This is a genomic window from Pandoraea oxalativorans, assembly GCF_000972785.3.
Taxonomy (GTDB): Bacteria; Pseudomonadota; Gammaproteobacteria; order Burkholderiales; family Burkholderiaceae; genus Pandoraea; species Pandoraea oxalativorans.
This window is the reverse complement of the sequence record NZ_CP011253.3, coordinates 2,297,290-2,527,975: the sequence shown is the minus strand read 5'-3', so window position 1 is coordinate 2,527,975 and position 230,686 is coordinate 2,297,290. Positions and strand designations below refer to the sequence as shown.

General features: G+C 63.0%; 201 protein-coding genes and 4 pseudogenes (2 of these 205 running past the window's edge). 78 read left to right on the top strand and 127 right to left on the bottom strand.

Annotation, left to right across the window (positions count from 1 at the left end):
* Window positions 1–649, top strand: the 3' portion of a protein-coding gene (locus MB84_RS11380) for a hypothetical protein (RefSeq protein WP_052653188.1). 140 nt of this gene lie to the left of the window's left edge; the window shows 649 of its 789 coding nt (coding positions 141–789); its start codon lies off the left edge, out of view; the stop codon is at window positions 647–649.
* Window positions 650–660: 11 nt separating this feature from the next.
* Here MB84_RS11380 and MB84_RS11375 read toward each other — a convergent pair whose 3' ends face one another.
* From MB84_RS11375 to MB84_RS11325, 11 genes are all read right to left on the bottom strand, one after another.
* Window positions 661–1,935, bottom strand: coding sequence for a GGDEF domain-containing protein (locus tag MB84_RS11375; RefSeq protein ID WP_046291865.1), 1,275 nt, complete (start codon window positions 1,933–1,935; stop codon window positions 661–663).
* Between the two features lie 409 nt (window positions 1,936–2,344).
* On the bottom strand, window positions 2,345–3,205 hold the full coding sequence (locus MB84_RS11370; protein WP_046291864.1) for an IclR family transcriptional regulator: 861 nt from the start codon (window positions 3,203–3,205) through the stop codon (window positions 2,345–2,347).
* Window positions 3,206–3,311: 106 nt separating this feature from the next.
* The gene (locus MB84_RS11365) at window positions 3,312–4,982 is read right to left on the bottom strand and encodes an AMP-binding protein (protein ID WP_084009723.1); all 1,671 of its coding nucleotides are present in this window, start codon (window positions 4,980–4,982) and stop codon (window positions 3,312–3,314) included.
* Window positions 4,983–4,999: 17 nt separating this feature from the next.
* Entirely contained in the window at window positions 5,000–6,751 is a 1,752-nt protein-coding gene (locus MB84_RS11360; RefSeq protein ID WP_052653186.1) for an ABC transporter permease subunit, read from the bottom strand.
* 41 nt (window positions 6,752–6,792) lie between these two features.
* The gene (locus tag MB84_RS11355; RefSeq protein WP_046293672.1) at window positions 6,793–7,905 is read right to left on the bottom strand and encodes an ABC transporter ATP-binding protein; all 1,113 of its coding nucleotides are present in this window, start codon (window positions 7,903–7,905) and stop codon (window positions 6,793–6,795) included.
* Between the two features lie 46 nt (window positions 7,906–7,951).
* Window positions 7,952–9,034: an ABC transporter substrate-binding protein gene (locus MB84_RS11350; RefSeq protein WP_046291862.1), complete on the bottom strand. Its 1,083-nt coding sequence runs from the start codon at window positions 9,032–9,034 to the stop codon at window positions 7,952–7,954.
* Window positions 9,035–9,188: 154 nt separating this feature from the next.
* Entirely contained in the window at window positions 9,189–9,989 is an 801-nt protein-coding gene (locus tag MB84_RS11345; RefSeq protein WP_046291861.1) for an enoyl-CoA hydratase/isomerase family protein, read from the bottom strand.
* Between the two features lie 407 nt (window positions 9,990–10,396).
* Window positions 10,397–10,831: a F0F1 ATP synthase subunit epsilon gene (locus tag MB84_RS11340; protein ID WP_046293671.1), complete on the bottom strand. Its 435-nt coding sequence runs from the start codon at window positions 10,829–10,831 to the stop codon at window positions 10,397–10,399.
* A 128-nt stretch (window positions 10,832–10,959) separates the two neighbouring features.
* On the bottom strand, window positions 10,960–12,012 hold the full coding sequence (locus tag MB84_RS11335) for an Ldh family oxidoreductase (protein WP_046291860.1): 1,053 nt from the start codon (window positions 12,010–12,012) through the stop codon (window positions 10,960–10,962).
* Window positions 12,013–12,048: 36 nt separating this feature from the next.
* A complete protein-coding gene (locus tag MB84_RS11330; RefSeq protein ID WP_046291859.1) occupies window positions 12,049–13,539 on the bottom strand; it encodes a DASS family sodium-coupled anion symporter in 1,491 nt (496 codons plus the stop codon).
* Between the two features lie 358 nt (window positions 13,540–13,897).
* Window positions 13,898–14,410 (bottom strand): hypothetical protein, encoded by a 513-nt coding sequence (locus MB84_RS11325; protein ID WP_046291858.1) that lies wholly within the window; start codon window positions 14,408–14,410, stop codon window positions 13,898–13,900.
* 537 nt (window positions 14,411–14,947) lie between these two features.
* On the opposite strand from MB84_RS11325, the gene gor reads away from it, so the two are divergent.
* The gene (gor, locus tag MB84_RS11320) at window positions 14,948–16,309 is read left to right on the top strand and encodes a glutathione-disulfide reductase (protein WP_046291857.1); all 1,362 of its coding nucleotides are present in this window, start codon (window positions 14,948–14,950) and stop codon (window positions 16,307–16,309) included.
* A 76-nt stretch (window positions 16,310–16,385) separates the two neighbouring features.
* Here gor and MB84_RS11315 read toward each other — a convergent pair whose 3' ends face one another.
* The 10 genes from MB84_RS11315 to MB84_RS11270 all read right to left on the bottom strand — a co-directional run bounded on the left by MB84_RS11315 (window position 16,386) and on the right by MB84_RS11270 (window position 27,420).
* Complete coding sequence (locus MB84_RS11315; protein WP_084009722.1) at window positions 16,386–17,774, bottom strand: sodium-dependent transporter; 1,389 nt, start codon at window positions 17,772–17,774, stop codon at window positions 16,386–16,388.
* Between the two features lie 231 nt (window positions 17,775–18,005).
* Window positions 18,006–18,767 (bottom strand): phytanoyl-CoA dioxygenase family protein, encoded by a 762-nt coding sequence (locus MB84_RS11310; protein WP_046291856.1) that lies wholly within the window; start codon window positions 18,765–18,767, stop codon window positions 18,006–18,008.
* A gap of 151 nt (window positions 18,768–18,918) precedes the next feature.
* On the bottom strand, window positions 18,919–19,287 hold the full coding sequence (locus MB84_RS11305) for a hypothetical protein (protein ID WP_046291855.1): 369 nt from the start codon (window positions 19,285–19,287) through the stop codon (window positions 18,919–18,921).
* A 183-nt stretch (window positions 19,288–19,470) separates the two neighbouring features.
* A complete protein-coding gene (locus tag MB84_RS11300; RefSeq protein ID WP_046291854.1) occupies window positions 19,471–19,722 on the bottom strand; it encodes a hypothetical protein in 252 nt (83 codons plus the stop codon).
* Window positions 19,723–19,806: 84 nt separating this feature from the next.
* Entirely contained in the window at window positions 19,807–20,040 is a 234-nt protein-coding gene (locus MB84_RS11295) for a formate dehydrogenase subunit delta (protein ID WP_046291853.1), read from the bottom strand.
* Between the two features lie 33 nt (window positions 20,041–20,073).
* On the bottom strand, window positions 20,074–21,006 hold the full coding sequence (fdhD, locus tag MB84_RS11290; RefSeq protein WP_245725565.1) for a formate dehydrogenase accessory sulfurtransferase FdhD: 933 nt from the start codon (window positions 21,004–21,006) through the stop codon (window positions 20,074–20,076).
* Window positions 21,007–21,045: 39 nt separating this feature from the next.
* On the bottom strand, window positions 21,046–23,931 hold the full coding sequence (gene fdhF, locus MB84_RS11285) for a formate dehydrogenase subunit alpha (RefSeq protein ID WP_157122694.1): 2,886 nt from the start codon (window positions 23,929–23,931) through the stop codon (window positions 21,046–21,048).
* A gap of 45 nt (window positions 23,932–23,976) precedes the next feature.
* On the bottom strand, window positions 23,977–25,611 hold the full coding sequence (locus MB84_RS11280; RefSeq protein ID WP_046291851.1) for a formate dehydrogenase beta subunit: 1,635 nt from the start codon (window positions 25,609–25,611) through the stop codon (window positions 23,977–23,979).
* Window positions 25,604–26,086: an NAD(P)H-dependent oxidoreductase subunit E gene (locus MB84_RS11275; RefSeq protein WP_046291850.1), complete on the bottom strand. Its 483-nt coding sequence runs from the start codon at window positions 26,084–26,086 to the stop codon at window positions 25,604–25,606. Before MB84_RS11275 ends, MB84_RS11280 begins: the two co-directional genes overlap by 8 nt.
* Window positions 26,087–26,346: 260 nt before the next feature.
* Window positions 26,347–27,420, bottom strand: a complete 1,074-nt coding sequence (locus tag MB84_RS11270) for a substrate-binding domain-containing protein (protein WP_046291849.1) — start codon at window positions 27,418–27,420, stop codon at window positions 26,347–26,349.
* Between the two features lie 235 nt (window positions 27,421–27,655).
* Between MB84_RS11270 and MB84_RS11265 the strand changes: the two genes are divergently transcribed.
* From MB84_RS11265 to MB84_RS11235, 7 genes are all read left to right on the top strand, one after another.
* Window positions 27,656–29,968 carry an FdhF/YdeP family oxidoreductase gene (locus MB84_RS11265; RefSeq protein ID WP_046291848.1) on the top strand — a complete coding sequence of 771 codons (2,313 nt, stop codon included), beginning with the start codon at window positions 27,656–27,658 and terminating at the stop codon, window positions 29,966–29,968.
* On the top strand, window positions 29,961–30,248 hold the full coding sequence (locus MB84_RS11260; RefSeq protein WP_052653180.1) for a helix-turn-helix domain-containing protein: 288 nt from the start codon (window positions 29,961–29,963) through the stop codon (window positions 30,246–30,248). Before MB84_RS11265 ends, MB84_RS11260 begins: the two co-directional genes overlap by 8 nt.
* Window positions 30,249–30,479: 231 nt before the next feature.
* Complete coding sequence (locus MB84_RS11255) at window positions 30,480–31,532, top strand: fatty acid desaturase family protein (protein ID WP_052653178.1); 1,053 nt, start codon at window positions 30,480–30,482, stop codon at window positions 31,530–31,532.
* Between the two features lie 331 nt (window positions 31,533–31,863).
* Window positions 31,864–32,142, top strand: a complete 279-nt coding sequence (locus MB84_RS29870) for a hypothetical protein (protein WP_052653176.1) — start codon at window positions 31,864–31,866, stop codon at window positions 32,140–32,142.
* Window positions 32,132–32,386 carry a hypothetical protein gene (locus MB84_RS11245; protein ID WP_052653174.1) on the top strand — a complete coding sequence of 85 codons (255 nt, stop codon included), beginning with the start codon at window positions 32,132–32,134 and terminating at the stop codon, window positions 32,384–32,386. The genes MB84_RS29870 and MB84_RS11245 overlap by 11 nt, the downstream gene beginning before the upstream one ends.
* 10 nt (window positions 32,387–32,396) lie before the next feature.
* On the top strand, window positions 32,397–33,977 hold the full coding sequence (locus MB84_RS11240) for a PepSY-associated TM helix domain-containing protein (RefSeq protein WP_046291845.1): 1,581 nt from the start codon (window positions 32,397–32,399) through the stop codon (window positions 33,975–33,977).
* A 60-nt stretch (window positions 33,978–34,037) separates the two neighbouring features.
* Entirely contained in the window at window positions 34,038–36,272 is a 2,235-nt protein-coding gene (locus MB84_RS11235; protein WP_157122693.1) for a TonB-dependent siderophore receptor, read from the top strand.
* A 139-nt stretch (window positions 36,273–36,411) separates the two neighbouring features.
* Here the strand turns inward: MB84_RS11235 and MB84_RS11230 are convergent, their stop codons facing one another.
* From MB84_RS11230 to MB84_RS11205, 6 genes are all read right to left on the bottom strand, one after another.
* A complete protein-coding gene (locus tag MB84_RS11230) occupies window positions 36,412–37,182 on the bottom strand; it encodes a ferredoxin--NADP reductase (protein ID WP_046293665.1) in 771 nt (256 codons plus the stop codon).
* 275 nt (window positions 37,183–37,457) lie between these two features.
* Entirely contained in the window at window positions 37,458–38,480 is a 1,023-nt protein-coding gene (gene galE, locus MB84_RS11225) for a UDP-glucose 4-epimerase GalE (protein WP_046291844.1), read from the bottom strand.
* A gap of 139 nt (window positions 38,481–38,619) precedes the next feature.
* Window positions 38,620–39,996, bottom strand: coding sequence for an exopolysaccharide Pel transporter PelG (gene pelG, locus MB84_RS11220; RefSeq protein ID WP_046291843.1), 1,377 nt, complete (start codon window positions 39,994–39,996; stop codon window positions 38,620–38,622).
* The gene (gene pelF, locus MB84_RS11215; protein ID WP_245725532.1) at window positions 39,996–41,726 is read right to left on the bottom strand and encodes a GT4 family glycosyltransferase PelF; all 1,731 of its coding nucleotides are present in this window, start codon (window positions 41,724–41,726) and stop codon (window positions 39,996–39,998) included. The genes pelG and pelF overlap by 1 nt, the downstream gene beginning before the upstream one ends.
* Window positions 41,727–41,731: 5 nt before the next feature.
* Window positions 41,732–42,316, bottom strand: a complete 585-nt coding sequence (locus tag MB84_RS11210) for a hypothetical protein (RefSeq protein ID WP_157122692.1) — start codon at window positions 42,314–42,316, stop codon at window positions 41,732–41,734.
* A 558-nt stretch (window positions 42,317–42,874) separates the two neighbouring features.
* Complete coding sequence (locus MB84_RS11205; RefSeq protein WP_245725531.1) at window positions 42,875–44,173, bottom strand: PelD GGDEF domain-containing protein; 1,299 nt, start codon at window positions 44,171–44,173, stop codon at window positions 42,875–42,877.
* 58 nt (window positions 44,174–44,231) lie between these two features.
* Here MB84_RS11205 and MB84_RS30930 point away from each other — a divergent pair, with 58 nt between their 5' ends.
* Window positions 44,232–44,435, top strand: a complete 204-nt coding sequence (locus MB84_RS30930; protein ID WP_046291840.1) for a hypothetical protein — start codon at window positions 44,232–44,234, stop codon at window positions 44,433–44,435.
* 181 nt (window positions 44,436–44,616) lie between these two features.
* On the opposite strand, the gene MB84_RS11195 is transcribed toward MB84_RS30930, so the two are convergent.
* Window positions 44,617–45,441 carry a phosphodiesterase gene (locus tag MB84_RS11195; RefSeq protein WP_046291839.1) on the bottom strand — a complete coding sequence of 275 codons (825 nt, stop codon included), beginning with the start codon at window positions 45,439–45,441 and terminating at the stop codon, window positions 44,617–44,619.
* A gap of 475 nt (window positions 45,442–45,916) precedes the next feature.
* Between MB84_RS11195 and MB84_RS11190 the strand changes: the two genes are divergently transcribed.
* The gene (locus tag MB84_RS11190) at window positions 45,917–46,195 is read left to right on the top strand and encodes an HU family DNA-binding protein (RefSeq protein WP_039398613.1); all 279 of its coding nucleotides are present in this window, start codon (window positions 45,917–45,919) and stop codon (window positions 46,193–46,195) included.
* 275 nt (window positions 46,196–46,470) lie between these two features.
* Complete coding sequence (locus MB84_RS11185) at window positions 46,471–47,508, top strand: CHAD domain-containing protein (protein WP_046291838.1); 1,038 nt, start codon at window positions 46,471–46,473, stop codon at window positions 47,506–47,508.
* Between the two features lie 27 nt (window positions 47,509–47,535).
* Here MB84_RS11185 and MB84_RS11180 read toward each other — a convergent pair whose 3' ends face one another.
* Complete coding sequence (locus MB84_RS11180; RefSeq protein WP_046291837.1) at window positions 47,536–49,650, bottom strand: heavy metal translocating P-type ATPase; 2,115 nt, start codon at window positions 49,648–49,650, stop codon at window positions 47,536–47,538.
* A gap of 482 nt (window positions 49,651–50,132) precedes the next feature.
* Between MB84_RS11180 and MB84_RS11170 the strand changes: the two genes are divergently transcribed.
* From MB84_RS11170 to MB84_RS11150, 6 genes are all read left to right on the top strand, one after another.
* On the top strand, window positions 50,133–50,609 hold the full coding sequence (locus MB84_RS11170; protein WP_046291835.1) for a Cd(II)/Pb(II)-responsive transcriptional regulator: 477 nt from the start codon (window positions 50,133–50,135) through the stop codon (window positions 50,607–50,609).
* Between the two features lie 423 nt (window positions 50,610–51,032).
* Window positions 51,033–52,283 (top strand): NAD(P)/FAD-dependent oxidoreductase, encoded by a 1,251-nt coding sequence (locus MB84_RS11165; protein WP_046291834.1) that lies wholly within the window; start codon window positions 51,033–51,035, stop codon window positions 52,281–52,283.
* 195 nt (window positions 52,284–52,478) lie between these two features.
* Entirely contained in the window at window positions 52,479–52,622 is a 144-nt protein-coding gene (locus MB84_RS29865) for a hypothetical protein (protein WP_157122691.1), read from the top strand.
* On the top strand, window positions 52,619–53,953 hold the full coding sequence (locus tag MB84_RS11160; protein ID WP_052653170.1) for a putative bifunctional diguanylate cyclase/phosphodiesterase: 1,335 nt from the start codon (window positions 52,619–52,621) through the stop codon (window positions 53,951–53,953). Before MB84_RS29865 ends, MB84_RS11160 begins: the two co-directional genes overlap by 4 nt.
* Window positions 53,954–53,977: 24 nt before the next feature.
* The gene (locus tag MB84_RS11155; RefSeq protein ID WP_046291833.1) at window positions 53,978–55,654 is read left to right on the top strand and encodes a sensor domain-containing diguanylate cyclase; all 1,677 of its coding nucleotides are present in this window, start codon (window positions 53,978–53,980) and stop codon (window positions 55,652–55,654) included.
* A 47-nt stretch (window positions 55,655–55,701) separates the two neighbouring features.
* A complete protein-coding gene (locus MB84_RS11150; protein WP_052653166.1) occupies window positions 55,702–57,000 on the top strand; it encodes a phospholipase A in 1,299 nt (432 codons plus the stop codon).
* A 4-nt stretch (window positions 57,001–57,004) separates the two neighbouring features.
* Here MB84_RS11150 and MB84_RS11145 read toward each other — a convergent pair whose 3' ends face one another.
* Window positions 57,005–57,433 (bottom strand): EamA family transporter, encoded by a 429-nt coding sequence (locus MB84_RS11145; RefSeq protein ID WP_046293662.1) that lies wholly within the window; start codon window positions 57,431–57,433, stop codon window positions 57,005–57,007.
* 150 nt (window positions 57,434–57,583) lie between these two features.
* Between MB84_RS11145 and MB84_RS11140 the strand changes: the two genes are divergently transcribed.
* On the top strand, window positions 57,584–57,799 hold the full coding sequence (locus tag MB84_RS11140) for a DUF1289 domain-containing protein (protein ID WP_046291832.1): 216 nt from the start codon (window positions 57,584–57,586) through the stop codon (window positions 57,797–57,799).
* Here MB84_RS11140 and MB84_RS11135 read toward each other — a convergent pair.
* The 6 genes from MB84_RS11135 to MB84_RS11110 all read right to left on the bottom strand — a co-directional run bounded on the left by MB84_RS11135 (window position 57,780) and on the right by MB84_RS11110 (window position 66,048).
* Window positions 57,780–59,213 (bottom strand): aldehyde dehydrogenase family protein, encoded by a 1,434-nt coding sequence (locus tag MB84_RS11135; RefSeq protein WP_046291831.1) that lies wholly within the window; start codon window positions 59,211–59,213, stop codon window positions 57,780–57,782. The genes MB84_RS11140 and MB84_RS11135 overlap by 20 nt on opposite strands.
* A 158-nt stretch (window positions 59,214–59,371) precedes the next feature.
* Window positions 59,372–60,967, bottom strand: coding sequence for an ABC-F family ATPase (locus tag MB84_RS11130; protein ID WP_046291830.1), 1,596 nt, complete (start codon window positions 60,965–60,967; stop codon window positions 59,372–59,374).
* Between the two features lie 115 nt (window positions 60,968–61,082).
* Window positions 61,083–62,231: a BMP family ABC transporter substrate-binding protein gene (locus MB84_RS11125; protein WP_046291829.1), complete on the bottom strand. Its 1,149-nt coding sequence runs from the start codon at window positions 62,229–62,231 to the stop codon at window positions 61,083–61,085.
* Window positions 62,232–62,320: 89 nt separating this feature from the next.
* Window positions 62,321–63,250 (bottom strand): ABC transporter permease, encoded by a 930-nt coding sequence (locus MB84_RS11120; protein WP_046291828.1) that lies wholly within the window; start codon window positions 63,248–63,250, stop codon window positions 62,321–62,323.
* 10 nt (window positions 63,251–63,260) lie between these two features.
* On the bottom strand, window positions 63,261–64,403 hold the full coding sequence (locus MB84_RS11115; protein WP_425415895.1) for an ABC transporter permease: 1,143 nt from the start codon (window positions 64,401–64,403) through the stop codon (window positions 63,261–63,263).
* A gap of 97 nt (window positions 64,404–64,500) precedes the next feature.
* On the bottom strand, window positions 64,501–66,048 hold the full coding sequence (locus MB84_RS11110) for an ABC transporter ATP-binding protein (RefSeq protein ID WP_084009718.1): 1,548 nt from the start codon (window positions 66,046–66,048) through the stop codon (window positions 64,501–64,503).
* Window positions 66,049–66,282: 234 nt separating this feature from the next.
* Here MB84_RS11110 and MB84_RS11105 point away from each other — a divergent pair, with 234 nt between their 5' ends.
* Complete coding sequence (locus tag MB84_RS11105; RefSeq protein ID WP_039398644.1) at window positions 66,283–67,221, top strand: LysR substrate-binding domain-containing protein; 939 nt, start codon at window positions 66,283–66,285, stop codon at window positions 67,219–67,221.
* Window positions 67,222–67,436: 215 nt separating this feature from the next.
* Here the strand turns inward: MB84_RS11105 and MB84_RS11100 are convergent, their stop codons facing one another.
* On the bottom strand, window positions 67,437–68,795 hold the full coding sequence (locus tag MB84_RS11100; protein ID WP_046291825.1) for an 8-oxoguanine deaminase: 1,359 nt from the start codon (window positions 68,793–68,795) through the stop codon (window positions 67,437–67,439).
* Window positions 68,795–69,448 (bottom strand): annotated as a pseudogene (locus MB84_RS11095) (solute carrier family 23 protein); the annotation flags it as partial. The gene MB84_RS11100 and the pseudogene MB84_RS11095, both read right to left, overlap by 1 nt.
* 72 nt (window positions 69,449–69,520) lie before the next feature.
* Here MB84_RS11095 and MB84_RS11085 point away from each other — a divergent pair.
* Window positions 69,521–71,094 (top strand): IS3 family transposase gene (locus tag MB84_RS11085; RefSeq protein WP_425415910.1). Its coding sequence is split into 2 segments (ribosomal slippage): window positions 69,521–69,986 and window positions 69,986–71,094, totalling 1,575 coding nucleotides; the frame shifts between segments, so codons are not numbered across the junction.
* On the opposite strand, the pseudogene MB84_RS11080 reads toward MB84_RS11085, so the two are convergent.
* Window positions 71,088–71,849: pseudogene (locus MB84_RS11080) on the bottom strand (solute carrier family 23 protein); the annotation flags it as partial. The gene MB84_RS11085 and the pseudogene MB84_RS11080 overlap by 7 nt on opposite strands.
* 444 nt (window positions 71,850–72,293) lie before the next feature.
* On the opposite strand from MB84_RS11080, the gene uraH reads away from it, so the two are divergent.
* The 4 genes from uraH (at window position 72,294) to MB84_RS11065 (ending at window position 75,705) form a co-directional block, all read left to right on the top strand.
* Entirely contained in the window at window positions 72,294–72,644 is a 351-nt protein-coding gene (gene uraH / locus MB84_RS11075; RefSeq protein WP_046291824.1) for a hydroxyisourate hydrolase, read from the top strand.
* A 40-nt stretch (window positions 72,645–72,684) separates the two neighbouring features.
* Window positions 72,685–73,890, top strand: a complete 1,206-nt coding sequence (locus MB84_RS11070) for a urate hydroxylase PuuD (protein ID WP_046291823.1) — start codon at window positions 72,685–72,687, stop codon at window positions 73,888–73,890.
* Between the two features lie 436 nt (window positions 73,891–74,326).
* Window positions 74,327–74,554: a hypothetical protein gene (locus tag MB84_RS30925; RefSeq protein WP_245725530.1), complete on the top strand. Its 228-nt coding sequence runs from the start codon at window positions 74,327–74,329 to the stop codon at window positions 74,552–74,554.
* Window positions 74,524–75,705 (top strand): MATE family efflux transporter, encoded by a 1,182-nt coding sequence (locus MB84_RS11065; protein ID WP_245725529.1) that lies wholly within the window; start codon window positions 74,524–74,526, stop codon window positions 75,703–75,705. The genes MB84_RS30925 and MB84_RS11065 overlap by 31 nt, the downstream gene beginning before the upstream one ends.
* A 53-nt stretch (window positions 75,706–75,758) precedes the next feature.
* Here MB84_RS11065 and MB84_RS11060 read toward each other — a convergent pair whose 3' ends face one another.
* The 12 genes from MB84_RS11060 to MB84_RS11000 form a co-directional block, all read right to left on the bottom strand.
* Window positions 75,759–76,607 carry a proteasome-type protease gene (locus tag MB84_RS11060; protein ID WP_046291822.1) on the bottom strand — a complete coding sequence of 283 codons (849 nt, stop codon included), beginning with the start codon at window positions 76,605–76,607 and terminating at the stop codon, window positions 75,759–75,761.
* 53 nt (window positions 76,608–76,660) lie between these two features.
* Window positions 76,661–77,464 (bottom strand): transglutaminase family protein, encoded by an 804-nt coding sequence (locus MB84_RS11055; protein ID WP_046291821.1) that lies wholly within the window; start codon window positions 77,462–77,464, stop codon window positions 76,661–76,663.
* 4 nt (window positions 77,465–77,468) lie between these two features.
* Window positions 77,469–78,467 carry an alpha-E domain-containing protein gene (locus MB84_RS11050; RefSeq protein WP_046291820.1) on the bottom strand — a complete coding sequence of 333 codons (999 nt, stop codon included), beginning with the start codon at window positions 78,465–78,467 and terminating at the stop codon, window positions 77,469–77,471.
* Window positions 78,468–78,537: 70 nt separating this feature from the next.
* Window positions 78,538–79,962, bottom strand: coding sequence for a circularly permuted type 2 ATP-grasp protein (locus MB84_RS11045; protein WP_046291819.1), 1,425 nt, complete (start codon window positions 79,960–79,962; stop codon window positions 78,538–78,540).
* A gap of 316 nt (window positions 79,963–80,278) precedes the next feature.
* A protein-coding gene (locus tag MB84_RS11040) for an IS3 family transposase (protein ID WP_157122856.1) occupies window positions 80,279–81,489 on the bottom strand; the annotation gives its coding sequence in 2 pieces (ribosomal slippage) (window positions 80,279–81,174 and window positions 81,174–81,489; 1,212 coding nt in all).
* Window positions 81,490–81,722: 233 nt separating this feature from the next.
* A complete protein-coding gene (locus tag MB84_RS11030) occupies window positions 81,723–82,256 on the bottom strand; it encodes an ureidoglycolate lyase (protein ID WP_046291818.1) in 534 nt (177 codons plus the stop codon).
* A gap of 60 nt (window positions 82,257–82,316) precedes the next feature.
* Window positions 82,317–83,339 (bottom strand): allantoicase, encoded by a 1,023-nt coding sequence (gene alc / locus MB84_RS11025; protein WP_046291817.1) that lies wholly within the window; start codon window positions 83,337–83,339, stop codon window positions 82,317–82,319.
* A 57-nt stretch (window positions 83,340–83,396) separates the two neighbouring features.
* Window positions 83,397–83,930, bottom strand: a complete 534-nt coding sequence (gene uraD / locus MB84_RS11020; protein ID WP_245725528.1) for a 2-oxo-4-hydroxy-4-carboxy-5-ureidoimidazoline decarboxylase — start codon at window positions 83,928–83,930, stop codon at window positions 83,397–83,399.
* A 149-nt stretch (window positions 83,931–84,079) separates the two neighbouring features.
* Entirely contained in the window at window positions 84,080–85,024 is a 945-nt protein-coding gene (gene puuE / locus MB84_RS11015; RefSeq protein WP_046291815.1) for an allantoinase PuuE, read from the bottom strand.
* A gap of 355 nt (window positions 85,025–85,379) precedes the next feature.
* Window positions 85,380–86,315, bottom strand: a complete 936-nt coding sequence (gene ldcA, locus MB84_RS11010) for a muramoyltetrapeptide carboxypeptidase (protein ID WP_046291814.1) — start codon at window positions 86,313–86,315, stop codon at window positions 85,380–85,382.
* Window positions 86,312–86,866, bottom strand: a complete 555-nt coding sequence (gene tadA / locus MB84_RS11005) for a tRNA adenosine(34) deaminase TadA (RefSeq protein WP_052653164.1) — start codon at window positions 86,864–86,866, stop codon at window positions 86,312–86,314. The genes ldcA and tadA overlap by 4 nt, the downstream gene beginning before the upstream one ends.
* A 170-nt stretch (window positions 86,867–87,036) precedes the next feature.
* Complete coding sequence (locus MB84_RS11000; protein ID WP_231965182.1) at window positions 87,037–87,636, bottom strand: GntR family transcriptional regulator; 600 nt, start codon at window positions 87,634–87,636, stop codon at window positions 87,037–87,039.
* Between the two features lie 335 nt (window positions 87,637–87,971).
* Between MB84_RS11000 and MB84_RS10995 the strand changes: the two genes are divergently transcribed.
* From MB84_RS10995 to MB84_RS10975, 5 genes are all read left to right on the top strand, one after another.
* Entirely contained in the window at window positions 87,972–89,081 is a 1,110-nt protein-coding gene (locus tag MB84_RS10995) for an ABC transporter substrate-binding protein (RefSeq protein WP_046291812.1), read from the top strand.
* A 146-nt stretch (window positions 89,082–89,227) separates the two neighbouring features.
* Window positions 89,228–90,121 (top strand): branched-chain amino acid ABC transporter permease, encoded by an 894-nt coding sequence (locus MB84_RS10990; RefSeq protein WP_046291811.1) that lies wholly within the window; start codon window positions 89,228–89,230, stop codon window positions 90,119–90,121.
* Window positions 90,114–91,001, top strand: a complete 888-nt coding sequence (locus MB84_RS10985; protein WP_046291810.1) for a branched-chain amino acid ABC transporter permease — start codon at window positions 90,114–90,116, stop codon at window positions 90,999–91,001. The genes MB84_RS10990 and MB84_RS10985 overlap by 8 nt, the downstream gene beginning before the upstream one ends.
* A complete protein-coding gene (locus MB84_RS10980; RefSeq protein ID WP_046291809.1) occupies window positions 90,998–91,813 on the top strand; it encodes an ABC transporter ATP-binding protein in 816 nt (271 codons plus the stop codon). The genes MB84_RS10985 and MB84_RS10980 overlap by 4 nt, the downstream gene beginning before the upstream one ends.
* Window positions 91,810–92,529: an ABC transporter ATP-binding protein gene (locus MB84_RS10975; protein ID WP_046291808.1), complete on the top strand. Its 720-nt coding sequence runs from the start codon at window positions 91,810–91,812 to the stop codon at window positions 92,527–92,529. Before MB84_RS10980 ends, MB84_RS10975 begins: the two co-directional genes overlap by 4 nt.
* 74 nt (window positions 92,530–92,603) lie before the next feature.
* On the opposite strand, the gene MB84_RS10970 is transcribed toward MB84_RS10975, so the two are convergent.
* The 3 genes from MB84_RS10970 to MB84_RS10960 form a co-directional block, all read right to left on the bottom strand.
* Complete coding sequence (locus tag MB84_RS10970; RefSeq protein ID WP_046291807.1) at window positions 92,604–93,476, bottom strand: ParB N-terminal domain-containing protein; 873 nt, start codon at window positions 93,474–93,476, stop codon at window positions 92,604–92,606.
* Between the two features lie 103 nt (window positions 93,477–93,579).
* Complete coding sequence (locus tag MB84_RS10965) at window positions 93,580–94,194, bottom strand: LON peptidase substrate-binding domain-containing protein (RefSeq protein ID WP_046291806.1); 615 nt, start codon at window positions 94,192–94,194, stop codon at window positions 93,580–93,582.
* A gap of 94 nt (window positions 94,195–94,288) precedes the next feature.
* The gene (locus tag MB84_RS10960; protein WP_046291805.1) at window positions 94,289–95,263 is read right to left on the bottom strand and encodes a LysR family transcriptional regulator; all 975 of its coding nucleotides are present in this window, start codon (window positions 95,261–95,263) and stop codon (window positions 94,289–94,291) included.
* Between the two features lie 113 nt (window positions 95,264–95,376).
* Here MB84_RS10960 and MB84_RS10955 point away from each other — a divergent pair, with 113 nt between their 5' ends.
* Window positions 95,377–96,654 (top strand): MFS transporter, encoded by a 1,278-nt coding sequence (locus MB84_RS10955; protein ID WP_084009715.1) that lies wholly within the window; start codon window positions 95,377–95,379, stop codon window positions 96,652–96,654.
* Window positions 96,655–96,663: 9 nt separating this feature from the next.
* Here the strand turns inward: MB84_RS10955 and MB84_RS10950 are convergent, their stop codons facing one another.
* The gene (locus MB84_RS10950; RefSeq protein ID WP_211279368.1) at window positions 96,664–97,104 is read right to left on the bottom strand and encodes a LysR substrate-binding domain-containing protein; all 441 of its coding nucleotides are present in this window, start codon (window positions 97,102–97,104) and stop codon (window positions 96,664–96,666) included.
* A gap of 87 nt (window positions 97,105–97,191) precedes the next feature.
* Here MB84_RS10950 and MB84_RS10945 point away from each other — a divergent pair, with 87 nt between their 5' ends.
* Window positions 97,192–97,896: an SDR family oxidoreductase gene (locus MB84_RS10945; protein WP_046291803.1), complete on the top strand. Its 705-nt coding sequence runs from the start codon at window positions 97,192–97,194 to the stop codon at window positions 97,894–97,896.
* Here the strand turns inward: MB84_RS10945 and MB84_RS29860 are convergent.
* Together MB84_RS29860 and MB84_RS10940 are read right to left on the bottom strand one after the other, a co-directional pair.
* Window positions 97,880–98,017: pseudogene (locus tag MB84_RS29860) on the bottom strand (alpha/beta hydrolase); the annotation flags it as partial. The gene MB84_RS10945 and the pseudogene MB84_RS29860 sit on opposite strands and share 17 nt — an antisense overlap.
* Before the next feature lie 145 nt (window positions 98,018–98,162).
* Window positions 98,163–99,023, bottom strand: a complete 861-nt coding sequence (locus tag MB84_RS10940) for a Crp/Fnr family transcriptional regulator (protein ID WP_046291802.1) — start codon at window positions 99,021–99,023, stop codon at window positions 98,163–98,165.
* Window positions 99,024–99,134: 111 nt separating this feature from the next.
* On the opposite strand from MB84_RS10940, the gene MB84_RS10935 reads away from it, so the two are divergent.
* From MB84_RS10935 to MB84_RS10925, 3 genes are read left to right on the top strand one after another with little or no spacing between them, the layout of a single operon-like run.
* The gene (locus tag MB84_RS10935) at window positions 99,135–100,769 is read left to right on the top strand and encodes an FAD-dependent oxidoreductase (RefSeq protein WP_046293658.1); all 1,635 of its coding nucleotides are present in this window, start codon (window positions 99,135–99,137) and stop codon (window positions 100,767–100,769) included.
* Window positions 100,766–101,104: a 4Fe-4S binding protein gene (locus MB84_RS10930; RefSeq protein ID WP_046291801.1), complete on the top strand. Its 339-nt coding sequence runs from the start codon at window positions 100,766–100,768 to the stop codon at window positions 101,102–101,104. Before MB84_RS10935 ends, MB84_RS10930 begins: the two co-directional genes overlap by 4 nt.
* Window positions 101,104–102,084, top strand: coding sequence for an ABC transporter substrate-binding protein (locus MB84_RS10925; RefSeq protein ID WP_052653160.1), 981 nt, complete (start codon window positions 101,104–101,106; stop codon window positions 102,082–102,084). The genes MB84_RS10930 and MB84_RS10925 overlap by 1 nt, the downstream gene beginning before the upstream one ends.
* A 262-nt stretch (window positions 102,085–102,346) precedes the next feature.
* Here MB84_RS10925 and guaA read toward each other — a convergent pair whose 3' ends face one another.
* The 3 genes from guaA to guaB are packed head-to-tail and all read right to left on the bottom strand — an operon-like array spanning window position 102,347 to window position 106,064.
* Window positions 102,347–103,930, bottom strand: coding sequence for a glutamine-hydrolyzing GMP synthase (gene guaA / locus MB84_RS10920; RefSeq protein ID WP_046291800.1), 1,584 nt, complete (start codon window positions 103,928–103,930; stop codon window positions 102,347–102,349).
* Window positions 103,905–104,597 carry a hypothetical protein gene (locus tag MB84_RS10915; RefSeq protein ID WP_052653158.1) on the bottom strand — a complete coding sequence of 231 codons (693 nt, stop codon included), beginning with the start codon at window positions 104,595–104,597 and terminating at the stop codon, window positions 103,905–103,907. Before MB84_RS10915 ends, guaA begins: the two co-directional genes overlap by 26 nt.
* A 6-nt stretch (window positions 104,598–104,603) precedes the next feature.
* A complete protein-coding gene (guaB, locus tag MB84_RS10910; RefSeq protein WP_046291799.1) occupies window positions 104,604–106,064 on the bottom strand; it encodes an IMP dehydrogenase in 1,461 nt (486 codons plus the stop codon).
* A 305-nt stretch (window positions 106,065–106,369) separates the two neighbouring features.
* On the opposite strand from guaB, the gene MB84_RS10905 reads away from it, so the two are divergent.
* On the top strand, window positions 106,370–107,299 hold the full coding sequence (locus tag MB84_RS10905) for a DMT family transporter (protein ID WP_046291798.1): 930 nt from the start codon (window positions 106,370–106,372) through the stop codon (window positions 107,297–107,299).
* Between the two features lie 57 nt (window positions 107,300–107,356).
* On the opposite strand, the gene MB84_RS10900 is transcribed toward MB84_RS10905, so the two are convergent.
* Window positions 107,357–107,695, bottom strand: a complete 339-nt coding sequence (locus tag MB84_RS10900) for an RnfH family protein (RefSeq protein WP_046291797.1) — start codon at window positions 107,693–107,695, stop codon at window positions 107,357–107,359.
* A complete protein-coding gene (locus MB84_RS10895) occupies window positions 107,685–108,119 on the bottom strand; it encodes a type II toxin-antitoxin system RatA family toxin (protein ID WP_046291796.1) in 435 nt (144 codons plus the stop codon). The genes MB84_RS10900 and MB84_RS10895 overlap by 11 nt, the downstream gene beginning before the upstream one ends.
* Before the next feature lie 147 nt (window positions 108,120–108,266).
* Here MB84_RS10895 and smpB point away from each other — a divergent pair, with 147 nt between their 5' ends.
* Complete coding sequence (gene smpB / locus MB84_RS10890; RefSeq protein ID WP_039398704.1) at window positions 108,267–108,713, top strand: SsrA-binding protein SmpB; 447 nt, start codon at window positions 108,267–108,269, stop codon at window positions 108,711–108,713.
* A gap of 136 nt (window positions 108,714–108,849) precedes the next feature.
* On the opposite strand, the gene MB84_RS10885 is transcribed toward smpB, so the two are convergent.
* The 3 genes from MB84_RS10885 to ppsA form a co-directional block, all read right to left on the bottom strand.
* Window positions 108,850–109,824 (bottom strand): SPFH domain-containing protein, encoded by a 975-nt coding sequence (locus MB84_RS10885; protein ID WP_046291795.1) that lies wholly within the window; start codon window positions 109,822–109,824, stop codon window positions 108,850–108,852.
* A 172-nt stretch (window positions 109,825–109,996) separates the two neighbouring features.
* Complete coding sequence (locus MB84_RS10880; RefSeq protein ID WP_046291794.1) at window positions 109,997–110,431, bottom strand: NfeD family protein; 435 nt, start codon at window positions 110,429–110,431, stop codon at window positions 109,997–109,999.
* 156 nt (window positions 110,432–110,587) lie between these two features.
* Complete coding sequence (gene ppsA, locus MB84_RS10875) at window positions 110,588–112,978, bottom strand: phosphoenolpyruvate synthase (protein ID WP_046291793.1); 2,391 nt, start codon at window positions 112,976–112,978, stop codon at window positions 110,588–110,590.
* A 265-nt stretch (window positions 112,979–113,243) separates the two neighbouring features.
* Here ppsA and ppsR point away from each other — a divergent pair, with 265 nt between their 5' ends.
* Entirely contained in the window at window positions 113,244–114,134 is an 891-nt protein-coding gene (ppsR, locus tag MB84_RS10870; protein WP_084010032.1) for a posphoenolpyruvate synthetase regulatory kinase/phosphorylase PpsR, read from the top strand.
* A 94-nt stretch (window positions 114,135–114,228) separates the two neighbouring features.
* Here ppsR and MB84_RS10865 read toward each other — a convergent pair whose 3' ends face one another.
* From MB84_RS10865 to rpsB, 16 genes are all read right to left on the bottom strand, one after another.
* A complete protein-coding gene (locus tag MB84_RS10865; RefSeq protein WP_046291792.1) occupies window positions 114,229–115,008 on the bottom strand; it encodes a TrmH family RNA methyltransferase in 780 nt (259 codons plus the stop codon).
* Window positions 115,005–115,640 carry a ribonuclease HII gene (gene rnhB / locus MB84_RS10860; RefSeq protein ID WP_046291791.1) on the bottom strand — a complete coding sequence of 212 codons (636 nt, stop codon included), beginning with the start codon at window positions 115,638–115,640 and terminating at the stop codon, window positions 115,005–115,007. Before rnhB ends, MB84_RS10865 begins: the two co-directional genes overlap by 4 nt.
* Before the next feature lie 110 nt (window positions 115,641–115,750).
* Window positions 115,751–116,926: a lipid-A-disaccharide synthase gene (gene lpxB, locus MB84_RS10855; protein ID WP_046291790.1), complete on the bottom strand. Its 1,176-nt coding sequence runs from the start codon at window positions 116,924–116,926 to the stop codon at window positions 115,751–115,753.
* 3 nt (window positions 116,927–116,929) lie between these two features.
* Window positions 116,930–117,721 (bottom strand): acyl-ACP--UDP-N-acetylglucosamine O-acyltransferase, encoded by a 792-nt coding sequence (gene lpxA / locus MB84_RS10850; protein WP_046291789.1) that lies wholly within the window; start codon window positions 117,719–117,721, stop codon window positions 116,930–116,932.
* Window positions 117,722–117,738: 17 nt separating this feature from the next.
* Window positions 117,739–118,197: a 3-hydroxyacyl-ACP dehydratase FabZ gene (fabZ, locus tag MB84_RS10845; RefSeq protein WP_039398720.1), complete on the bottom strand. Its 459-nt coding sequence runs from the start codon at window positions 118,195–118,197 to the stop codon at window positions 117,739–117,741.
* A complete protein-coding gene (lpxD, locus tag MB84_RS10840) occupies window positions 118,194–119,279 on the bottom strand; it encodes a UDP-3-O-(3-hydroxymyristoyl)glucosamine N-acyltransferase (protein ID WP_046291788.1) in 1,086 nt (361 codons plus the stop codon). The genes fabZ and lpxD overlap by 4 nt, the downstream gene beginning before the upstream one ends.
* A gap of 14 nt (window positions 119,280–119,293) precedes the next feature.
* A complete protein-coding gene (locus tag MB84_RS10835; protein WP_425415894.1) occupies window positions 119,294–119,830 on the bottom strand; it encodes an OmpH/Skp family outer membrane protein in 537 nt (178 codons plus the stop codon).
* Between the two features lie 52 nt (window positions 119,831–119,882).
* Complete coding sequence (gene bamA / locus MB84_RS10830; RefSeq protein ID WP_211279366.1) at window positions 119,883–122,186, bottom strand: outer membrane protein assembly factor BamA; 2,304 nt, start codon at window positions 122,184–122,186, stop codon at window positions 119,883–119,885.
* Between the two features lie 74 nt (window positions 122,187–122,260).
* The gene (gene rseP, locus MB84_RS10825; RefSeq protein ID WP_046291786.1) at window positions 122,261–123,652 is read right to left on the bottom strand and encodes an RIP metalloprotease RseP; all 1,392 of its coding nucleotides are present in this window, start codon (window positions 123,650–123,652) and stop codon (window positions 122,261–122,263) included.
* Between the two features lie 42 nt (window positions 123,653–123,694).
* Window positions 123,695–124,894: a 1-deoxy-D-xylulose-5-phosphate reductoisomerase gene (gene ispC / locus MB84_RS10820; protein ID WP_046291785.1), complete on the bottom strand. Its 1,200-nt coding sequence runs from the start codon at window positions 124,892–124,894 to the stop codon at window positions 123,695–123,697.
* A gap of 2 nt (window positions 124,895–124,896) precedes the next feature.
* Window positions 124,897–125,706 (bottom strand): phosphatidate cytidylyltransferase, encoded by an 810-nt coding sequence (locus tag MB84_RS10815; protein WP_046291784.1) that lies wholly within the window; start codon window positions 125,704–125,706, stop codon window positions 124,897–124,899.
* Window positions 125,706–126,488, bottom strand: coding sequence for a polyprenyl diphosphate synthase (gene uppS / locus MB84_RS10810; RefSeq protein WP_046291783.1), 783 nt, complete (start codon window positions 126,486–126,488; stop codon window positions 125,706–125,708). Before uppS ends, MB84_RS10815 begins: the two co-directional genes overlap by 1 nt.
* Before the next feature lie 64 nt (window positions 126,489–126,552).
* Window positions 126,553–127,113 (bottom strand): ribosome recycling factor, encoded by a 561-nt coding sequence (gene frr / locus MB84_RS10805; RefSeq protein WP_046291782.1) that lies wholly within the window; start codon window positions 127,111–127,113, stop codon window positions 126,553–126,555.
* An 85-nt stretch (window positions 127,114–127,198) separates the two neighbouring features.
* Window positions 127,199–127,912, bottom strand: a complete 714-nt coding sequence (pyrH, locus tag MB84_RS10800) for a UMP kinase (RefSeq protein ID WP_046291781.1) — start codon at window positions 127,910–127,912, stop codon at window positions 127,199–127,201.
* Between the two features lie 98 nt (window positions 127,913–128,010).
* Window positions 128,011–128,895, bottom strand: a complete 885-nt coding sequence (gene tsf / locus MB84_RS10795) for a translation elongation factor Ts (protein ID WP_046291780.1) — start codon at window positions 128,893–128,895, stop codon at window positions 128,011–128,013.
* Window positions 128,896–129,049: 154 nt separating this feature from the next.
* The gene (gene rpsB / locus MB84_RS10790; protein WP_039398738.1) at window positions 129,050–129,799 is read right to left on the bottom strand and encodes a 30S ribosomal protein S2; all 750 of its coding nucleotides are present in this window, start codon (window positions 129,797–129,799) and stop codon (window positions 129,050–129,052) included.
* Between the two features lie 529 nt (window positions 129,800–130,328).
* On the opposite strand from rpsB, the gene map reads away from it, so the two are divergent.
* From map to MB84_RS10775, 3 genes are all read left to right on the top strand, one after another.
* A complete protein-coding gene (gene map / locus MB84_RS10785) occupies window positions 130,329–131,156 on the top strand; it encodes a type I methionyl aminopeptidase (RefSeq protein ID WP_046291779.1) in 828 nt (275 codons plus the stop codon).
* A 136-nt stretch (window positions 131,157–131,292) separates the two neighbouring features.
* Window positions 131,293–133,857: a [protein-PII] uridylyltransferase gene (locus MB84_RS10780; protein WP_046291778.1), complete on the top strand. Its 2,565-nt coding sequence runs from the start codon at window positions 131,293–131,295 to the stop codon at window positions 133,855–133,857.
* Window positions 133,854–135,692, top strand: a complete 1,839-nt coding sequence (locus tag MB84_RS10775) for a pseudouridine synthase (protein WP_046291777.1) — start codon at window positions 133,854–133,856, stop codon at window positions 135,690–135,692. Before MB84_RS10780 ends, MB84_RS10775 begins: the two co-directional genes overlap by 4 nt.
* A 129-nt stretch (window positions 135,693–135,821) precedes the next feature.
* Here MB84_RS10775 and def read toward each other — a convergent pair whose 3' ends face one another.
* From def to MB84_RS10750, 5 genes are all read right to left on the bottom strand, one after another.
* Window positions 135,822–136,355 (bottom strand): peptide deformylase, encoded by a 534-nt coding sequence (gene def, locus MB84_RS10770; protein ID WP_039398748.1) that lies wholly within the window; start codon window positions 136,353–136,355, stop codon window positions 135,822–135,824.
* Between the two features lie 16 nt (window positions 136,356–136,371).
* Window positions 136,372–138,513, bottom strand: coding sequence for an NAD-dependent DNA ligase LigA (ligA, locus tag MB84_RS10765; RefSeq protein ID WP_046291776.1), 2,142 nt, complete (start codon window positions 138,511–138,513; stop codon window positions 136,372–136,374).
* A gap of 197 nt (window positions 138,514–138,710) precedes the next feature.
* Complete coding sequence (locus MB84_RS10760) at window positions 138,711–140,180, bottom strand: cell division protein ZipA C-terminal FtsZ-binding domain-containing protein (protein ID WP_046291775.1); 1,470 nt, start codon at window positions 140,178–140,180, stop codon at window positions 138,711–138,713.
* A 39-nt stretch (window positions 140,181–140,219) separates the two neighbouring features.
* Window positions 140,220–143,735: a chromosome segregation protein SMC gene (gene smc, locus MB84_RS10755; RefSeq protein ID WP_046291774.1), complete on the bottom strand. Its 3,516-nt coding sequence runs from the start codon at window positions 143,733–143,735 to the stop codon at window positions 140,220–140,222.
* A gap of 166 nt (window positions 143,736–143,901) precedes the next feature.
* Complete coding sequence (locus tag MB84_RS10750) at window positions 143,902–144,897, bottom strand: DMT family transporter (protein ID WP_157122690.1); 996 nt, start codon at window positions 144,895–144,897, stop codon at window positions 143,902–143,904.
* A gap of 375 nt (window positions 144,898–145,272) precedes the next feature.
* On the opposite strand from MB84_RS10750, the gene dapC reads away from it, so the two are divergent.
* The 6 genes from dapC to cls all read left to right on the top strand — a co-directional run bounded on the left by dapC (window position 145,273) and on the right by cls (window position 151,475).
* Window positions 145,273–146,475: a succinyldiaminopimelate transaminase gene (dapC, locus tag MB84_RS10745; protein WP_046291773.1), complete on the top strand. Its 1,203-nt coding sequence runs from the start codon at window positions 145,273–145,275 to the stop codon at window positions 146,473–146,475.
* A gap of 24 nt (window positions 146,476–146,499) precedes the next feature.
* A complete protein-coding gene (dapD, locus tag MB84_RS10740) occupies window positions 146,500–147,327 on the top strand; it encodes a 2,3,4,5-tetrahydropyridine-2,6-dicarboxylate N-succinyltransferase (RefSeq protein WP_046291772.1) in 828 nt (275 codons plus the stop codon).
* Between the two features lie 142 nt (window positions 147,328–147,469).
* The gene (locus MB84_RS10735) at window positions 147,470–147,817 is read left to right on the top strand and encodes an ArsC family reductase (protein WP_046291771.1); all 348 of its coding nucleotides are present in this window, start codon (window positions 147,470–147,472) and stop codon (window positions 147,815–147,817) included.
* 4 nt (window positions 147,818–147,821) lie between these two features.
* Complete coding sequence (dapE, locus tag MB84_RS10730) at window positions 147,822–148,973, top strand: succinyl-diaminopimelate desuccinylase (RefSeq protein ID WP_046291770.1); 1,152 nt, start codon at window positions 147,822–147,824, stop codon at window positions 148,971–148,973.
* A gap of 27 nt (window positions 148,974–149,000) precedes the next feature.
* Entirely contained in the window at window positions 149,001–149,903 is a 903-nt protein-coding gene (prmB, locus tag MB84_RS10725; RefSeq protein ID WP_046291769.1) for a 50S ribosomal protein L3 N(5)-glutamine methyltransferase, read from the top strand.
* A gap of 144 nt (window positions 149,904–150,047) precedes the next feature.
* Entirely contained in the window at window positions 150,048–151,475 is a 1,428-nt protein-coding gene (gene cls / locus MB84_RS10720; protein WP_046291768.1) for a cardiolipin synthase, read from the top strand.
* Between the two features lie 10 nt (window positions 151,476–151,485).
* Here the strand turns inward: cls and MB84_RS10715 are convergent, their stop codons facing one another.
* The 3 genes from MB84_RS10715 to MB84_RS10705 form a co-directional block, all read right to left on the bottom strand.
* Complete coding sequence (locus MB84_RS10715; RefSeq protein WP_157122689.1) at window positions 151,486–152,124, bottom strand: hypothetical protein; 639 nt, start codon at window positions 152,122–152,124, stop codon at window positions 151,486–151,488.
* An 82-nt stretch (window positions 152,125–152,206) separates the two neighbouring features.
* Entirely contained in the window at window positions 152,207–152,797 is a 591-nt protein-coding gene (locus MB84_RS10710) for a hypothetical protein (protein WP_157122688.1), read from the bottom strand.
* A gap of 135 nt (window positions 152,798–152,932) precedes the next feature.
* Window positions 152,933–153,517 (bottom strand): hypothetical protein, encoded by a 585-nt coding sequence (locus MB84_RS10705; protein WP_046291765.1) that lies wholly within the window; start codon window positions 153,515–153,517, stop codon window positions 152,933–152,935.
* A gap of 306 nt (window positions 153,518–153,823) precedes the next feature.
* Between MB84_RS10705 and MB84_RS10700 the strand changes: the two genes are divergently transcribed.
* Window positions 153,824–155,764, top strand: a complete 1,941-nt coding sequence (locus MB84_RS10700) for an ATP-binding cassette domain-containing protein (RefSeq protein ID WP_046291764.1) — start codon at window positions 153,824–153,826, stop codon at window positions 155,762–155,764.
* 50 nt (window positions 155,765–155,814) lie between these two features.
* Window positions 155,815–156,543: a hypothetical protein gene (locus MB84_RS10695; protein WP_046291763.1), complete on the top strand. Its 729-nt coding sequence runs from the start codon at window positions 155,815–155,817 to the stop codon at window positions 156,541–156,543.
* 108 nt (window positions 156,544–156,651) lie between these two features.
* On the opposite strand, the gene radA is transcribed toward MB84_RS10695, so the two are convergent.
* Both radA and alr read right to left on the bottom strand, forming a co-directional pair.
* The gene (gene radA / locus MB84_RS10690; RefSeq protein WP_046291762.1) at window positions 156,652–158,025 is read right to left on the bottom strand and encodes a DNA repair protein RadA; all 1,374 of its coding nucleotides are present in this window, start codon (window positions 158,023–158,025) and stop codon (window positions 156,652–156,654) included.
* Window positions 158,026–158,047: 22 nt separating this feature from the next.
* The gene (gene alr, locus MB84_RS10685) at window positions 158,048–159,118 is read right to left on the bottom strand and encodes an alanine racemase (protein WP_046291761.1); all 1,071 of its coding nucleotides are present in this window, start codon (window positions 159,116–159,118) and stop codon (window positions 158,048–158,050) included.
* A gap of 337 nt (window positions 159,119–159,455) precedes the next feature.
* Between alr and lplT the strand changes: the two genes are divergently transcribed.
* On the top strand, window positions 159,456–160,748 hold the full coding sequence (lplT, locus tag MB84_RS10680; protein WP_046291760.1) for a lysophospholipid transporter LplT: 1,293 nt from the start codon (window positions 159,456–159,458) through the stop codon (window positions 160,746–160,748).
* A 1-nt stretch (window position 160,749) separates the two neighbouring features.
* Window positions 160,750–161,592: a bifunctional hydroxymethylpyrimidine kinase/phosphomethylpyrimidine kinase gene (gene thiD / locus MB84_RS10675; protein ID WP_046291759.1), complete on the top strand. Its 843-nt coding sequence runs from the start codon at window positions 160,750–160,752 to the stop codon at window positions 161,590–161,592.
* 57 nt (window positions 161,593–161,649) lie between these two features.
* On the opposite strand, the gene MB84_RS10670 is transcribed toward thiD, so the two are convergent.
* Genes MB84_RS10670 through tsaB form a run of 4 tightly spaced genes read right to left on the bottom strand, consistent with a single transcriptional unit; the run spans window position 161,650 to window position 165,104 of the window.
* Window positions 161,650–162,774 (bottom strand): DUF1853 family protein, encoded by a 1,125-nt coding sequence (locus MB84_RS10670; protein WP_052653156.1) that lies wholly within the window; start codon window positions 162,772–162,774, stop codon window positions 161,650–161,652.
* Entirely contained in the window at window positions 162,735–163,877 is a 1,143-nt protein-coding gene (locus tag MB84_RS10665) for a uracil-DNA glycosylase (protein ID WP_046291758.1), read from the bottom strand. The genes MB84_RS10670 and MB84_RS10665 overlap by 40 nt, the downstream gene beginning before the upstream one ends.
* The gene (gene rimI / locus MB84_RS10660; protein WP_046291757.1) at window positions 163,864–164,343 is read right to left on the bottom strand and encodes a ribosomal protein S18-alanine N-acetyltransferase; all 480 of its coding nucleotides are present in this window, start codon (window positions 164,341–164,343) and stop codon (window positions 163,864–163,866) included. The genes MB84_RS10665 and rimI overlap by 14 nt, the downstream gene beginning before the upstream one ends.
* Window positions 164,343–165,104, bottom strand: a complete 762-nt coding sequence (gene tsaB / locus MB84_RS10655) for a tRNA (adenosine(37)-N6)-threonylcarbamoyltransferase complex dimerization subunit type 1 TsaB (RefSeq protein WP_046293651.1) — start codon at window positions 165,102–165,104, stop codon at window positions 164,343–164,345. Before tsaB ends, rimI begins: the two co-directional genes overlap by 1 nt.
* 475 nt (window positions 165,105–165,579) lie before the next feature.
* On the opposite strand from tsaB, the gene MB84_RS10650 reads away from it, so the two are divergent.
* Window positions 165,580–167,448, top strand: a complete 1,869-nt coding sequence (locus tag MB84_RS10650) for a DEAD/DEAH box helicase (RefSeq protein WP_046291756.1) — start codon at window positions 165,580–165,582, stop codon at window positions 167,446–167,448.
* 73 nt (window positions 167,449–167,521) lie between these two features.
* Here the strand turns inward: MB84_RS10650 and MB84_RS10645 are convergent, their stop codons facing one another.
* A complete protein-coding gene (locus MB84_RS10645) occupies window positions 167,522–169,660 on the bottom strand; it encodes a hypothetical protein (RefSeq protein WP_157122687.1) in 2,139 nt (712 codons plus the stop codon).
* Window positions 169,661–170,128: 468 nt separating this feature from the next.
* Here MB84_RS10645 and MB84_RS29855 point away from each other — a divergent pair, with 468 nt between their 5' ends.
* A complete protein-coding gene (locus MB84_RS29855) occupies window positions 170,129–170,518 on the top strand; it encodes a hypothetical protein (RefSeq protein ID WP_211279365.1) in 390 nt (129 codons plus the stop codon).
* Between the two features lie 70 nt (window positions 170,519–170,588).
* Here MB84_RS29855 and pip read toward each other — a convergent pair whose 3' ends face one another.
* Complete coding sequence (gene pip, locus MB84_RS10640; protein ID WP_046291754.1) at window positions 170,589–171,524, bottom strand: prolyl aminopeptidase; 936 nt, start codon at window positions 171,522–171,524, stop codon at window positions 170,589–170,591.
* A gap of 334 nt (window positions 171,525–171,858) precedes the next feature.
* On the bottom strand, window positions 171,859–173,454 hold the full coding sequence (aceB, locus tag MB84_RS10635) for a malate synthase A (RefSeq protein WP_046291753.1): 1,596 nt from the start codon (window positions 173,452–173,454) through the stop codon (window positions 171,859–171,861).
* 232 nt (window positions 173,455–173,686) lie between these two features.
* Between aceB and MB84_RS10630 the strand changes: the two genes are divergently transcribed.
* Together MB84_RS10630 and MB84_RS10625 are read left to right on the top strand one after the other, a co-directional pair.
* Window positions 173,687–174,640, top strand: coding sequence for a LysR family transcriptional regulator (locus tag MB84_RS10630; RefSeq protein ID WP_046291752.1), 954 nt, complete (start codon window positions 173,687–173,689; stop codon window positions 174,638–174,640).
* Between the two features lie 298 nt (window positions 174,641–174,938).
* Window positions 174,939–175,373, top strand: coding sequence for a universal stress protein (locus tag MB84_RS10625; protein WP_046293650.1), 435 nt, complete (start codon window positions 174,939–174,941; stop codon window positions 175,371–175,373).
* 259 nt (window positions 175,374–175,632) lie between these two features.
* On the opposite strand, the gene aceA is transcribed toward MB84_RS10625, so the two are convergent.
* From aceA to MB84_RS10610, 3 genes are all read right to left on the bottom strand, one after another.
* Entirely contained in the window at window positions 175,633–176,955 is a 1,323-nt protein-coding gene (gene aceA, locus MB84_RS10620) for an isocitrate lyase (RefSeq protein ID WP_046291751.1), read from the bottom strand.
* Between the two features lie 358 nt (window positions 176,956–177,313).
* Window positions 177,314–178,225: a DMT family transporter gene (locus tag MB84_RS10615; RefSeq protein WP_046293649.1), complete on the bottom strand. Its 912-nt coding sequence runs from the start codon at window positions 178,223–178,225 to the stop codon at window positions 177,314–177,316.
* Between the two features lie 170 nt (window positions 178,226–178,395).
* Window positions 178,396–178,839 (bottom strand): gamma-glutamylcyclotransferase family protein, encoded by a 444-nt coding sequence (locus MB84_RS10610; RefSeq protein WP_046291750.1) that lies wholly within the window; start codon window positions 178,837–178,839, stop codon window positions 178,396–178,398.
* Between the two features lie 140 nt (window positions 178,840–178,979).
* On the opposite strand from MB84_RS10610, the gene MB84_RS10605 reads away from it, so the two are divergent.
* Complete coding sequence (locus MB84_RS10605) at window positions 178,980–179,873, top strand: AraC family transcriptional regulator (protein ID WP_245725527.1); 894 nt, start codon at window positions 178,980–178,982, stop codon at window positions 179,871–179,873.
* Here the strand turns inward: MB84_RS10605 and MB84_RS10600 are convergent.
* From MB84_RS10600 to clpB, 4 genes are all read right to left on the bottom strand, one after another.
* Window positions 179,836–180,669: a LytR/AlgR family response regulator transcription factor gene (locus tag MB84_RS10600; protein ID WP_052653152.1), complete on the bottom strand. Its 834-nt coding sequence runs from the start codon at window positions 180,667–180,669 to the stop codon at window positions 179,836–179,838. The two genes, MB84_RS10605 and MB84_RS10600, sit on opposite strands and share 38 nt — an antisense overlap.
* The gene (locus tag MB84_RS10595) at window positions 180,666–181,868 is read right to left on the bottom strand and encodes a sensor histidine kinase (RefSeq protein WP_052653150.1); all 1,203 of its coding nucleotides are present in this window, start codon (window positions 181,866–181,868) and stop codon (window positions 180,666–180,668) included. The genes MB84_RS10600 and MB84_RS10595 overlap by 4 nt, the downstream gene beginning before the upstream one ends.
* Before the next feature lie 8 nt (window positions 181,869–181,876).
* Window positions 181,877–182,311, bottom strand: coding sequence for a DUF2306 domain-containing protein (locus MB84_RS10590; protein ID WP_052653148.1), 435 nt, complete (start codon window positions 182,309–182,311; stop codon window positions 181,877–181,879).
* A 282-nt stretch (window positions 182,312–182,593) separates the two neighbouring features.
* Window positions 182,594–185,221 (bottom strand): ATP-dependent chaperone ClpB, encoded by a 2,628-nt coding sequence (clpB, locus tag MB84_RS10585; RefSeq protein ID WP_046291749.1) that lies wholly within the window; start codon window positions 185,219–185,221, stop codon window positions 182,594–182,596.
* A gap of 314 nt (window positions 185,222–185,535) precedes the next feature.
* Between clpB and MB84_RS10580 the strand changes: the two genes are divergently transcribed.
* Window positions 185,536–186,063, top strand: coding sequence for a group III truncated hemoglobin (locus MB84_RS10580; RefSeq protein ID WP_245725526.1), 528 nt, complete (start codon window positions 185,536–185,538; stop codon window positions 186,061–186,063).
* Window positions 186,064–186,148: 85 nt separating this feature from the next.
* Here MB84_RS10580 and moaE read toward each other — a convergent pair whose 3' ends face one another.
* The 6 genes from moaE to MB84_RS10550 are packed head-to-tail and all read right to left on the bottom strand — an operon-like array spanning window position 186,149 to window position 192,296.
* Window positions 186,149–186,613, bottom strand: coding sequence for a molybdopterin synthase catalytic subunit MoaE (moaE, locus tag MB84_RS10575; RefSeq protein ID WP_046291748.1), 465 nt, complete (start codon window positions 186,611–186,613; stop codon window positions 186,149–186,151).
* Window positions 186,614–186,653: 40 nt separating this feature from the next.
* Window positions 186,654–186,914 (bottom strand): molybdopterin converting factor subunit 1, encoded by a 261-nt coding sequence (gene moaD / locus MB84_RS10570; protein ID WP_039398793.1) that lies wholly within the window; start codon window positions 186,912–186,914, stop codon window positions 186,654–186,656.
* Between the two features lie 47 nt (window positions 186,915–186,961).
* Window positions 186,962–188,173: a molybdopterin molybdotransferase MoeA gene (locus MB84_RS10565; RefSeq protein ID WP_046291747.1), complete on the bottom strand. Its 1,212-nt coding sequence runs from the start codon at window positions 188,171–188,173 to the stop codon at window positions 186,962–186,964.
* 44 nt (window positions 188,174–188,217) lie between these two features.
* Window positions 188,218–189,684 carry a threonine synthase gene (gene thrC, locus MB84_RS10560; RefSeq protein ID WP_046291746.1) on the bottom strand — a complete coding sequence of 489 codons (1,467 nt, stop codon included), beginning with the start codon at window positions 189,682–189,684 and terminating at the stop codon, window positions 188,218–188,220.
* A gap of 37 nt (window positions 189,685–189,721) precedes the next feature.
* Window positions 189,722–191,032 carry a homoserine dehydrogenase gene (locus MB84_RS10555; protein WP_046291745.1) on the bottom strand — a complete coding sequence of 437 codons (1,311 nt, stop codon included), beginning with the start codon at window positions 191,030–191,032 and terminating at the stop codon, window positions 189,722–189,724.
* Window positions 191,033–191,069: 37 nt separating this feature from the next.
* On the bottom strand, window positions 191,070–192,296 hold the full coding sequence (locus MB84_RS10550; protein WP_046291744.1) for a pyridoxal phosphate-dependent aminotransferase: 1,227 nt from the start codon (window positions 192,294–192,296) through the stop codon (window positions 191,070–191,072).
* Between the two features lie 242 nt (window positions 192,297–192,538).
* Here MB84_RS10550 and MB84_RS10545 point away from each other — a divergent pair, with 242 nt between their 5' ends.
* From MB84_RS10545 to MB84_RS10500, 11 genes are all read left to right on the top strand, one after another.
* A complete protein-coding gene (locus MB84_RS10545) occupies window positions 192,539–192,928 on the top strand; it encodes an Mth938-like domain-containing protein (protein WP_052653146.1) in 390 nt (129 codons plus the stop codon).
* 26 nt (window positions 192,929–192,954) lie between these two features.
* Window positions 192,955–194,703: a glycosyltransferase family 39 protein gene (locus MB84_RS10540; protein ID WP_046291743.1), complete on the top strand. Its 1,749-nt coding sequence runs from the start codon at window positions 192,955–192,957 to the stop codon at window positions 194,701–194,703.
* Window positions 194,704–194,770: 67 nt separating this feature from the next.
* On the top strand, window positions 194,771–195,142 hold the full coding sequence (locus MB84_RS10535; protein ID WP_046291742.1) for an SMR family transporter: 372 nt from the start codon (window positions 194,771–194,773) through the stop codon (window positions 195,140–195,142).
* 93 nt (window positions 195,143–195,235) lie between these two features.
* Complete coding sequence (locus MB84_RS10530; protein WP_046291741.1) at window positions 195,236–196,402, top strand: DegT/DnrJ/EryC1/StrS family aminotransferase; 1,167 nt, start codon at window positions 195,236–195,238, stop codon at window positions 196,400–196,402.
* The gene (locus MB84_RS10525; RefSeq protein ID WP_046291740.1) at window positions 196,399–197,433 is read left to right on the top strand and encodes a glycosyltransferase; all 1,035 of its coding nucleotides are present in this window, start codon (window positions 196,399–196,401) and stop codon (window positions 197,431–197,433) included. Before MB84_RS10530 ends, MB84_RS10525 begins: the two co-directional genes overlap by 4 nt.
* Window positions 197,430–198,356 carry a formyltransferase gene (locus tag MB84_RS28910; RefSeq protein ID WP_052653144.1) on the top strand — a complete coding sequence of 309 codons (927 nt, stop codon included), beginning with the start codon at window positions 197,430–197,432 and terminating at the stop codon, window positions 198,354–198,356. The genes MB84_RS10525 and MB84_RS28910 overlap by 4 nt, the downstream gene beginning before the upstream one ends.
* Before the next feature lie 7 nt (window positions 198,357–198,363).
* The gene (locus tag MB84_RS28905) at window positions 198,364–199,413 is read left to right on the top strand and encodes a bifunctional UDP-4-keto-pentose/UDP-xylose synthase (RefSeq protein WP_052653142.1); all 1,050 of its coding nucleotides are present in this window, start codon (window positions 198,364–198,366) and stop codon (window positions 199,411–199,413) included.
* Window positions 199,414–199,613: 200 nt separating this feature from the next.
* Window positions 199,614–200,516 (top strand): polysaccharide deacetylase family protein, encoded by a 903-nt coding sequence (locus MB84_RS10515; protein WP_046291739.1) that lies wholly within the window; start codon window positions 199,614–199,616, stop codon window positions 200,514–200,516.
* A 64-nt stretch (window positions 200,517–200,580) separates the two neighbouring features.
* Window positions 200,581–201,042, top strand: coding sequence for a peroxiredoxin (locus tag MB84_RS10510; RefSeq protein WP_046291738.1), 462 nt, complete (start codon window positions 200,581–200,583; stop codon window positions 201,040–201,042).
* Between the two features lie 320 nt (window positions 201,043–201,362).
* Window positions 201,363–203,108 carry a PhoH family protein gene (locus MB84_RS10505; protein WP_046291737.1) on the top strand — a complete coding sequence of 582 codons (1,746 nt, stop codon included), beginning with the start codon at window positions 201,363–201,365 and terminating at the stop codon, window positions 203,106–203,108.
* A 269-nt stretch (window positions 203,109–203,377) separates the two neighbouring features.
* Window positions 203,378–204,184, top strand: coding sequence for a C40 family peptidase (locus MB84_RS10500; protein ID WP_084009711.1), 807 nt, complete (start codon window positions 203,378–203,380; stop codon window positions 204,182–204,184).
* Window positions 204,185–204,510: 326 nt separating this feature from the next.
* Here MB84_RS10500 and MB84_RS10495 read toward each other — a convergent pair whose 3' ends face one another.
* The 8 genes from MB84_RS10495 to MB84_RS10460 all read right to left on the bottom strand — a co-directional run bounded on the left by MB84_RS10495 (window position 204,511) and on the right by MB84_RS10460 (window position 210,543).
* Window positions 204,511–205,521 (bottom strand): inorganic phosphate transporter, encoded by a 1,011-nt coding sequence (locus tag MB84_RS10495; protein ID WP_046291736.1) that lies wholly within the window; start codon window positions 205,519–205,521, stop codon window positions 204,511–204,513.
* Between the two features lie 13 nt (window positions 205,522–205,534).
* A complete protein-coding gene (locus tag MB84_RS10490) occupies window positions 205,535–206,161 on the bottom strand; it encodes a DUF47 domain-containing protein (protein ID WP_046291735.1) in 627 nt (208 codons plus the stop codon).
* A 114-nt stretch (window positions 206,162–206,275) separates the two neighbouring features.
* Window positions 206,276–207,643 carry a replicative DNA helicase gene (locus MB84_RS10485; protein WP_046293642.1) on the bottom strand — a complete coding sequence of 456 codons (1,368 nt, stop codon included), beginning with the start codon at window positions 207,641–207,643 and terminating at the stop codon, window positions 206,276–206,278.
* A gap of 302 nt (window positions 207,644–207,945) precedes the next feature.
* Window positions 207,946–208,398: a 50S ribosomal protein L9 gene (gene rplI, locus MB84_RS10480; RefSeq protein WP_046291734.1), complete on the bottom strand. Its 453-nt coding sequence runs from the start codon at window positions 208,396–208,398 to the stop codon at window positions 207,946–207,948.
* Between the two features lie 27 nt (window positions 208,399–208,425).
* Window positions 208,426–208,707: a 30S ribosomal protein S18 gene (rpsR, locus tag MB84_RS10475; protein ID WP_010803800.1), complete on the bottom strand. Its 282-nt coding sequence runs from the start codon at window positions 208,705–208,707 to the stop codon at window positions 208,426–208,428.
* Between the two features lie 2 nt (window positions 208,708–208,709).
* Complete coding sequence (gene priB, locus MB84_RS10470) at window positions 208,710–209,012, bottom strand: primosomal replication protein N (RefSeq protein ID WP_044455532.1); 303 nt, start codon at window positions 209,010–209,012, stop codon at window positions 208,710–208,712.
* Between the two features lie 46 nt (window positions 209,013–209,058).
* The gene (rpsF, locus tag MB84_RS10465) at window positions 209,059–209,436 is read right to left on the bottom strand and encodes a 30S ribosomal protein S6 (protein WP_039398830.1); all 378 of its coding nucleotides are present in this window, start codon (window positions 209,434–209,436) and stop codon (window positions 209,059–209,061) included.
* Between the two features lie 195 nt (window positions 209,437–209,631).
* A complete protein-coding gene (locus MB84_RS10460; protein ID WP_046291733.1) occupies window positions 209,632–210,543 on the bottom strand; it encodes a LysR family transcriptional regulator in 912 nt (303 codons plus the stop codon).
* A gap of 142 nt (window positions 210,544–210,685) precedes the next feature.
* On the opposite strand from MB84_RS10460, the gene gcl reads away from it, so the two are divergent.
* The 3 genes from gcl to glxR all read left to right on the top strand — a co-directional run bounded on the left by gcl (window position 210,686) and on the right by glxR (window position 214,522).
* The gene (gene gcl / locus MB84_RS10455; RefSeq protein WP_046291732.1) at window positions 210,686–212,452 is read left to right on the top strand and encodes a glyoxylate carboligase; all 1,767 of its coding nucleotides are present in this window, start codon (window positions 210,686–210,688) and stop codon (window positions 212,450–212,452) included.
* A gap of 194 nt (window positions 212,453–212,646) precedes the next feature.
* Complete coding sequence (gene hyi / locus MB84_RS10450; protein WP_046291731.1) at window positions 212,647–213,438, top strand: hydroxypyruvate isomerase; 792 nt, start codon at window positions 212,647–212,649, stop codon at window positions 213,436–213,438.
* A gap of 202 nt (window positions 213,439–213,640) precedes the next feature.
* Entirely contained in the window at window positions 213,641–214,522 is an 882-nt protein-coding gene (glxR, locus tag MB84_RS10445) for a 2-hydroxy-3-oxopropionate reductase (RefSeq protein ID WP_046291730.1), read from the top strand.
* A gap of 211 nt (window positions 214,523–214,733) precedes the next feature.
* On the opposite strand, the gene MB84_RS10440 is transcribed toward glxR, so the two are convergent.
* The 8 genes and pseudogenes from MB84_RS10440 to MB84_RS10410 all read right to left on the bottom strand — a co-directional run bounded on the left by MB84_RS10440 (window position 214,734) and on the right by MB84_RS10410 (window position 221,559).
* On the bottom strand, window positions 214,734–215,774 hold the full coding sequence (locus tag MB84_RS10440) for an asparaginase (RefSeq protein ID WP_046291729.1): 1,041 nt from the start codon (window positions 215,772–215,774) through the stop codon (window positions 214,734–214,736).
* Window positions 215,775–215,888: 114 nt separating this feature from the next.
* Entirely contained in the window at window positions 215,889–216,827 is a 939-nt protein-coding gene (locus MB84_RS10435; RefSeq protein WP_046291728.1) for a CysB family HTH-type transcriptional regulator, read from the bottom strand.
* Between the two features lie 81 nt (window positions 216,828–216,908).
* On the bottom strand, window positions 216,909–217,046 hold the full coding sequence (locus tag MB84_RS31705; RefSeq protein WP_425415909.1) for a hypothetical protein: 138 nt from the start codon (window positions 217,044–217,046) through the stop codon (window positions 216,909–216,911).
* 203 nt (window positions 217,047–217,249) lie between these two features.
* Window positions 217,250–217,985, bottom strand: a pseudogene (locus MB84_RS10430) (sulfate/molybdate ABC transporter ATP-binding protein); the annotation flags it as partial.
* A 57-nt stretch (window positions 217,986–218,042) separates the two neighbouring features.
* Complete coding sequence (gene cysW, locus MB84_RS10425) at window positions 218,043–218,948, bottom strand: sulfate ABC transporter permease subunit CysW (protein WP_046291726.1); 906 nt, start codon at window positions 218,946–218,948, stop codon at window positions 218,043–218,045.
* 30 nt (window positions 218,949–218,978) lie between these two features.
* Window positions 218,979–219,842, bottom strand: coding sequence for a sulfate ABC transporter permease subunit CysT (cysT, locus tag MB84_RS10420; protein WP_046291725.1), 864 nt, complete (start codon window positions 219,840–219,842; stop codon window positions 218,979–218,981).
* A gap of 16 nt (window positions 219,843–219,858) precedes the next feature.
* Window positions 219,859–220,815 carry a sulfate ABC transporter substrate-binding protein gene (locus MB84_RS10415; RefSeq protein ID WP_046291724.1) on the bottom strand — a complete coding sequence of 319 codons (957 nt, stop codon included), beginning with the start codon at window positions 220,813–220,815 and terminating at the stop codon, window positions 219,859–219,861.
* A gap of 207 nt (window positions 220,816–221,022) precedes the next feature.
* Window positions 221,023–221,559, bottom strand: a complete 537-nt coding sequence (locus tag MB84_RS10410; protein ID WP_245725524.1) for a TetR/AcrR family transcriptional regulator — start codon at window positions 221,557–221,559, stop codon at window positions 221,023–221,025.
* A gap of 156 nt (window positions 221,560–221,715) precedes the next feature.
* Here MB84_RS10410 and MB84_RS10405 point away from each other — a divergent pair, with 156 nt between their 5' ends.
* The 7 genes from MB84_RS10405 to lexA all read left to right on the top strand — a co-directional run.
* The gene (locus MB84_RS10405) at window positions 221,716–223,227 is read left to right on the top strand and encodes an FAD-dependent oxidoreductase (RefSeq protein WP_046293641.1); all 1,512 of its coding nucleotides are present in this window, start codon (window positions 221,716–221,718) and stop codon (window positions 223,225–223,227) included.
* An 89-nt stretch (window positions 223,228–223,316) separates the two neighbouring features.
* Window positions 223,317–223,736 (top strand): hypothetical protein, encoded by a 420-nt coding sequence (locus MB84_RS10400; RefSeq protein WP_046291722.1) that lies wholly within the window; start codon window positions 223,317–223,319, stop codon window positions 223,734–223,736.
* 183 nt (window positions 223,737–223,919) lie between these two features.
* Complete coding sequence (locus MB84_RS10395) at window positions 223,920–225,221, top strand: TolC family protein (RefSeq protein ID WP_046291721.1); 1,302 nt, start codon at window positions 223,920–223,922, stop codon at window positions 225,219–225,221.
* 11 nt (window positions 225,222–225,232) lie between these two features.
* Window positions 225,233–226,633 (top strand): efflux RND transporter periplasmic adaptor subunit, encoded by a 1,401-nt coding sequence (locus MB84_RS10390; RefSeq protein ID WP_052653140.1) that lies wholly within the window; start codon window positions 225,233–225,235, stop codon window positions 226,631–226,633.
* Window positions 226,630–229,890 carry an efflux RND transporter permease subunit gene (locus MB84_RS10385; RefSeq protein WP_046291720.1) on the top strand — a complete coding sequence of 1,087 codons (3,261 nt, stop codon included), beginning with the start codon at window positions 226,630–226,632 and terminating at the stop codon, window positions 229,888–229,890. Before MB84_RS10390 ends, MB84_RS10385 begins: the two co-directional genes overlap by 4 nt.
* Window positions 229,887–230,246, top strand: coding sequence for a copper-binding protein (locus MB84_RS10380; RefSeq protein WP_046291719.1), 360 nt, complete (start codon window positions 229,887–229,889; stop codon window positions 230,244–230,246). The genes MB84_RS10385 and MB84_RS10380 overlap by 4 nt, the downstream gene beginning before the upstream one ends.
* Before the next feature lie 205 nt (window positions 230,247–230,451).
* A protein-coding gene (gene lexA, locus MB84_RS10375; RefSeq protein ID WP_039398858.1) for a transcriptional repressor LexA crosses the window boundary here: on the top strand, window positions 230,452–230,686 show its 5' end (the start). Its footprint extends 419 nt past the window's final position; 235 of the gene's 654 nt are visible here — the first part of the coding sequence; its start codon is at window positions 230,452–230,454; the stop codon falls past the right edge of the window.

The following is a 230,686-nucleotide window of genomic DNA, read 5'->3' as shown; positions in this document are numbered from 1 at the left end:
CTACACGCCGTCGATCTTCGGGACCAACACGCATACGAACGATTTCCTTTTGCGTCCAACGATGCCGATGGGTCCGAATGGCATCGTGCCAGTGCCACAAATTCTGCGCGGCACGATTCCGATCAGTACCCGTCCCGATCCCAACGGGGGCTACAAGACCGGGCTCGGCGACATCAACCTTTTCGATATCTTCTTGGTGAACCCGGGGGGCGGGGTGGAATTCGGCGTGGGTCCGCTAGTCACGATACCCACGGCGACGGACAAAACGCTGGGGACAGGGAAATGGCAGGCGGGTCTGGCCGCTGTGGCGGTGCATGCAAGCAAGGCGGGATTGCTGGGTGCGTTGGTGCAGTGGCAGCACTCGTTCGCCGGTCAGGGAGACCGTCCGACGGTACAAACCCTGACCGGTCAGCCGTTCCTCATCTTTAACCTGCCCGAAGGCTGGTATCTGCGCTCGACCGGTATCTGGACATTCGATTTACAGCACGGGAGTTATTACATTCCCGTAGGTCTGGGTGCGGGCAAGGCATGGAAAATGGGGACGACCATCGTCAACGCCTTTATTGAACCGCAGTATTCCGTTGCGCATTCGGGCAACGTCCCCAAATGGCAGATCTTCGCAGGCGTGAACTTTACGTTCGGGCACTGAGCAGACGCCCCTCAGCCGCCCGCCGCCGCTTGCCACGACGGTGCGGCCACATCGGCAGGTTCGGCAAGGTCAGTACGGTGGGCAGACGGATCGACGACCGGCATGGTCGTCTGCGGTGTATAGCGCACACAACGATTGCGTCCGGCCGCCTTGGCCTGATACAAGGCGCGATCCGCCCGTTGCACGAGCGACGACAGCTCGCCACGTGAGCGCTCGTCGCACGCGATGCCGATGCTCACGGTCGCGGCGACCGTCTCGCCCTGCACGGTCCGTGCCGAACGCTCGAACGCTTCGCGCACACGCTCGGCAATGGTCTGCGCTTCGTTCGCGCCGACCCCCGGCAGGAACAATGCAAACTCCTCACCGCCGTAACGTCCGAAGATATCGTCTGCCCGAAGTTGCTGCGACGCCGTGCGCGCGAACAGCAGCAGCACCGTGTCGCCGAACGGATGGCCGTATGTGTCGTTGATACGTTTGAAGTGATCCAGATCGAGGAGCAGCAATGCAACGGGCGCACGGGCTGCGCCGTGACGTCGCAACTGCTCGCGGGCGAGCCGCGTGAACTCGGGGCGGTTGAACGCCTGCGTCAGGCCGTCGCGCGTCGCCGCGCGGTGGAGTGCAATTTCCGAGCGCTCCTTGCCCAACGACACCATCAGAAAGCTCGCCACGACGATCAGCACGAGCATCTCGGTCGTGGAGACTTGCGGTCCGAACCACGTGAGGAATTGCGAATCGGTCGGACCGAGCCACACGAGCGCAACGGCACGCGCCGTGTAAAACGACCCATGCAGCACCGCGACCACCGCCAGCACGATGCTGCTCGGCAGCCGCAGCCCTGAGGCCTGCCAGAATTCTCTAGCCGCCATCAGGCTGTAGAACGCCAACAACGAGAAGAACAGCACGCCGCCGCTCCAGGCGCCGAGCGGCCGGGCGAACAGCCACGTCCCCCAAAGCAGCATTGCCGGACCGCCGAAGACTGCGACCCACTGCACGCTTCGACCGTAAAAGCGACGCGCACCGCTCCACACCATCGCGAACGCCAGCGTGGCGACGGCATTGCCCAGCGGATAAAGCACCGCGAGCTGAACGCTTCGGGAAGCCAACAGATAAAGCACGGGAGAGAACGTCGCGAGCAGGAAGGCCAGACTCCACCATCGTGGCGATTCGGCCTCGTCGCGGCGCAAAGCGTCGAGCATGAACAGGATGCCTGTCGCAATGCTCAACAAGAAGGTCACAAACTGTAGCGTCGGCAGGTCCAGCGCCGGCAGCGACAAACCAAGAGCCATGGCTCCGTCCCCCGTACGCACGGCCGGTGGGCGGTCATCACCGTCCCGGGCGCATGCGCAGTTTGAAATACGGGGGATAAAACCTGACTGAATGACCAGCGGTTCGTTATTTTGGAGATGGCAATACGTGGCAGCCGCTTGCGCGCCGTATGCGGCGCACCGTCTGGCCGCCCCGGTCCGGCCATCGGTTTCTCTGAGGAGTGTCCGTCGTCGCTGGCGTGTCTCGCGCTTCCCTGAAGCCCACACGGTCGTGGACCCGCTGTGTTTATTGACGCGCGACGCCGGAAGTCCCTGAATTCAGCACTGCTCCATGTCCATGCGGCGGGATTCTAGCACGTCAAATTGAGACGACAAGAAGCGCTCGGCCTTGCCCGAGAACGACGTCTCAAACTTCCTTACACTGCCTTTCTTACATTTCCTGACGCCGCCGCGCCGACAATGCGCCCGCCGTCTGAATCACCAGATCGGCAAACCGGCGCTCGTCGCGCTCCGCATTCCAGCGCACACGCGGCACGGCGATGTTGATCGCCCCGATGGCCCGGCCATCCTGATTGACGACAGCCGCCGCCGTGGAAATGTCGCCCATGAAGAACTCGTCTTCGGTGTGGGCATACCCCTGCTTGCGGATGCGGGCGAGCCGCTCCTTGATCTTGCGCGGCTGCGACACCGTCGATGGCGTGAACTGGACGAGATGGGTGCGCGTGAGAATGTCGTCGATCTGCGCGTCGTCGAGCGTGGCGAGCATCGCAAGCCCCGGCGCCGTGCAATAGGCGGGCAGGCGCGAGCCGACGATAACGTTGGCATTGAACACACTCCGGCTGACGATACGCAACACGAAAACAATATCCGTATCGAGTCGCACGGTCAGGTTGGTCGCCTCCTCCGTCTCCGCGGCCAACTGCTGCAAATAGGGTGCCGCGCGACTGACCAGTTCGTTCGAGACGAGATAGTGATAAGTGAAGTCCAGCAGCTTCGGCGAGAGTTCGTATTTCTTGCTCTGCGGATCCTTGAGCAGATAACCCAGCGCCGAGAGCGTGAACGTGAAGCGCTGCGCGGCGCTGATGTCGAGGCCAGTCGCCACTGCAATCTCAGACAGCGACAGATGACGCTTCGAGCCGTCGAACGCGGTGAGCACCTTCATCGCCTTTTCGACGGAATTGACGTACAGCGTAGACTCCGTGGACGACGCCGCCGACGGGGTCTCTGCCGAGACGGATGTGACGGCCGACTTTTCTTTAGCGCGGCTGCGCGGGGTTTTGGTGGTGGCCACAGTCAGATGGGTGTTTTGACGGATTTGGCTGGATTATCGCATAAAAATAGGTATCTATCTTTATGCGATAACTCCAAATCTACGTTCAGCCCGCGTGCGTGCTACCTCATTTCGTTGCGACCCACTCCCAGGCGCCTTGCGTATCTCGCGACAACAAGTGCTTACGGATTCGCTCCGATGGCGTTGTCTCGAACTGCGCAGTCTCGCGATAGTAGCGCGGCCGCTGATAGCTGGCGAGGCGCTCCGCCGCCCACGTCGACAACGCCGTCCAGTCGACGGCCGATTCGCGGAACTGCACGTACAACATGACGTCCTGCTCGCCGATCTCGCTCGCCACGCCGATCGCCGCACACGCCGCCACTGCCGGATGCCGCGCAAATACCCGCTCGATTTCCCATGCAGAGACGTTCTCGCCCCGCACACGCATGCTGTCGGTGCGGCGTCCGATGAACACCAGACTACCGTCAGCATTGCGGCGCGCGCTGTCGCCCGTGTAAAGCTTGCCGCCGCGCAACGCTTTCGCCGTCGCGTCGGGGTTATCGAGATATCCCGGCAGGAACACCCCATCGACATCGCTCGACAGGACGATTTCCCCCGGCTCGCCATCCGCCACCGGCTGGCCCGCATCATCGAGCAATTCCAGCGTCAACCAGGGCAACGCGTGGCCGATGGAGCCGGGCTGATCGGCGTCATTGAGCGTGGCAAAGCTTGAGCACTCGGTCATGCCGTAACACTCGCGCAGCACACAACCCAGACGTTCGCGCGTTGCCTGCCAGGCACTCGCCGAGACACCCGCGCCCCACGCAACGCGCAAGGAATTCGTGGCGGGCTGCGCGTCGCGCGGCAGTTGCATAAGGATGTCCAGAATGCCGCCGAGATAGTGGAGGTGCGTGGCCTGCGATTGCTCGCATTGCTGCCAGAAGCGGCTCGCCGAGAATCGCTCGACCACGTGCATCTCGACGTCTGCCAGAAACGGGAGCAATAGCATTTGCGCCCCGCCGATGTGGCACAGCGGCTCCCACAGGAACAAGCGGTCGCCGTCGCCCGCATCGGCCACTTGCATGGCCGCCTCGCTGGCGATGCGCATCATGCGGTGCGTGAACAGTACGCCCTTGGGCGCGCCCGTCGTCCCCGACGTGTAGATGATGCAAAGCACCGATGCCGGAGTGACCGCCGCCGCAACCGGCGCCTTCCCCGCATGCGCCGCGGCCTGCGCCATGACGTCCGACAGCCAGTAGCGCACGACTTGCGTGCCATGGTGCCCCGGCTGCCCTGCGGCCAGCGCGACGCCAGCGTCGAGTACCTCGGCGAACGACGGCTCGGCGATGAGCAGCTTCGGTTTGGCGTGCCCCAGCAGATACTCGATGCCGTCGCCTTTCAGACGCGTGTTGACCGGCACCCACACCAGGCCCGAGAGCATGAGCGCGTAGATCAGGGCGACTTGCGCGGCACTGTTGCCCAGCATGACCGCCACGCGATCGCCCGGCACGAGTCCCTGCACGGCAAACCACGCCTGCATCGCACCGACGCGCGCGGCGATCTGCGCACGGTCGATGGCTTCGCCCTCGAACACGACGACCGGCTTTGACGGAGCCCCTTCACGTTGATTAAGCCCCGCCATGAGCAGCGGCACGACATCGAGCGAGTCGCCCTCGGCCCGCTGCGGGAAGTACTGAAGATAAGGATGCGACGACCTAGGTAATGCGTGTGACGATTCCGACGCCGAAGACGTCTGCGCACTCACCGGCGCAACTCGGGCAACGTTAGACATGGACATACGAGAATCCGCAGGTATCAGTAGCTCTTGCGTTTGAAAATGGAAGACAACCAGACGACAAACACCATCAGGAACACCAGCGACGTGGCGACAGCGGCCAGTGTCGGCGTGACGGCCAGCTGAATGTCGTCCCACATCTGCTTGGGCAGCGTGGTGTTGATCCCGCCGGAGACGAAGATGGCAATCGTCAGGTCGTCGAACGACACGATGAAAGCAAACAGGAACGCCGAGCCGAGGCTTGCCGCGAGCAAGGGCAGCAGCACGGTGCGCACGCGGGTGAAGGCCGACGCCCCGAGCATCTTGGCTGCGTCGTCGAGTCGCCAGTCGAAGCGCTTGAAGCTTGCCGACAAGGTGACGACCACGTACGGAATCGCCAGCACGGTGTGACCGATGACGAGGCCCGCATTTGTGCCCGCCAGTTCCCACCGCGCAAACAGATACAGCAGACCGACGGCGACGACGATGCGCGGCACGATCAGCGGCGCGATGAACACCGCGAACAGCGGCTTGCGCCAGCGCGACGGCAACCGCACGAGCGCCAGAGTCGCCCCGAAGCCGAGGACAAGCGCAAGCGCAGCCGTCGCGAAGCCCACGCCCAGCGAGCGCCACAACGCCGCCTGCCAGACGCTGGATTCGAGGAACGCCACGAACCACTTGAAGGTGAAAAGCTCCGGAGGGAACGACACGAACGATTGCTTCGTGAATGCCAGCGGCACGACGAATGCAATCGGCAGCACCAGCGCGAGCACGACGGCCCACGTATAGGCCTTCAGGCCAAGACCGCCACTCGCCCGTTCGCCGCCCTGCGAAAACGACAGCTTGCCCGCGAGACGTCCGATGACCATCAGCACCGGCAGCATGCGCCCGCCTGCCCCTGCGCGTCGCTCCGGCGCTTCTCCGGCCAACGACGACAGACCGACCACCCGGTCGTAAACAAAGAACACGACGATGGAGCACAGCAGCAGGACCGTCGAGAGCGCGCCTGCGAATCGCAGATCGAACAATTCAAGCACAGACGAAATGACCAGTTGCGCCACCATCGACTCACGCGGCGAGCCCAGCAGTGCGGGCACGATGAAGAAGCCGAGACTGGTGATGAAGACAAGCAGCCCGGCCGCCGCCGCACCCGGCCCGGACAACGGCAGGAACACCGTGAAGAACCCCGTCGAGCGATCTGCGCCGAGCGTTTGCGCCGCCTGCACGAGTTGCATGTTGATGCCGCGCATGATCGGCAGCATCGTCATGACGGCGAGCGGCAGCATCGCGTGCACCATGCCGATCAGCACGCCCGTCATCGACGGCGCGAGCGTGCCTGCGCCGTCGAGCAGACCGAGGTGCGTGGCGAGCGTCGTGAGCAGGCCCGTCTTGGAGAGCAGCAACATCCAGGCGTAAGTCTTGACGAGATAGCTCGTCCAGAACGGCAGCACGATCCACAACAGCCAGCGCTCGCGCGAGCGCGCCGACAGCCGGGCCAGCAAATACGCCACCGGATAGCCCAGCAGCACCGATAACGCGGCCGTCAGGAAGGCAATCCAAAAGGTCGAGCCGAGCACCTTGATATAGACGGCCGAGTGCGTCATGCGCGCGAATTGCGCGACGGACAGCACGCCGTCGGCATCGTAAAGGCCGCCTTGCAAGATCTCGACGACCGGCACGATGAAGAACACAGCGAGGAACAGCAACGCGGGCAGCGCCGGCAACCACCGGGCCACGTGTTTCGGCCAGGCGATACGGGGCCCCGCCTGAGGCAGGCGTTGAACAAGCCACATGGCAAATACTCCTGAAGCGGATGACTTGGGCGAAAGGAGACTCAGCGCGTGAGCAACGTGGCGCGAGCGTGATCCCACGCGAGGCCGACGCGCTCGCCCACGCGTGGCGTCAGCTCACGCGGACAGCGCACGGTGAAATGCGCGCGCTCGGCGTCGGCAGCGGAGGCGGAGGCGGAGGCGGAGGCAGAGGCAGATTCAGCGCCCTGCCCCAGCGATACGATGGCGCGCGTGTCCGAGCCGAGAAAGACCACTTCGCGAATCGTCCCGGCGAGCGCACCGTCTTCCGGCGTGGTCAGCCGCGCCGCCTCGGGGCGCACGAGCAGGCTCGCCGCACCGGCCGCAGGCAAATCGGGGCTCGGGCCAATGGGTACCAGACGCTCACCCACGCGCAGCGCAACGCGCCCGTCCGCCAGACCCTCCACCACGCCGTCGAGCAGATTCGAATGCCCGAGGAAGTCGGCGGCAAAACGGGTGGCCGGACGGTCGTACAACTGCGCCGGTGTACCGATCTGTTCGATGCGCGCCTGATTCATCAGACAGATGCGATCGGACAGCGTCAGCGCCTCATCCTGATCGTGCGTCACATAGATGAACGTTGCGCCCAGTTCCTGATGCAGACGCCGGATTTCCAGTTGCATGTGCTCGCGCAACTTCTTGTCGAGCGCGCCGAGCGGCTCGTCGAGCAGGATGATCGACGGACGAAACGCGAAGCAGCGCGCCAGCGCGATACGTTGCTGCTGACCGCCCGACAACTCCGACGGCAGACGTTGCGCGAACGCCTGCATCTTGACCATGGCGAGCGCCGAGTCGACGGCCGGCCCCAGCTCGGCGCGTGGCAGCTTGCGCATGCGCAGGCCATACGCCACGTTCTCCCAGACGGTCATGTGCGGAAACAGCGCATAGCTCTGGAACACCATCCCGATGCCACGTTTGCCCGGTGCGTCGTGCGTGGCGTCGCGCCCATCGATGAGCAACTGGCCCGCGCTGGGCTCGACCAGCCCGGAGATCATTTGCAGCAGCGTGGTCTTGCCCGAGCCCGAAGGCCCGAGCAACGTGAGAAATTCCCCTGCCGCGACGCGCAGATCCGTCGGCAGAAGCGCGGGGGTCTCGCGGTACGTCTTGGCAAGACCGATGGTTTCCAGTTTGGTGCTCATATTCGTGCTCATCCTGCTCCGGTATTCACAACACTCGCATCGATGCTTACGACAGCAGCCACGCGTTGAAACGCTCGGTGGCCTTCGTACGGTTCTCGGCCCACCACTGCGGACTCGGCAGACGCATGCCCTTGAGGTTGGCAGGCGCGGTCGGCAGCAGCGGCGCACGCTCCTTGGGAATGGCGTCGAATGCCTTGAGGTTGGTCGGACCGTACGCGAGGTCCTGTGTGATGAGCGCCTGTCGGGCCGGATCGCCGCAGAAGCGCACGAACTGCTTCGCGAATTCGGCGCGCGGCGTGCCCTTCGGAATCCCCCACCCTTCGATGGAATACAACCCCTGATTCCAGACGATCTTCACCGGTGCCTTGTTGTCGATGGCCGCCTGCGCACGCCCGTTCCACGTCGACATCATGTCGACGTCGCCGCTCTGGATCGCCTGCATGGCTTGCGCCCCCGACGTCCACCAGAGGTTGATATGCGGTTTGATCTTGTCGAGCGACTTGAAGGCGCGGTCGAGATCGAGCGGATACAGCTTGTCGATGGGCACGCCGTCGGCCATGAGCGCCTGTTCCAGCGTGTCGAGCGGGCTGCGGCGCAGCGAACGGCGGCCCGGGAAACGCTTCACGTCCCAGAAGTCGGCCCACGTCTGCGGCGCTTCCTTCTGGAACTTGTCGGTGCGGTACGCCAGTACGGTCGAGTAGACGTCGACACCCAACCAGTCGGACGTCACGGCCTCGGGCATGAGGCCGGGGAAGTCGGCCGCCTTCATGCCGACCGGCTCGAGAAAGCCCTTCGATTCGAGATACGGAATATCGGCCGAAAGCGTGAGCGTGGTGACGTCCCACACGAAGTTCTTCGTCTGCACCATCGCCGCGAACTGCGCCACCGGCTGCGAATCGCGCGCCACGCTCACGACCTTGATGCCGGTCGCCTTCTCGAACGGGTCGTAGAACGCCCGGCGATATGCAGCGGTGTACGGGCCGCCCGGATCGGAGACGATCAGTTGCTTCGCCTGAGCGAACGCAGTGTGCGACGCCAGCATCGGCACCGAGCCTGCCAGTGCAGTGACACCGGCCATTTGAAGCAGGCGGCGGCGGGACGGATTTTGCGGGTCGTGCGAATGAGACATAAGGAACTCCGCTTGTGCGATGGACAGACGCGACACGCCTGCCCTGTGTGGGTTGCCGCGCGTCGCGCCGTTGTGACTGTTTGTCCGCAGGCGGCGACGGGGGCAGCGCTTCAGTCGATGGCGATCTCTTGCGGATCGGCCGGGGGTAGCAGCGTCAGGCTTTGGCCGTTTCGGCCTTCGCGGCACGCTTGGCAAAGAACGCGGCCATCATGCGCGCCGGTTCGCCCGACTCGTACGACTCGCGCTGAATGCGCATGCCCGCCTCGATAGCGTCCTGGAACGTGCCTTCGGTCATTTCCCGGAAGCGCTGCTTGTCCAGACGCATCGCCACCGGTGGCTTCTCGGCGAGTTCCGACGCGATTTCCAGCGCCTTGTCGAACACCTTGTCTTCGGGCACGAGGTGATGAATCAGGCCAAGGCGATGGCTCTCGTCCGCGTCCATCAAACGCCCGGTGAGCGTCAATTCGATCGTGCGCGACAGCCCCAGCATGTGATTCATGATCCACGGACCGGTCGTGCTCGCGATACCGGCGTTGATCTCCGGCTGGCCCATACGCACGCCCGGGTGGCCGACGCGAATGTCGCCCAACAGCGATACCTGGAAGGCGGAGCCTGCGGCCGTGCCGTTCAGCGCCATGACCAGCGGCTTCTTCAGGCTACGAATCACGTCGTAGTAATGCTCCCAGCCCTTGATCCACTCGATGGCCGTGTCGCCGTCGAAATGCTTCGCTTCTGCCAGATCCTGTCCGGCCGAGAACGCGCGACCGGCACCGGTCATGATCACGGCCGCCACGTTGTCGTCGGCATTGAAACGCTCAAGCGCGTCGATGATCAGTTCGCGCATGGCGATGGTCCAGGCATTGAGCGCCTGCGGACGATTCAAGGTGATGACCGCCACCTTGCCAACCTGCGTGAAGAGAACTTCCTGCTCCGTTTGCTTTGCTGTCTCGCTCATTTGAACTCCAAGGGCACCGACGCGTGGACATCACGCGTGCATTGAGATGGCGACAATGCGATCAACGCATTTTTCGCTAAACAGTTATCTCAGTGCAATAACTGTTATCTGAGAGCAATATAGTTATTCCAAAAAAATGGTGCAAGCAGAATCGGTTCAGGGTTTACCTCAGGCGGTTGCACCTCGGGGATTCGACGGCGAAACGCAATACGGAATCGTCGAGCGTCGACGGGAGGTGGCGCGCGCCTGCGCAGCGTCATCGGTCGAGGGCGCTTAGGCGACGTCCTTTAGGGGATCGGGGGAGAAAAAACGCGACGTTCGGCCCGGTGAGGACCGACTGGCTTTGAGCGGCTGGAGGTCAGCCGGGGTGAAGGTCGCCCACGGGGCGACCTGAAGACTAACGACGGTTAATCGCCTTGCGCACGCGACTTTTGTTTGCGCAGACGACGAATGGCTTGCAGTTGCGCCACGGCTTCGGCCAGTTCGGCCTGCGCCTTGGCGTAATCGATGTCGCCGGTCTGTTGCTCCAGCACTGCGGCAGCCGCTTCGCGGGCACGCTCGGCGCGCGCCTGATCGAGGCTGTCGGCGCGCATGGCCGTGTCGGCGAGCACCGTCACCCGGTCGGGCTGGATCTCGACGAAGCCACCGGCGATGTACAGAAACGTCTCGGTACCGTCGACGCCCTCGATGCGCACCGTTCCGGGACGCACCCCCGAGAGCAGCGGCGTGTGCCCCGGCAACACCCCTAATTCACCCGCCGAGCCGGGGACTTCCACAAAGCGCGCCTCCCCCGAGAAAATCGCGCGCTCGGTGCTGACCACATCTACCTTGAGTATTGCCATGTATTTCACTTCTCCCTGCGACGCGACGGCCCTCGCCTGCGGCGATGCGGTCGTCGGGTCGTGTCCTTCTTGAGGTCTGGCGAACGCGGGCGCACATACCGTTGCGCGCGCCGAGTCCGCCATGAACATCACAACGTTCGTGGCGTCGCCACACCGAGGTCCGTCGACATTTTCAACAGCGACTCCCAGATCGGCGTCGTGAGGTCGATGTGGTCATGGTGCTTCTTGCGATTATCCGCCTCATATTCGCCGGGATACTGCACGCGGTCGAAGCCAGGCTGCGGCGGGCATGACGTCAGATAGTCGATGAACGCCTCCACCTCGTGCGAGCGCCACGTCGCGGCGAAGTCGACTTGCGGGTTGAGCACGATGGCGAACATATTGTTCGTCGCCACACCGGCACGCGGGTGTTCCGGCTGTATCGTGCCGCCACCCGAGAGCACCCCCGCCAGCAACTCCGTCACGATGCCCAGCGCATAGCCCTTGTGCCCGCCGAAAGGCAGCAACGCACCGAACGGCTCGGTGAAGAGCGCGTTCGGATCGGTCGAGGGATTGCCGTAACCGTCGATCAACGAGCCCGGCGGCGCCTGCTTGCCTTCGGCCGCCAGCACGCGTGCCTTGTTGATGGCGATGGCGCTCGTTGCCATGTCCACCACCAGCGGCGGCCGGTTATTCGGCAACGGCCCCGCAAAGCACAACGGATTGGTCGTCAGGCGCGGCTCGCTGCCGCCAAACGGTGCGACCATCGGCTGACGGTTCGTCACATTCGTGAACGCCATGAACACCAGCCCTTGATGCGCGGCCATCTCGCCATACTGGCCCATGCGTCCCAGATGGTGGCTGTTGCGCAGCGTCAGAATCGCCACACCCTTGTCGAATGCGCGTGCAATCGCATGCTCGACCACGAACTTGCCGACGTGCTGACCGAAGCCGCGATTGCCCTCGAACAACAACAGATTGCCGTGATCGGTGAGCACGCTCGGACGTCCGCTCGGATTGACCTGTCCGTCCTCAAGCACTTTGCGATAGGTCGGCAGAATCGACAGGCCGTGACTCGCATAGCCGACACGGTCGGACTCCACGAGATGCTCGGCGACGTCGAGCGCGATGTCGTCCGGCACGCCCTGCGCGAGCAGCAGTTGTTTGCCGAAGTCGACGGCGTCTTTCAGGGAGATACGCATAGTGACTCCTTATTCATCGAGCGCAGCAGGCGCGCATCACAACCAGCCCAGCCAGCGCCAGTACGTCGCGGCGAACACCAGCAGCAAGGCGTAACCCACAACGGTGACGATGATCCCCACCTTGGCGAATTGTTTGGCGGTGAACGTGTCGGTGCCCAGACACACCATATTCTGCGGTGCGTTGATCGGCAGGATGAAACCGAAGCTGACCGTGAAGCCGAGCAACATGGTCATGCCCAGCCGGTTGAAGTCGCCCGGCAAGGTTTGCAGCACGGCAATCAGAATCGGCAGCATGGCCGAAGTTAGCGCCGTCGCGCTCGCGAAGCCCAGGTGAATGAGGATGAGGAATGCGGCCAGTATCGCGAAGATCGACAGCGTCGGCAGCGAATCGAGGCCCGTTGCGGCGACCACGTGATTGCCCAGCCACTGCCCCGCCTGCGTCGTGAGCAATGCGGTGCCAAGACTGATACCGACTCCGAACACGATCACGGTGCCCCAGGGAATGCGCGACTGCACGTCTTTCCAGGTCATCACGCCAAAGCGCGGCAGCATCAGCACCACCAGTCCGACGTAGGTGACCGAGGTCGTATCGAAGCGGTGCAGCTTGCCTTCCGTCGCCCAGAACAGCAGCAGTCCGATCGACACGGCGAGCAAACGCTTTTGCGGACTCGTCATCGGCCCCATTTCGCGCAGTTGCGCTTCGACGGCTTCTTTACCACCGGCAATGGCGTCGGCCTCGGGCGGCATCAGCTTGAGCACGAGCACCACGAGCACCACCGACATGATGATCGCCCACGGTGCACCTGCGACATGCCACTCGGCCCACGTAATGCGGTCGCCGAGCATCTTGTCCATGAAGCCCACGGTCAGCAGATTCTGCGCAGCCGCCGTCTGAATACCGACGTTCCAGATACTGGTTGCCTGCGCCACGATGATCATGATGCCTGCGGCAATGTTCGAGCGCTTGTCGACACCGAACGCGGCAATCACCCCCATCATGATCGGCACCACACAGGCACTGCGGGCAGTAGCGCTGGGCACGACAAGCGAGAGCAGGATGGTGACGGCAACGGCGCCGATCATCACGCGGCGCGTGCTGGTCCCTATCCTGGATAGGGTCACGAGTGCAATGCGACGGTCGAGCCCGGTGAGGGTCATCGCAGCAGCGATGAAGAGCGCACCGGCCACCAGCGCGAGGGCCGAGTTGGAGAACCCGGCAAGCGCCATGCTGATGGCGCGCGAGGTGCCGTACTCGACACTCGGATCCTGCACCGTGGGTGCGGTGCCCACGAGAAACGCCATCAGCGAGGTGATGATGATGGCGCTGGCCTCGTACGAGACGGCCTCGGTAATCCACACCACCACGGCAAAGGCGAGAATGGCCAGCATGCGATGGCCCGCGACCGGCAGATCGTCAGGCATCGGTATCAGGAGCACGGCAATCATCACGATCACACCGGCCATCAGCCCGATGGGAATCGCTTTCTTCTGGGGAGGGCTTTGCACAGAAACGTCAGGCGTGCTCATAAGGGGGCTCCAGAGCGGAATGGCATGCCGGCAGTCGGCATGTCTTGAGGAAATGCCACGCTTGAACTGCGGGTCAATCCTACCCGCATTGAACTTGACGAGGCAAGCACGGGACATAGGCGAGCACCGTCGGCCGCAGACCTGCAAGGGCATACGGGCGCGGCATAGGCAAGCGTGGCGGGGAATGGGCGAGGTCCGGCAGTCCTGCGCACTTTCAGACGCACGGGACAGCGATCAACGCGGCGGTGAAAGCGGACGCTCCGGCCGCCGGAAATGCATCGCAAATGGCACGGTGACGCGATCCGCGCAGGCGAAACCGACGATACAGACGATAGGACTCGCCGCGAAGCGCGAACGCCTAGAAATGCAGTCCGAAGTATTCCGGCGCACCGGCAAACAGTTGGGTGTTGAGGACGGGATTGGTCAACGCGCGATGCCAGAGCGTCTGATACAGCCCTGTGAGTCCGGCGCGCGGTCCCGTCACCATGCCGTGCGCGCCTGACGTCAGCCCGGCATTGCCGAGCGTCCCGCCTAACGTGCGACCGCTGACGATGACCGGGTCTGCCGCCCATGCCCCCGCATCCGCGAACACGTCGTGCCACGGCGCAGGCGCCACGCCCACGAGTGCTGGCGGCGGCGAACCCGGCGGTGTATGGGACGACACCCGGGCCGCACGCTTCGAACGTGCGGCCCGGGTCGGCCGGGCGCCGGACTTGGCTTGCGCCGTCGCGGACTTCGTCGTCGCCTGCACACCGGTGGAATTCACAGTCTGCGGCGAATTGGCGGCATGTGCCGATGCCACCATCCAGAAGCAACACAACAACGCCAGCGCCGAGCTGGCGCCCATCAGGCGGGTAAGCGACTTCGTCATGACATCCTCGTGTATCGGCGGTGATCCCCGCCTGTCTTGAGAAAATCACAGCAAATTTCGGACCATGAGAGACAACTATTTGATTCTTATGCACTTCTTATTCCACCATGCGCAGATGTCCGAAGAATTCCCAGGATTTGTTTCACTTCAGAAACATCCGGCAACCCGCGATTGATCATCGACGATACGATTCAACCGCCTTGTGGGCCGGTGTCCGCGCTCGCCGGTGAAGCATTGATCGACTTTCAACGCCTTCGATTGTCGTCCTGCGTTTCGTCTGTCGCATTGACGTGGATCAACGAAAGCGCACGACCGTGCGAAAACCCGAATTGACGGACGATGCACCTTATGGCGAGGCGCGAAGGCGTTTCAACGGCAGTCAACGCGGCGTTGACTGCCCCGGGGACTCGGATGCCTCCGAAAATCCTCGGGCCCTGCCGATGCTGGGAGCATGTCTCTGGCACAATCGCTCAACGCTAGCAGCACAGGGCCATCGACCGACTGTCCGGTGTGCCCAATGACATAAAGGAGTCAGCAATGTCCCAGTTCGATGTGGATCTGTTCGTGATCGGTGCCGGTTCGGGGGGTGTGCGGGCCGCACGCGTCGCCGCGCAATACGGCGCGCGCGTGAAGGTCGCAGAAGAGTTTCGCGTGGGTGGCACGTGCGTCATTCGCGGTTGTGTGCCGAAGAAGTTGCTCGTCTATGCCAGCCGGTTTGCCGACGAATTCGAAGACGCCGCAGGTTTCGGCTGGGAAGTCCCCTCCCCCAAGTTCGACTGGAAGACACTCATCGCCCGCAAGGACGCCGAGATTGCGCGACTCGAAGGCATCTACACGACCAATCTCGAACGCGCGGGGGCCGAACTCGTCGCGGCGCGCGCCGTGGTCGAAGGCCCGCACACGGTCGTGCTGCCCGCCACCGGTGAACGCATTACCGCACGCAACATCCTGATCGCGACAGGGGGCCGCCCAGCAGATCAGCCGCACTTCGTCGGACGCGAGCACGCCATTTCGTCGAACGAAGTGTTTCATCTCGAATCGCTCCCCGAGCGAATCACGATCATCGGCGGCGGTTACATTGCACTGGAATTCGCGGGGGTTTTCGCCGGGCTGGGCTCGACGGTGACCGTCGTGCATCGCGGGCCGCATTTGCTGCGCGGATTCGACGAGGAAGTCCGAACGACGCTCGAAGCCGCCTATCGCGAGCGAGGCATCGAGATCCTGCTTGAGCGCACGGTCGAACGTGCAGAGAAGATTCAGGACGGCTTGCGCATTACGCTGTCGGACGGCAGCACGCACGACGCGGACGTGCTGCTGAGCGCTGCGGGGCGTGTGCCGTACACGCAAGGACTCGGGCTGGCGGCGAGCGGCGTGGCACTCAACGACAAGGGGGCGGTGATCGTCGACGAGTTCTCGCGCACCAATGTGCCATCGATCTTTGCCGTTGGCGACGTGACCGATCGCGTGAACCTCACGCCGATGGCGATTCGCGAAGGTCAGGCGTTCGCGGATACGGTGTTCGGGGAGCGCACCACGCGCGTCGACCACAAACTGATTCCGACGGCAGTCTTCAGCACGCCGGAAATCGGTGTGGTGGGACTGACCGAGAGTGACGCGCGCGGGCAGTACGCGCAGCTCAAGGTGTACAAGGCTACCTTCCGTCCGCTCAAGGCGACGCTGTCAGGCCGTCAGGAAAAGATGCTGATGAAGCTGCTCGTCGATGGCGCCACCGACAAGATCGTCGGCGCGCATATGGTCGGGGATCACGCAGGAGAACAGGTGCAGTTGCTGGGCGTCGCGCTGTCGATGGGCGCAACGAAGGCCGACTTCGATCGCACGCTGGCCGTGCACCCAACGGCCGCGGAAGAATGGGTGACGATGCGCACGCCTGTGGCGTAAAGCGGGCGTCACCCGATGCGGGTGCCGAAGCCATTGTCGAGTTCAGCGCCCGCCTCCGCCGATTCAATTCGAACCCTTAGAACGTCTGATACCAGACGCCGAAGATGGCAATCGGCGTGAGTACCAGCAGCAGTACGCGCCATACCGGCACAAACCACTGCGCGCGCGAACCTTCCAGCACAGTGCGCGCCTTGGGCCAGATGCTTGTACCGACGAAGATCGCGATGCACAAGCCGCCCGCAGGCATCAGCAGATTGACGGTGACGTAGTCCATCAGGTCGAAGATCGTGCGGTCGAACAGTCGCACGTCCGACCAGATACCGAACGAGAGCGCCGCCGGTGCACCGAACAGGAATGTCGCGACGAACACGGCGAGGACCGCCGTACTACGCCGCCATTGATACTCGTCGATCAGAAAGGCCGCGACCGGCTCGAACAGCGAGACAGCAGAGGTCAGCGCGGCGAACAGCAACAGCAGGAAGAATGCAATGGCAATCGCATGCCCGAACGGCATCTGCGCAAAGATGGCCGGCATCGTGATGAATGTGAGGCCGGGACCGGCGTCGGGCGGCACGCCGAACGCGAAAACGGCAGGGAGGATCATCAGACCGGCAAGGCAGCACGCCAGCGTCGCCAGTGTCGCGACCCAGACGGCCGAGCCGGCGAGCCGTGCGTCGCGCGGCAAATAGGATCCGTAGACCACGATCATGCCCGCGCCCAGCGACAACGAGAAGAACGCCAGTCCCAGCGCTTCGAGCAACGTGTCGCCGGAGATGATCGAAAAGTCGGGCGTAAGGAACCAGGCCACCCCCGCCATTGCGCCGGGCAGCGTGAGCGCCCGGGCAATGACCAGCAACATCAGCAGGAACAGCGCGGGCATGAGCCACTTGCCTGCCCGCTCGATGCCTTTCTGTACACCGGCCGCGACGATCAACGCCGTCAGGCCGAGAAACACGCCCATGCTCGCGAGTGACGCCACCGGATTCGCCGTGAATGCCGAGAACTCGGCGACCAGCCGCTGCGTATCGTTCGCCAGCACCGAACCTGTGAATGCGCGCATCAGATACGTCACCGTCCAGCCACCGACCACGACGTAGAACGAGAGAATCGCGAACGCATTGAACGTGGCAATACGACCGACCCAGGCCCAGGCGCGTCCGCCAAGCGTGCGCAACGCGGTCGTGATGGACTGCCCCGTCAAGCGGCCAACCGTCATCTCCGCCAGCAACAGGGCGACGCCGAGCGTCAGCACACAGCCCAGGTAGATGACGAGGAATGCACCACCGCCGTGCTGCCCGACGACGTACGGAAATTTCCAGACCGCGCCGAGGCCAACGGCCGAGCCAGCGGCGGCGAGCACGAAACCCAGCCGCGATCCCCAGGTGGCACGGCACGCTTCGCCCGAAGCATCGATTGCAGTGGGCGACGCCGCCGGGGCAGCAGGTGAGAGGGGTAAATGGGACACGTGTCTCTTCCGGAAACGGACGTGCAGCCACTCGGTCCACGCGGCTTTGCACCGCGCGGGAGCGACACGTCACTGGTTCATGGAATGGCGTCAGGCAGATTACTGGCGCGGCACGGCATCGATATCGGAACGATGCGGCTCACGTGCGCCAGCGCGCGACACCATAAGGGTGGCCGAAGAGTCTACGCGGGAAAAGGTGCCTACCGGTTTAGGAAAGCACCCAAATTGGCATCAGTGGCCGAGTTCGACCTCGCCTGCCGAGGCAGAACGCGTTCCCGGTTTCGGCGGATTGCTCTCGCCCCGGTATGCGAACACGACCGAGAATTTGGTGGTGTCGCCTTCATTGCGGCCAGCGGCGTGAAATAGTCCGCTGTGGAACAGCACCACGTCGCCTTGAGCAAGCTCGACTTGCTTGCCGCGCGCGACAAGCGGCCCGTTGTCGGGCTCGTCGGGACGCAAGAAGTCCAGCGAGTCGAGCTGATGCGGCTTGAGCTGCTCGCGGTGCGAGCCGGGAATGAAGCGAAGCGCGCCGTTCTCGCGTGTCTCCGGCCCCAGCGCCAGCCAGACCGAAACCAGTGAGTTCTCCGGGAACGACCAGTAGCGGATATCGCGATGCCAGCCGGTCGCCGTACCGAAGTGCGGATGTTTCGTCATCACGCAGTTGTGGTGCGCAAGTGTCAGGACTACGTCTTCGCCGAAGATCTGGGCAAGCGATTCGATCAGGTCCGGGCGCGTCGCCCAGTTGCGCAGCGCATCGCCGCGATCGTAAGCCTTGAGCAGACGGCGAACCGTTTGGCCGCCCTCGGCATCACGCGATTGCGGTGCGCCCTCGTAACCCACATCGGCTTCGAACTCGAGCGGTAGCGTGGCCGCCGCCAACTGCGCTCGCACATCTGCCAGCATCGCCTCGCAGTCGGCCTGCGCAACATAGCGCGGAAGGATCAGATAACCGTCGTTACGGAAGGTTTCGAGTTGCGATGCGGTAAGCGCCATGATGGTCGGCGAAGCGGGCAATAAGCTGGCTGTTAATCGGAAATGACGAGGACTTGGAGTTTTACTGTAAGCGGATGAATCGGGCGGACTTGCAGGGTCATGGCCGTTGACGTCGCTGCTGCATCTCGTGACGTCGTGACGGCTATGGCGCTCAGGCGGCGCGCTTACGTCGTCGAGGCGGCAGTTCGCCGGCCGTCTTGCGTTCGAGCTTGGGTTCGGGCTGTGGCACGTCGGTGCCGGGCAACGACGCCTGCGGATTGCCGGCGGGACGCGGCGTGTCGACCACGCTGCGCAGACGGTCGAGCTCACGCGTAAGCTTCGCCAATTGGTATTCGAGCTGGCAGTTACGGCGATACAGCGTGCGCATTTTCTGGCTGAGCGCCTGCGTCTGTGTCCAGTATTCCGGATACATGACGAAACGCCCATCCGGGCGCTCGACGACGCCAAGCCCGCTCTGTCCCATCACGTCGATGGTTTCCAGCGCGTAGCGTCGAACTTTTTTTACCGTACCTGCCGCCATTTATTTCCTACAGTCCCAGCCTGAGAGAGTCAGGCGCGGCATTTTGCCACGAATTCGGCCCGCCCGGGCGGCAAACCCGCGTCGGACCGGAGATTTATTTTTCTCCCGCGGCCCCGCCGGACGGGGCTGCGAGCAGGTTGTGGAAGCATCGGGACGCAATCTCCCGGCATCGCACAGCAATTGTTACGGCTTCGGCGTCTTACCCGTGTCGATGGAAACCGGATCGCTTGCCGGGAAGGCTTCCTTCAGCCCCTCGTCGAGACGCTTCGTCTCGCCAGGTCGTGACGCGGGAACCCGCTTCGGCTTGTCGACTTCGATGGACACGGGATCGCTCGCCGGAAACGTCTCCTCAAGTGCTTCGTCGAGGTCGCGCTCCACGGCGTCCTCCTTGTGCGGCTGCTGTGGGCCGGGCTTGCGCGTGGGGGTATCGCTCATCAAGTCCTCCGCTGATAAGGCCGCGCCGGTGCGCGACCGTCACCCCTACTATACCGCGAGCAGCGTAGGCCCGCGTCCGCCCAGTCAGGCCGCGGGCGTCAGGCGCGCGCGATGACGCGTCAGCGCTTCTCGCACGAGCGAATGCATGGCCCGCGCGTCCGGGGTGTCGACGAGAGCCAGAATCTGCGAGCGCATGCGTGGATCCCAGAATTTATGCAGATGCGTCGCGACCTGATCCAGCGCTTCCTCGCGATCGGGCAAGGAGTCGAAGAAGTCTGCAATGCGGTTGGCCATACGCACGAGGTTGTTGCCGTCCATCGAAAGTCTCCCGCTCCATCAGGGTCAAGGCGATCAGCCGCGCGCGTCGAGCGCCGTCCCGCCGGTGTAAATCACACACTGTTCACCACGCACGAAGCCTACGAGTGCAACACCCGCCGCCTGCGCCGTGCGCACCGCCAGCGCCGTTGCCGCCGACACGGCCGCCACCATCGGAATGCCGACTTGCGCCGCTTTCTGCACGATTTCGACGCTGGCGCGACTGGTCATCAGGACAAAGCCGCTGTCGAATGCGCGCCCTTCGCGGGCCAGCGCGCCGATGAGTTTGTCGAGCGCGTTATGACGGCCGACGTCTTCCCGAAGACAAACGATCTCGCCCTGCGGCGAGCACCACGCCGCGCCGTGCACTGCTCCGGTCACGCCGTTGAGTGCCTGATGCGCGGCAAGCCCCGCATGCGCCGCCGCCAGTGCCGCATGGGTCACACGCAACGGCTCGCCAGCGGACGGCAACGGCCGCAACACCTGATCGAGACTCTCCGTGCCGCAAAGCCCGCAGCCGGTGCGGCCCGTCAGATTGCGGCGTCGCTCCTTGAGTCCGGCGAACGCGCGCGACGACACTTCGAGATGTGCGGTAATGCCCAGCGAGGTCGCCGAGACATCAACGCCGTAGCACTCGCGCCGGTCGTTCAGAATGCCTTCCGACAGCGCGAACCCCAGCGCGAAGTCTTCGATATCGGCCGGCGTTGCCAGCATCACCACATGCGAGATGCCGTTGAACTCCAGCGCGACGGGCACTTCCTCGGCGAGTTCGTCGCTAGCCGCCTGCCACGCGCCATGACGGAAGCGCCGCACGGCGAATGTCGCGTGCGGCGAGAGGCTTTCGGGGTCGATGGCTGTTGGCGCGACGTCGCACACGGTGGCGGCGATGCCATCGATCTCATTGCTGGCATCGCCGGACAATTCACCGGCTTCGCGGCCTTCAGCCACTTCACGTAACGGGTTGGACATCGTCAAACACTGACTCCAGGTCATTCCAGGGTTCGCGCCCTACTTCGCCGGCACCGGTTCGGCAGGGTTGCGGGCCGCATCGAGCAGTTCGAGCTGCGTGCGGTTGAAGGACGAATACTGGGCCTGCCATGCCGAGGGCTGCACCACTGGCAGGACCTGCACGGCCGTCACCTTGTATTCCGGGCAATTCGTTGCCCAGTCCGAGTTATCCGTCGTGATGACGTTCGCGCCCGATTCAGGGAAATGGAACGTCGTGTAAACCACGCCGGGTTGCATACGTTCGCTGAGCACCGCGCGCAGCACGGTCTCGCCCGCCCGGCTTCGGATGCCGACCCAGTCGTCATCCTTGATACCCCGCTCCTGCGCATCGTGCGGGTGGATTTCGAGCCGATCTTCGTCGTGCCAGTGAACGTTGTGCGTGCGGCGCGTCTGCGCTCCGACATTGTATTGCGAGAGGATGCGTCCCGTGGTGAGCAGCAGCGGATAGCGCGGTGTGACCTTCTCGTCCGTCGGCACGTAACGCGTGATGATGAAGCGCCCCTTGCCGCGCACAAAGGCGTCGACGTGCATGATCGGCGTGCCGTCGGGCGCCTCGTCGTTGCACGGCCATTGCAGGCTGCCCGCTTCGTCCAGACGCGCATAACTCACGCCATGGAACGTCGGCGTGAGCCGCGCGATCTCGTCCATGATCTCGGACGGGTGCGCATAAGGCATGTCGTAGCCGAGCCGCCTGGCCAGCGCGATGGTGACTTCCCAGTCGGCCATGCCCGGCAACGGCGCCATCACCCGGCGCACGCGCGAAATGCGTCGCTCGGCGTTGGTGAACGTACCGTCCTTTTCGAGGAACGTCGTGCCCGGCAACAGCACGTGTGCATACTTGGCGGTCTCGTTCAGGAAGATGTCCTGCACGACGATGCACTCCATGGCCTCCATCGCCGCCGCCACGTGCTGCGTGTTGGGGTCGGACTGCACGATGTCCTCGCCTTGACAGTAAAGTCCCTTGAAGCTGCCGTGGATGGCCGCATCGAACATGTTCGGGATCCGCAGCCCCGGCTCGGCCTGCAACGTCACGCCCCATGCGGCTTCGAACTCCTCGCGCACCACCGTATCGGACACATGCCGGTAGCCGGGCAATTCGTGCGGGAACGAGCCCATGTCGCACGAGCCCTGCACGTTGTTCTGTCCGCGCAACGGGTTCACACCGACCCCTTCGCGCCCGACGTTACCCGTCGCCATCGCCAGGTTTGCGATGCCCATGACCGTGGTCGAGCCCTGCGCGTGCTCAGTGACGCCCAGCCCGTAGTAGATCGCCGCGTTGCCGCCCGTCGCGTACAAGCGCGCAGCACCGCGAATCTGCTCGGCAGGCACGCCCGTCACCACGGACACCGCCTCGGGCGAATTCTCCGGCAGCGCCACGAAATCGCGCCACTGCGCAAACGCGCGGTCTTCGCACCGCTCGGCAATGAACGCCTCGGCGAGCAGTCCCTCGGTGACGATCACGTGCGCCAGCGCATTGACCATCGCCACGTTGGTACCGGGACGCAGCGGCAAATGGAATGCCGCCTTCACGTGCGGTCCGTCGACGATGTCGATGCGACGCGGATCGATCACGATGAGCTTCGCCCCCTCGCGCACACGACGCTTGAGTCGCGAGGCGAACACAGGATGCCCGTCCGTCGGGTTCGCGCCCATCACGAGAATCACGTCGGCGTGTTCGACCGACTTGAAGGTCTGGGTACCGGCGGACTCGCCGAGCGTCTGCTTCAGTCCGTAGCCTGTCGGCGAATGACAGACGCGCGCGCAGGTATCCACGTTGTTATTGCCGAAGGCAGCCCGCACGAGCTTCTGCACCAGATACGTCTCTTCGTTCGTGCAGCGCGACGACGTAATGCCGCCAATGGCGTCGACACCGTACTTCGCCTGCAGCCGACGGAACTCCGACGCTGCGTAGTCGAGCGCCTCGTCCCACGACACTTCGCGCCACGGATCGGTGATCTTGCTGCGGATCATCGGCTTGGTGATGCGCTCCTTGTGTGTGGCGTAGCCCCAGGCGAAGCGGCCCTTCACGCAGGCATGGCCTTCGTTCGCGAGACCGTCCTTGTACGGGGTCATGCGCACGACCTCGCCGCCCTTCATCTCCGCCTTGAACGCGCAGCCGACGCCGCAGTACGCGCACGTCGTCACGACCGCGTGCTCGGGCTGCCCCATCTCGACGATGGTCTTTTCCTGCAGCGTGGCCGTCGGGCATGCCGCCACGCAAGCGCCGCACGACACGCACTCCGAGTCCATAAACGGCTGATCCTGCCCGGCCGAGACGCGTGCCTCGAAGCCACGCCCGGAGATCGTCAGCGCGAAGGTACCCTGCGTCTCCTCGCAAGCCCGTACGCATCGGTTGCACACGATGCATTTCGATGGGTCGTAGGTGAAGTACGGATTGGACTCGTCCTTCGCGCTGTGAATGTGGTTATCGCCCTCGAAGCCGTAGCGGACTTCGCGCAGTCCGGTCACACCGGCCATGTCCTGCAACTCGCAATCGCCGTTGGCCGCGCACGTCAGGCAGTCCAGCGGGTGATCGGAGATGTAAAGCTCCATCACGTTGCGCCGCAGGTCCTGCAACTTCGGTGATTGGGTGCGTACCTTCATGCCAGGTTCGACGGGCGTCGTGCACGAGGCGGGGAAACCGCGCCGCCCTTCGATCTCGACCAGACACAGGCGGCACGACCCGAACGGTTCGAGCGAATCTGTCGCACAGAGCTTGGGGATGTTGACGTCGTTGCCCGCTGCGGCGCGCATGATCGAGGTGCCGGCCGGAACCGTCACGCTCAGACCGTCGATCTCCAGCGTGACCTCGACTTCGCTCTCACGCCGCGGCGTGCCCATGTCCGGACCGTAGCCCGGCACGACTTGTGCATTCGGATGGATCATGTGTCGTTCTCCCATTCAGACGTGCAGGCTTCGGACCTTGACGTGTCAGGCGGCTTCGGCGCATCCGGCGCCGTCGGGCAGACCGAAGTCCGCCGGGAAGTGTTCGAGTGCGGAGCGCACGGGGAACGGCGTCATGCCGCCCATCGCGCAGAGTGAGCCGGACACCATCGTGTCGCAAAGGTCGTGCAGCAGCTTCACCTGACGCGCGGACGTATCCCCGCGCCGGATCCGCTCGATCACCTCGACGCCCCGCGTCGACCCGATACGGCACGGCGTGCATTTGCCGCACGATTCGAGCGCGCAAAATTCCATCGCATAGCTCGCCAGTCCGGCCATGTCGGCCGTGTCGTCGTGGACCACAACACCGCCATGCCCCACCACAGCACCTAATGCCGCGTAGGCCTCGTAGTCCATCGGCACGTCCCATTGCGCCTCGGGCAGATAAGCGCCGAGCGGCCCGCCGACCTGGATGGCCTTCGCGGGACGCCCGCTCGCCGTGCCACCACCGAAGTCGTCGAGCAGCGTGCGCAACGTCACACCGAATGCCAGTTCCACCAGCCCGCCGCGACGGATGTTGCCCGCCAGTTGCACCGGCAGCGTGCCCTGCGACCGGCCCATGCCGTACTCGCGATAGGTCTGCGCCCCATGCGCGAAGATGAACGGCACGCTCGCCAGCGTGATCACGTTGTTGATGAGCGTGGGTTGTCCGAAAAGACCGGACAGCGCGGGGATCGGCGGCTTGGCACGCACCACGCCGCGCTTGCCTTCGAGGCTTTCGAGCAGCGCCGTTTCCTCGCCGCAGATATAAGCGCCAGCGGCCTTCGCCACACGCAATTCGCAGGCGCGTCCGGAGCCGAGGACATCCGGCCCGAGCCAGCCCTCACGGCGCGCTACGGCCATCGCCGCCTCCAGTGCCGCAATGGCGTGCGGATATTCGCTGCGCACGTAGACGATGCCTTCGCTCGCGCCCACGCTCAGCGCCGCGATCATCATCCCTTCGATAAGCACGAACGGATCGCTTTCCATGATGAGGCGGTCGGCGAACGTACCGGAGTCGCCTTCGTCCGCATTGCACACGACGTACTTCTGCACGGACTGCGCGCGACTTACCGTGCGCCACTTGATGCCTGCCGGGAATGCCGCACCGCCGCGTCCGCGCAGCCCCGAGTCGAGCACCGTCTGACAGGCCGCCTCGGCGTCGAGCGCAAGACAGGCGCGAAGCCCCGCGAGGCCGCCGTGCGCCTCGTAGTCGGCCGGGTCCAGCGGGTCGGTCACGCCCACGCGGGCGAACGTCAATCGTTGCTGACGCACCAGATACGGAATCGCCTCGACGCGCCCCACGCAGGCGGGCATGGCCGCATCCCAGCTTCCGTCGGGATTTTCGTGCGAGACATCGCGCTCCGCATCTTTCGCCGCGCATGCGGGCCAACCGCCGTCGAACAGCGCTGCGACCTGCGACGGCCGCACGTTGCTGTATCCCACGCGTCCCGCAGGCGTCGCCACCTCGACGAGCGGCTCCAGCCAGAACAGGCCCCGCGAGCCATTGCGAACGATATCGATGGCAACGCCACGCCGGGTCGCCTCGGCAGCCACCGCCGCCGCAACCCTATCTGCGCCGAGCGCGAGCGCGGCGGAGTCACGCGGAATGTAGATACGGAAAGACTTCGCCGTCTCAGTCATGACGACCCTCCTTGCTGGCAACGGCATCGGCGAGCAGCACGTCGAAACGCGCCGGACTGACGCGCGCATGCAATTCGCCATTGATCGTCACGGCAGGCGACAACGCACATTGACCAAGGCAGTAGACCGATTCGACACCCACGCCATGACATGCGTCGCCATCGATGTGCGCGCCGGTACGGGCTTGCACATGGGCGACGAGCGCTTCGCCGTCGCGACTGCGACAGGCTTCCGCCCGGCAGACCTGTACGACGGTCGACGGTGGCGGCGCGCTGCGAAAGTGGTGATAGAAGGTGATGACGCCGTGGACTTCGGCACGCGAGAGGTTCAGCGCGGCAGCGATGGCCGGCACGTGGGCGGGATCGACATAGCCTTCCGTGTCCTGCAAGGCATGCAGCAACGGCAACAACTCGTGTGCGCGGCCGGCGTGGCGAGCCAGCAGCGACGCGAGCGTCGCATGAGGTGTGGGCACCATCTCGAATTGTCTCCTGGGGCAAGACCTCATCTCATATGTTCTTCATTGCATATGATGACGATAAGTCTTTTGGGGGCTCAGTCCTTATGACAGTAGACCAAACGCTCCGCCCCAACAAGCCTCGTGCAAATACCGATATCCTCACGCGAGCATTCGCGCTGCATCGCAGCATGATGCAGACATCCAGCCCATGCGGGCCGGGCCTCGGTCATTGAAAAACGTCCCGCACCATATATGCATAAAAATACACATGGAAAACATTACCCCAACGACGGAAACGCTTCGGACAGCGACGCCACCAACCCCGTCGCCCCTTCGCTGTAGCCCGGGATGGCGTGAACGGCCTGCCGGTATTCGCCGCTCTGAAGAATCTCAAGCAAAGCCTGAAGATGCGGGGACTCGCCGCCACTCTCAGGGAACATCAGGCAGTAACGCTCCGTGAGGATCGGGATGAAATCGAGGCCGAACTGATTCGCGGCAGCTTCGATGGCGAGACCCGCGTCGGCGCGTCCGCTGGCGATATAGGCGGCGACGGCGGCATGTGTGAATTCGATGTTCTCGGCACCGGCCACGGTCGCGGGATCGATGCCGTCCTGCGCCAGCAGCAGGTCGTAAATGATGCGCGTACCTGACCCGCGCTCGCGGTTCGCGAAGCGCGCGCCCGTGCGCGGCAGATCGGCCAGTGTCCTGATGCCGAGCGGGTTGCCGCGCGCTACGAGCAAACCGAGACGCCGCGACGCCACATCCACCACGCGATACGACTTGCCCTTGAGCAGCGGCATGTACTGCTCGAGCACCGGCTCGGCGAGCGCGCCAATCGGCACGTGAAAGCTCGCGACTTCGCATTCGTGCTTGGCCAGCGCGGCAATCGCTTCAATGCTGCCGCGATAGCTGACGTCGATGGGCAACCCCGCACGTCCCGCGAAATCGACCAGCGCCGCCACCGCCAGACCGTGACTCGCGAAAAGCCGCAACTGGCCGGTTTCCTGAAGCAACAAATCGTCGAGTTCGGTCTGCAATTCGGATGCCATCGTCTCCAGCAACGGCCCGAGCCTTGCCTGCAGGCGCTTCTGCCCCCAGAGCAATCGCTGCGCGAGCGGCGTAAGCACGGCGCCGCGCCCGCGCGCCATCGTGAGCAACGGCGCACCCATGAGCGACTCCACTTCCTTCACGTGCCCCCATGCGCCACGGTACGACTGCCCCAGCACCTGACTGGCGGCCTGCAAGTTGCCGTGCGCCTGCACCTCCGTGAGCAGCGACAACACCTTGTCGAGCGGCAGGTCGTTGCCGTCATGGCGAAAACGAAGTTGCGGGGCAATTGAGATACGCTTCATGAGCTCACCTTATATGCTATTAATTGCATAAATCAATTTATGCAAAATCCTGATACCATGCCTACAAACGTCGATCTAACGGGCATTACCCGCTCGACATTCGCGCGAAGTTGCGGGCGAAATGTCTCGCAATTATGCATCAATTTGCCTATTTTACGTCAACCGTTTTCCTCTGGACGTTGCGCTCCCCCGAAGTTGGCGCAATGCGCCGGTCACTCTTGCCCGAACACGCGCCATGTCTGCCCCGAAAATTGCCCCGTACGACCGCCCTGCCGGCGGTTGGGGCGCGCTCAAGAACGTCGCCATCCAACTCGTCACGCAAGGCATCCCGCTCAAAGGCGCGCGCACGCTACTCAGCGCGAACCAGCCCAGCGGCTTCGATTGCCCCGGCTGCGCCTGGCCGGACCGCGAGCATGCGTCGACCTTCGAATTCTGTGAAAACGGCGCAAAGGCCGTCGCGGCCGAAGCGACCAAGCGCCGGGTGACGCCCGAGTTCTTCGCCGCGCACACCGTCACCGAGTTGCTCGAACTCGACGACTACACGCTTGAAGGTTACGGCCGCCTCACGCATCCGATGCGCTACGACGCCGCCACCGATCGCTATCTGCCCATCGAATGGGATGCCGCGTTCGCCATGATCGGCGAGCATCTGCGTGCGTTGCCCGACCCCGACCAGGCGGCGTTCTACACCTCGGGACGCACGAGCAACGAAGCGGCATTCCTATATCAACTGTTTGTGCGTCGGTACGGCACGAACAACTTCCCCGATTGTTCGAATATGTGTCATGAGCCGACCAGCGTGGGGTTGCCCCCGGTCGTCGGTCTGGGCAAAGGCACGGTGACGCTCGAAGACTTCGAACAGGCCGATACGTTGCTGTTGTTCGGGCAAAACCCGGGCACCAACCATCCGCGCATGCTCGGCGAGTTGCGCGAAGCGGCCAAACGCGGCGCGACCATCGTCTCGATCAACCTGTTGCATGAGCGCGGCCTCGAGCGCTTCGCGGACCCGCAAAGTGCGGGGGAAATGCTGAGCATGGGCGGCACGGCCATCAGCGGCCACTATGTCACGCCGGCGAGCGGCGGCGACTTCGCTTTCGTGAAGGGCGTCATCAAACACGTGCTGGCGCGTGATGCCGAGGCCCGCGCCAACGGCGACCCCGCCCTGCTCGACGACGCCTTCATCGCCGAACACACGCACGGCTTCGACGGCTTCGCCGCCGACGTGCGCGCCGAGCGCTGGGATGACCTTGAACGCGCGTCCGGCGTGTCGCAGGCGCAGATGTGCCAGATTGCAGACGTTTATCTGCGCGGCGAGCGGGTCATCGCGACCTGGGGCATGGGCATCACGCAACACAAGCAGGCGGTGGCAACGATCCAGATGATCGTCAACCTCATGCTCCTGCGCGGCAACATCGGCCGTCCGGGCGCAGGGCTCTGCCCCGTGCGCGGTCACAGCAACGTCCAGGGCGACCGCACCGTCGGCATCAACGAGAAGCCGACGGCCGCATTCCTCGACCGGATCGGGCAGGTCTTCGACTTCGCGCCACCGCGCCGCGAAGGCCTGGGCGTCGTCGACACGATCTCGGCAATGCTCGCCGGACAGATCCGGGTCTTCATCGCGATGGGCGGCAATTTCGCGATGGCCACGCCCGATACGCCACGCACGTGGGAAGGTCTGCGTCAGTGCGACCTGACCGTGCATGTGGCGACGAAACTCAACCGCAGCCATCTGGTGCACGGTCGCGACGCACTGATCCTGCCGTGTCTCGGCCGCACGGAAATCGATAGGCAGAACGGTGCAGTGCAAGGCGTGAGCGTCGAAGATTCGATGAGCATGGTGCACCTGTCGTACGGCATCAACGCCCCGGCGTCGGCGCATTTGCGCTCGGAGCCCGCCATTGTCGCGGGCATGGCGCAGGCGACGATGGGCCGCGCCGTCGGTGGCCATGACGACTGGCATTGGTACACCGAAGACTACGACCGCATTCGCGACGCCATTGCCGCCACGTTCGACGACTTCGCCGACTTCAACCGCCGCGTGCGCCATCCGGGCGGCTTCCGCCTATCGGTGCCGCCGTCGGAGCGCCAATGGCTCACCGCCAACGGCCGCGCGAACTTCACCACGCACCCGCTCCCCGCCGAGTTGCCCATCGACGTCGCCCGCAAACAGGCGGGGGATCGCGGCGCAGACGTGTTGCAACTCGCCACCATCCGCTCGCACGATCAGTACAACACCACGATCTACGGGCTGAACGACCGGTATCGGGGCGTCTTCGGTCAGCGTCGCGTCGTCTTCGCGAACATCGAGGATCTGGATGCACGCGGTCTGCGCGCAGGCGAGCGGATCGACCTCATCGGCGTATGGAACGACGGCATCGCCCGGCGCGCGGACGACTTCCTGCTGGTCGCCTACGACATTCCGCGCGGCAGCATCGCCGCGTACTACCCGGAGACGAACGGGCTCGTGCCGCTCGACGCCGTCGCCGACGGCGCAGGCACCCCGACATCCAAGTCCGTGCCGGTGTTGCTGGAGCGCCGCCTTGGCTGACTTCCCCAGCACCGCCGACGGCGAACTGGCACAGGCGGAGCAAGAACTCGCCCGCTTGCTGCAAACGCTCGCCGACGGGCGTCGCGAAGGCCGCGAGTCGATGTCGCTCGCGCGTCTGGCCAAGCGCAGCGCATTGCCCATGAGCACGCTGCTGCGCTATCTCAGCGTGCTCACTGAGGCCGGGTGGGTCGCCCTCGAAGACGGTGAGCGCGGCCTGCAACTCGCCCGGCTGACCTCGACGGGGGCTGAGCAGTTCGATAGCCTTGGCAGTCCTCAGTAACCTGCCCGTCCGTAAAGAATCAGCCGCGTACGACGGAAACGCGACGAAAGTAAGGCGCCGCAATACGACTGACATATTTCCATCCTGGCACCCGGCGTACACTCTCGTCGCTACGGGGTGGATCGCCGCCCCGGGCGCTTACGTTGCCCGATGCGATCCGCGCGCCCCATGCGATCCGTTCGACATCGGCGACGTCAGGCCACGTCATGTCCGCCATGCCCCGGAGACTTCATGGAGAACGTCGTTGCGCGCCCGGTCGAGATCGACGCCGCCACGCCCTGCGTCAGCGCCACGGTCGAGAGCGTTGCGACGCCTTCGCCAGCGCTGTGGCGTCACGCCAGACCGTCGCGTTGGAACCCCGTGCTGATCGGCGTGACGACGCTCGCCGGATTCTGGCAATGGCTGGGACTGGGATGGGCGCTGCGCCATGGGGGTGAGATGGCGTTGCTGACGCTGCTGCCCGTACTGCTTCTCACGCCCATGCACTGGGGGCTGATCCACGAGTCCATCCACGGCCAGCTACGCCTCAAGCCCCGCGCGAACGAACGCACCGGCCGCTCGCTCTCCTTGCTGCTTGGGCTGCCCTTCGAGATCATGCGATTCGGGCATCTGATGCATCACCGGTTCACGCGTCACCCCTACGACCGCCCCGACATCTCGACCTTGCCCGCCGATGCGCCGTTCGTCGCGCGTGCCAGACGTTGGCTCGGCTATCAGTCGCGCCTGCTGGGCGGCATGTGGTTCACGGAACTGTTCGCACCGCTCATCGCCTGGTTGCCGGTCAAGCGCCTGCCCTCGCTTGCCGTGAGCGCACTGGGGGCCGACCCGCAGGACGACGATGTGCGTCGCCGTGTCGTGATGTTCGCCTCCGATCCGGTGCGACGTCGCCGTATTCGACGCGATTTCCTGGTGATGCTCCTCGCACTCGGTGTTGCGGTGTGGGCGTACGGTCCCTGGTGGCCGGTATTTGCGGTGACGTTCGTCGCGCGCGGCATCTGGCTGTCCATCGCCGACAACCTGCCGCACTACGGTGTGGCGATGGACGAACCCGCACGCTCGCGCAACTTCCGCTCGCCCGCGTGGGCACGCCTGCTCGTGCTCAATCACCATCTGCACCGCGTTCACCATCAGTACCCCACTGCGCCCTGGCACCTGCTGCCGGAAATCGACGCCGCGCAACCTTCGTCCGGCCCGGTCATTCCTTACTGGCAGGCCATCCTCCGCCAGTTCCGCGGACCGCTGCCAGCCAGCAGCCTGACGACCACCGTCCAGTTCGCGCAATAGCGCCTTCGCGCCTTAATGACAACGACGCCCCGGGCGTCGTTGTCTGCGCGCCACGCAAGACGCGCGGCCTGTTGTGGATTTCGGACCTATCCTTTCAGGATTTGTCCGAATCATGATATAAATGCGAATCGTTTTCGTTAACGTTTACATCACCATTCCTCTGAATGCGCGATGTAACGAGCGACCGACGCCGTCTGTGGATTTGCGCTGCCAGCCACGTCGCCTCAGGGCGGCGTTTTCGTTTCCGTTGCAGCCTGACGACAGATGCGAGGCGCTCGGCATAACGTCCGTATTCCTGCTTTTTGCGCTCACTTATCAGTCACTCGCGAGCATGTTGATTGCATTGGCCATTGCACTGGCATGGGTGGCAGGCGCCGCCTGCTACCTCACTTCGGAACACCAGCGACTGTGCGCGCAACGTCTGGCGGCACAGCCTGCGCGCGCGATAGCCCTGATCGCAGCCATTGCGAGCCTCGTTTGCTGGTGGTTGGTCGCCGGTCCGTCGGCCGGTATTGCCTCCGCGTTCATGTCGCTGTGCTTCGGCCTGCTTTTCTGGCCGTATGCGGCGGGTGGCTGGCATTGGCTGCGCGGAGACGCCCATGTGGAGTAGAACCTTCGCGGGCCTTGTGCTCGGCTTCTTCGCGGCCATCGCCGTGTGCGGCGCCATCGCCTACATGACACCGGCCGGCTGGCAAACCGCCGCCATCCCCGTCATCGCCCTCTTCCCGCTCGTGTGGCTGGGCCTGTTCGCCGTCGTCTACGCGAGCCGCACTGCGGCGCGTGCATGGGTCGGCATCGGAGCGACCACTGTCGTCGCATGGGCCGCGCTGCTGTTGGCGCGCACTGTCTGGTAAGGATCGATCGATGCGCGCCCAAACCCTTCGTCAATACCTGAGTGTCCATACGTGGGCCGGCATCGTGGCCGGTTTCGCATTGTTCGTCGCCATGCTCGGCGGCGCGCTGACCGTCTTTCATCACGAAATCGAACGCTGGGAGCAACCGGTGACGCGTCATGCGCCACTCTCGCTCGCGCAGACGGAGCAGCTCGCCGAGATGGTTCGTGCGCAGTATCCGGCCGCCCGCGAGCAAATGGGCGTGGTGCTGCCGAACCATTCGCCCATGCCTTTCGCCTACTGGCAGCAGCCCGATGGCGAATGGATGCGGGCGCGATTGCGTCTGAATGCAGACGGCACTGCGTCGTCGCTCGTCACGGGCGATGCGCGCCCCGGTCTGCCGAACACCGTCAATTCGCTGCATTACTCGCTCTCGATTCCGACGTACGGCCTGTACCTGATGGGCGTCGTGTCGCTGTTCTATGGCATGGCGCTGATTTCCGGCGTGATCGTGCACCTGCCGCGCGTGACGCGCGACATCTTCGCGCTGCGCCCCGGACGCAATCTGAAGCGCTTCTGGCAAGACGCGCACAATGCCATCGGCGTGCTGAGCCTGCCGTTTCATATCGTCTTTGCGCTCACAGGTGCACTGCTGTGCCTGAGCCTGCCGCTGATGATGGCGTTCAACGTGCTGACGTTCGAGAACAAGCTCGCCCCGCAGTTCTTGCAGATGACGGGCGCCGTGCCCGCCAGGATCGCACCGGTCGACGGCAAGCCGCTCGATCTTCAGGCAGTGCTGGCGCGCGCCGAACACGCCGCCCCCGATCTGGAGACGACGGCCGTCGCCTGGTCGCGCTACGGCAAACCGGACGCCGTGGCCGAAGTCTATGGCGAAGCAAACGATTCGCTGGGCGTCTTCGGTGCCGTGGCGGTTCGCCTGAACGACGGCGAGATCGTCGGCCAGCACAGCCCCGGCGTGCGCGACACGAATCACGCCGTGCTCAGCATGATCTATGGCGCGCACTTCGGTAATTTCGCGGGCGACGTCATGCGCTGGGTGTACTTCATCCTCGGCCTGATGGGTGCCGTGCTGGTATACAGCGGCAATCTGCTCTGGCTCGAATCGCGCCGCAAGCGCAACGCCGCCATTCAGCCCGCCAACCTGCGATGGATGGCGAAGGCAACGGCTGGTGTATTCCTTGGCACTTGCCTCGGCATCGCTGTGGCGTTCGTCGCTGCCGTGGTCGCGCCGGGTGCGACGTCGCTGTCGATCTTTGTCGTCACGATCGTGCTATCGATGCTCTTTGCCGCGCTGAGCGCGCCTGCGTTGGCCGCGACCGGATTGCTCGTGGCGACTGCGCTCGCCTGCCTAGCAATTCCCGCCGTCGATGCGATGTTCACGCCCGACAATCTCGTGCGCACGCTCGCCAATGGCGACTGGGTGCTCGCTGGCGTCGATCTGATCGCCCTCGCCGGTGCCGCGATCTTCGCGCTGTTCGCGCGTGCGACCTGGCGTCGTGCACGACTCGGCGATCCGAACAGCGTCTGGGCACGCCCGACTGCGTCAGCCCAAACCACGGCACAGGTCATGCCGCACACACCCCACAAATAAAAGATCGATTCACGACGGACGCGCTGGCACACGGCGCGTCATCTACAGGGAGATGTACCGATGTTGCAACACCGCCCGCTTGCAGGGCGAGGATTCGCTCGTCCTCACGCCGCGCACGACCTGAAGCCTCACCACGTTCCAGCCCCCTCGCCCATCACGCGCGCCATCGCTGGTGTGTTTGCGATATGCGCGGCATCGCTGACCGTCGTGTCCGGTACGGCTTACGCACAGCAGGCGCCGCAGGTGTCGGAGGGGCAACCCGCCGCGAAAGACACTGCGGTGCTGCCCACGACGACCGTGTCGAGCAACCGCGATGAAGACGTCAAGGTCGAGCGGGTGACGAGCGGCGCACTCGGCACGCGGCGTGCCGTGAACACGCCGTTCTCGGTCGTCGGCGTGAACAGCGAGCAGATCAGGAATCAGATGGCGCAGACGGCGACGGATGCCTTCAAGTGGGACCCGGCCGTCACCACGCTCTCGGAAAACAAGCGCAACGAAAACTCGTACTTTGCAGTGCGCGGTATGCGCGTCGACATGCTCGACGGCACCAAGATCGACGGTCAGAACTTCGTCTCATGGCAGGCCGACATTCCGCTCGAACCGTTCGAACAGGTCGAGCTGCTCAAGGGGCTGTCCGGCTTCATGTACGGCTTCGGTGCGCCGGGCGGCATCGTCAACTACGTGCTGAAACGCCCGACGGACGAGCCGCTGCGTCAGTTCTCGGTCGGCTGCGAAGCCAACAACGTGTGGAGCCAGAAGCTCGATCTGGGCGGACGCTTCGGCCCCGACAACCGCTTCGGCTATCGCCTGAACCTCGTCAACGAGGAAGGCAATACCGCCGAGCCGAATAACCATGTGCGTCGTAAGACGATCTCGTTCGCGACCGACTTGCGCATCACGCCCGATCTGACGTGGTCGGCCGACATCGCGTACTGGAAGCGTCAGACGACGGGCACGCTGTTCGGCATGAGCTTCGGTGGCGCGACGGCGGCCCCCGACGCCAACAAGGTCGCGCGCAATCTCGCCCAACCGTTCACGTACTACGAAACCGATGCGCTGACCGCAGGTACCGCCCTCGACTACCGCATCGACGATCAGTGGAAGGCGAACTTCAAGTATCGCTTCGCACGTCAGAATCGCCTGAACGGCGACAGCTTCCTCTTCGTCACGAATTCGGCCGGCGATTACACCGACACGCAGTACAAATGGAAGACGGCGTACTACTACCAGGCATGGGACGCCATGGTCGAAGGCAAATTCGCCACCGGCCCGTTCAAGCACAACGTCGTGTTCGGCGTCGCCTACCAAAGCCAGGTGAAGCTCAACGACAACGGTCTGGGCGGCAACGGCATTTCGCTCGGCACGAGCAACATCTACAACCCGTCGCTGTTGCCGAATCAGGACATCGGCATGGACTACCAGCCGTACCGCAGCGAGAAGATCTCGCAACGCGCCGCCTACGCGAGCGATACGGTGGACATCACGTCGCGAATTTCCGCGCTGGTCGGCTTGCGTTACACACAGTTCAACGACGATCTGTATGACATCAACGCACAGACGACGGCCTCGTACAAAGCCAAGCCCGTCACCCCGACGCTGGCACTGATGTACAAGACGGACAACGATTCGACCGCGTACGCGAGCTACGTCGAATCGCTGGAACCGGGCGGCTCGGCCGCCATCACCGACAGCAACTATCCGACGACCTACGGGCCGCTCAGGAGCAAGCAATACGAAGTGGGCTGGAAGGCCGACAAGCAGTCGTGGGGCGCGAATCTGGCGCTGTTCCGTGTCGAGCGCGGCTACGGCTACACCAACGCGTCGAACTTCTACGTCCAGGACGGCACGCAGCGCTTCCAGGGGCTCGACGCCAGCGGCTGGGTGCGGCTGGCGCGTGACTGGCGCGTGATGGGCGGCGTGCTGCTGCTCAATACGAAGGCCGTGGACGTCGACGATCCGAACGTTGCAGGTAAGCGTGTCTTTGCGGCACCCCGCTATGTCGTCACCGGTCGTGTCGAGTACGACACCCCGTTCGTGCGCGGCCTGACCGTGGCGGCGGGCGTGAAGGTGACGGGACAGCAGGAAGTCGACGCCGCCAACACCTTGTCGATTCCGGCTTATACGACGATCGATGTGTCGGCCAAGTACGCCACGCGTATTGCCGGAAAGTCGGTGGTGTTGCGTGCCGCCATCAACAACCTGACGGACAAGCACTACTGGACGACCACGTACAACGGGTTCGTGCTGCCCGGCTCGACCCGCACGTTCCTCGCCAGTGCGACGATGGATTTCTGATCGTCGGCCGAGAGGTTCATGAAATGAAAAAGGGCCGCTCGATGAGCGGCCCTTCTCTCGGCGGCGGGACAACTGGCGAAAAATGACGCTAGCCCCGCCCCCTCTCTTCTGCTTGTTCTGCCTACTGTGCAATCGTCGATCAGCCGACGAAGGCGCGCTCGACGAGGTAATGGCCCGGCGCGTGGTTGTGACCTTCCACGAAGCCGCGCTTTTCGAGCAGTTCACGAGTGTCCTTGAGCATGGCCGGGCTGCCGCACAGCATGACGCGGTCGTGTTCCGGCGAAAACTCCGGCAGACCGATGTCCGTGAAGATCTTGCCGGACTCGACCAGTTCCGTAATACGACCCTGATTTTCGAAATCTTCACGCGTGACCGTCGGGTAGTAGATCAGCTTGTCGCGGACATACTCGCCCAGATACTCGTGCTCCGGCAGATGCTGGGTGATCAGATCGCGGTAGGCGAGTTCGCTGGTGAAGCGGCAGCCGTGCACCAGGATGATGTGCTCATAGCGATCGTAGACTTCCGGGTCGCGGATGATGCTCATGAACGGTGCAAGGCCCGTGCCCGTCGAGAGCAGATACAGATTCTTGCCCGGCAGGAGGTTGTCGTCGATCAGCGTGCCCGTGGGCTTGCGGCCAACGATCACCTTGTCGCCCGGCTTGATGTTTTGCAACCGCGAGGTGAGCGGACCGTCCTGCACCTTGATGCTCAGGAACTCCAGCTCTTCCTCGTAATTGGCGCTCGCCATGCTATAGGCGCGCAGCAGCGGCTTGCCATCCACTTCCAGGCCGATCATCGTGAACTGGCCATTGACGTAACGGAACGAAGCGTCGCGAGTGGTCTTGAAGCTGAACAACGTGTCGGTCCAGTGGTGGACTTCCAGCACGGTCTGTTGATTCTGAATGCTCATATTGACTTGACGTTTAACGGAGGCGGCGGCACAGCGCTTCGGCACGGTCGAACGGGTCATTGCCCCGTACAACCAGACTTGCCTGAACGACGCTTTCGCAGGCCATCCTTGACGGCCCGATGCCCGAACTCCAGGCGCATCAGGTGTACGCACTATCGGTTATGGACGGGAAAACCCCGCCATTTTACCCCAATTGGGAATAGCTTTCATTTGTCCCCAACGTCATTAAAGACATATCGATATGCCTGAGAGGCATATCGGACGGGGCTGGCCAATCAGCGATAGCCGTTCGGATTCTGATGCTGCCAGCGCCAGTGGTCTGCGCACATGCGCGCCAGATCGTACTCGGCGCGCCAGCCCAGGAGCGCCTGCGCCCGCGCCGGATTGGCGTAGGACATACCGATATCGCCCGAGCGGCGCTCGACGATCTGGAACGGCACCTTACGGCCGCTGGCGGCCTCGAAGGCGTGCACGACTTCCAGCACGCTGCGCCCTTGCCCCGTGCCCAGATTGACGGTGAACCCGGCGTCGAGCTTGCCCAGCCCGGCCAGCGCCGCCAGATGACCCCGCGCCAGATCCACGACATGGATGTAATCGCGAATCCCGGTGCCGTCCGGCGTAGGCCAATCGCCCCCATAGATCTTGAGGACCGACTGCTTGCCGACGGCGACCTGCGCGACGAACGGCATCAGGTTGTTGGGCGTGCCGCCCGGATCTTCGCCGATCAGTCCGCTTTCGTGCGCGCCGACCGGGTTGAAGTACCGTAAGACACCGATGCGCCAGCGCGGGTCCGATTGGGCCGTATCGGTCAGCATCTGTTCGGCCATCAGCTTGGTATGGCCGTACGGATTGGCCGTGGACAGCGCCGCCGTCTCCTCGACCGGCACGCACACCTGATTGCCGTACACCGCCGCCGACGAACTGAACACCAGATGCCGCACGTCGTGACGGTCCATCGTCTCGATAAGCGTCAGCAGGCTGCCGAGGTTGTTCTTGTAGTACAGGAAAGGCTTCTGAAGCGACTCGCCGATGGACTTGAGTGCCGCGAAGTGGATCACGCCGTCGATGCGGTGACGGGTGAATACGTCTTCCATGACGCTCGCCGAGCACGCATCGCCTTCGACGAATACGGGCGCGCGCCCGGCAATGCGTTCGATGCGCGCTACGGCGTCGCGGTGGCTGTTGCACAGATTATCGAGAATGACGACGTCGTAGCCCGCCGCCAGAAGCTCGACACACGTATGCGAGCCGATGTAACCGGCGCCGCCGGTAACGAGAATGGTGCCCAGATGGTTCATGAAGATGCCTTGGCAACGCCCGTGTGGCGTGGCCGATTCGCACAAATGTGCACGACGATTGCAATCGCGAGACCCGGCATCTTACTCCAGCCGTTCGCGCCATGCCACTCGCGGTCGCTGCGACGGGCCCCATGGACGTTCAGTCGTTCGGCCCCATGTAGGTGTCGTATTCGAGCGCCGCGAGTCGCCGCGTCAGCCGACGTGCGCCGAACGCCAGCACGCACAGCAGTGCAAGCGCGAACCCGTAGCCGTACAGCGCGGGCCCGTAGATCAGACTGATCCCGGTGAACAACGCGTTAAGACACACCAGCAGAACCGTCAGGATCAACACGTCGCGACGCCTGTCGAGATAAAACAGCACGTTGAGCACGCCGAGCAGGAGGACTTGCAAACCGGCCGAGACGACGTCGATACGCAGCAGCGTTTGCCACCCGCCGGGCACCCCGACGAGCCGCAGCATATCTTCGCCGAACGCGAAGACGAGCAACGTCACGACGGCCTGCACCTTCAGGATCTCGTACAGACCGGTACGCACGGCGCGTACCATCAGCACCCGCGACGCCGAAATCTGGCGCAGCGTGCCGCCGTGACGCACCGCGTCGAAATAGGCGGTGTAAGCCTCGGCGAAGTCGGTTTCGATGCGCAGCAGGAACACCGCCATCCCCGGGATCACACTGAGATAGGACAGGAAGACCGGCAGATCATAGAGGGGCGCAGCCCGCAGCAGGCCAATCACCGTCATGCCGGTTGCAGGCCACGCCCAGAACATCAGTTTGTCGATCCACACGCCCAGCCCGAAGCAAACGCCGACCCCGACGAGCGAGAGCCGCAAATTGCGCGGCACGAACACCGCCCATGAAAGCCATGTGGACGTGCGGTAATTGCGCGCGACGATGACCGTAAACCCAAGCAGCAGCGCCGTATGACCGATGACGAAACCGCCCAATAGGCCTGTCAGGCCAAACCGTCCCAGCAGTACGGCGCAGACGACGCTCAGACTGTAGCCCGCACAGAACACGCCGAGAATTGCCCGGTACTGCTTGACGCTCGTCAGAAACAGCACCACGATCCAGAGGTTGCCCAGCAACACGAAACCGATCCACATCAGCCAGCGATAGGTCAATGGCTGTTCGGCGAAAAGCGTTTGCGACAGCAAAAGGCCCATGCCGCCGAGCACGACCGTCGTCACCAGCGACACGGCGTTGAAAGACGGCATCACCGCCTGCGGCTCTCCGGCGAAGAGCCGGTCGCTAAGGTAACGCGTGAAAGCGAGCTGGATCAGCCCGGTCACGATCACGCTCGACGCGATCAGGTACGTCACCGATACCTGAAACTGCGTGAGGACGATCTGCGGATGCACTTGCGCAAGACTCATCAACCCGACCAGCATCACCCCGACCATCGACAGCACCAGCGGCCCCGCACTGATGATCCCGGCGTAGCTGTAAGCCGCGAACGTGCCCGACAGCGTATCGCGGCGCAGCAGACGCCGAAGTTCGAACCCGATCCCGGCCATCAGCGCTCGCCTCCCGGCAGGGGCCGTGTCCCGCCGTCGTCCATCCAGCGTCGGTACAGCGTGCGATAAGCATCGCGAACGGTGTCGAGACGATAGTGCCGTTCGACGCGCGCGATACCGGCAACGCTTGCGGCCTGCCAGGCCGATGGCTCCATCACGTCGACGATGGCGGCGGCCAGCGCTTCGGGGTCGGCCATCGGCACAATGCGCCCCGACCGCCCGAGCGCGCGGTCTTCCGGATCGCCGCCTTCGATCAGTTGACGGCATGCGCCGACGTCCGTCGCCACCACCGGCACCCCGGCGGCCGCCGCTTCGAGCATCACCAGCGGTAACGCCTCGGACACCGACGACAGCGCCAGCACGCCGATCTGCGGCAACACGGACTCGACCGCTCGGTAGCCCATGAACCTCACCTGACACTCCATCCCCAGACTCGCCGCGAGGTCGCGGCACTCCTGTGCATACGCACGGTCTTCGGTGTCCGGACCGACGATCCAGCCCTGCATGTCGGGCCGTGCGCGATAAGCGATGAAGAGCGCGCGCAGGAAGGTCTTGATGTCCTTGACCGGGACCACGCGCCCGATCAGCGCAACGACGGGCGGGATGTCGTCGTGTGCGACGCTCCCCACACCTTTGACGCGTTTGTCCCGAAGCGTCGCAAAGCGTGCAATGTCGACCCCATTGGCGATGCAGCGCGTCTTGTGCGCAGACGCGCCATCGCCGATTTGTCGCAGCCGGCTGCCCTCGTATAGCGACACGATCTCGTTGGACGTGTCATAGCAAACCTGCCCGATGGCTTCGAAGAACCGCATCCAGAGACTTTGGAAGTAGCCCACACGCGAGATATCGCGCTCGAATGGCCCTCGGTTGTCCCGCAGCCACTCGCTTTGCAGCAGGTCGAGCTTGCGTTCCTTCGTGTAGCTGCCGTGCTCGGTCACCAGCAATGCGCGCCCGTTCGTCATGCGCAACATTGCGCCGAGCAACCCCGCGTAGCCCGTCGACACCGTGTGATACATGCGCGCAGGCGGCAAAGCGCCGGCGATGCGTGCGAGTTGCCAGATCGGACGATGCATCGCGCGAATCGTCCAGAAGTAGTCCGTGAACGACGGATCATGGCAAAACCTTTCATAGCGCTCGGTGATGAATTCCCAGGACCGCTCGCTGTGCAGGAACGCCGAGGACGACAGCGGCTGGCCGTCGCGCAGCAGCGCAAGGAGGTGCGCAAGCATGCTGCGCAGACCATCGACTTTCATGTACCCCGCCAAGTCCGCCACGTCCGCCATCCCTGCGTCACCCGCTCTGCCCGACCGGCTCTCGTACCGCTGACGAAACAGATCGTGCATCCGGGCGATGTGGGCAAAGGCTTCGGCGTCGCCTGCGCTTTTCCGGTATGCAGTGCGGGCGCCGTCCACGTCTGTCTGCGTCGCTGACGACGCGTCGGTCTCGTACAGGTAATGCGCTTCGAAATGCGTGACGTTCGCGGGCATCGGGTAAACCGGTGCACCGTAATCCGCGCGGCGGCTGCCGATGAACACGACGCAGAACGTCAGGTCGGGACACGCCCGGATTAGCTGATCGACCCACGACGACACGCCGCCACGCACGTACGGAAAGGTGCCTTCGAGCAAAAGCGCAACGTCTGCCATCGCGGGCGTCGTAGTGATGTCTGCCCCTGTTCGGGACGACGGGGACGACGGATCGGGCGTCGCGTGGAACGTTGACGAAGCCATGGGATTCAGCGCGTCCAGAAACGCACGGCGGGCTGAACGACCGGGGAGGCCGTGACATTGGACACGCCTTTCGCCCCGGTCACACCGGCGCCCAGACCGCCGAGCAACAGCGAAACGCGGTCATAGCGACGGCGCTGGAACGCGGCTTCCGCCAGCCACGGCAACAGGCGCTCGGTCGGAAAGCTGTGGAACTGCGCCTGACGCAAATGCATTTCGGCCACGTCGGGGTTCTGGCGCATCAGCGCACAGCGGCCCAGCAGATACCACATGGACGCATCGTCTTCGTGCTGCTCAAGTGCGTCGCGGGCGAACTTCTCCACGCGCTCAAGCGTGAAACGCAGGACCTCGCCGCGCACCAGGTTTTGGTAAATCAGTTCCCAGTAGAGTTGCGCGAGACAGACGCAGGCGTGTGCGCGCTCATCGTCGTCCCCGGCCGCCTCGTGCCGATCGCGCATCGCGAAGATCTGCTGCATGATCCGCTTCTCCATTCCGTCGAGAATGCCGTACGCGAGCAGGCGCACCTCCTCCACCGGGTCCGCCAGCAAGTCGCGCGCAATCTCGCTCGTGACCCGCGAGGGCAATGCCTGCACGGGGTCAGCGCGGCAACGCGGTCGTCCCGCTCGCCCTGCACGTTACGCAACCGGGCGCGCAAACGCATGCCCTCACCGTGCCGCACGCGCGCGACCAGATGCGAGACGAACCCCGGTGACTCGACGCTGCCCGCCGACAGCGACTCGCGCGGCGGCGGGAAGAGATACCCCATCAGCAGCACGCTCATTACGACAACCATGCCCGCTACCGGCAGGAAAAAGGTCGCCAGCGCGATATGTCCGAACACCCCACGACGATCGCGATAGCTTGCGGGCAGCGCGCACGTCACGAACCCGCCGGCAAGCAGGGCTGCGATCGCTTGCCATGCCAGCACGGCGGGCATGGCATCGGGAACACGGCCAGTGGTGGCGGGCGCAATGAGCGGTGTGTCCCACGTTGCCGATGCCAAAACGAGCCGCAGCACGTGCCACTGCGCCGCAACGGCGAGCACTGCCAGCACCAGCGTCAGCGTCCACCGAATGACCCGCACGACGCGCGTCGCCCCCCGTTGCCGGCGTCGCCAGACCGCTCTCGCGCGACCACTTGTCGAATGGCGCTCAGACATGATCGGTGCAGCGCTCCATTAGCTTGAGCAGGCCGTCGCCCGGAGCGTCGGCGTCGACGTGCGCGGTGTGCACGGCAATATGGCCGCTCTGAAAATCGACGTCGTACTGCTGACGCAGCAATGTCTCCACACGCATCAAATAACCGTCGATGCCGTGCTCGTCCGTGATGGGCATGAGTGCGATGACGATTTGCCGGCGCGGTGTGCCGATCGTCCACATGGCGTCGAGTGCCCGGCGCTGGCGCGCCGTCTGCTCGAACAACGAGTCGCCTCGTGCGCCACGCGGAAACGCCAACGCGACCAGCGACGACTCGATGCCGCTCGCGCGCTTGAGGCGCGAGAGCCGTCCGAGTTCAAGTGCGAAGTCATACGGGGCTTGTGGCACCCACGCTCTGACGCTCGCTACGAGCGGCTGATGCGCGACGCCGTCGGCGTAGTACGCGAGCAGCACCAGCAACAGTTGCAGGTTGTCGTGATTGAGCGCGAGGAACGGCATGCGTCGCACGATCAGTACGCTCGTCAGCGCCCCCTCGGCGTCAATCAGTGGCACACAGGCCAGATAGAGGCTGCTGCCGCTGGCGGCATCATCGGCCTTCACGTGAGCCAGCGCGCCTTCGCTCAGACAGTGCCGCACCAATGGGTCGTCGACGTCCGGCTCGAACCCTTCCCCGACCCGCGCGATGGGCGTCGTCGTCAGTTCGCCTGCACGCACCGGAAACAAGGCGGCAACTTCGATCTGGCACGTCAGCGCAGCGAATTCGAGCATCGGTTGTGCGTTGGGCAGACCGCCGGGCGCACCATGCACGTCCGCCGAACGCCGTACGGTGAGGTCGCGCAGACGCGTCAATGCATCGCGCAATGTGACGGGGCGCGCAAGCAGATCACGCTCAAGACGCTCATGCGACACGCGCAGCAAATAGTGGTTGTGGGTAATCGCGACGAGGCGGTCGCTGTAGTAAGCGTTGATGCCCTGCGATCTCAGCGCGCGATGGGACCAGATGTCACAGAAGTGACCGGCGACGAGCGCCATCGTCATGCCGCCCGCAAAGTGCGCCATCGGAAACGGCGCGCCGGAAGGAGCGCACAGGACATGCCACGCCGCCATGAGCATGGCACCGCTCGCTGCCCCGGCCAGCGAGCCGTAGCGCAAGGCGCCAATAAGCGAAATGAGCCAGAGCCACGGGAATTGCGTGGCGAGCAACAAGGGATCGTCAGGACGCAGCCGCCAGGCTACAAGCACCGCGATCAGCGTGGCGATCAAAACCTCCAGCAGCGCAAAGGGACGCGCCATGGCCGGTGCAACCCGGCGCCCCCAGCGTCCCAGATTTCCAAGCGGTTGCGATCGGCGTATGCGCGTCGTCAATGACGTTGGCGGCGGTGATGGCGTCGATGCGCCGGAAGCCGAAGAAGCGGAAGGAGATGACGAAGCACCGGCGCGATGGGCGCTCGCCGATTCGGCATCGGTATGCATGATTCCCCGTTATCAGAAAGCGCCCTGCCCGGCCTTTTCATTCATGCCTGGGTCATGGGCCACGGATCGACAGTTCCTGTGAAAGACCCGTCGCTCCCGTCCCGCGAATCTTGCGCACCGGGACGGCCTTTGACTGCTGATCCGAACTGATCTCGTATGTTTGATGGAGAGGCACTGTACACACGCGTAGTCCTACTTTCGTCCCCATTTTGGCTCGCCGCCAACCCGCATGGATGCTCAGGACACCGACGCAAGCGACCCGCTTACCGGGGTTCGCCGTCGAACGAAAACGGCCCCGCATGCGGACCGACGTAAGCGAGATGCGTACGCACGCCCGCGCCCGGTTGCCATAGGTGCATGGCGAAGCCCGGCGGCTCAAGCGTGACCGATCCCGGTGCTCCCGCAGCCAGCCCGAGCGTGATCTGATGCGCGGTCGACACACACGTGCTCGCCATGATCCCCGGTGCGCCTTCCACACTCGCATGAATGCTGCGATGTAAATGTCCGCAGATCACTCGCTCGATGTGACGATGCTGCGATACCACCTGCGCAAACCCTGCACGCCCTGCCGCCGAGAGGCCGTAGCCGTCCATGAACTCGATGCCCGTATCGAACGGCGGATGGTGCATCGCGATGATCGTCGGGCGTCCCTCGCAGGCGTGGAGCTGCGCGTCGAGCCATGCGAGTCGCGCTTCGCACAAATGGCCACCCGCGCTCGGCGGGTCTTGCGTATCGAGGGTCAACACCGTGAGCGGGCCGAGATCGGCGCGGTATTGCACGAACGTGTCGTTCGTATGCAAATAGGCGTGTTCCGGAAAAGCGTCGCGCAGCCCTTCGCGGTGATCGTGATTGCCGACCCCCAGGTAGAGCGGTATTTCGAGGTCCGCCAGGCACGCGCGAAGTACTTCGTATTCCGATAGATGCGGTGTGTCGATCAGATCGCCCGTCGCGATGACGGCGTCAGGCCGTGGCGTCCAGCGATTGATGGTGGCGATCGCATTGCGCAAGGCGCGCGCGGTGTCGACGCGTCCGCAGGCGAGCATGCCGGGACGCGTGATGTGGAGGTCGGTGATCTGGCAGAGCAGCATGAAACGGTTCCTCAATGTCGATTTGCGGCGTCACGCTAGCCATCGTAAATGACACCCGAATGACCAACCAAAAGACGCCCGTCCGCGCAAGCCCTAAAACGCTAGGGAAACTCCCAAAGCCCGCCCAGCAAGGGATTGCGCGGAGGCATGACCGGAGATGCCCGCAGATACCGGGGTTTTGCCACCAAGAACAAGAAAGTACGCGGCATTGCGCAACAAAATCGCCGCAAACCGTTGTCAGGACTGGCCCACAGCCCGCCGAAGGCTCTATAATGCGGCTGCCCGGCCAGTGCCGGCGCCCTCACGATGCGTGACGAAACCGGTCTTCGGATCAGGTTCGCGTGACGTGCCGCGAAGGCGACAATCTGGCGTGTGCCGCGTGCCTTATGGCGCGGATACAACACCGACACTCGTCAAATGGCGAAAGTGTTAGAGTTGTCGCCGGTATTCACCACCTCTCAAGGGAAACACTCACATGAACAAACAGGAACTGATCGACGCCGTCGCTGGTGTTACGGGTGCAAGCAAGGCTCAAACTGGCGAAACCATCGACGCTCTGCTCGAGACCGTCAAGAAGGCTGTCGCCAAGGGTGACTCGGTTCAGTTGATCGGCTTCGGCTCGTTCGGTTCGGGCAAGCGCGCTGCGCGTACCGGCCGCAACCCGAAGACTGGCGAAGCGATCAAGATCCCGGCAGCCAAGACCGTGAAGTTCACGGCTGGCAAGGCGTTCAAGGACGCTGTGAACAAGAAGTAAAACCAGTTGCGCGCAGGCCGGCCTCCGTGCCGGCCTATCTTTTTTGCTCGCATCCGGCCCTCGGTTTCAACAGGATCCCTGCGGGATTCCGCGTCTGAATTCCGATGCGCCATGCGCAGCAACGAGAAAGCGTCACGTCATCCTCTCGCGAGGTCCACGACTGATGTGACGTTGCGTGCCTCGCGGGTGGCCTGTGCCCCGCCCTGCGGAAAGCAGGCGCCCGCGACAAAGCGCTGCACCCGTTTTGCCGCGTCATACGCTCCGGCAACTATGCTATGTTGCGTAACATGACACGCGCGCCGTTGGCGGCTTCCGCCACCTCTTCCGAAGTTTTCTCCGCTGCCGGCGCTCGTCAGGCAGAGGAAATCGCGCTGCCGTCGTCTGCCCAAATGCGGCGTATGTCGGCGTCTCGTCTGCTGGTCATGCACGCGGCGTCTGCGTTGGCGCAATGGCCCGCGCTGACCGATGCGGGAGAATACGTGGCCCACATCGACGCCATTCCTCCTGAAGCCGTTCATCAGTTGCGTATCGCGACGCGTCGTCTTCGTGCGCTGATCGACATCTACTCGCCGTGGCTCAAACCGCGCTGGCACCGCGAACTCGTCGCCGAACTGCGTTGGCTCGGGCATTCGATGGGCCCCGCGCGCGACGCGGACGTTTTGACCACCGAGACACTTCCGGCGTTACGCCTCGAATATCCGGAAGTCGACTGGATTGCCGTCGATGCGCATCTGTCGAAGGTTCGCAGCGACGCCCGCGCGCAAGCCGCCGCCGCGCTGACCAGCGACCGCCAGCGCGCGTTGCATGGACTGCTGCGCGATGCCTTTGGCGTCCAGGACAACGGTACGACCGATGCGCGTGCGGCCAAAGCCCTGCGACGTCCGTCGCGTACGCCCGGCAAGCGGCCACGCGCCCTGGCGAAACACGCGCACAACGTGCTTCGCGAACGATACATTGAGTTATTTCCTGATTGTCGCCAGTTGGCCATGCTCGATACCGAGCAGTTGCACGCGTTGCGTGTGAAGATCAAGAAGGCGCGTTACAGCGCCGAGGCGCTCACGCCGTGGCTACGGAAATCGTTTCGCTCGCCGTATCACGAAACATTGCGCACCGCGCAAACGTTGCTCGGGCATATCAACGACGCTGCGCTCGCGCAGCGGGCGCTTGAGGATATGCTCATCTCGATGGAACATCGCGAGACGCTGACGGGACGCCTCGACGCGATCATCGTCAACGCTACCAGCCGCGCCGCGCACGCGCTATGCCAATTGCCCGATGCCCATCGCCTTGAGCGCGGCATGCGCCGCGCTTAGGCATCGGGCAAGCGAACGTCACACGACTCAAACGACCCGGGTACGAAGCAGGCGCATGCCGTTGGCGATCACCAGCAGGCTCGCACCCACATCCGCAAACACCGCCATCCACAGCGATGCCAGGCCCATTACCGCGAGTGCGAAAAACACGGCCTTGATCCCGAGGGCGACAGCGATGTTTTGCTTAAGTACCGTCGCCGAGCGTTGCGAAAGCGCCAGAAAGGCTGGCAATTTGCGCAAATCGTCGTCCATCAGCGTGACGTCGGCGGTCTCGAGCGCGCTGTCCGTGCCCGTCACCCCCATCGCGAAGCCGACGTCGGCCGCGGCCAGCGCGGGCGCATCGTTGATGCCATCGCCCACCATCCCTACGTGCCCGTACTTTTCGCGCAGCGACGACACGGCTTGCCACTTGTCTTCCGGCAGCATTTCGGCGCGCACATCGCTCACACCCGATTGCTCACCGATGACCTGAGCAGTGGCTCGGTTGTCGCCCGTCAGCATGACGGTGCGTACGCCCATTTTCGTCAACCGGGCAATGGCCTCACGACTTTCCTCACGCAGCGTGTCGGCCACCGCCAGCACTGCCAGCGCCTGCGTTTCGCTTGCCAGCACGATAGCGGTGCGCGCCTGCGCTTCGAGACGCGTCAGCTCGGCTTCCACCTCGGCACTGCACACGCCCAGCGATTCGATCAGACGATGGTTTCCGAGGAAGTAGAGCGTTTCGCCGATGCGTCCCTTCACGCCCATGCCCACCAGCGCTTCGAAATCGGTGACGGACGGCAACGCCCCAAGCCCCGCCTGCGCATGACCGTCGACAACAGCGCGAGCGATCGGGTGAGTCGTCTGGGCGTCGAGTGCGGCAGCGAGCGTCAGCGCATCGTCGCGAGAGGTGCCGCGTAATGGCACGACATCGGTCAGGCGCGGTTCGCCTCGCGTGAGCGTGCCGGTCTTGTCGAGCGCGACGGCACGGATCAGGCGTCCGCTCTCCAGAAATGCCCCGCCCTTGATCAGAATCCCGGCGCGCGCCGCAGCGGTCAGCCCGCTCACGACGGTGACCGGCGTGGAAATCACCAGCGCGCAGGGGCATGCGATGACCAGCATCACGAGCGCCTTGTAGATCCACGGCGACCAGGCCAATCCAAACACCAGCGGCGGCACAATCGCGACCAGCAGCGCGCAAAGCACCACGACCGGCGTGTAAATGCGTGAGAACTTGTCGACGAAGCGTTGCGTCGGCGAGCGTTGCTGCTGAGCCGTCTCGACAATGCGCACGATGCGCGCGAGCGTCGTATCGCGAGGGGCGACCGTCGTGCGATACACGATCAGACCGCTTTCGTTGATGCTGCCTGCGAAGACGTCGTCTCCAACCGTCTTGTCGACGGGCACGCTCTCACCGGTAATCGACGCTTGATTCAGTGCCGAGGCCCCCTCCTCGATCACGCCGTCGATGGCAATGCGCTCGCCCGGACGCGCGCGCACCCGCGCCCCCACGACAAGCGTTGCAGCAGGGACGTCTGCCCAGGTGCCATCGGCCTGCTGCACCGACGCCTGATCCGGCGCGAGACGCATCAAAGCCTCGACGGCGCGACGCGCCCGGGTCAGCGATGCCGCCTCGAGCTTTTCGGACAACGCAAACAGCACGATCACCATGGCGGCTTCGGGCCACTGACCGATGAACATCGCGCCGATCACGGCAAGCGACATCAGGAAGTGAATGTTCAGCGTGAAGTGTCGCAGCGCGATCCAGCCCTTCTTGAGGGTCGGCAAGCCGCACGCAAGGATGGCGGCGACAACCATGCCCCCCACCCACAGGCTGTGCTCGGGCACGCCGGACCAGACAGCGACCTCGCTCGCCGCAGCCAGCACACCACCGGCTATGAGCCGGGCGGCGTCGTTTGCCCGGTTGGCGGGCGGCGGTGCGGCTGCACCAGCGTTCTCGCCGGACAGCAGCACCGGCGTCATCCCCAGTTTGCGCAGGGTGTCCGCCACGGCGTCGCGCTCACCGGCGATGTCGGACGCCGACGCGCGCTTGTCGAAAACGACCGTCAGTTCACGCTTGAGCAGGTTGAAATACAACGTCTCGACACCGGGACGACGCTCAAGCTGGTCGCGAATCAGACGCTCCTCCGTGGGACAGTCCATCTGATCGATGCGAAAGCGCGCTTGCGGGGCATCCGTCGTGGGGGCCGGTGCCGACGGCGCAACACTCCCGCCGCCGGCACAGCACGACGCTTCGTCATGCGTATGGGCGGCGGTTACGCCATGGCTGCCGGGGTCATGGTCATGGTCATGGTCATGGTCGTGGTCGTGGTCGTGGTCGCGGTCGTGAGCATGACCGTCGTGACAATGGCCGTGATCTTGGGCATGCCGATGCGCCTGTGGTGGCGTCGCCCGTTCATGCGAATGCCCGTGACAGGTCTCGTGATCATGCCCTTGTGCCGGACCATTTCCATGGCCGGGCATCTCCCGATCCGCCGTCGCCGTAGTCTTCAGACCCGCCGAACGGGCCGAACGGGCCGAATGGGCCGAATGGGCCGATTCCGAAGCGTCAGTCATGTGAACTCCTGGTTACATGATTCGTGTTACCCTTCATTCAAAACCCTGTAGTGACTACGGAGTCAAGCATGAAAATCGGAGAATTGGCCCGGGCGGCGGGCACCGATGTTGAAACCATCCGCTATTACGAGCGCGCCGGCCTGCTACCGTCGCCGCCGCGAACCGACGCGGGTTATCGCACCTACGGCGACGAACACCTGGAAGCCCTGCGCTTCATTCGTCACTGCCGTTCGCTCGACATGCCACTCGCCGATGCCAAACGACTCGGCGAACTGGCGCACGACACCCACGTGACGTGTGAAGACGCCAACCAACTGATCGAGGCACATCTGGCACGTGTGCATTCACGCATCCACGAATTGCAGGCGCTCGAGCAGCAGCTTCTGCATCTGCAAGCGCAATGCCGCAGCCGTCATGAGACGAGCGACTGCGGCATCTTGCGCGCACTCATGCAAGGCGCACAGGGTGAAGCTTGCCCTTGTCACAACGAGACGGAACCCATCGAGGTCGCGTGCGAGCACGACCACAATCACGATCACGCGTAAATCGCCAACGTTCCCGCTTCTTTTCGCGTCGCATACCTGGCGACCCAAACCCATTCTTCACGTTACACAAACGTTCCCGGGCATCACATACGTGATCTCCGCGCAGACGTCCGCCGTTCGCTGCGGCGCTCTGCGCGGCCACCGTCGCACAAGACAAATCGTATCGCATGACATGCGCGTCACGATCTGCGGTCGAGCAAACGCAGCGACTTCACGCCGATGGCACACGCCCTACACGTTTCACAATTGATAAAAACGTAAAAATTGTGAGAAATCGGCCTGTTTCCCGCGAATTAAGGGACAAGTGAACGTAGAATGTCCCGCACGTTTTGCGACTGCCTTACATCGCACGTTACGCATCGCTCCGGATACGCATCGATATGTCGTAATCCGTTTCAATTTTGATCACTTGTCGGAGACCTTATGTCCAGCGATGTATCCGCGACGCCAGCACCCGCGACGGAGAGCAACGCCGACATCGTCATCATGGGTGCGGGGGCGGCCGGCATTTCGGTCGCCGCAAGCCTGCGCCGCCGCCGTCCGACGCTCTCGATCACGATCGTAGATCCGGCCGACACGCATTACTATCAGCCCGCCTGGACGCTCGTCGGTGCCGGTGAATTCGATGCGGCCCGCACCGCTCGCCCGATGTCGAGCGTGATTCCCGAAGGCGTGAACTGGATCCAGGCCGCGGTCACGGCATTCGCACCGGAGCGCCAGCAAGTGCTGCTCTCGGACGGGCGTCGCCTCGGCTACCGCTTCCTCATTGTGGCCCCCGGGCTGCAATTGAATTGGGAAGCCATCGACGGCTTGAGCGAAACGCTCGGTCGCAATGGCGTGACCTCCAATTACCGCTTAGATCTCGCGCCGTACACGTGGTCGCTGGTTCGCGAATTCAAGGGCGGCAATGCCCTGTTCACGCAACCGCCGATGCCCATCAAGTGCGCGGGCGCGCCGCAAAAAGCCATGTATCTCTCAGCCGATACGTGGCGTCAACGCGGTCTGCTGGACAAGACGAAGATCGAGTTTCATCTTGTGGCGCCCGCCCTGTTCGGCGTCAAAGACTACATCCCGGCGCTGATGGAGTACGTCCGGCGCTATCGCATCTCGCTCAATCACCTCTCGCATCTGCGTGCGGTGGACGGTGAGCGCCGTGTGGCGCGTTTCGAGATTTTCGATGCCGACGGGCAATCGCGGTTTGTCGACAAGCCCTTCGATCTGCTGCACGTCGTGCCGCCGCAAAGCGCGCCGGACGTCTTGCGGGCGAGTCCGCTGGCCGACGCCGCCGGCTGGTGTGAAGTCGTCCCGGAGACGCTGCGCCACGCGCGCTACGCCAACGTCTTCGGTCTCGGCGACGCGATCTCGGCGCCCAACGCCAAAACCGCCGCCGCCGCGCGCAAGCAGGCCGTTGTCGTCGCCGAGAACTTGCTCGCTTCGATGGACGGCCGTCCCCTCTCGCTGCATTACGACGGCTACGGGGCTTGTCCGCTGACCGTGGAGCACGGCAAGATTGTGCTTGCGGAATTCGGCTATGGCGGGAAACTTCTCCCTACATTCCCTATCGACGGTACGCATGCGAACCGCTTTGCATGGGTGCTGAAAAAATACGTGCTGCCAAAGGTTTATTGGGACTTCATGCTTCGGGGCCGCGAATGGCTCGCACGCCCACGCTGAGCTGACCGTAGGTGAAACCCGCACTCAATTTTCAAATTTGGGTGCCGTTAAAGGTCAAAGGACCCGGTCTCGCGATCGGGAACGAGCTTCTAGTCGGGCCACGCCTTGCGCGCGGTCTGCCGCAACGCGAGGGAAGCGGCGCACCGGTCTGCACGCTTCGCCCCTCGCATGACGGCCGACACATTTACGCGTCTTATGCAGAACATGATTCAAGGGTTTTCTGGCGGCACGACCTGTTCGACGCGTGGGCTTTTCCTGCTGGATGGCCTCGCCAGCATTGAACGCGCCGGTGACAATCGCTCAACCGTTCAGGCGATGTTTGCCTGCCTGCCGAGATGAACGATACGAACGCGCTGCGACGGCAAGTCGTCCTCGCCGATTTGCTGCTGGATCGCCAGCGGCTTTTGCGCGCCCTCAGTCTTGAGCTGAGGACCCCCAGTCCGCCCAATAGTCACAGCGCGCTGGTCGTGCTGCACGTGGGCCGGGGCCAGCGTACGGCGTCCAGCCAACAGGCCATCTCCGACGCGGATCTGCTCGCGACGGTGGCATTTCGCATCGGCTCGCGTATTCGACGCCGCGACCTCATCGGCCGCGTTTCGGATCAGCAGGTCGCGATCCTGCTACGCGACCTGAGCAGCCGCGAGGCCGCCGTACAGATCACGCGCCGCTTCATTCGGGCTGGCGAATCGCCAGTGCCCTGCGGTAACGGGCTGCTCTATCCGATTGTCTCGGCGGGCATCACGCATCTGCCGCAGGTGCCCGTGTGGCCGGCCACCTTGCTGGAACATACGTCCGACGTCGCCGATCAGGCCATTCGCGAGAGCGCGTCGCGCTTTCTCGTCACCGAAGCCCCGGCCGCGCCGACCGAGGGCATTGCCCCGCCGGACGACGCAGGCAACGAGCATTACTGGCGCGGCGCCATCGGACGCGCGCTGTCGGACTCGGAATTCCGCCTGCACTATCAGCCGCAGATAGACATGCGCACGCACCGGCTGACGGGCCTCGAAGCCCTGATCCGCTGGCAACGGGACGACGAGCTCATCATGCCGGGTGAGTTCATCCCGGCGGCCGAGCGTTGCGACGTCATCGGCCCCATCGGCGACTGGACACTGCACGAAGCCTGCCGTCAGCTCGACAAGTGGCATACGGACGGTGAAGAGTACCCTCGCGTGGCCGTGAATCTCTCCGCTCAGCAAATGCGTGTGCAGACGCTGGAGACGGTTCGCTACGCCCTCAAACACCACCGCGTGCCGCCGGACAAGCTGGAGATCGAGATCACCGAGTCCTCGCTAATCTCGCATCTCGACGAAGCCGCCACGCTGATGAACGAACTCGTCGCGATGGGCGTGCGCTTGTCGCTCGACGATTTCGGCACGGGCTATTCGAGCTTCGTACGACTCAAACGCTGGCCATTCGGCACGGTCAAGATCGACTATCAGTTCGTGGCCGGGGTGCTGCTCGGCGGCTACGATACCGAACTGATCCGCGCGATCATCGCCATCGCCCGCAAGCTCGAAATCGAAACGGTGGCCGAAGGCGTGGAGACCAGTGCGCAACGCGATGCGCTTGCATCGCTGGGCTGTCACGCGTGGCAGGGGTATCATTGCACGCGTCCCTTACCGCCCGGGCATATCGAAACGTTCATTCGAGACTGGCACGGGCGCCTGTAAACGCGTCAGCAACCGCCTTTGCCGTTGGTCAACGCTCCTCTCTCCCGTCGACATGCCGCTTCCGCCTTTCTGTGCGGCGTCGTCGTCCTGCTGTGTGTCCTGATCGCCTGGGGTCTGGCGCGCTTCGCTGCCGATCAACTCGTAGCGAATCGCGCCGCGCGCCTGCTTTACGAGGAGCGCAGCATCGCCACGCGGCTGGCGCACGGCACCGTTCATACGGTCGATCAGGACCTGATACTCATTCGCGGCATCCCGCAGGTCCTCGCGCAGATCGGGCAGATCCAGTCCGCAGCAAACACGATAGCCACCCATCCGCTAACGGGCGTTCCGCAGGACAAAGCGCGCCAGATGTTGCTGGCAAATCCCGTGCTGAAGCCCGTCAATGAGCTGCTGCGCGCCGCGCAACTGTACTTCGGCGCGGATCTTGTCTGGTTGGGCGCGCCCGACGGCATCACCATTGCGTCCAGCGATTTCAATACCACGAACCCGCTGATCGGCGACCGCTACGGCGACCGCGACTACTTCAACACGGCGGTGCTGGGTGGCGCGGGGCAGCAATACGTCACCGGACGCAAGACCGGCATGCCCGGCATGTACTTCACCGCGCCGGTCTATCACGACGGCATTCTGGTCGGCGTCCTTGTCGTCAAGCTCGGCATTCGCCGGTTGTCGCACTGGGTCGACAGCGGCGCTTCGTTTATCACGGATAAGAATGGCGTGATCGTGCTCGCCAACGACCCGACCTTTACCGGGCTGGCAGTGCCGGGTGCGGCGGTGTTCAACCTCACGCGCCGAGAGCGCCGTCATCTGTATTTGCAGGAAGACTTCACTGTCGTGCCCATCGAAAACTACGATCTGACGCCCGGCACGCCCAACTTCCTGCAAATGGGGCCGGACGACGAGGACAACAAACACCGTGCGCGGCTGGTGCGCGTACGCCCTGACAATCAGCCCTATTTGCTGGATGTCGAACCGTCCTCGGACGGCGACATGGTGATTTACACCATGAGCGAAGCGCCAACGCTCGGCAGTCTCTCGATAGAGCGACGCCGCTATGCCTCACTGGTATTCGCTTTGCTGCTCATCTCGGCTGGCGCGCTCTACCTGCTCGTGCGTTACCTGCGCCGCGAAAAGCTCCAGTTGACGGACACGCTGGCAAAAAATGCAGCCCTCGAACACGAAGTGAAGTACGACGCACTGACCGGCGCGCTCTCACGCGGACACTTCCTCAAGCGCCTGCGTGTCGGCGTCATGCAAGCGGCTTCGGCGGACGTGCCGACCAGTGTCATCCTCGTCGACCTGGACCATTTCAAGCAGATCAACGACACGTGGGGACATGCGCTGGGCGATACGGTATTGGCCACCTTTGTCCGGCTTTGTCACGAATCGTTACGCGAAGATGACATCTGCGGTCGTTTGGGGGGCGAAGAATTCGCTATTATCCTGAGTGGCGCCACGGAAGCACGGGCGTTCGACGCCGCTGAACGGCTGCGCGACGCCGTTCGCGAAGCACGCATCAACGTCGACGGTCGATCACTTAAGTTCACGATAAGTGCCGGCGTAGCCCAATGGCACGCGGGTGACGACGACAATGCCTGGCTGCAACGTGCCGACGCAGCGCTGTACCTTGCCAAATCGCGCGGACGCGATCGCTGCGCCCGCGAATCCGACCTACGGGTACTCACCCGAGGCGGGACTTAACCGGCTTCAGGCATCCCGGCCTGAAGTCGCCAACTCAGACCGGACCGATGCTCAAGACGAATCTCGCCACATTCGCCCCATCGCCGCTTCGCGCCATTCAGGTCGGTGCGGCCGCTCTCTGCCTGGCCCTGAGTAGCGCCGCACATGCGGATCTCTCGCTACTGCAACCGCCGCGCGCCCTCGCGGGAGGCGCGCCATTGCAGCTCATGCTGTTGGCCACACAGGATTCGCCAGGCCGCAAGACCGTCCAGTTGCCGGAGGAAATCGTCGTTCGCATCTCTAACGACGACTTCAAACCGACGCTACTGCATCTGAAGCGCGCGGCCATCGTCCCCACTCAGCTCACGCTGTCCAACGGACAGTTCCGCCGCGTCCCTTATTCAGCAGTCCTGCCCAAAGAGTTACGCGGGTCCGTACGCATCGAGCCGGTCGACTGGGACGCCTCGATCACCACAGTGGTGCTCGATCGCGCCGCGCCCGCCGAGCCGATGGTCGCCGCTGCGCCGATCCCAGCAGAAAGCGGCACGGCCCCCGGGACTGGCAACCGCACCGCAGCCCTCCCGTCTGGCGCAGTTGCGGCGGCACCGGCTGCCACGTCGTCAGAGGCCATTGCCCCGACAGCGGACACCGAGTTTGCCCGCATTTCGTCGCACGAGCCGATGTACATCGCGTTTGGCAAGAATGGCGACGCGAACGCACGCTTTCAGCTCAGCTTCAAGTTACACATCCTGAAACCCGACAATCCCTCGTCGAAGTCCTTCCTCGACAATCTGTACTTCGGCTACACCCAGTTGTCGATTTGGGATCTGGAAGCCGAGTCCGCGCCGTTCCGCGACTCGAATTACCGTCCGAGCTTCTTCTATTACGTTCCCGACACCGGCGTGCGGGCTGGCTGGTTCTCGTCGCTGGGTATCGCCGCCGGTATCGAGCATGAGTCCAACGGCAAAGCGGGTGACGACTCGCGCAGCATCAACACCGTCTTCGTCAAACCGATCCTCACGTTCGGTAATCCATCGGAGTATCACTGGACGATCGCGCCGAAGCTCTATGCCTATCTGGAGAAGAAGGACAACTCCGACATTCAGGACTATCGCGGCTACATGGACCTGCTCGTGTTGTGGGGCAAGCCCAATGGCTGGCAGATCGGCGCGACGCTTCGCAAGGGCATGAAGCGTAACTACGGTAGCGTAGATGTGCAGGTCACCTATCCGCTCGGCAAGCTGATTCCGGGCACCGGTGGCTACATCTGGCTCGGTTACTTCACTGGCTACGGCGAAGACATGCTCGACTACAATCGCCACTCGCCGTCGCAGGTGCGCATTGGCTACAGCGTGTTCCGTTGGTGAGGCATCACAACACCAGCACGAGGGCACCGGCGACGATCAACGCGCCGCCGAGTGCCTCCTTAAGCGAGAACGGCTCGCCTAGCACCACCCACCCGATCAGCATGGCCATCGCCACGCTGAGCTTGTCGAGCGGCGCGACGCCCGACACCGGCCCCAGTTGCAACGCCCGGAAGTAACAGAGCCACGACAGCCCCGTGGCGACCCCCGACAGAACGAGGAAGGCCCACGTGTTGGCGCTCAGGCTTGTCGGCCTTTGCCACTCGCCGCGCGTGCCGACGATAGCCAGCGTCACCCCGAAAATGATGACGGTTCGAATCAACGTGGCCATATTCGAGTTGACCTGAGCCACCCCGAGTTTGCCGAATATCGCAGTCAGCGCAGCGAAAAACGCCGAGCCCAGCGCAAAAAGTTGCCAGCTACGCAGCATAACCATCGTCACCCATGAATACCCTTGCCAACCTGAAACGGGCGCAAATGTCCACCGTCCGCGCCCGCCCGTAGGGGAATCGAAACTGCCCCGGCCATCGATGCGATAATGGCAACATCTTGTGTCACCCCGCCAGACCTGGCCGAATTCTCCCCTATGTCCGAATTGCACGACCGCCCCGACAGCCCTTGCATTGGCGTTTGCTCGACACTTTTCGACGACGTCTGCAAAGGTTGCGGCCGCACCGCCTACGAAGTCTCCAACTGGGTGTTCTTCACCGAGCAGGAGAAGGCGGCGGTGTGGGAGCGCATCATCCGCGAAGGCACGGGGATGCGCTTTTGCGACAGCAGTTCTACGACTTCGCAGACTTGAATTGAAGCGACTTGTATTCCAGGAACTCCTCGAAGCCGTAGACGCCGTTCTCCCGCCCGTGCCCCGACTGCTTGAATCCACCGAACGGGGCCTGTACGTTGAACTCCCCGCCGTTGATGTCGACCTGTCCGGTGCGAATCTGACGCGCCACGCGTACCGCGCGCGCCTCGTCGCCTGACCACACGCCACCGCCCAACCCGTAGATCGAATCGTTGGCGATACGCACTGCGTCGGCTTCGTCCTGGTACGTGATGATCGACAGCACGGGGCCGAAGATCTCTTCCTGCGCTACGGTGGCGTCCGGTGTTACACGCCCCAGCACCGTCGGCTGTACGAAGAAGCCCGCCTCGAAGCCCTCGGGTACCGTATCCCCCCCCGCAATCAACTCTGCACCTTCCGACAAACCCTTGCGGATGTAGGTCTGCACACGCTCGCGTTGCGCAGACGACGCAAGCGGCCCGAGACGCGTGGTTTCCTCGCGCGGGTCGCCCAGCGTAAAACGCGCCACCGCCTCTTTCGCCAACGCTTTGACCTCGTCATAACGCGACGCCGGTACGAGCATGCGCGTGTGTGCAGAACAGGTCTGCCCCGAATTCAGATAGCAGGCGTTGAGCGTTCCTTTAACGGCTGCGGCAAGGTCTGCGTCGTCGAGCACCACCGAGGCCGACTTACCCCCCAACTCCAGCGCAACACGCTTGACGGTCTGCGACGCCACCTCCGACACGCGTTTGCCTGCACGCGTCGATCCGGTGAACGACACCATGTCAACGTCCGGATGCCTTGCAAGCACCTCGCCGACGACCGGCCCGAGCCCCGTCACCAGGTTGAACACGCCCGGCGGCAGTCCAGCCGCTTCGATCACTTCGGCCAGAATGAACGCGTTGAACGGTGCGACTTCCGACGGCTTCAACACCACCGTGCAACCGGCAGCCAGCGCGGGCGCGACCTTGAGGGTGATCTGGTTCAGCGGGTAATTCCACGGCGTGATCGCCCCCACAACACCAACCGGCTCGCGTACCACCAGCGAATTGCCGACGCGCGCCTCGAACTCGAACGATTCGGCCAGCTCGGCGTACTTGTTCCAGTGATACACCGGACCGCCGACCTGAATAGCACGCACGAGTTTGATCGGCATGCCCGTCTCGCCCGTCATGACCTGCGCCAGCTCGTCGGTGCGCGCCTTCAGGCCCGCCGCAATCTCGCGCAGATACCCGGCGCGCTCGGCAGCCGGTGTGGCCGCCCATGCGTCACGCGCATTGCGCGCCGCCGCAATCGCAGCTTCCGTATCCTGCGCCGCACCTTCGGGAATGCGGCCCATGAGCTTCGCGTCGGCCGAATGGAAGACGTCCAGCGCACCGCGCCCGACCGGCGTCACCCACTGTCCGTCGATGAAAAACTTGTCGTACGTCTTCATGCATTGCCTCCTGCTGGCGTTGAGCAACGAATGGCCATTGTAGTCCGCCCTCCGTAAACGCGAACAGGGCGCCTGCGATGCAAGCGCCCTGCTCACCTGATACGACCGAACGACCGAGTTGCCGAACGTCAGCGGGCGTCAGCGAACGTCGTCGCCCATCAGACTTCCACGCCCTGGCTGGCCAGGTACTCTTCGTAAGTCCCGGCGTAATCGACCAGCGTGCCGTCGTTCTTCACTTCGATGATGCGCATGGCAAGCCCCGACACAAATTCGCGGTCATGCGACACGAAAATCAGCGTGCCCGGATACTTGTCGAGCGCGATCTGAAGCGATTCGATCGATTCCATGTCCATGTGGTTGGTCGGCTCGTCCATCATCATGACGTTGTGACGACCCAGCATCAGCTTGCCCCAGATCATGCGGCCCTTTTCACCCCCGGACAGCACGCGCACCGACTTGCCCACGTCGTCGCCACCGAACAGCAGACGGCCGAGCGAGCCACGAATCACCTGATCGTCGTCGCCTTCCTTGCCCCATTGCGTCATCCAGTCGGTGAGCGTCTGGTCTTCAGGGAATGCTTCGGACGTATCCTGCGGGAAATAGCCGATGTTTGCGTTTTCCGCCCACTTCACGTGGCCGCTGTCGACCGGCAGATCGGCCATCAGGCTGCGCAGAAGCGTGGTCTTACCGGCACCGTTCTCACCGATGATCGCAACACGTTCGCCCGCGCGCACGGCACCGGTGAAGTTCTTGAAAATCTGGCGGTCGTAGGCTTTCGAAATGCCCTCGAATTCGAACGCGAGGTTGTGCAGCTTCTTCTCGAACTCGAAACGGATGAACGGGTTCTGACGCGACGACGGCTTGATGTCTTCCACCTTGATCTTGTCGATCTGCTTGAGACGGCTCGTTGCCTGACGTGCCTTCGACTTGTTCGCCGAAAAGCGGCGCACGAAGTCTTGCAGGTCGGTGATGCGTTCCTTCGCCTTGGTGTTCGCCGCCATCTGACGCTCACGGGCCTGCGCCGACGCCAGCATGTAGTCGTCGTAGTTGCCCGGGTAAATTTTGAGCGTGCCGTAGTCCATATCGGCCATGTGCGTGCACACGGCGTTCAGGAAGTGGCGATCGTGCGAAATGATGATCATGGTGGAGTTGCGCTCGTTGAGCACGTCTTCCAGCCAGCGGATCGTGTTGATGTCCAGGTTGTTGGTCGGTTCGTCGAGCAACAGCACGTCCGGATTCGAGAACAGCGCCTGCGCGAGCAGCACACGCAGCTTCCAGCCCGGCGCGACATTGCTCATCGGACCCTGATGCTGATCCGTCGGAATGCCCACGCCCAGCAGCAGCTCGCCTGCACGCGCTTCGGCGGTGTAACCGTCGTACTCGGCAAACTTCGCTTCGAGTTCGGCGGCGTGCATGTAGTCGTCGTCCGTCGCTTCCGGATTGGCGTAGATTGCGTCGCGCTCGCTCATGGCCGCCCACATTTCGGTGTGGCCCATCATCACGACGTCGAGCACGCGCATGTCCTCATACGCGAACTGATCCTGCTTGAGCTTACCCAGACGCACGTTCGGTTCGAGCATGACGTTGCCGGCGCTCGGCTCCAGGTCTCCGCCAAGGATCTTCATGAACGTCGATTTGCCGCAACCGTTGGCGCCGATCAGGCCATAGCGGTTGCCCCCGCCGAATTTGACGGAGATGTTCTCGAAGAGCGGCTTGGCGCCGAATTGCATCGTGATATTGGCAGTAGACAGCACAGGCGGTATCCGGGGTGATGAGTTGCGGCGGCACGAAATTGCGCCACGAAACCTGACATTTTAACACCGATGCGTGTCACGCGCCCTGTGTACGGCGTCACACCTTGCGAAGCCATTACTGCTTCGGCAGCGAGCCCTCGACGCCTTCCACGAACCAGTTGATCTGGTGCTTTTCGTCGTCGTTGAGGGTCTTGCCCGCCGGCACTATTTCCTTGCCGTCCTGCCCCTTGAGCGGGCCGGTGAACGGGTCGTACTTGCCGTCGCGAATCGCATCGTGGCGCGTGGTCACCGCCTTGCGGGCAGCTTCCGACACGGCCTTGTCGTTGATGGCGACGAGGTTGATTTCGTCTTCCTTGATGCCACCCCAGACCGGCGTGTTCTTCCACGTGCCTTGCATGACTTCACCGACCGTGCGGATGTAGTACTTGCTCCAGTCGATGGCGGCCGATGCCAGATGCGCGTTCGGGCCGAACTTGCTCATGTCCGAATCCCAGCCAAAGGCGTGGATCTTTTTCTCTTCGGCCACTTGCATGACCACGGCCGAGTCGACGTTCTGCATGAGCACGTCCGCCCCCTGCCCCACGAGCGATTCTGCGGCCTGACGCTCCTTGCCCGGATCGAACCAGCTATTGATCCAGACGACCTTCACCTTGACCTTCGGATTGACTTCGCGTGCGGCGATGGTGAACGCATCGATATTGCGGATCACCTCGGGAATCGGCACCGACGCCACGTAGCCGATCACGTTCGACTTCGTGGCGTAACCGCCGACGACGCCCGCCAGATGCGCGCCTTCGTACGTGCGCACGTCGTACGTGCCCAGGTTCGGCGCCGATTTGAAGCCCGTGGCGTGCTCGAACGTCACGTCGGGGAAGTCGGCGGCCGTCTTGACCATCGAGTCCATGTAACCGAACGACGTGCCGAAGATCAGCTTGTTGCCCTTGCTCGCCAGATCGCGGAACACGCGCTCCGAGTCCGCGCCTTCCGGCACATTCTCCACGCGGGTCACAGTCACCTTGTCGCCGTACTTGGCTTCGACCGCCTTCGCGCCCTGCTCATGCGCAAAGGTCCAGCCTGCGTCGCCCGGGTTGCCGATGTAGACGAACGCCACGCCCATCGGGCCCTTGCCTGCCGGTGCTGCGGAGGCCTGTGCGTCGGACGCCGCAGCCGGTGCGTTGGCATTCGTGTTCTCCTGCTTGCCGCAGGCGGAGACCAGCATGGCGGCCGCCAGGCTTGCCATTGTGATCAGGACTTTACGTCGCATCGATTTTCTCCTCGTCATCGATTGTTTCAGTGAAATGCTTGTATCGCATACTGCATGCACGCCGTCGTCAGCCCGGCATCATTACGGCATCACGACCCGGCAAAAAACGGTTTACCCAGCGACGCCGGTGCGTTCAGGCGAATCGTCTGACGATTGCGAGAAATGATCACCAGCACGACGATGGTCGCCAGATACGGCAGGCTTGCGAGCGCTTGCGACGGGATCCGGATGCCCATGGCCTGCGCCTGAAATTGCAGCGCCATGACAACGCCGAACAGCAGCGCACCGAGCGCCGTGCGCCCCGGCCGCCATGTGGCGAAGACCACCAGCGCAAGCGCGATCCAGCCGCGCCCGGCGGTCAGGTTCTCCTGCCACAGACGCAGATAGCCGACGGAGTAGTAGGCCCCGGCAAGTCCCGACATCGCACCGCCGAACAGCGTCGCGAAATAGCGAATCCGTACCACCGGATAGCCGATGGCATGGGCGACAGACGGCGCTTCGCCAATCGAGCGCAGCACCAGACCGGCGCGGGTACGGTAAAGGAACCATGCAATCGCCGCGAGCAGTGCGACCGAGAGATAGCCCAGCGGATTGAGCGAGAAGATCGACGCGCCCAGCACGGGAATCGACGACAGACCGGGAATCGGCATATCGCGCAGCATCGGAATCGTCGCATCGGTGTACGGACGACCGACATACGCCGACAGGCCGATGCCGAAGATCGTCAGCGCCAGACCTGCGGCGACCTGATTGGCCATGAGCGAGAGCGTGAGCCACGCGAAGACGGCCGACATGACGGCGCCCGACGCGATACCGGCGACGACACCCAGCCAGAGGCTCCCCGTCTGCACGGTGACGGCGAACGCGCCAATAGCGCCCATGAGCATCGTGCCTTCCACGCCGAGATTGAGCACGCCCGATTTCTCGGTGACCAGTTCGCCCAGCGCAGCGAGCATCAGGGGGATGGCGGCGATCACCGCACTTGCGGCCAGCGGCGTCAGCAGATTGATCCAGTCCATGCCGCGCTCCTCAGGCGTCGCGCGTCAGCGCGCGAGCGCGCCGACGCAGTCGGTAGTTCACAAACACGTCGCAGCCCAGCAGGCTGAACAGCAGCAGCCCCTGGAACACGCCGCTGATGGCTTTGGGCAACTGAAGCGACGTCTGCACCGCTTCCCCGCCGAGATACAGCAGCGCCATGAGCAGACTCGCCAGCACGATGCCCACCGGATGCAAGCGGCCGACGAACGCGACGATGATAGCCGTGAAGCCATACCCCGGCGCCCACGTCGCCTGCAACTGCCCCACCGGCCCGGCCACTTCCCCTGTCCCGGCCAGTCCGGCCGCCGCGCCACCGATCAGCAACGCGACCCACACTGCGCGCGGTTCCGAATAACCGGCATAGCGTGCAGCGAGCGGTGCGAGGCCACCGACTTCCATGCGGTATCCCGCGAAGCTCTTGCGCATGAAGAACCACGCAAGCGGCACCGCCACCACGGTCATGAAGATCGAGGCATTCAGACGCGTGCCCCGCCACGTCGCCCAGCGCCAGTCGCCGAAGAAGCGCGGGAACAGCGCTTCGCGGCTGAAGTTGATGGACTGCGGGAAGTTCATCCCATGCGGGTCTTGCCACGGTCCGCTGACCAGATAGATCAGCAACTGCGTAGCGACGTAGGTGAGCATCAGACTCACGAGAATCTCGTTGGCATTGAAGCGCACGCGCAGCAGCGCCGGAATCGCGGCCCACAGCATGCCGCCGAGCGCACCGGCCGCCATCATCAGCGGCAGCAGCCACGCACCGCCATGACCGTCGAAATGAATCGCCACGCCGGACGCGAAGATCCCGCCGAGCAACAACTGCCCTTCCGCGCCGATGTTCCAGACGTTCGCGCGATAGCCGATGGCAAGCCCCAACGCGATCAGGCACAGCGGCGACGCCTTGAGCAGCAACTCCGACCAGCCGTTCAGACTGCTGATCGGCGCGAGGAAGAACGCCGCCATCGCCTGCGCAGGATTCTTGCCGAGAAAGCTGAAGATAAGCACGCCGCCAGCCAACGTGATGAGCGTAGCCACCAGCGGCATCGCGAGCCGCATGGTGCGGGAGGGACCTGATCGTGGCTCAAGCGTGAGATCGAACATGGTGTCTGATGAATCGATGAAAACCGATGAAAACATTACGGTGTTCCGGCGGGCGAGCAGTCGTTCGTCACGCACCGAAACACGTCGAAAAAGGAAAATGCTGCGTATGCCCGTGTGTGCCCGTGTTTGCCCGTCAGGCTGCCGCTGCGGCGCGTTCTCCCGGGCCACCGGGGAACATTCCCGCCATCCACAGACCGATCTCGCGCGCGTCGGTCTGCTCGGGCTTACGCACGGGCGACAAGCGTCCCTGCGCCAGCACGGTAATCCGGTCGCAAATCTCGAACAGCTCGTCGAGTTCTTCGGAGAGCACCAGCACGGCCACGCCACGCGCCGACAGGTCCAGCAATTGCTGACGGATGAAGGCCGCCGCCCCGACATCCACGCCCCATGTCGGCTGCGCTACCACCAGCACACGCGGCTCCTGCAAAATCTCGCGTCCGACGATGAACTTCTGCAGATTGCCGCCCGAGAGGCTTTGCGCGGCAGCGTCAGGGCCGCCGGCCTTCACGTTGAAGCGTTCGATGCACAACGTCGCGAACTTGCGCAACGTGCCACGACGAATCCATCCCCCGCGAAGCAAGCCGAGATGCGCCGTGCCCGAAGCGCCCAGCAAGGCGTTATCCGTGAGCGACATGCTCGGCACTGCGCCGCGCCCCAGACGCTCCTCCGGGACGAAGGCGAGTCCGAGCCGTCGCCGTGTGGCCGCGCCCATCCGGCCGACCGCGCGGTCGTGCAGCGCAATGGCCTCCGCTTGCGGTGCCCGCGCCTCGCCCGAGAGTGCTGCCAGCAACTCGGCCTGCCCGTTGCCGGACACACCCGCGATGCCCACGATTTCGCCCGCATGCACGTCGAGATTGACGTCATGCAGCGAGGTCCCGAACGGGTCCTCGCTTGGCATCGAGAGGTTCTTCAAAGACAGCAGCACGTCACCCGGCTGATGCGCACGACGCTCGATCTGCGGCAACGCGCGTCCGATCATCATCTGCGCGAGCGTCTCGGCGGTTTCCTCGCGCGGCACGGCGTGACCGGAGACGCGTCCGCCACGCAACACGGTCGCGCGGTCGCAGAGGTCGCGAATTTCGTCGAGTTTGTGACTGATATAGACGATGCTGCATCCCTCGGCGGCGAGGCGGCGCAACGTCGTGAAGAGTTTCTGGACGGCCTGCGGCGTGAGCACCGAGGTCGGTTCGTCCATGATGAGCAGACGCGGATTCTGCAACAGGCAGCGCACGATCTCCACGCGCTGACGTTCGCCGACGGACAAGCTATGTACGTGGCGCAGCGGATCGACCTCAAGCCCATACTGGGTCGAGACCTCGCGGATGCGTTTGGCCAGCACCTTGAGGTCACGGTCGGCGTCGTCGAGCGCAAGCGAAATGTTCTCGGCGACGGTCAGCGTCTCGAACAATGAGAAATGCTGGAAGACCATGCCAATGCCGAGCTTGCGTGCCGCGGCCGGACTGTCGGTGCGAACCGGTTGACCTTCCCACAGGATTTCTCCGGCGTCGGGGCGTACGGCACCGTAGATGATCTTCATCAACGTGCTTTTACCTGCGCCGTTCTCACCCAGTACGGCGTGGATCTCGCCGGGTAATACGCTCAACGCGATGTCGTCGTTGGCCACCACGCTCGGATAGCGTTTGATGATGCCGGTCAGCGCCAGACGTGGCGTCGATTGCATGGGAAGGGTCACTTGCGGAGTCTGACTGAGTCTGAGTTCGGGGCTTGGGCGGTCCGAAAATACCCAATTCGCGGCGAAATGTCGAGTCTGTGTCATTAACAGGGACATCTAAGGCCACCTTACGAACGACGCGCGTGATAGGGACTTTCCGCTATAGAGGCCCCCGACCTTGTCCTTCATAATGATTTACTTATGCACTACAGGGTCCGACATATTCGGATCGTTATATTTCTCATGAGCCAAAACCGCGAACCGATTGACACTTATTTGCTGCGCGTTCTTCATACCCTGTTGATCGAGCGCAGCGTGACGCGTGCGGCCGTCAAACTGAATCAGTCGCAACCGGCGATCAGCGCCGCGCTGCGCCGTTTGCGCGACATTACCGGCGATCCGCTGCTGGTTCGCGGCAAATCGGGCATGGTGCCGACCGAATACGGTCAGTCGTTGCTGGAGCCGACGCAAAACGCACTGCGCGAAATCGAGCGCATTACGGTGCAGCAATCGAATTTCGACCCGGCCACGACGGTGCGCACGTTTCGCATCGGTTCGCCCGACTATCTGAATACGCTGTTCGTGCCGACGGTCGTCGAACGTTTCCGCCAGCAAGCCCCCAACGCGCAACTGGAACTGCACTCGCTCGGCCCCGCCTTCGACTACGAGCACGCGCTCGAAGACGGCAAGGTGGATATCGTCATCGGCAACTGGCCGGAACCGCCCGAGCAGCTTCACCTCTCGAATCTGTTCGTCGACCAGATCGTGTGTCTGGTGCGTAATACGCATCCGTACGCCAAGCGCGGGCTCACGCTCGAGCAATACCTCGGCAGCCCGCACCTCGCGCCAACGCCCTATTCCGTCGCCCAGCGCGGCGCGATCGACATGCACCTCGCGCGTGAACGCCTGAAGCGAAATGTCGTCGTCACGATTCCGTACTTCAATCTCGCGCCGTACGTCCTGCTCAAATCCGATCTGATTTTTACGACGACACGCCTGTTTGCCGACCACTACGCGGAATTCCTGCCGCTCACGGTGCTGGAGACGCCCATCGATTTCCCGCCGATGCAGTACTACCAGTTGTGGCACGAGCGCACGCATTACTCGGACGAAGTGCGCTGGCTGCGCAGTGTGATTTCCGACGCAACGCGCACCCTGCTGGAATCGCGCACGCCGTCCTGATATCGATTCGATCGATGGGGCTGTGCCGTTTTTACCGGCGGAGCGGCCCCCACCGCCCCGCCGAACCGCACGGCCGCGTTCCCCATGCACAGGAACGCCGCCCCGACTCCCCGCTTGCCCATCGCCACGCCGGAACCGGCTCACCCGAATCTGCCGATTAGGGTGAGCAGTCCCGCGGCCTCACACCATGAATGTGCGGCCGGTGTGGCAACGCCTTACCGGGAAGCCTCGGCCAGTTGCCGCGCCAGCGCGTTGTGACGCGTGACGAGCGACGGCAGGTCGAGCGTCGTCAGACGCCCTTCGCGCACCACCACCCGTCCGTTCACCACGCTGTACGCGGCTTGTCCAGGATTACAGAAGACGAGCGCCGCCACAGGGTCGTGCAGACCACCCGCCATGCCGACGCCACGCGTATCGAACGCCACGAAGTCCGCCGCCATGCCTGCCGCGAGCACGCCGATGTCGTCGCGACCCAGCACGCGTGCGCCGCCGACCGTCGCGATCTCCAGCGTTTCGCGCGCCGTCATCGCGCTCGGGCCGAACCCGACCCGTTGCAGCAGCAACGCCTGACGCGCTTCGTTGATCATGCTCGCCGCATCGTTGGACGCCGAACCGTCCACACCCAGTCCGACGGGCACACCGGCATCGCGCAGCCTGCGAATCGGGGCGATACCCGAGGCGAGCCGCATGTTCGAGCACGGGCAATGCGCCACGCCGGTGCCGGTTTTCGCGAAGAGGGCGATACCCGCGTCGTCGAGCTGAACGCAGTGGGCGTGCCAGACGTCGTGACCGACCCAGCCGAGATCCTGCGCGTACTCGGCCGGGGTCATGCCGAACTTCTCGCGGCTGTAGGCAATGTCGTTGACGTTCTCGGCCAGATGGGTGTGCAACGACACGCCGTAGTGGCGCGCCATCGTGGCCGACTCGCGCATCAGGTCACGACTCACCGAGAACGGTGAGCAGGGGGCGACGACCACACGCAGCATCGCGTAACGGCCTTCATCGTGGTACGTCTCGATAAGGCGTTGCGTGTCTTTAAGAATGTCGTCTTCACGCTCGACCACACGGTCGGGCGGCAGTCCGCCCTGACTCTGGCCGACGCTCATGCTGCCCCGGCTCGCGTGGAAGCGCATGCCGATCTCGGCCGCAGCCTCGATGCTGTCGTCGAGCTTGCAGCCGTTCGGGTAGACATAAAGATGGTCGCTCGACGTGGTGCATCCCGAGAGCAGCAATTCGGCCATCGCAGTCTTCGTGGAGACGCGAATCATCTCCGGCGTAAGGTTCGCCCACACCGGATAGAGATTCGTCAGCCAGTTGAAGAGCTCGCCGTCCTGCGCGGCCGGAATCGCCCGCGTGAGGCTCTGGTACATGTGGTGGTGCGTGTTGACCAGCCCCGGAATGACGACGTGCCCCGTCAGATCGAGCACCTCGTCGGCGTGCGTCGGCAGCATATCGCTGGTGCCGACGGCCACGATCCGGTTGTCTTCGATGTACAGCCCGCCGCGCGCGATCTCGCGGCGACCGGCGTCCATCGTGACCAGCACTTCGGCATTCCGGACAAGCAACGTTTTCATCAATGCGCCTCCAGCCCCATGCTCGATCCGTTCTTCTCGCCGTGGCCGTTGCCGTGCGTCACCGGCGCCTTGAAGCCGTTGAAGTAGGCGTTCAGGATCACGGCGGACAGCGTAGCGAGCAGAATCCCGCTATGCAGCAACGGCGCGAGTTGTTCGGGCATCTTCGCAAAGAACTTGTTCGACGCGACCGGGATCATCGCCATACCGATGCTGATGGCTACGATATACAGGTTGTAGCGGTTATGCGAGTAGTCGACCTTGGACAGGATCTTGATGCCCGTGGCGAGCACCATGCCGAACATCACGACCCCCGCGCCGCCCAGCACGAACTGGGGAATGGACGCCACCACGACCGACATCTTCGGAATCAGGCCGAACACGAGCAGGATGACGCCGGCCGAGGCGCACACCCAGCGGCTTTTCACGCCCGTCACGCCAACAAGACCGATGTTCTGCGAGAACGAGGTATGCGGGAAGGTGTTGAACAGGCCGCCAATGACCGTTGCAACGCCATCGACACGCAGACCGGCGACCAGCGCCTTCTCGTCCACCGGCTTGCCGACGATTTCGCCCAGCGCGAGGAACATGCCCGTCGATTCGATGAAGGTAATCAGAATCACGATGGTGAGCGTCACAATGGCCCACGGATCGAACACCCCCCGGCGTCATACTAGTTGTCGCCTCTGAACTTCCTTATTAAGTAGCGTCAGAGGTGTAAGTTGAAAGTGAAACAAACGTATTCTGTCGAGTTCAAGGAGCAAGCGCTGTCGAAGGTCCTGCGGCGTGGGAGCCGCACGGTTGGCGCGGTGGCCGACGAATTGAACGTGAACGTACTGACATTGAGGAAATGGATGAGAGGCGCCGCTGCCGCGAATCGGAGCTCGGGCTCTGCACACGCAAAACGACCGGAAGATTGGTCGCTGGAGGAACGGCTAATGGCCTTGCAGGAGAGCCATGGTCTGGTCGACGAAGCCTTGCATGGCTGGTGCCGGGAGCGCGGCTTGTTTGCGCATCATCTCGCGCAGTGGCGAGCGCAGTTCTGTGCCGCGGGCAGAAACGGTGATAGCCGGCGCGAAAGCGCCCAAGAGGTGCGGGTTCTGAAGCAGGCCAATGTTGAACTGCAGCGCGAGTTGAAGCGCAAGGAGAAGGCGCTGGCTGAGGCTGCGGCGCTACTGGTGCTGCAAAAAAAGTACCGTGCGCTGCTCGGGGACGAGGCCGAATGACGTCGTCTGAGCAGCGCAAAGTATTGATTGGTCTGATCACCGAGGCGACTCGGGCCGGGGCTCGCCAAGCACGCGCGTGCGTCATTCTGGGGCTCAGTGCCCGCACCGTTCAGCGCTGGCAGCGCGGCGAACCTGACGCAGTGGACCGGCGCACATTACGACACCACGAGCCGCGCCATAAGCTTAGCGCCGAGGAGCGCGCCGAGCTTCTGGCGGTGGCGAACTCGGCCGAATTGGGTCATCTGCCGCCCAGCCAGATCGTGCCGCGCTTGGCAGATCAGCAACGCTATATTGCCTCGGAATCGACTTTCTACCGGGTCCTGAAGGCCGAGAAGCAACTCGCCCACCGGCGCAGCGAACGGCCGGCCCAGGCCCATAGCAAGCCCCGTGCGGTGTGCGCGCGTGCGCCGAACCAGTTGTACAGCTGGGACATCACCTATCTGCCGAGCACGGTTCGCGGGCAGTATTTTTATCTGTACCTGTTTCTGGACGTGTTCAGCCGAAAGATCGTTGGTTGGCAGGTCTATGCGCAGGAAAGCAGCGCACTGGCCAGTGAAGTGCTCAAGGACCTGTGTGCGCGCGAAGCGATACCACCCGACCAGGTGATTCTGCATTCGGATAACGGCGGCCCGATGAAAGGTGCGACGATGCTCGCCACCCTCCAGACGCTGGGCGTCATGCACTCGCTCAGCCGCCCGGGCGTGAGCAACGACAACCCTTATTCTGAATCGTTGTTCAAGACCCTAAAGTACCGGCCGACTTACCCGCTGAGGGCATTTGACACCCTGCTCGCCGCACGCACCTGGGTGGGCGCGCTGGTGCGCTGGTATAACGAAGAGCACCGTCACAGCGCGATCCGGTTCGTGACGCCGGCGCAGCGCCATGCCAATCTCGACCAGACCATTTTGGATCGACGAGCAGCGCTTTATGAGGCCGCCCGGCAACGCCACCCGCTGCGCTGGAAAGGCCGCACGCGCAACTGGCAGCGCGTCGATGCTGTGCACCTGAACCCGGATCGCATCGACCACCAGGACGTCGCCGCACAGCGCCGTAGTCAGGAGAGAAAGGCCGCCTGAAATTTATTCGTGGAGGCGACAACTAGCTTGAAAATTTCCGACACCGGCATGCCGAAGTGGAACGGCAGCACGATGTCGAACCATTTCACCTGATCGAGACCGTCGAAATTCACCTTGTGCAGCAACAGCGCGATGCCGAATCCGAACAGGATGCCGAGCAGCACGGCGATGTTCGAGAAGAAGCCCTTCACGAAGCGCGTGATCAGCAAAATGAAGATGAGCACCGCGAACGACACACCGAGATAGACCGGGTCGCCGTAGTCGGGATTGCCCACGCCACCTGCCGCCCAGTTGATGCCCACGCCGATGATGGTCAGGCCGATGGACGTAATGACGATGCCGGTCACGATCGGCGGGAAGAAGCGCAGCAGCTTGCCGACGAGCGGCGCGATCAGCGTGCCGATGATGCCGGAGGCAATGGTCGCCCCGAAGATACCGGGCAAGCCGAGCGAGGGGTTCGTACCGATGGCGAGCATCGGCCCGACGGCGGCAAAGGTGACCGCCATGATGACGGGCATCCGGATACCGAAGCGGCCCACACCGACGCTTTGAATCAGCGTGGCGATGCCGCAGCACATCAGATCGGCGGAGATCAGAAACGCAATCTGATCCTTGGGAAGGCCCAGCGCGCCGCCGATGATGAGCGGCACGGCCACCGCGCCCGCGTACATCACCAGAACGTGTTGCAGGCCCAGCATGAACAATTTTCCGATCGGCAGTCGCTCATCGACCGGATCCACGGCATTGGTTGTCACACTCATTGCGTCTCCGTCCCTCGGGGGGCTGTTTAATGTCTATTTTTTAGGGTGACTCAATGGTGCAGGTCGACGCACTTTGCGGCAAGACCGCCGGAGGCTATAGTGTTTTTTTCATGAAACGTATGCATGAATGCTTATCTTGCGTCTCGGGTTTTCCCCAAGCACGCACGTAACCATTGGGCTTCCCGGACGATGCGTCTCCTGTCGCGATAACGGCTCATACGTCACGTGTTATTCGCTGGATAACAGAATCCGATAGTCCTCCAAAAAATCCCAATTCCGGTGCACGTAGCGTACGCTTCAGACGTCGCGATGCCCTATTGATGCGCGTCATCTTTTTGTCCTGCATAACGGGGTATGTGCGCGTTTTTATCTTTGGTATTGCGCGCGTTGCCGCGCCGCCATCTCCCTACAATGCACCCATCCATCACAGGAGACATCATGGGACGACTGACTACCCACGTACTAGATACATCGCACGGCAAGCCAGGCGCGGGCATCCGTGTCGAGTTGTGGCGCGTGGACGGCGAGCGCCGTTCGCTGCGCGACGTGCAGACGAATGCCGACGGCCGCTGCGACAAACCGCTGCTCGAAGGTGAGGAATTCGCCGCCGGCGAATACGAACTGGTGTTCCACGCGGGCGACTATTTCGCCGCACAGGGCGTGGACGTGCCGTCGCCGCGCTTCGTGGATCGCGTGGTGCTGCGTTTTGGCATCGCGCAGCCGTCCCAGCATTACCACGTGCCCCTTCTGGTGTCGCCGTGGAGCTTTTCAACGTATCGCGGTAGCTAAATCGCGAACGTGAACGTCAGGCAGTTGAGGAGAACATAAGATGGAAGCGTTTATTACCGACTGGGTCAATCTGTTGCTGCGCTGGCTGCATGTGGTGGCGGCCATCGCCTGGATTGGCGAGTCGTTCTATTTCGTGATGCTGGACAATGGCCTGAAGCCGCCCAAAGCGGCCGAGGACAAACAGAAAGGCGTGTTCGGCGAGATGTGGTCGGTGCACGGCGGTGGTTTTTATCACGCGCAGAAGTATCTGAATTCGCCGCCGCAGATGCCGGAAGATCTGCACTGGTCGAAGTGGAAGTCGTACACGACGTGGCTCTCGGGCTTCGCTCTGTTCTGCGTGCTGTACCTGCTGCAACCGCAGACGTATCTGATCGACAAGAACGTGATGGATCTGCAACCGGGTCAGGCTGTGGGCCTTGCGGTCGCGTTCCTGATCGGCGGCTGGTTCGTCTATGACTTCCTGTGCCGTCTGCTGGGCAAGAACGAGCGTGTGCTCGGTATGGGTGTGGCACTGTTCGTGGTGGCCGCAACGTATGCAACGACGCAGATCTTCGCCGGTCGCGCCGCCTTTCTGATCGTCGGCGCCATGATGGCGACGTCGATGTCGGCGAACGTGTTCTTCTGGATCATTCCGGGACAGCGCAAGAGCGTGGATGCGCTCTCGAAGGGCGAAGTCCCGAACCCGATCTGGGGCAAGCTCGGCAAGCAACGTTCGGTGCACAACACGTACTTCACGCTGCCGGTCGTGTTCATCATGATCAGCAATCACTACGCGTTCACGTACAGCAATCCGTACAATTGGGTGATCCTCACGATCATCACGGCCGCGGGCGCAATGATTCGTCAGTTCTTCGTGCTGCGTCACGCAGGCAAGAATCTGTACGCGCTGCCGGTTGTCGGTGCTGCACTGCTCGCAGGGGTCGCCGTATTTGCCGCCCCGCGCTCCGCCCCGGCCCCTGCCGCCGGTGCGCACGGTGAAGCGGCGGCCCCGGCCGTGAAGCTCTCGGAGATCCAGCCGATCCTGACGCAACGTTGCGCCACCTGCCACTCGGCCAAGCCGACGATGATGGGCAGCGCGCCGGCCGGCGTGATGCTCGATACGCCCGCGGAGATCTCGCAGAACGCGCAACGCATTTATCAACAATCGGTCGCGCTCAAGTCGATGCCCCTGGGCAACGTGACGCAAATGACCGATGAAGAGCGCCAGAAAATTGCCGCGTGGTTTAACGGCGGCGCACAACAATAACGGCGACACCGTCTTTCTTGCTGGACCCATGTTGGGGCGCTTAGGCGCCCCTTTTTTTGTCGTGACGTTCCCATGAGGTCAGCCACCGCTTGACGTCAAGCGCGGGAACTTCGGTGTGACACCGCTTGTCTGTCATACGCGCCCGGCTTTTCGGGCCGAACGACAAACATCATGAATTTCCTCCTCTTCTGTTCCTCCCGGCAAGGCGTCGTCTGGGTGCATCTGCACCAGGCGATGTTCCCTCCGTCCGTCTGACTGCCTCGCTTGCGTCCACCCGCCCGGGCGTGACGCAGCGGGGCGGAGCGCTCACGCCATCGCTTGCGCGTGAGCGACGACTCTCTCCACTCCGAAGTCTCTGAAGTTCTGAAGCCTTTGATGTGCAAGCCACGGTGAGCCGCGTCCCGACACGACACGGTGCGAAGTCATCGGGGGGACCATGTCTCTTTCCACGTCTAATCATCATTGCAGTCATTCGCAGGGCGCAAGGACGTCTCTGCTCAAGGAATTTACGTCTCTCGCGATTCCGACGATCCTCTCCGGCTGGGTGTACACGATCTACACGCTGATCGACGGGATCTTCATCGGCCGCTATGTCGGCCAGCAAGCGCTGGCCGCGCTGAACCTTGTGGTGCCGTGCTCTATGTGCCGTACGCGCTCAGTGTGATGGTGGGCGTCGGGGGCGCAACGCTCATCGCCCGCCTGTTGGGCGAGCGGCGCAATGCCGAGGCGCGTCGCGCGTTCTCGCAGGTGCTGTGGGTGATGCTCGTCTCGGGCGTCGCGATGAGTGCTGCCGTACTCGTCTTCAGGCATGAGATCGCTGCTGCACTGGGTGCGCAAGGCGCAATCACGGCGCACGTCGTCGCCTATCTTTCCGGCTGGGGCTGGTTCGTGCTGTTTGCCAACGGCCTCTACGCGATGGAGTTGTTCCTGCGCGTCGAAGGCGCGCCCGCCGCCCGTTTCGGGTTGTATGCGATGTTGATGGGCGCGCTCGCGAACGTGGCGCTCGACTACTGGTTCATCGTGGTTCGTGAGATGGGGATGCACGGCGCCGCGCTGGCCACCGGGCTGTCGATGATGGTGTCGAGCAGCGTGATGTTGGCGTATCACCTCTGCCTGGCGAAGCAAGTGGTGCCTGCCCGTCACGCTTTCGGTGGCGGGGAAACGCACGTGTCGTATGTGTGGCGGGCGATGTACAACGGCGCGTCGGAGTTCCTCGGCGCGATCGCACCGGCAGTGACGGTGTTCGTCTTCAACCGCGTGATTCTGGTCAACTTCGGTGAGCCGGGGCTGGCCGCTTACGCCATCCTCGAATATATGACGCTCGGGGCCACGGTGACGATGGTCGCACTCGTGCAGAGCATGCAGCCGATGATCAGCTTTTATCGCGGTGCGCGGGATGCGAAGGCGCTCCAGGGGGCGTTCCGTCTGGGCGTCGTCGCGGTGATGGGATTCTCGCTGCTGGTCGCCCTGGCGATGGCGGCGCTGGCGCGTCCGCTGACGTTCCTCTTCCTGCCTGCCGGTGGCGACGCTTGGTCGATTCTGGAACACGCGGTCATCTGGTACGCGCTGGCGTTTCTGCCCGCAGCGGGCAATCTGATCGTTGCGGGCTATCTGACGGCGGTCGAAGCGCCGGGCCCGTCGGCGGCCATCGCGATGCTGCGCAGCTGGATTCTGCTGCTGGGCATTCTCTGGTTGCTCGACGCGCGCTTCGGCGGCGGCGCGATCTGGTACACGCTACTCGCCACGGAAGCGACGACGCTCGCGCTCAGCGCATGGCTGTATCGGAAGCAGCACCGCAGTCTCGGGTTGGCGTAATGGCTGCGCAGATGTGTGTCGCGCAAAGGCCGACGCGCATCTGCGCCTGAGGCTTAGGACGGCATCTTGAGCGATACGGTCTGTGCGAGCGACTGAACGCTCCCCGGCTCATCCGCACCGGGCATGCCTTCGGGCGGCTCGGCCCGCGGCGGCAGCGACGCGGGCGCACAGGCCGCGCCGGACGTCGCCCACTGCGGCTCGGGCAGTTCGTCGAACACCTGACGCAGACGCGAGCCCCAGGTGTCGTGGATCATCTTGTAGTAGACGTTCTCGTCGTCGAGCGACGCGAAGCGTGTCACGCGCAAACTGTTTTCTTCGTAGACGAGCAGATCCAGCGGCAACCCGACGGAGACGTTCGAGCGCAGCGTGGAGTCCATCGAAATGAGGGCACATTTCGCGCCGTCGTCGAGCGACGTTGCGGGCGTGACCAGCCGGTCGATGATGGGCTTGCCATACTTCGATTCGCCGATCTGAAAGTACGGATTGACGGAGGACGCCTCGATGAAATTACCCGCCGAGTACAACTGGAACAGACGGCTGCGCGCACCGGCGATTTGCCCGCCGAGCAGGAAGCTGCAATTGAAATCGACGCCGAACGCTTCGAGCGACTTGGCGTCGCGCGTATAGACGTCGCGAATGGCCTGCCCGACGACGCGCGCCACGTCGCTCATGGTCTTCGCGGTCCACAGCGTTTCGGTGTCGCGCGCCTCGACCAGTTGCTGGCGTACCGCCTGCGTCAACGCAAGATTCCCCGCCGAGAGCAGCACGATGACGCGTTCGCCCGGACGCTCGAACACGAGCATCTTGCGGAATGTGCTCACATGATCGACGCCCGCGTTGGTGCGGGTGTCGGAAAGAAAGACCAGCCCGGCATCGAGCTTCATGGCCACGCAATACGTCATGTCGTTCCTGTCTTGCCGTGCAAGGCGCGCTGCCTCGCTACGTTGAAAAGCTATTATTGTTGATCGAGCGGTGCCGTATCGACACTGACCGATACGTGCAACTTCTCGGTCGCACCGCCGCTGCGCATGCCTCTGACGGGCGCCGCAGATTCGTAATCACGCCCCACTGCAAGACGGCAGTAGTTGCCGCTGGCGAAGCAGGCATGCGTGACGTCGATGCTGACCCACCCTGCGCCCTCTACCCACACGTCGACCCAGGCATGGCTGGCCGCGTGCGGCACGTCGCCCGGATCGATGTACCCGCTGACGTAGCGCGCTGGCACGCCTCGCGCGCGGCACACGGCCAGCATGAGGTGTGCGTGGTCTTGACAGACGCCGCGTCCCAGTGCGAGTGCCTGTGCAGCGGTGCTGGTCACGGCGGTGATCCCCGACTCGTAATCGACCTGCTCGCAAATGGCCGCCGCCAGCGCCAGCAACTCTCCCGGCGTGGCAACCCCGGCGTCGCCCGCCAGTGCGTCGATGCCGTCGCTGCGCCCCGTCAACGGCGTAGGGCTGGCGAAGCATAACACTGGTACGGCATGGCTCGTTTCCCCCAGCCTGCCGTCGATGAGCGGTGTCGTTTCGACCTCGCCTTCGGCCAGCAGATGGATCTCATCGTGCGGTTGATGCAGCACGAGCGTATGCATGTCGTTGCCAAAGGCGTCACGTGCGGGCGTGACCTTGCCCGGCGCGTTCAGTCGCCATTGCACGATGCGCTGCACCTCCGACGCGCTCGGCGTGAGCCGAAGCTGCTGGATGGTGTAGCGCACCGGCGTGTCGTAGCGGTAGGTGGTTTCGTGGCGGATGGTCAGGCGCATGGCATCAGGCGGCGAGCGGGATCAGGAAGGTCTGACTGATCTTGTTGCCGAGCACGGAGACTCGCTCGAGGAATTCGGTCAGCACGGGGTGCAGGCCTTGCTGTCGAATTTGCTGGATGTCGGTGTATTTGAGTTCGGACTGTAGTTTGCCTGCATAGCGTTCGACCTCGCCGGACTGGGCATTGGAGAGCGTGGCGAGGTTTTCGCACACGCCCGTGAGCGACGCGAGCAACGAGCGCGGCATGTGCGCGTTGAGCATCAGCAACTCGACGACGCGCTCGGGTGTGATGACGTCCCGGTAGACCTTCCGGTAGATCTCGAAGCCGGAGACACTGCGCAGGACGGCCGACCAGTAGTAGAAGTCGGTCGGATGCGACGCGTCCGGCCCCGCCTTGTCGGCTCGCACCGCTTCGTGGAAACGGACGTCGAGAATGCGGGCGGTGTTGTCGGCGCGCTCCAGGAACAGGCCGAGCCGGGTGAGGTAGAAGGCGTCGTCCTGAAACAAGGTGCCGAAGCTCACGCCCCGCGACAGGTGAGAGCGCACTTTGACCCATTCGAACAGGTGCGCGGGATCGCGCTCAAGCAGATCGAGGATGCGCGGGAAATCCAGCCAGGTACTGTTGACGCTCTCCCATAGCTCGGTGGTCAATGTGCCGCGTACGGCACGGGCGTTCTCCCGCGCGGCGGCCAGACAGCAGGCGATGCTCGACGGGTTCTCGGGGTCGCGCACCACGAAGTCGAGCACGTTGGCGCGCGTCGCGCGCCCATGTTTGCGGTTGAACGCAGGCTCCAGCTCGGAGATGCGCAAGGTGGCGCGCCAACCCGCTTCATTGTCGATGCCGCCAGCGAGGACCTGCGCCATGTCGGTATCGTCTTCGTCGTCGACGGCATCCTGCGGAAGCAGGAGGTTTTGCAAATTGACGTCGAGCAGGCGAGCGGTGTTTTCAGCTCGCTCCATATAGCGGGCCATCCAGAACAAGTGGTCGGCGGTACGGCTGAGCATGATCTCTTCCCGATAATTTTCCGATGTGCGCGGTCTGGCTGACTTGCGCGCTCTCTATGGCCTCTGCCGCTTACTTTTCCAGTACCCAGGTGTCCTTGGTCCCGCCCCCTTGCGAGGAGTTGACGACCAGCGAACCCTCCGTGAGCGCTACGCGCGTCAGGCCGCCCGGCACCATGGTGACACCCTTGCCCGAGGACAACACGAACGGCCGCAGGTCGATGTGTCGCGGGGCGATACCGGCTTCTACGAACGTCGGGCATGCGGAGAGTGCCAGCGTGGGTTGTGCGATGTAGCCGTCGGGTTTCGCGATAAGCCGCTGCCGGAAGGCTTCGATTTCGGCCTTGGTGGACGCCGGACCGATGAGCATGCCGTACCCGCCCGCACCGTGGACTTCCTTGACGACCAGTTCCCCGAGGTTGTCGAGCGTGTACGCAAGGTCGTCGGGCCGACGGCACTGGTAGGTCGGCACGTTATTCAGGATCGGCTTCTCTCCGAGGTAGAACTCGATCATGTCGGGGACGAACGGGTAGATAGACTTGTCGTCGGCGACGCCCGTACCGATGGCGTTGGCCAATGTCACGCGCCCCGCACGATAGACGCTCAGCAACCCCGGCACGCCCAGTGTGGAGTCGGCGCGGAAAGCAAGCGGGTCGAGGAAGTCGTCGTCAATGCGGCGATAGATAACGTCGACACGCTTCGGACCGTTGGTCGTGCGCATGTAGACGAGGTTGTCCTCGACGAACAAATCCTGCCCTTCGACCAGCTCGATCCCCATCTGTTGCGCCAGGAACGCATGCTCGAAGTATGCAGAGTTGTAGATGCCCGGCGTCATCACGACGACGGTGGGATCGTCCACGCCGATCGGCGCTACGGCCCGCAGGCTGTCGAGCAATAAGTCCGGGTAATGCTCCACCGGTGCAATGCGATTGCGCGCGAACAACTCCGGAAATAACCGCATCATCATCTTGCGATTCTCCAGCATGTACGACACGCCGGATGGCACCCGTAAGTTGTCTTCCAAGACGTAGAAGACGCCATCGTCTCCCGTTCCCGCTCTAACTACGTCGACGCCCGCGATGTGCGAGTAGATGTCGCCGGGAACGTCCACACCCTGCATCTCCGGACGGTACTGCGCATTCTTCAACACCTGATCCGCCGGGATCACGCCCGCACGCAGGATGTTCTGGTCGTGATAAACGTCGTGGATGAACTTGTTGAGCGCCTCGACTCGCTGACGCAAACCCGTCTGCAATGTATGCCACTCATGCGCAGGAATGATCCGAGGGATCAGATCGAACGGGATCAGACGCTCCGTGCCCGCCTCATTCCCATACACAGCAAACGTGATCCCCACGCGCCTGAACGCCAGATCGGCCTCGGCTCGCTTATGGTGCAAGACATCTTCTGTCTGACATTTCAACCAGTCGTCAAACCGACGGTAGTGCGAACGCGTCGCACCCGTGATGCTCGCCATCTCGTTATAGCTCTCGACCATAGGCTTCTCCGCAGATTGCTGTGTCGAGATCGAGCAATATCCATGCCCGAGCTGTTTTTCCGCCCTTTTTTAACCTTTTGCCGCTTTCCGCACGCTTTCGGTGCGCCCACCTCCCTGCACCACCGCCTACGCACCACATCGGTGTTTCGAAGTATAGGAGTTGGGGTTCTACTCGGACTGTTGTGTTTACCCCCGCCCCCTAACACCTTCCCCCTAACGGACCGGGGCCCCTTTCCGCCGCTCAGACATAAACCCAACTCGCTGCAGAAAGGGGCCGTGACGCCGTGGAGTTGACCCTGTAAAACCGGACACACCATCACACTAAGGTTGCTGAATCCATCGAGCGCCGGAACTCGCGAGGCGAGCGGTATTTCAGCGCGCTATGGGGGTGCTTCTCGTTGTAATGCTCAAATGCAATGGCCAGATTGTGAGCAGCGGTTGCAGCATCCGGCTTCGGCATGAAGGCGACGTAGTCGCGCTTCATCGTTTTCACGAAGCTCTCGGCCATGCCGTTACTTTGCGGACTGCACACGGGCGTGGTCAATGGCTTTAGTCCGATGTTCATCGCAAACCGGCGCGTATCGTCAGCCGTATAGCCCGAACCATTGTCGCTCAGCCACTCGATTTCGGACGGCGTATGCACCTCGTTGCCGAACCGATTTTCCACTGCGGCCAGCATCACGTCGCGCACAATGTCGCCGCTGTGGCCTGCTGTCGTCGCCGCCCAGCTCATCGCTTCTCGGTCGCAGCAATCCAGCGCAAACGTCACACGCAGCGGCTCGCCGTTGTCGCAGCGGAACTCGAAGCCGTCCGAGCACCATCGCTGATTGCTGCGCGCGACGGCCACTTTGCCATCATGTCGACGGTGGGCTCGCGGCGCAATCGGTCGGCGCTGCGTCAGCAGCCCATGCGTTCGCATGATGCGATAAATGCGCTTGGCATTGAACGGCGCCAGTCCAACTGCAACGCGCTCGTTGCGCAACGTGCCCCAAACCCGCCGGTAGCCATAGCTGGGCAAATCGCCGACGACACGGCGGATTTCCTCGACTACAGTTTCGTCGTCGGTCGGCCTTGATTGCCGGCCATCGCGCCACGTCGCCGGACGCGACAGTCGTGCCGATACGTTCGAGCGCGACACGCCGAGAACTTCACAGACCAGTTTCACTGGCCGTCCTCCGGCAGCAAGGGCGAGTGCGCTATCCATTTTTTTGCTCGGCTGTATTCAACTGCTTCCCGGAGAATCTCGTTCTCCATTGTTTTTTTGCCGAGCATCCGTTGCAGCTCGCGAATCTGCTTGAGCGCATCAGCCAACTCCGATGCCGGAACCACTTCTTCGCCAGCCTTGACCGCTGACAGGCTACCGTCCTGGTACAGCTTGCGCCAGTGGAATAGCTGGTTCGGGTTCACGCCGTAATGGCGCGCGACCATTGAAACCGATTTTCCCGGTTCGAAACTCTCGCGAACCATCGACAGTTTCTGCTCCGCCGTCCAGCGACGCCGGCGCTCTGGGCCCGTCAACACTTCCATCACTTCCTGCTTGGTGTTAGTCAAAAACACAGTCTTATGCCTACCCGTTATTGTAAGTGGGTCGCTGTGTCCGGTGTTTCATGGGGCCGCTCCACGCCGCCCACACGTCTCCTGTCCCTCCCCACGCCTCACCCCTTTCCTCCACGCCTCACTTCGCTTTTCCCCCGCCCAATAAAAAACGCCGAGCATCGCCCGGCGTCCCTTATTACCGCTTCCTTCGCTTCCTTCTTCACTTACGCAGCTTTCTGCGCTCCTACCACCGCATCCAGCGCCGCCTGCGTCAGCAAATACACACCCGGCAAATCCTGCTCGTCACAGTTGTGCCCCTCACCACCCCGGTCCACCACCACAAAGTCACTCACCTCATCCAACGCCAACAACGGGTGATGCCACACGCCCCTGGCATAGTTCACCCCCTGCCATCCATCCGAGACGAACGCACGCAGCTTGCTCACGTCCAACTCGCCCGCCGGAGCGACGACCACTAAATACGGCGTCGTCTTCAACGGGATGAACGCCTGACTGCCCAACGGGTGACGCTCCAACATCTTCACCTCATACGGCAACTGTCTCGGCTGGCCTCGGAAGACGTTGACCAACGTGCGTCCGCCCTCCGGGCCCAGATCCACCGTCGCTAAATCATGGAAACGCTCCGTCGTCCCGCCATTGATCGCGAAATGCTTCGCACCCTCCAACTCGATCACATCGCCGAACGGCGCGAACGCCTCTCGCGTCAACCGCTCGATCTTCAATGCCGGTCCCGCCATGTCACGCTCCTTGTTCTCTCTGTTCGTTTCGCTGTGCTGCTGTCCTTCGCGGTCACCTCATCACGCCTTCTTGTCGCTCAACCGTCCCCACAGACGCAGGCGTGAGACGCCGCCGTCCGGAATGATGTTGAAACGGATGTGCGTGATCGCCCCCAACTTCTGCACCTGCTCTTCGAAGTAGAACTGCTTGTCCATCGCCAACTTCTGCTCCGGCAACAACACGGGCCAGAACATCGATTGCGTAATCAGTGACTGTTCGGTCCCGCCCGTCACGTACGCCGCCTGGATAGAACAGCGGTCCGGGAAGTTGCCCTTGAAGTGCGCCGTGTCCACTTCGATCTTGCCAATCTCGCCCGGCTGCGCCAACGCAATAATCGCCCAGTCATTGCCCGGCTCACGACGACGACGCGTCTCCCACCCATCGCCCATGTTCACGCCACGGCCCGGCATCAACAAGTTCGACGCCAAACCGAAGTGCTGGTTGTTTGCCGCCACCACGTAACCGCCGTTTTCCATCGCGATCAGGTCGATCAGCTCATCTCGCGACCGGCCCGCCCAGTCGCTCTGCGGCAACCCATACAAGCGCAAACGCGCCAGACCGCCATCCGGGTACAGGTTCACGCGTACGTGGGTCGCCGCGCGCTGCTGTGTGATGGCATGGTAGTGGTGTGCGTTGCCCTGCAAGGTGGTCGACGGCAGCAGTTCGAACCATTCGGCCGACTCGGTCGGTGCGCCGTCCGGGCTGTAGCAACCCTCAAGCGACGCGGCCGGGGGGAAGTTGCCCGTGAAGTGGCTCGTGTCCAGATCGACGCCGAACAACACGCCCGGGCGCGCCAGCTTGACGATGCACCAGTCATAGCCGTTCACTCGCTTGCGACGCGTCTCCCAACCATCCATCCACTTGCCGTTCTCGTCGTACTTGCCCGGGATGAAGACAGCGGGCTCCGGGTTGAGCATGCGCTCTTTGGCCGCGAAGAATTCGTCGGTCGCGACAAGCGCTTCGGCACCCAGACGCGGGTCGGCCAGATTCACATAACGGCGCACGAAGTCCGGTGCGTTCGGGTCTTGCGGGACGAGGGCCATGCAAACTCCTTGTTGCTCGGTAATGTCTGAAACTTAAAATATGACGGTGTCGTACGCTCAGTCGCGCACGAGGTCTTGCAGCCGGAAACCGGCGATACGGAAAATCTGGCGCAGGCATTCTTCGATTTCGTCCGCACGGCTGTTCTCCAGACGCGTCGCGAAGTTCTCGATGATGCTGCTGCGGGTGTGGCCACGCACGGCCAGGATGTACGGGAAGCCGAATTTGACTTTGTAGGCGTCGTTCAGCGCAGTCAGTCGCGCAAACTCTTCTGCACTGCACTGGTCCAGTCCGGCACCTGCCTGCTCACGCGTCGATTCGGCAGTCAGCTCACCACGCACAGCCGCTTTGCCAGCCAGTTCCGGGTGGGCGCGGATGAGGTCGAGTTGCGGCGTCTCACCCGCATCGATCACGGCTTGGCACATCGCGTCGTGCAGTGCATTGACGGTCGCGAACGGGCGGTCTTCCCACGCCGTTTCGGCCACCCACGGGGAATGCTCGAAAATGCCGTCGAGCGCGGCAATGAATTCGGCGCGCGGTAGCGCCGACAGCTCGGCAACGGTACGTTGGGTCATAGGCAACGGGGCGTTCATTAACTGCTCTCCTGGAGAACAACGGTGGCGCCCCGCCGCACTTCTCGCGCAGCCCGATGACGCCTGTCGGATTCGAATTCAATGTCGGGCGGTCACGTCCTGCCGGACACGCCCCTATCAAAGACCTGATCTGCGATTCAATCGCCCGCTCACGCCGCGACGAACGGATGGCGCTCTTGCCAGTGGCGCGCCACGTCGATACGACGGCACACCCACACGCGATCGTGCTTTTCGATGTGATCGAGGAATCGCTGCAACGCTGCGAAACGGCCCGGACGACCCAGCAACCGGCAGTGCATCCCGATCGACAGCATCTTCGGCGCTTCGTCCCCCTCGGCGTACAAGACGTCGAACGCGTCGCGCAGGTAATGGAAGAAGTGGTCCGCCGTGTTGAAACCCTGCGGCGCAGCAAAGCGCATGTCGTTGGTGTCGAGCGTGTATGGCACCACAAGGTGCGGCTTCACTTCGCCACTGCTGGTCTGCACCTGCGTCCAGAACGGCAGGTCGTCGCCATAGTTGTCGGAGTCGTACACGAAACCACCCTGCTCGACGACGAGACGGCGGGTGTTCGGACTGTCGCGACCGGTGTACCAACCCAACGGTGCGCTACCGGTCATTTCCTTGAAGATGTCGATGGCGATGCGCATGTGCTCACGCTCTGTCGCCTCGTCCATGTTCTGATAGTGAATCCAGCGCCAGCCGTGACACGCAATCTCGTGCCCAAGCGCCTGGAATGCTGCCGTCACCTCCGGGTGACGCTGCATCGCCATCGCCACGCCAAACACGGTCAGCGGCAAGCCCCGCCGCTCGAACTCGCGCAAGATGCGCCACACGCCCGCGCGCGATCCGTACTCATAGATGGACTCCATGCTCATGTGACGGGCCTCGTAAGCGGCCGCGCCAATGATCTCGGACAGGAACTGCTCGGACGCCTTGTCACCGTGCAACACGCAGTTCTCGCCGCCCTCTTCGTAATTCAGCACGAACTGCACGGCAATGCGCGCACGTCCCGGCCAGTCGGCAAACGGGACATGACGGCCGTAGCCGATAAGGTCGCGGGGATAATCCTTGGAATTCGCGTTGCTGCTGGCCATGATGTCTTGGCGTCCTTCTGATGGCGGAACGATCGAAGAAGTTTAGCCAAATACATCCGCACGAAACATAGCCATATTCAGATATTCAGCCTGCGCTTTGACATATAGTCGCCCCCCGTAACGGCACTATCAAGGCGCCGGACCGCCATACCGAACGCACAGGCGGCATTTATTTCCCCACTTACGCCCTGTGCCGCAATTCCTCTCAAACACCCACCAAATCACCCTCAACATCAGCAAAATCACGGCATTCTTCCGGACGACAAAAAAGCACGCCGGGCGACGAACTCCTCCCGGCGTGCTTCCGTTACTCGCGATTCCCACATTTCCGGATGCCCGCACACCCGGCGTTCGTTCACGCCGCGGCCATATAGGGATATCCCGTAAGCGTGAGCGTGACCTGCGCACCCGACGTCGACAATTTGGCCTGCCCGCCCACCGGCAAAGTCAGCTTGTCGGGGCAATGACCGAACGGCATGCCAGTGACGATCGGGATGCCGATGATCCGGCGCATGCTCTCTATCATGGTCGCCATGTCGTAGCCATTGTCGTAGTCGGTCAGACGATATTGCGAAAAGTCGCCCATCACCAACGCACGCTGACGCGCCAGAACGCCCGACTGATGCAACTGGTACAGCATGCGCTCGACGCGGTACGGCGGTTCGTTCACATCCTCCACGAACAACACGCCACCGTCGATCTGAGGCAGGTATCTCGTGCCGATCAGGCTGCACACCATCGCCAGATTGCCGCCCCACAACATACCCGACACATCGATATCGCCACCCGCACCATCCCCCGTCCATCGGGCGACGTGCGACTCGGACTGCAACACCGACTGGAACTGGGAGACGGTGAACTCGCTCAGCGTCTCTGCCCCGAAGTCGGCCAGTAGCATCGGACCCGCGAACGTCGTCACATGCGATTGCGATAACAACGCCAGTTGCAATGCCGTGAAATCGCTGTGCCCGACGATCGCGACACGCTCGCCGCACAGCCGGTCATGCAACGCCTTGTAGTCCAACTGGTCGAGCAGGTGCACCGCGCCGTACCCCCCTCGCATCGCGAGCACGATGTCCGGCAGCGGATGGTCGCGCCGCGCAAGATCGTTGATCTCCGCGACGCGCTCGGCATCGGTGCCAGCAAAACGCAGGAAGCGCCGCGAGGTGACGTCGCGATTACCGACGGTGTAGCCGAGTTGCTCCAGCGCCGCAATACCGCGCGTCGCAACGTCGGAATCCGGCGCATACCCGGACGGCGCAATCAGTTCGATAAGACGAGTCTGCGTCACTTGGAAGTTTCCGATGGGGGGACGGAAGTATCGACGGCCACCTCGGCTGCCGACGACGACTGAGCCAGACGACGCGCTCTCGCTGCCGCACGACGCTCGCTGAAAAACGTTTGCAAGATGCTCACGCACTCGTCGCGCATGACGCCACCGACGACGTCGGCATGATGGTTCAGACGCGGCTCCGCGAACAGGTCGACGACACTGCCGCACGCCCCCGTCTTGGGGTCGGAGGCGCCGAACACGACCCGCTTGATGCGCGCGTGCATGATCGCGCCCGCACACATGACGCACGGTTCAAGCGTCACATATAACTCGCAGTCGGGAAGACGGTAGTTGCCCAACGCCTGCGCCGCAGCACGCAAGGCTTGCATTTCGGCATGGGCCGACGGGTCGTGACCGCCCACCGGACAGTTGTGCCCGACGGCAACTACCTGTCCGTCGCACACGACCACGGCGCCAACCGGCACCTCTCCCTGCGCCATCGCGGCGCGGGCCTGAGCAAGCGCCAGGCCCATGTAGGTCTCGTCGGTCGCGGGTAAATCTCGGTTCATGAAACGCTTTGAAAGTTGCGGATGTTGCAGAAGTCGGACACGCCCGCCGCACATCGCCGATCACGGAATCATCCCGGTATCCACGAAGTCCGGCGCGATTGGCCGCAAGCGGCAATGCACTATTCTCGCACAGCGTCCACTCGGGCAATTCACCGGACGCGCCGTGGGCGTCAGAACGACGCGCGCGACAGGAAGCTGAGATCTTCGCGGGCGAGCGCCTTGATCTCGTTACGCGTTGTGAGGATGTGCGCTTCGAGCATCGAGACGACGGCCGCCACATCACGTCGACGACAGGCCGCAAGAATCTCGTAATGATCGTGCTGCGGCTTTTCCTTGCCGGTCGCCTGCGACATTGCCAAATGCGAATATCGATCGGTGTTCAGGCAATACTCTTCGATCAGGATCCGCAAACGGCGATTGTTCGCCGGCGCCGAAAGCGCCAGATGGAAACGGCGGTTGTATTCCGCCCATTCGGAGACGACCTCGGAGGCCGAATACTCGGCCAGGATCTGTTCCATCAACTGGAAATCGCGCTCCGCCATATTCGGTACCGCCAGCTTGGCGGCATGGCATTCGAGCGCCACGCGAATGTCGAGCATCTCCATCAGCTGTTCGAGATTCATGCTCGCAACCGTCGCACCACGGTTCAGATGGTGCGTGACCAATCCCTCCGCTTCGAGCTGCCGCAGCGCTTCGCGCACAGGCACCCGGCTTGACCGAAAACGCTCGGCGAGCGCTTCCTGACGCAATTGAAATCCACCCGGGAGCACGCCACTCAAGATCTCGTCTCGAAGCGTGTCGCGGATGGCCTGATGAAGTGCTTGGGGTCCGGGGGTTCGCATATGGCGCGATTAGAGCATATTTTTTACCCATATTGCGATTCTGGATCCAATCGTCTAGCATTGGATCCAATATATTATTTTGGATCCAAATCAATCCTGTTTTGACAGGTGCAAATGGGTTCTACCAGGGGAGACAGTCCACATGACGACATCGGTCGTCATGCGGCGCTCCCCCGAGCGTCGCCGCCGACATGTGGACGCACGGTCATCGGCCAAACGCGCTTTTTTCTGCAGGCTCAACTGACTCTTTTCGGGGGAAATTCATGTCATTGAAACTTCGCAAGTTGATCGTCCCGGCCGCACTGGCATTCGCCTTTGCTTCGCATGTCAACGCGGCAGACGATACGGTCCGCATGGGGGCGGTACTCTCGCTGACCGGTGCAAACGCTACGGTGGGCGAAGATGTTCGCCGTGCCGTTGCGCTTGCGGTGGAAAAGGTCAACGCGCAAGGCGGCGTGATGGGTAAGAAGTTCGACGTCGTCGTCGAAGACTCGGGGGGCAATCCGACCACCGCTCTGAATGCCGCACGCAAGCTCGCCACCGTCGACAAAGTGCCCGTGGTCATCGGCGAATATTCGTCCGGCATTACGCTGCCGATGGCGCAATATCTGGTGAAAGAAGGCGTGACGCACATCAACATCGCCAGCACGAGCGTGAAAGTTAAGGATCTCGGCGCGACTTCATTCAATCTGATCGGTCTGGAGAACCTCGGCAACAAATTCTCCGCCAAAGACGCGTGGGATCTCGGTTATCGCAATATCGCCCTGATCGCACCCAACAACGCTTACGGTCAGGGCGTGGCGCACGGCTTCCGGGAGGAATTCGAAAAGCTCGGCGGCAAGGTCGCCACGGAACTGCTGTACACCGCAGGCCAATCCACGTATCGCCGCGAACTTCAGCAGGCCTCGCGCAGCAATCCGGACGCCTACATCTACACCGCGTACGGTCAGGAATCGGCCGTCCTCAATCGCGAAGCGTTCGAACTCGGCTTGCGTCAAAAGCCCTGGTACGCGATCTTGCTGTCGATGAGCCTCTCGGATACCCCCGCGAATATCGCCAACGGCCAACTCGGCATGGAAGTCGGCTCGGTCCAGGGGACCGTCGGCAAGCAGTACATCGACGCATTCCAGGCGAAGTACGGTCAGGCACCGAAGACGTCGTACACGGGTTACGCCTACGACGCCGTCATGCTGAGCGCTGCCGCCATCAACAAGGCAAAGTCGACTCAGCCTGCAGCCGTGCAAGCTGCATTGAAGACCGTTGGCAACAACTTTGCCGGGGTCACTGGCCCGATTTCGTTCGACGCGGATCGTCAACGTATCGACCCGCCGTATGCAAAGCTGAAGTACGACGGCAAGGTGGTGCCGCGCTAAATCGCCACTCCTCTCGTTGGCCAGGTTAGCTACCTCGGTTTGAACGTGATGCGCATCGGCAACGCCATGACCGGCGTTGCCGATGTCGTGTCCGGCGGCGTCGAACGATCGCCGCCCATGCCAACGCTTCACTGCGAATTCATTTCATGCTCCAACTTCTTGTCGATACGCTGTTACGCGCGTCCGATCTGGCCCTGATCGCCCTCGGGCTGTCCATGGTCTACGGACTCGTCAAGTTTCCGAATATCGCCCACGTGCAGTACGCCATGGCGGGGGCCTACCTCACCTATGCGATGGCGACGTTCGGTCTGCCGCTCTGGGCGTCGCTCATGCTTGCCGCGCTCATGACCGGCGCACTCACGCTAACCATGCACCGGCTCGTCTTTCGCAAACTGTTGCGCGGCGGACCGGCCATCGCCATGATCGGCTCGCTCGCCGTCTCGATGCTCGTGATCGCCTTCTGCCAGGGCATCGCAGGCTCGTTCCCGAAAATGTTCAACCTGCCCCTCACACCCCCGATGCTTATCGGCGACGCCCGCATCACGCAGTTGCAGCTCTATTCCGTGTCGACCACGATTGCGCTGCTGGCCGTCTTTGCGCTGGTCCTCTTTTACACACGCGCTGGACGTGCCATGCGCGCGCTCGCGACGAATCCGTCGCTCGCCGCCGCGTCGGGCCTGAACGCCGAATGGATCACACGAGGCGTCACCTTCGCATCGGGCGCCGTCGCCGGTCTGGGCGGCGGACTGCTGGCCCTGTCGGCCGGTGCGCACGTGCAACTCGGCAACGACATGCTGCTTCCCGTGTTCGCCGCCGCGATTCTGGGCGGCCTGGGCAATCCGCTCGGCGCAGTGGCCGGGGCCGTACTCATCGCGCTGACGGAAACGCTGGTGACGAACCTGAATTTCGGCCCGATGCTCGGCAAGACCGTCGCCTTCCTACCAGTGGGCTACATCAATGCGGGTGCGTTTCTTATCCTGTTGCTGGCATTGCTCTTCAAGCCCTACGGGCTGTTCGATCGCGAGGTGCGCCGTGTTTGAGTTCATTGTTGCCACCCTCACGGTGGCCGGCATTTACGGGATCATGGCCCTCGGCCTGAACCTTCAGGCAGGTTACGCCGGGCTGCTCAACTTCGGTCACATTGCGTTCGCCGGGCTCGGGGCCTACGCCACCGCCATCACGATGCAAGCCGGTGGATCGCCGCTCCTCGGCATGGCGATCGGCGTCGTTGCCGCTGTCGCACTCGGCGCGGGTATTGCGCGTCTCGGACGTCAGTTGGGTGCCGACTACTGGGGCATCGCAACCCTCGCGATTGCGGAAATCCTGCGCACCATCGCCACCAACGAGGGTTGGCTCACGGGAGGCGCGAATGGCATCAGCCCGATTCCGATGCTCTTCGACTCGCTGCCACGCCCCTACGACACGCTGGCGTTTCTGGCCCTTGTGATCGCAATACTGGCCGCTTTCACGTGGCTCACCAAGCGCCTCGCCGACGGCCGCTTCGGTCGTGCCTTGCGTGTGATGCGCGAAGAGCCGAAACTCGCCGCCTGCTTTGGCTATAACCTGCGCTCGCTCAAATCTCGCGCCGTGATGACCAGCGCCGCCGTCACCGCCGTGGCCGGTTCGCTGTATGCACACTTCATGAGCTTCACCGGCCCCGACTATCTCCTCTCCTCGGAGACGTTCGCGTTGTGGACGATCCTGATGATTGGCGGCATCGGCAACGTATGGGGCGTACTCGCAGGCACGGCAATCGTACAAGGGGCGTACACGCTGGTCCCGTTTGCCAAGGACTACCTGCATTTCGGCTCGGACAGCGCCGGTGCGCTTCGACTGGGTGTCATCGGTCTGATCCTGCTGGCCTGCCTGATGTGGCGCAGCGAAGGACTCGTGCCGGAAAAACTGAGGAAAATCGCATGACGCATCCCGTCAAACCTTTACTGGAAGTGCAAGGCGTCGCCAAAGCATTCGGTGGCAATAAGGTCCTCCAGGATGTGACGTTCGACGTCATGCCTGGCGAAATCGTCGGTCTGCTGGGCCCGAACGGGTCGGGAAAAAGCACGCTGCTCAATACGATTACCGGCTTCGAAAGCCTTGACGCCGGACACATCTCACTCGACGCGCATCGTATCGATACGCTCCGGGCCGACCGTATCGTGGCTCAAGGCGTCGCGCGAACGTTCCAGTTGCCGTCGATGCCCGCACGCATGTCGGTGATGGAAGTCGCCATGGCCGCCGCCACGGCGCACCATGGGGTGTTCTCGACGCTGCTGGGCACGCGCGGCGCTCGCGAAGCGGAAGCCGCCGCACGTGTCAGAGCAACGGCCCTGCTCGACGAACTGCTGCTCACCCATGTCCGTGACTTACCGTCCAGCGCGCTCTCGGGCGGTCAAAAAAAGCTGTTGGGTATCGTCTGCGCGCTGATGGGCGCGCCCCGCATGCTGATGCTCGACGAACCGACGGCGGGCGTGCATCCGAATCTGAGACGAGACATCGTCGCAGCACTCAAGCGGTTGAACGCTCAGGGCATGACGCTCGTAGTGGTCGAGCACGACATGCACTTCATCCGTGAGCTGTGCACGCGCTGCATCGTGCTCGATCGAGGGCACATCGTCGCCAGTTGCCATCCGGACGATCTGTCGTCCAACGAACGGGTATTGCAGGCCTACCTCGGGGGTGGCGCTCACACGGCAACGCCCAGCGCACGCATGAGAGAAACGGAGTCCGCATGATTCAGATCGACAATGTCGTCGCGGGATATACCGCAGAGGTCGACATACTCAAAGGGATGACGCTGCACGCAGCGCCGCACGAAATCGTCACGCTGCTCGGCCCGAACGGTTGCGGCAAGTCGACGCTCCTGAAGACTATCGCAGGCTTCGTGCTGCCGCGTGAGGGCCGCATCGTTCTGGAAAACGCAGACGTGTCGCAGTTACCGGTGCATCGCAAAATTCGCCAGTGCGGCGTCGGCTTCGTGCCACAGACGGATAACGTTTTCGGTACGCTGACGATTCGCGAGAATCTTCAGGTCGGTGGACATTATCTGAGCGATAGCGAGTGCAGCCGACGCATCGATGAACTTTGCACGCTCTATCCGGTGCTCGGTCGCAAGCGCAATGCCCCGGCGGCATCGATGTCCGGCGGCGAACGCCAGATCCTGGCGCTCGCGCGCGCACTGATGCCCCGGCCGCGCTTGCTGCTGCTCGACGAGCCGTCTGCCGGTCTCTCGCCCAAGGTGCTGCACGAAGTCTTCGACGCCATCGTCCGCGTTCGCGATCAGGAGCAAGTCACCATTCTGATGGTCGAGCAAAATGCGATGGAAGCGCTCCGAATCTCGGATCGTGCCTATGTGCTGTCGATGGGAACGGTCGCGCTCACGGGCGCAGCCAACGCCTTGCTGGAAGATGAACAGGTACGCGAGTTGTACCTGGGAGGACGCGCCGCCTGACGCGGCGGGCATCGCAACGCACAGCGAGACGTGCGTTGCGATGCCGGTCGTCGATGTTTATCGGACGCCTGAAGTTACTTGCCCGCGCGCGCCTCGGCCAACGCAATGGTGAGATGGGCGACCTTCTTCTTGAGCGCGTCGCGCTCGGCCGTCATCGCCTTGAGTTCCTTCGACAGCCGCGTCAACTCGTCGGACGGATCGGCGCTGGTGTCCCACGGGGGTGTGCCGTCGTCGTCTTCGACGATCTCTTCCTCTTTCTTCTTGCGCGGCTTGACCGGACGCGCCTCGCGCACCGAACGCGCCAACTCGCGCAACTCCTGCTTGCCTGCCACCACCGCTGCGACCTGCGCCGCCTGCGGCAAGGTCGACACCGCCGCCGCCGCGTTGATCGACACTTCACCACGCTTGACCGCGTCCACCAACTCCGGTGCCGCCGCATTGTGGATCTGCTCGATCTGCCCCAGTGTATTGCTCGACAGACGTGCCGCGCGCGCCAGCGCTGCACGCGTGAGCGCCATGGTGTGCGCCGGGATCGACGACTTCGATCCGTCCGCCTCCGGTGCCGACGCGTCGCCCGCCGCAGGTGCCGTCGGTTCAGTTGCCGCCGGTGCTTCCGGAGTATCTCGTCCCTCGAGAATGGTCTTCTTGCGCAGGGCCAGCACACCGCGCTGGTAATCGGAAACGCTGCGACGCCCCAGATGGTTGTCGATCATCCACAGATGCACGTCGTCCATCGACTGGAACGTCGAATTCTGGACCGTTCGGAATTCGATGTCGTGCTTGCGGCAGATCTCGTAGCGATTGTGGCCGTCGACCAGCACGTCGCCCCACAGGACAAGCGCGTCGCGGCAACCTTCGGCAAGCAGGCTCTGTTCGAGGGCAGCGTATTCGTCAGGCGTGAGCGGATCGATGTACGCCTTGAGTTCTTGGTTAATCTGGACTGTCATGGATGTGTGTGACGATGCCGTCGCCCGAGGCAACGGCATGGAAAATCTGGGCAGGCGACATTATCGCCTGTCCGGCCGGGATTGACGAAATCGCCGGGCGCACTCAGGACAGTACGCCGTGGTCCGTCAGAAATGCCTGAATCCGGGCCAGACGCGCCACCGGATCGGCAATGCCCAGCAGCGTCTCCTTCTCATGCGCGGGCAATGGCAGCAGTTCGGCCCAACGGTCAGCCACCCAACCGCATTCGTCCAGACGGTACGGCGGCGCCAGCGGCAACTTGGCCGCCCGGGCCGGGTCGCGCTGTAACCCGGCGATCAGCTTGCCCAGGGTGTCCGCACTGACTTGCAGCGTGTCGGGAATGGCGACGCCGTCGTCGGCGGGCAACATCTTCGCCTCGCCCGTCCACAACCCGTACTTGCCCAACTCGACGGACGACAGCCGGAACTTGGTCGTGCCCCGGCACACCAGTTCGAGCAACGCAGGCATGGGTGCGCGCCAGTCTTCGATACGTGCCATGGTGCCAATCATCGCGGGCTCCTCGACGCTGTCCGGCAGCCTGACCTCGCTGCCCTGTCGCAGCACCACGACACCGAACTCGGTGCCGTCCGCCAGACATCGCTTGATCATGTCGAGATAGCGCACCTCGAAGATGCGCAAATGCAACACCCCGGAAGGGAACAAGGCGTTGCCGAGCGGGAAGAGCGGGATCTGTGCCATGCCATATGATGACATGAAGTTGTCCTCTGCAAGTGTCATGTGACGCGTCGCCCCGGTATTCCGGGCGCCCCCCCCGATCCCGCGTCTTGACGCCTCACTGCGCCCCGAACGGCATGGCACCCACGTCACCGCCATGCTTCAACCGACAAATGTCCGGCAACGTGGTCGACTCCTGCGCGAAACGTTCGATCAGGAAGTCGAGCATGGCGCGCACGCGCGGCACCATGTAACGCGTGCGATGTCGCACCGCATACACACCGGCCTCCTGCGCAACGAACGTCGGCAGCAATATCTTCAGCCGCCCGGCGCGGACGTCGTCGGCGGCGTCCCACAACGTCTTGCGCACGATTCCCCGGCCGTCGAGCGCCCAGCGGCGCGCAATCGTGCCGTCGTTCGTCTCCCACGCCTGCGCCATCGGCACCGAGAATTGCCACGTCGTCTCATCCTTTTTGAAATGGAACTCGTTGAGCGGCCCCGAGGACGTGACGAGGACGATGAACCGATGCGCGCCCAGCGCGTCCGGAGTTTGCGGCTCTCCGTAGCGCGCCAGATAGTCGGGCGACGCACACAGCACCCGGCACATCGGCGCAAGACGCCTGGCCACAAGCGTGCCGTCCTCCGGCTCACTGAAGCGAATGGCGATATCCACATCGTCCTGAACGAGATTGGCGATCGAGTCGGTGAGCGTCAGCGATAGCCGAATGTCCGGGTACCGCGCAACGAACGCATCCAGCCACGGCGAGAGCTTATGGGTGCCGAAATCGGTCGATGCCGACAGCCGAATCTTTCCGCGAATCGCTTCGCACCCCGCCTGAAGCGCCGCCTCGCCATCGTCGATGACCTGCAACGCGACCAGGCAATGCGACAAGTAGACGCGCCCCTCCTCCGTGAGCCGTAGCTGACGCGTCGTGCGGACGAAAAGACGGGTCTGCAACGACGCCTCCAGCTTCGCCAGCCGCGCACTCGCCGCCGCAGGCGACAGCCCCAGCTTGCGTCCGGCCGCCGAGAGGCTGCCCAGTGTCGCGGCCGTGGTGAACAGGCGCATGTCGCCTAGTTTGTCCGTCGCCATTTTCTATCTGGTTTTGAAAGTCATTCAAATTGGCGACAGATTATCAAATACAACGCGCATCGGCAGACTACATCGCATCGTCCCGCCGGGACATTCACGTTCAACGCTCGCCCATGTCCGCTTCCTCGCCAGCCGTCCCGCCACCGCCCTCAACGTCCCCCTCGGCCTCCCCGGCGCATCGGAGCGACGCCACCGCATGGGCATCGCTCACCGCGCTGATGCTCGCGACCTTTGTCGCCGCAGCGAACGAGACCGTCCCCGCCGGATTGCTGCCGCAACTGGCGGGCAGCTTTCGCATTTCCGAATCGTGGGCCGGTCAGATGGTGACGCTGTGTGCGTTGGGCGCAGGTCTCGGCGCCGTGCCGCTCACGGTACTGATGCACCGCTGGTCGCGTCGCATGGTCCTCGTTGTCGCCCTGCTCGGCTTCGCGTTGTGCAACGCCGTCACGGCGTTCTCGTCGGACTTTGTGCTGACGCTCGCCGCACGCTTTGTCGTCGGACTCGCGACGGGGCTCGCATGGAGTGAAATTGCCACGTACGCACGACGCCTCGTGAGTCCGTCACGGCAAGGTCGTGCGCTCGCGTTCGCCATGCTTGGCATACCGCTCGCGCTTGCGGTCGGTGTTCCTGCCGCCACGACCCTCGGCCATCTGATCGGCTGGCGCTGGGTCTTCGGCGGCTTGTCGGCGTGCGCGCTGATTCTTGTCGGATGGATGTTGCTGATCGTGCCGGAGGTAGCGAATGCACCTGGCGATGGAAAGAGCGACGCTACCCTCGCTCCGGCAGCCCGCGCCAGCGTGATGGACGTATTGCGTTTGCCGGGCGTGCGTCCGGTACTTGCGGTGGTCATGCTGTGGGTCGTGGCGCATTACACGCTCTACACGTACATCGCGCCATTTCTCGCGTCGTCCGGCATGAGCGAACGACTCGCGACGATGCTCTCGGTCTTCGGCATCTTCACGCTCGTCGGGCTCTGGGGCATTGGCCTGTGGGTGGACCGCTGGCTGCGCCGACTCGCGTTGACGGCACTGGCAACGTTCGTCGTCGTGATCGTCGCCTTTGGCTGCTGGCCGACGTCGTGGCCCGTGCTGATGGCGGGTGCCGTGCTCTGGGGACTGAGCTTCAGTGGTGCGCCGACGATCTTGCAGACCGCGTTGGGCAACGCCGCAGGCAAGCACGAGAGCGTGGCGCAGTCGATGCTCGTGACGGTCTTCAATCTTTCGTTTGCCGCGAGCGGCGTGCTGGGCGGGACTGTGCTGGCAACGTGGGGGGCCGCAGCGCTGCCTCATGTTCTCCTGACGCTTGCACTCGCTGCGTGGGTCGTCGCGTTCGCCGCACGACGCCACGGATTTGCGACGCGCACGCCGCATCAGATTGCGACCACGCGGTGAGCGCCCTCCTCAGCTTGCGGAAGCCGTCAGACGCTGTGCGACGGCCATCCTTAAGAGCCATTCGTGGACGTCGGCGATTTGCGCGGCGTACCGGGTGCGGCGGGGATACACGATGTAAAAGCCCGCCCCAGTACGCAGCACGGTATCAAAGAGCGGCACGAGACGCCCTGCGGCAATATCCGCTGCGACGAAGTCGCGATGTGCGAGCGCCAGACCTTGCCCTGCGACAGCGGCATAGATGGCCAGCGCCGTCTGGTTGAACCATACGTTCTTCGCTTCCGACGTCTGCGCCTTGGGTAAGCTGAGATCGAGAAACTGCGGCCAGGCGTTGTGGGCGTCGTGAAGCAAAGCATGACCTCGCAGGCTCCCAGCGCTCCCTGAGCCATTCGTTTTGCCAGGATGTTTCTGCTGAGTAACGTGTCGAAATCTGATTCGTCGACCGGGTCGCACGGTGTTACGCTTCGAACACTTGAGAACAGTGTTAACCCGTCTGACGTGCCCATCGAGCGGCACCCGACGTCATCGGAGGATAGCAGCATGACAGTAGAAAAAGTGGCATTGATTACGGCCGGTGGCAGCGGCATGGGTGCAGCGGCGGCGCGACGTCTCGCCGCGGACGGCTTCAAGGTCGGCATTCTGTCCTCGTCCGGCAAGGGGGAGGCGCTGGCGGCCGAACTGGGTGGCGTTGGCGTGACGGGCTCGAACCAGTCCAACGAATCGCTCAAGGCACTGGTCGATTTAGCGGTGCAGCGCTGGGGACGTATCGACGTGCTCGTGAATAGCGCTGGCCACGGTCCGCGCGCTGCCATTCTGGAGATCAGCGACGAGGACTGGCATCGCGGCATGGACACGTATCTGATGAACGTGATCCGCCCGACGCGTCTGGTCACGCCGATCATGCAACAGCAAGGTGCGGGCGCGATCATCAATATTTCGACGGCATGGGCGTTCGAGCCGAGTGAGATGTTCCCGACGTCGGCCGTGTTCCGTGCCGGGCTGGCATCGTTCACGAAGCTGTTTGCGGACAAGTACGCAAAGGACAACGTCCGCATGAACAACATTCTGCCAGGCTGGATCGACAGCCTGCCGCAGCAGGAGGTGCGCCGCGAGAACGTTCCGATGCAGCGTTACGGGAAAGCCGAAGAAATCGCGGCGACGGTGGCCTTCCTGGCGTCCGAAGGTGGCGGTTACATCACGGGCCAGAACATTCGCGTCGACGGCGGGCTTACGCGCTCGGTGTGACGTCGCACAGGAACGGGAGGACGTCGGCCAGCAGCACTTCGGGCGCTTCTTCCGCAATGTAATGGCCGCAAGGCAGCGGGTGCCCACGCACGTCGGACGCCACCCGTTGCCACTCGTCGAGTGCTGTTCCCGCACTTTAGCAATTGTCACGCTTTAGAAAGTAGAAATCTCGCGAAACACTGTCCGGTTGGCGACAGATCGCGTCACACGCCCGCCACCACAATGGCGCATCGCACCCGTCGAGCCAGCGGCATCCACCGGGTCGGTCAGGGCGCCACCTCACCGCCCTCGCTGATACGCCGCAATGCTTCAACGTCCAGCAACGTCACGCGTCCGTAGCCCACACGCACGAGTTGTCGGTCGAGGAACCAGCGGAACTCCCGGTTCAGGTATTGCCGCGACGCCATGAGCAAGGCAGCCAGATCTTCCTGCGAGAGCCGCAGGCTCAGCGTGACGCCGTGCGCGTCGGGCACACCGTAGCGACGCGCGAGTGCGAGTAACTGATAGGCGAGCCGGGAACGAAACGGCATGAGGCTGTGACGTCCGAGCCGATCATGCAGGCCACGCGCCCGGGCGGCAATCAGACGCAGCAACGATGCCATGAGTGTCGCGTCGCGTTCGAACTGGATATGCAGCGCCTGTGCGGGGATGTGGAATAACCGCGTCAGTCCTCGGGCGCGCTGATGGTGAACGGAGGTTTCGCCAGTGAGCACAGCGATGAAGTTCGCGACTTCGCCCGGGGGAATGAAGTCTTCGACGGCGCGCCCGCCGTCCGGACTGGTCCACTCCCATTCGAGCACGCCAGAAAGGATGACGTGTATGTCCGGGCAAGGATCACCCGCCGCGTAGATGAGTGCGCCGTCGGGATAGGTCTGTAAATGCCCGGCCCGAATCAGCGCGCCCAGCACGTCGTCTGACCACGTGCGCAGGCCCAGGTTGTTTCGAAAGGCCGTCCAGATGATTTCGCGCTGTCTGACGGTGAGATCCCGCCCGTTCGAGCGCAACGGCAAATGCGAGGCCGCCTGCGCCGCAATGTCCTGCCCGGCATTGGACTGGCTGAAACCGACGTCAGGTGCCGACGCTGACGTCGCCAACGGCACGCGAGGATGCGCGGAAGTTTGCTGCATAACGCTGAAAGTTCAGTGGGAGTACGTTCGCGGGTATCCACCGTACCGCGTTTCGCGCCCCTGCTTAGTGATGAATCGACATATGGAAATTCGACTGAGGAGCGTATGAAGATGACAAAACGCAAAGTGAACGACGTCTTCGTCGGCAAGCGGCACGATGTCGATGTGCTTGTGATCGGCGGTGGCCCCGCAGGCACATGGGCCGCCATCAGCGCGGCCGCCAGAGGTGCCCGGGTGGTGCTGGCCGACAAGGGGTATTGCGGCACGTCCGGGGCGACCGCGCCATCCGGTACCGCGGTCTGGTACGTTCCCGACGACGGCGAAACGCGCGAACGTGCTAAGGCGAGCCGCTTCGAGATGGGGGGACGACTGGCCGAAAACGAATGGATGGACCGGGTGCTCGACCAGACGTGGGCCAACGTCCAGCAACTGGCCGACTGGGGTTACCCGTTTCCCGTGGACGAGTTCGGCGAATCGCAACGCACATCCGTGCAGGGACCGGACTACATGCGCCTCATGCGCAAGCGCGTGAAGGAAAGCGGTGCGCGCATTCTTGATCACAGCCCGGCGCTCGAACTATTGGTGGACGATGACGGTGCGGTCGCGGGCGCGACCGGCGTCAACCGTCAGACCGGCGAGACATGGCTCGTGCAAGCCAACGCCGTCGTGATTGCCACGGGCGGATGCGCTTTCCTGAGTCGCGCACTCGGTTGCAATGTGCTTACCGGCGATGGTCAGTTGATGGCAGCCGAAGTGGGGGCCGAACTGTCCGGGATGGAATTCTCGAATGCCTACGGTCTCGGCCCCGCCTTCGCCTCCGTCACCAAGTCGATGTTCTACAAATGGGCGACGTTCTACGACGAAGCCGGCCAGAAGATCGAAGGTGCTGGCTCGGCACGCGGACGCGGCGTCATCGCCCGCGAGTTGTGCACGGGCAAGGTGTTCGGCTGTCTCGATCAGGCCGATGAACAAATTCGCGCATGGATGCGCACGGCGCAACCGAACTTCTTTCTGCCGTTCGACCGGCTTGGCATCGACCCCTTCACCCAGCATTTCCCCGTGACCTTGCGCCTGGAAGGCACCGTGCGAGGCACTGGCGGCCTGAACGTCGCGGGACATGACTGTGCCACCTCGGTCACAGGCCTCTATGCGGCAGGAGACGCCGCCACGCGCGAGTTGATCTGCGGCGGCTTCACCGGCGGCGGCAGCCACAACGCCGCATGGGCCATGTCTTCGGGATTCTGGGCGGGCGCGGGTGCAGCCACGTTCGCGGCAGGTAATCGACGTGCGCCTGGCGCGTCGCGGTATCACACGGGCGGCGTGGCGTTGCAGGAAACGTCCGGGGCGGGCGACATCGATAGCGCGCAGGTGATTCGGGCCGTACAGGACGAGGTCTTCCCATTCGAGCGCAACTGGTGGCGCAGTGCCGATCTTCTGGACGATTCACTCGGGCGGCTGGATGCGCTGTGGAAACGTTTGCGTACCAGCGCCCCAGTGCGCAACGCGCAGGACGCCGTGCGTGCGCGCGAAGCCGCCGCGATGCTCGCCACGGCGCGGTGGATGTACCGCAGCGCGCAGCAACGCACGGAGACGCGCGGCATGCATCGGCGCGTGGAATACACCGTTACCGACGACGCGCAGCACCACCGCCTGCTAAGCGGCGGACTCGACGAGATCTGGGTGCGCAAACATCCGGTCAACCTTCGTGCGGTGCATAGCGTCAGCCTGCAAGGAGCGCTCGCATGATCGAGATCGTGAACGAAACGCGTTGCACCGCCTGCAACATCTGCGTGCGCGCCTGCCCAACCAACGTTTTCGAAGCCGTCGCGGGGGGTATCCCCCGGATTGCAAGGCAGGACGATTGCCAGACCTGCTTCATGTGCGAACTGTATTGCCCCGAAGACGCCCTGTTCGTGGCCCCACAGGCAGACCGTCCCGCCAACGTCGCAAATGCCGACGACGCGCGCGTGCTGCGCGACGCCACTTGGGGCAGCTATCGCGACGCGCTCGGCTGGGGACCGGGACGTCGCGCCACGGCGTCGCTCGACGCCAGTTATGTTTTGTTGACGAAGGCACATTGATGACGAAAGACACTCGACTCAACGTTTCGCGCACCCGCCGCACGCTACTGAAAAGCGCGGCGGCCGGCGGACTCCTACTTGCCGGCAACGGCGTTCGGGCGGCAAGCGGCAACGGCAAGACGCTGCGCTTCGGCGTGATCGGCCCGGCACGCGCCCCGGCGGCACCGACCGGCTATGCGCTCGATCGCGGCTATCTGCTGCGCGAGTTGGCGCCCCTTGGCTTTAACAACGTCCGCTTCGATATGTTCTCGAACGGCCCCGACCTGAATGAAGCCTTTTTCTCGGGAACGCTCGACGTCGGCATCTATGGCGACACCCCCGCCGTAGTCGCCCGCTCGCAGGGCCTCAAAGCACGATTGATCGGGTTCGAAGAAATCGGCCTCGCGGCCTGGTTGCTGACGCCCCGCGGCGGTGCGGCCAATGTTAAGGCTCTGGAGGGCAAGACCGTCGGCGTGCCGCTCGGTTCGTACATCCATCGCTATCTGCTCGGCGTGCTCAACGGTGCAGGACTCACGGGCCGGGTGCGCGTGGTTCACATGCTCGGCCGCGATGCGGGCGCAGCGCTCGAGCATGGGTCCATCGGCGCTTACGCCGCTCAATCGGACCTCGGGCCAACGCTCGCAGCGCTCGGCTATCCCGTCATCGACAAAGCCAACCAACATCCCGAACTGCTTGGATCGTCGGTCATCGTGTCCTCGAACGACTTGCTGAGCCGCGCACCGGAGTTGCCTGCGGCGTGGAACCGGGCGCGACGCGCCGCGCTGGCCGATATCGACCGGGACCCTGCGGCCTACTTCGATTTCCACCAGCGCACGAGCGGGATTCCGATCGAGACGATCAAAATCTCGCACCCCATCGCCAACTATCCGGTCGAAGCATTTCCCCCGTCGGGGATCCAGCTCCTCGACGGCGTCAAACGCTTTTTGCTCGGTGGTCGCCTGATTCGCAACGACTTCGCCCTGCAACAATGGCAGACCTGAATGGGACTGCCCGCCCGGTGACATGCCTGATTGGACGTTGCCGACCGCCGACATCAAGCTTGTTTATCCAACGAAAAGTCACCCTGCGCCAAAACGGATGCGCTGGCGGATTTTTTGGTGAGGTGGTTTCGGGACTCGGTGACGTCGGCGGACTGAGCGATTTCATCCGACAACAAAAAAGGGCGGACGCCAACGCGTCCGCCCTTCTCGCTTACGAGACTTCAACGAATAGCCTCTGCCGGTTAACGCAGAGGTTCGTCAGTTACTCCCACTCAATCGTCGCCGGCGGCTTGCCCGAGATGTCATAGACAACCCGGTTCAAACCTCGCACTTCGTTGATGATGCGGTTCGAGACCTTGCCGAGCAGTTCGTGCGGCAGGTGGGCCCAGTGCGCCGTCATGAAGTCTTGCGTCTGCACGGCGCGCAGTGCCACAACCCACTCGTACGTGCGGCCGTCGCCCATCACGCCCACGCTCTTGACCGGCAGGAACACCGCGAACGCCTGGCTCGTCAGTTCGTACCACGTCTTGCCGCTGTTCGGCTCGACCGTGTTGCGCAGTTCTTCGATGAAGATCGCATCGGCACGACGCAGCAGGTCCGCGTATTCCTGTTTCACTTCACCCAGAATACGCACACCCAGACCCGGGCCCGGGAACGGGTGACGGTAGACCATGTCGTGCGGCAAGCCAAGCGCCACGCCCAGTTCGCGCACTTCGTCCTTGAACAGATCGCGCAGCGGCTCCAGCAACTTCAGACCCAGCGTCTCCGGCAGGCCACCCACGTTGTGGTGGCTCTTGATCGTCGTCGCCTTCTTCGTCTTCGCGCCCCCCGACTCGATCACGTCCGGATAAATCGTGCCCTGCGCCAGCCACTTCGCGTTCTTCAGCTTCTTCGCTTCCGCCTGGAACACTTCCACGAACTCGCGGCCGATGATCTTGCGCTTCTGTTCCGGATCCGTCACGCCCGTCAGGTGGCCCATGAACTGCGCCGTGGCATCGACGTGCACGACCTTCGCGTGCAGACGGCCCCGGAACATTTCCATCACCATCTTGCCTTCGTTCAGACGCAACAGACCGTGATCGACGAACACGCACGTCAGTTGATCGCCAATTGCGCGATGGATCAGCGCCGCCGCAACGCTCGAATCCACGCCGCCCGACAGACCCAGAATCACTTCCTCGTCGCCCACCTGCTCCCGGATCGCCTTGACGGCTTCCTCGATGTGGTCGCGCATGATCCAGTCCGGCTTCGCGCCTGCAATCTCCAGCACGAAGCGCTCGAGCAGTTCGCGGCCCTTCACGGTGTGCGTGACTTCCGGGTGGAACTGCACAGCGTAGTAATGACGCCTGACGTCGGCCATCCCGGCGATCGGGCAGCTCGGCGTGGACGCCATCAGCGCAAAACCTTCCGGCAGTTGCGTGACCTTGTCGCCGTGGCTCATCCACACCTTGAGCATGCCGTGACCATCGTCGGTACGGAAATCTTCAAGGCCGTCGAGCAACGGCGTATGGCCATGGGCGCGCACTTCGGCGTAACCGAATTCGCGATGGTTGCTGGCTTCGACCTGACCGCCCAACTGGACCGTCATCGCGAACATGCCATAGCAGATGCCCAGTACCGGCACGCCCAGATCCCAGACAGCCTGCGGCGCACGCAGATCCTGATCCTCATAGGTGCTCGCGTGGCTACCCGACAGAATGACCGCCTTCGGATTGAACTCGCGGATGAATTCGTCCGTGACGTCGTTCGGGTGAATCTCGCAGTAGACGTGCGCTTCGCGAACGCGGCGTCCGATGAGCTGGGTGACTTGCGAGCCGAAGTCAAGAATGAGGATTTTGTCGTGCATCGTGAGGTACGGATGAAGTGGATTCGTTGGACGTCGGCGCCGTGTCGGACGGCACGGGCGTGACAATGCCGGTGGCGCCCACAGGCGCGACCGGCGTGGTATTGACTGGTGCGGAGCCGCCGCGAGGCGTCTCCATGCGCGGCTCAGCGCGCGTGCCACGGGCCTCGTCGACGACCCGGGCATCGGCATAATCTCTCGGTGCGTCGCGTCGCGTGTCGCTCACGACACCGCCTCGCACCCGCTCGCCGGCCTGCTGCGCCGCCTGTACGCGCTCCTTCGTGCGCACACTCGACGCCAGCTTGACGAGAATCCCGCCCACTACCAGCAGGACAGCCCCGAGTATGGCAAGCATCCACTTGCCACCGCTCGACGCCACCAACTGGCCGGAGATCAGCCACCCCAGCACGAACGCACCGCTGATCCAGTTGATATGCCCCGTCACTTTCGCGACGGTCGACGTCAACTGGCCATTCACGGTGGCGTGCCATTGCAGCCAGGCCACGCCGATGAAGGCCACGCCCAGCACCTGCGCATACAGCACAGGCGATGGCGCGGGCACATCGATGGCCGCATACAGCGATGACCAGAACGACGCAATCAGCAGCACACCGAGTGCCAGATTCAACGCCGCATCGAGGAACAGTACCGTACGCAACATGGCCTTCATGGGCAATTACTCCACGTGGTAGTTGGGGGCTTCCTTCATGATCTGGACGTCGTGCACGTGCGATTCGCGCATGCCGGCGGCCGTGATTTCGACAAACTCTGCCTTCTCGTGCAAGTCCTTGATCGACGGGCAACCCAGATAACCCATCGACGAGCGGATACCGCCGGTCAATTGGTGCAGGATCGCGTTCACACTACCCTTATACGCTACGCGGCCTTCGATGCCTTCCGGCACGAGCTTGTCGGCGTTGTTGGCCGGGTCCTGGAAGTAACGGTCTGCTGCGCCGTCCTTCATCGCGCCCACCGAACCCATGCCGCGATAGCTCTTGTACGAACGGCCCTGATACAGGAACACTTCGCCCGGCGCTTCTTCCGTGCCGGAGAACATGCTGCCCATCATCACGGTGTGCGCACCGGCGGCAAGCGCCTTGGCCACGTCACCCGAGTAACGGATACCACCGTCGGCGATCAGCGGAACGCCCGTGTCCTTCAGTGCCTCGGCCACATTCGCGATCGCCGTGATCTGCGGAACACCCACGCCTGCAACGATACGCGTCGTGCAGATCGAGCCCGGGCCGATACCGACCTTGACGGCGTCTGCGCCGTGTTCGACCAGCGCCAGCGCGGCGCTTGCCGTCGCAATGTTGCCGCCAACGACTTCAATCTGCGGGAAGTGCTTCTTGACCCACTGCACGCGGTCCAGCACACCCTGGCTGTGACCGTGCGCAGTATCGACCACGATCACGTCGACGCCAGCCGCGACCAGCAACTCGACGCGCTCTTCATTATCCGCACCCACACCAACGGCAGCGCCGACACGCAGCTTGCCGTGTTCGTCCTTGCTTGCCAGCGGGTATTCCGTCGCCTTCGTAATGTCCTTGACCGTCATCAGGCCGCGCAGTTCGAACGCGTCGTTGACGACCAGCACGCGCTCGAGGCGGTGATCGTGCATCAGACGCTCGGCGTCGGCCGGAGAAGCGCCTTCACGCACCGTGATGAGCTTTTCCTTCGGCGTCATGATCACGCGCACCGGCTCGTCCAGGCGGCTTTCGAAACGCAGGTCGCGGTTGGTCACGATACCGATGAGCTGCGCGCCCTCGACGACCGGGAAACCGGAAATGCCATGCTGGCGCGACAGCGCGATCACATCGCGCACCTTCATGTGCGGCGGAATCGTGATCGGGTCACGCAGAACGCCCGACTCAAAACGCTTGACCTTCGAGACTTCCCGCGCCTGCTCAGCCGGCTTCAGATTCTTGTGGATGATGCCGATACCGCCCTGTTGCGCCATGGCAATGGCCAGACGTGCTTCGGTCACCGTATCCATGGCGGCCGACAGCAAAGGCATGTTCAGGGTAATGTTGCGCGTGAGCTTGGTTTTCAGGCTGGTGTCGCGCGGGAGAACGGCAGAGTAGGCCGGGACGAGGAGCACGTCATCGAATGTGAGTGCTTTTTGGATCAGACGCATGGCAAATCCTATAGGCGCAAAACCGAATTATACAGAAATCGCGCGTTGCATGGCAGGTCTGCCCCACATGTCAAGGGGCTTTTTCCCCGAGGGACAGATTCGCCCCCCCGCTGAGGGCAAAACCCGCCATCGCCCGGCAGGAAGTCATGGGCCGGACCTCGCCCCCGCCAAGTGCCGGATTTCACAATCAGCCCGCACGGCGCGAGTGCTATTCTTGCGCCCTCTACGGCAGGCACTCGACCGGGCGCTTCCTGCATTAACCACCGCATAACCACGCATTCACCACCAACCACGGGCTAGATTTCATGGGGAAAGGCATTTCGTACGGACTGGCGGCGGGCGCGCTGTGGGGACTGGTGTTCCTTGCCCCACGCCTGCTGCCCGGCTTCTCGCCGCTGGAGTTGTCGGCAGCGCGCTACGTCCTGTACGGATTGGTCTCGGCAGTATTCCTCGCCCCACTTTGGCCGCGCTTGCGCCATACCGTCACGAGTAACGACTGGCGGGCGTTATTCCGCCTGAGTCTCGTCGGCAATCTGGTCTATTACCTGTTTGTCGCCGCCTCGGTGCAGATGGCGGGCATCGCGCCGGCGTCGCTGATCGTGGGTGTGCTCCCTGTGACGGTCACTCTGATCGGCAGTCGCGATCATGGCGCCCTCCCGCTGTCGAAGCTCGCGGGCCCGCTGGCCCTGGTCGTCGCCGGGATTGTTTGCATCAATGTCGACGTCTTCACGCATGCCGCCGCGAGCGGTGGCGACTGGCGGCTGACGCTTGCTGGCGTCGTTTGCGCGGTGGGGGCATTGGCGAGTTGGACATGGTATGCCGTCGCCAACGCCCGATATCTCGCGAAATTCGGGCATTTCACGAGTCAAGAATGGTCGTTGCTGACGGGGGTGGCGACAGGGGTGCTGGCATGCGCACTGGCGATTGCCGCCCTGCTGCTGCCGCATCCGGGGACAGCGGACGTGCCGCGTGACTGGCAGATGTTTCTGATCGTGAATATCGCCGTGGCCATCGGCGCGTCGACCATCGGCAATGCATTCTGGAATGCAGCGAGCCGGACGCTGCCGCTCACGCTGTCGGGGCAACTGATCGTGTTTGAAACGCTGTTCGCGCTCGTCTACGGCTTTATCTACGAGCACCGGCTGCCGCGTCTGCTGGAGATCGCCGCGGTGACGTTATTGTTGGCGGGCGTCAGCGCATCGGTGCGATTGCACTCGCGGGGATCGACGCACTGATCGACGGCAGATCCGGCACGAAACCGTCCGGTCCGCCTCAGCCTTGCCCCATCGGCCTCAGCTACCCTTGCGGGCGCTGCCCAGCCACTTCTGCCCTTCGCGGCTGCCCTCGTTGCGGACTTTTTCGACGCGGCGCTGACGCGCCAGCTTCGGATCCGCCTTGAGCGCGCGGTAGATCTCGACACGATCGCCCGCCTCCACCGCAGCATCCAGCGCGCGCACCTTGCCGAAAACGCCGACCTTCATGCGGCCGAGATCCAGCGCCGGGAACCGTTGCAGCAATCCGCTGCGCTCGATCGCGTCGCGCATCGTCGCGCCTTGTGCCAGCGTCAGCGGGATAATCGTTTGCTCGCTGGGCAGTGCGTAGCAGACTTCGACGTTAAGCTCACTTGGCATAAACCGTCTCCGCACGTTTGACGAAGGCGTCTACGAATGTGTTCGCAATGTGACTGAACACCGGGCCGATGACCTTTTCGAGCAGGAAATTCGTAAACTCGTAGTGCAGACCGAATTCGATCTTGCAGGCGTTCTCGCGTAGGGCCGTAAACTTCCACGTGCCGTGAAAACGTTTGAAAGGCCCCTCGACGAAGGTCATCTGGATCGAGTGCGGACGCTCCTGGATATTGCGCGTCGCGAACGAATGCTTCAGCCCCTTGAAGTCGATGATCAGCGACGCTTCCATGCTGTGCTCGTCCTGATGCCGAATATCGACACCGCCGCACCACGGCAGGAATTTAGGGTAATCGGCGACATTGGTCACCAGATCGTACATTTGCTCGTCGGAAAAATGCACGAGAACGGTTTTACTGACTTCGGCCATCGTCTGTCGGGCTGTGAGTGCATGCGATACGTGCGCTGTCGATGCGCGTGTGTCGCAAGCCGCCTCTTGCCGAGACTCTTTGTTAAAATCGCTATTTTACCCGAGCCCGACTCACCGGGTCCGACCAAGTTACCCCGCCAAGGATCCATGAGCATCATCGACAACAGAAAGGCCTTCTTCGACTACTTCATCGAGGAGCGATTCGAAGCCGGCATCGCGCTCGAAGGGTGGGAAGTCAAGGCTATTCGCGCCGGGCGGGCGCAGATCAAGGAAGGCTATGTCGTCATCAAGAATGGCGAGATCTTTCTGATCGGCGCGCACATCAGCCCGCTGCAATCGGCATCGACGCACATCAACCCCGATCCGGTCCGCACCCGAAAACTGCTGCTCAAAGCCGATGAAATCAAGAAACTCATCGGCAAAGTCGAGCAACGCGGCTACACGATCGTCCCGCTTAACTTTCACTACAGCAAGGGCCTCGTGAAATGCGAGATCGGGCTGGGCAAGGGCAAGAAGCTGCACGACAAGCGAGAGACGGAAAAGGAACGCGATTGGAATCGCGAGAAAGCGCGCCTCATGCGCAATCCGACCTGAGATAGACGCTGAAGGACAAATGAAGCGCGACAGCGCTCGCGCGCAAAAGAAAACGGCCCGCTCGGGCCGTTTTCATTTCGTCAGTCATCTGCGCGACTGAGGGCGCCTCCCGGCACCCTCGTCCGCCCGCTTTCACTTAACGGCGCGGCGCAGAGTTGCCGAAGCCGCCAGTGCTACCGTCGACAGGGGCATTCGAGCCACCCTCGGTGCCACGCACGATCTTGAGTGCCGATGCGATCATGCCGCTCATGTCCGAAAAGTTGCCCGGCACGATCAGCGTGTTGTTCGTCTTGGCGACCTTGCTGAAGGCGTCGACATACTGCTCGGCGACCTTCAGGTTGACGGCTTCCATCCCGCCTTGCGTCTGAATCGCCGTGGCAATCTTGTGGATGGCTTCGGCGTTGGCCTCCGCCACGGCAAGGATGGCCGCCGCCTCGCCCTGCGCCTGGTTGATCGCCGCCTGACGCTCGCCTTCCGACTTCTGAATCGCCGCCTCGCGCGCACCTGACGCCAGGTTGATCTGCTCCTGCTTCTTCCCTTCCGAGGCTGCGATCAACGCACGCTTTTCACGCTCTGCCGTGATCTGCGCCTGCATGGCGTGCAGAATTTCCTTCGGCGGCGTCAGATCCTTGATCTCGTAGCGCAGGACCTTCACGCCCCAGTTCGCCGCCGCTTCATCGAGCGCATTCACCACGCTGTGATTGATGAACTCCCGCTCCTCGAACGTCTTGTCCAGTTCCAGCTTGCCGACCACGCTGCGCAGGGTCGTCTGTGCGAGCTGTGTAATGGCCACGATAAAGTTGCTCGAGCCGTACGACGCCTTCATCGGATCCGTCACCTGGAAGTACAGAATGCCGTCCACCTGCAGCTGCGTGTTGTCCTTGGTGATACAGATCTGGCTCGGAACGTCGAGCGGAATTTCCTTGAGCACGTGCTTGTAAGCGACACGGTCGACAAACGGCACGACGATCGACAGGCCCGGTGTAAGCGTCCCGTGATACTTACCGAGACGCTCCACCACCCACGCGTGCTGCTGCGGCACGATCTTGATCGACCGGGCCGCGATGATCACCGCGATGATGAAGAGAATGAATGCGACGTTGGATAACATGTTTTCCCCTGAAGCGCCGACCTTGGTGGCCAGCTAGTTCCCCGACGCCCCGCAATGGCGGGACATGTCGTCTGACCGCAACGACGCCGAAGTGTTCTGTCCACGGACCGACATCGGGCGAGAAGCATCGACGTCGGCCATGGAACTGCGCAATCTGCGCGATCTGTGCGATCTATGCCGCCACATGCGCGACGTACAACCGGCTACCGCGCACCTCGCGGATGACGAACCATCCGGCATCGGGCACTTCTCCCGGCATCAGTTCCACATCCCACTCTGCGCCCCGGTACATGGCGCGCGCCTGACCATCGGGACGCCATGCCTCGACATGCAAACGCTGACCGATATCGAGGTTGGTGTTGGGGTCAGCCGACGCATCGACCTTGATACGACGCCGCCCGAACCGGCTGCGTCGCAACAACCAGACCGCCACCCCGGCGACGATTGCCGCCACCACCCACTGCAACGGCCCGTCGGCACGCAGCAGCGCCGCAACGCCGCCGGCCGCCACGCCAAGCGCCACCATCAGGAGATAGAACGTCCCGCTCGCCAGCTCCAGCACCACGATCAACCCAGCCACGCCGAACCAAAGCCAAGCCTGCTCCATCGCAACTCCCAGAAACGAAAAAACCCCGGTTTTATACCGGGGTTTATAGCACGAAACTCACCGATCAGCGCACGCGTCCCAAGGGGTGACGCAGCCTTTCAGTGGCGTCCGAGATGCCGCTCGGACGCTTCCTATTTCAGGTGTTTCTCGCGACGCTTACTTCGCCACCTTGGCGAGTTGTTGCCACGTTTCCACGACCGTATCCGGGTTCAGGGACATCGAGACGATGCCTTCCTTGACCAGCCATTCGGCCAGATCCGGATGGTCCGACGGGCCCTGACCGCAGATGCCGACGTACTTGCCCTGCGCCAGGCAGGCCTTGATGGCACGGCTGAGCATGAACTGCACTGCCGGGTCACGCTCGTCGAAGTCCTTTGCCAGCAATTCCATGCCCGAATCGCGGTCCAGACCCAGCGTGAGCTGCGTCAGATCGTTCGAACCGATCGAGAATCCATCGAAGTACTCGAGGAACTGGTCAGCCAGAATCGCGTTCGACGGCACTTCGCACATCATGATCAGCTTGAGACCGTTTTCGCCACGCTTCAGGCCATAGCCGGCGAGCATGTCGACCACGCGCTCCGCCTGACCCAGCGTACGCACGAACGGCACCATGATCTCGACGTTCGTCAGACCCATGTCGTCGCGAACGCGCTTGAGCGCACGGCACTCCATCTCGAATGCTTCAGCGAAGTCTTCCGAGATGTAACGCGACGCGCCACGGAAGCCCAGCATCGGGTTTTCTTCATCCGGCTCGTAACGCGAGCCGCCGATGAGCTTCTTGTACTCGTTGGACTTGAAGTCCGACAGACGCACGATCACGCTCTTCGGGTAGAAAGCCGCCGCAATCGTGGCGATGCCTTCAGCCAGCTTGTCGACGTAGAACGCGCGCGGCGACGCGTGACCGCGAGCCACCGATTCCACCGCCTTCTTCAGGTCGGCGTCGATATTCGGGTACTCGAGAATCGCACGCGGGTGCACGCCGATGTTGTTGTTAATGATGAATTCCAGACGCGCCAGACCCACACCGCTGTTCGGCAGTTGTGCAAAGTCGAAGGCCAGCTGCGGATTGCCCACGTTCATCGTGATCTTCACCGGGATCTTCGGCATCTCGCCGCGTTGGATCTCGGTCACTTCGGTCTCGAGCAGACCGTCGTAGATCTTGCCTTCGTCGCCCTCTGCGCACGACACGGTCACGAGCGCGCCGTCCTTCAGCAGGTCGGTGGCGTCACCGCAACCGACCACGGCCGGCACACCCAGCTCACGCGCGATGATGGCCGCGTGGCACGTACGGCCGCCGCGGTTCGTCACGATGGCCGAAGCGCGCTTCATCACCGGCTCCCAGTTCGGGTCGGTCATGTCGGCAACCAGCACGTCGCCCGGCTGCACGCGCTCCATCTCGCTCGGATCCAGGATCACACGCACCGGACCCGCACCGATCTTCTGGCCGATCGCGCGGCCCGTGGTCAGCACCGGGGCGTCGCCCTTGAGCTTGAAGCGCTGTTCGGCCTTGCCGACCGACTGGCTCTTCACCGTCTCCGGACGCGCCTGAAGAATGTAGATCTTGCCGTCCTTGCCGTCCTTGCCCCACTCGATGTCCATCGGGCGACCGTAGTGCTTCTCGATGATCAGCGCGAACTTGGCCAGTTCGACGCAGTCGTCGTCGGTGATCGAATAGCGGTTACGCAACTCCATCGGCACGTCGATGGTCTTCACGCGGCCCGGCTCGCCCGGCTGCGTGAATTCCATCTTGAGCAACTTCGAGCCAAGCGTGCGGCGGATGATCGGGTACTTGCCGGCGTTGAGCGTCGGCTTGAAGACGTAGAACTCGTCCGGATTCACCGCGCCCTGCACGACCGTCTCACCGAGGCCGTAGCTGGCCGTGATGAACACCACGTCCTGGAAGCCCGACTCGGTGTCGATCGTAAACATCACGCCCGACGCGCCGCAGTCCGAGCGCACCATGCGCTGCACACCGGCCGACAACGCCACTTCGGCGTGCGTGAAGCCCTTGTGAACGCGGTACGAGATGGCGCGGTCGTTATACAGCGACGCGAACACGTGCTTCATGCGATCCAGCACGTCTTCGATGCCGACGACGTTCAGGTAGCTTTCCTGCTGACCGGCGAACGAGGCGTCCGGCAGGTCTTCTGCGGTCGCCGACGAACGCACGGCAAACGACGCGTCCGGCTGGTCGGCCGCGATGCGTGCGAACTGTTCGCGGATGTCCTTTTCGAGCTGCGGTTGCAGCGGCGCGTCGACGATCCATTGACGGATTTCGGCACCGGCTTCCGCGAGCGCCTTGACGTTATCGACGTCCAGACCCTCGAGACGCTTGGCAACGCGCTCGGTCAGGTTGTTGTGCTGGAGGAACTCGCGAAATGCGAAAGACGTGGTGGCGAACCCACCCGGCACGCGAACGCCTGCGTTGGCCAGTTGGCTGATCATTTCGCCGAGCGATGCATTCTTGCCGCCGACCGACTCGACGTCGGTCATGCGCAGATGCTCAAACGGCACCACGTAGGCGCCGTCGTGTGCTGCGTTAGTCATAAAAGCCCCTAAGGTAAGAAAAAAAATTCTCGGCGGACCGGCTGGGCCTGACATGGGCCGGTCGACCTGTTGGATAAGAAATCGCGCCTTGGCAGCGCCGGGAACCAGGGGCTACCGCCCGACGTCCTGCATCGAACCACCGTCATTTCCCGGAGCGCCCCGTCAGGCGGGGCTGACATGGAACCGGGCGCGATGGTCGCGCAATTGCTTATCCAACAAGTTGCCGCTATTCTACCGTGCAATGCACCATTTTGCGATTCTGCGCATGAGCGACGCCCTCACTCCCGGAGATTCCCTGACACCCGCCCCTGACGCCCCCGCCGCGCCGGTCAAACCGGTTGCCGCGCGGCCCGTCTTCATCGTCTCCGATGGCACAGGGATTACGGCCGAGACGTTTGCGCATTCGATCCTGGCGCAATTCGAGATGCGTTTCCGTCAGATTCGCGTTCCGTTCGTGGATTCCGTCGATAAAGCCTATGAGACGGCCCAACGCATCAATGAAATGTATCGGACCGAAAACGTTCGTCCGATCATTTTCAGCACGTTGGTGGACGCCAGGGCCAACGAAATCCTGCGCAATTGCCAGGGCGTGATTCTCGACATGTTCCAGACGTTCATCGAGCCGCTGGAGCAGGAACTCAATCTCAAGTCGATGCATGCTATCGGCCGCGTGCACCAGAACGCCGACAGCGAAGCGTACAAGAACCGGATCGAGGCGGTGAACTTCTCGCTCGCCCACGACGACGGCCAGTCCAACAAGAACCTGCAAAGCGCCGACGTGATTCTCGTGGGCGTGTCACGCAGCGGGAAGACGCCAACGACGCTCTATCTCGCCATGCAGTACGGCGTGAAGGCTGCCAACTATCCGCTGATCCCCGACGATTTCGAGCGCGAGAAACTGCCCTCCACACTCGACCAGTACAAGGATAAGATTTTCGGACTTTCCATCGATCCGCAACGACTTTCCGAAATCCGCAACGAGCGTCGTCCGGGCAGCAAGTATGCGTCGCTAGAAAACTGCCGCTACGAGGTCAACGAAGCCGAGGCCATGATGCGCCGCGAAGGGATCAAGTGGCTCTCCTCGACGCACAAGTCGATTGAGGAAATCGCGACGACGATCCTTCAGGAAATCAAGCTGGAGCGCGACGTCTACTAACTAACGTCGGTCGACGCCTGCTTGAGTGCCATTCAGCACGATAGCAACGCAAAAGGGACGCATAAGCGTCCCTTTTTCATTCGCACCGGCCAACTTACGACAAGCGCTGTCGCACCGCCTCGAACAAGCAAATCGCTGCGCACGCCGCGACATTCAGCGACTCCATGCCGCCCGGCTGAGGAATGCGGATCGGTGTCTGCACACGTTCAAGCCAATGGGGCGACACCCCCGCCCCTTCGTTGCCGAACACCCACGCCACCGGATGACGTAAATCCTGCTCGTAGAGTGACGTACTCGCTTGCAGGCTTGTGGCCAACAATGGCACCGACAGTCGCGGCGCCAGCGAATCCGGCGTGCAATGCTCGACGATGTTCAACGAAAAATGCGCGCCCATGCCCGAGCGCAACACTTTGCTCGACCACGTAAGCGCCGTGCCTGACATGCAGTAGACGTCGCGCACGCCTGCGGCCGCTGCGCTGCGCAGGATGGAGCCAACGTTGCCTGCGTCCTGCACAGCATCGAGAATCACGCAGTCGGTCGTTTGCGATGACGGCAAACGCCCCGAAGGCATCTCCACCACGAAGAGCAGCGACACGCCGTTGACCAACGTCGACAACGGCTCGAACAGCGCCTCGGGCAGACACACGCGTCGATCCGCCTCGACCCGTGCCCAAATCTGAGCGACTTCGTCGTTATCCAGCGCCGATTCTGCCGCGACGCAAACGAGTGGCTGTCCTAGCGCACCGAGATAGGCGTCGGCAAGATGCACGCCTTCGAGCAGCGTCTGCCCCAGCTTGCGGCGCTGCTGGTTCGACTGCGCGAGTGCCTTCAGGCGCTTGTAGAAGGGATTGTCTTTGGAACTGATGAGCTTCATGACGTGCGGACCGCGCGTGACACCGTCAACGTGCCGAAAATTTCAAACGCTTCGCGCACAGGCGCAAACGACTGGCGATGATGCGGACTGGGTCCATGGGCGCGCAGCGCTTCGAGGTGTCTGGGCGTGCCGTATCCGACGTGCTCGTCGAAACCGTACTGCGGAAACTCGTCGTGAAGTGCCGCCAACTGACGGTCACGCGTGACTTTCGCCAGAATCGACGCAGCCGAAATCGCAGGCACCTTGTCGTCCCCCTTGATCACGGCCTCGGCACGCATTGGCAACACGGGGCATCGATTGCCATCGATGAGCGCCAGTGCCGGCACACGCGTAAGTCCGTTCACCGCGCGCTGCATGGCGAGCATCGTCGCGTGAAGGATATTCAGGGAATCGATTTCCGCCACGCTCGCTTCGGCAATGCAAAACGCCAGCGAGCGCTCGACGATTTCCTCATAAAGCGCCTCGCGACGAAGTGCCGTGAGCTTCTTCGAATCGGCCAACCCTTTGATCGGGCGCGATGGGTCGAGAATCACCGCTGCGGTCACGACCGGCCCCGCCAGCGGTCCGCGCCCGACCTCATCCACGCCGCAAGTCAGATCGGCCGCGATATCCGCGAAAAGGTCGAACACCATTTGAGGAGGCGTTGCCTTTACCGCACGCGTCCGGGGCTTAGCGGCGGGAGACGGCACGCCATCGATCACGGCAATCTTGCGCGTGGTCCGACGCCCTGTCCCGTCGTTCGTCATAGCCGCCCCTTTTCGCGCAGCACACGCTCGATGACTTCCGCCGAACGCGCTGCCGTGTTCTGACGCAATTCCTCGTGAATCTTCGTGAAACGCGCTTGCAGCGATGCGCGCAACGCCGGATCGGTCAATTGCTGCCAGACCGCATTGGCCAGCGCTTCCGGCGTTGCGAAATGTTGCAACAGCTCCGGCACGACGAACTCGCCGCACAGAATGTTCGGCAAGCCGACGTAAGGCAAATAGCCCTGGCGTTTCATAATCTGCGCCGTCAGCCAGGGCACCTTATACGAGATCACCATCGGCTTTTTGTACAGCGCGGCTTCCAGCGTTGCTGTCCCGCTGGCAAGAAGCACGCTGTCTGCGGCTTCCAATGCCAGCGGCGCACGTCCGTCGATCACCGTCAGATTGAAGTCGCTATGCGCATCGAAAATCGGCTGCATCAGCACGCGCAGACGGGGCGTTGCAACCGGCAGAACGAATCGAATCGACGGATCTCGCTTGGCCAGCAGACGCATCGCCGCGAAAAACACCGGCGTGAGACGCTGCACTTCAGACGTACGACTGCCCGGCAGAATCGCAACGACGGGCCCATCGCCCTGAAGCCCCAATGTGGCGCGCGCCCCTGCGACGTCGGGCACCATCGGAATCTTGTCCGCCATCGGATGACCGACGAACGTGGCGTCGATGCCTGCACGGTGATAGATCTCGGGTTCGAACGGAAACAGGCACAGCATGTGATCGACGGCGCGCTTGATCTTCTTGATGCGTCCACCGCGCCACGCCCAGATCGACGGGCTCACGAAGTGAATCGTCGGAATGCCCGCTTCACGCAGCTTGATTTCGAGATCGAAGTTGAAGTCCGGCGCATCGAAGCCGACGAACGCCATCGGCTTTTCCGCCAGCCAGCGCTCGCGCAGTTGCTTTCGAATCGATAGGATTTCGCGCAGATGCTTGATGACTTCGACGTAGCCCATGACGGAGAGCTTGTCGATCGGCCAATAGGCGTCGAAGCCCTCTTCCGCCATGTGCGGACCTCCGACACCCGCGTAGGCGATGTCGGCCGGAAGACTCTGCTTGAGACCGGCAAGCACGTTGCCGGCAATGAGATCGCCTGACAGCTCCCCGGCCACCATCGCCAGGGTTCGCTGGCCGGCGCCGGGAAGGGTCGGCGGCATAGGTCAGCGCACGATACCGCGCGTGCTTGCGTTGAGGAAATCGAGGAGTGCGCGCACTGCCTCGAAGACGTCCGGGGCACCGGCATTGCCGAAGGCTTCGATTTGCACCTTGGCTTCGTCCAACGTCAACCCGCTCTTGTAGAGCAGTTTGTACGCGTGGCGCAGTGCCGTGATTGCATCGGCGGAAAACCCGCGACGACGCAGCCCTTCGACGTTGATGCCGTACGGTACCGCACGGTCACCCGAGGCGATCACGAACGACGGCACGTCCTGCACCAGCACCGACGCACCGCCCACCATCGCGTGAGCACCGATGCGCACGAACTGATGCACACCGGTCATGCCGCCGATGATGGCCCAGTCGTCGACATGGACATGGCCCGCCAACTGCGCGTTGCTAGAGAACACCGTGTGATTACCAACGTGGCAATCGTGCGCGATGTGCACGTAGGCCATGATCCAGTTGTCGTTGCCGACACTCGTCAGACCACCGTCCTGCACCGTACCGGTGTGGATGGTCGTGAACTCGCGAATCGTATTGCGATCACCGATAACGAGCCTGGTCGGCTCGCCCGCATACTTCATATCCTGCGGAACACCGCCGACCGATGCGAACGGGCCGATCTTGTTGCCCTCGCCCAGCGTCGTATGACCGTCGATCACCGTATGCGCAAGAATCTGCGTACCGGCGCCGACCGTCACGTTCGGGCCGACAATCGCGTACGGACCGACGACGACGTCGGCCGCGAGTTGCGCCTTCGGATCGACGACGGCAGTGGAATGAATGTTCGTCATGAGCGTCTCAGTTCCGGTTATTCGCCGTTCTTCTTGACCATGCACATGAACTCGGCTTCGGCAGCCAGCTTGCCGTCCACCGTTGCCTCACCCTTGAACTTATAAAAACCGCGCTTGTGGCTGATGAAATCGACCGAGAGAATGAGCTGATCACCCGGTTCGACCGGACGCTTGAAGCGTACGTTCTCGATGCCCACGAAATAATAGAGCGTGTTTTCGTCGTGCACCGCCTCTTCCGAGAAAGTGAGCAACGCTGCGGCCTGCGCCAACGCTTCAACGATCAGCACACCCGGCATGACCGGACGCTGCGGGTAATGGCCGGTGAAGTACGGCTCATTGATCGTGACGTTCTTGATGACCTTGATGTTCTTGTGCGGCTCCAGTCCGATCACGCGATCCACCATCAGCATCGGATACCGATGCGGCAGCAGCTTCATGATCTTGTGGATGTCGATAGTAATAGTGGTCTCGCTCATTTATCTTGCAGGTCCTTGACCTTCGCTTCAAGTTGACGCACGCGGTCGCGCATCTTGTCCAGATTGCGCATGATCGCCGCGTTTTTATTCCATTCGGCGTTCGGGATCGCCGGAAACGCGCTGGTGTAAGTGCCCGGGCCGGGAATCGATTTCGACACCCCTGACTTTGCCGTCACGATGACCTTGTCTCCAAGCGTCACATGGCCCGCGATGCCGACGTTGCCGCCCAGCATGCAGAATTTACCGATCGTGCTGCTGCCGGCGATACCGGTGCATGCAGCAATAACCGTAAAGGCGCCGACACGCACGTTGTGCGCGATCTGCACCTGATTGTCGATCTTGCAGCCGCGCTCGATGACGGTATCCGCCATGGCGCCACGGTCGATGGTCGTCGACGCGCCGATCTCGACGTCGTCTTCGATCACCGCACGCCCCACCTGCGGAATCTTCACCCATTCACCGCCTGTCGCGGAGAAATCGGGCGCGAAACCGAAACCGTCCGAGCCGATGACCGTGCCCGCGTGAATCACGCAACGCGCACCGATCACACTCGTGTGATACAGCGTGGCATTCGGATACACGAGCACATCGTCGCCCAGCGTCGTACCCCGGCCGACGAACACGTTCGCCATCAGACGGACGCGCTCGCCCAGACGCACCCCCGCTTCGATCACAACGTTCGGCCCAATCACGCACGAGGCCGGCACGACGGCCGAAGGATCGACGACGGCACTCGGATGGACGCCAGCAGGAGGCACCGGTGTCGCCGCGTCGGCGAACATCTGTGCCACGCGGGCAAAGTACGCGTACGGATTCGGCGCAACGATCCACGCGCGACCTTCATGTGAAGGCAGCTTGTCGAAGTCGGCTTTGGAGAGAATGACAGCAGCCGCACCCGAGTTGGGCACTTCTGCGAGATAAAGCGGATTGGACAGGAAGGCCAGTTGCTTTGCACCCGCGCGATCGAGCGGCGCGAGGCCTTCCACGGCAACGTTGCCATCGCCCACCAGTTCGCCGCCGAAGCGTGCGATCAGTTGGGCCAGTGTGACGGATGGCACGGAGGGTGTAGACGATCCCGACATGGAATGCCCGCCCGTCACTTGCCGCTGGCGCCGCCACCCGAACTTGCGTTCAGCGTCTTGAGCACCTTGTCCGTAATGTCGATACGCGGGCTGACGTAGACCGCTTCCTGCACGATCAGATCGTACTTGTCCGTCTCGGCAATCTGCTTGATGACGCGGTTCGCGCGATCGAGCACGGCAGCAAGTTCTTCGTTGCGACGCTGGTTCAGATCTTCACGAAACTCGCGTTGCTTGCGCTGAAACTCGGTGTCGGCGGCGGCCAGATCACGCTGACGCTTGGCGCGCTCGGCGTCGCTCAACGTCGGATTGTCCTTGTCGAGCTTGTCCGACATCGCCTTGAGACGTTGGGCCATGTCTTGCAGCGCCTTGTCTCGCGTGGAGAATTCGGCCTCAAGTTTGGCTTGTGCGGCCTTGGCCGGCGTGGAATCGCGCAGAATACGATCCGAATTCACAGCGGCGATGCGCGCATCCTGAGCCGTGGCAGCAAAGGCCGCACCGGCCAGCAACGCCGCGGCGACGCCGCGAAGGCAATGCTTACGGATACCGTTCAATGTATTACCCCTTACAACGATGAAACGTTCGGAACCGGTCGATCTGCCGTCATTAGAACGACGTACCGACCTGGAACTGGAATTTCTGATACTGGTCGCCCGTCTTCTTGACAAGCGGGAAGCCCATCGAGAGCTTGAGCGGGCCAATCGGCGAAATCCATGACAGACCGAAACCGTAAGAATAGCGCAGGTTATTGAAGGTAATCGCCTGGCCGTTATCGAACACGTTACCGCCGTCGAGGAACGTAAAGATACGCAGCGTACGATCGTAACCTGTGCCCGGCAGCGGGAACGTCAGCTCGATGTTACCGATCAGCTTCGATGCCCCCCCCAGCGGTTCGCCGTTGGTGTCCTTCGGACCCAGCGAGCTCGGCTCATAACCACGCACCGAACCGATACCGCCCGCGAAGTAGTTCTTGAAAATCGGGAACGGCTGACCGCCCAAACCGTGGCCGTAGCCCACTTCGCCGTTCAGCGCCAGCGTGAAGCCGCGGCTCACCGGGTAGTAGTACTGGTGCTGGTAGTACGCGCGGAAGTACTTGGTCGTTCCGATCGGCGTACCGATTTCAAGGTTCGCCTGTTGGTAGTGACCGCGGTTCGGGATCAGCGCGCTGTCACGCGAGTCGCGCGACCAACCCACCGTCAGCGGATAGTTGTTGCTGACATAGCCGAACTGGTTGGCATAGTCGATGTAGCGTTGCGGCGTCGTGCCGTCGCTCGTCAGGTGCAGACGCGTCTGTTCGAAGCCCAGACCGAAGAAGACCGTGTCGACTTCCGAGAACGGCACGCCGAACTTCAGGTTGCCGCCGAGCGTGTTGATACGGAAATCCGAATCGCTCGTCAGCAACAGCGGCTGATACGTACGGTAGTAGATGTCGGTAATACGGCTCACACCGTCAACCGTGAAATACGGGTCGACTTGCGTCACGGCCAACGTACGGTACGTCTTACCGGTGTTCACGTTCACGGACAGCGACGTACCCGAGCCGAACACGTTGTCCTGGCTGATACCGGCCTGCAACACCACCTTGTCGGTCGAGGAGAAACCGGCACCGACGTTGATCGTGCCCGTCGGCTTTTCTTCCACCTTCACCTGAAGGTCGACCTGGTCATTCGAACCGGCCACCGGCTCGGTCGTCACGTTCACGTCGGTGAAGTAGCCCAGACGGTTGATACGGTCCTGCGACAGCTTCAGGCGGTCGGCGTCGTACCACGAGCTTTCCAGCTGGCGCAGTTCGCGGCGAATCACTTCGTCACGCGTACGCGAGTTGCCCACAATGTTGATCTTGCGCACATACACACGACGGCCCGGATCGATCGTCAGATTGAGCGCAACGGTGTGGTTGTTACGGTCGATGTTCGGCTGGGCGTTTACGTTCGCGAACGCGAAACCGTAGTTACCCAACAAATCGGAGATGGCTTTCGTGCTCGCCTGCAGCTTGGCCGCCGAGAAGGTATCGCCGGCCTTGAGTTGAATGAGCTTCTGGATGTCGTCCTGCTTGCCGAGCATTTCGCCCGTGAGCTTGACGTCCGACACCTTGTAGGGCTCGCCTTCGTGAATGTTGATCGTGAGGAACATCTCGTCCTTGTCCGGCGTGATCGAGACGTCGGTGGAGTCGATGTTGAATTCCAGATAACCGCGGTTCAGATAGAACGAACGCAGCTTTTCCAGATCGCCCGTGAGCTTGTCCTTCGAGTACAGGTCGTTCTTCGAGTACCACGACAGCCAGTTCGGCGTGCCCAGTTCCATCTCGGCCGTCAGGTCCGACGACGAGAAAGCCTTGTTGCCCACGAAGTTGATCTGCTGAATCGTCGCCTTCGGGCCTTCCGTCACGGCGAACTGGATACCCACGCGATTGCGCTCGAGCGGCGTGATCGTCGTCTTGACCTCGGCAGCGTAGTAACCGCGCGTAAGGTATTGACGCTTGAGTTCTTGCTCAGACTTGTCGAGCAGGTTGCGGTCGAAGGTGCGACCTTCGGTCAGGCCGACCGAGCGCAGTGCCTTCTTCAGACCGTCTTTGTCGAATTCCTTGATGCCGAGGAAGTCGATGGAAGCAATTGCGGGACGCTCGTTGACGTGCACCACCAGCACGCTGCCCTGCGCTTCAACGCTCACGTCCGAGAACAGGCCCGTGGCATAAAGGGCACGAATTGCTTCGGTACCCTTATCATCGTTGAACTTGTCACCGGGTTTGACCGGGAGGTACGAGAAGACGGTACCGGGTTCAATACGCTGCAAGCCCTCCACTCGGATATCCTTGACCACAAACGGCTCGACGGCCCGTGCCAGGAAACTGTGTGCCGCCAGAACCGCAATCACCAGGGTCTTCGGAACAAGGTGGTATTTATTCGACAACTTGCTTCCCCAAGAAACAATTGAATCGTGAAAAACTCGGATTTGCCTGCGACCGGCAGGCACGTGACGCTGTCCTAGTGCAACAACTTCGACAGGTCGTTGAAAAGTGCTACGGCAGAGAGCGCAAGGATGCAAACGATGCCCACTCGTTGCAGCGCGCCCTGCCACCGTTCGGAAACTGCCCGACCGGTCATCGCTTCGACCGCATAATATAACAGATAGCCACCGTCCAAAACCGGAATTGGCAATAGATTCAATACGCCGAGGCTAATGCTGACAAGCGCCAGAAAGGCGATGAAATAATCCAGACCAAGCCGCGCTGAACGCCCTGCGTAATCCGCAATCGTCACCGGACCGCTCAGATTCTTGAGCGATGCCTGCCCAGTGATCATCTTCCCAAACATGCGCACGCTGAAGGCCGTCACGTCCCACGTGCGCTGCGCCCCGCGGCCGATCGCCTCGAACAGCCCGTAGCGGACAGTCACCGAATCGACCTGACTGGCCAGCGCTGCGCCGATCTTACCCACGCGCTCGCCACCCGCCGTTGCCGAATCGACTTCCACATTAGGCGTGAGCGTGACGTTTCGAGGGCTGCCGTCCCGACGCACCGTCAGGGTCATCGGCTTGCCGGGGTGGGCGCGAACGGCATCGACGAGTGCCTTGGCCGAGGTTACGGGAGTGCCGTCCACCGCCGTAATCTCGTCGCCCACGCGCAACCCGGCGAGCCCCGCAGCGCCGCCTGCGATGATCTGCCCCACCTTCACACGCGCCGAAGGCACCAGGCCCAAACGCTGCATGAAGTCCTGCTCGCCGTCCGCATCGAAACGCTGCCCGGCCGCGTCCAGCGCGTATTCCGCACGGCCATCGCGCGTACGCGCCACCAGCGTCACGCGTTGTCCTTCGATCATCGGGTCGACAAGACGCCAGCGAAGATCTTCCCAGGAACGCACGGCAGATTCCTCCCCGACCGCCTCATCGGGACGTGTGCCGTTTTCCCGCACTCCCGTGATCAGTTCACCGCCGGACAGCCCTGCACGGGCCGCGAGCGTGCCGGCCGGCGGCGGCGCGATTCGCGCGACAGGCTCCGTCACGCCAGCCAGATTCAGGCTCGCATAGAGGGCAATGGCAAGGAGGAAGTTGGCGACCGGACCGGCCGCCACAATAGCGAAACGCTTGTAGACAGACTTCTGATTGAACGCACGCGCCCGGTCTTCCGGGGCGACGATCTGTGTTTCGTCACGCTCGTCGAGCATGCGGACGTAGCCGCCGAGCGGCAACGCGCAGACCGTCCATTCGGTGCGATCGCGCCCCATCGTCCATTTGAGGAGCGGTGTTCCGAAGCCCACGGAGAATCGCAGAACCTTCACGCCGCAAAGCCTTGCGACCGTGTAGTGGCCCAACTCATGGAACACCACCAGAACACCAATGGCGACGGCGAACGCTAGCAACGTGGTCAGCAAATTCATGAGCGAACGGGCCCCGGGGAAGTTACGACATGGGCAGCGGCGTCAGGAACGCGCTGGTGCAGGCAAACCGGCAACGATCTCCGTCGCCAGTTCGCGGGCACGACGATCGGCTTCAAGCACGACCTCGAGCGAGGTGGCCTCACCCACGGCGACCGCATCGAGCACGCGCTCGACTACCTGCGCAATTGCGGTGAAACGGATGCGTCCTTCCAGGAACGCCGCCACGGCCACTTCGTTGGACGCATTGAGCAAAGCACCCGCCGTACCACCACGATGCAGTGTATCGAACGCCAGACGCAGACACGGGAAACGGCGCAGATCCGGCGCTTCGAACGTCAGCTTGCCGATGTCCGCGAGATTCAGTCCGGCAACGCCCGACGTCACCCGGTCGGGAAACGCCAGCGCGTGAGCGATCGGCGTGCGCATATCGGGGTTACCGAGTTGCGCCAGTGTCGAGCCGTCGGTGTACGTAACCATCGAGTGAATCACGCTTTGCGGATGGATCAGTACCTCGATCTTTTCCGGCGGCATATTGAACAGCCAGTGCGCCTCGATGACTTCAAGGCCCTTGTTCATCATGCTCGCCGAATCCACCGAGATCTTGCGCCCCATCACCCAGTTCGGGTGTGCGCATGCTTCGTCCGGCGTCACGTTCTCGAGCGACGCCAGCTCGCGCTCGCGAAACGGGCCACCCGAAGCCGTTAGCACCAGTTTCTCGACGCCACGCGTCGAAATACGGCTCTCGCCCGCCACTTGCGGCAGGCATTGGAAAATGGCGTTGTGCTCGCTATCGAGCGGCAGCAATGTGGCGCCCGCGCGTTCGGCCGTCGCCATGAACAACGCACCGGAAAGCACCAGCGACTCTTTGTTCGCCAGCAGAATCCGTTTGCCCGCGCGCGCGGCGGCGAGTGTCGATTGCAGACCTGCCGCGCCCACGATAGCCGCCACGACCATCGTGATCTCACCAGCCTCGGCGATTTCGATCAGCGCTTGCGGACCGTACGTCACTTCGATCTTCAGGCCCGCCTCGGCCAGACGCGCCGACAGCGTGCGGGCGCCCTCTGCGTCGGCCACGACCGCCACTTGCGGACGATGGGCAACACACTGTTCAAAAAGACGATCGAGATTACGGTGCGCCGATAGCGCGTAGACCGAAAAGCGATCCGGATGACGCCCCACGACATCGAGCGTGCTAACGCCGATGGAGCCAGTGGAGCCGAGAATGGAAAGACGTTGCGACATGATCAGACGAAGAGCATAGCCAGCGGGAGCACCGGGAGCAGCGCGTCGATTCGATCGAGCACACCGCCATGACCGGGCAGCAGCGCGCTGGAATCCTTCACGCCCGCTTGCCGCTTGAGTTGAGATTCGAACAGATCGCCCACGACCGAGAAAGCCACCAGCACGGTCAGCGCCAATGCGCCGAGTGCGAGGCCCAACGTGCTGGCGAGATGAGAAACGATGGTCGGCGCCTGCAATCCGCTGACGAGTACCACCGCAGCTATCGCGAGTACAAGCAACCAGCCGCCGATGGCACCTTCCCACGACTTTCCGGGGCTGATCGAGGGCGCAAGCTTGCGTTTGCCGAAAGCTCGCCCGGCGAAATAGGCGCCGGTGTCGGCGAGCCAGACGATGACGAGCACCGACAGCAGGAAGGCGACGCCACGCTCACGAGCGAGACAAAGCGCCTGCCAGGCAGCAATCAGCAATACCGGCCCAGCCACCAGCAACAGACCACGCCACGCGCCTTGCGTCGCGGGCTTACGTGCGAGGGTGTAGGGCCCGGCGAGAATCCAGAAGACGGCGGCAGGTTTTAGCCAGATCGACGACAGCGTCCAGCCTTCCGCCCAGGTCAACCCGACACCCAACAGGGCCAGCGCACCATAAAAGACGGCGCCCGTGCCGTTAAGGCCGACCAGACGCCCCCACTCCCACCCGGCGGCCGCAACGATCACGGCCGCGAGCAGCGCGAACTGCGCCGGGGTACCGACGAAGATCACGGGCAAAAGGATGGCGAGAAGTACGACAGCGGTAATAACGCGTGTCTTGAGCATCAGGCGGATTGTCCCGAGGGGTTCTGGACTTGCGCGCTGGTACGGCCGAAACGGCGTTCGCGCTGCTGAAACTCGGCGACCGCCCGCTTAAGCGTATTGGCGTTGAAGTCCGGCCAGAATTCTTCGGTGAAATACAGTTCAGTGTACGCCAGTTGCCAAAGCAGAAAATTACTGACGCGCTGATCGCCACCGGTGCGGATAAAGAGATCCGGCTCCGGCGCATAGGCCATACTCAGATAAGGCGCGAGATCGTCTTCCGAAAAAGATGCTTCGAGCGCCGCAGCCCCACCCTGCGCGACACGCGCAGCGGCGAGCTTCTGAGCGGCCTGGAGAATATCCCACCGCCCGCCATAATTGGCGGCGATGGTCAGGGTGAGACCCTTGTTGTCCTGCGTGCGCTCTTCCGCACGCCGGACGAGTTCCTGAATGCGAGGCTCGAACGCTTCGAGCGCACCAATGACGCGAAGACGGATGCCGTTGCTATGCAGCTTACCCACCTCGCGCTCGAGCGCAAGAATGAAAAGCTGCATGAGCGTCGAGACTTCATCCTGCGGACGACGCCAGTTCTCGGAACTGAACGCGAACAGGGTCAGATACTCGACGCCCAGCTCGGCACATGCCGTCACCGCTTCACGCACGGCGTCAACACCACGCTTATGCCCCGCAACGCGGGGCAATTTACGACTGGTAGCCCAACGCCCGTTGCCGTCCATGACGATGGCAACGTGGCGCGGAATGCTCGCTGTCTCAGGAGCAGAAAGCGTAGAGCTGAGAAAACCCATTGAATTACGGCGCGGAGTCGGGCGCGAAAGTCTGCGGAGATTGAGCGGTAAGTGCCGTGAGCACTTAAACCGTCATGATCTCGGCGTCCTTCTGCTTCACCAGCTCGTCGATTTCGGCGACGAACTTGTCGGTGAACTTCTGGACATCGTCGCCGCCACGGCGCTCGTCGTCTTCCGAGATTTCCTTGTCTTTCACCAGCTTCTTGAGTTGCTCGTTGGCGTCGCGACGCAGATTACGCACGGCAACCTTGGCGTTTTCGCCTTCCGACTTCACCAGCTTCGTCATTTCACGACGGCGCTCTTCGGTCAGTTGGGGCATCGGCACGCGAATCAGGTCACCTTGCGTCGCCGGGTTCAGGCCCAGATCCGACTCGCGGATGGCCTTTTCGACCTTCGGGACCATGTTCTTTTCCCACGCCTGCACGCCGATCGTACGCGCGTCGACGAGGCTCACGTTGGCAACTTGAGAGATGGGCACCATCGAACCGTAATAATCGACCTGGACGTGATCGAGCAGGCCAACGTGCGCGCGGCCAGTACGAATCTTCGCCAGGTTGTTCTTGAACGACTCGATCGAGCTCTTCATCTTTTGCTCGACATTCTTCTTGACGTCAGCAACGCTCATGGCAACCTCCAAACCTAAATTGTTACGCAAACATAAAATGATACGGCGTCGACGCGCCAATACGCGTCGACGCCGCAATTCGAACTCAAACGTGGACGAGCGTTCCCTCGTCTTCACCGAGGATGACGTGCTTGAGCGCACCCGGCTTCACGATCGAGAAAACGCGCACCGGCATCTTCTGATCGCGGCACAGCGCGAAAGCCGTCGCGTCCATGACCTGCAGGTTCTTCGAGATCGCCTCGTCGAAGCTGATGGTCGAGTACTTCACTGCGTCCGGAACCTTCTTCGGGTCGGCCGAGTACACGCCGTCGACCTTGGTCGCCTTGAGCACGACTTCGGCGCCGACTTCCGAGCCACGCAGCGCAGCGGCCGTGTCGGTGGTGAAGAACGGATTGCCCGTGCCAGCGGCGAAGATCACGACTTTACCCTCTTCGAGCTGACGAATCGCGCGGGGGCGGATGTACGGTTCAACGACCTGGTCCATACGCAGCGCGGATTGCACACGCGCTTCGATGCCGGCGTGACGCATCGCGTCCTGCAGCGCCAGGGCGTTCATCATCGTGGCGAGCATGCCCATGTAGTCGGCCGTCGCGCGGTCCATACCTGCGGCACCGCCAGCCACACCCCGGAAGATATTGCCACCGCCGATCACGACGGCCAATTGCGTGCCCAGGCGAACGACTTCGGCAATATCGTCAACCATCCGCTCGATGGTTGCGCGGTTGATGCCGAACGAATCGTCACCCATGAGGGCTTCACCAGAGAGCTTGAGAAGTACGCGTTTGTAAGGAGTAGACATGGCGGTCCTTAAGAAGTCTGGTCGGGCACTGTTGGGGTATTCTGGATGAAACAACGGGGACGACACCGCCGCCCCCGGATACTACGGTACTGCGCGAATTACGACTGCTGCTTTGCAGCGGCCACCTGAGCAGCCACTTCTGCAGCGAAATCGTCTTGCTTCTTCTCGATGCCTTCGCCAACCACGAACATGGTGAAACCCTTGACCGTGGTGTTGTTGGCCTTGAGCATCTGCTCGACGGTTGCCTTGTCGTCCTTCACGTACGTCTGATTGAACAGCGAGACTTCCTTCAGGAACTTCTGCACGCTGCCTTCCACCATCTTGGCGACGATCTCGGCCGGCTTGCCCGATTCGGCGGCCTTCTCGGCGGCAATCTTGCGTTCCTTCTCGATAAGATCTGCCGCGACCTGGTCGCCCGACACGGCGACCGGCTTCATGGCAGCGATGTGCATCGCGACATTCTTGCCCACTTCGGCGTCGGCACCTTCATACTCGACGATCACGCCGATACGCGTACCGTGCAGATACGACGCCAGCTTGCCCGACGTTTCGTAACGCTGGAAGCGGCGAATCGTCATGTTCTCGCCGATCTTGCCGATCAGGTCGGCACGGATCTGGTCAACGGTCTTGCCGTCGAGCGGCAGCGCCGACAGCGCAGCGACGTCGGCCGGATTGTTCTCGGCGACCAGCTTGGCGACGTCGTCTGCGAACTTCAGGAAGTCGTCGTTCTTGGAGACGAAGTCGGTTTCGCAGTTGATTTCAACCACGGCACCCTTACCGCCGTCGATGTAAGCCGAGATCACGCCTTCGGCCGTGATACGGCTTGCAGCCTTGCTGGCCTTGCTGCCCAGCTTGACACGCAGGATTTCTTCAGCACGAAGCATGTCGCCGTCGGCTTCGGTCAGCGCCTTCTTGCATTCCATCATCGGCGCATCGGTCTTGGCGCGCAGTTCGCCCACCATTGCTGCAGTAATTGCCGGCATATCGTTACTCCTGTATATCGAATCAGTCGGGAGAGGGTTTCACAAGACCGGCCTCACTGCCCGGCCTTGGCGCCCCACTCACCCGACGCGGGGAAATCGGACTAAAAAAAAGGGGCGCCACAAGCAGCCCCTTTTGTTACGCAGCGGTGGCCGCTTACGCCTCTTCGTTCACTTCGACGAACTCGTCGCCTTCGCCGCGAACGGCTTCGACAACTTCCTTGACGGCGTTTGCACGGCCTTCGAGGATTGCGTCGGCAACGCCTTGCACGTACAGCTCGACAGCCTTGCTCGAGTCGTCGTTACCCGGGATCACGTAATCCACACCTTCCGGCGAGTGGTTCGTATCGACCACGGCGATCACCGGAATGCCCAGCTTGTTGGCTTCGGTGATGGCGATCTTGTGGTAGCCGACGTCGACGACGAAGATGGCGTCGGGCATACCGCCCATTTCCTTTACGCCACCGATCGACTTCTGCAGCTTGGCCATTTCGCGATCGAACAGCAGCGCTTCCTTCTTGCTCATGCGCTCTTGTTCGCCGGCTTCCAGAGCCTGCTCCATGTCCTTGAGCTTCTTGATCGACGACTTCAGCGTCTTGAAGTTCGTCAGCATGCCGCCCAGCCAACGGTTGTTGACGTAAGGCATACCGGCACGTGCTGCGGCTTCCGCCACGATGTCACGCGCTTGACGCTTCGTGCCCACGAACAGGATCGTGCCGCGGTTTGCTGCCAGTTGACGCACGTACTTCAGTGCGTCCTGGTACATCGGCAACGTCTTTTCGAGGTTGATGATGTGAATCTTGTTGCGATGGCCGAAGATATAGGGGGCCATCTTGGGGTTCCAGAAACGGGTTTGGTGACCAAAGTGGACGCCCGCTTCCAGCATCTGACGCATCGTGACAGACATGTGATTCTCCGTGAGGGTTAGGTCTTAGACCGGCTGCCGTACCCGTTTCGTCAGACTGCCATACAGCTTTGCATGACCCGCCTGCGAAGATCGGGCACCCTGGGTGCGCCGGCCCGCGATTTCAAAATTTCCAAGCCGAGAAGACCGATCGTTGCCCGACGAATCACCGAATTCGGCGCCTTTCGGCACCAACTTGGGGCTAAACACCCCAAAACCCCGGCTAATCGCACCAAAAACCAAGGGGAAACCCTTGACCATATTGACAACTCGTCCTCGACTTAGCCCGAGATTATAGCATCGCACCGCGCCATCACTCAAGAGGCTCGTGAACTTGCGATGACAGACCGCAAATGCCCGGTTTGTGCGGCATCCCGGCCGGTTCGGCATCGCTTCCGACGCCTCGATCGGAACGATGGAAATTCGCTATCGGAATGCTCCGAAAACCACGCCGGACAAGGGCAAAACCCGGCCAAAACCCTCCATTGGTGCGATAATGCGTCACTGTTTCCGCACTTTGTCCGATTCCGCAATGGCCATCACTCTCAAAAATGCCCACGACATTGAAATGATGCGCGTCGCTTGCCGCCTGGCCAGCGAAGTGCTCGATTTCATTACACCGCACGTGCGCGCCGGCGTCACCACCGGGGAGCTCGACCGCCTCTGCCACGAATTTATGATCAAGGAGCAGGGCACCGTCCCTGCGCCGCTGAACTACCAGCCGCCCGGCTACCCGCCCTACCCCAAGGCCACCTGCATCTCGGTCAATGACGTGATCTGCCACGGCATTCCCGGCGATAAGGTCCTCAAAAACGGCGACGCGCTGAACATTGACATCACTGTCATCAAGGACGGCTACTTCGGCGACACGAGCCGCATGTTCATCGTCGGCGACGGCACAATCCTGGCCAAGCGTCTGGCGCAAGTCACCTATGAGTGCATGTGGCTCGGCATCAACCAGGTGCGTCCGGGCGCGCGTCTCGGCGACATCGGGCAGGCGATCCAGACGCACGCCGAGGCGCAGGGCTACAGCGTTGTGCGCGAATATTGCGGCCACGGGATCGGCCAGGTGTTCCATGAAGATCCGCAAATCCTGCACTACGGACGTCAAGGGACCGGCCTGGAATTGCAGGCCGGCATGATCTTTACCATCGAACCGATGATCAACGCTGGTAAGCGCGAAATTCGGACGATGCCCGATCAGTGGACCGTCAAGACGCGAGACCGCAGCCTGTCGGCCCAGTGGGAACACACCGTGCTGGTGACGGAGACGGGCCACGAGGTGCTGACTCATTCCGCCCAGACGCCCGCACCGCCGCCGGGCTCGTCGTACGTCACGTCGTTCGCAACTGCGGCTTAACAACGTAAGAACCGTCAGATTCCAACGAAGCAGTCACGTCCGGCCGCCGAACTTTGGCGGCCGCCCGGCCCGGCCTCGCAGCATTTCGCAGCGCGTTGCCCGGCCCGATTCGTTTATCCACTCCCTGGAAGCCGCCATGCACGCACGTGCACACGCCCCTTCTCCGCTACGTCAGGCCCTCAAGGACCGCAAGGCCGAACTCGTCGAACGATTTGTCGCAAACGGCAAGATCGACGGGTTGCTGCACGGTTTATGCCACGCCGTCGATCAGGCCATGCGCGACGCGTGGACCGAGTACCGGATGCCGGACGACTTCGCGCTCGTGGCGGTCGGCGGTTACGGACGCGGCGAGCTGTATCCGTATTCGGACGTGGACATTCTGTTGCTGCATCCGGGCACCGATGGCGAGGCGCTGACGTCGCACGTCGAGCCGTTCATCGGATTTCTCTGGGATATCGGCGTCGAGATCGGTTCATCGGTACGCACTGTCGACGAGTGCATCTCGGAAGCACAGGCTGACATCACCGTGCAAACGAGCCTGCTGGAGGCGCGTCTGCTCATCGGAAATCAGGCGCTGTTCGACAAATTTCAACAACGCTTCGCCGACGACCTCGACCCGCTCGCGTTCTTCCGGAGCAAGCAACTCGAGATCCGTCAGCGCCACGCGAAGTATCAGGACACCCCGTACAGCCTCGAGCCGAACTGCAAGGAAAGCCCGGGCGGCCTGCGCGACCTGCAAGTGATTCTGTGGATGACGAAGGCGGCTGGACTCGGCAATAGCTGGGCGGAGCTCTTCACGCGCGATCTGCTGACGGATCGCGAACTCAAGGAGTTGCGTCGCAACGAGCAATTTCTGAAGGGTTTGCGAGCGCGGCTCCATCTGCTGGCACGGCGTCGTCAGGACGTACTGGTGTTCGACCTTCAGACGGCCCTTGCGCAGAGCCTCGGCTTCGACGCCACAACGACCAAGCGCGCCAGCGAGCAACTCATGCGACGCTATTACTGGGCGGCAAAGGCGGTCTCGCAGCTCAATACGGTGCTGCTGCTGAACGTTGAAGCCCGACTGTTCCCTCAAACCAGCGGCGTCACTCGCGTGATCAACGAGCGCTTCGTCGAGAAGCAAGGGATGATCGAGATCGTCGACGACGAACTGTACACACGTCATCCGAATGCGATTCTCGAAACGTTCCTGCTGTACGAGCAAGTCGTCGGGGTGAAAGGGTTGTCTGCCAGAACCCTGAGGGCGCTCTACAACGCGCGCGAGCTCATGAACGGGCAGTGGCGTGCAGACCCTGAGAACCGCCGTACATTCCTCGAGATTTTGCAGCAGCCGCAGGGCATCACCCACGCCTTGCGGCTGATGAACCAGACCAGTGTGCTGGGCCGGTATCTGATCAACTTCCGCCGCGTGGTCGGGCAAATGCAGCACGACCTGTATCACGTGTACACGGTCGATCAGCACATTCTGATGGTCGTGCGTAACATTCGCCGTTTCGCGGTCGCGGAGCATACGCACGAGTATCCGTTTTGCAGTCAGCTGATCGCGAACTTCGACCGTCCGTGGGTGCTGACGATCGCCGCCCTCTTCCACGATATTGCAAAGGGTCGCGGTGGTGACCATTCGACGCTCGGTATGGTCGACGCGCGCACCTTCTGCACACGTCACGGCATCTCGAAGGAAGACACCGATCTGATCGTCTGGCTGGTCGGTGAACATCTGACGATGAGCACCGTGGCGCAAAAGCAGGACACCACCGATCCGGAAGTCATCCGACGTTTTGCGGAAAAAGTGGAAAACGAGCGTCGCCTGACCGCGCTTTACCTGCTCACCGTGGCAGACATTCGCGGCACCAGCCCGAAAGTCTGGAACGCCTGGAAAGGCAAGCTGCTCGAAGACCTTTATCGTCTGACGTTGCAGGTGCTGGGCGGCGCCAACCCGGACCCGCACGCGCAATTGAAGACGCGCAAGGAAGAAGCGCTCGGACTGTTGCGCCTGTACACCGTGCCGGAACGCGCGCAGGAAGCGCTCTGGAACACGCTGGACGTCGCGTACTTTCTGCGCAACGACCCGGCGGACGTGGCGTGGCAAACGCGCCATCTGTGGCGACATGTCGACAGTGCCTCGCCCATCGTCAAGGCGCGCCCATCGCCCATCGGCGAAGGGTTGCAGGTGTTGGTTTATGTGCGCGATCAGGTCGATCTGTTCGCGCGTATCTGTGGCTACTTCGAGCGCAAGGGACTGTCGATTCTTGACGCCAAAGTGCACACCACCAGCCAGGGCTTCGCGCTCGACAGCTTCCTGCTGACCGACCCGGGCCTCGACACGAGTTATCGCGACATCATCAATTTGGTGGAAAGCGAGTTGGTGTCGTTGCTCACGCGGGAAGAGCCTCTGGCAGAACCGAGCAAGGGGCGTCTGCCGCGCCGCTCGCGCAGCTTCCCGGTCACGCCGCGTGTCGATCTTCGGCCCGATGAACGTGGTCAGTACTACCTGCTATCGGTGTCGGCCAACGACCGCACCGGTTTGCTTTACGCGGTCGCTCGCGTGCTTGCGCGTCACGGCGTCAGCGTGCGAACCGCCCGCATCAATACCCTCGGCGAACGTGTCGAAGACACGTTCCTGCTCGACGGCAGCCGTTTGCAGGATAGTCGCCTGCAAATTGCCGTCGAGACCGAATTACTCGAAGCATTGGAACCATGAGCGATACCCCGCGCGCCAAATTGAGCGCCAAACACCCCCGCACCCTCGACAAGACGCGCTCCCCTGTGCGCTCGGCTGGCGCATTGCGCCGTCCGACCAAGGCAGTGCCCGCGTCGATGCTCGACGCCAGCGGCGCGAAGAAGCCTGCCGGGAAGCCGGCTCGCCCGCGTCCGGCGGACAATGACGCGACATCCGGTGGCGCTCGTCGCCCGGTCGGCAGCGGCACGGCGCCGCGCAAGCCAGCAGGCGGCGGCGCGCCTTACGAAAAGCGTCCAGCGGGCGAACGTCCGCCAGCACGCGGCCAACGCGAGCGCGTCGCCGGTGCACGCGCCGCCCGTTTCGACGACGAGTCCCGCGCACGTCGTGACTTTGACGATCGCGCACCGCGTCGCTTCGACGACGACCGTCCGCGTCGCAACACCGAAGGTGGTGCGCGTGGCGACTTCGCACGTCCGGTCAAGCGTGACTTCGATAACCGCGCGCCTCGTCGGTTTGACGAAGACCGCCCGCGTCGCAGTACCGTAGGTGGTGCACGTGGGGGCTTCGATGATCGCGCGCCGCGTCGCTTTGGTGAAGACCGTCCGCGCCGCAGCACCGAGGGTGGTGCACGTGGGGGCTTCGACGATCGCTCACCGCGTCGCTTTGACGAAGACCGTCCGCGCCGCAACACCGAGGGTGGTGCACGTGGGGGCTTCGATGGTCGCTCACCGCGTCGTTTTGACGAAGACCGTCCGCGTCGTAATACCGAAGGTGGTGCACGTGGCGACTTCGCACGTCCGGTCAAGCGTGACTTCGACAACCGCGCGCCTCGTCGCTTCGACGAAGACCGTGCGCGTCGAAATACCGAAGGTGGTTCACGTGGCGACTTCGCACGCCCTGCCAAGCGTGACTTCGATGATCGTGCGCCCCGTCGCTTCGATGACGACCGTCCGCGCCGCACTGCCGAGGGAGCCCCGCGTGGCCGCTTCTCGCGCGACGATCGCGACAGTCAGGCGAACCGCACCGCACGTCCCTCGCGTGCACCGCGAGTTGAGCGCGACGACGATGACGACGATATCAAGATCCACCACGACGCCGCTGGCTCGCTGCGCTTGTCCAAACGGATGTCCGAACTCGGCCTGTGCTCGCGGCGCGAAGCGGACGAGTGGATCGCCAAGGGCTGGGTCCGTGTCGACGGCAAGGTGGTGAAGGAACTGGGCACGAAGATTCTGCCCACGCAGGAAATCACCGTCGTGCAAGCCGCGCAGAAGGAACAGGCCAATCGTGTCACGATCCTGTTGCACAAGCCGGTGGGTTACGTCTCGGGTCAGGCGGAAGACGGCTACGATCCTGCTGTCGTGCTGGTGACCAGCGAGCATCACTGGGCCGAAGACGACGCCGGCGTGCGCTTCTCGCCGTCGCATCTGCGCAGTCTGGCGCCTGCCGGACGCCTCGACATCGACTCCACGGGCCTGCTCGTCCTCACACAGGACGGCCGCATTGCCAAGCAGTTGATCGGCGAGGATTCGGACATCGAGAAGGAATATCTCGTGCGCGTGTCGTACAACGAGCACTCGCAGAACGTGCAGGCGCACTTCCCGGCCGACCGCCTGGCGCTGCTACGTCACGGACTTGAGCTTGACGACCAACCGCTCAAGCCCGCACAGGTGGACTGGCAGAACCCGGAGCAACTTCGCTTCGTGCTCAAGGAAGGCAAGAAGCGTCAGATTCGCCGCATGTGCGAACTGGTCGGTTTGCACGTGACGGGCCTCAAACGAGTTCGCATGGGACAAATCACCCTGGGCAATCTGCCTGTGGGCGAATGGCGTTACCTGCGTGCTGGCGAAGGGTTCTGATTCGGCGACGATTCACTCGTCGCGGCCATGAAAAAGCCCGCCATCAGGCGGGCTTTTTTATCGTCACCGGCAAACGCCGGAGTGAAACGTCAATCGCAGATCAGGGACACATTAACCCCGGCGTCCCACTCAATCGTCGCTATTCGGATCGAGCCCCGGGAAAAGGATTTCGGTAAAACCGAACTTGCTGAAGTCGGTAATCCGCATCGGATAGAGCTTGCCGATCAGATGGTCACACTCGTGCTGCACGACACGGGCGTGAAATCCTTCCGCCACGCGGTCGATGGCGTGACCGTGCTGGTCGAATCCTTCGTAGCGCAGCATTGAATAGCGGTTGACCATACCGCGCAGGCCCGGCACCGACAGGCAGCCTTCCCAGCCCTCTTCCATGTCCTGCGTCAACGGCGTAATGACCGGGTTGATCAGCACGGTTTCCGGCACTTCCGGAGCGTCCGGATAGCGCTCGTTATGCTCGAAGCCGAAGATCACCACCTGCAGATCGACGCCGATCTGCGGTGCGGCAAGCCCGGCGCCGTTCGCATGCTTCATGGTCTCGAACATGTCGGCAATCAGCTCGTCCAACTCGGGCGTGCCGAACTGCTCGACAGGTTTGGCGATACGCAGCAAGCGCGGATCGCCCATCTTCAGAATGTCACGGATCATCGGTTCGGTCCTCACATCAAAGCGCGGCCAACATCGCGCGCATAGCGTCCTCGTCGAGCACGGGCACACCCAGTGCCTCGGCCTTTGCCAACTTGCTGCCCGCCTCTTCGCCCGCGACCACGTAGTCCGTTTTCGCAGACACCGAGCCAGCCACCTTGGCTCCCTGAGCTTCGAGCATTGCCTTCGCTTCGTCACGCGAGAGCGTCGGCAATGTTCCAGTCAACACAAACGTCTTGCCCGCCAGCGGCAACGGCGCGACGGCCGCCGGTTCCGACTCCGGCCACGTCACCCCCGCCGCCCGCAGTTGCTCGATCACTTCGACATTATGATCTTCGCAGAAGAAATTGTTGATCGACTCGGCCACAATCGGTCCGACGTCCGGAACGGCCAGCAGTTCCGCGAGATCGGAATCGCGTTTGCAGACGGCGATCAGGTTGTCGAGCTTGCCGAAGTGCCGCGCGAGATCCTTCGCCGTCGCTTCACCGACGTGGCGAATACCCAGTGCAAAGATAAAGCGCGCCAGCGTGGTATGACGCGCCGCATCGAGCGCCGCGACGAGATTGGCGGCCGATTTGTCGGCCATCCGGTCAAGCGCAGCGAGCTTGGCGACGCCCAGTTTGAACAGGTCGGCCGGGGTCCGAATGATCTGCTGATCGACCAGTTGCTCCACCAGTTTGTCGCCGAGCCCCTCGATATCGAGGGCGCGACGCTGGGCGAAGTGCAACAGCGCCTGCTTGCGCTGCGCGGCGCAAATCAGCCCGCCGGTGCATCGTGCGATCGCTTCGTCCGGAAGCTTCTCGATGGCGGAACCGCATACCGGACACTCAGTGGGCATCACGAAAGCACGCGCGTCCTCCGGGCGACGGTCCAGCACCGATCCGACGACTTCGGGAATCACATCGCCCGCGCGACGCACAATCACCGTATCGCCGATCATCACGTCCTTGCGACGAATTTCATCCTCGTTGTGCAGCGTGGCATTCGTCACCGTCGCGCCGCCAACGAACACCGGCGCAAGTCGCGCCACCGGTGTGATCGCCCCGGTGCGTCCGACTTGCACTTCGATGTCGAGCAACGTCGTCAGCGCCTCCTGCGCCGGAAATTTGTGCGCCAGGGCAAAGCGCGGGGCGCGCGAGACGAAGCCGAGACGATCCTGCTCGTCGCGACGATTGACCTTGTAGACCACGCCGTCGATGTCGTAAGGCAACGAGGCGCGCGCCTCACCGACTTCGCGGTAGAACGTCAGCAGTCCTTGCGCGCCCTGCACGACCTCCCGCTTGTCGTTGACCGGAATACCCAGCGTCACATACCAGTCGAGCAAGGCCGAGTGCGTCTCCGGCATCGGCACGCCGACCAGTTCGCCTACGCCGTAGGCGAAGAACGACAACGGACGCTTGGCCGTAATCTTCGAATCGAGCTGGCGAAGACTTCCGGCGGCCGCATTGCGCGGATTGACGAAAACCTTCTCGCCAGCCGCTTCCTGCGCCTCATTGAGCCTGTCGAAGTCCGCACGGAACATCAACACTTCGCCGCGCACTTCGAGTACTTCGGGCGGGTTGTCCGTCGCGAGCTTGAGGGGGATTTTCTTGATGGTGCGGATGTTGGCGGTGACGTCCTCGCCCGTCGTACCGTCGCCGCGGGTCGCAGCTTGCACGAGCATGCCCTGCTCGTAGCGCAACGCAATGGCCAGACCGTCGAACTTCAGCTCGGCGGCATACTCGACCGGCGCACCGAACAGATCGCCGGATGACGCATGGCCCGCCCCCGCAGCACCCGCAGCACCCGCAGCATCGGGACGCAGTCCGTCGCTCACGCGCCGGTCGAACGCCTCGACGTCCTCGTCGGCGAACCCGTTATTCAACGAAAGCATCGGCACACGGTGCACCACCGGTGCGAATCCGTCGACGGGCTTCCCACCGACACGCTGGGTGGGCGAATCGGCCTGCTGCAACTCGGGAAACGCATTCTCCAACGCGACGAGTTCGCCAAAGAGGCGGTCGTACTCCGCGTCGGGAATGAGCGGGGCATCGTCTTCGTAATAGGCGCGGTTGTGGCGGGCTAGCTCGTTGCGCAACTCGGCGGCACGTTGCGCGACGGCAGTAGCATCGGCTGGCGTAGGGGCGTTCGCGCCCTGACCCGGAACGGAAGTTTGGGACATGCGTGCAAGACTCGGAATACGAGAAGTCAGAACATTATGCCTTCGACGTGCGCCATTGCGCGTCGTCGACAGGTGCAATCCATCGGAACAAAAACGGAACAAAAACGCCGCTCACCCGACGGTGAACGGCGTGCATCGAATGCGACGGCAGGCCGCGTGAATCCGGCCGTGCCCAAACGCAGCAAATCGCCCTGGACTTACTGGCTGAACAAACGGCGGGTGACGGGCGAACCCGCCGGAAGACCGCGCGCCTCAAGGCGTTCGTAAAGCTTGAGCAATTGCTTGTCGACGTTTTGCAGCGCAGCATCCGAAAGCGGTCGACGTTGATCGTCCACCACGCGGCCACCGATACGCTGGCCGATCGAACGGGCGTAATCGCACATCAGACGGAACGGCAGGAGGTCTTCGTCGGCCACCGGCACGTCGAGCAGCATGGTGATCAGGTCGCCGCCCTTGTACGTCAGGTCGTCGCGCAGGAAGTTGGTGTCGCCGAATTGCAGCATGAACACCGGATTCTGACGCGAATCGAGTTTGACGAAACGCATGCCATCACGCGAGAGCAGCAAGCCGTCCTGTGTCGCGACGGCCTGTACATAGTTGGCCGACCACGGCGCGCCGTCCGACAGCACATTGACCGACAATTGAGCGTCGCATTGTGCGGCAAAGCTGTCGAGTTCACGGCCGCGGGCGACCGTTTCCATCATGTCGGGCAATTCAGGCAAGGCATCGACGGCATCCGCCAGCGTCTGCACGAGATTCGAGAACTCGGAGAACTCGACTTCGTTCAGGGCGCCCGCGCGATTGGCCAACTGTACCGCCATGCGCAACTGATGATATCGGCCACCCGTGCGAATCGGCTCCCATGCGGACGCTTCGTCAATGCGGCCTTCTACGTTCACCGGCTTGCTGCCCGCGCGGCGCATGCGCACCGTCAGCGGCATCAACCGTTCGGCGGCCACCAAGTTCGCCAACGGCAACTCGACGACGCAGTCGATACGCTCGTCGATGATCGGGGGCGGTCCGCTCGGCGCCGCCGGACGCGCGGCTGGAACCGGCGCTGCGGGCGTTGCCGGTGCGGGCACCGCAGCGTCGGTGGATGTCGGGGCAGCATCGACTTGCAGCGCAACCGCTTCGGCATCGGCCGCCGCTGCGGCGTTAGCGGCAGCACCTGCCGTGGCAGCGTCTACCGTGTCGTCGGCGGCCAGTTCAGCGTCGACGCGTGCGACCGCGCTGGCTGTCGCCGCTTCCTGCGCATCGCGGCGTTGCGCCTCATCGACGTCACCCGGCTGGACGGGCGCAGTGTCGGCAACCACGTCCGAATCGCCACCTTCTGCAGCCCGTGCAGCCGCCTCCTGCGCGGCACGCTTGCGCGCTGCCGGCGGGGCGTCCCAGGCATCTTCATTGATGGCAAAAGCGTCTTGCACCGACGTGCCGGCCGCAGCCGGTCCAAGCGTGGGCACGCGCGGCGGCGACAGCGTCGGTTCGATGAACGGGCGGTCGTCGTCGGTGTCGGGCGTGCCGGCGGTCGCGTCGATACCCGCCCCGTCGACCGGCATGCGACGCGGTATGCGCGCGCGTGCCTTGCTGCCTTGCCAGGCGTTATATGCCACCACTCCCAGCAGTACCACTACCCCTGCGGCAATCAAGCTCAGCTGCAGTTCATTCATGCGCGGCGTTCCTCTCTCTTCTCCATCGTAGGCGCGGGGTCAGGCGATCTCGGCCAGATTGATCGCAGACTCCATGTCCACCGCCACGATCCGCGACACCCCTTGTTCCTGCATGGTGACGCCGATGAGCTGATTGGCCATTTCCATCGCGATTTTGTTATGCGAAATAAATACGAATTGGGTACGGTCCGACATGCGCGCCACCATCTTGGCGTAGCGCTCGGTGTTAGCGTCGTCGAGCGGCGCGTCCACCTCGTCAAGCAAACAGAAAGGCGCGGGATTGAGCTGGAACATCCCGAACACCAGCGCAATGGCCGTGAGCGCCTTCTCTCCCCCTGACAGCAGATGGATCGTAGAGTTCTTCTTGCCCGGCGGTTGCGCCATGACCTGCACACCGGCGTCGAGAATCTCGTCGCCGGTCATGATGAGTTTCGCCTGGCCGCCACCGAACAGCATCGGGAACAGTTCGCCGAAATGCTTGTTCACTTCGTCGAACGTGCCTTGCAACAGCACACGCGTCTCTTCGTCGATCTTGCGGATGGCGCCTTCGAGGGTCTCGATGGCGTCGTTCAGGTCGGCCGATTGCGCATCGAGGAAGACCTTGCGCTCGCGCGCCGTCTCCAACTCTTCGAGCGCGGCCATGTTGACCGGTCCGAGCGCGTTGATCGCGTTGTTGATGCGCGTGACCTCGCCCTGCAGATACGACGGCTTCATGTCCGCCGTCAACTTCGCGGAGAGCGCCTCCTCGTCCACTTCGGCCGTCGTCAGTTGCTCGACGAACTGCTCGCGATTCAGGCGTGCCGCCTGCTCCTTCAATTGCAATTCCGTGATGCGATCGCGCAGAGGCTGCAAACCACGCTCAGCGGCCAGCCGCTCTTCGTCGCTTTGACGCAATTTTTGCGTCAGTGCGTCGAGCTCGATACGGGCAGCCCCCAGAATCTCTTCCTTCTCGGCGCGCAGTTCGAGTGCGTCCTGCAGACCGTTTTCGGCCGTCTGCTCGGTAATCTGTGCGAGTTCCGCCTGCGCCTGCTCGATCGAGACGACGAGGCGCTCGGCCTGTTCGAGCGCCGTCTGAATGTTGCGGCGATGCTCGTCGATCTTGCTGGAGATGCCCTTCTGTCCGTACGACGCTTCCTGTGCCAGGCGCTCCAGTTCACGGGCCCGATTACGCGCGTCGGACAACTGGCTGTCGAGCGATTCGAATTCAAGCTGGCCGTCTTCGAACGTCGCCTGCAACTCGGCCAGACGCGCATCGCTTTGTTCGAAGTTCGCCTCCGACTCGGCACGCATCGCCAGTTGCTCTTCGATCTGTGCGGCGATTTCGCGCAGCTCTTCGTCGATCTGCGTGCTGCGGGCGTTGTAACGCTCGTAAGCCTGCGTGAGCTTGAGCACGTCCATCTGCAAAGCATGCACGCGTTGCGTGGCGCGCTCGGCGCGTCCGCGCACTTCGCTCAGCGACTGCGCTGCCTGACTGTAGGCCGCCTCGGCGCGCACGGCAGCCGATTTGGCTTCGTCGGAAAGCAATGCCTGTGCACGCAGTTGCTTGCCCAGATTCTCGATTTCCTGCTGACGGGCGAGCAAACCGGCCTGCTCGGAGTCCGCCGCATAAAGCTGGACGCCAACACGCGTGACCTGATGGCCTGCCTTGACGACAATCGACGCGCCTTCCGGCAACTGCGCGCGGGCAACCATCGCCTGCGCAAGATCGTCGGCAACGAACACGTGGCCGAGCCATTCCTGCAACACGGCTCGCAAGCCCGGATCGTCGATGCGCAGCAACGACAACAGCGGACGCAGCGACGCCGGCGCTTCCACCGCACGCGCAGCCGGTGGCGGCGAATAGAACGCCAGCTTGGCCGGCGGCGCATCGCTCGCAAAGGCCTTCACCCAATCGAGGTTGCTGATTTCGAGCGCAGCGAGACGTTCGCGCAGCACCGATTCGAGCGCCGGCTCCCAGCCCGGCTCGATATGCAACTTCTTCCACAGACGCGGCAATTGCGCCAGCTCGTGCTTGTCGAGCCACGGCTGGACCTTGCCTTCCGTCTGCACACTTTCCTGGAGTTGCTTGAGCGCTGTCAGACGCGCCTCAAGCTGAGCGATCGTCGCCGCTTCCGACTGCACGCGCGCCTGCGCTTCGGCACGCTCGGCTTCGAGTCGTGGCAGACGTTCTTCAGCGTCCGCCAGTTCGGCCTGCGCGTCTTCGAGCATCGCCTGATGTTCGGCGAGGTCGCCGCGCTGGATCTCAAGCTCGGCTTCGTCGGGCTTGTCGAGCCCGCGCGCCTCACCCTGCAAACGCTCCTGACGCTGCTGCAACTGCTGCAACGCCTGATCGGCATTGCGCTGATGCGCGGCTTCAAGTTTGAGATTCTGCTCGACCTGCGCGATCTCGCTGCGTTGCTCGTTGAGCAGGTTCTGCGCGTCGCGCCAACCGGATTCGAGCGCGGGCAGCGCCTCGTTCTGATCGGCGGCCTGATCCTGCGCAGTCGCCGCGCGCTCCTCGGCGATGATGAGTTCTTCTTCGGCGAGTGCGAGTTCTTCCTCCGACTGCGCCGAACGGGCCTGCCACTGCTCGCGCTGCGAGGTCAGCGCCGCCAACTGGGCCTGCACGCGATTGCGCGACTCGACCACGTAACGAATTTCGGCTTCAAGACGGCTGACTTCCGAGTTCGCTTCGTACATGGCGCTCTGCGCGGCCTGTACTGCATCGGTGGCGGTATAGTGCGCGGCGCGCAGCGTTTCGAGATCGGACTCGGAGCCGCGCAGGCGCGACATCTGCGCTTCCAGATCGACCTGCGCCGACTCGATCGCGCGTTGCTGGCGTTCCTGCTCGTTCTGCGCTTCGTTTTTGCGAAGCAGCCAGAGCAACTGCTGCTTTTCTTCGCCGTCGCGTTGCAAGTCCTTGAACCGATTGGCGACGACCGCCTGCGATTCAAGCTTTTCGAGGTTGGTGCCCAGTTCGCGAAGAATGTCTTCCACGCGCGTGAGGTTTTCGCGCGTGTCCTGCAAACGGTTCTCGGTTTCGCGACGGCGCTCCTTGTACTTGGAGACGCCCGCGGCTTCTTCGAGAAACACGCGCAACTCTTCCGGCTTCGCCTCGATGATTCGTGAAATCATCCCCTGGCCGATGATGGCGTAGGCGCGCGGCCCCAGGCCCGTGCCGAGGAAGATGTCCTGAATATCGCGGCGGCGTGCCGGCAGGTTATTGATGTAGTAACTGGAGGTGCCGTCGCGCGTGAGCACGCGCTTGACGGCGATTTCGGCGTACTGGCTCCACTGCCCGGCGGCGCGCCCGGCGCTGTTGTCGAACACCAGTTCGACGCTTGCGCGGCTCGCCTGCTTGCGGGCGGTCGATCCGTTGAAAATCACGTCCTGCATCGATTCGCCGCGCAGCTCGGAAGCGCGCGACTCGCCGAGCACCCAGCGCACGGCATCGATGATGTTGGATTTGCCGCACCCGTTCGGGCCGACGATCCCGACCAACTGGCCGGGCACCGCGAAGTTCGTCGGGTCGACGAAGGATTTGAAGCCAGCGAGTTTGATGGAAGTCAGACGCACGGCAGGTTCGCTTTATCGGTCATTGAATGATAGGAAAGACGCAGACGCGCTAGCTGGTCCTGTCGGGCCTGCGCACGCTGGCGTGCACGGGCCACTTTTTTTGCTGCTGCCCTGCCGCATTTTTGCCGCTTTAGGCGTGCTTACGGCGTTACAACGACGGTACGCATCATACCATCGCATCCCCCGCCGTCGCGGATTTACAACGTCGTGAGTCGGGCAATATTCCGGACAGCACACCCGCCGCCACGATGCACAGCCCGCCGGCGATTTCCCGCACCCCCAGGCCTTCGCTGGCCAGCCACCAGGACGATATCGCCGCCACCACGATTTCGAAGAGCATGATGAGCGCCGCCTGATTGGCCGGCACCCGCGCCAGACCGAATTGCACGATGACGTTGGTCACCGCGATGGTGCAACCCAGCGCCAGCGCGACCGCAGCCGTTGCCGCACCGGACGCAAGCGCCGAGACCGCCGCCTGCCCGGCCTGGGTTCCACCGTCGAACGGCAAGACCAGCAAGCCGCCTACGACACAGCCCAAATAGAGCGTCCAACTGCGCATTTCGGCCGGAACGCCGGGCAACGCCTGGCTGACACGACGCAACAGCACGTTATTGAGCGCAAACGCCGCCCCGGCGACAGCACCGGCCCACTCACCCGGATTGTTCGGCACCGGCCAGCCCAGCGCGGGCGACCAAAGCATCAGGCCCGCACCGCCCAGCGCCAGCGCAATCAGCCCGACACCACGCAGGCCGACCCGCTCGCCGAGCAGACAGTGGGCAAACAACGCCGTCCATACCGGGGTGAGGTAGAACAGCAGCAACACGCGCATGACGTGGCCGTGCGTAGTGCCCCAGACGAAGGCGACGTTGGTCGTGCCGCCGGCGAACGCCACGCCGACAAGCAGCCACGACCAGCGCAGCGTGCCGAGCGAGCGTCGGTAGACGAGCGAGAGCAGCAGGATGGCCACGGTGGCCGTACAGATCTGGGCCGGCACCGCGGCAACGCCCCACTGAGCCAGAACGCGGTACGGGAACCAGGCCAGCCCCCAGACGGACGATCCGATGAGAATGGCCAGGGCAGGCGCTGCCCGGGTACCGAAGGAAATGCTGGAGGCGCCGGATTCGGGTTCCGGGCCACCCGCGCCGTTGCCGGCTACGGTCATACGCTTAACTCCTGAAAAACCTGAGATACTCCGCAGACTTGCCCCATTGGCGCCTCGGAATATGCTGAATTACGCGCCGGTCGCGCTTTGTGAGCGCCGTAACGGTATAATTTTCTCTTTGCCGATCTTGCCATTCTTGAACGCGTCCGGGAACCCCTTGGCGTGATGAAGCGGATAAGCGCCAGCCTATGCCCGGCCTGCGATCCGTCGAGTCTGAGGCAGGGAAGGCACGGTGTCGCTTAGCGCGCCGGTGCGTCCGCCGGTGCGCCTTCCGTCTCGCCCAGCCGCCCTGTGCGTTCCCGGGTGGCCCCGAATCCGCTCGACGACGCCTCGACTGGCGTTGCGAACCCTAGCCCTGAGTCTGTTTGAATCCAAGTGAACCCATTACTCGACAAGCTCCAGCCCTATCCCTTCGAACGCCTGAAGACACTGGTGGCGGACGTCACGCCCGCCAATACCTACAAGGCCATCAGCTTCGGTATCGGCGAGCCGAAGCATCCGACACCACAGTTCATCAAGGAAGCCCTGATCGAAGGGCTGGGCGGTCTCTCGAACTATCCGGCCACGGCCGGCGGCGAGCCGCTGCGCGCGGTCATCGCCCAATGGCTGGAACGCCGTTACGCGCTGCCCAACGTGAACCCGGCCACCGAAGTGCTGCCGGTCACGGGCTCGCGTGAAGCGCTCTTCTCTTTCGCCCAGGCCATTGTCGACGGCAGCAAACCCGGCGCGCGCGTGCTGTGCCCGAACCCCTTCTATCAGATCTACGAAGGCGCAACGCTGCTCGCCGGCGCAACGCCCTACTACGCCGACAGCGATCCGGCGCGCAACTTCGCGCCCGATTACGACGCCGTGCCGGCCGACGTGTGGCGCGACGTTCAGCTCGTCTATCTTTGCTCGCCCGGCAACCCGACCGGGGCCGTGCTGAGTCTGGCCGACTGGAAGCGTTTGTTCGAGTTGTCGGACGAATACGGCTTCGTGATCGCGTCCGACGAGTGCTACTCCGAGATTTACTTCGACGAAGAACGCGCGCCGCTGGGCGGTCTGGCTGCCGCCCATCAACTGGGCCGTGGATTCGAGCGCCTGGTGGTCTTTTCGAGTCTCTCGAAGCGCTCGAACGTGCCGGGCATGCGCTCGGGCTTCGTGGCGGGCGACGCCGCCATTCTCAAGAAATTCCTGCTGTATCGCACCTACCACGGGTGCGCCATGAGCCCGGCCGTGCAGGCCGCAAGCATCGCCGCATGGAACGACGAGGCGCACGTGCGCCTGAACCGCAGCAAGTACCTCAAGAAATTTCAGACGGTCACACCGATGCTGGCCGAAGTGCTTGACGTGCGGCTGCCCGACGCCGGTTTCTATCTGTGGGCAAAGGTCGACACGAAAACCGGCCTGTCGGACACGGAATTCACGCGCCAGTTGCTGGCGCAATACAATGTAGCCGTCCTGCCCGGATCCTATCTGGGACGTGCAGCGCACGGCGCCAATCCGGCGGAGAACTATGTCCGTATCGCCCTCGTGGCCGATGTGGACGAATGCACCGAAGGCGCCCAGCGCATCGTGCAATTCTGCCAATCCCTTTAATCCCAACTGCAACTGATTCTCGCCATGTCGCAACAACTGCAAACCCTCATCGATCAAGCCTGGGAAAACCGTGCCGAGATCTCGGCCAAGGCCGCGCCCGCCGACGTGCGCGAAGCCGTCGCCCACGTCATTGCCGAACTGGACAAGGGCGCGCTGCGTGTCGCCCAGAAACAAGACGGCCAATGGATCGTCAACCAGTGGATCAAGAAGGCCGTGCTGCTGTCGTTCCGACTGGAAGACAACGCCGTGATGCCCGCTGGCGGTTTCAGCCAGTTCTACGACAAGGTGCCGAGCAAGTTCGCCGACTACACCGCAGAAGACTTCGCCCGTGGCGGCTTCCGCGTCGTGCCGCCGGCCGTGGCTCGCCGTGGTTCGTTCATCGGCAAGAACGTCGTGCTGATGCCGTCGTACACCAACATCGGCGCATACGTCGACGAAGGCACGATGGTCGACACCTGGGCCACCGTCGGTTCGTGCGCCCAGATCGGCAAGAACGTTCACCTGTCGGGTGGCGTCGGCATCGGCGGCGTGCTCGAGCCGCTGCAAGCCAACCCGGTCATCATCGAAGACAACTGCTTCATCGGCGCCCGTTCGGAAGTCGTGGAAGGCGTGATCGTCGAGGAGAACTCGGTGATTTCGATGGGCGTGTATCTGGGTCAGTCGACCAAGATCTACGACCGCGAAACCGGTGAAGTTCATTACGGCCGCGTGCCCGCCGGTTCGGTCGTCGTGCCGGGCAACCTGCCCTCGAAGGATGGTAAGTACAGCCTGTACTGCGCCGTGATCGTCAAGAAGGTCGATGCGCAAACGCGCGCCAAGACGGCCATCAACGATCTGCTGCGCGGCGAATAATTCCGCGCAGGCGCCAAGGAGCCAACGTCGCGGCGGTGCTGCGACGCTGGCTTTGACCTTCGCGCTATGAAATCCGCGTCGATGTTTGCATCGACGTTGTTGTACCTATTGTTTTGCAATCGCCATCTCAGGAGTACCGGCAATGACCGCTGTGCTGTACGGCATTCCCAACTGCGATACCGTGAAGAAGGCGCGCACGTGGCTCGAAGAGCACGACGTGGCGTATGACTTCCACGACTTCAAGAAGGCGGGTGTGAACGACGCACTGCTGGGCACGTGGCTCGCACAAGTGCCGCTGTCCACGCTACTCAACCGCAAGGGCACGACGTGGCGCAAGCTCACGCCGGAGCAACAGGCGCGCGCCGCCGACGAGCCCGTTGCCCGCGCCCTGATGATCGAAAATCCCTCGCTCATCAAGCGCCCCGTGCTGGTGGCCGACGGCAAGGTTTCCGTGGGCTTCACGCCCGACAGTTACGCCTCACGATTCTGACTTCATGACTTCCTCCCAAGGCGCCACGCTGGCGCTTACCGAGCAACTGATCGCTCGTCATTCGGTGACCCCCGAAGACCGCGACTGCCAGGCCATTCTGGCGCGCCGGCTCTCAGCCATCGGCTTTGCCTGCGAAACCATCGCCTCGAACGGCGTGACCAACCTATGGGCGGTCAAACGCGGCACGCGCGGCACCGACGGCAAGCTGCTCGTCTTTGCGGGCCACACCGACGTTGTGCCGACCGGACCGATCGAGCAGTGGCATTCCGATCCGTTTGCGCCCACGCATCGTGACGGCATGCTCTACGGTCGCGGGGCGGCCGATATGAAGACGTCGCTGGCCGCGTTCGTCGTCGCCTCGGAGGAATTCGTCGCTCAGCACCCGGATCACGCCGGCGCTATCGGCTTCCTGCTCACGAGCGACGAAGAAGGCCCCGCCACCGACGGCACGGTGAAAGTTGTCGAAGCCCTGACGACGCGCGGTGAGCGTCTGGATTACTGCGTAGTCGGTGAACCGACGTCCAGCCAGCGCCTCGGCGACATGGTGAAGAACGGTCGTCGCGGCTCGATGTCCGGCAAGCTCGTCGTCAAAGGCGTGCAAGGCCACATCGCTTATCCGCATCTAGCCAGGAACCCCACGCATTTGTTTGCCCCGGCGCTCGCCGAGTTGACACAGACCGTGTGGGACAACGGCAACGAATACTTCCCACCCACGACGTGGCAAATCTCGAACATTCACGCAGGTACCGGCGCGACCAACGTCATTCCGGGCGAACTGACGGTGATGTTCAACTTCCGCTTCTCGACCGCCAGCACGTCCGACGGCCTTCAGCAGCGCGTGCATGAATTGCTTGACCGCCACGGCCTCACCTACACGCTCGACTGGTCGATCAGCGGCCAGCCGTTCCTCACGCCGCGTGGCGATCTTTCGGATGCACTGTCGAGCGCCATCCGCGAAGAGACCGGCCTCGAGACGGAACTGTCGACGACGGGCGGCACGTCCGACGGTCGCTTCATTGCACGCATCTGCCCGCAGGTCATCGAATTCGGGCCGTGCAATGCCAGCATCCACAAGATCGACGAGCACATCGCGGTCGCCGACATCGAACCGCTGAAGAACGTCTATCGCGGCGTGTTGAAGCGTCTGGTGGCGTAAGACACCGGCACACGAGGCGAATCCATCATGACGACTCAGAAGACTCACCCATTCCAGACGTTGCGCGATCTGCTGCGCTACGCGGTCTCGCGCTTCACCGAGGCCGAACTGGCCTTCGGACACGGCACCGCCACGGCGTACGATGAAGCCGCGTACCTGCTGCTGCACTCGCTGCACCTGCCCATCGACACGCTCGATCCGTTTCTCGACGCCCGCTTGCTGCCGGAAGAAATCGAGCGCGCGCTGTCGGTCATCAACCGTCGTGCGGGCGAGCGCGTTCCCGCGTCATACATCACGAACGAAGCGTGGATGCACGGCCATCGGTTCTATGTGGACGAGCGGGTCATCGTGCCGCGCTCGTTCATCGGGGAATTGCTGGAAGACGCATTGCAGCCGTGGGTCAATCACCCCGACGACGTCGCCGACGTGCTCGAACTGTGCACCGGCTCCGGATGCCTGGCGATCCTCGCTGCCGAGACGTTCCCGGCCGCGCAGATCGACGCCGTCGATATTTCGCACGATGCCCTGGATGTGGCGAAGATCAACGTGGCCGACTATGGTCTCGACGACCGTGTCGCGTTGCATCTGGGCGACCTGTACGCACCACTGCCGGACGGCAAGCGCTACGAAGTCATCATCACCAACCCGCCTTACGTCAACGAAGGCTCGATGCAGGTCCTGCCGGCGGAGTATCGCCATGAGCCGCGTCTGGCGCTCGCCGGTGGCGACGACGGCATGGACGTCGTGCGACGGATCATCGCAGGGGCGCGCGAACGCCTGACGGACGACGGCGTGCTGGTCGTGGAAATCGGTAACGAGCGTGACTTTGTCGAAGCGGCGTTCCCTGAGTTGCCGATCACGTGGCTGGCTACCAGCGCCGGCGACGACATGGTCTTCCTGGTGCAAGCCGCCGATCTGCCGCAGCAATAAGTTTTGCCTCAAGGGCTCGCGCAGCCTGATGTCGATGTCGATATTGTCATCAGCGCCGCGAGCCCTCGCCTAAGTTCACGCACCCCGGTTACACTCAGGGTCCCGAGTCCGCGCGACTCACGGCATGGAGGTATGTGAACCGTCATGGTGCTCAACTGGCTCGACGTCGGCTTTGCCGTCGCCTGTCTACATGCACTGGGGATCGCCGCCGCGATCCATGCCGTTCTGACGGTGCGCACTTCGCAGGGCGCCGTCGCCTGGGCCGTCTCGCTCGTGACGATGCCCTATCTCACGCTCATCCCCTATCTGTTTCTCGGACGCTCGAAGTTCATCGGCTACGTCGAAGCGCGCCGGGCGCGCAACGAGGTGTTGCAATCCCGAATGGGCGAGACGCAGTGGCGCGGTGAGCCGCCTGTCGCGATGGAAGCGCACCCGGAGTTTGCAGCGCTCACGGCCATGACGGGGATGTCGTTCGTGGCAGGCAATCGCGTCCGGTTGCTCGTCAACGGACGGGCCACGTTCGACGCCATCTTCGCCGCGATCGACCGCGCACGCGATTACGTCCTCGTTCAGTTCTTCATCGTCAAGGACGACGCGCTCGGACGTGCCCTATCCGCTCGCCTGTTGGCGCGCGCTGCAACGGGCGTGAAGGTCTATCTTCTCTACGACAGCATCGGCAGCCACGACCTGCCGCGCAGCTATTGCGAGAAGCTGCGTGAGGGTGGCGTGCAGGTGCATGAGTTTGCAGCCAAAAAGCGCGGCATCTTCGTCAATCGCTTTCAACTCAATTTCCGCAATCACCGCAAGATCGTGGTGATCGACGGCAACGAAGCGTTCATCGGAGGGCACAACGTCGGGGTGGAATACCTCGGTGAGAAGCCGCCGCTCGCGCCGTGGCGTGACACGCACATTTCCGTGCGTGGGCCGGCCGTGGTGGGTATTCAGCGAGCCTTTGCCGAGGACTGGCACTGGTGTACGGGACTGGTGCCGGAGCTCAATCGTCAACCCGTCGCATCGGGCGAAGACATGCACTGTCAGGTGGTGCCGAGTGGCCCGGCGGATCGTCGGGAAACGTCCTCGCTCTTCTTCGTCACGGCGATCAATGCCGCACAAAAGCGCATCTGGCTCACCACGCCCTACTTCGTCCCCGACGAAGCGGTATTCGCGGCGCTGCGCCTGGCGGTACTGCGCGGTGTCGATGTGCGCCTACTGATTCCGGACCGGGCGGACCATTATGTGGTATTCGAGGCGACGACGTCGTATGCCTACGAGGCGGCGCGCAGCGGCATCAACGTCTACCGTTATCACCACGGCTTTGTCCATCAGAAGGTCGTGCTGATCGACGACAACGCGGCGGCGGTCGGCAGCGCGAACCTCGACAACCGGTCGTTCCGCCTGAACTTTGAAATCATGTTGCTGACGGTTGACCGAGGCTTCGCGGACGACGTCGCTTACATGCTGACCAACGACTTCGAGCACGCCACGTTGCTCAGCAAGGACGACTTCCGGACGATTCCGAAATGGCGTCAGATCGTGATGCGAGTGGCGCGCCTTTTTGCACCGGTTCTTTGATCGCCGGACGCTAGGCTCTGAAGAGCGTCACGTCGCGAACGGCAAACGAGCAGTTGTCATCGTCATCGAGTGCTGCCGGTGCGGCACCTTCATTGGGCCCCAGGATAGTGTGATAGCCGTCGCGTCCGGCGGGCAGTGTCGACAGACCATCGGGCCGTCTTCGCTCATTTTGGAAAACGATCTCGAAGTCCTGATTCCGTCGTCCCTTGATTGAAAACTGCCACGTATATTTGGCCCAGGAGGACGTTGCGGCGCCGGACATGCTCCGCCATAATCCGTCGCCCAAATTGTCGCGGGGATGTACCCACATCTGCACAGCGGTCCTTCGCGTTACCCCCGGCACCGAATCTCCGTTCGCGTCCGACGTCCGAACCCAGAAGCCAACCACGTAATCACCGTCCGACCGATCTCGCACAACCAACTGACTCAGATAAATACGCGCGCCATAGGGGACTGGCTTGAGCACAGCGACACGCCGTCCTTCATTTGGCACGACGGACATGTACTCGTCATTGACGACGGTCCAGCCAGTGAAGTCACCCGTCGCAAAGTCACCATTGACGAACAACTCGCCTGAAGTTGGTTTCTCAGCCATCGCAGCCCCCCAACGCGCGAGTTCGCGCAAGGCATGAATTCGATACAGCTTCACCGAGATAGCCGGATTGCACATCCGGCGTCAGATTCCGATGCAGTGCCACGGCACGTTGCCCCAGCGCTCTGATCGCCCGAGGTTAGGCCTTGAAGATGGTGGCATTTCGGATAGCGACCGAGCAATTGTCGTCGTCTGGTTCGTTGAGCGTTTCCGGCTCCTGCCCCTCGTTTGGCACCATGACCATTTCGTACCCCTGCGTTCCTTCAGGCAGCGCCAACGAACCATCCGGTCGTTTCCGCTCATTCAGGAATGAAAACGAGAAGCCCTGATTGAGTCGCCCCTTAACGGAAAATTTCCACGTGTATTTGCGCCAGGAGGACGTTGCTACGGAAGGAAAGTGAAAAGTGTATCCAATCCCCAAATCATCGTACGGATGAATCGACATCACAGACGTCACCTTGCGCGTTACCCCGGGTACTGGGTTGCCGTACGCATCCGACGTCCGAAGCCAGAATCCGACGGCATAATCGCCATCCGAGCGGTCTCGAACCACCAACTGGCCCAACCACTGACCGATGTTATAGGGGACCGGCTTCAGCACGGCGACATGCCCGCCCTCATTCGGTACTACCGACATGTACACGCCGTCCCAAAGTGACCATCCCGTAAAGTCGCCCGTCGCAAAGTCGCCATTGACGAGCAACTCGCCCGAAGTTTGTTTCTCCGTCATCACAGCCTCCATCGCGAAAATTCGCGCAAAGCATAGATCCGCTGCCGCCACACCGAATGATTGCCAGACTGCGCATCAGGTCAGACCGTGAGCGAGGGCATCACGTCGTTCCTCCAATAATTTGATCGCCGGACGCTAGGCTCTGAAGAGCGTCACGTCGCGGATGGCGAACGGGCTGTTGTCGTCGTCGTTCAGCGTTTTCGGGGCAGGGTCTTCGTTGGGCACAATGACAGTTTCATAACCGTCCCGCCCCGCAGGCAAAATCAACGCATCATCGGGCCGTTTCCGCTCATTTTTGAAGACGACTTCGAAGTCCTGATTTCGCCTGCCCTCAATGGAAAATCGCCACGTGTATTTGACCCAATACGACGTTACGACGGCATTCATGGTGCGTATTTTTCCGGAGCCCAGATTGTCGCGGGGATGGATCAGCATCGTCACGACGGTGATGTACCGCACTCCGGGTACGGCATTACCGTCGGCATCCGACGAGCGAATCCAGAATCCGAAGACGTAATCGCCATCCGAACGCTCTCGAACCACGGTTTGGTTGAGCGTGATTGGGACACCATAGGGAACTGGCTTTAGCACCGCGATGTGCCGCCCCTCGTTCGGCACGACAGACATGGACGCGTCGCTTCCGACCGACCAGCCGGAAAAATCACCTGTCGCAAAATCGCCGTTGACGAACAACTCGCCCGAAGTTTGTTTTTCAGTCATCACCGCCTCCGTCGCGCGAAGTCGCGCAGGGCGCAATCCGATCGCACATCGAACAACCGCCCGAGCGCAAACATCGTGCGGCCTCCACTAGACGATAGGTTTCCCCGTGCACCGGGACAACTGTCAACGTTGACAGGTGCCAGCGCAGACGTGCGTCCAGCCGTCAATCCGTCGACAGGTCACCAACAAATGCCGCGCGCCCCTCACACCCGGTAAAATATCGGCTTCGTCGCGCCCGACTCGGCGTCGCTTGCCACGTATTTCGCCCTTTTTTCTGATTTCACCTCCCTCGCCTCCCCATACGCTGTGATCCGATTCGAACACCTTACCCTCGCGCGCGGCACCAAGCAGCTTTTTGAAGACATTTCCGTCACGCTCAACCCCGGCGAGCGCGTAGGTCTCGTCGGGGCCAACGGCGCAGGCAAATCGACTCTGTTCGCGCTGTTGCGCGGCCAGTTGCATGCCGACGGCGGCGACGTCTTCATCCCCGGGGCATGGCGTATCGCGCACGTGATGCAAGAGACGCCCGCAGTCGAGCGCACTGCGCTCGACTACGTGCTCGACGGCGATACGCGATTGCGCGACATCGAAGCTCGCATTGCCCAGGCCGAAGCCGCGCACGACGGTCACGCACAGGGGGAAGCGCACAGCGCGTTTGCCGACGCCGACGGCTACACCGCCCCCGCACGCGGCGAGGCGCTATTGCTCGGCCTCGGCTTCACGCTTGCACAGACGCAGCTCCCGGTGACGAGCTTCTCGGGCGGTTGGCGCATGCGTCTGAATCTGGCGCAGGCGCTGATGTGCCCGTCCGATTTGCTCCTGCTCGACGAACCGACCAACCACCTGGATCTGGACGCCATCGTCTGGCTCGAAGACTGGCTCAAGCGCTACGCAGGCACGCTGATCGTGATTTCCCACGATCGCGAATTTCTGGACGAGGTCTGTAACGTCATCCTGCATATCGAGAATCAGCAGATCAAGCGCTACGGCGGCAATTACAGCCAGTTCGAGATCACGCGCGGCCAGCAACTGGCGCTGCAACAGAACGCCTTCGATAAACAGCAGAAGACGATTGCTTACCTCGAATCGTTCATCACGCGCTTCAAAGCCAAGGCGACCAAGGCACGTCAGGCGCAGAGCCGCATGAAGGCGCTTGAAAAGATGGAACGCATCGCGCCCGCCCACGTCGCGTCGCCGTTCACGTTCGAGTTCCGAACGGCCGACAGCGCACCGAATCCGATGCTCGTGCTCGAAGGCGTTCGCTGCGGCTATCACCTCGACGATGGCAGCGAAAAGGTGATCCTGCCGCATGTGACGATGTCGGTGCAGAACGAGCAACGCATCGGCCTGCTCGGCGCCAACGGCCAAGGGAAATCGACACTGATCAAGACGCTGGCCGGTACGCTTGCAGCGCTTGCCGGAGACGTGAAGACCGGCAAGGGACTACAGATCGGCTACTTCGCGCAACATCAGGTCGAAACCTTGCGTCACGACGATTCGCCGTTGCAGCATTTGCAGCGTCTCGCGCCCGACACGCGCGAGCAGGAATTACGCGACTTCCTCGGTGGCTTCAACTTCCGGGGCGATATGGCGACGTCGTCCATCGCGCCCTTCTCGGGCGGCGAAAAGGCACGTCTCGCGCTCGCGCTGATCATCTGGCAAAAGCCAAACCTTCTGCTGCTGGACGAACCGACCAACCACCTGGATCTGGAAACGCGCCACGCACTGACGATGGCCCTCGCACAGTTCGACGGCACGCTGATTCTCGTCTCGCACGACCGGCACCTGCTGCGCGCAACGACCGATCAGTTCCTGCTCGTGGCCGCCGGCGAAGTCAAGCCGTTCGACGGCGATCTCGACGATTACCGCGACTGGCTGCTGCAACACGCGGCCGACCAGCGCGCAGCCGCACGCGAAGCCAGCGGGGGCGCCGGCGATAGCGCGAGTGGCGACGATGGCGTCAACCGGCGCGATCAGAAGCGCGCCGAGGCGCAGGAACGCCAGCGTCTGTCGCAACTGCGCAAGCCGCTCCAGCGCAAGATCGAGAAACTCGAAGCGTCGATGAGCCAACTGTCGGACGAGAAGGCCCGGCTCGATGCCATCCTCGCCGACAGCGCCACGTACGAAGAGGCGAACAAATCGCTCCTGACCGATAGCCTCAAGCAGCAGGCCGATGTCACCGCCAGGCTCGCCGACGTGGAAGCCGAATGGCTCGAAGCGCAGGAAGCCATGGAGCAGATCGTCTGACAGGTGTCCTCAGCGAGACCTTCTACCGATCTGAAACCGAATGGAACACGATGTCGACATCGACGATTGATGCACGCATGGATGCGCTGATCGCATCCATGGCGGCGACCGAGACAGTGCTTAAGACACTTGCTCAAACGGACCGCACGGCGCTCGGACTCGCCCAGGCGGCACTGAGCGCGTCGAAGCCGCAGTCTGCGGGAAAGCCCACCAGTTCGGTGGCGCTGGGAGAACTCGCCGGAGAAATGCACTTCCTGTCGCACGTCTCGATGGATGACTTGCTCGACGAGTGGCGTCGCCTATATGCGCAGGCGCCCACGTCAGTACCGCAAGCTGCCAGCGATGTCGGCTCAGCGCCACGGCTTGTCGAACATCAGGCGATTTTCCGGACGATGGTCGCGCATTTGAAAACATTTGCGACCGTGAGAAATCGAGAAGCGGACACGTTTCGCACTGCCTTCGCTTCGCTTGCCGAACTGATCGGGCAAAACGCCCCCGTCGAGAAGACGCTGATCGCGCGCATGCGTGCCGTCGGTACGCAGTTACTGCACGACGAAACGTGGCTGAGCGTCGGCACCGATGCTGGCGCTCAAGCGCGCAGCGTGACCTACCAATCGCTCCAGCGCGAGGGGATGACGTCCAATGCACAAGCCGAGCAGCTGGTGGAACTGATCCAGCTCGATTTGATGCGCTTGAAGTGGGTGAGCGAGCTCGAACCCGCCCTGAAGGCACAGACGGAGGCGCTTGCCTCCGCCAGCGCGGCACTCGGTGGCAGTTAATGCCACCGAATGCCACCTAATGTCACCTAATGTGACGTAATGCCACCGGGCCGCTCGCTTCGGCACGCGATGTGCCGAGGCGTCGTTCGGCACTCAGACGAACGTCACCTACAGACCGGCTACGACCGAGATGGCTTGTTCCAGACGGTCGACGGCGTGGACTTCCAGTCCGTCGATCGGCTGTTTCGGCGCGTTCGCCTTCGGAATGATCGCAATCGAGAAGCCCAGCGTGGCCGCCTCCTTCAGACGATCCTGACCGCGCGGACTCGGCCGGATTTCCCCGGCAAGCCCCACTTCCCCGAAAGCCACGATGCCCCGCGGCAGCGGTTTGTTGCGCAATGACGAATGGATCGCGAGCAACACCGCGAGGTCGGCCGCCGGCTCGGTAATCTTCACGCCGCCGACGGCATTGAGAAACACGTCCTGATCGAAACAGGCAATGCCCGCATGACGGTGCATCACCGCCAGCAACATGGCCAGACGGTTCTGCTCCAGGCCCACGGCCAGACGTCGCGGATTGGGCACCTGCGCCGTATCGACCAGCGCCTGCACTTCGACGAGCAGCGGCCGTGTGCCCTCCTGCGTCACCAGCACGCACGAACCCGGCACGCTCTGCTCATGCTGCGAGAGGAACAGCGCCGACGGATTGGCCACGCCGCGCAGGCCCTTTTCCGTCATCGCGAACACGCCCAGTTCGTTCACGGCACCGAAGCGGTTCTTGAACGCACGCACCAGACGATACGACGAATGCGTATCGCCTTCGAAATACAGCACCGTGTCCACGATGTGTTCCAACACGCGCGGCCCGGCGAGGCTGCCTTCCTTCGTCACGTGGCCGACCATAATGACCGTCACGCCACTTTGCTTGGCGGTGCGCGTCAGTTGCGCTGCGCACTCGCGCACTTGCGCGACCGATCCCGGGGCCGATGTCAGGGCTTCGGAATAGATCGTCTGAATCGAGTCGATGACCACGACGTCGGGCTTCTCCGATTCGATCGCACCGAGAATCTTCTCAAGCTGGATTTCCGCGAGCAGGTCGAGTTCGCCACCGCCCTCACCGGCCGCGCCGAGACCGAGCCGCTGCGCACGCAACGCAATCTGCGCGCCGGATTCTTCCCCGCTCACGTACAGCGCACGGCGCTCACGCGCGAGATGCGCGAGCGATTGCAGCAGCAGCGTCGACTTGCCGATCCCCGGGTCGCCACCGATCAGCACTACCCCGCCCGCGACCAGACCACCGCCCAGCACGCGATCGAATTCGCTCACGCCGCTGGAAAAACGCGGTACATCGGAGGCTTCGATTTCCGCCAGCTTGCGAATCGGCGTGCTCTTGGCCAGCGATTGATAGCGATGGCCGGTAGACGCCTCCGCCACCGATTCGACGAGCGTATTCCAGCCGTTGCAATGAGGACACTGGCCAGCCCACTTGGGGGTCTGGCCACCGCATTCGGTACAGATATAGACGGTCTTAGCTTTAGCCATGCAGGCAATCCTGTCGCGAGGTTCAGACGGCGTGAATCGGCACGCGACGCGCCACCGCACACATCAGCTCATAACCCAGCGTACCGGCCGACGCGGCGACCTCGTCGATACACAGGCCGCGCCCCCACAAGGTGACGGACGCCCCCACGCGCGCCTGCGGCACCGGCGTGAGATCGACCGACAACATGTCCATCGATACGCGTCCGACGGTACGCGTGCGCACACCGTCCACCAGAATCGGCGTGCCCGTGGGTGCGACGCGCGGATAGCCATCCGCATAACCGCATGCCACGGTGCCTACGCGCATCGGCGTCTGCGCGACAAACGAACTGCCGTAGCCGACGGAGCCGCCGGCAGGCACGTCCTGAATGCCGATGAGTTCGGCTTCGAGCGTCTGCGTCGGCTGAAGGTCGAGTTGCGCGGCCGTCACTTCCAGCCCCTTCGGCGAGGAACCGTAGAGCATGATGCCGGGACGCACCCACGCACCGTGCGCGGCCGGATGGAACAGCGTGGCGGCCGAATTGGACAGGCTGCGCTCGCCCGGCACATCGCAAGCACCGCGCTCGAACGTCTCCATCTGATGCGCGATGCCCCGCTCGCCGTCGGCGTCGGAGAAGTGCGTCATCAGCACGATCTGACTCACGCCGGTAATCGCACGTGCACGCTCCCACGCCGCACGAAAGCGTTCCGGCGCGAAACCGAGACGGTTCATGCCGGAGTTCATCTTGAGCTGGATATTGAGGGGCTTGGTCAGACGCGTGGTCTCGAGCATGCGCAACTGTTCGTCGCTATGCACCGTGGTCGTCAGACCGTACTTGTCGACGATGGCGAGGTCTTCCGGTTTGAAGAACCCTTCGAGCAGCAGGACGGGCCCGGCCCAGCCCAGCTCTCGCAGACGCACGGCCTCCTCGAGGTCGAGCAGGCCGAAGCCATCGGCGTCACGCAATCCGGGATAAGCGTTTTCGATGCCATGGCCGTAGGCATTGGCCTTGACCACCGCCCAGACTTTGCTGTTGGGGGCGTGACGGCGGGCGACATCGAGATTATGGGCGAGTGCTGCGGTATGAATCGAAGCTTTGATTGGACGAGGCATGGCGGGATCGAATCTTAGGGGAAGCTGCGCCAGCACAGGCCGGCGGCATAACGCATCGGCATATTTTCGTGTTATAAAGCCGTGCGCACAACTTGTTTTGCCGAAATCTTTTTCCCGATAACAATATCGGTCTCAGACCGAGGGCGACCGGGCGCCCGACACGGGGGCTTCAAGACCGAACATACGGTCCATTAGCGACTTTTGCATGGCCGATGAGCGCAGATACCCCTGTGTTTAAGCCCGGTTTCTTCCCGCTTGGGTATCCCTCGGGGGTACCGCGGATTCCGACAACCGAGACACGCAAGTTTTACGCCGCACGGGATCGACTCAAGTACCGATGAAGAAAGGCTTTTATACCATCATGGCCGCGCAGTTTTTTTCGTCGCTGGCCGACAATGCATTGCTGATTGCCGCAATCGCACTCCTGAAGGATCTGCATTCCCCGCAGTGGATGACACCGCTGCTCAAACTCTTCTTCGTTCTCTCGTACGTCATTCTCGCCGCCTATGTCGGTGCGTTCGCCGACTCGATGCCCAAGGGCAAGGTCATGTTCATCAGCAACACGATCAAGGTCGCGGGCTGTCTGATGATGCTGTTCGGCTCGCATCCGCTGATTGCGTACGGCGTGGTGGGCTTCGGCGCAGCGGCGTACTCGCCCGCGAAGTACGGCATTCTCACGGAGCTATTGCCCGCCGAGAAACTCGTCGCGGCGAACGGCTGGATCGAAGGGTTGACCGTCAGTTCGATCATCCTCGGCACCGTACTCGGCGGCGCGCTCATCAGTCCACACATATCCGCATGGGTGCTGCAGCACACCCCTGAGGTGATCAACTCGCCGGCGATGGCCGCGATGATCATCATCATGGGCATTTATGTGATTGCCGCGCTGTTCAATCTGCGCATTCCGGATACCGGCGCACGTTATGCGCGTCAGGAGCGCAATCCGATCAAGCTGATCTCCGACTTCGCCGATTGCTTCGTCACGCTGTGGCGCGACAAGCTGGGCCAGATCTCGCTCGCCGTCACCACGCTGTTCTGGGGCGCCGGTGCGACGCTCCAGTTCATCGTGCTGCGCTGGGCCGAAAAGGCCCTCGGCATGACGCTTTCCGAAGGTGCAATCCTGCAAGCCGTATCGGCGGTAGGCGTCGCCATCGGCGCGATCGTCGCCGCCTCGCGCATTCCACTCAAGCGCTCGCTGTCGGTGCTGCCGGTCGGCATTGCGATGGGGATTGCCGTCATGGCCATGGCCTTCTTCTCGAAGGACTTGCTGCCCTGGGGCACCGAATGGAAGGTGCCGCTGTATCTGATCGTCTCGTATATCTTCCTGATCATCGTCGGCGCGCTCGCGGGTTTCTTCGTGGTGCCGATGAATGCCCTGCTCCAGCACCGTGGCCACGTACTGCTCTCGGCCGGTCACTCCATCGCCGTGCAGAACTTCAACGAGAACCTGTCGGTGCTGATCATGCTATGCCTCTACGCACTGCTGATCTGGTTCAACGTACCGGTCGGGGTCGTGATCATTCTTTTCGGGGTGTTCGTGTCGGGCACGATGTGGCTCGTCATGAAGCGTCACCAGGCCAATCAGCGCGAATTCGATTCGGTCGCGCTCATTGGCGAAGTCAAGCATTGATATGAATTTGCGTCAGCCTTCCCAAACGCGTCCATCGTCCATTCCCATCGCCCTCACCATCGCCGGTTCCGACTCCGGCGGTGGCGCAGGCATTCAGGCCGACCTCAAGACCTTCTCCGCCCTCGGCGCCTACGGCGCCAGTGTGATTACGGCGCTCACCGCGCAGAACACGCAGCGCGTGACGGGCATTCACACGACGCCCGCGAGTTTTGTGACGGCGCAGATGGACGCCGTCTTTCAGGACCTGGAGGTCGACGCCGTGAAGCTTGGCATGCTCGCTAACGCGGATGTCGTGCGTGCGGTAGCCGCCGGGCTGCGTCGGTACAAGCCGCGCTTCGTCGTGCTCGACACGGTCATGATCTCGAAGAGCGGTCACGCGCTGCTGCAACCAGACGCAGTCGCTGCCTTGCGCGACGAACTGCTGCCGCTGGCCGATCTCATCACGCCGAATCTGCCAGAAGCGGCAGCATTGCTGGGGGTGGAAGCAGCGACGGACGAAGCCGGGATGGAGCGTCAGGCACAGGCCCTGCGCGCGCTCGGTGCACGCAACGTGCTGGTCAAAGGGGGTCATCTGGCGGGGGATCTGAGCCCGGACTGGCTCGTGAGTGCGGCTGGCGTCGAGCGGTTCAATGCGCCGCGCATCGCTGCGCATAATACGCACGGCACCGGCTGCACCCTCTCCGCGGCGCTCGCCGCACTGCGCCCGCGTCGCAATGACTGGCCGGACACCGTGCGCGACGCGAAGGCGTATCTCAACGGCGCGCTGGCCGCCAGCGACGAACTTCGGATCGGCAAAGGCATTGGGCCGGTCCATCACTTTCACGCCGTCTGGCCGAAAGACTGAGCGATCGATCGGGAAGCGGCTGCGCCGCGCGGTCTCACCGCCGCTCCTGATCCGGCATCAGATCGATGGCGCGTCGTCGGCCCCCTGCGCGAGCGCACGTCGCGCAGCGGCGTCTGCCCGCTCACTCAGCTCTTCGATGCGATGCCGCGCACGCGGCGCCCAGAAGTCGGGGACGATGAAACCTCGCTCGCATTCGAACCAGGCACCGTCGGCTTGCTCGCCAACGCCTCTTCTCAACGCAACGATCAGCAGCGGCTCCGCCACGCCTCGCTCATGCCAGTGCGTCTCAATGCGGGCGCGCATGGCATCCGGCGAGAGCACCGCCGAAGCGTCCACGCGTGCGGGCGCAAGCCAGCGCGCGCGCGGCAGCATGGCCCACGCCTGATGGGGTGACGCCGATTGCGCGTGCGACCACCACGCATCGGGCGTCGCCCACCAGCCTCTGCCATGCCCCTCGGACACCAGTTGCGGCAGCCGCCCCTGCTGTCCCAGCGGATGAAACAGCCACCCCTTGAGATACACCTGAGGCAACCACGGCCCTTCGGCCGGTAGCGCACTGCGCGCTGCGTCGAGTGTGGTCAGGCGCAATTGATGACCGAGCAACCGCGCCACCTTGTCAGCGAGACTGTCGGCGAGATTAGGTCCGAGCCAACGGAACTGGAGGGCACGCTCGTCGAGCGCACCCGGCACGCCTGGCATGTCCGGCATCACCGGTATAGCCGATGACTCCGGCGGAACGTACAGATACAGCTTCACCGCCAGTTCCCAGTGCAACAGCTGACGATCGGCGAGACGCGTCAGAAGAAAGTCGCACTCTCCAAGCGTCATGTTGCCGCGACGGGCGTCGCGAACCTGCAACCCGGCAGCATGCAGATCGAAGTGCGGGCTATGCAGCAATGCGAAGTGCAGCAGTTGCTCTGCATAGCGCCCCAGACGGTGGCTTTCGCCGCGGGCCAGCATCTCGTGTAACGGCGCGGGATCGGCGTCGCAGGCAAGCAGCCAGTCGTGAAGAATTTGGGAGGGAAAGACGGGTTCGGCGTTGAAGTGCGCCAGCGCCGCCGGGAATCGGGTGGCACTGAGCAGATCGGCGGACAGCAATAACCACGCGAGGTCCCGCACCGGCGCCTCGCGCAGCGTTTCGATCAGTTCGCCGTAGGCTTGTGGTCCGGAGTCGTTTCGCACACGGCCTCGTAGGTAGCCCGCGCCAGGCACCAATCCGTCCAGGCCTTGGCCTTGTCGGGCAGACTGCGCAACAGATAGGCCGGATGGTACGTCACGATCACCGGCACCCCTTCGTACTCATGCACGCGTCCGCGCAAGCTGGCGATGCTCGCCTGTGTGCGCAAAATACTCTGCGCCGCAAAGCGGCCCATGACCACGATCACGCGCGGCTTGAGCAACGCGACCTGACGCTTGAGATAGGGCTCGCAACTCGCCACTTCAGCTGGCTCGGGATCGCGGTTGTTTGGCGGACGGCACTTGAGCACGTTGGCGATGTACACGTTCTCGCCTCGCCGCAAGGCCGACGCCCTCAGCATGTTGTCGAGCAGCTTACCCGCCTGACCGACGAACGGCTCGCTCTGCAAGTCCTCCTGCTGCCCCGGCGCTTCGCCCACCAGAAGCCAGTCGGCCTCACGGTCGCCAACGCCGAACACCGTTTGCGTGCGCTTCTCGCACAAACCACACAAACGGCAACCGGCAACGCGCTCCGTGAGCGCCTCCCAGTCCAGCGTCTCCACGCCCGGCAATGCCGGACGCGACGGTGCGTCCTCGCCCGCATCGCGCACGATCGACCACAGCGCGGCATCGGCGGCGGCATCGCCATCGCCGTTGCCTTCGCTGTCCAGCCACATCGGGATGTCGTCCGGCGGCATGTCCGAAGCGGCGCGACGCGAAGTCTCCCGTGCCACCGGCGCGGGCGCGAAGTCGCGCGGCGCGGGGGGTGTCGCAGACGCCGGACGCGCAAGCGCATCGTCGAACGCGGACGCACGGGCAGCAGGACGTGCCGTACTCACCGGCGCACTCACCGGCGCACTCACCGGCGCACTCACCGGCGCGCTTGTTGGCACGGTCGACGGCGCGACATCCCACGGCGGCGAATCGTCGCTGTGGGCAGCACCCGGCGCATCGAGCGTCGCCACGTCGCCGTGCTCGGCTGACGCCGCAGCCGCAACACCGGCGGCCTGCGCCGCACGGGCCGCATGGGCCGCATTCGCCACGGCGTCGTTGGACATCCATACCGGCCACAGCCCGAACTCTTCCAGAATCGCTTTAGGCCACGGCACGATCGGTCTCCCACGACAGGCGCATCACAATGGCGTCTTCACGACGCCCACTGGCTGGATAGTATCCCTTGCGCCGGCCGATCTGCTCGAAACCGAAACGCTCGTAAATGCGCAATGCGCGCACATTGGACGGACGCACTTCCAGCAGCACCCCGCCCATGCCCTGCTCGCGCGAGACGCGCACGATCTCCTGCAACAACTGCACGCCGAGCCCGTTGCCCTGCATTTCGGGCACGACACAGACATTGAGCAGATGCGATTCGTCGACGACCGGCATCAGTAAGAAATAGCCGAGCAATGTGCCATCGACTGCCCGCAGGCAAACGCCCTGATGCCCGGCTTCGAGCGAGTCCGCGAAGTTCTGGCGCGTCCACGGAAACGGGTACGCGCGCACTTCGACCGCGACGACTTCGTCGAGGTCTGCCGGCGTCATCGGCGAATAGTGGTTCGGTCCGACCTGCCGCATCAGGACGCCCCCTTGCCACTCGCCTGCGCCTCTGCCTGCTTGATGGCTGCGCGCTCGGCGGTGGTCTGCGCCACTTTGTTGCGGATGTAGACGGGCATGGCCTGATCGGCCGGAATCGCCTCGCCGCGAGCGAATGCACGGGCGGCGAGTTCGGCGACGTGACGGGCGCGCGGCATGGCGTCGGCCAGCACGGCCTGCGCCCGCACGCCCGCCTGCAGACGTTCGCCGAAGGCCGTCACGGCGTTGCCTGCGATCACAAATTCGGCGTCGGGTGCGCGCACCTGTTCGGCGGCATCCAACGACGGCGACTGCACTTCGCGCCAGTCGCCCGTCGCGTCGTCCCAGACGTAATCGGCCCAGTAGGCCTCATTCATGCGCGCATCGAGCGCGACGAGCACGCGCTGCGTGCCCACACGCATGGCGCGCGCCGCTTCGGCACAGGCAGCGAGCGTACCGACGGGCACGACCGGCAACCCGGCACCGAACGCCAGCCCCTGCGCTACGCCGCAAGCCGTGCGCAGCCCGGTAAACGAGCCGGGCCCTGCGCCAAAGGCGATTGCGTCGCAATCGGCCAGCGTCAGACCCGCCTCGCGCAAGACCTCGCGGGCGGCAGGAAGAATGTGCGTACTGGAAACCGGGCCAGTGTCGAGACGGCGTTCGGCCACGAAGGCCGGTGCGCCGCTGGCGGGATCATGGCGATACACGGCGACCGAACAGAACTCGGTCGAGGTATCGAGGGCAAGAAGCGTAATCGATGACATGGCGCTATTGTAATCGGCGGCGCGGCGCGCGATCCAGCGCGATGAAGGGATCGCGCGCAACGGCGCGAGCGATACCGAGGCATGCCCGTGAGCACGCCTCACGCCGTCCCCGACGGGTTTGCCGAGCATTTGCCCCGCCGTTGGGCCCCGTCCACGGACGCCTCACCACTCCGTGCAAATCCGAACGTGCATTTTTTATGAAATGGGTATATAATCCGCCCTTCGCTTCGCGGGGCACCAAGTGTTACCCCGTCTGGCGACGAAAAACTGCGTTTTGCCCCAATCCTGTGATAAGCCGCTGTAGTTCTTGCCGGTACTGGCGTTCCTAGGAACGACCCGCCACCGTCCCCCGGCTTACGATACGGATTTCGATCCGCTTTCTGCCCCATCCGCGATTTGCTTCCTGCTTGCGACGAATTGGGTTTGCCGATTGGCGCCAACGCCCCGACATAACCCTTAATCCGCAAGAGGATTCATGGAACAGCCTTCCAAGCTGTCTGCCATCGCGCAGACGTATTTCCCGTCGTCCGAAGAAAATGAAAACGGCGCCGCCGCATCTGTTGAAGTCGCGACTGTCGACAACAACGACGGCAAGCCCACGTTCGCCGAACTCGGCCTGAACGAAGCCATTCTTTCGGCCCTGACTACCGCCGGTTACACCCACCCGACGCCTGTCCAGCAGCGTGCGATTCCCGCCGCGCTGGCCGGTCGCGATCTGCTGGTGTCGAGCCCCACGGGTTCGGGCAAGACGGCCGCCTTCATGCTGCCGGCTATCCACCGCTTCGCAGAAATGCAGGCCAGCGGCGAACTGAGCGCTCGCACCGCACCGGCAGCCCATCCGCGCAACCAGCCGGCCGCGCCGGGCGAGAAACCCCGCAAGGGCCAGCGCGTGCGCCGTGTCGCCGCGCAACCGCTGCTGCTTGTGCTCACGCCGACGCGTGAACTGGCACAACAGGTGTCGACCGCAGCCGATACGTACGGCAAACAACTGCGCCGTCTGCGCACGGTGAGCATTCTGGGCGGCATGCCCTACCCGCGTCAGCTCGAGATGCTCGCGAAGCAGCCGGAGATCATCGTGGCGACGCCGGGTCGTCTGCTCGACCACATCTCCAGCGGCAAGATCGATCTGTCGCAACTGATGATGCTGGTGCTCGACGAAGCCGACCGCATGCTCGACATGGGCTTCATCGACGACATCCAGACCATCGTCGACGCCACGCCGGAAGCACGTCAGACGCTGCTGTTCTCGGCAACGATCGACGGCCGTATGGGTGAAATCACGCGTCGTCTGCTGCGCGATCCGGAAACCATCGAGATCACGCGTAGCAACGACCAACGCACCAACGAAAACATCGAACAGACGCTGCACTATGTGGACGACCGCGCCCACAAGGATCGTCTGCTCACGCACCTGCTCGGCAACGACTCGCTCGACCAGGCCATCGTGTTCACGTCGACCAAGCGCGACGCCGACCTGCTGGCCGACCAGCTCGAACAAGCCGGCTTCGACAGCGCCGCGCTGCACGGCGACATGCCGCAAGGCGTGCGTAACCGTACGCTGCGTGCCCTGCGCGAGCGTCGTGTGCGCGTGCTGGTGGCCACGGACGTTGCCGCTCGCGGCATCGACGTGCCGGGCATCACGCACGTGTTCAACTACGATCTGCCGAAGTTCGCAGAAGACTACGTCCACCGTATCGGCCGTACGGGCCGTGCTGGCCGTCGTGGTGTGGCCGTGAGCCTCGCCGCACACGCCGAAATCGGTGCGGTGAAGCGCATTGAACGCTACACGCGTCAGCCGCTGCCGGTGAATGTCGTGGCCGGCTTCGAGCCGCGCCGCTCGCCGCCGAAGGCGGGTGCCGGTGGCAAGCGCCCGGGCGGTCCGGGCCGTGGCGGTCCGCGTCATGGTCAGGGCAACGGCGGTGGCCGCTGGAGCAACAACGGTCCGCGCCAGGGCAATGGCGGCGGCTACGGCGGTGGCAACGGCGGCGGTTATCAGGGCGGTCAGCGTTTCGGCGGCAACAAGCCGGCTGGCACGTTCGAGCGTCGTGAGAACACGGGCTACCAAGGTGGCTACCAGCAAGCCGAAGGTGGCAACACGGGCGGCAACGGTTTCTCGAACGGTAGCGCAACGGATCGCTTCGAGCGCCGCTCGCCGCGTCCGTTCGACGGCAACCGTCAGGAACGCGCCCCGCGTTCGTTCGAAGGTGGCCGTTCGTCCGAAGGCGGCTATCGCCAGGACCGTGGCACCCGCAGCTTCGACGGCCAACGTCAGGATCGCGGCTTCGGCGGCAATCGCGGCAACGGCGGTAACGGTGGCGGCTACAACAAGCGTCGCGGCGACTAAGTCCATCGACGCCCGGCGGGACCGGTGACTTTCCGGTCTCGCAAGCTTCGACACAAAACCCCGGCATTGACGGCTAACGTCTTTGCCGGGGTTTTGCTTTATCTACCGGTGTGTCTTCCGAAGGCACCGCGACCTGCGCCACCGACATCTCCCCCGCCGCCTGCAGAATGTCCAGCACCAGTACGCCGTCAATGAAGTCGTCGGCACGCAGATCCCGGAACATCGTCGGGTGAAGCTGGTTTCCATGCGTATTCAGCAATTCGACGGTCTCATAGCTGACGACGTCGTATATCGCGTCACGTCCTGACTCGCGCTCGGTCCTCACCAGCAGTCCCCATGCCCGGTTCTCGCACGGATCGAAATCGTTACGCAAGTACCTGTCCTGCATGTTGTCGAACCGGATCGAGGACCGATGCAGCTTCAGGTCACCGGATTGCCATTGAGTGCGTCGCGCCTCGATCGCCGCGCGAACCGCATGATTGAGCCTGTCGCCTGCCACCAGCACGTCCGTGATAACACCACGCGCCTGACAGATCTCCTTCGCCGCGCATCGCATGGCCGCCGCCGTTTCCTGACGGTTCCACACATCGAATATCCGGTCGGCGAGCCGGCATCGTATCGCGGCAGCAAACAACGGCAGACGCTGGTCTTCGAACATCTTGACGAGCTGCATCCCCACCGCTTGCGCCGCATCGATACTGCCGAAGGCACGCAAACTGTCCAACGCAGCGTGACACATGATCGCGGCCACGCCCCAGGCATCTGCACGCAGCGCGGCCTCGCAACCGTTCCTGAACTCGTCGACGGCAAATTCGTGACGCCCGGCCGCAGCGTAGCGCTCACCCAGCACACTGGCCCAGTCCGCCATACTCCGAAGCACCTCTGGCGTCGCACGCGCGGAGGCATTCGCGATGCCTTGACGAATCGTCTCGCCGGGCGCCACAAAGGTCTCCTTCAATCGCGCCAATTCCTCGGCGGTGACGCCCGCCGCGACGTCCCCGATACACGAAGGCATCAGTGCGAACCGCCATCGGGTGCCGGGAATGGTTAGCGCGATCAAACCATAGAGGAAGGCGGTGGTCGATTTTGACGCCGTCCGTGCCGCGTCCTGCGTTTGGAGGAGCATCGCCGCTCTCGCCTCCGGCGTCAGACTCTGCAGCAGCCTCAGGCTGCGCTCGCCCGTCGCGACAGGAAAATCCGGCTCTCCGATCAAGCGATTCGTCAAGCTCGACGGCGACGTCCGAGGACGAAAACGATGGGTGACCGGAAAATTCCGTCCACCGTTGACCAGGTAGGCCTGCCCCGCCGGAAAGGAGGCAAGAAAACACTCGGCCAGCGCCACCCGGAAGTCACCGACCTGAAAATTGCCAGCGAGCAGCGGCTTCAAACCGCCCCAGCCGCCGACACCGGTCACGTCCGCGACGAATGCCTCGCAGGCATCCTCAGGCGCTGCGCCGCCGAGTAGTTTCTCGTCAAGGCGATCAATGCACGTGTGGAGCGACGACAGGTTGTCGTCCATGAACTGTTGCAACGCCGCATTTTTCCATATCGCCGGTTGCGCCTTTACCTCTGTGTTCTGCTTTGCGACGTTCATGATGTCGAGCATGAGTCGCCCGACATAGAAGTCCCGTTTGCTTAACGTCTCACGGGTCAGCGGATGCAAACGATCCGGCTTCTGCCCGCCCGATGCGTGAAACCGATTCACCGTTCGCGCCGCGATCACATCCAGTACGCCTTGCCGATCCGTGCCGCTCGGCAAACTCCGCATCAGACACCACTCAACATCGTCGTTGGGGTCGAAACGCTCTCGTGACCACCGATCCTCCATGTCATCGAAACGGACGTCGTATGACGCCAACGTCAGCCCGGATGTCGAAAATGCCGCACTGTGCGCGGACAACACGTCCCGGATCACGCCCGCCATCTGTCGCCTGTCGCTCGCGGCCGGGTCGGTCAACCCCGCAGCCTCGAAGCATTGCGTCGCCTGTTGACGATGACGTGCTGCGCTCTGTGCGAGTCCCAGCGGCTCCAGAACATGCTCCGCCAACGCCCACGCCACCTCCGCCCCCGATAGCGTAAAGCCACGCGCGTCGAACGCTTGCTTCAACCGGCCCCCCAAGAGCATTGCCAGCCTTGCGTCTGCACATATCTTGAGGTTACTTAGCGCCTGCTCGCAATACAGCACGGCCCCACCCCAGTCGTCGCCGCACATCGCTGCCTCGCACGCCGACACGAACTCGGTGGACGACAGATCGTGTCGGCCAGCGCTTGCGTACTTTTGCGCTTTGAACGCGTGCCACTGCGCGAGCGTTCGCCAGTCGTCCAATGTCAGTTCCGCTCGCGATTCTTCGATCGTTTGCGCGACGGTCGATCCGTTGTTCAGCGGCCGTTGGAGCAGCGACTGCATTTCGTGAAGGGTAAGCGCACCGGCGGCATCCGAGACGCACTCCGGCATCAGTGGAAAAAGCCAACGAGACGCCGGCAACCTCACGATGACCGTGCCGTCGTAGTTCAGGCGGACAGTCACCCGCTTGGTTTCGTCGGTGGACGGCGTCAGGAGCGCAAGTCGCGACGCCGGGCTCAAGTGCCGCAACACCTGAAGACATTGCTGGCCGATGTCGACGGGGAAGCTGCCCTGCACTTCGGCTAAATAATGCCGACCTTCCGCGAACGACGCGACGTGGCAGTTCACCATCGCCATGCGCAACTCGGCGACATCCGCGTCCTCGGAGAACAGACGGCCCGCGCGTGCCGGGTCGCCCCAATCGTCAATTTCCAGGACATCGTTGATGAAGCGCTCTATGGGTTGCGAAAACGAGTTCTCGCAAGCGGCGAGCCCCGCTTCCAGGGCGTCGAAGCAGGACTCGAGGCGGGACTCGGCTCGCGCATGCGCATTCCCTTCGGCATCCAACACAACGCTGTCGGGAACCGCCTGGGCGGACACTTCGGTGATGGAATTCATGGCGCAGGGCGCTGCGCACCGATGCTCGTTTGCATGGCAGGCGTGTCGTCGATCAGTAAGACGGTCCCAACATCTCACCGCGCGCACGCCTGCGATTGCAAAAATTGACGATCCGGGCAAATTCGTATCTCGCCACGCGGGTCGTCGCGCGACCCCATGCCGTGATCCCCTCGGCCCGTTATCCTGCAGCAAACCGATCCGTCGCCTCGATCAGCCAATGCTGGATCGTCGGCTCGCTGAAAGCGTGTCCGGCGTCCGGTGCCCAGTAGAAGTCCGCTTCAGGCCACGCCTTGTGAAGCTCCCACGCCGTGCGGGCGGGCGTCGCCATGTCGTAGCGTCCCTGCACGATCACACCGGGGACGTCGCGCAACGCATGTGCGCCACCGATCAGCTGGTTCGGTTTCAGGAAGCCGTCGTGCACGAAGTAATGATTTTCGATGCGCGCAAACGCAATCGCGTAATGCGGATCGCCGAACGCTTCGGCTAATTGATCGTCCGGCAGCAGCGTGATCGTGCTGCCCTCCCACATGCTCCATGCGCGTGCCGCGTCGATGCGCACCGACGCGTCGCGATGCGTGAGTCGCTTCTGATACGCGCGCATCAGATCACCGCGTTCTTCGAGCGGAATCGGCGCAAGGAACTTTTCCCATCGATCAGGGAACAGCCACGACGCGCCCTTCTGGTAGTACCAGTGAAGCTCTTCGCGACGTACCGTAAAAATCCCGCGAACGACCAGTTCGCTCACACGGCTCACATGGGCCTGCGCATAAGCCAACGCCAGCGTGCTGCCCCACGAGCCGCCGAAGACGAGCCATTGCGCGTAGCCGAACTTCGTGCGCAAGGCTTCGATATCGTCGACCAGATCCCATGTCGTGTTGTGGTCGAGACTGGCGTGCGGCAACGAACGTCCGCAGCCGCGCTGATCGAACAGCGTAATGCAGTACTTCGAAGGATCGAACAAGCGCCGGTGCTCGGGCGAACAGCCACCGCCGGGGCCACCGTGCAGGAACACCGCGGGCTTTCCCCCGGGATTGCCGCAGCGCTCCCAATAGATGCTGTGCCCGTTGCCGACGTCGAGCATGCCGGACTCGAAAGGCTCGATGTGGGGATACAAACGGCGTGGCGACGCAGGGATTTCCTCAACGATCTTGCCGGGTCCGCGAGGCGTGCGCGTCAGCGCTGCGATGTCGGAAGCACTAACGGAAGTCTGCGGAACCTCTGGAATATCGGGCGACATCGGCATCCTCTCAAAACGTGGACGAGTAGGACGAGGACCAGCACCTCAAAGTTCAGTGTAGCGCGGCGACTCAAACAAGACAAAGTACGCGCAAAACAAAATGGGACGATGTCGCCATCGTCCCATTGCGTTGTCTTTCTTGCGTCCGGCTTCTGAGCGTTGTACCGTCATGCTGCCTGTGATCGGCGGAGCATGACGGCGAACACGGCCGTCAAACCTCTTCGTAAAGCGGCAGCGTGAGGAAGTCGACGAAGTCCTCACTCGTGCTCATCGTCTCGAAGATCACGGCGGCGCGGTCGTACGTCGGCGCGACCTGCCCCACGAGTTCCTTGACGTTGGCGAGTTCCTGCGGAATCAGTTCGCGCACCAGTTCGGCAGTCACCTTGCGACCATCGTCGAGCTTGCCCTTCGGCGAACGGATCCACTGCCACACCTGCGAGCGTGAAATCTCGGCGGTGGCTGCATCTTCCATCAGGTTGTGGATCGGCACGCAGCCGTTGCCCGCCAGCCAGGCGCCCAGATAGTGGATGCCGACGTTGATGTTGTTACGCAGCCCGGCTTCGGTGATCGGCGCTTCCGGCTTGAACGCCAGGAGGTCGCGGCCCTTGACGCTCACGTCGTCGCGTTGCTTGTCGAACTGGTTCGGACGATCACCCAGCACCTTCACGAACTCTTCCATCGCGACCGGCACCAGCCCCGGGTGTGCGACCCAGCCGCCGTCGTAACCGTCGGTCGCATCGCGCGCCTTGTCGCTGCGAATGCCGGCCATCGCCTTTTCGTTTGCTTCCGGGTCGCCCTTGATCGGGATCAGCGCGCTCATGCCGCCAATCGCAGGGGCATTGCGGCGGTGACAGGTCTTGAGCAGCAGCAGCGCGTAGGCGCGCATGAACGGCACCGTCATGTTGATGCGGCTGCGGTCGGCGAGACAGAAGTCGGCGTCGACCTTGAACTTCTTGATGCACGAGAAGATGTAATCCCAACGGCCTGCGTTCAGGCCCGAACTATGCTCGCGTAGCTCGTACAGGATCTCGTCCATCTCGAATGCCGCAAGCACGGTCTCGACGAGTACCGTCGCCTTGATGGTCCCTTGCGCCACGCCCAGTTCGTTCTGGGCGAGCACGAACACGTCGTTCCACAGACGCGCTTCGAGATGGCTTTCCAGTTTCGGCAGGTAGTAGTACGGACCGAAGCCGCGCTCGAGCGACGTCTTCGCATTGTGGAAGAAATGCAGGCCGAAGTCGAACAGGCTGCCCGACATGCGCACACCGTCCACGCTCACGTGTTTTTCGTCGAGATGCCAGCCGCGCGGACGCACGATCAGCGTCGCGACCTTGTCGTTAAGCCGATAGCGCTTGCCGTTCTGCTCGAGGCTGATGGTGCCGCGCACGGCGTCGCGCACGTTGATCTGCCCTTGCAACTGGTTATGCCAGTTCGGCGTGTTCGAGTCCTCGAAGTCGGTCATGTAACTGTCCGCGCCCGAGTTCAGCGCGTTGATGATCATCTTGCGCTCGACCGGCCCCGTGATCTCCACGCGACGGCATTGCAGCGCATCGGGCAGCGGCGCAATGCGCCAGTCGCCGTCGCGAATGGCTTGCGTATCAGGCAGAAAATCGGGCACTTCACCGGCATCCAGACGCGCCACGCGCGCTTCACGGGCGGCGAGCAACGTCTGACGTTGCGACTCGAACGCGCGGTGCAGCTTCGCGACGAACGCCAGCGCTTCAGGCGTCAGAATGGCTTCGTATTCGGGACGGATATCGGTGGCGTCGACATGCAGTTGCATGCCTGAGGGCAGACTCAAAGGCATCGGGGATCTCCAGCAGCTCGTTTATGTTCGGAAGCGCGCCGCAAGGAGGCACATCAGGGGCTTTGCACAGGGCCCTCACACCTCATCGGGCGTGTAGGACGCGCACTTCCGTCAATGCCGGGGGATCACGCGATCCGGCAGCATTGCCCGCCGATTCTATTATTGATGCCGATCATCATAAAGATGCATAGAAATCACTTTATCTATGACTTTTTAGTACATAATCGCCGTCATGGATCGCTTCAAACAAATCGAAACGTTCGTTGCCGTCGCCGCCAGGGGCAGTCTGTCCGGGGCTGCGGCGCTCGAAGGCGTGGCCCCGGCCGTGATCGGGCGACGCATCGACGCGCTCGAATACCGGCTGGGCGTGAAGCTGCTCGTGCGCACGACCCGGCGCGTCACGCTGACCTTCGAAGGCTCTGCCTTTCTGGAGGACTGCCAGCGCATTCTCAACGAAATGCACAACGCCGAAGCGGCCGTGTCGGCCGGTGGCGTGAAAGCCAGCGGGCACTTGCGACTGTCGGCCCCCGCCGGCTTCGGGCGACGCCACGTCGCCCCGCTACTGCCAGTGTTCATCGCGTCGCATCCGGACGTCACCGTCACGCTCGATCTGTCGGATCGGCTCGTGGATCTGGTCAACGAGGGCTTCGACTGCGCGATCCGGCTCGGTGAGTTGCCCGACTCCAGCCTCGTCTCGCTGCGTCTCGGTGACAACCGGCGCGTGTGCGTGGCATCTCCCGACTATCTCGCCGCGCACGGTCGTCCCGAGTCGCTCGACGACCTCGCCCGTCACAATTGCCTCGCATTCGGCTCGACGGCCAACCAGCAGCGCGGCTGGACTTTTGCGCAGGACGGCAAGGTCGTCACCATCCGCGTGAATGGGACGATGGAATGCACTGACGGCGCGGTGCTGCACGATTGGTGTCTGGAGGGCTACGGACTGGCGTGGCGCTCGTGGTGGGAGGTGGGCGACGACATTCGCGCCGGGCGGCTGACGACCGTGCTCGACGCGTTCGCCGCGCCGCCCATCGGCATTCACGCCGTGTTTCCTCAGCGCCGTCACCTGCCGCTGCGCGTGCGTCTGTTCATCGACCATCTCAGACATCACTACGGCAGTTCGGCGTACTGGCAAGACGACGCGTCTCAAAATTTGCACGAAAACGTGCACCAAAGCGCGTCGCCATAAGCGTCGAAGCGCGTCGATTTGACGCACCGCGTGAGACACCCGGCCAGCAGGGCGCGGGCCGCATACCCACCCTCGACGAGGTGCGCGCGAGGAACGTTTGCTGCGGATAGCCCGTCTCAATATCGGGTTTGCCCCCGTTGTTGCATTGCGCCGAAGCCATAAAATCGAAGCGAAGGGTCCGCAGGCGATGCTCGACAGGCATCGGCGGCTGCAAGACAGCGGACTGGGTGCAAGACCGTATTACCTGCGCGAGCCTGTGAACGCGTGTTCGGCAACGCCAACTGCGGGAGGTCATATGTTGTTTACCCACATCCTCATTCCGACCGACGGCTCGGAGCTATCCCAAAAGGCTGTGACGGGGGGCCTCGAACTGGCCCGCGCCCTGAACGCCAGAGTCACCGGCTACTGCTGTCTCGCCGAGTATCCCTACTCCCCATTTAGCGAATACGTGCTCGAAGCACCGGCGACGTTCAGTGAACGCATTGCCGAAGAAGCCTGCGCGCATCTCGACGAGCTCGCACAGGCGGCCGCCGCAGCGGGCGTGCCCTTCGACCGCGACAGCTCGACCTTCCCCGCCCCATATCTGGGCATCATCGATGCCGCAGAGCGTCACGGGTGCGACGTCATTCTGATGGCCTCGCACGGACGGCGCGGCCTCACCAGCCTGCTGCTCGGCAGCGAGACGCAACGCGTGCTCGTGCACTCGAAAATTCCGGTCCTCGTCTACCGTTGAGTGCGTTGACGAAGCGCATGGCATCGATGCCATCGACATCGTCGACGCCATGAAAAAAGGCCCGTGAGCGGGATAAGCTCGCGAGCCTTTTCTCGTTCAGGCGTGCAGTGCAGTCAAGGCGACGACGGGAACGCCGCCCCAACTGCCCCGGCCGGATAAGCCGGACGCGCGGTCCTGACGCGATACTGTTCCGCCAGCGTACGACGTGCCCCCACGCGCATCGCCGCCGACGGACGCATCGCGCCCTCCCTCAGCCCTGTCAGGCTGCCTTGACCTGCGCCTTCTTTTCGTCGAAGAACTGTTCGTCCTCCGTCGAACCCTTCAGGGCCGTGGTCGATGCGTCGCGCTCGATCGTTTGCGTGACGGCATCGAAGTAGCCCGTACCCACCTCGCGCTGGTGCTTGACCGCCGTGAAGCCCTTGTCGGCGGCGGCGAATTCGGCTTCCTGCAACTCCACGAAGGCGCTCATCTGACGACGGGCGTAGCCGTGTGCCAGGTTGAACATCGAGTAGTTCAGGCTGTGGAAGCCAGCCAGCGTGATGAACTGGAACTTGTAGCCCATCGCACCGAGTTCTTTCTGGAACTTGGCGATGGTCGCATCGTCGAGGTTCTTCTTCCAGTTGAACGACGGCGAGCAGTTATACGAGAGCATCTTGCCCGGGAAGTGCTTGTGGATGCCTTCCGCGAATTGCTTGGCGAATTCGAGGTCCGGCTTGCCCGTTTCGCACCACACCAGATCGACGTACGGTGCATAGGCCAGACCGCGAGCGATGGCCTGATCCAGACCGTTGCGCGTGCGGTAGAAGCCTTCGACCGTGCGCTCGCCGGTGCAGAACGGCTGGTCGAGCGGGTCGACGTCGGCCGTGATCAGGTCGGCCGCTTCGGCATCGGTACGGGCGATGAGCACCGTCGGCACGCCGAGCACGTCGGCCGCGAGACGCGCCGCAACGAGCTTCGCCACCGCTTCGCGCGTCGGCACCAGCACCTTGCCGCCCATGTGGCCGCACTTCTTGACCGAAGCAAGCTGGTCTTCGAAGTGAACGCCGCCGGCACCGGCCTCGATCATCGCCTTCATCAGTTCGAAGGCGTTGAGCACGCCACCGAAGCCCGCTTCCGCGTCGGCCACGATCGGGGCGAAGTAATCGATATAGCCTTCATCGCCCGGGTTCTTGCCTTCCGACCATTGGATCTGGTCGGCGCGCGTGAAGGTGTTGTTGATGCGGCGCACGACCTGCGGCACCGAGTTGGCGGGGTACAGCGACTGGTCCGGGTACATTTCACCTGCGAGGTTGGCGTCGCCAGCGACTTGCCATCCCGACAGGTAGATGGCTTCGAGACCTGCCTTGACCTGCTGCATGGCCTGATTGCCCGTCAGTGCGCCGAGCGCGTTCACGAACGGCTTCTCGTTGATCATGCTCCACAGACGCTCGGCCCCACGGCGAGCCAGCGTTTGTTCCGGCTGGATCGAACCACGCAGGCGCACCACGTCTTCAGCCGAGTAGCCACGCTTGATGCCCTTCCAGCGCGGATTGTTCGCCCAGTCCTGTTCGAGTTGCTTCACTTGCTCTTGGCGCGTCGTCATGATGATCTCTCCTGGTTTCTCGATACAAATAAAAGGGGGTGACTCTTTGCTGCCTGTGATCGCCGGCCCCGCGGTTGACCGCGCTCGGCGTCTCCAAATCGGCAGGTCTTGTATAAGAGTTTAGGGATTTCTCATGCATCGCAACAGAACGAATCAGCGTTCCATACAATCTTTTTTATTTATATTAATCAATGACATAACAAAATAATTTCTTGATGTGAAACGTTGTTTTCCTTCCTGAAATCATTAGGTTGTGCCAAGCAGCGCAAATTTTTACGCACCGCAAAGACATTCCACACTATGAAAAAAGGCCGATGACACAGGTCATCGGCCTTCGAAAGGGGACTGCGGAAGGAACTTATGAGGCCGCGCGGCTTGTCGACGGCACGGTCTTCGGCGGCTTGCACACCAGCCAGACGGCCAGCGCGATAAAACATCCGCCAAAGAAGTGAGCCATCGTGACGGCCTCGTTCAGGAACAATGCACCCCATAGCACGCCGAACGGCGGGATCAGGAAAGTGACGGTCAGCGAGCGCAACGGTCCAAGATCGGCGATCAGACGGAAGAACAACATATAGGCGACGGCGCTGCACAGGAAGCCGAGCGCGGCCATGGCGGCCCATACACCCCCGGTCGCCGGTCCGGGGATACCGGACGTTGCCGAGACGTAGCCGAAGAACGGCAGCAACACGATGGCGGCGCCGAGTTGACTGCCGAACGCGACGAGCTTGGCGTCGAGGCCGCCCCGCTCCGTGATCCAGCGCTTGGTGAGATAACCGGCCAGGCCGTAGCACGACGTGGCGACGAGACACGCCAGCGCGCCCATCACAACAGGCCCGGACATCGTGACCGGGCCGGTGCGCGTGAGCACGGCCACGCCGATCAACCCCAGCAGCACGCCCAGACTCTTCGCGCCCGTCAGACGTTCACGGAAAAACAGCGTGCCGATGACAGCCCCCATCAGCGGCGTGGTGGCATTGAGAATTGCGGAGTATCCGGCAGGCAGCACGCGCGCGGCGAGGCAATACATGACGAACGGAATACCCGAGTTGATGACGCCGAGCACCATCGCGGCCCCGAGCAACCCTTTGAACTCCCAACGAACGCGCATGGCCAGCAGAATGACCGCGAGTCCGATGGCACCGAGCGTCACGCGAAAGAACGCGGTCGGTAACGGTCCGAGCGCAGGCACGATGATACGCATGAAAAGAAAGCTGGCTCCCCAGATGGCGGAGAGGGTCAACAAACGGGCGATGTCGGATGAACGCATGGTCGGACAGACGGCCGGAGCGGCCATCATGAGAGGATCGGAATGCGTGAATCCTCCCACATCGGGACGGGGAGTGCTGGTCATAATCGGACATGGCGACGTCTGCCCGACGAAGGTGCTGCGATGCGTCGGCACCCTCAAATGATGAATTGCCCTATGCGCCTCGCCAGCTACGCCGCGTCGGCGTCCCGTGCCTGGCGATAGGCGACCCAATCGCCGTCCGGAATGCGGGGTAACTGGCTGACGGCTGCCGCATCCACCGGGTAGACGACGCACGCGTACGTGGCACCGGCGCACGCTACATCAAGCATCTCGCGCACGAACAGGCCTGCCTCGCCCGGATAGACGGCTTCGATTTCGTCGAGCACCGGGATCAGCGCCGCGTCTATCCGGTAGACGTCACCGCTCACGCGCTCATCCACGCCTACGCCCAACACCATACCTGGATAGCGACCGAAGTCGTAAAGCTGCCCGCCCAGCGTTGCGGTGCCGACGTATGTCGGTGCCGCGATGCCGTGACGCTCAGCCGCGCGCATCATGTCGTTGATCTCGCCAGCGCGCAACGTGCCGTAGACGAAGACGTGCACGGCGTCGGGTCGCGCGTCGGCCGGCATGGATCGAGCAGACACCTCCTGGGCAGCGGGCGCAACAGGTGCGACGGTAGGCATGACAGGCATCCGGTTCGAAAGTGACAGGCAACGAGTTTACACTTACAAAATTCCAATTGTCGCCATCACACGTCATGCCGACCCTCATGTCCGCGCCAGCCGGTCCGATGGATGCCGGGCCGACGGGCCCCGGCCCCGTCCCCCTGCCCGCCTCTGAGGCCGAGTTCGACAACTACGTCGTACCGGACACCTTCACGCCGACACCGTCGCGCCCGGTGCGCCTGCGCGCCCGTCCGTTGCGCGATGGCATCCGCGTCCCGAATCATCGCCACGCGTGGGCACAGGTGGCTTACACGCCGCGTGGCGTCATTCAGATCGCCGTGGCCGACGCCGCATGGATCGTGCCGCCCTCACGCGCGATCTGGATTCCCCCCGACATCGAACACAGCCTGCTGGTCAACGAGCCGTCGTATCTGCGCACGCTGTACGTGCATCCCGACGTGATCCCGTCGGGTCTCGATCAATGCCGCGTAGTGGAAGTCTCCGCGCTGCTGCGGGAATTGATCGCCGCCATCGACGTGCCCGGCCCCGATCTCGATCCGCCTCGCGAGCAATTGCTCGGCGCACTGATTCTCGACGAACTGCGACGCGCCTCCCCGCTGCCTCTGGAAGTCCCGCTTCCCCGCGACAAGCGCCTGCTCACGTTATGTACGGCGATGCTCGCCGATCCGGCCCGCGCCTGGACGCTCGATCAATGGGCGCGCTTCGCCGGTGCCAGCCCGCGCACCATCGGACGTCTGTTCCGTCAGGAACTGAACATGAGCTTCGTGCAATGGCGTCAGCAAGCGCTGCTCGCACAGGCCATTCCGCTGGCGTCCAAAGGCTATCCGCTTTCGCGGATCGCGCGCGAACTCGGTTATCGGAGTCAGAGCGCGTTCTCCGCGATGTTCAAGCGCACCTTCGGACGTACGCCGACCGACTTCTTCGCCACCGCCCCCGACGCTACATTTGTCGGAACAGATGAGCGTACTGACGGCTGACCGCCACGCGGTCTTTGCGGCGTTTGAGTTTGAGTGTCAGACGTCCGAGCGGCGTATGCTGCGCGCTCACGACTTCCCCCACATTGACGACGGTACTGCGATGCACCTGCCAGAATCGCGACGGATCGAGCTGCGGCAATAGCTCGCGCAGACTCGTGCGGATGAGCAGGTCGCCTTCGACCGTCGCCACCACGACATACTTGTCCGCCGCTTCGAAAAAGCAAATCTCCTGGACAGGCACGATCCGGATCTCGTCGCGCACCGATGCCCGCACGAACTGGAGATACTCGCGGGGAGGCTGTCCGATCTGACTCACCTGCCCCGCAGGCGTGCTCCGGGACGACGCAGGCGGCAGTTCCTCGCCCGCCTCCAGACGTGTACGTAAGGTCGTCAGCAACTTCGAGAGTGTGTCGCCCGTCGGCGCGGCCAACCGCTCGCGCACGCGCGCGACCGTGCGCGCGAGACGCTCCTGGGCCACCGGCTTGAGCAGGTAATCGACGGCTACCGCGTCGAAAGCCTCCAGCGCGAACCGGTCGAACGCCGTCACGAACACGATCTGAGGCGGCTGGATCAACCGCGCGCACGCCTGCGCAACTTCGATGCCGGTCGCCCCCGGCATTGAGATGTCGAGAAACACCACGTCCGGTTGCGACTGGGCGATGGCGGCAATCGCCGATGTGCCGTCGGGTGCGACGGGCAGTATCTGCAAGTCGGGCCATGCCTGCGCGAGCATGGCGCGCAAGGCGTCGGCGAGCAACGGTTCGTCTTCGGCGATCAGGGCGACGGGGGATATCATGCACTCCACTCTCTGCGACTAGAAACCTCTGCCATTTGCGCCGCCCGCTTCGCTCCCTGCCCGGGCGACACCACAGGCAAGCGCAATGTTGCCACGACGCCTCGCGGTACGCCCTCGGTGAGCGTGAGTCGTGCGTCGTCGCCATAGAGCACGCGCAGGCGCTCCCGGATATTCGCAAGGCCGATGCCGAACGTCCGTTGCGTCGCATCGCCGCCAGCATTCGCGCCTGCGACGGGAAAGCCTGCACCGTCGTCCGTCACGCGCACCACGATGTGCTCCTCGCCGGAGGCCGTCCGTTCGCACCACGCGCTCACCGCCACGCTCGCGCCGCCCGACAGCGGTTCGACACCGTGCTTCACCGCATTCTCGACCAGCGGCTGCACGAGCATGGGGGGCACGCGCACAGCGCAGCATTCGTCAGGCAAATCGAACGTGTAGCGCAGACGCTCGCCGAAACGCACCTGCTGGATGGCCAGCAACGCTTCAAGCAACGCAAACTCGTCTGCAAGCGATGTAGTCTCAGAGCGTGCCGCCGCCAGCGACGCACGCAAGAAGCGATTCAGGTGGCCGAGCAGTACGCGCGCCCGGGCCGGGTCGCTCGCGATCAGCGAATCGAGATTCGCCAGCACGTTGAACAGGAAGTGCGGTTCCAACTGCGCCTGAAGCGTCTGCAGTTGCGCGTACACCAGTTGACGGTCGGCCGCAGCTTCGCGCAACGCCTGATGCGCCGTCTCCTCGCTCAACTGCGCGATGCGCGCCCGCGACCAGCCGTGATAGCTGCCAATCGCCGTCGCAATCAGCGCGATCAGCAGGACGATGGGCATCGAATGGCCATTGACCGGACGCCACATCGCGATCGGCAGACCGAGCAATATCGTCCCCGCCGCAATGCCGAGCGCCAGGCCTGCTGCGCAACCGAACGCGACGAGCAGCAGGAACCCCGCCATCGACGGTCGTGCATCGCGCCAGATCAGTCGGCGTCCGCCGTCGATAAACACGGTAATGGCAATGCCGATGCACTGCGCAAACACCAGATTCTGGACGAACGAGCCACCGAAGCCGATGAACCAGAGTGCCAGCGCGATGCCCGTGTTGAAAAGCAGCACACCCACGAGTTCGCGCGCAAATCGAAGCCACAGGCCACGCGTCTCGATGACGCGGCCCGCCTGCGCAGCCTGAGCGGATTGCGATGATTTCATTGTCGACGTCATTGTTGCGCGCCCCCGGCTTCGCTCCCACCCATGACCGCCACCGGCCGTGCGTCATGGTGCCACATCTGTGCGAACGCGCTGCTGAGCGTGCGCCCAGGTACCGCCACCGCCGCGACGCCCGCGATGACCAGCCCGGTGAATAGCCCCATCATCTGTCGGCGGTGCGCCATCACGTCGCCGCGCCGAATCGCCAGCACGGCAAGCGCCAGCCCGACCAGCACGTACACCGACAGCGCGTGCAGCCACGACAAGTTGCCGTGACCCAACTCCCGGATGCCAAAGCTCGTCGTTGCCGTCGCCGTCATCGCCGACACCCACAGACGTCCCGCCCACCGGTGCCGGGACGTGCCACGTCGCATGAGCAGAATGGCCGCGCCCAACAGGATGGCGGCCGTCGCTACAGCCACGTGTATCGCTACTATCGTCGTCATGTCGTCCTCACAGGGTTCGAATCATGGACTGACGATAAGCAAGCACGGCGCGTATCGCAGCCGGCTTGCGACGAACGGCTTGCCGTCGACGCCAACGGTAGCCTCACCGGCGCGAATGGTGCGCGCTTCGGCACGCGACCACACTCCCACCCACAAGACGACGCGGCGGCCGCGCATTTTCGCCGACGATTGTGACAGGACGACGCATCGCCTCACAGACGAAAAAAATCCCCGCGCCTCTTGCGAAACGCGGGGATGATGCGACAAGTCAGTCGATAAGGCTTACTCAGCGGCGGCCTCGGTCGCCTTGTTCACCTGCGCGGCAGTCTCGCCTTCGAAGGTGAAGCGGCCATTGCGCCAGTCGACCGGGATCGTATCCTTCGGGCCGAACTTGCCGGCGAGCACCAGCTTGGCGACCGGGTTCTCGACCTCCTGCTGGATCGCACGCTTGAGCGGTCGTGCCCCGAACACCGGGTCGAAGCCTTCGCGCGCCACATGGGTGAGCGCCGCCTTGGTGACTTCGAGATTCATGTCGAGCTTCGCCAGACGCTGACGCAGGATCTCGATCTGAATCGTGGCGATCGACTCGATATGCTTCTGGTCGAGTCCGTGGAACACCACGACTTCGTCGATCCGGTTCAGGAACTCAGGACGGAAGTGATCCTTGATCTCCGTCCAGACGGCGTCCTTGATCCGGTCCTGCGGCTCGCCCACCATCGACTGAATCATCGACGAACCGAGGTTCGACGTCATCACGATCACCGTGTTCTTGAAGTCCACGGTACGTCCCTGACCGTCGGTCATGCGGCCATCGTCCAGCACCTGCAGCAGCACGTTAAAGACATCGGGGTGCGCCTTCTCGACTTCGTCGAGCAGGATCACGCTGTACGGCTTACGACGCACGGCTTCGGTCAGATAACCGCCTTCTTCGTACCCGACGTAGCCCGGCGGCGCCCCGATCAGACGCGCCACGCTGTGCTTTTCCATGAACTCGCTCATGTCGATACGGATGAGGTGATCCTCCGAATCGAACAGGAACATCGCGAGCGCCTTGCACAGCTCGGTCTTGCCCACACCGGTCGGTCCGAGGAACAGGAACGAACCGTACGGACGGTTCGGATCCGCCAACCCCGCACGCGAACGACGGATGGCGTCCGCCACGGCCGTAATCGCCTCGTCCTGTCCGACGACGCGCTCGTGCAGCTTGTCTTCCATCTTGAGCAGCTTCTCGCGCTCGCCCTGCATCATCTTCGACACCGGAATGCCTGTGGCCCGCGAGACGACGTCCGCAATCTCCTCCGTGCCCACTTGCGTGCGCAACAGACGCGGCTGCGACTGCTGACCCGCCGCTTCGGCGGCATCGGCATCCTTCAGCTGCGCTTCGAGCTGCGGCAGCTTGCCGTATTGCAACTCGGCCACCTTGTCGAGCTTGCCTTCGCGTTGCAGCCTGGCGATCTCGGCGCGCACGCGGTCGATCTCTTCCTTGACCTGCGCACTGCCCTGCACCGCTGCCTTCTCGGCCGTCCACACTTCTTCGAGGTCGGCGTACTCACGCTCCAGGCGCGAAATTTCTTCCTCGATCAGCGCCAGACGCTTCTGCGACGCTTCGTCCGTTTCCTTCTTGATGGCTTCGCGCTCGATCTTCAACTGGATAAGACGACGGTCGAGCTTGTCCATCACTTCCGGCTTCGAGTCGATTTCCATCTTGATCTTCGACGCAGCTTCGTCGATCAGATCGATGGCCTTGTCCGGCAGGAAGCGATCGGTGATGTAGCGCTGGCTGAGTTCAGCCGCCGCGACGATGGCCGGGTCGGTAATCTCCACACCGTGGTGCAGTTCGTACTTCTCCTGCAAGCCGCGCAGAATCGCAATCGTCGCTTCGACGCTCGGCTCTTCGACCAGCACCTTCTGAAAGCGACGCTCCAGTGCGGCGTCCTTCTCGATGTACTTGCGATACTCGTCGAGTGTGGTGGCCCCGATGCAATGCAACTCGCCGCGCGCAAGCGCAGGCTTGAGCATGTTGCCCGCATCCATCGCACCTTCGGCCTTGCCCGCGCCGACCATCGTGTGAATTTCGTCGATGAACAGAATCGTGCGGCCTTCGTCCTTGGCAATGTCGTTGAGTACGCTCTTCAGACGCTCTTCGAACTCGCCGCGGAACTTCGCACCGGCCAGCAGCCCGGCCATGTCGAGCGCAAGCACGCGCTTGTTCTTGAGCGACTCCGGCACTTCGCCGTTGACGATACGTTGTGCGAGCCCTTCCACAATCGCCGTCTTGCCCACCCCCGGCTCACCGATGAGCACAGGGTTGTTCTTCGTACGGCGTTGCAGGATCTGGATCGTGCGACGAATTTCGTCGTCGCGACCGATCACCGGATCGAGCTTACCGGACGCGGCGCGCTCGGTGAGATCGAGCGTGTATTTTTTGAGGGCTTCGCGCTGGTTTTCGGCATCCTGACTATCGACGGACGCGCCACCGCGCACGCCTTCGATGGCGGCTTCCAGCGATTTACGGGTGAGGCCACGGCCGCGAGCGAGCTTGCCCGTGTCGCCCTTGTCGTCGGCGAGCGCGAGCAGGAACATCTCGCTGGCGATGTAGCTGTCGCCATGCTTCTGTGCTTCCTTGTCAGCCTGATTGAGCAGGCCCGCGAGTTCGCGGCTGACCTGCACGTTGCCGTCGGTGCCCTGCACCTCCGGCAGCTTCGCGATGGCCGTTTCGATGTCATGCGCCAGCGGCTGAACCTGCACGCCTGCGCGCTGCAACAACGAGCGCGCAGCGCCCTCGGGTTGTGCGATCAGCGCGGCGAGAAGGTGCAGCGGCTCGATGTATTGCTGGTCGCGACCGACTGCCATGCTTTGGGCATCAGCCAGCGCTTCCAGGAACTGCGTGGTGAATTTGTCTTGTCGCATCTAGTGCTCCGGTAAGAAATCTCTCTGGATCGGATGTGCGGACAAGCCCCTGCGGTTTCAAGGGGCATTACAGCGCGACATTTGACATTTCGCGCAACGCCGGATGAGACGGCGACTTCAGGCTTGCCGGGCGGGGAAGACGACGGAATCGCCACCCGGCGCCGGACGCGTGATGCGTTGGGACAATCGCAGGGCAGCAGGACAGGCCACGGTTTGAGGCTCATAATAACGACTTTCAGCACGCCGCACCATGCGTCGTCCGGCCCACCGAAATACACCGAACGACACCGTTGTCGGCCCCCGCACCCGCCGAAATGTCAGCCGAATCCCCCCTTCCCACGACGGCAAGATCCGCCAGCCATTCCGCCATCGATCCGTTGGAATGGCCAACGGCCCCGGTCGCCCGTATTGCCGAGATCGACGAGGACGCGGTGCGCCTGCTCGTCCATACGTTCTATGGACGCATTCGCGACGACGACATGCTCGGCCCGGTCTTCCGGCAGGCCCTCGAAGGCCGCTGGGACATGCATCTGGAAAAGATGGTCGCGTTCTGGTCGAGCATCGTGCTCGGGGCCAAACGGTATCGCGGCAATGTGACGCAGGCGCATCAGCCTTTCGGGCATCTGAGCGGCGAGCACTTCAGCCGCTGGCTCTCGCTCTTCTTCGATACGCTCGACAAGCTGTTCGAGCCGCAGGCGGCGTTCGCCTTCGCGGAGCCGGCCATCCGCATTGCGGAGAGCCTTCAACTGAACCTGTTCGGATGGGAATACACGTTGCCGCCCGCGCAGCGCACCTTGCTCGACAGCATCAAGCAAAGACGGCCGACCCGGCAGCACGAATGACACGATCGTCCAAAATTGGAGAATTTTGGCGACGTTGATTGAAATAGACGGAAAATCGGAGGATTTTCACCCTCCGAAGACAACCTCAGGGCTTCTCGCCGCTCGTCCAGCGCTCGCGGGCAGCCGTGTCGGTCTCGCGGGCGTCGACCCAGCGCTCGCCTTGCGGCGTCGATTCCTTCTTCCAGAACGGCGCTTCGGTCTTCAGATAGTCCATGATGAACTCGCACGCGGCAAAGGCGTCGCCCCGATGCGCCGAGGTGACCGCCACCAGCACGATCTGATCGCCCGGCCCCAGGTCGCCGTAGCGGTGGACCACCAGCGCGTCGAACAGGCGCCAGCGCTCACGCGCCTGCACGACAATCGCCTCCAGCGCCTTCTCCGTCATGCCCGGGTAGTGTTCGAGCGTCATGCGCGAGACGTCCTTCCCGTCGTTCAGATCGCGCACGGTTCCGACGAAGGTCGCCACCGCGCCAACGCGCAGATCGTCTGCACGCAAGCGCCGGACTTCCTCCGACAGGTCGAAATCCTCGGTCTGCACTCGAATCGGCATGAAATAACGTCTCCTTGGCTATGTGGTGCGCGCGTGTGGCTTAGCCGCCCGTCACCGGCGGGAAGAACGCGACTTCGCAGCCTTCCGTCAGGCGGGTGGACGCGGGCACCATCGTGTGATTCAGCGCCATGCGCAGCGAGCGCTGCGGGCCGAGCGTCTCGGCCCAGACCGGGCCGCGCGCGCACAGCCATTCCCGCACGTCTCCCACCGTGGCAATCCCGGCAGGTAGCGCGTCCACACGTTCCTCGGCGACGTTGAGCGCCTCGCGGACGCTGGCGAAAAAGCGAAGATCGATCTGCATAGTCTGTTCGATGCATGGCCCGAGGCGTCGGGTCATGCACCTGTCTCTCAATATAGGAGGTCGGAGAACGGCAGGAACGCCACCGTCTGCCCCGCTTCGATGCGATGTCCCGGCGGGTTGTCGATGAGGCCGTCGCCCCACACGGTCGACGTGAGGACCACCGAACTCTGGTTCGGAAAGGCGTCGAGACCGCCCTGATCGTTCAGGCGCGCCCGCACGAATTCGTTGCGACGATCCGCCTTCTTCTGCGTGAAATCGGCGCGCATCGCGATGCGGCGTGGCGTCACGTCCGTCACCCCCTGCAAACGCAGGATGAACGGACGCACGAACAGCAGGAACGTCACGAAACTCGACACCGGATTTCCCGGCAGGCCGATGAAGTGCGCCGTGCCGCCGCCCATGCGGTTGACCTCGCCGTACGCGAGCGGCTTGCCGGGCTTGAGTGCGATCTGCCACAGGCTCAGACGCCCCTCGGCTTCCACCGCCGGCTTGACGTGATCCTCCTCACCCACCGACACGCCACCAGACGTGATGATCAGATCGTTGCCGCGAGCGGCGTCGCGCAGAATCGCGCGGGTGGCCGCCAGGTTGTCGGGCACGATGCCGTAATCGGTCATCTCGCAGCCCAGATTCTCCAGCAGGCTGCGCAGCACGAAGCGGTTGGAGTTATAGATGCTGCCCGCACGCAACGGCTCACCGGGCATCGTCAGCTCGTCGCCCGTGAAGAACACGGCGACGCGCAAACGCCGGGCCACCTGAAGCTTCGCGATGCCGACGGACGCCGCCAGTCCCAGCGATTGCGCGCGCAGCCGGGTACCGGCCGTCAGGACCACGCTGTCGCGACGAATGTCCGCGCCCTGACGGTTCACGAACTCGCCAGCTTCCGGGGCGTGACGAATCACGACCGTCCCGTCCTCACGCGTTTCGCACTGCTCCTGCATTACGACAGCGTCGGCGCCCACGGGCACCGGTGCCCCCGTGAAGATGCGCGCGGCGGTGCCGCTGGCGAGCGGCTCAGGCGCATGCCCGGCGGGAATGCGCTGGGAGACGGGCAACACGGTGGCGTCGCCCGTCAGATCGGCAGTGCGTACGGCGTACCCGTCCATCGCGCTCGTGTCCATCGGCGGGACGTCGAGCGTGGCGACGACGTCGGCCGCAAGCACGCGGCCGTTGGCCGCGAGCGTGTCGACCGTCTCACGCTCGTCGAGCGGACGCGCCGCCGCTAGCACGGCGTCGAGGGCTTCTTGTGTACTCAGCATGCAAATGGCCCGGAGTCAGTAAGCGTGGAATGCGAAGTAACGCCTTACAGGCCGGTGTGCTCGGCGATGTAGGCCTTCACGCGTTCCACGTCGTTCGGCACGGTCTCGAAGCGCTGCGGCAGCGATTCCAGCTGCTCGAAGCCCGCCGGACGCGGCGGCTCGCGATGCAACGCCTCGCGAATCGTTTCGGCAAACTTCGCCGGCTGCGCCGTCTCGAGCACGACCATCGGCACGCCGGGTTCGAGCGCTTCGCGCGCAACCTTCACGCCGTCGGCGGTGTGCGTATCGATGACCACGTCGTAACGCCTGGCCACGTCCTGAATCGTCGCCAGACGATCCGCGTGCGTGCTGCGGCCCGACACGAAACCGAACTTCGCGACGCGCGCAAACGCCTCGCTGCCCGACAGATCGAAACCGCCTTCACGCTCAACTTTCGAGAGCAGATCGGCCGTTGCCGTAGCATCGCGGCCCAGCAGATCGAACAGGAAGCGCTCGAAGTTCGATGCCTTCGAGATGTCCATGCTCGGGCTGCTCGTATGGAACGTCTCGGCCGACTTGCGCACACGGTAACGGCCGGTGCGGAAGAACTCGTCGAGCACGTCGTTCTCGTTGGTCGCCACGACCAGCTTGCGGATTGGCAGCCCCATCATGCGCGCGATGTGACCGGCGCAGACGTTGCCGAAGTTGCCCGACGGCACCGTGAACGACACTTCGCCATCGTGGCCGGACTTGCCGCCCGTGGCCGCGAAATAGCCCTTGAAGTAGTACACGACCTGGGCCACGACACGCGCCCAGTTGATCGAGTTGACCGTGCCGATCTTGTAGCGCGCCTTGTAGGCGTGATCGTTCGAGACGGCCTTGACGATGTCCTGTGCGTCGTCGAACACGCCTTCGACCGCGAGATTGAAGATGTTCGGGTCTTGCAGGCTGTACATCTGCGCCGTCTGAAACGCGCTCATCTTGCCCGCCGGCGAGAGCATGAAGACGCGAATGCCTTCCTTGCCGCGCATGGCGTATTCCGCCGCGCTGCCGGTGTCGCCGGAGGTCGCGCCAAGAATGTTGAGTGCGTCGCCGTGCTGCGCCAGCGCGTATTCGAACAGGTTGCCAAGCAGTTGCATGGCCATGTCTTTGAACGCGAGCGTCGGGCCGTTCGAGAGCGCGAGCAGCGACAACTGCGTGTCACCCTCGACACCCAACGGCAGCAGCGGCGTGATGTCCGCGGCGTCTTCGCCCGGACGCACGTTGCGATACACCTCGGCGGTGTACGTACGCTTCGTCAGATCGGCCAGGATCTCGGCCGGAATGTCGCCCGCGAACTTGGCCAGCACCTTGGCGGCCAGTTCGGCGTACGACAGTTGACGCCAGGCGCGCAGCTCGTCGGCCGTCACCTGCGGGTACTCCGTCGGCAGATAAAGCCCGCCGTCCGGGGCAAGGCCGCCGAGCAGAATGCTGGAGAACGACTGCGGTTCGCCAGAGGTCAGGCCCGCGCCGCGCGTGGAAATGTATTTCATGGAGATCGTGTCCTGTCGTATCGGTTACGGGTGCCGCTCAGCTCAGCGCTTCCATACGGATGCGCGTGACCTTGGACAGCACCGTGTCCATCGCCTCGATCTTCGCGATGGCCGAGTTGATGTGCTTCTCGAGCGTCTGGTGCGTCAGGATGATGATGTCGGTCTGGTGCTCGCCTTCGCGCGATTCCTTTTGCAGCAACGCGTCGATGGAGATGTTCAGGTCGGCCAGAATGCGCGTGAGTTCCGCCATCACACCGGCACGATCCACCACGCGCAGACGCAGGTAGTAGCTCGTCGTGACCTCGTCGATCGGCAGCACCGGCGTGTCGGACAGCGAGTCGTGCTGGAACGCCAGATGCGGCACGCGATGCTCCGGGTCGGCCGTCTGCAGACGGGTCACGTCGACGATGTCGGCCACCACGGCCGACGCCGTGGGTTCAGCGCCTGCACCCTTGCCGTAGTAGAGCGTAGCGCCCACGGCGTCGCCCTGCACCAGCACCGCGTTCATCGCGCCTTCTACATTAGCGATGAGGCGCTTGGCCGGGATCAGCGTCGGATGCACGCGCAGTTCGATGCCGTTTTCTGCGCGGCGCGTAATGCCCAGCAGCTTGATACGGTAGCCGAGTTCCTCGGCGTACTTGATGTCGAGCGCCGACAGCTGGGTGATGCCTTCGACGTAGGCGCGGTCGAACTGCACCGGCACGCCGAACGCGATGGCACTCATCAGCGTGAGCTTGTGAGCGGCGTCGACGCCTTCGATGTCGAACGTCGGATCGGCTTCCGCGTAGCCCAGACGCTGTGCGTCGGCAAGCGCCACGTCGAAGTCGATGCCCTTGTCGCGCATCTCCGAGAGAATGAAGTTCGTGGTGCCGTTGATGATCCCGGCGATCCACTGAATGCGGTTGGCCGTCAGGCCTTCGCGCAACGCCTTGATGATGGGGATGCCCCCGGCGACGGCGGCTTCGAACGCCACCATCACGTTGGCCTTGCGGGCGGCGGCGAAGATCTCGTTACCGTACACGGCCAGCAACGCCTTGTTGGCGGTGACCACGTGCTTGCCGTTCTCGATCGCCTTGAGGACCAGTTCCTTCGTGAGATCGTAGCCGCCGATGGTTTCGACCACGACGTCGATGGCCGGATCGTTCACGACCTCGAACGGGTCGCCCGTGACGACCGCCGCGTGGCCCACGAGCCCCTTGGCCCGTTCGACATTACGCACCGCGACCTTCGTAATCTCGATACCCCGGCCGGCGCGACGTTGGATTTCTTCCTGGTTGCGAGCCAGTACCTGGAAGGCGCCGTAGCCTACGGTGCCCAGGCCGAGCAGGCCCAATTTGATCGGTTTCATGCAGTTTTACTCAAAAGTCGGAATCGGTTGGCGCGCATCACTTGCCGTGGCGACGGCGATAACCGTCAAGGAAGCGGGCAATGCGACTGATGGCGTCTTCCAGGTCGCCCTCGTGAGGCAGGAACACTACGCGGAAATGGTCGGGGTGCATCCAGTTGAAGCCGCTGCCCTGCACCAGCAGGACCTTTTCTTCGAGCAGCAACTGGAGAATGAAGTCCTGATCGTTGGCGATGGGATACACCGCCGGATCCAGACGCGGGAACAGATACAGCGCCGCCTTCGGCTTCACACAGGTCACACCGGGGATGTCGGTGAGCATGCGGTAGGCGATCTCGCGCTGCTCGTACAGGCGACCGCCCGGCACGATCAGGTCCTTGATGCTTTGATAACCGCCCAGCGCCGTCTGAATGGCGTACTGACCGGGCACGTTCGGGCACAGGCGCATCGAGGCGAGAATGTTCAGCCCTTCGATATAGTCGCGCGCCGGACGCTTGTCGCCGGACACGACCATCCAGCCCGCGCGGTAGCCACACGCGCGATAGCTCTTGGACAGGCCGTTGAAGGTGATCGTGAGCACGTCTTCGGAAAGCGAGCCGATGGACGTGTGCTCTTCGCCGTCATAGATGATCTTGTCGTAGATCTCGTCGGCGTAAATGATCAGCTTGTGTTCGCGCGCGAGCGAGACGATCTCCTTGAGGAGTTCGTCCGAATACAGCGCGCCGGTCGGATTGTTCGGGTTGATGATGACGATCGCGCGCGTGTTGGGCGTAATCTTCTTGCGAATGTCTGCGAGATCCGGCTGCCAGTCGGCCTGCTCGTCGCAGACGTAGTGCACCGGCGTGCCGCCGGAGAGGCTGACGGCGGCCGTCCACAGCGGATAGTCCGGCGCGGGCACCAGCACTTCGTCGCCATCGTTGAGCAGCGCCTGCATGGCCATCACGATCAGTTCGGACGCCCCGTTGCCGAGGTAGATGTCGTCGAGCTGAACGTCTTTGATGCGCTTTTGCTGGCAGTAGTGCATGATCGCCTTGCGCGCCGCGAACACCCCCCGCGAGTCCGAGTATCCGGCCGAGTTCGGCAGATTGCGGATCATGTCCTGAACGATCTCGTCAGGCGGCTCGAAGCCGAACGGCGCCAGATTGCCAATGTTCAGCTTGATGATGCGATGACCTTCGTCTTCCATGCGCTTGGCATGTTCGAGCACGGGCCCACGAATGTCGTAGCAGACATTCTGCAATTTCTGCGATTTGAGGATCGGTTTCACGGCGATTGTGGTCTTGACGGGCGGCGCAGGGATCCGGACGGGCCGGCAACAGGCGGGATGAAGTGACAAATGCCGCACTGCAACGGTTTTGCCGTGCTGCGTACGGCAAAAAGCTATAATTTAGCCAATTATGACAGACTTCGGCAATGCATCATTGACGGTTTGCGGCACGCAGGGCAAGATGCCCGCCCGTTACACGACCTGCCGACGCTCAGCCACCACTGGGTAGGGAATCTCCGAAAGTGAAACTGCATCAAGATCCGTCACAAGCGGCATTGAACACGGTCACCGGCTACGGCCCCGGCTATGTTGAAGTCAACAAGGTACGTTACGACCATAGCGTGATCATTGCCCCCGAGGGCGATGTGACGCCCTGGCCGGTGTCGCGCTTCGATGCGCTCGACGCGTCCCACTTCGACCTGCTGCGCGCGCGCGAACCGGAAGTCGTCATCTTCGGCAGCGGCGAGCGTCTGCGCTTTGCCCACCCGCGTCTGACCACGGCGCTTACGAGCCAGCGGGTCGGCGTCGATTCCATGGACACGCAGGCCGCATGCCGCACGTACAACATTCTGATGACCGAAGGACGCCGCGTCGTTCTCGCGGTGCTCATCGAAACCGAGGCGACTGAGTGAGCCGCCGCCCGCCCGCTCCCGGCCTGATGACCGCAGACACGATCGCGCCGCCTCCTCCGCCTCCAGTGCCTACGCTTTCCGCCTCCGGCACACCGTCCACTGCTTATCCGCTGTCCCCGGCCGCCTTCTGGCTGCTGCTCCTGGCGTTCGCGCTCGTCTGGTTCGGGGTGCTCGACTATCGTCACCTGATTGCCAGCGACGAAGGCCGCTACGCCGAGATGGCGCGCGAGATGTGGACGACCGGCGACTGGATCACGCCGCGCTACAACGGCTACAAGTACTTCGAGAAGCCGCCGCTGCAAACCTGGATGAATGCGCTCACCTTCGCCGCTTTCGGGCTGGGCGAGTGGCAGGCCCGACTCTGGACGGCACTGACCGGCTTTGCCGGCGTGCTGATGGTCGGATTCACGGGCCGGCACGTATTCAACGCCCGCGTGGGCCTGTTCGCCGCCGCCGCACTGGCCGCAGCCCCGCTGTGGTCGCTGCTCGGGCACTTCAACGTGCTCGACATGGGCCTGTCGTTCTTCATGGGGCTGTCGTTGTGCGCGCTGCTGCTCGCGCAACGCCCCGGGCTCGGACGCTCCGCCGTGCGCGGCTGGATGTGGCTGTGCTGGGCCGCCATGGCGCTCGCCGTGTTAAGCAAGGGCCTCGTCGGCATTGTGCTGCCAGGGGCCGTGCTCGTCCTGTATACGCTGGTGACGCGCGACTGGGCCCTGTGGCGGCGTCTTTATCTGGGCAGCGGCCTGATCGTCTTCTTTGCCGTTGCCGTGCCGTGGTTCGTGCTCGTGCAGATGCGCAACCCCGAGTTCTTCGACTTCTTCTTCATCAACGAGCACTTCCGCCGCTTCGCGATGGAGGGCCACAACCGCGACGGCGCACCGTGGTACTTCGTGCCGGTCTTTATCGTCGGCTTCCTGCCGTGGCTATCGATAGTGCCGGGCACCGTGCGCGCGACGCTACGCATGCCGCGTCAGCCCAACGGATTCGCCCCGACGGCCATGCTGTGGGTGTGGTCGGTGTTCATCTTCGTGTTCTTCAGTGCGTCGCACTCGAAGCTGATTTCGTATTTGCTGCCGATCGCCCCGGCCATGGCGCTCCTGTTCGGGCTATATCTGGCGCAATTGCGTCGCGATACGGTGCGCGTTCATATGGCGGGCTATGCCGTCTTCCTGATTGCCGCCCTCGTGATGGTCGCCATCTTTGCCGGACGCGCAGGCAGCGTTCGCAACCCCAACGAGTTGTACAAGGCCTTCCAGGTCTGGCTGTACTTCGCGGTGGGCGCTGGCCTCGTCGGCACGCTCGTTGCATGGCGTCTCGCACGCCACAGCGCCCGTCGCGCCTTGCTGGCGTTCTCCGCTGGCATGCTGCTGCTCGTGACCATCGGTGGGATGGGGCACGAAGTCTTCGGACGCCAGAGCACCGGCGTGCTGCTCGTGCCCGCCGTCAAAGCCGAGATGCAGCGCCTCGGGCCAAACGTGCCGTTCTATTCCGTGAATGTCCTCGATCACACCATGCCCTACTACCTCGGGCACACGATGATCATGGTGCAACACCCGGACGAGCTGGAATTCGGCGTGAAGCAGGAGCCACAGAAATGGGTGCCGACACTCGACGATTTCTATGCACGCTGGCGCGCCGATCCGAAGGCGCTCGCGCTGATCGATCCGGACACGTTCGGCAAGCTCGAAGCGGCGCATTTGCCGATGCGTATCGTCGCGCGCGACGCCCGCCGAGTCGTAATCTCGAAACCCCAGCCCGAAGACAACGTAAAATAGCGCGCTTGGGGTTTCCCGAGACCATTTGCGGCATCCATAATTATTCACAAACGTTCACAAACGTTCCATGAATCTCGCGACGTTTTCCCTTATCCTCACCGGCGTGCTGCTCAACGCGTGCGCCCAGCTGTTGCTCAAAGCGGGCGCCAATACCATCGGCGCCCTGGAATTCACGCGCGCCAACATTGTGCCCATCGGTATCAAACTTGCCACGCAGGTGCCGATCATGGGCGGGCTCGTCTGCTATGCCATCAGCGTGGTCGTCTGGATTCTGGCGCTCTCGCGCGTCGAAGTCTCGATTGCCTACCCGATGCTCTCCCTGGGCTATGTCGTGAATGCGTTCGCCGCGTGGTATCTGTTCGGCGAAACGCTGTCGATGCAGCGCGTGGTGGCCATCGGCATCATTCTTGTGGGTGTTTATATTCTGGCGCGCAGCTAAGTCTGCCGTCCGAGGAAATCGCCGTACGCGCACCCCGCTGGGCTTGCGCGTTTCCATGCATATTCGAGCTAATTTGAGGCTTAGTCATACATCATGAGCGACTCGGCAACCTCCCAACCGAATCAACCGTTCATCCCGTTCACGCGCCCGAGCATCGACGAAGCGACGATCGCCGGCGTGACGGAAGTGCTGCGCTCGGGGTGGATTACCTCGGGGCCGCAAGTCCAGGCCTTTGAGAAGGCGCTTTCCGAATATTTCGGTGGCCGTCCGGTGCGGGTCTTCAATTCGGGCACGGCCACACTCGAAATCGGCCTGCGCATCGCCGGCGTGCAAAGCGGCGACGAAGTCATCACCACGCCGCTGTCGTGGGTCGCCACGTCCAACGTAATTCTCGAAGTGGGCGCCACGCCGGTGTTCGTCGACGTCGATCCTGCCACGCGCAATATCGACCTCGATCTGCTCGAGAAGGCGATCACGCCCAAGACCCGCGCGATTATCCCGGTCTACCTTGCCGGCCTGCCGGTCGACATGGACCGTCTGTACGACATTGCACGCCGCCACAAGCTGCGCGTGGTCGAAGACGCCGCTCAGGCCATGGGGGCGAGCTGGAATGGCAAGCGCATCGGCTCGATTGGCGATCTGGTCTCGTTCAGCTTCCACCCGAACAAGAACCTCACCTCCATCGAAGGCGGTGCGCTGGTGTTCAACACGGACGACGAAGCGCGTCTTGCCGAGAAGTACCGCCTGCAGGGCGTGACCCGTTTCGGTCTGGACGGCATGGATGTCGACGTGCTGGGGGGCAAGTACAACCTCACCGATGTGGCCGCACGCGTGGGCCTCGGTCAAATGCCGCATCTGGCGGCATTCAACAGCCGCCGCACCGAACTGGCACGCCAGTATTTCGACAAGCTCGCAGGCGGTGCCGCCGTCGCGCTGGGTGTGGGCCTGCCGCACGCCGATTTCACGAATTCGAACTGGCACATGTTCCAGATCGAACTGCCGCTGGCACACCTCACGATCGACCGCGCAGGCTTCATGGAACAGTTGAAGGCGCGCGGTATCGGCAGCGGCGTGCACTACCCCGCCATCCACCTGTTTACAATGTATCGTGCACTGGGTTTCAAGGAAGGCCAGTTCCCGCATACGGAACGTCTGGGCCGTGCCATCCTGACGCTCCCGCTGTACCCCGCCATGACGGATGCCGACGTTGCGCGCGTCTGCGAAGCCGTAAATGCTATTTGCGCTGATTACAAAAAATGAATCGACCACAACTCTCTGTCGTCATCCCGGTTTACAACGAAGAGGCTGGCCTCGCCGCCCTCTTCGCACGGCTTTACCCGGCGCTCGATAAGCTCGGTGTGACCTACGAAGTGGTGTTCGTCAACGATGGCAGCCGCGACCGTTCGGCGGCCATGCTTGCCGAACAGTATCGCGCGCGCCCGGACGTGACGCGCGTGGTGCTGTTCAACGGCAACTACGGCCAGCACATGGCCATTCTGGCGGGCTTCGAGCACACACGCGGCGAATGGGTCGTCACGCTCGATGCCGACTTGCAGAATCCCCCGGAAGAAATCGGCAAGCTCGTGGCGCAACTGGCCGCGGGACACGACTACGTGGGCACGGTGCGCATGAACCGTCAGGATACGTGGTTCCGCCGTCACGCCTCGCGCGCGATGAACCGTCTGCGCGAGCGCATCACGCGCATTCGCATGACCGATCAGGGCTGCATGCTGCGTGGCTATAGCCGCCACATTGTCGATACGGTCAATCAGTGCCGTGAGATCAATACGTTCATTCCGGCGCTGGCTTATACGTTTGCCCAGAACCCGACCGAAGTGGACGTCGCCCACGAAGAACGCTTTGCCGGAGAGTCGAAGTACTCCCTGTATTCGCTCATTCGTCTGAATTTCGATCTCGTTACCGGCTTCTCGGTCGTACCGCTGCAATGGCTCTCGGGCGTGGGTATCACGTTGTCGGCGGCCTCGGGGATACTGTTTGTCGTGCTGATGGCGCGACGCTTCCTGTTCGGCTCGGAAGTTCAGGGCGTGTTCACCCTGTTCGCCGTGACGTTCTGCCTGCTGGGCGTGATCCTGTTCGGCATGGGGCTGCTCGGCGAGTACATCGGCCGTATTTATCAACAGGTTCGCCAGCGTCCCCGCTATCTGGTGCAGGCAGTATTGCAGGCGCACGAGTCGCATGATGCCCACCCCGTCGCCCATGGCGACAAATCGGGTTCGCAGAGCGCCACGCTGAGCACCGGCGCGACCGAGCTGGGGTCGCACACGTCATGAGCAATACGCCCGTCACGCCGGCAGCCAAGGCGGTTGTCTTTGCGTATCACAACGTCGGCGTTCGCTGCCTGCAGGTGCTGCTCGCGCGCGGCGTCGACGTCGCACTCGTGGTCACGCATCAGGACAACCCGAACGAGAACATCTGGTTCGGCAGCGTCGCGAGCGTCGCCGCCGAGCACGGTATCACGGTCGTCACCCCCGACGATCCGACCGATCCCGCGCTCGCCGAGCGTATTCGCGCCATCGCGCCGGACTTTATTTTTTCGTTCTACTACCGTCACATGATCCCGGTGGCCGTGCTGGATATCGCGCCGCGCGGCGCGTTCAACATGCACGGCTCGCTGCTGCCGAAGTATCGCGGGCGTGTGCCCGTCAATTGGGCGGTTTTGCAAGGTGAAACGGAAACGGGTGCCACGCTGCACGAAATGGCGCTCAAGCCGGACGCCGGGGCGATCATCGACCAGACGTCGGTGCCAATCCTGCCGGACGACACCGCGGGCGAAGTGTTCGAGAAGGTCACGGTCGCGGCCGAACAGACGCTCTGGCGCTGCCTGCCGGGCCTGATCGCCGGGACCGCCCCTCGCCTGACCAACGACCTCGCTGCCGGCAGCTACTTCGGAGGTCGCAAGCCCGAAGACGGCCGAATCGACTGGACGCAATCGGCGCAGTGCGTCTACAACCTGATCCGCGCCGTCGCACCGCCCTATCCGGGGGCCTTTGCCGATGTCGGCGAGCGCCGTTTCGCGGTCAATCGGGCCCGCCTGTCCCACTCGCCCGCCCCGGCCGGTTTGCCCTGCGGACTGCAAGTAGTGGATAATGCGCTCCTCGGCATTTGCGGCGACGGAAATGCCATCGTCATTCATGAACTAACGCTGGACGGCAAGCCTCTCGCGCCGGCACAGTTTTCCCAGCTCAATCACTGACCGTAATATGAAAAAAGTCCTGATTCTCGGTGTCAACGGGTTCATCGGCCACCATCTGTCGAAGCGCATCCTGGAGACGACCGACTGGGAAGTTTATGGCATGGATATGCTCACCGATCGCCTCGGCGATCTGGTCAACCACGAGCGCATGCACTTCTTCGAAGGCGACATCACGATCAACAAGGAATGGGTCGAGTACCACATTCGCAAGTGCGACGTGATCCTGCCGCTGGTCGCCATCGCAACGCCGGCCACCTACGTGAAGGCCCCGCTGCGCGTGTTCGAACTCGACTTCGAAGCGAACCTGCCGATCGTGCGCTCGGCCGTGAAGTACGGCAAGCACCTGGTGTTCCCGTCGACCTCCGAGGTCTACGGCATGTGCACCGACGGCGAATTCGATCCGGAAAACTCGCCGCTGATCTACGGCCCGATCAACAAGCCGCGCTGGATCTACGCTTGCTCGAAGCAGCTCATGGACCGTGTGATCTGGGGCTACGGCATGCAGGAAGGCCTGAACTTCTCGCTGTTCCGTCCGTTCAACTGGATCGGCGCCGGCCTCGACTCGATCTACACGCCGAAGGAAGGTTCGTCGCGCGTGGTCACGCAGTTCCTCGGCCACATCGCCCGTGGTGAGAACATCAGCCTGGTCGACGGCGGCAACCAGAAGCGCGCCTTTACCGACATCGACGACGGTATCGACGCTCTGGTTCGCATCATCGACAACAAGAACAATGTTGCGAGCGGCAAGATCTACAACATCGGCAATCCGACGAACAACTTCTCGGTGCGCGAACTTGCCAACATGATGCTCAAGCTGGCAAGCGAGTATCCGGAATACGCCGAGACGGCCAAGAAGGTTCAGCTCGTCGAAACGACGTCGGGCGCCTACTACGGCAACGGCTATCAGGACGTGCAGAACCGCGTGCCGAAGATCGAGAACACGATGCAGGAACTCGACTGGAAGCCGACTACGTCGATGGAAGACGCCCTGCGCAAGATTTTCGAAGCGTATCGCGGTCACGTCGCCGAAGCGCGTCGTCTGGTCGAGGGCGAATAACGCCAGTGCCCTGTGCCAGTCTGCCGGTGCGATGCGTTCGCGACATGGCGGCATGACCGGAACACCGCACGACACGCCCGGTGCGCCTTCGGCGCATCGGGCGTTTTTGACTCAGCCGTTTGACTGGGTAATCTGATTCGACATTCGCGACATCGCGCCTCCCGGCAGCGATGGCTTCGATGTACTACGCAAGGGTGGCTATGGCCAAGATTGTCCTGAAGATCGACGTCGACACGCTGCGCGGCACCCGCGAAGGCGTGCCCAATCTGCTCGCCGCACTCGCCGAACACGGGGCAATGGCGACGTTCCTGTTCAGCCTCGGCCCCGATCACACGGGCTGGGCGCTCAAGCGCGTCTTCCGCCCCGGCTTTCTGAAGAAAGTCTCCCGCACATCGGTGGTCGAGCATTACGGCTTCAAGACGCTCATGTACGGCACGCTGCTGCCCGGCCCGGACATCGGCAAGCGTGCGGCGGACGTCATGCGCACGGTACAAAGCGCGGGCCACGAGACGGGTATCCATACGTGGGATCACACGTACTGGCAGGACAACGTGCGCACGCGCGACGCGGCATGGACGCAGCACCAGATGGCGCAGGCGCACGCACGCTTCGCGCAGATCTTCGGCGCGCCCCCGCTCACGCACGGCGCGGCAGGCTGGCAAATGAACAACCACGCGTTCCGTCAGATCGACGCCTGGGGCATGAAGTATTCGTCGGACGGGCGCGGCGACGCTCCGCACTACCCGATCGTCGACGGCGTGCGTCTGAACCACGTCCAGATGCCCACCACCCTGCCGACGGTCGACGAGCTGCTGGGCGTCGATGGCCGCGACCTCAACGGTGTGGCCGAGCATCTGCTTGCCCTGACCCGCGATCCGGCGCAAGATCACGTGTTCACGCTACATGCGGAACTCGAAGGTCAGAAGCTGGCGCCGCTGTTCCGTCAGTTGCTTGCCGGTTGGCGTCGGCAGGGCCACGATCTGGTCACGATGGGCGACTATTACGAGACGCTCGATCTGGCCGCACTGCCCGCCCATCCGGTCGTGTGGGGCCAGATTCCGGGCCGCTCCGGCGACCTGATTCTGGAAGGCCAGGCCGCCTGAACCACACCCCCATATTCGAAAGACTTTCCGAACCGGCCCTGCGAGGCCACCCAAGGAGACCATAGTGACGGTAGCCATCGACACTCCCGTGCCCGATTTCACCGCACCGGCCACCGGCGGCGATTTTTCGCTCAAGGCCCATCGCGGCCAGAAGGTGGTGATCTACTTTTACCCGAAGGACAACACGCCCGGCTGCACCACGGAAGGCATGAACTTCCGCGACAGTTACGACCAGTTTCAGGCGGCCGGTGCACAGATCGTCGGCGTGTCGCGCGACAGTCTGCGTTCGCACGAGAACTTCAAGAACAAGCTCGAACTGCCCTTCCCGCTGATTTCCGATGGCGACGAAGCGGTCTGCCAATTATTCGGTGTCATCAAGCTGAAAAAACTGTATGGCAAAGAGCATCTCGGGATCGAACGCAGCACGTTTCTGATCGACGAGAAAGGCGTTCTGCGCAAGGAATGGCGTGGTGTGCGTGTCCCCGATCACGTGTCGGACGTGCTGGCCGCCGTGCAGGCGATCTGAACCGGCAAGCGTGCACGACACGCGCACAAAGCGAGTCGTCGGGCACGCGTGCGAGCGCTATTCGGGCCGGTGTTGCGCAGGGGCCGATAGCGACCGCCAGTGAGGGCATTCGACGCTATACAAGCACGGCAAGAGACGTTATAGTCGGCCGTAATGATCAAGCGCATTGAACGAGACTATTGCAGGCGTCGCCACGGCGGCGCCTTCAGCCAAGCCGCCTCTCCGGTGCGTCCGGGCAGGCGGCTTTTTTGTTGCCGGGACGTGATGTATTGCCGTTTGTCCCGGCCGAGTAGTGTTGTGTTTTCTTGAACGGGAAATCTATGCCATTGCCATCGGCGCCGACCAAACCGGGCTCGCTGCTTGCCCCGGAACAATTCCCCACTCGCCTCAAACCTTCGCGCACGGAGGCCAAGAAACCGATCCCCTCGTCTGAACAACAAGCACTGGGCGAAACGTCCGGTGCCGCGGGAGCCGCCAGCGCGACTGAGTTGAAGGTCGTCCCCAAAACCGCTCCGGCGACGCAGACTGCACCACAGCCGTCGCCCGCTGCACGTTCGCCCCAGTCGCCGCCGTCGGCAGACTCCAGCGGCGCCAGCCCGTCCCTCAAGGCCGTGAAGTCGACGGCGGCGGGCCAGGGTTCGAAACGTACACGCGGTAAAGATCAGGAACCGGCGAAACTGTTCGTGCTCGACACCAACGTGCTCATGCACGACCCGAGCAGCCTGTTCCGCTTCGAAGAGCACGACGTCTATCTCCCGATGATGACGTTGGAAGAGCTCGACAATCACAAGAAGGGCATGTCGGAAGTCGCGCGCAATGCGCGTCAGGTGAGCCGCACGCTCGACGGGCTGGTCGCGGAAAGCGGCACGAAGTCGATGGCCGAAGGCATTCCGCTCTCGCGACTCGGCAACAAGGACGCCACCGGGCGTCTGTACTTCCAGACCGATCTGTCCGACGTTCCGCCGCTCGAAGGCCTGCCGCAAGGCAAGGCCGACAACCAGATTCTGGGTGTCGTGCGCGCACTGCAGGACAAGTTCCGCGATCGCCAGGTCGTGCTGGTGTCGAAGGACATCAACATGCGCGTCAAGGCGCATGCGCTCGGTCTGCCTGCGGAAGATTACTTTAACGACAAGGTGCTCGAGGACAGCGATCTGCTCTACTCGGGTGTGATGGCTTTGCCGCCGGACTTCTGGACGAAGCACGGCAAGGGCATGGAGAGCTGGCAGGACAACCGGACCGGCACCACGTTCTATCGCATCACCGGACCGCTTTGCGCGAGTTTCCTCATCAACCAGTTCGTCTATCTCGAGACGAACAACGGCGAGGCACCTTTCTACGCGCAAGTGCGGGAGATCAACGGCAAGACGGCGCTGCTGCAAACGCTGCGTGACTACGGCCATCACAAGAACAACGTGTGGGGCATCACGGCACGCAACCGCGAACAGAACTTCGCACTGAACCTGCTGATGAATCCGGAAGTGGACTTCATCACGCTGCTGGGACAGGCAGGCACCGGCAAGACGCTGCTGGCGCTCGCCGCCGGTCTTGCGCAGACGCTCGACGAGAAGCGTTACAACGAGATCATCATCACGCGCGCGACCGTGCCCGTCGGTGAAGATATCGGCTTCCTACCGGGCACCGAGGAAGAGAAGATGCAACCGTGGATGGGGGCATTCGACGACAACCTCGAAGTGCTGCAAAAGACCGACGACTCCGCTGGCGAATGGGGCCGTGCGGCCACGCAGGAACTGATTCGCTCGCGACTCAAGGTCAAGAGCATGAACTTCATGCGCGGCCGTACGTTCGTGAACAAGTTCGTCATCATCGACGAGGCGCAGAACCTGACGCCGAAGCAGATGAAGACCCTCGTCACGCGCGCCGGTCCCGGCACCAAGCTGATCTGTCTGGGCAACATCGCGCAGATCGACACGCCGTACCTGACCGAAGGCAGCTCGGGCCTCACGTATGTGGTGGATCGCTTCAAGGGCTGGGGGCATAGTGGACACGTCACGCTCGCGCGCGGCGAACGTTCCCGTCTGGCGGATTACGCAGCGGAAATTCTCTGACGCCGACCCATGCCATCGAGCGCTTCGACGCTCAACACGACGGCGCCTCCGGGCGCCGTTTTTTTATGACCGGGACACCGCGTGCGACACCCCATAGCGCATCGGCCCAAGACGGCAAAATCGCCCGGCGAGCCGCGGATTTGTGACGTCGATGCCACAGAACGCCCGGATTTGGGCACTTTTGCGATGCATTCGTGCGCTAAGCGTCGTAAACTCGGCGCATGCGAATCCAGCGCCCTCTGAGCATGTCTCGATCTCCGACTCGTCCGATGGCCCGATACACGACGCAGCCCGCAACGTCCACCAAGACTTCGTGGGTGCCGTGGCGCTCGGCGGGGGTACTGGCGTTGACGCTGCTGGTCGCTGCATGTTCGTCCGGCCCGACGGTCCGGCAAGGCGGCAACGCGAACTTCGGCAATCGCACGGTCGGCCCGGAGCTTAGCGCAGGTCAGGAGGAGATCACGCTCGAAGCGATGAGCCTCGTTGGCATTCCTTACCGTTACGGCGGCAACACCCCCGACTCCGGATTCGATTGCAGCGGTCTCGTGCGCTATGTGGTGGCGCGCGCGGCAGGCGTCAATCTGCCTCGCACGACGGCCGACATGAGCGGCATCGGCACCGTGCTCGAACGCGACGATCTCGCCTCGGGCGACCTCGTCTTCTTCAACACCACGGGACGCGCTCACTCGCATGTGGGCATCTACGTGGGACAGGGTAAATTCGTGCATGCACCGAATTCGGGCGGCACGGTGCGGCTGGAGAGCATCTTCATCCCGTACTGGGCCAAGCGTATCGACGGCGTACGACGCGTCGCAGCCAATAAAGCACCAGCGGGCAATACGACCTACGTCAATCGCTCGGCACCTGGCACGGTGGCAGCGGCGCCAGCAGCGGCCACAGCACCGACGACGACCACGGCACCGGTCAGTCCGCCACCGAATCGTCCATTGACGGCAGCAACGCCCTCACCGCTCGGCACCCCCCAAACCGCATCACCGAGCAGCACGGCCAATCTCACGTCGTCGCCGTCGCAGGACGACGATCCGATTGCCCGCTTCGCCAACAGCGCGATGTAACCCACGGCAGTCCGATGCGATATGCGCCTCGGGGGATTAGCGCAAATGGGCAAGCAGCGTTGCCGCGCCGCCGATATTGATGGCCGCGCCCATCAGCATGCTCAACGGACGGTGGCGCAGGGATTGAATCAATGTCGTCATAGTAGCCTCCGGTGCAATCAAAAACACTATGAGGAAATAGTAATCAATCGCAATAAACTATTGAAATTGATTCTCCCGATGACGTCGATTAGCGCCTTCAATCCGCCCGACCCGCACTGACTGCACTGACTGAAGACGTAAAAAAAGCGGCCGAAGCCGCTTTTTCCATTCGGTAGCCCGATCCGTCAGAGGATCTGCTTGCCGACCCACCAGGCGATGGCGGCGATAAACGCCGATGCCGGGATCGTCAGCACCCAGGCCCAGACGATGTTGCCCGCCACGCCCCAGCGCACTGCCGACAGCTTGCGGGTCGCGCCCACGCCGACGATAGCGCCCGTGATGGTGTGCGTCGTCGAGACCGGCACGCCGAGCCACGAGGCGAAGAAGAGCGTGAACGCCCCGCCCGTCTCGGCACAGAAACCACCGACCGGCTTGAGCTTCGTGATCTTCTGCCCCATCGTGCGCACGATCCGCCAGCCACCGAACATGGTCCCCAGACCGATCGCGAGATAGCAGCCGATGATCACCCACAACGGCGGCTCGGGAGCTTCCTGCGGCCACATGCCCGCAGCGATCAGCAGCATCCAGATGATGCCGATGGTCTTCTGTGCATCGTTGCCGCCGTGTCCGAGGCTGTACATACCGGCGGACACCAGTTGCAGGCGACGGAACCAGCGGTCCACGCGTGCGGGTGGCGTGCGGAAGAACAGCCACGACACGAGCAGCATGAAGAACGAACCGAGCACGAAACCGAGCAGCGGCGAAACGAAAATGAATGCCACGGTTTGCAGCAGGCCGCTCGCCACGAGCGAACCCGTGCCGGCCTTGGCCACCGCCGCGCCGACCAGACCACCGATCAGGGCGTGCGACGAACTCGACGGGATACCGTAGTACCAGGTGATGATGTTCCAGGCGATAGCCCCCACGAGCGCGCCAAAGATCACATAGTGATCGACGATCTCGGGGTGTACCGTGCCCTTGCCCACCGTCGCCGCGACTTTCAGGTGAAAGACGAACAGCGCGATGACGTTGAACATGGCGGCGAAAGCCACCGCCTGATGCGGTTTTAGCACGCCCGTCGAGACCACCGTAGCGATCGAGTTGGCGGCGTCGTGAAAACCGTTCATGAAGTCGAACAGGAGCGCCAGTGCGATCAATAGTCCGACCAGCCAAAGGCTGATGTGCAGCGTTGCCATCGAAAGTCTCCGCTCAGGCGTTTTCCAGCACAATGCCTTCGATGATATTGGCAACGTCCTCGCACTTGTCGGTCACCGACTCGAGCAATTCGGACACAGCCTTCTGCTTGATCAGCTCCTTCACGTCGGCTTCTTCGCGGAAGAGCTTCGACAGCGATGCGCGCAGCAGGCGGTCGGCTTCCGACTCGAGACCGTCGATCTCTTCGCAGAACTTCAGAATTTCGCGGGCACGATCCATGTCGTGGAGCAGCGCGACGGTGCTTTGCACGCGCTCGCAGCACTTCACGCAGATTTCGCCCAGCATGCGGGCCTCGGACGGCACGCTCTTGATGTCGTACATCCACACGGCCGTCGCCACGTCTTCCATTAGATCCAGGATGTCGTCCATCGTGCTGATCAGCTTATGGATCTCGTCGCGGTCGAAAGGCGTGATGAACGTCTTGTGCATCAAGTCGATAGTCTCGTGCGTGATGCGATCCGCTTTCTTCTCGTTGTTCTGCACGGCAACGGTACGTGCCTCGGCGTTTGGCAGGTCGTTGAGCATGGCGGACAGCTCGCGGCTGCCTGCGACCATGCACGCCGCGTGCTGGTTGAACAGGTCAAAGAACTTGCCCTCGGTGGGCATGAAGCGACCGAACATTATGGGGAAACTCCGGGTATTAATAGGGGACGGTTCGACACAAAAACGTCACATTCTACCTCGTCGGAGGCATGCGATGCCGCATGCGCATCCGAACAGACAGAAATCGGGGCGTCAGTATTGCGGACCGGCCAGATTGTCGAACTTCGTGTAGGCACCGATGAACGCCAGACGGACGTGGCCAATAGGACCGTTACGCTGCTTCGCGATGATGATTTCGGCCGTGCCTTTGTCTGGGGTGTCGGGGTTGTAGACTTCGTCGCGGTAGATGAACAGGATGATGTCGGCATCCTGTTCGATAGCACCCGATTCGCGCAAATCCGACATGACCGGACGCTTGTTCGGGCGTTGTTCGAGACTTCGGTTGAGCTGCGAGAGCGCAATCACGGGCACGTTCAATTCTTTGGCAAGGCCTTTGAGCGAACGCGAAATTTCGGAAATTTCGGTCGCACGGTTTTCACCGCCGCCCGAACCGCTCATGAGCTGCAAGTAATCGATGATGATCAGACCGAGCTTGCCGCACTGACGCGCCAGACGTCGCGCACGCGCACGCAGTTCCATCGGATTGAGCGCAGGCGTTTCGTCGACGAACAGTTGCGTCTCGTTCATCTTCTGCATCGCGTGCGTGAGCTTCGGCCAGTCTTCGTCGACCAGCTTGCCGGTACGCAAACGATGCTGATCGAGACGTCCCACCGAACCCAGCATACGCATGGCCAGCTGCGTGCCCGGCATTTCCATCGAGAACACGGCAACGGGCAAGCCCTCTTCCACCGCGATGTGTTCGCCGATGTTCATCGAGAACGTTGTCTTACCCATCGACGGACGACCGGCCACGATGATCAGATCGCCGCCGTTGAAACCGGACGTCATGCGGTCCAGATCGACGAAGCCCGTCGGAATACCGGTAATGTCGCTGCCGCCTTCACGGTGGTACAACTCGTCGATACGCTCGACCACCTGCGTGAGCAGCGGTTGCAGTTCGAGGAAGCCGTTGGTGCTACGCGAGCCCTCTTCCGCAATCGCGAAGACCTTCGCCTCCGCCTCGTCGAGCATCTGACGCACTTCCTTGCCTTGCGGATTGAAAGCATCCGAAGCAATTTCGTCGGCCACCGTCACGAGCTTACGCAGCACGGCCCGGTCGCGCACGATCTCCGCGTAACGGCGAATGTTCGCCGCGCTCGGGGTGTTCTGCGCGAGGGCGTTCAGGTAAGCCAGGCCACCCACGTCTTCGGCTTTGCCAGCGGAAGTGAGCGATTCGAAGACGGTGATGACGTCGGCAGGTCGGTCGCTGGAGATCAGACGCCCGATGTGCTGATAGATCTGACGATGGTCGTAGCGATAGAAGTCCGATTCAGACAAGAAGTCGCCGATCCGATCCCAGGCGCTGTTATCGAGCAGCAGACCGCCGAGCACGGATTGCTCCGCCTCGATGGAGTGCGGTGGCACCTTGAGCGAATCTAACTGGGGATCGGGCGCGTTCATGCCGGGCATTATACCGTCCCCGCGATCCCGGTCAGTCCCGGCAAAATCGCGCTTGCGTGACGACTTTTCAGGACGTTGTTTGTTCAGCAGTTTCCCTGGAGGCAGCATAAGGTGGCGCTATCGAACGATGACTTGGATGGAAGGGAGCGAGCAACCGGGAGGCGGTCGGCGTACGGCAATGCGAGACCGGCGACCGGATATTCCGGCAGCCAACACAACGGAACGGACAGACATAAAAAAACGGAAGCCGGTACTCCGACTTCCGTCTTTTATTCGCGTCGGGAAGCTGACGCGGGTACGACTTAGGCGTGCTCGCCGAGCACCGACACGGTGACGTCGGTCACGACGTCGGTGTGCAGCGCCACTTGAACCGGGAAATCACCCACGGTCTTGAGCGGGCCGTTCGGCAGACGCACTTGCATCTTCTCAACCTTGAAACCTTGGGTGCCCAGGGCTTCGGCGATGTCGAAGTTGGTGACCGAACCGAACAGACGGCCGTCAACACCAGCCTTCTGCGAGATTTGCACGGTCAGACCCGACAGCTTTTCGCCTTCGGCCTGAGCAGCAGCCAGCTTGTCGGCGGCAGCCTTTTCCAGTTCGGCGCGGCGAACTTCGAATTCGGCGATCGCGTCCTTGGTGGCGCGGCGAGCCTTCTTCGTCGGGATCAGGAAGTTACGTGCGAAACCATCCTTGACCTTCACGATGTCGCCCAGATTACCCAGGTTGACGACCTTTTCCAGCAGAATCACTTGCATTATCTATTCTCCTTCGTCGACTGGCGATTAAGCACCGTGCAGATCGGTGTACGGCAGCAGCGCGAGGAAACGCGCACGCTTGATGGCCGTATCGAGCTGGCGCTGGTAGTGCGCCTTGGTGCCCGTCAGGCGAGCCGGGGTGATCTTGCCGTTGTCGCCGATGAAGTCCTTCAGCGTTTCGACATCCTTGTAATCGATCTGCTCGACACCAGCGACGGTGAAGCGGCAGAACTTCTTGCGCTTGAACAGCGGGTTTTGCTGTTGGCGGCGGCGATCAAACTTCTTGTTTTTACCGTTAGGACGCGGCATGTTCAACAATCCTTTTCAAATGCTTGCAATGCTGTGATGTGAAACACCAGGGTGCGGCTATTGCGATGCTTCTTGGCCAGAAACCCTGCCCACTGGGCCGGTTTCTCGAGTCCCAACGCCATGACTTTGGCACTGATGGGACCGATCGCAACTGCCGGTATCGAGAACTCGACCTGACGGGCCACGCCCGCCTCTTCGGCTGTTCCCTCGTGCGCCAGCGTGACATCGATCACGGGAAGCCCGGCCGGGGTATAGCGCAGCGTGCCGATTTCGACGATGCTGGCCTCTAGCCGTAAGCGATTCACGCGTTCGATGTTGTCGTTGGCACCCTGATGCGTTCCGGTGCGCTAATTACGAAGCGGCAGCTTCGGTCGCGGGCACGGCGGCAGCCTTCTTGGCTTCTTCGCGGGCCACTTCCTTCATCATCGGCGACGGTGCGGTCTCAGCCTTCTTCATCTTGACGACGAGGTGGCGCAGAACGGCGTCGTTGAACTTGAATGCGTGTTCCAGCTCGTCCAGGGTTTCCTGGTCGCATTCGATGTTCATGCAAACGTAATGAGCCTTGGCCAGCTTTTCGATCATGTAGGCCAGTTGACGACGGCCCCAGTCTTCGACGCGGTGGATCTTGCCCTGACGGGTTTCGACCGTGCCACGATAGCGCTCGATCATTGCAGGCACTTGCTCGCTCTGATCGGGGTGAACGATAAATACGATTTCATAATGACGCATAGGGTGCTCCTTATGGACAAAGCTGCCTGGGCGTCAGAACCAGTGCAGCAAGGTTGCAGAACCCGCGATTCTAGCGGATTTCATGTCGATCATCAACTCCCGCTCAATCGGTGACGTTCACTGCCCCACCCGACCACCTCCCGGGCTAGGCTTCCCATCGATGGAAAGCAACCGTCAATCGCGCGCGGCTCGACATCAGCCATTCTCCAGCCAGTAATTCGGACGCGCATAAATCTGCCGCAACTGTTCGATGAACAGCCGCACCCGCGCGGGCTGGAAGCGCTGCTGCGGGTACACGGCGAGGATGTCGTAATCGGGCAGCGCATATTCGTCCAGCACGGTCTCCAGCTCCCCGGACAGCAACTCGCGCTGGATTTCCCACGTCGAGCGCCAGCCCAGTCCCAGCCCTTCGAGCGCCCAGCGGTGCAGCAACTCGCCGTCGTTGCAATCGAGACTGCCAGCGACGCGAATCGTCACGAGCTTGCCCTGCCGCTTGAAGTACCACCCGCGCTGCTGCCCACCCTGAAGGTTGAACGCGAGACAGTTGTGCTTCGCGAGATCCTCCAGGGTCTTGGGGCGGCCGTGGCGCGCAAAGTAGGCCGGCGTGCCGCACACCACGCGCCGGTTCTGCGCGAGTTTGACGGCCACGAAGTTCGGGTCGACGGAGCCGCCGATACGAATCCCCATGTCGTAGCCTTCGCGCACGATATCCACCACGCGATCCGTCAGATTGAAGGAGATCTGCACTTCGGGATGCAGACGCAGGAATGCCGGTGCGTGCGGGGCCACGTGCTTGCGACCGAACGCCGCCGGGGCCGAAACGATCAGGTGACCGGAGACGGCGTGCCGACCGGCGCTGATTTCGTTCTCCGCCATCTCCCAGTCGCCGAGCAACTGCTTGCAGCGCTCCAGAAAAGCGCCGCCCTCTTCCGAGAGGGCCAGCCGGCGCGTCGACCGGTACATGAGCTTGATGCCGAGACGCTTTTCGAGCGCGTCGATACGCCGCCCGAGGATCACCGGCGAGACCCCTTCCTTGAGCGCCGCCGCAGCCAGACTGCCGGCTTCGGCCACCTGCACGAAGGTTTCGATCTGTTTGTAGCGGTCCATCACGTCTCCATTCGATACTTTTTGTTCTTAAAAAAACGATCTTTTGTGATCTTATCAAACAAATCGTACCGGCTTAAAGTGACCTCCAACAAGATTCATCCCTATACGTTCCGTATTCGTCATTACCCATTGGAGGAGTCACATGGCCAAGATGACCGCCGTAGAGGCCGCCGTCCGCGTGCTGGAGAAGGAAGGCATCACTACCGCATTCGGCGTGCCCGGCGCCGCCATTAACCCGTTCTACTCGGCCTTGCGCAAGGCTGGCAGCGTCGAGCACGTGCTCGCCCGCCACGTCGAAGGCGCATCGCACATGGCCGAAGGCTACACCCGTGCGGAAGCGGGCAACATCGGCGTCTGTATCGGGACGTCGGGCCCCGCAGGCACGGACATGATCACCGGCCTGTACTCGGCACAAGCCGACTCCATCCCTATTCTGTGCATTACGGGTCAGGCGCCGCGCGCCCGTCTGTACAAGGAAGACTTCCAGGCCGTCGACATCGAGTCGATCGCCAAGCCGGTCACGAAGTGGGCCGTGACGGTGCGTGAGCCGGCCCTTGTGCCGCGCGTGTTCCAGCAAGCGTTCCACCTGATGCGTTCGGGTCGTCCGGGTCCGGTGCTCATCGACCTGCCGTTCGACGTGCAGGTCGCCGAGATCGAATTCGATCCCGACACGTACGAACCGCTGCCGGTGTACAAGCCTGCCGCGACGCGTGCTCAGGTCGAGAAGGCCATTCAGATGCTGGTCGCTTCGGAGCGCCCGCTCATCGTGTCGGGTGGCGGTGTGATCAACGCCGACGCCGCCGAGCTGCTGGTCGAATTTGCCGAGACGGTGAACGTGCCGGTCGTCCCCACGCTCATGGGCTGGGGCACCATCGCCGACGACCATCCGCTCATGGCGGGCATGGTCGGCCTGCAAACGTCGCACCGCTTCGGCAATGCCACGATGCTCGCGTCCGACTTCGTGATGGGCATCGGCAACCGCTGGGCGAACCGTCACACAGGTAGCGTGGACGTCTTCACGCAGGGTCGCAAGTTCGTGCACGTCGATATCGAGCCGACGCAAATCGGCCGCGTGTTCGGTCCGGACTACGGCATCGTCTCGGACGCCAAGGCCGCCCTCAAGCTGTTCGTCGAAGTCGCCAAAGAACTGAAGGCCGCCGGGCGTCTGCCGGACCGCTCGCAATGGGTCGCCGACTGCCAGAAGCGCAAGCGCACCATGCTGCGCCGCACGGACTTCGAGCAGGTGCCGATCAAGCCGCAACGCGTGTATCAGGAAATGAACGCCTTCTTCGGCCGCGACGTGCGCTACGTCTCGACGATCGGTCTGTCGCAGATCGCCGCCGCACAGTTCCTGCACGTGAACAAGCCGCGTCACTGGATCAACTGCGGTCAGGCAGGCCCGCTCGGCTGGACCGTGCCGGCCGCCATCGGTGCGAAGGTCGCATCGCCGTCGTCGGACGTCGTGGCCATCTCGGGCGACTACGACTTCCAGTTCATGATCGAAGAACTGGCCGTGGCCGCGCAGTTCAAGGTGCCGTACATCCACGTCGTGGTGAACAACTCGTACCTGGGTCTGATCCGCCAGGCACAGCGCAACTTCGACATGGACTACTGCGTGCAGCTCGCGTTCGAAAACGTGAACTCGCCGGAAGTCAACGGTTACGGCGTCGACCACGTGAAGGTCGCTGAAGGCCTCGGCGTGAAGGCGATCCGTGTGTTCCAGCCCAACGACATTCAGCCCGCGTTCGCTCAGGCCCGCAAGCTGATGGCCGAGTTCTCCGTGCCGGTGATCGTGGAAGTGATTCTCGAGCGTGTGACCAACATCGCGATGGGCACCGAAATCAACAACATCAACGAGTTCGAAGAAATCGTCGATGTCGTGGAAGAAGACGACGCAGTGTCGGCATAAGCCTGCCGGCACTGCCAACGGTTTGCGGGGCGCATGCGTCCCCTGCGCTTTCGGCTAGACCCCGTGAAACGGCCAAAGCATGCGCTCCGCAACCTTGCAGTACCCCGCGTGACCTTAGCTTTACCCAGTATTCACCCTTGCATCGAATCGTCGAAACCACCCCCTAAGAAAAGAGAGAGAGAGGAGTCAGCGCAATGCCGAAATTTGCCGCCAACCTGACCATGCTGTTCAACGAGGTGCCGTTCCTCGACCGCTTCAAGGCGGCCGCCGCAGCGGGCTTTCGCGGCGTGGAGTTCCTGTTCCCGTACGCGTTTCATCGCGACCAGATCGCCGACAAGCTGAACCAGTATCAGCTCGACCTCGTGCTGCACAACCTGCCCGCCGGTAACTGGGACGCAGGCGAGCGCGGCATCGCCATCTTCCCCGATCGCGTGGCCGAATTCCGCGACGGCGTGGGCGAAGCCATCACCTACGCCAAGGCACTGGGTGTGAAGCAACTGAACTGCCTCGTGGGCAAGCAAGGCGCCGATCTGTCGACGCAGGCCGCCACCGAAACGCTCGTGGGCAACCTGCGCTTCGCGGCCGACGCGCTCAAGGCCGAAGGCATCCGCCTGCTGGTCGAGCCGATCAACACGTACGACATTCCGGGCTTCTTCCTGCACCGTACGAAGCAGACGCTGGAAGTCTTCGACGCCGTCGGCTCGGACAACCTGTTCCTGCAGTACGACATCTATCACATGCAACGCATGGAAGGTGAGCTCGCCAAGACCATCGAGACGCATCTGGCGCGCATCGCTCACGTGCAGCTCGCCGACAACCCGGGCCGCAACGAGCCGGGCACGGGCGAGATCAACTACGCCTACCTGTTCGCGTTCCTCGACCGCATTGGCTACACCGGCTGGATCGGCTGCGAGTACAAGCCCGCAACGACCACCACCGACGGCCTCGGATGGTTCAAAGCCGCAGGCCTGCGCGAAGCTGCATAAGCCGACGTCAGTCAGCGTAACCCTCGCAATAACCGACCGGGTTTCGACGAGGAAGGGCCCCGCCGGCCGCATGCAGGGGGCATGCGGCCGGAGCACGGGGAATGCGTGAGCGCTCATTGCCTGTAGCACTCACGCACGCATGGCCTGCCCGTCCAACGGTCGGCAACAACAACTTCAAACTTTGGCAACAAGGAGTCTCGAAATGGCACAACTCGGTTTTATTGGTCTGGGCATCATGGGCGCGCCGATGGCGAAGCATCTGCAAAACGCCGGTCACAAGCTGTTCCTGTACGAGCGTCGCACGCCGCCGCAAGACCTGATCGACGGTCAGGCCACCGTTTGCACGTCGGCCAAGGAAGTCGCCAAGCGCGCCGATATCGTGTTCGTGATGGTGCCGGACACCCCTGACGTCGGTGCTGTGCTGTTCGGTGAGGACGGTCTGGCAGAAGGTCTGACGGCGGGCAAGATCGTCGTCGACATGAGCTCGATCTCGCCGATCGAAACGAAGGAATACGCCAAGAAGATCAAGGCGCTGGGCTGCGAATACCTCGACGCTCCGGTCTCGGGTGGCGAAGTCGGCGCGAAGGCCGCGTCGCTGTCGATCATGGTCGGCGGCTCGCAAGCCGCGTTCGACGACGTGAAGCCGTTCTTCGAGCTGATGGGCAAAAACATCACGCTCGTGGGCGACAGCGGCGCCGGACAGACCTGCAAGGTCGCCAACCAGATCGTGGTGGCACTGACGATCGAAGCCGTGGGCGAAGCCCTGCTGTTCGCGTCGAAGGCCGGTGCAGATCCCGCGAAGGTGCGTGCAGCCCTGATGGGTGGCTTCGCTTCGTCACGCATTCTGGAAGTGCACGGCGAGCGCATGGTCAAGCGCAACTTCGAACCGGGCTTCCGCATCGCGCTGCACCAGAAGGATCTGAACCTGGCGCTGCAAACGGCGAAGACCCTCGGCGTGTCGCTGCCCAACACGGCCACGGCGCAGGAACTGTTCAATGCCTGCGCAGCCAACGGCGGCGCAGCATGGGATCACTCGGGCATGGTGCGCGCGCTGGAAATGCTCGCGAACCACACCGTCGCCTGAGATTAAAAGACAGGCCCCGCCGCGACGTCGTGTCGCGGCGCGAGACCGCACCGCGCATTTCGCGAGAAGACGAAGAAAACGGCCATCAGAAAAGCCGTCGGCAATAGCAGGGTGAGGTGAGGGATGGGGCGCGCGCGTCGACAGACGCCACGCCGAGCGTCACGGCGCCAGTCAAGCGAAAGCAGGACTCGCGCCGTATTTTTTGCGTCGCTCAATACTCGTCGAAAAGACTTTGCATGCGCTCGCGCGGCACGCCCGCTTGCAGCGCCAGCATCAGCAGCACGCGCGCCTTGTACGGATGCAGGTTGCCGGTGCTCACGAAGCCGTACTGATCGTCCGGCGCCGCGCCGTTATGCATCACGTGACCGCTACCCACGCGCGACGCACGCACGACCGTCACACCGCGTTGCACCGCCTCGGCCAACGCCTGCTGCAACAGCGAGTGCAGCGAGCCGTTGCCGGTCCCGGCGACCACAATACCCTGCACGCCCGCTTCCACCAGCGCGTCGACCGCAATGCGCGACACGCCCGCGTAGCTCGATACCACTTCCACCGCAGGCAACTCGCCGGACAGCCCGACGAATTCGCTCTCGACGGTGTGGTACTGGAGCGGCTCGCGCTGAAACGCCACGCGCTCGTCCTGCACCCAGCCGATCACGCCGATTTCCGGCGAATGGAACGCGTCGACCTTGTAGGTGCTTGTCTTGATAACGTCGCGGGCGCAGTGGATCTGATTGTTGATGGCGACCATCACGCCGCGGCCGGCCGAGATCGGGTCGGTGGCCACCCGCACCGCGTTGAGCAGATTGAGCGGGCCGTCGGCCGAGAGTGCCGTCGCAGGCCGCATCGCCGCGGTCATGACGACCGGCTTGCGGCTGTTGATCGTGAGATGCAGGTAATACGCCGTCTCTTCGAGCGTATCGGTGCCGTGCGTAATCACGGCACCGGCCACATCGGGCTGCGCCAGCAAGGCGTTCACGCGGGCGGCCAGTTTCTGCCACAGCGAAACGCTGATGTCCTTGCTGTCGATCTGCGCGACCTGTTCGGCGTGAATGTGGGCCACGTTACCCAGCGCGGGCACGGCGGCGAGCAGATCCTGAACACCGAGCGCTCCGGCCTGATAACCGGCGGTGCGCGTGGCGTCGGCCGCGCTGCCCGCAATCGTGCCGCCCGTGGCGAGCAGCGCAATGCGCGGCAATTCGCCCGAGGACACGGTGTAATGAGGAATCGGGTTGAATGAGGTCAATGTCATGCCAGCGATTGTATCCAATACTGCCCCGCTTCCCAATCCTTCCGATCGCTGAAAACGTAGATCCCGCCACCGGGGCGGGATCGGCTCAGCAGCGCCAACATCCGGCGGGAAACGTCAGGCCGCAAACTCCAGCGCCTCGCGCAACTGCGTCGAGATTTCCTGCTCCTTGAGCGCAGGCGCGAGCATTTCGATGAAACGATACGCGTACGAGCGCAGGAACGCACCGCGTCGCAGGCCGATGCGCGTCGTGCTCGGCTCGAAGGCATTTTCGAGCTCCAGGACCGCCAGATCCTGATCCTTACGCGGGTCGACCGCCATCGCAGCCACAATACCGATGCCCAGCCCGAGTTCGACGTACGTCTTGATGACGTCCGTATCGAGTGCGGTGAGCACGATATCCGGCACCAGCCCTTGATCGGTGAACGCCTTGTCTACGTGCGAGCGGCCCGTGAAATCGCCGTCATACGTGATGATCGGGTATTCGGCGATGTCGGCCAGCGTCAGGTTCTCGAGTCCGACCAGCGGATGGTCCTTCGGCACAACGGCCACGTGATGCCACGAATAGCACGGGAACGTGACGATGTCGGGAAAGCGGTCGAGCGCCTCGGTCGTAATGCCGATATCCGCTTCGCCGTCGATCACCATCTGCGCGATCTGTCGCGGGCTGCCCTGGCGCAACGCCAGATGCACCTTCGGGAAGACGCTCGTGAACTCCTTGATCACCTGCGGCAGCGCGTAGCGCGCCTGCGTGTGTGTGGTGGCGACCACGAGGTGCCCGCTGTCCTGATCGGCGAACTGACGCGCCACACGGCGCAGGTTCTCGGCGTCGAGCAGCATGCGCTCGATCAGTTGCAGGACCGCCTTGCCCGGTTCGGTCAGGCCCGTGAGGCGTTTGCCGCGGCGCACAAAAACATCCACGCCGAGTTCGTCCTCCAGATCCTTGATCTGCTTGCTCACGCCCGATTGCGACGTGTACAGCGCACTGGCCGCTTCCGTCAGATTGAGGTTTTGCCGAACTGCTTCGCGCACATAGCGCAATTGCTGAAAATTCATGATCTAACTCCGCCCTGTTGCTTGTCTGTCCGTGACGTCTATGGATGAAGTACTGCTTATAGTTTTGACGTGTGCCGCGCGTTATGCCTGTGCCGAAAACACCCGCAATTGACGCGGCACCGCGCGCAGCGTCGTTCCCGCATCCGCGCCGAGGGCCTTCCAGCCCGAGCGCGTGAGTTCGGCTTCCCACACGGCGTCGCCGGGTGCGGCAAGCTCCACACGCACCGTGCCGCCCAGCGGAATCGCGCGACGCACCGCCACGTCGATGCCCGGCCCGCCATCGCCCGCCGGCACCAGCGCCAGATCGTGCGGACGCACATACGCAATCGCCCGACCGTCCTGGGGCACGGCAGGCAGATCGTCCTTGTGTACCGTCACGCGATACTTGCCCGCGTCCGCAATGAAATCGTGCGTCTGCAACTCGCCCGACAGACGATTCGCCGCGCCGAGAAACTCGTACACGAACGCACTCTGCGGGGTGTCGTAGACGTCCTGCGGTGCGCCGATCTGCTCGACCTTGCCGCGATTCATCAGCACGATGCGATCGGCCACTTCGAGCGCTTCTTCCTGATCGTGCGTGACGAAAATCGTCGTGATGTGAAGCTCGTCGTGGAGACGGCGCAGCCAGCTGCGCAGTTCCTTGCGCACCTTGGCGTCGAGCGCACCGAACGGCTCGTCGAGCAACAGCACTTTCGGCTCGACCGCCAGCGCGCGTGCGAGCGCAATACGCTGACGCTGCCCGCCCGACAACTCTGCCGGGTAATGATCGGCCAGCCAGTCCAACTGCACCAGGCCCAGCAGCTCATGCACCTTGTTGCGAATCTGCGCGTCCGAGAGGCGATCGCGGCGCGACTTCACGCGCAGGCCGAACGCCACGTTCTCGAACACCGTCATATGACGGAACAATGCGTAGTGCTGGAACACGAATCCGACCTGACGCTCGCGCGTGCCCACGGACGCGACGTCCTCGCCGTTAAGGACCACGCGTCCCGCGTCGGCAAACTCCAGCCCGGCGACGATACGCAGCAGCGTCGTCTTGCCGCAGCCCGACGGCCCGAGCAGCGCGACCAGTTCCCCCGTGGGGAATTCGAGACTGACGTCGTCGAGTGCGGCAAAATCGCCGAAACGCTTGGAAACCTGTTGTACCTGGATGCTCATTTGTCTTGCTCCTCGATGCTATTCGACGCGACTCGTCCGGTGTCCGTGGATACCTGCTCAGGCCAGCACGGCGTCTTCGCGACGCGCAGCCTTGTCCTGCGCCAGCTTGTGTTCCGCCCAGAGCTTCAACCCGAGCGTGGCCAGTGCAAGCAGCGCCAGAATAGACGCCGCTGCGAATGCACCGACCGTGTGGTAGTCGTTGTATTCGATTTCCACATGCAGCGGCAGCGTGTTCGTCTCGCCGCGAATGTGCCCCGAGACGACCGACACCGCCCCGAACTCGCCCATTGCACGGGCGTTACAGAGGATCACGCCGTACAGCAGGCCCCACTTGATCTTCGGCAGCGTCACGCGCGTGAACACCTGCCAGCCACTCGCGCCCAGCACGCGGGCAGCCTCTTCTTCCTCGCTGCCCTGCGCCTGCATCAGCGGAATCAGCTCGCGCGCGACGAACGGGAAGGTCACGAACACCGTCGCGAGCACCAGCCCGGGCAACGCGAACACGACCTTCAGGTTGTGCGCGTCCAGAAAGTCCCACAGGGGGCCCTGACGACCGAAGATCAGCAAGAAGGTCAGGCCCGCGACGACCGGCGACACCGAAAACGGCAGGTCGATCAGCGTGGTGAGAATGCTCTTGCCCTTGAAGTCGAAGCGCGCGATCGCCCACGACGCCGCCACGCCGAACACCAGATTCAGCGGCACTGCAATCACGGCGATCAGCAACGTCAGACGAATGGCCGAGAGCGCATCGTCGTTCGTGAGCCCGTCCCAGTATGCGGCGAAACCCTTGCCCAGCGCGGTGACGAAGACCGACGCGAGCGGCAGCAACAGAAACAGCGTAAAGAACAGCAGGGCCACACCGATGAGGATGACTTTGACGAACGCGGGCTCGTCGGTCGGATCGGCTTTGCGTGCCTTCACCGATTGCGGCAAAGCCTGCGAGAGTGCGAGTGAATCGGACATGATCGAAACGTTCTCTTCGTGATTTCTGAGTCACGCGCCGCTGGCGCGACGCCCCGAATGACGGCGTTGCAGCCACCATTGCAGCGTATTGATGAGGAGCAGCAGTACGAACGAGATCAGCAGCATCACCACTGCCAGCGCCGCCGCCCCTGCAAAGTCGTACTGTTCGAGCTTGGTGATGATCAGCAGCGACGTGATCTCGGAGACCATCGGAATGTTGCCCGCGATGAAAATCACCGAACCGTACTCGCCGACCGCACGCGCAAACGCCAGCGCAAACCCCGTCAGCAACGCAGGCAGCACCGCCGGGAGAATCACGTGACGCAGCGTCTGCCAGCGGGTCGCCCCCAGACACGCCGCCGCCTCTTCCTGCTCGCGCTCGAACTCTTCGAGCACGGGTTGAAGCGTACGCACGACGAACGGCAGGCCGATGAACGTGAGCGCCACGAAAATGCCCAGCGGCGTGAAGGCGATCTTGATGCCGAGCGGCTCGAACCAGCGTCCGATCCAGCCGTTCGGCGCGTAGATGGCGGCCAGCACGATGCCCGCGACCGACGTCGGCAAGGCGAAAGGCAGATCGATCAGCGCGTCGACGAAACGCTTGCCCGGGAACGTGTAGCGCACCAGCACCCACGCCAGGATGAAGCCGAAAAATGCGTTCAGCGTCGCCGCCGCGAGCGAGATGCCGAACGTGAGGCGGTACGACGCCAGCACGCGCGGCGAACTCACTGCGGCGACGAAGCTCGCCCAGTCGAGCGAACTTGCCTTGATGAAGACCATCAGCAACGGCACCAGCACCACGAGGCTCAGGTACGCGACGGTGTAGCCCATCGTCAGGCCAAAGCCCGGCAAGGCACTTGGCTTGCGCCACATTGGAAAGAGTGCGGTACTCATGCGATGGTCCCTGCCTTTACTTCTTAGTGTAGATCTGGTCGAAGATACCGCCGTCGGCGAAGTGCTTCGCCTGCGTCTTCGTCCAGCCGCCCAGATCGGCGTCCACCGTGTAAAGCTTGAGCTTCGGATACTGCGACTCATACTTCTTGGCGATTTCCGGCGAGCGCGGACGATAGAAGTGCTTCGCGGCAATCTCCTGCCCCTGCGGCGGGTACAGCCATTGCAGGTAGGCTTCGGCGGCCTTGCGCGTGCCATGCTTGTCGACGTTCTTGTCGACGATGGCCACCGGCGGTTCCGTCAGGATCGACGACGACGGCACCACGATATCGAACTTGTCCGGACCGAGGTCCTTCACCGACAGCAGCGCTTCGTTTTCCCAGGCGATCAGCACGTCACCGATGCCGCGTTCCACGAAGGTCGTGGTCGCACCGCGCGCGCCCGAATCCAGCACGCCGACGTTCTTGTAAATGGCCTTCACGAAATCCTGCGCCTTCTGCTCGTTACCGCCCGGCTGCTTGAGCGCGTAAAGCCATGCGGCGAGGTAGTTCCAGCGGGCGCCAGCCGAGGTCTTCGGGTTCGGCGTCACCACGCTGATGCCCGGCTTGGCGAGGTCGTTCCAGTCCTTGATGCCCTTGGGATTGCCCTTGCGCACGAGCAACACGATGGTCGAGGTGTACGGCGTGGCGTTGTCCGGCAGACGCTTCTGCCAATCCTTGTTCACGAGACCGGCGGTGGCCAGTTCGTCGATGTCGGCTGAGATGCCGAGCGTGACGACGTCGGCGGGCGCGCCATCGAGCACCGTGCGGGCCTGCTTGCCCGAGCCGCCGTGCGACGCCTTCACCGTCACCGTGTCGCCAGCGACTTGCTTGTAGTGGGCCTCGAAGGCCTTGTTGTAGTCGGCGTACAGCTCACGCGTCGGGTCGTACGACACGTTGAGCAGCGACAGACTTGCGGCCTGCGCCTGAATCGTCATGCCGGCGGCCAGCGCCAGACACCCAGCGCGACTGCCAGCTTCTTAGCTTTCCATCCCCGTGCTGCTTTGCTCATGACTTGCACTCCTTGTTTGCTTCTCGTGTGTAGGAGGCCAGTCTATGGGGGCGTCTAAATAATTAAAAATAATATTTTTTCTTTTGTTTATGCCGGAATAAGGATTAGAGAAATTGTGCTGACGAGCCAGCCATCAGACGTAGGGGGTGCCGTCGAGGGCGGCGGCAATCCCTGTACACCCCCGGTCTACAAGGCTCAGGAAGGTTTTCTGTGCCGCAGCGGTGTCCTGCGTCAGGCCGAATATGCGATGGGCGTTGAGGAAGGCGACCGTCCAGGCGGCGAGCAACAGTGCGGCGGCCAGTTGGGCTTCGGTGTCCGGCGTCTGCCGGTCGGCCGTCTCGGCGAGTGCCCGCGCCACGACGTCGGCCAGTTCGTCCCGGATCGCCCGGGCGCGCGCCTTGAGCGTCTCGCTGCCTTCGATCGTTCGGATAAAGCCCTGACTCTGGGCCGAAAAGTCCACGAAGGGGCTGTTCTGTGCCACCAGGCGATGCGCCAGACGCCGCAGCGCCTCGACGGGCGCGATACCCGCATCCCGCTCACGGATGGCTTGCCGAAGCGCGTCGCGGCCCTCCTCGTCGCGGTCGAAGAACATGTCTTCCTTACGGGGGAAGTGATTGAAGACGGTCATGCGCCCGACGTCGGCCGCCGCCGCGATCTGATCGACTGTCACTTGATCGAAGCCGTGTTCGTGAAAAAGCCGTGTCGCTGCATTGGAAATGCCCTGCCGGGTGGCCAGGCGCTTGCGAGATCTCAAATCGGTTGGCGTTGACATGAGGTTCCTGACGATCTAGTTTACATGTACCCAGTACATATTTATACGAAGTATATGACAAACTCCATTGATGTTGTAGTGGTCGGCGCCGGTCCCGTCGGGCTCCTCGCCGCCATTGAACTGACGCTGGGCGGCGCACAGGTGCTCGTCCTCGAACGGCTGGCGTCGCCCAGTCAGGCGATGAAGGCGTTGTCCTTCGGGCCGCTCGCGGGCGAAGCGCTGTTGCGTCGTGGCATGCGTACGGCCATCGACGACGCGCAGCAACGCAGCGCACACGCCATGCAGGCGTTCACTCAACAGACGGGGGCGGATCTGGGCGTCCGTGCTTCGAAGTTTAATGGCCATTTCGCCGGGCTTTCCCTCATTCGGCGCGACGCGCAGGTCGACCCCGACAGGCGCCCGCGTCACGTCGATCAGCCCTCGCTGGAAGCGATGCTGGGCGCACGGGCGCGGGCGCTCGGCATCGAGGTGCGACGCGAGCATGAAGTGACGGGGATCGAGCAGTTCGATAACGGCGTCGAAGTCTCGTGGGCGTCGCCCGCCAGGCCGAGGCGCGTGCGCGCGGCATACCTCATCGGTTGCGACGGCGGGCGCAGCACCGTGCGCAAGCTGCGCGACTTCGCGTTCCCCGGCACCGCGCCGACGCTCACGTTTTATCAGGCGAGCGCCGATGTCGATCATCCGGAGCGCTTATTGCCGATCGGATGGAATCGAACGGAGCGAGGCGTGTTTTGCTACGGCCCCGTGCCCGGACGCCTGTTCATGCTCGACTTTTCCGGGCCGCCCGAGGACCGGCAAGCGCCTGTCACGCGCGAAGAGATCGAAGCGGTCCTGCGCCGCGCCAGCGGCCAGGAGGTACGCGTAAAGGCGCTGCATACCGCCAGTCGCTGGGCAGACAACACGCGCCTCGTCGACACCTACCAGCAGCAACGCGTGTTCCTCGCAGGCGACGCCGCACATGTTCACTCGCCCTTCGGCGGTCAGGGGTTGAGCCTTGGCCTGCTGGATGCGGCGAATCTCGGCTGGAAACTCGCCGCCGTCATTCGCGGCGATATGCCTGAATCCTTGCTCTCGACTTACACCGCCGAGCGGCGTCCGGTGGCCGAAGCGGTACTGGCGAACACGCGGGCGCAAGTCGCTATCCTGCGGCCGGACCCGCAATCCGGTGCGATGCGCGATCTCATCGCAAGGCTGATGGATTTCGACGACGTGAACCGCTTCATCGGGGAGATGATGACCGGCGTGTCCACGCGTTATGACCTCGGCCAACGCCAGACATCGCATCCCGATGTCGGACGCCTCGCGGGCGACTGGCAACTCTTCGACGGCACCCGCCTTTTCGACGCCATGCAAGACGGTCGCGCAGTCCTCCTCGACGGCACTGCGGACCGACGCGCATCGCAACACGTGCAGTCGACGACGACGCAGGTGCGCTGCCTCTCGATGCCGGAAGGGCCATCGTGGCTGCTACGGCCCGACGCCTGCATTGCATGGTGCAGTGAGCCGGATTGCACCGACGAACTCGCGGGACTGGGAGAAGCGCTGCGCCGCTGGATCGCCGCCTGATCCCTTCGACGAGCCAACGTCGGCGCGGGACACATCAAGACGCACGACGCGGCACTCGGCGCTGGCCTATTGGCGCTATACTCCGCGACGTGAAACTGCTCCGTCTCGTTCTCGTGCTGCTGTTGTGCGCTGTGCTGCCCCTAAGCGGGCTGGCGGCCAGCGGCATGGCAGGCGCGTGTCCGATGCAGATGACAGCGGCGTCGGACGAGGCCACTGTGATGATCACGGCGGTCGTAACGACGGCGGCACCCGCCAACGTCGCCGTATCTCCCCCGACGGAGATGGCCATGGATCACTGCGACGGCATGTCGATGCCCGCCGAGGGGAAGCCGGGGGGTCCCTTTTGCAAGGTGACGGCGCAATGCAACCTTGGCAGTCTCTACCACCCGACGCTCACACCTGACGTCGCGCGTCCGGTCAGCATCACCCGCAAAACCGGCTTCCACTACGCCAACGCCCTGCGCCTGCGCGCCCCCGACGGCCTCTGGCGGCCACCTACCTCGCTGTAACCCTCCGCAGGCGTCTGTCCCTCCCGCTTCGACCGTGTCACGCGCAGCCTCGACGGCTGACGCGACGCATGCGCCGACGCCTTCGACAGCCCCTATCCAGCTCCGGGTTCGCCGCATAAGCGGCGAGATCGTCCTTGTCAGGACGCGAATGCCAAACGGCATTCGTACGCGTGAGGTTTTCACATGCATTCCATTTTCAACGCGCCGGGTCGCCGGCGTGTCAGCGCACGCGCGTGCGCCGTCATTGCTTTGCTATGCGCTGCCAGCACGGCCAGTGCCGCCGCGTCGGTGCAAGCAGCGGCGTTATCGCTAGAAGCGTCGCTGCAATCCGCGACGGACCATTCCGCCGCACTTCAAGCGGCGCTGGCGTCGGTACGTGCGAGCACGCAGGCCGCAGCACGCGCCGGTCAGTTGCCCGATCCCACCCTCAAGGCGGGCGTCGACAATCTGCCCGTCAACGGCGATCAGCGTTTTACCGTCGGTGGGGATTTCATGACGATGCGGCGCATCGGCATCGAGCAGGAGTGGGTGTCGTCGGACAAGCGACGCCTGCGCTCCGACCTGGGTGAGCGCGTCGTAGACCGCCAGCGCTCCGGCTATCTGACGCAGGTCGCCAACATCCGTCAGCAGACGGCCATCGCCTGGCTGAACGCGCTCTACGCCAAGAAGTCTGCGGCTGTCGCTCAGGCGCTCGTCGACCACATGACGCACGAGTTGGCCGCGACCACCGCGTCGTACCGCGGCGCAAGAACCACGGCATCCGACGTTACGCAGGCGCGTCTCATGCTCGCGCAGGCACAGGATCAGGCACTCAAGACGCAGCAGGCCGAGCGCACGGCGCTCATCGGCCTGTCGCGCTGGACCGTCACGCCGGTGAGCGACGTCTCGGGCGAGCCGCCGTCGCTCGACAGCGCCGTCCCTGCGCTCGCACCGGACCAACTCGCGCGCGTGCAACCGACGCTCGTCACGGGCGCCGACGACATTGCCGTGGCCGATGCGGACACCGCCGTCGCCACCAGTAACCGCTCGTCCAACTGGACTTGGGAAGTGGCATATCAGCAGCGCGGCCCACAGTTCTCGAACATGGTGTCGGTCGGCGTGAGCATTCCCCTGCCGATCAACCGTTCGCAACGTCAGGATCGCGACGTTGCCGAGAAAACCGAACTCGCCGAGCGCGCTCGCCTGAGCTATCAGGACACACAACGTCAGGTCGAAGCCGACATCCGCACGCTCGGCACGTTGCTCGCGAACGGGCGCGAACGCATTGCGAACCTGCAAGGGTCGTTGCTGCCCGCAGCCGAGCAACGCGTCGCGCTTGCGAATGCCGCCTATCGCGGTGGCGCCGGCACCCTCGCCGACGTCTTCGCCGCTCGCCGCAGCCTGCTCGATTCCCAACTGCAAGTCTTCGATCTCCAGCGCGATGTGGCGCTGGTCTGGGCGCAGCTCGAGTTTCAAGTGCTCCCGCCTTCGATGGCCGACCGTTAAGAGACCTCCCCGTGAAAAAGAAAACTGCGATTTACGCCGGCACGGCCCTCTTCGCCGCTTGCGCTTTGCTCGCACTGGGCTATGCCGGTGGACAATACTTTGCGCCGGGCCACGCCAGCGCGAGCGCATCCGCCGCTTCCGACAATCTCGACGGCGCGCCCGCCGCCGGTCAGCGTCGCGTGCTGTACTGGCACGACCCGATGATGCCGGCGCAGCACTTCGACAAGCCCGGAAAGTCGCCCTTCATGGACATGCAACTCGTGCCCGTGTATGCCGACGAAGCCGGTAACGACGGTGTCCGGATCGATTCCGGCCTTCAACAGAACCTCGGCATCCGTTACGCCACGGTGCGACGCGCCGCCGTCGCGCCGGGCTTCGATGTCGTCGGCACCACGCAATTCGACGAATCGCAGGCCGATGTCGTGCAATCGCGCGTGACCGGCTACATCGACCGTCTGTACGCGAACGCCCCGATGCAGCGTGTCTCGCGGGGCGCGCCGGTGGCAGCGCTGTTCGTACCCGACTGGCTCGCGCCGCAGGAGGAATACCTCGCGCTCGTGCGTAGCGGGATGAGCGGCGCGCTGCTCGACGCCTCGCGCGCGCGCATGCGCGCCCTGTCGATACCCGACACGCTGATCGCCAGCCTGGAGCGCACCGGCCAAGCGCAAACGCATGTCGTGCTGAGCGCACCGCGCACCGGTGTGGTAACGGAGCTCAACGTGCGCAACGGCGCGATGGTCTCACCGGGGCAGACACTGGCGAAGGTGGCCGGCCTGTCGAAACTATGGCTCGTCGTCGAGATTCCCGAGGCGATGGCGCTGCGCGTGCATCCCGGCATGAAGGTCGACGCTACGCTCGCCGCCGACGAAACGCAGCACATCGACGCACGCGTGCGCGAAATTCTCCCCGGCATCAATCCCGGCACCCGGACGTTGCAGGCGCGCCTGGAGCTGGACAATGCAGGCGAGCGGCTCACGCCGGGGATGCTCGTGCGCGCGCACTTGAGCGACGCGAAGGCCGTGTCGCAACTGCTCGTGCCGTCCGAAGGGGTGATCGCCACGGGCAAGCGCAGCGTCGTCATCGTGCGCCAGGCCGACGGTGCGCTCATGCCTGTCACGGTGACTACCGGCATCGATGTCGGCGCGAACACCGTGGTGCTTCAGGGATTGACGCAGGGTCAGGAGATCGTCGCATCGGGACAGTTCCTGATCGACTCCGAAGCCAGTCTGAAATCGGTGCTGCCAAAGCTAAGCAACGCGTCCGATGCGACGGCGACTCCGTCTGAGCGCGCGGCATCCGGCGCATCATCGGACGCCTCATCGGACGCGTCCTCCGACGCATCGTCAGGCGCTTCTGCCATGTCGGCCATGCCAGGCAGGGATGGCGCCCAAGCCAGCGGAGGCCGCCAATGATCGCGCGCCTCATTCGCTGGTCGATACACCACCGGTTGCTGGTGCTGCTCGCGTCGTTGCTGCTGGCCGTCTGGGGTGCCTACTCGCTCACGCAGACACCGCTGGACGCCCTGCCGGATCTCTCGGATACGCAGGTCATCGTCAAGGCGTCGTATCCGGGCAAAGCGCCGCAGGTGGTCGAAGATCAGGTGACGTATCCGCTGACCACGACGCTGCTCGGCGTGCCCGGCGCCAGGACGATCCGCGCTTACTCGTCGTTTGGCGACGCCTTTGTCTACGTCCTCTTCGACGACAAGACGGATCAGTACTGGGCGCGCTCACGCGTGCTCGAATATCTGAATCAGGTGCAGAGCCGTTTGCCGCAAGGCGCAAAGGTGTCGCTCGGACCGGACGCCACGGGTGTCGGCTGGGTCTATGAGTATGCGCTCGTCGACCGTACCGGGCATCGCGATCTCGGCCAGTTGCGCGCGCTCAACGACTGGTTTCTGAAGTTCGAACTCAAGTCCGTGCCCGACGTCTCCGAAGTCGCCTCCCTCGGCGGCATGGTACGTCAGTACCAGGTCGTGCTCGATCCGGACAAGTTGCGCGCGTTCGGCATCTCGCAGGCCACCGTCGCCGAAGCGCTCGCGAAAGCGAATCAGGCCTCGGGCGGCTCGGTCGTCGAGATGGCGGAGTCGGAATATATGGTGCGCTCGACAGCGTATCTGCGCTCGCCGGACGACTTCCGTCGCGTGGTCATCCGTGCCGATGCCGCCGGCACACCGGTGTTGCTCGGCGACATCGCTCGCATTCAGATCGGACCGGAAGCGCGCCGGGGCGTGGCGGAGCTCAACGGACAGGGGGAAGTCGCGGGCGGTGTCGTCGTGATGCGCTCGGGCAAAAATGCGCTGGCGACCATCGAGGCCGTGAAAGCGAAACTCGCCGATCTCAAGCACTCGCTGCCGCCGGGCGTGGAACTTGTCACGACGTATGACCGCTCGCAACTCATCGAGCGCGCAGTCGACAACCTGAAAGACAAACTCATCGAAGAGTTCGTCATCGTCGGTATCGTCTGCGCCATCTTTCTGTTCCATCTGCGCAGCGCGCTGGTCGCCATTCTTTCGCTGCCGCTCGGCGTGCTCACTGCGTTTATCGTCATGCGCTATCAGGGGGTGAACGCCAACCTCATGTCGCTTGGTGGCATCGCCATTGCCATCGGGGCGATGATCGATGCCGCCATCGTCATGATCGAGAACGCGCACAAGCATTTCGAAGCGTTCGCGCATGCGCATCCGGGCGAGACGCTAAAACCATCGCGACGATGGGCACTCGTTGCCGAATCCGCCGCGGAAGTCGGCCCTGCCCTGTTCTTCTCGCTGCTGATCATTACGCTGTCGTTCATCCCTGTCTTCTCGCTCGAAGGACAGGAGGGCAAACTCTTCTCCCCGCTCGCGTTCACGAAGACGTACACGATTGCCGCCGCTGCCGGGCTGTCGGTGACACTGGTGCCGGTGCTGATGGGCTACCTCGTTCGCGGACGCATCCCGCAGGAGGCCGCCAACCCCATCAACCGGGTGCTGATGGCAATGTACCGTCCGCTGCTCGAAGCGACATTGCGCCGCCCGTGGATCACGCTCGGCGCGGCGCTCGTGGCGCTGGCGGTCACGGCGATCCCCATCTCCCGGCTCGGCGGTGAATTCATGCCGCCGCTCGACGAAGGCGATCTGCTGTACATGCCGACGGCGTTGCCGGGGATCTCGGTGCAGAAAGCGTCCGAATTGTTGCAGCAGACCGACCGGCTCATCAAGACGGTGCCCGAAGTGCAGACCGTGTTCGGAAAGTCGGGGCGCGCCGACTCAGCCACCGATCCCGCCCCGCTGGAAATGTTCGAGACGACCATCCGGTTCAAGCCGCGCAGTCAATGGCGTGCGGGCATGACGCCGCAGAAGCTGATCGACGAACTCGACAGCCGTGTGAAAGTCCCCGGGCTGTCGAATGTCTGGGTCCCCCCTATCCGCAACCGTCTGGACATGCTCTCGACCGGCATCAAAACGCCCGTGGGCGTAAAGATTTCGGGACCGGATCTTGCGGGGATCGACAAGATCGCGTCGCAAATCGAGGCGACGGTGAAGCATGCGCCGGGGGTGACGTCCGCACTCGCGGAACGACTGAACGGCGGACGTTATGTCGACGTCGATATCGACCGCCTTGCCGCTGCGCGCTATGGGCTGGCGATTGCCGACATTCAGGCCGTCGTCTCGTCCGCAGTTGGCGGCGAGAACGTCGGAGAAGTCATTGCGGGGCGCGAGCGCTTCCCGATCAACTTGCGCTATCCGCGTGAATTCCGCGACTCGGTAGAGACACTGCGCGACCTGCCGATCGTGACGGATCGCGGGGCACAGATTCGACTCGGCGACGTGGCGACACTTCGGGTCGAAGACGGGCCACCGATGATCCGCAGTGAAAACGCTCGATTGTCCGGGTACGTCTACATCGACCTGCGCAACACCGACCTGCAAACGGCTGTCGCTGGCATGCAGCGCCTCGTCGCCGAAAAAGTGGCCGTGCCGCCCGGGTATTCGATTGCATGGTCGGGGCAGTTCGAGTACCTCGAACGCGCAGCGGCCAAGTTGCGCACGGTGATCCCGATCACGCTCGCGGTCATCTTTGTGCTGCTCTTGCTGACATTCAACTCGGCCGTCGACGCGCTGATGCTGATGTCGACGATTCCCTTCGCGCTCGTTGGCGGCTTCTGGCTGATCTGGGGGCTGGGGCATGCGGTGTCGGTGGCAACCTCCGTGGGCTTCATCGCGCTGGCGGGGGTGGCGGCGGAATTCGGCGTTGTGATGCTGCTGTATCTGCGTGGTGCGCTGGACCGGCGACTGGCAAACGGCGCGACACCCGACGAAGCGCTGATCGTCGAGGCGATTCGCGAAGGCGCGGTCCTTCGCGTGCGGCCGAAAGCCATGACAGTCGCGGTCATTCTGGCCGGCCTCATCCCGATCATGATCGGCCACGGCGCAGGGTCCGAAGTCATGCAGCGTATCGCCGCCCCGATGGTCGGGGGCATGGTGACCGCCCCCCTGCTGTCCATGTTCGTCATTCCCGCCGCATGGCTGCTGTTGCAGCGGCGGCGCCTGCGGCGCGCGGTGCCACCGCTGGCGCCCCGGACAGCCGGTCTGTCAGATGCGCCGCATGCCGGCCCGTCCACAGTTGTCCCCTCTGTTGTTCCACACGGCACCGACGTGCCGTCCACTTCCTCTGGAGAAATGCAATGAAACAAGTCCTGATCGTTTCCGGTGTGCTTTTGGCTGGCTGGGGTGCTTCGGCATCGTCCGCATTCGCAGCCGGCGATTCAAGCCATATGGGCAACATGGCGATGCCGGGCAAACCGGCCGTCGACACCAGTGCCGACAGCGCGTTGACCGACGCGACGGTCAAGAGCATCGATACGTCGACCGGCATGGTGATGCTCGCGCACGGCGCGATGGCCAACATCGCCATGCCCGCCATGACGATGGCCTACAAGGCGAAGGATGCTGCCATGGCCAGGAGCGTGCATCCGGGTGACAAGGTGCGGGTGCGCGTGGAAAACGTCGGCGGCACGCTCATGATCGTTCGCATGGACAAGTAAGCGCCACGGCAGCCGCGCGACGAGCACCGGGCTTCCATGACGGGAAGCCCGGTGTTCCGGGGCGCGACGGCCCTCAAGGATTGGACGGACCGTCGTGAGACGGGCATGTCTAGCGCAAACTTCATGCAGTACATGAAGTTTTCCCTTGCGTTTTTGCAAACACTGTACAAAAATACAGCCACCTGTGCTTCCATACAGTGATGCCATGATCAAACTTACCGCCCGTCAACAGCAGGTCTATGAACTGGTTCAGCAAGCGATCGAGCGCACCGGCTTTCCGCCGACGCGCGCGGAGATTGCCGCAGAACTGGGCTTCTCCTCCGCCAACGCCGCCGAGGAGCACCTGCGGGCGCTGGCGCGCAAAGGCGTGATCGAGCTGGCCGCCGGTCAATCGCGTGGGATTCGCCTGAAGCGTCTGGACGACGCTGGCGGCACGCATC

Bases quoted from the DNA above. Each gene is read 5' to 3' on its own strand.
- MB84_RS11110 (WP_084009718.1), bottom strand. From the start codon at position 66,048: ATGCAATCGACGCCACGTCTGGCGCTGACCGGCATCATCAAACGCTAT.
- frr (WP_046291782.1), bottom strand. From the start codon at position 127,113: ATGAGCGTTGCTGACGTCAAGAAGAATGTCGAGCAAAAGATGAAGAGC.
- MB84_RS11305 (WP_046291855.1), bottom strand. From the start codon at position 19,287: ATGGCGGCAGGTACGGTAAAAAAAGTTCGACGCTACGCGCTGGAAACC.
- MB84_RS10405 (WP_046293641.1), top strand. From the start codon at position 221,716: ATGACAAACTCCATTGATGTTGTAGTGGTCGGCGCCGGTCCCGTCGGG.
- MB84_RS11265 (WP_046291848.1), top strand. From the start codon at position 27,656: ATGTCTGCCCCGAAAATTGCCCCGTACGACCGCCCTGCCGGCGGTTGG.
- alc (WP_046291817.1), bottom strand. From the start codon at position 83,339: ATGGCCCTCGTCCCGCAAGACCCGAACGCACCGGACTTCGTGCGCCGT.
- MB84_RS10630 (WP_046291752.1), top strand. From the start codon at position 173,687: ATGGATCGCTTCAAACAAATCGAAACGTTCGTTGCCGTCGCCGCCAGG.
- MB84_RS10705 (WP_046291765.1), bottom strand. From the start codon at position 153,517: ATGACTGAAAAACAAACTTCGGGCGAGTTGTTCGTCAACGGCGATTTT.
- dapE (WP_046291770.1), top strand. From the start codon at position 147,822: ATGACTTCCTCCCAAGGCGCCACGCTGGCGCTTACCGAGCAACTGATC.
- dapD (WP_046291772.1), top strand. From the start codon at position 146,500: ATGTCGCAACAACTGCAAACCCTCATCGATCAAGCCTGGGAAAACCGT.
- gcl (WP_046291732.1), top strand. From the start codon at position 210,686: ATGGCCAAGATGACCGCCGTAGAGGCCGCCGTCCGCGTGCTGGAGAAG.
- fabZ (WP_039398720.1), bottom strand. From the start codon at position 118,197: ATGAGCGAGACCACTATTACTATCGACATCCACAAGATCATGAAGCTG.
- MB84_RS11365 (WP_084009723.1), bottom strand. From the start codon at position 4,982: ATGTCCATGTCTAACGTTGCCCGAGTTGCGCCGGTGAGTGCGCAGACG.
- MB84_RS10930 (WP_046291801.1), top strand. From the start codon at position 100,766: ATGATCGAGATCGTGAACGAAACGCGTTGCACCGCCTGCAACATCTGC.
- MB84_RS10980 (WP_046291809.1), top strand. From the start codon at position 90,998: ATGACGCATCCCGTCAAACCTTTACTGGAAGTGCAAGGCGTCGCCAAA.
- lplT (WP_046291760.1), top strand. From the start codon at position 159,456: ATGAAGAAAGGCTTTTATACCATCATGGCCGCGCAGTTTTTTTCGTCG.
- fdhD (WP_245725565.1), bottom strand. From the start codon at position 21,006: ATGTCCAACCCGTTACGTGAAGTGGCTGAAGGCCGCGAAGCCGGTGAA.
- map (WP_046291779.1), top strand. From the start codon at position 130,329: ATGGCCATCACTCTCAAAAATGCCCACGACATTGAAATGATGCGCGTC.
- MB84_RS30925 (WP_245725530.1), top strand. From the start codon at position 74,327: ATGTCTCTTTCCACGTCTAATCATCATTGCAGTCATTCGCAGGGCGCA.
- uraH (WP_046291824.1), top strand. From the start codon at position 72,294: ATGGGACGACTGACTACCCACGTACTAGATACATCGCACGGCAAGCCA.
- MB84_RS10760 (WP_046291775.1), bottom strand. From the start codon at position 140,180: ATGAATGAACTGCAGCTGAGCTTGATTGCCGCAGGGGTAGTGGTACTG.
- MB84_RS10505 (WP_046291737.1), top strand. From the start codon at position 201,363: ATGCCATTGCCATCGGCGCCGACCAAACCGGGCTCGCTGCTTGCCCCG.
- pyrH (WP_046291781.1), bottom strand. From the start codon at position 127,912: ATGTCTACTCCTTACAAACGCGTACTTCTCAAGCTCTCTGGTGAAGCC.
- MB84_RS11360 (WP_052653186.1), bottom strand. From the start codon at position 6,751: ATGTGGCTTGTTCAACGCCTGCCTCAGGCGGGGCCCCGTATCGCCTGG.
- MB84_RS11235 (WP_157122693.1), top strand. From the start codon at position 34,038: ATGTTGCAACACCGCCCGCTTGCAGGGCGAGGATTCGCTCGTCCTCAC.
- pelG (WP_046291843.1), bottom strand. From the start codon at position 39,996: ATGGCCGGGATCGGGTTCGAACTTCGGCGTCTGCTGCGCCGCGATACG.
- fdhF (WP_157122694.1), bottom strand. From the start codon at position 23,931: ATGATCCATCCGAATGCACAAGTCGTGCCGGGCTACGGTCCGGACATG.
- lpxD (WP_046291788.1), bottom strand. From the start codon at position 119,279: ATGTCGGGATCGTCTACACCCTCCGTGCCATCCGTCACACTGGCCCAA.
- lpxA (WP_046291789.1), bottom strand. From the start codon at position 117,721: ATGACGAACATTCATTCCACTGCCGTCGTCGATCCGAAGGCGCAACTC.
- MB84_RS11070 (WP_046291823.1), top strand. From the start codon at position 72,685: ATGGAAGCGTTTATTACCGACTGGGTCAATCTGTTGCTGCGCTGGCTG.
- MB84_RS11340 (WP_046293671.1), bottom strand. From the start codon at position 10,831: ATGGCAATACTCAAGGTAGATGTGGTCAGCACCGAGCGCGCGATTTTC.
- MB84_RS11190 (WP_039398613.1), top strand. From the start codon at position 45,917: ATGAACAAACAGGAACTGATCGACGCCGTCGCTGGTGTTACGGGTGCA.
- MB84_RS11115 (WP_425415895.1), bottom strand. From the start codon at position 64,403: ATGTTTTCATCGGTTTTCATCGATTCATCAGACACCATGTTCGATCTC.
- MB84_RS11170 (WP_046291835.1), top strand. From the start codon at position 50,133: ATGAAAATCGGAGAATTGGCCCGGGCGGCGGGCACCGATGTTGAAACC.
- MB84_RS10885 (WP_046291795.1), bottom strand. From the start codon at position 109,824: ATGTTATCCAACGTCGCATTCATTCTCTTCATCATCGCGGTGATCATC.
- aceA (WP_046291751.1), bottom strand. From the start codon at position 176,955: ATGACGACGCGCCAAGAGCAAGTGAAGCAACTCGAACAGGACTGGGCG.
- glxR (WP_046291730.1), top strand. From the start codon at position 213,641: ATGGCACAACTCGGTTTTATTGGTCTGGGCATCATGGGCGCGCCGATG.
- MB84_RS11280 (WP_046291851.1), bottom strand. From the start codon at position 25,611: ATGACTGAGACGGCGAAGTCTTTCCGTATCTACATTCCGCGTGACTCC.
- galE (WP_046291844.1), bottom strand. From the start codon at position 38,480: ATGAACCATCTGGGCACCATTCTCGTTACCGGCGGCGCCGGTTACATC.
- MB84_RS11160 (WP_052653170.1), top strand. From the start codon at position 52,619: ATGAACGATACGAACGCGCTGCGACGGCAAGTCGTCCTCGCCGATTTG.
- MB84_RS10710 (WP_157122688.1), bottom strand. From the start codon at position 152,797: ATGACGGAGAAACAAACTTCGGGCGAGTTGCTCGTCAATGGCGACTTT.
- MB84_RS11135 (WP_046291831.1), bottom strand. From the start codon at position 59,213: ATGAAGACGTACGACAAGTTTTTCATCGACGGACAGTGGGTGACGCCG.
- radA (WP_046291762.1), bottom strand. From the start codon at position 158,025: ATGGCTAAAGCTAAGACCGTCTATATCTGTACCGAATGCGGTGGCCAG.
- MB84_RS11295 (WP_046291853.1), bottom strand. From the start codon at position 20,040: ATGGACGGCAACAACCTCGTGCGTATGGCCAACCGCATTGCAGACTTC.
- MB84_RS10495 (WP_046291736.1), bottom strand. From the start codon at position 205,521: ATGGCAACGCTGCACATCAGCCTTTGGCTGGTCGGACTATTGATCGCA.
- ispC (WP_046291785.1), bottom strand. From the start codon at position 124,894: ATGTCGCAACGTCTTTCCATTCTCGGCTCCACTGGCTCCATCGGCGTT.
- tadA (WP_052653164.1), bottom strand. From the start codon at position 86,866: ATGAACCGAGATTTACCCGCGACCGACGAGACCTACATGGGCCTGGCG.
- MB84_RS29870 (WP_052653176.1), top strand. From the start codon at position 31,864: ATGTTGATTGCATTGGCCATTGCACTGGCATGGGTGGCAGGCGCCGCC.
- MB84_RS11125 (WP_046291829.1), bottom strand. From the start codon at position 62,231: ATGCGACGTAAAGTCCTGATCACAATGGCAAGCCTGGCGGCCGCCATG.
- smpB (WP_039398704.1), top strand. From the start codon at position 108,267: ATGAGCATCATCGACAACAGAAAGGCCTTCTTCGACTACTTCATCGAG.
- MB84_RS10540 (WP_046291743.1), top strand. From the start codon at position 192,955: ATGACCGCAGACACGATCGCGCCGCCTCCTCCGCCTCCAGTGCCTACG.
- MB84_RS10460 (WP_046291733.1), bottom strand. From the start codon at position 210,543: ATGGACCGCTACAAACAGATCGAAACCTTCGTGCAGGTGGCCGAAGCC.
- tsf (WP_046291780.1), bottom strand. From the start codon at position 128,895: ATGCCGGCAATTACTGCAGCAATGGTGGGCGAACTGCGCGCCAAGACC.
- MB84_RS10615 (WP_046293649.1), bottom strand. From the start codon at position 178,225: ATGCGTTCATCCGACATCGCCCGTTTGTTGACCCTCTCCGCCATCTGG.
- MB84_RS10565 (WP_046291747.1), bottom strand. From the start codon at position 188,173: ATGCTGAGTACACAAGAAGCCCTCGACGCCGTGCTAGCGGCGGCGCGT.
- MB84_RS11055 (WP_046291821.1), bottom strand. From the start codon at position 77,464: ATGCGCCTGACCATCCGCCACGAAACCACCTACCGCTACGACACGCCG.
- MB84_RS11355 (WP_046293672.1), bottom strand. From the start codon at position 7,905: ATGAGCACCAAACTGGAAACCATCGGTCTTGCCAAGACGTACCGCGAG.
- cysT (WP_046291725.1), bottom strand. From the start codon at position 219,842: ATGAGTACCGCACTCTTTCCAATGTGGCGCAAGCCAAGTGCCTTGCCG.
- MB84_RS10915 (WP_052653158.1), bottom strand. From the start codon at position 104,597: ATGAAGGCCATGTTGCGTACGGTACTGTTCCTCGATGCGGCGTTGAAT.
- tsaB (WP_046293651.1), bottom strand. From the start codon at position 165,104: ATGTCATCGATTACGCTTCTTGCCCTCGATACCTCGACCGAGTTCTGT.
- MB84_RS11350 (WP_046291862.1), bottom strand. From the start codon at position 9,034: ATGTCTCATTCGCACGACCCGCAAAATCCGTCCCGCCGCCGCCTGCTT.
- MB84_RS10955 (WP_084009715.1), top strand. From the start codon at position 95,377: ATGTCCGCTTCCTCGCCAGCCGTCCCGCCACCGCCCTCAACGTCCCCC.
- MB84_RS10500 (WP_084009711.1), top strand. From the start codon at position 203,378: ATGGCCCGATACACGACGCAGCCCGCAACGTCCACCAAGACTTCGTGG.
- MB84_RS11180 (WP_046291837.1), bottom strand. From the start codon at position 49,650: ATGGACTGTCCCACGGAGGAGCGTCTGATTCGCGACCAGCTTGAGCGT.
- MB84_RS11150 (WP_052653166.1), top strand. From the start codon at position 55,702: ATGCTCAAGACGAATCTCGCCACATTCGCCCCATCGCCGCTTCGCGCC.
- ppsR (WP_084010032.1), top strand. From the start codon at position 113,244: ATGAGCGACGCCCTCACTCCCGGAGATTCCCTGACACCCGCCCCTGAC.
- MB84_RS10595 (WP_052653150.1), bottom strand. From the start codon at position 181,868: ATGAAATCATCGCAATCCGCTCAGGCTGCGCAGGCGGGCCGCGTCATC.
- MB84_RS10515 (WP_046291739.1), top strand. From the start codon at position 199,614: ATGGCCAAGATTGTCCTGAAGATCGACGTCGACACGCTGCGCGGCACC.
- MB84_RS11375 (WP_046291865.1), bottom strand. From the start codon at position 1,935: ATGGCTCTTGGTTTGTCGCTGCCGGCGCTGGACCTGCCGACGCTACAG.
- MB84_RS10385 (WP_046291720.1), top strand. From the start codon at position 226,630: ATGATCGCGCGCCTCATTCGCTGGTCGATACACCACCGGTTGCTGGTG.
- MB84_RS11310 (WP_046291856.1), bottom strand. From the start codon at position 18,767: ATGGCGCTTACCGCATCGCAACTCGAAACCTTCCGTAACGACGGTTAT.
- cls (WP_046291768.1), top strand. From the start codon at position 150,048: ATGGTGCTCAACTGGCTCGACGTCGGCTTTGCCGTCGCCTGTCTACAT.
- ppsA (WP_046291793.1), bottom strand. From the start codon at position 112,978: ATGACTAACGCAGCACACGACGGCGCCTACGTGGTGCCGTTTGAGCAT.
- MB84_RS11300 (WP_046291854.1), bottom strand. From the start codon at position 19,722: ATGAGCGATACCCCCACGCGCAAGCCCGGCCCACAGCAGCCGCACAAG.
- MB84_RS10990 (WP_046291811.1), top strand. From the start codon at position 89,228: ATGCTCCAACTTCTTGTCGATACGCTGTTACGCGCGTCCGATCTGGCC.
- def (WP_039398748.1), bottom strand. From the start codon at position 136,355: ATGATCCGTGACATTCTGAAGATGGGCGATCCGCGCTTGCTGCGTATC.
- thrC (WP_046291746.1), bottom strand. From the start codon at position 189,684: ATGAAATACATTTCCACGCGCGGCGCGGGCCTGACCTCTGGCGAACCG.
- guaA (WP_046291800.1), bottom strand. From the start codon at position 103,930: ATGCACGACAAAATCCTCATTCTTGACTTCGGCTCGCAAGTCACCCAG.
- aceB (WP_046291753.1), bottom strand. From the start codon at position 173,454: ATGCCTTTGAGTCTGCCCTCAGGCATGCAACTGCATGTCGACGCCACC.
- uppS (WP_046291783.1), bottom strand. From the start codon at position 126,488: ATGGGTTTTCTCAGCTCTACGCTTTCTGCTCCTGAGACAGCGAGCATT.
- clpB (WP_046291749.1), bottom strand. From the start codon at position 185,221: ATGCGACAAGACAAATTCACCACGCAGTTCCTGGAAGCGCTGGCTGAT.
- MB84_RS28910 (WP_052653144.1), top strand. From the start codon at position 197,430: ATGAGCAATACGCCCGTCACGCCGGCAGCCAAGGCGGTTGTCTTTGCG.
- cysW (WP_046291726.1), bottom strand. From the start codon at position 218,948: ATGTCCGATTCACTCGCACTCTCGCAGGCTTTGCCGCAATCGGTGAAG.
- MB84_RS11325 (WP_046291858.1), bottom strand. From the start codon at position 14,410: ATGACGAAGTCGCTTACCCGCCTGATGGGCGCCAGCTCGGCGCTGGCG.
- MB84_RS10935 (WP_046293658.1), top strand. From the start codon at position 99,135: ATGACAAAACGCAAAGTGAACGACGTCTTCGTCGGCAAGCGGCACGAT.
- MB84_RS10735 (WP_046291771.1), top strand. From the start codon at position 147,470: ATGACCGCTGTGCTGTACGGCATTCCCAACTGCGATACCGTGAAGAAG.
- MB84_RS10525 (WP_046291740.1), top strand. From the start codon at position 196,399: ATGAATCGACCACAACTCTCTGTCGTCATCCCGGTTTACAACGAAGAG.
- puuE (WP_046291815.1), bottom strand. From the start codon at position 85,024: ATGGCCAGCAGCAACGCGAATTCCAAGGATTATCCCCGCGACCTTATC.
- MB84_RS10925 (WP_052653160.1), top strand. From the start codon at position 101,104: ATGACGAAAGACACTCGACTCAACGTTTCGCGCACCCGCCGCACGCTA.
- MB84_RS10775 (WP_046291777.1), top strand. From the start codon at position 133,854: ATGAGCGATACCCCGCGCGCCAAATTGAGCGCCAAACACCCCCGCACC.
- MB84_RS10650 (WP_046291756.1), top strand. From the start codon at position 165,580: ATGGAACAGCCTTCCAAGCTGTCTGCCATCGCGCAGACGTATTTCCCG.
- MB84_RS10435 (WP_046291728.1), bottom strand. From the start codon at position 216,827: ATGAATTTTCAGCAATTGCGCTATGTGCGCGAAGCAGTTCGGCAAAAC.
- MB84_RS10895 (WP_046291796.1), bottom strand. From the start codon at position 108,119: ATGGCCGAAGTCAGTAAAACCGTTCTCGTGCATTTTTCCGACGAGCAA.
- MB84_RS10590 (WP_052653148.1), bottom strand. From the start codon at position 182,311: ATGACGACGATAGTAGCGATACACGTGGCTGTAGCGACGGCCGCCATC.
- moaE (WP_046291748.1), bottom strand. From the start codon at position 186,613: ATGCCGATTCGAGTGCAGACCGAGGATTTCGACCTGTCGGAGGAAGTC.
- pelF (WP_245725532.1), bottom strand. From the start codon at position 41,726: ATGGCTTCGTCAACGTTCCACGCGACGCCCGATCCGTCGTCCCCGTCG.
- MB84_RS11100 (WP_046291825.1), bottom strand. From the start codon at position 68,795: ATGAAAACGTTGCTTGTCCGGAATGCCGAAGTGCTGGTCACGATGGAC.
- MB84_RS10395 (WP_046291721.1), top strand. From the start codon at position 223,920: ATGCATTCCATTTTCAACGCGCCGGGTCGCCGGCGTGTCAGCGCACGC.
- guaB (WP_046291799.1), bottom strand. From the start codon at position 106,064: ATGCGTCTGATCCAAAAAGCACTCACATTCGATGACGTGCTCCTCGTC.
- MB84_RS10580 (WP_245725526.1), top strand. From the start codon at position 185,536: ATGTCAGCCGAATCCCCCCTTCCCACGACGGCAAGATCCGCCAGCCAT.
- rplI (WP_046291734.1), bottom strand. From the start codon at position 208,398: ATGCAAGTGATTCTGCTGGAAAAGGTCGTCAACCTGGGTAATCTGGGC.
- MB84_RS11330 (WP_046291859.1), bottom strand. From the start codon at position 13,539: ATGAGCACGCCTGACGTTTCTGTGCAAAGCCCTCCCCAGAAGAAAGCG.
- MB84_RS10880 (WP_046291794.1), bottom strand. From the start codon at position 110,431: ATGGAGCAGGCTTGGCTTTGGTTCGGCGTGGCTGGGTTGATCGTGGTG.
- MB84_RS10970 (WP_046291807.1), bottom strand. From the start codon at position 93,476: ATGACAGTCCAGATTAACCAAGAACTCAAGGCGTACATCGATCCGCTC.
- MB84_RS10750 (WP_157122690.1), bottom strand. From the start codon at position 144,897: ATGACCGTAGCCGGCAACGGCGCGGGTGGCCCGGAACCCGAATCCGGC.
- MB84_RS11255 (WP_052653178.1), top strand. From the start codon at position 30,480: ATGGAGAACGTCGTTGCGCGCCCGGTCGAGATCGACGCCGCCACGCCC.
- MB84_RS11030 (WP_046291818.1), bottom strand. From the start codon at position 82,256: ATGGCGGGACCGGCATTGAAGATCGAGCGGTTGACGCGAGAGGCGTTC.
- MB84_RS11050 (WP_046291820.1), bottom strand. From the start codon at position 78,467: ATGCTCAGCCGTACCGCCGACCACTTGTTCTGGATGGCCCGCTATATG.
- ligA (WP_046291776.1), bottom strand. From the start codon at position 138,513: ATGTCCCAAACTTCCGTTCCGGGTCAGGGCGCGAACGCCCCTACGCCA.
- MB84_RS10485 (WP_046293642.1), bottom strand. From the start codon at position 207,643: ATGAACGCGCCCGATCCCCAGTTAGATTCGCTCAAGGTGCCACCGCAC.
- MB84_RS11105 (WP_039398644.1), top strand. From the start codon at position 66,283: ATGAGCCAAAACCGCGAACCGATTGACACTTATTTGCTGCGCGTTCTT.
- MB84_RS10530 (WP_046291741.1), top strand. From the start codon at position 195,236: ATGAGCGACTCGGCAACCTCCCAACCGAATCAACCGTTCATCCCGTTC.
- rimI (WP_046291757.1), bottom strand. From the start codon at position 164,343: ATGCGGCAGGTCGGACCGAACCACTATTCGCCGATGACGCCGGCAGAC.
- thiD (WP_046291759.1), top strand. From the start codon at position 160,750: ATGAATTTGCGTCAGCCTTCCCAAACGCGTCCATCGTCCATTCCCATC.
- MB84_RS11205 (WP_245725531.1), bottom strand. From the start codon at position 44,173: ATGGCGCGTCCCTTTGCGCTGCTGGAGGTTTTGATCGCCACGCTGATC.
- moaD (WP_039398793.1), bottom strand. From the start codon at position 186,914: ATGCAGATCGATCTTCGCTTTTTCGCCAGCGTCCGCGAGGCGCTCAAC.
- MB84_RS11240 (WP_046291845.1), top strand. From the start codon at position 32,397: ATGCGCGCCCAAACCCTTCGTCAATACCTGAGTGTCCATACGTGGGCC.
- MB84_RS10900 (WP_046291797.1), bottom strand. From the start codon at position 107,695: ATGCCAAGTGAGCTTAACGTCGAAGTCTGCTACGCACTGCCCAGCGAG.
- MB84_RS11345 (WP_046291861.1), bottom strand. From the start codon at position 9,989: ATGAGCGAGACAGCAAAGCAAACGGAGCAGGAAGTTCTCTTCACGCAG.
- MB84_RS10945 (WP_046291803.1), top strand. From the start codon at position 97,192: ATGACAGTAGAAAAAGTGGCATTGATTACGGCCGGTGGCAGCGGCATG.
- prmB (WP_046291769.1), top strand. From the start codon at position 149,001: ATGACGACTCAGAAGACTCACCCATTCCAGACGTTGCGCGATCTGCTG.
- rseP (WP_046291786.1), bottom strand. From the start codon at position 123,652: ATGAATTTGCTGACCACGTTGCTAGCGTTCGCCGTCGCCATTGGTGTT.
- MB84_RS11140 (WP_046291832.1), top strand. From the start codon at position 57,584: ATGTCCGAATTGCACGACCGCCCCGACAGCCCTTGCATTGGCGTTTGC.
- MB84_RS10995 (WP_046291812.1), top strand. From the start codon at position 87,972: ATGTCATTGAAACTTCGCAAGTTGATCGTCCCGGCCGCACTGGCATTC.
- MB84_RS10535 (WP_046291742.1), top strand. From the start codon at position 194,771: ATGAATCTCGCGACGTTTTCCCTTATCCTCACCGGCGTGCTGCTCAAC.
- MB84_RS10975 (WP_046291808.1), top strand. From the start codon at position 91,810: ATGATTCAGATCGACAATGTCGTCGCGGGATATACCGCAGAGGTCGAC.
- MB84_RS10645 (WP_157122687.1), bottom strand. From the start codon at position 169,660: ATGTGCGGCGACGACTGGGGTGGGGCCGTGCTGTATTGCGAGCAGGCG.
- MB84_RS29865 (WP_157122691.1), top strand. From the start codon at position 52,479: ATGCAGAACATGATTCAAGGGTTTTCTGGCGGCACGACCTGTTCGACG.
- MB84_RS10490 (WP_046291735.1), bottom strand. From the start codon at position 206,161: ATGTTCGGTCGCTTCATGCCCACCGAGGGCAAGTTCTTTGACCTGTTC.
- MB84_RS10695 (WP_046291763.1), top strand. From the start codon at position 155,815: ATGTCGACATCGACGATTGATGCACGCATGGATGCGCTGATCGCATCC.
- MB84_RS11185 (WP_046291838.1), top strand. From the start codon at position 46,471: ATGTTGCGTAACATGACACGCGCGCCGTTGGCGGCTTCCGCCACCTCT.
- MB84_RS10440 (WP_046291729.1), bottom strand. From the start codon at position 215,774: ATGACATTGACCTCATTCAACCCGATTCCTCATTACACCGTGTCCTCG.
- rpsF (WP_039398830.1), bottom strand. From the start codon at position 209,436: ATGCGTCATTATGAAATCGTATTTATCGTTCACCCCGATCAGAGCGAG.
- MB84_RS11245 (WP_052653174.1), top strand. From the start codon at position 32,132: ATGTGGAGTAGAACCTTCGCGGGCCTTGTGCTCGGCTTCTTCGCGGCC.
- MB84_RS11165 (WP_046291834.1), top strand. From the start codon at position 51,033: ATGTCCAGCGATGTATCCGCGACGCCAGCACCCGCGACGGAGAGCAAC.
- lpxB (WP_046291790.1), bottom strand. From the start codon at position 116,926: ATGCCGCCGACCCTTCCCGGCGCCGGCCAGCGAACCCTGGCGATGGTG.
- MB84_RS10815 (WP_046291784.1), bottom strand. From the start codon at position 125,706: ATGCTCAAGACACGCGTTATTACCGCTGTCGTACTTCTCGCCATCCTT.
- MB84_RS10865 (WP_046291792.1), bottom strand. From the start codon at position 115,008: ATGAAGCTCATCAGTTCCAAAGACAATCCCTTCTACAAGCGCCTGAAG.
- MB84_RS10965 (WP_046291806.1), bottom strand. From the start codon at position 94,194: ATGGCACAGATCCCGCTCTTCCCGCTCGGCAACGCCTTGTTCCCTTCC.
- hyi (WP_046291731.1), top strand. From the start codon at position 212,647: ATGCCGAAATTTGCCGCCAACCTGACCATGCTGTTCAACGAGGTGCCG.
- MB84_RS10905 (WP_046291798.1), top strand. From the start codon at position 106,370: ATGGGGAAAGGCATTTCGTACGGACTGGCGGCGGGCGCGCTGTGGGGA.
- MB84_RS10940 (WP_046291802.1), bottom strand. From the start codon at position 99,023: ATGCAGCAAACTTCCGCGCATCCTCGCGTGCCGTTGGCGACGTCAGCG.
- MB84_RS10960 (WP_046291805.1), bottom strand. From the start codon at position 95,263: ATGGCGACGGACAAACTAGGCGACATGCGCCTGTTCACCACGGCCGCG.
- alr (WP_046291761.1), bottom strand. From the start codon at position 159,118: ATGCCTCGTCCAATCAAAGCTTCGATTCATACCGCAGCACTCGCCCAT.
- gor (WP_046291857.1), top strand. From the start codon at position 14,948: ATGTCCCAGTTCGATGTGGATCTGTTCGTGATCGGTGCCGGTTCGGGG.
- MB84_RS11120 (WP_046291828.1), bottom strand. From the start codon at position 63,250: ATGGACTGGATCAATCTGCTGACGCCGCTGGCCGCAAGTGCGGTGATC.
- MB84_RS11335 (WP_046291860.1), bottom strand. From the start codon at position 12,012: ATGCGTATCTCCCTGAAAGACGCCGTCGACTTCGGCAAACAACTGCTG.
- MB84_RS10605 (WP_245725527.1), top strand. From the start codon at position 178,980: ATGTCCGCGCCAGCCGGTCCGATGGATGCCGGGCCGACGGGCCCCGGC.
- MB84_RS11275 (WP_046291850.1), bottom strand. From the start codon at position 26,086: ATGGTGCCCACACCTCATGCGACGCTCGCGTCGCTGCTGGCTCGCCAC.
- MB84_RS11270 (WP_046291849.1), bottom strand. From the start codon at position 27,420: ATGAAGCGTATCTCAATTGCCCCGCAACTTCGTTTTCGCCATGACGGC.
- MB84_RS11060 (WP_046291822.1), bottom strand. From the start codon at position 76,607: ATGACGTATTGCGTGGCCATGAAGCTCGATGCCGGGCTGGTCTTTCTT.
- MB84_RS11145 (WP_046293662.1), bottom strand. From the start codon at position 57,433: ATGGTTATGCTGCGTAGCTGGCAACTTTTTGCGCTGGGCTCGGCGTTT.
- MB84_RS30930 (WP_046291840.1), top strand. From the start codon at position 44,232: ATGCGCGTCGTCAATGACGTTGGCGGCGGTGATGGCGTCGATGCGCCG.
- MB84_RS11195 (WP_046291839.1), bottom strand. From the start codon at position 45,441: ATGCTGCTCTGCCAGATCACCGACCTCCACATCACGCGTCCCGGCATG.
- MB84_RS10780 (WP_046291778.1), top strand. From the start codon at position 131,293: ATGCACGCACGTGCACACGCCCCTTCTCCGCTACGTCAGGCCCTCAAG.
- MB84_RS10555 (WP_046291745.1), bottom strand. From the start codon at position 191,032: ATGAAACCGATCAAATTGGGCCTGCTCGGCCTGGGCACCGTAGGCTAC.
- rpsB (WP_039398738.1), bottom strand. From the start codon at position 129,799: ATGTCTGTCACGATGCGTCAGATGCTGGAAGCGGGCGTCCACTTTGGT.
- MB84_RS11230 (WP_046293665.1), bottom strand. From the start codon at position 37,182: ATGAGCATTCAGAATCAACAGACCGTGCTGGAAGTCCACCACTGGACC.
- rpsR (WP_010803800.1), bottom strand. From the start codon at position 208,707: ATGCCGCGTCCTAACGGTAAAAACAAGAAGTTTGATCGCCGCCGCCAA.
- MB84_RS10600 (WP_052653152.1), bottom strand. From the start codon at position 180,669: ATGATATCCCCCGTCGCCCTGATCGCCGAAGACGAACCGTTGCTCGCC.
- MB84_RS10415 (WP_046291724.1), bottom strand. From the start codon at position 220,815: ATGACGATTCAGGCGCAGGCCGCAAGTCTGTCGCTGCTCAACGTGTCG.
- MB84_RS28905 (WP_052653142.1), top strand. From the start codon at position 198,364: ATGAAAAAAGTCCTGATTCTCGGTGTCAACGGGTTCATCGGCCACCAT.
- MB84_RS10380 (WP_046291719.1), top strand. From the start codon at position 229,887: ATGAAACAAGTCCTGATCGTTTCCGGTGTGCTTTTGGCTGGCTGGGGT.
- MB84_RS10610 (WP_046291750.1), bottom strand. From the start codon at position 178,839: ATGCCGGCCGACGCGCGACCCGACGCCGTGCACGTCTTCGTCTACGGC.
- MB84_RS11045 (WP_046291819.1), bottom strand. From the start codon at position 79,962: ATGGTCGAGAGCTATAACGAGATGGCGAGCATCACGGGTGCGACGCGT.
- rnhB (WP_046291791.1), bottom strand. From the start codon at position 115,640: ATGGTGTTCGACCTTTTCGCGGATATCGCGGCCGATCTGACTTGCGGC.
- uraD (WP_245725528.1), bottom strand. From the start codon at position 83,930: ATGAACGCCCCGTTGCCTATGACCCAACGTACCGTTGCCGAGCTGTCG.